Source organism: Janthinobacterium sp. EB271-G4-7A, assembly GCF_020858075.1.
Lineage (GTDB): Bacteria > Pseudomonadota > Gammaproteobacteria > Burkholderiales > Burkholderiaceae_D > Janthinobacterium > Janthinobacterium lividum.
Genome location: NZ_JACYMI010000003.1, coordinates 281,296 through 511,981, shown reverse-complemented (window position 1 = coordinate 511,981; position 230,686 = coordinate 281,296). Strand labels below are relative to the sequence as shown.

The window sequence follows — 230,686 nt, the reverse complement described above, 5'->3', positions numbered from 1 at the left end:
TTGGCGTAAGCCCACTCGACGTAGCCGATCGAACCCTTGATACGCTGTACGTTGGCGGCGACGCCTTCGTTACCCTTGCCGCCCACGCCCACGGCCCATTTCACAGCCGAGCCAGCGCCGATTTTCGATTTGAATTCCGGGTTGGTTTTCGACAGGAAGTCGGTGAACAGGAACGAGGTGCCCGAACCGTCGGCGCGGTGCACCACGGTGATTTCCGTGTCCGGCAGCTTGACGCCACTGTTCAGCGCGGCGATTTCAGGAGCGCTCCACTTGGTGATCTTGCCCAGGTAGATGTCGCCAACGACTTTACCCGTCATTTTCAGCTGGCCTGGGGTCACGCCGTCCAGGTTGACGATGGTGACCACGCCGCCCATGATGGCCGGGAACTGCATCAAGCCCGCTTCTTCCAGCTCTTCTGCCTTCAAAGGCATGTCCGAGGCGCCGAATTCAACAGTCTTGGCCTTGATTTGCTTGATGCCAGCGCCGGAACCGACGGACTGGTAGTTCAGGCCGTTGCCCGTGTTGGCTTTGTACGTCTCAGCCCATTTGGCGTAGATCGGGTACGGGAAGGTTGCGCCAGCACCTGTCATATCTGCCGCCATGACGGAAGCGGAAGAAAATGCCATCGCTGCCGAAGCACCCACGACGATAAATTTGAACATTTGCTTCATTTGCATATCAAGTCCTCAGGGTTGTTAGGGCTCAAAGTCCCGGTTGAATGCTGCGCAGTCTAGCAAGCGAATATGACAGCTTTATGACATGGGTAAAAATTCCTGAAATAATTGGCTACGCCCCGGGAAATGCCATTTTCGGCGTGAAAAATGACAGCGCGGGCGACGCTTTATGACAGCTTATGTCACGCTTACGTCATATTTCATGATTACACTCACAACGCGTCATACATGATGAAATACGGCTAGAATTAACTATCTGCAAAGACAAAAGAATATGAAACCTGAACTGCACACGGAAGTGACCAAATCGGGCATCCTGCTTGACCGCGAGCTGTCGCAACTGACTTTCAACCGGCGCGTGATGGCCCAGGCGGAAGATCCGAACATTCCGCTGCTCGAGCGCCTGCGCTACCTGTGCATCGTCAGCAGTAACATGGATGAGTTCTTCGAGGTGCGTGTGGCCAGCCTGCTGGCGGCCGGCAGCATCGGCGGTTCGCTGGCGGGCCACCCTGCCCTGGCTGCCAACCTGGAGCGTATCGGCAAGGAATGCCATGCGCTGGTGGAACGCCAGTACGAGATATTGAATAACGACGTCTTGCCGGCCCTGCGCGAAGCGGGCGTGCATTTGCTGCGCGACAGCGACCGCAACGAGGCGCAGCGCGCGTGGGTCAAGCAATACTTCGACCGCGAAGTGCGCCCCCTGCTGACGCCGATTGGCCTCGACCCGGCCCACCCATTCCCGCAAGTGGTCAATAAAAGTCTCAATTTCATCGTCTCGCTGAGCGGCAAGGATGCGTTCGGCCGCGGCACGGCGATCGCCATCGTCAAGGCGCCCCGCGTCTTGCCACGCGTCATCAAGCTGCCGGACGAGATTTCCGGCGATGGCGTGTCTTTCTGTTTATTATCGTCCGTTATCCACGCGCATATCTCGGACTTATTCGCCGGACGCGAAGTGATCGCCTATTCGCAATTCCGCGTCACGCGCGACAGCGACCTGTGGGTGGACGAGGACGAAGTCAAGAACCTGCGCCAGGCCCTGAAGGGCGAGCTGGTGGGGCGCCAGTTCGGCACCTCCGTGCGCCTGGAGGTGGCGCGCAATTGCCCACCAGAATTGTCGCAATTCCTGCTCGACCAGTTCAGCCTGGATCAAAGCCGCCTCTACCGCGTCAACGGCCCCGTGAACCTGGTGCGCCTGTCGGAAATGATCGACCACGTCAAGCAGCCGGAGCTGCGCTTTCCGCCATTTTTCCCCGGCCTGGCCCATAAAGCCATCGGCAACGACATCTTTGCCGCCCTGACCAAGCACGACATCCTGCTGCACCACCCGTACCAGTCGTTCCAGACGGTGATCGACTTCATCCGCAGCGCCGCCTACGATCCCTCCGTCGTGGCCATCAAGCAGACGATCTACCGCACGGGCATGAATTCGGACCTGATGGAGTCGCTGATCACGGCGGCGAAGATGGGCAAGGAAGTGACCGTCATCGTGGAATTGATGGCGCGCTTCGACGAAGAAGCCAATATCAACTGGGCCGACAAGCTGGAACAGGCCGGCGCGCAAGTCGTGTACGGCGTCGTGGGACTGAAGACCCATGCCAAGGTGGCGCTCGTCATCCGGCGCGAAGAAGGCTCCTTGCGCTTCTACGCCCACCTGGGCACCGGCAACTACCACCCCACCACCACCAAGTTGTACACGGATTTTGGCTTGCTGACGGCGAACCAGGACCTGGCCGTGGAAGTGAACGAAGTCTTCATCCACCTGACCAGCCTGACCAAGCCGCACAACCTGAACCATTTGTGGCTGGCGCCGTTCGGCCTGCAAAGCGAGATCATCAAGGCGATCCGCAACGAGGCGAAGATTGCCCGTTCGGGCCGGCGCGGGCGCATCATCGTGAAAGTCAACGCACTGGTCGACGAATCCGTGATCCGCGCCTTGTATGCGGCCTCGACCGATGGCGTGAAGATCGACCTGATCGTGCGCGGCGCCTGCACCCTGAAGCCGGGCGTGCCTGGCCTGTCGGAAAACATCAAGGTGCGCTCCGTGATCGGCCGCTTCCTCGAACACAGCCGCATCTACTACTTCCGCAACGACCTGGCGCACGATGTCTACCTGGCCAGCGCCGACTGGATGAGCCGCAACCTGTTCCGCCGCGTGGAAGTGGCCTTCCCCGTGCTGGACCGGGCGCTGAAGCGGCGCGTGATCGCCGAGGGCCTGAATCCGTATTTGAAGGATAATACAAATGCATGGGAACTGGAGCCGACGGGCCACTATGCGCGCCGCAAGCCACGCGGCAAGCAAACGCCGTTCAGCGCCCAGCAATACCTGATGCACACACTGGGCACGCCGGGCGCGGAGGTCGGCGAATAGGCAATTTCAACACAGAGGAGCACAACATGGATCTCATCTTGTGGCGACACGCAGAAGCCGAGCCGGGCGTTCCCGATCTCGAACGCGCCCTGACCGTCAAAGGGCAGAAACAGGCGCGCCGCATGGGCGAATGGCTCGCTTCGCAATTGCCGGAAAACTGCCGCATCCTCGTCAGCCCCGCCCTGCGCACCCTGCAAACGGCCGAAGCGCTGGGCCGCAAGTTCAAACTGATGCCGGAACTGGCACCCGGCGCCGAGGCGGAAGATATCCTCAAGGCGGCCAACTGGCCCGGCGGCAAGGAAACCGTGCTCATCGTCGGCCACCAGCCCACCCTGGGCCAGGCGGCCGCCCTGCTGCTGACGGGAGAAGAACAGGAATGGGAACTGCGCAAGGCCAGCGCATGGTGGTTTTCCCAGCGCGAACCGGGCGACCCCATCAGCGTTTATCTAAAAGCCGTGATGGCGCACGACCTGGTGGTGAAATGAAGGAAATGCGCAAAAAGTGCGCTGGGACAAATACTAGCAGGAATTACAACTCGGCAGCCTTGTAAAGCGCTGCCGATCTGCTAGAGTTTAATTGCATCAACTACGTGTTGGAGCACTGCTCTGGCACATTGAGCAACCCAGCGGACAGCCGTCCAACGGCGGCTGAAAGACCATGTTAACCTTCCTCGTTTTTCTCTTCATCGCCATCTTCGCCGCCATCATCGGCTTCGTCGCCTTTGAACTGATCGAAGAAATGCGCGGCAGTCACCACAAGCTGATGGACCGCTACCACGAGTAGTGTTCACCTCGGCAATATCGCATGGCGCCAGCGACGGCCTACAGGCCCGTCCCTCGCGCCATCCTTGTTTTTACACTCCCGTCTTGAACTTTGTATAGATACGCGTCATCAAGCGGCGGATATCGGCCGTAGTCGCTTCCGGTGCGGCCATGCGCTGCTTGTCGGCGTCCGACAGGAAGATGGCCTTGTTTTCACCGATGTCCTTGCGTACATACTTGATGCTGGCCGGATTCGGATTCGCGTAAAACACCTTGTTGCTCAGGCTGGCATGCACTTGCGGGCGCAAAATGTAGTTGATGAACAGGTGCGCATTGGTCGGATGCGGCGCGTCGGCCGGGATGGCCATGGTGTCGAACATCAGGGCGGCCGTCTTCGGCACCAGCACCTGGATCACATTGCCGTTTTTCGCATCGATGGCGCGCTGACGCGCGATATTGATGTCGCCCGACCAGCCCAGCGCCACGCAGACGGAACCGTTGGCCATGTCATTGATATAGCCGGACGAGCTGAACAGGGTCACGTAAGGGCGGATGGCCTGCAGCACCTTGCCAGCTTCCTGATAGTCAGCGGCCGTTTTCGAATAGGCGGGCTTGCCCAGGTATTGCAGGGCGGCCGGCAGCACTTCCGACGGCGAGTCGAGGAAGGACACGCCGCATGATTTCAGCTTCGCCGCGTATTTCGGGTCGAAGATCAGGTCCCAGGCATTGTCCGGCATGGGCATGCCGCCCAGCGCGGCCTTGACCTTGTTGACGTTGATGCCCACCGTCGTGTAGCCCCACAGCCAGTCGACCAGGTAATCGTTGTTCGGGTCGATCTTCGACAGCTTGGCCTGCAGGTTCGGGTCCAGGTTGCCCAGGTTCGTCAGCTTGCTCTTGTCGAGCTTGCGCAGCAAGCCCGCATCGATCTGCAGGCGCGCCCACTGGGCCGTCGGCACGACGATGTCGTAGCCGGACTTGCCCGCCACCAGTTTCGCATTGAGGATTTCGTTATTGTCGAAAACGTCGTAGCGTACCTTGATGCCCGTTTCCTTCTCAAAATTCTTGATCGTATCGTCGCCGATATAGTCCGACCAGTTATAGATGTTCAGGACTTTTTCTTCCTGGGCGTGCGCAGGCAATGCCAGCACGGCTGCCGCCAAGGTCAATCCCACTCCAATGCGCCGCCCTGCTTGCCATGTGTTTGCCATCGTACCGCCTCCGGAATTAGTCAGAAAATAGTGCCGATGATAGCAAGAAGGGCGCGATCAGGTCTAGCCTGATCGCGCCCTTGCTAGGATTCAACCCAAAAGCAAAGACCGGGGTCGGCCCCTCAGGGTCCGACCCCAGCCTTTCGCCGCTGGGGTCAACATTACACCTTGTCCAGCCCCACCTGCGCCCCCGTAAACACCAGGTTGCCGTTCTGGGCGTCGATGCGGATCTCGTCTTTCGGGCCAAACTTGCCTTCCAGGATCAGCTTCGACAGCGGATTTTCGATCTGCTGCTGGATCGCCCGCTTCAGCGGACGGGCGCCATATACCGGGTCGTAGCCCGCTTCGGCGATTTGCTGCAACGCCGCGTCCGTCAAGCTCAGCTGCATGTCCATGCGCGCCAGACGCTCTTCGAGTATCTTCAGCTGGATCTTCGCGATCGCGCCGATGTTTTTCTCGTCGAGGCCGTGGAACACGACGATTTCGTCGATACGGTTGACGAACTCGGGACGGAAGTGCGAGCGTACCTCGGCCATCACGGCCAGCTTCACGACACCGGGATCATCGCTTTCCATGGCCTGGATCTTATGCGAACCCAGGTTAGAGGTCATGATGATGACGGTATTCTTGAAGTCCACCGTGCGGCCCTGGCCATCCGTCATGCGTCCATCGTCGAGCACTTGCAGCAGCACGTTGAAGACGTCGGCATGCGCCTTTTCCACTTCGTCGAGCAGGATCACGCTGTACGGCTTGCGGCGCACTGCTTCCGTCAGGTAGCCGCCCTCGTCGTAGCCCACGTAGCCGGGCGGCGCGCCGATCAAGCGGGCCACGGAATGCTTCTCCATGAACTCGCTCATGTCGATGCGGATCATCGATTCTTCCGTATCGAACAGGAAGGTGGCCAGTGCCTTGCTCAGCTCGGTCTTGCCCACGCCCGTCGGCCCCAGGAACATGAAGGAACCATACGGACGGTTCGGGTCGCTCAAGCCGGCGCGCGAGCGGCGGATGGCGTCAGCCACGGCCGTGATCGCCTCATCCTGGCCCACGACGCGCTCATGCAGCTTCTCTTCGATGTGCAGCAGCTTGTCGCGCTCGCCCTGCATCATGCGCGACACGGGAATGCCCGTCGCGCGCGACACCACTTCGGCGATTTCCTCGGCGCCCACCTCCGTGCGCAGCAGCTTCGGCTGGTCGGGGTCGAGTTTCGGGATGCCGCTGTCAGCCTGCTTGAGCTGGGCTTCCAGCTGCGGCAGCTTGCCGTATTGCAGCTCCGACACTTTCTGCCAGTTGCTCTCGCGCGTGGCCTGCTCCATCTGCAGCTTGACTTGCTCGATCTCTTCCTTGATGTGCGTGCTGCCTTGCACCACGGCTTTTTCCGCCTTCAGGATTTCCTCGAAGTCGTTGTATTCGCGCTGCAGCTTGACGATCTCTTCCTCGATCAGGCCCAGGCGGCGCAACGATGCTTCGTCCTTTTCCTTCTTGACGGCTTCGCGCTCGATCTTCAGCTGGATCAAACGGCGTTCCAGCTTGTCCATCACTTCCGGCTTCGAGTCGATCTCGATCTTGATCTTCGCCGCCGCTTCATCGATCAGGTCGATCGCCTTGTCGGGCAGGAAGCGGTCCGTGATGTAGCGGTGCGACAGCTCGGCGGCGGCGATGATGGCCGCGTCCGTGATTTCCACCTTGTGATGCAGCGCGTATTTGTCCTGCAAGCCGCGCAGGATGGCGATCGTCGCTTCCACGGTCGGCTCGTCGACGAGCACTTTCTGGAAGCGGCGTTCCAGCGCGGCATCCTTCTCGATGTACTTGCGGTACTCGTCGAGGGTGGTCGCGCCCACGCAGTGCAGCTCGCCGCGCGCCAGCGCCGGTTTCAGCATATTGCCGGCGTCCATCGCGCCCTCGGCCTTGCCCGCGCCCACCATGGTGTGCATCTCGTCGATGAAGACGATGGTTTGCCCTTCATCCATGGCCAGTTCCTTCAGCACGGATTTCAGGCGTTCCTCGAATTCGCCGCGGAATTTCGCACCGGCCAGCAAGGCAGCCATGTCCAGCGACAGTACGCGCTTGCCTTTCAGCGATTCCGGCACTTCGCCATTGACGATGCGCTGCGCCAGGCCTTCGACGATGGCCGTCTTGCCCACGCCCGGTTCACCGATCAGCACGGGATTGTTCTTGCTGCGGCGCTGCAGGATCTGGATGGTGCGGCGGATTTCATCGTCGCGGCCGATGACAGGGTCGAGCTTGCCCTTGCGCGCCCGCTCCGTCAGGTCCAGCGTGTATTTTTTCAGGGCTTCGCGCTGGCCTTCGGCCTCTTGCGAATCGACCTTGTTGCCGCCGCGCACGGCGTCGATGGCCGCTTCCAGGGCCTTGCGGGTCAGGCCGTTTTCGCGCGCCAGCTTGCCGCAGTCGGACTTGTCGTCCGTCATGGCCAGCAAGACCATTTCGCTGGACACGAACTGGTCGCCCGCCTTTTGCGATTCCTTGTCGGCCAGATTCAGCAAGGCCACGAATTCGCGGCTGACCTGCACGTCGCCGCCAGTGCCCGACACCTTCGGCAAGCGTTCGATGGACGCGCCCAGGGCCTTGGACAGGCCGCCCACGTTGACGCCGGCCCGCTGCAAGAGCGAACGGGCGCCGCCGTCGTCCTGGTTCAACAGGGCCGTCAGCAAATGGACTGGTTCGATATAGGGATTGTCGTTGCCCACGGCCAAGCTTTGCGCATCGGCCAGGGCTTCCTGTAATTTGGTAGTGAGTTTGTCTTGTCGCATGAAAAGCGCTCCCGGTTAATTAGTTGTTAACCAAATTGGGGTGAGGCAGTACTTTTCAAGCATACACAAAGCAGAAAACCGCTGCATTTGGGCAAATGCTAGCGTGCGCGGCAGATACGATTCAAATGGTGCTTGCTTTTACCGTCCACTTGTCCAGCGCCGTCTCGTCGCTGTCGCGCGCATCGACCCAGCGCGCCCCTTCGGGCGTGTCTTCCTTCTTCCAGAACGGCGCTTCCGTCTTCAGGTAATCGATGATGAACTCGCAGGCGGCAAAGGCCTCGCCCCGGTGGGCGGACGAGACCGCCACCAGCACGATCTGCTCCTGCGGCAGCAAGGGCCCCACGCGGTGGATCACCAGCGCACCGGACAAGGGCCAGCGGCCGCGCGCCTGCTCGACGATGGCCTCGATGGATTTCTCCGTCATGCCCGGATAGTGCTCGAGCTCCATGGCGGCCACGTCCAGTCCCTCGTTCATGTCGCGCACCGTGCCGACAAAGCCGACGACGGCACCCACCTTGGGGTTGCCTGCACGCAATTGTGCGATTTCTTGACTCAAGTCAAAATCGGCGTGCTGGACGCGGACACTGGTACTCATTTGGCATGCCCTCCGATGCGGCGCAGCAGGGTTTCGATGCGGCTGGCCGTGCGCGCATCGGTGGCGGCGGGAATCGCGCACAGCTGCATCAGCTGCGACACTTGCGTGAGCGGCTTCTGGCCCGATTTCAGCGACGATTGCAGCACTTCCACCTGCATCTTCAGGCGGTCGCGGGCAAATTCGGCGCCGCTGTCGACTCCGGCGACGATTTCCAGGCGCAAGACTTCCTCGAGCAAGCGGGCCTGGTTGGCCTGCAATTGCTGCACGTAGGCGTCAGCGCCCTCGCCCAGCGCGGTCTGGGCGGCGGCAAAGCGCTGCTGCAGGCTGCGTTCGTATTGCGTGTCGAGCGGCGGCAAGGCGCTCCAGCGTTCGGTCCAGGCAGCCGCATCGGCGCCGGCATCGCCCTCGGCCAGCGTAGCTTCCAGCGCCTGCACCAGGCGCAGCTTGTCGCGCAAGGCGTTGGCCTGCGCCGCGCCGGCGCGCTCGGCGATGGCGTCCGCTTGCGCTTGCACGCCAGCCACGGCCGCGTGGTAGCGCTGCTCGATCTTCGCTTCACTGGCGCGCGGCACGGGACCGGTAGCGTTCCAGGCGGCGCGCGTGTCGCGCAGCAAGTGGTTGATGAAGGCCGTGCGGGACTTGTCGTCGCCATCCGGCACGACGGCCGTTTCCAGCGCGGCGCACAGCGCTTCGCGCGCATGCAGGTGTTCGCGGCGCTCGTGGTCGGCCGCGTGGGCCGTTTCCTTGCGCTTGGCGAAGATATCGTCGCAGGCGGCGCGGAAACGCTGCCACAGCGCCTGTTCCGCGCGGCGTTCCAGCGGCAGGGCCTTCGCCAGTTCCTGCCATTTATCCTGCAAGGCTTTCAGCATGTCGACCGTATTGCGCTCCGATGGCTTGAGCAAGCCCACTTCGACGATCAATTGTTCGCGGCGCGCCGTCTCGATCTGGCGCTGCGTGTCCAGCGGCTTCGACAGGGCGTCCAGCGCGGCGCCGAACTCCGTATCCAGGCGTTTCTTTTCCTTGCGGTCGATGGTGCCCAGGCGCGTCCACGCCTGGCGCAGGCGCTGCGAGGCGGAGGCGACGTGTTTCCAGTCGGTACTCTCTTCGGCAGCCAGGGCAGCCGTTTCCGCGATCAGTTCCTGGGCCTTGGCCGCATTGCCGTGGCGCTCTTCGGCCAATTGCTTGAAATGCTGGGCCGCCGGCGCGTACGCGAGGCTGCAGGCCGCGTCAAAACGTTCCCACAGGGATTTCGGAGCCGGGCCGGACAGGGTGTCGAGCGACTTCCAGCGCTCGCGCAGGCTGCCCACTTTCTTGGCCAGCTCGGCCATTGGGAGTTCTTGCGCCGGCAATTCCTCGCCGGCCTTGACCAGCTCCTCGCGCGAGACGTTGCCGCCCCAGCGCGCCCAGTCGGCCAGTTGCTTGAATTGCCCGCGCACATGGGCCAGGCGGTCCGCTTGCGCAGGCGTCAGCCGGCCGTGCTTGCTATCGCGCAAGGTCTTGTCATGCTCGGAAGCCACGTGCAACAAGCCATCCTGCAGGGCCGCTTCCATGGCGTCGAGTGCTTTGAAGAATTGCTCCGTCGCTTCTTTCGACACGGGCGCGTGTTCCTGGCGCGGCTTGCGCGGCGCTGGGTCGGCATGGGCCGCTGCGGCCTCTGGCGTTGCCGCCTGCACGGGCGCCGGCGCGCTGGCCAGCACGGCCGCAAATTGCTGCTGCAGGCTGTCGGACAAGGGCGACTCAGGCAGGCGCGGCAGGGCTTGCCACGCGCGTTTCAAGGTGTCTGCATCGAGCGTGGCGGCGTCCTGCGCCTGCCATTCGGCCAGTGCGGCCTGGCGCGCATCGAACACGGCCTGGTGCTGCTGCAGGGCTTGCAAGGCGGATTGCGCCTGTTCGCGCGCCTGGCTGAAATCGTTTTCCAGGTGTTTCGGCAAGGAAGCGCGCTCGGGCGATTGCGCATGCTGCGCATGTTCCGCATCCAGGCGGGCCAGCGCCTGCGCCAGGTCAGCGGCGGACTGGCCATTGCTGGCCAGCGCGCGCGCGGCGGCGACGGCATCGATCACGGCGCGCTGCAGTACCACTTGCGCTTCCAGGCGGGCGGCCAGGGCGGCGCGCGCGCCGGTGAAGGCGGTCGCCAGTTCCGGCGTGGCCTTGATGACTTGCCATTGGCGATCCAGCTCGGCGACCTGGTTCGGGCTCAGCTTGTCATCGTTCAACAGGCGCTGGGCCGTGTCGATGCTGGCCTGGGCGCGCTGCGTCTCGGCGGCCTGGTGGCGGATCAGGTCGATGCGACCCTGCATCAGCTTGGCCACGCGGCGGTCCGTGTTGCGCATGGCCTGGTGGACTTTTTCCAGCAGGGGCAAGGCATGGACGTGTTCGGCCGCGATCAATCGGGCATCGGCAAATTCGCTGGACAGGATGAATTCTAAGGCGGCGGCTTCGTCGCCGGCCACGGCATGAGCACGCGCAACCTGTTCGGCGCGGCGCGATGCGCTCTGCGCCGAGGCGGCGGCCTGTTCTGCCACGACAGGATCGGGGACGGCAGTCTTGCTGGCAGAACGCTTGAAGAGAAATTCGAACATGACGGGTTTCGCGTGGATCAAAACCACCATCATAACAAAGCCCGGGGTATTGCATCGGACAGGGCTGAACAAGTTATCAAATGAATAAAGCGAATCTTTTCCCTGGATTTTCCCCTATGGCGGCGCGCCAGTCAGCATCACAAAAACGCCCCTCCTGCGGACGCCGCCCGGCGGGGTGTGCGCTCGCTACCCGTTCAAGCCTGCGCGCGCAGCGGCGGTGGCATGGCAGGCGCGGCGTCAGCAGGGGCAGCGGCCGCATTGTCGCTGGTGTCGGCGGCGCCGTCAGGCATACCCGGCGCAGGCAAAGGCATAGGCAAAACAAAGGGCAGCACTTGCGCCTTGCCACGGCGCGCTTCCTGCGCGCGCGCATCGTGGGCGAGGAACTGGTAGGCGATGGCAAACCACGCTTCGCCGACGATGACCTTGCGCGCCAGCGCGAACAGTTCGCGCTCTTCTTTTTCCAGGCGCTGCAGCAAGGCTGCGCAAAAGGCGTCGATGGCCGCGCACAGCTGCTCGGCCTGCAATTCGGAATGGTCGATGGCGGCGCCCGCGCGCTGCTGCACGACATTGATGCTTTCCAGCGCCGCGTGGTTCAAACCATTGATTTCATTCAACAAACCATCGGCATGCGGCGCAGCCTGGCGGATGGCGGGGATCAGATACATCTCCACCTTGCGCCAGTAGCCCCCCTGGTACAGCCGGCTCAGCCAGTCGCCCGCGTACTGCAGCTGCGCCAGGCTGAGCTGTCTCTGGTGGCGCAGCTGCACATGCATGCATTTCTGAAAAGCCAACAAACTCATGCGGATGCTGGCCTGTTCCACCGACAGGGAAACCAATATATATGTTGCCGTAAGCATGCACTCACTCCCGAAAACGCGCTGGATATGTCATCCTGGAAGTGAAAGTGTAAAGACTACCGACAGGGACGGGTTTGATCCTGCACAAACCCGCGGCTGGCCAGCCGCGCTTTCTTTTACGGCGCGCGCAGGCCGATATGCAGATTGACGACGCCGGGCTCTTCCGACGGCGTGACTTCGCCGCCAAAGCTTTTCACCAGCCGCTGCATGCCCTTGTTGCGCGCCATCGCCTCGCCCACCAGCGCCTCCGTGCCCCGGCTGCGGAAGTAGTCGACGAGCTTTTCAAACAGGATGTGTCCCAGTCCCTTGCCCTTCAGGGCAGAGCGCACGGCGATGGCGAAATCGGCATGGATATTGTCCGGGTCGGCCACGGCGCGCACCACGCCCAGGGTTTCCGGCTTGCCGTCCGGTCCCGTGTGCGTGGCGATGAAGGCCATGGCGCGGTCATAATCGATCTGCGTCAGGCGCGCCAGCTGCGACACGGGCAGCTCGCGCATGGACGTAAAGAAGCGCAGGCGCACATCGTCCGGGTCCAGCGCGTGGAACAGGTCCATGTGCTGCGGCGCGTCCTCGGGGCGGATGGGGCGCAGCAGGATGGATTGATCCATCCACGTCACCTGCTCTTCCAGCTCCTGCGGATACGGGCGGATGGCCAGGCGGTCGCGCTGCTGGCCCGGCTGCAGGCGGATGCGCGCATCGAGGGCGATCACGCCATCCGCATCGGCCACCAGCGGGTTGATGTCGAGCTCGGCCAGCTCGCCGATGTCGGCCACCAGTTCGGCCACCTGGATCAGGGTGTAGCAGATGGCGTCGATGTCGGCCGGCGGCTGGTTGCGGTAGCCGGCCAGCAGCTTCGACACGCGCGTACGCGCCAGCATGTCGCGCGCCAGCACCATGTTCAGCGGCGGCAGGCCGATGGCGTGGTCGGCCGTCACCTCCACGGCGATGCCGCCCTGCCCCACCAATATCACGGGGCCGAAGGCGGCGTCCGTGGTCACGCCGACGATCAATTCATGCGATTGCGGCCGGCGCGCCATCTGCTGCACGGTAAAACCGTCGATCAGCGCGTCGGGGCGCATGCGGCGCACGCGCTTGAGCATGGCGGCGGCGGCCGTGCGCAGGATGTCGGGCGTGTCCAGGTCGAGCGCCACGCCGCCCACGTCGGATTTGTGGGCGATGTCGGGCGAGTGGATTTTCAGTGCGACGGGGTAGCCGATGTCGGCCGCCACGGCCAGCGCCTCTTCCACGTCGGCCGCCATGCGCGTGGTGGCGACGGGAATGCCGTAGGCGGCCAGGATTTCCTTCGAGCGGCATTCGCCCAGCACCGTCTGGCCGGCCGCGAGCGCGGCGGCGACGATTTCGCGCACGCGCGCGCGGCGCGGCGTGGCCGACATGGGCAGCTGCGCCGGCACCTGCATCAGGGTTTCCTGGTTGCGCCGGTACTGCACGATCTGCATGAAGCCATGCACGGCTTTTTCCGGCGTGTCGTAGGTGGGAATACCGGCCCGGTTGAACACCTGGCGCGCGGGCGCCACGGTGGTGCCGCCCAGCAGGCACGACAGCACCGTGCGCGAGGTGGCCTTGATCAGCGGCGTGACGGCTTCGGCGATGTCGATCGACGAGACCATGGCCGTGGGCGCGTGCAGCAGCAGCAAGGCGTCCGCCTGCGGCTCGTCGAGCAGCGGCTTGATGGCGTCGGCATAACGCTGCACGGCCGCGTCGCCGGGCAAGCCCACGGGGTTGTCGTGCGACCAGCCCCGTGGCAGCGCCTTTTCCAGCGCGATCACGGTATCGGGCGACAGTTCGGCCAGCTTGCCGCCGCTGCTCACCAGCGCATCGGTGGCCATCACGCCCAGGCCGCCGCCATTGCACAGGATCGCCAGGCGCTCGCCGCGCTGGGAACGGATATGCGTGAGCGTTTCCACGGCATCGAAGAGCTCTTCGGCCGAATACACGCGCAGCATGCCGGCGCGGCGGATGGCCGCGTCGTACACGGCGTCGGAACCGGCCAGCGCACCCGTATGCCAGGCCGCCATGGCAGCGCCTTCCGCCTCGCGCCCCGCTTTCAGGACGATGACGGGCTTGCTGCGCGCGGCCGCCCGCGCCGCCGACATGAATTTGCGCGCCGCCTGGATATCTTCCATGTACAGCAGGATGGCGGCCGTGTCGATGTCGCCGGCCAGGTAGTCGAGCAAATCGCCGAAATCGATATCGTAGCTGGCGCCCAGCGAAATGAACTTGGAAAAGCCCACGCCGTGCGCGTTGGCCCAGTCGAGCACGCCCGACACCAGCGCGCCCGACTGCGACACGAAGGCGATCTTGCCGCTGGTGGCGCCGACATGGGCGAAGCTGGCGTTCAAGCCCAGTTTCGGCACGAGCAGGCCCATGCTGTTGGGGCCCAGGATGCGCAGCAGGTGCGGCTTGGCCGCCTTCAGCATGGCCAGGCGCAGCGACTGCTCGCGCACGGGGTCGAGGCCGGACGTCATGACGATGGCCGCGCGCGTGCCCAGCGCGCCCAGTTCGCGGATCAGTGCCGTGATGGTGGCGGGCGGCGTGCAGATGATGGCCAGGTCCGGCGCCTTGGGCAAGTGTGCCAGCCTGCGGTAGCATTTCAGGCCCATCAGCTCGTCGTACTTGGGATTGACGGGCCAAATCTCTCCCTGGTAGCCGCCGCCCAGCAGGTTGTACAGGGCGATGGCGCCCAGTTTGCGCTCGCGCGCCGTGGCGCCGATCAGGGCCACCGAGGCCGGCTTGAACAGCTTGTCGAGATTACGGATACTCATGTTCTGGCCTCATGGATTGCCGGAATGGCTTACTTGGTAACGCCCCAGTGTATAGGATGCCTTGCCAAAAAAACTTGACCTTGTCGCGCGTTTCGCAAAAAAACAGTGCGCCTACCAGCGCGAGCGGTGGCTTTCCGTCACCCCGGCCAGCTGCGCCACGATGCGCTTGGGAGAGTCCGCGCTGGTGCGCACCCAACCGCTGAAGGTGCCGATCGGCTGGATGTAGCGGCTGGCGGCGATCCACAGGTTTTTATCCTCGCGCCGCGCGCCTTCCGGCTTGAAGTGCAGGTCCAGCAGATCGTCGTCCGTCCACACATGCCACGGCGCCAGCGGATTGTCGGGATTGAAGTCGAAATGCGCGCGGCCCAGCGGATACAGCTGGCCATCGAGCCACAGCGCGTTTTCATGCGCGCCGAAATAACCCGCTTGCAGGTTGAAACCCAGGTCCAGGCTGTGCGCCGAGGCCCAGCGCCATTCCGTCTCGCGCGCCAGCAAGCCGTTCGAATAATCGAAGCTGGCCACGCCGTCGTCCAGGCTGTAGCCCATGGCGCCGCAACGCACCGTGCCCCACAAGGGCAAGCCGCCCGACTTTTGCGTGGCGTGCACGCTGCCGCCCTCGCCCACGGGTCCCACGGCCAGCAAGGTGGGGGCCACGGGCGGGCCGAATTCCGCATCGATGCCGAAATGGCCGCAATCGAGCCGCAATCGGTAGCGCTGCTGCGGCTGGGCTTCGATGCTGATTTTTTGCGAGAAAAACCGGAAACGGCTGCTGGCACCCGCATGCGGCGCCACGGACGCGCACAGGCCGGGAATGCCATCCTGCGAAAAACTGGCCACGATCTTGCCCTTGTGGCGGTCGAAGGCATACGCGAAGGCCGTGCTGGTCCAGCCCAGGTCGACGATGGCCACGCCGCAGAACAGCGTGGGCGTGGACAGGGCCACGTAGTGCCAGCGCTTGTGGTGGAACAGGCGCCAGAGGGCGCCGCGCGCATGCGGCGGCGCCAGCGCCACCCAGTCGAAGGCATCCAGCTGTCCCGTGTAGCGGCCAAAACAAGGCACGCCATCCGCGTCGAGCAGCTGGGAAGGAGCCGGCGGCAGCATCATGCGGCCTGCCTTGCGGCAGCGCCGCCGTCGTGCAGGGCCTCGGCCAGCTGCACACCGAAAGCCGCCGGCTGCGCCTGGGCTATCTCGACCTGCGGGCAGGCATGCCAGAGCGCCAGCCGCTGCACGGCGCCAGCCACGTCCTGCACCAGGCGGGAGCTGAGGCGCACGCCCTCTTCCAGCACCAGCGACTTGATCTCGAAGCGCCCCTGGACGCGGTGCGCCTTGGCGTCCAGGCGCCCCACCAGCGCGCCGCGCCGCAAGATCGGCAGGGTGAAGTAACCATACCGGCGTTTTTCAGCGGGCGTGTAGCATTCGAGCCGGTAGTCAAAGCCGAACAATTCCAGCGCGCGGCGCCGGTCCCACACGACGGGATCGAACGGCGACAAGATCGTCGTCAGGCTGGGCGCCAGCTTGCCCGCAGCCGCTGCGCGCAGCAAGTCCCCATGCTCGGCATGCACGTACACGGCGTCACTCCAGCCATCGACCATGCAGCGCAGCAGCGCGCCCTCGTCCACCAATGCCTGCAGATCGTGCGCCAGGCTGGCACGCGATTGTTTGGTGCGGAAGTAGTCGCTGATCCAGCTGGCCCGCGCCAGGCCCAGCGCCTTCACGCTGGCCAGCAGCAGGCGCCGGCGCACCTGCTCTTCGGGCGGCAGCAAGCCATCGTGCCAGCCCGGCAAAACGCGTTCGGCCAGGTCGTAATAGCGCTGGAAATTGTGGCGCTTGGCGATCATCAGCACGCCCGAGGTAAACAGCACTTCGAGCGAGCGCTTTTCCGGCTTCCAGCTCCACCAGCCGCCCGCCTGGCCATCCGTGCGCTCGAAATCGGCGGAGCGCGCGGCGCCGTTGGCGCGGATATGCTCGAACACCGAGGCCACGGCCTCGCCCTGCTCGGCCATCCATTTGACGGAGTATTTCCAGCCCATGGCGGCCGGGTCCAGCATGCGGTGGCGGTACAGGCCATAGTCTTCGATGGGCACGAAGCAGGCTTCATGCGCCCAGTATTCGAACAGCGCGCCCTCGGCCAGCAATTGCTCCAGCCACGGCTGCGGATAGTCGCCCAGCCGGCTCCACAACACCAGATACGGGCTGCGCGCCACCACGTGGATGGTGTCGATCTGCAGCACGCCCATCTTCCGCACGGCGGCCAGCACATCGGCCTTGACGGCTTTCCTGCGGCGCGCCTGCAGCAAGCCCTGCGCGGCCAGGTGCAAGGCGCGCGCGGCGGGCAGCGAGAGCGGCGGGAGTATCGGTATGGCGGGTGGAATCGGCAAGGTCAGTTCTTCCTCAAAAAAGGGGACGCGCAGTCGGCAGGCATTTCAGGAAGATACCGCATTCCCGTCGCGCGCCACGCATTTCTTGCTGAATTTTATTCATGCTATCGCCCATTATTATTCATCTTGCGCACCAGCATAGTGCAAAAAACCCGGGCGACATGAACAGTTGATGACAAGTCCACGAGACCGCTTGACATGCCTCATGCGCTTCTATAACTTAAGAAAATTATTGCCATACGGCAATTAAAACTGCTCCCCCCATCTTTGCCCGCCATGTCCTTCCTTGCCGCCCCCTGGCCGCAAGGCGCTGCCGTGACGGTGGAGCATGCGCAACACCATCGACGGGGATGCGGAGACGTCCAGTCTGACCAATCTTGCATAATCAATAAAAACAAGGAAGATAGCATGCACACATCCCTGCTTCGGCCCCGGCAGTACCCGGCCGGCTTTATCCACTTTTCCAGGCGGCGCTTGCCGCTGGCCCTGGCCCTGCTGCTGGCCGCGTGCGGCGGCGGTGGCGGCGACAACCCGGCCACGCCCGCCACGGCGCAGCGCCTGCTGGCGCAAACGTCGGCGGAAACGGCGCTGACGCCCGTCGCCGCCACGGCCAGCTCGGCGGAACGGGGCGACCTGTCGGCCAGCGCCGCCATCGACCGCAACGACAGCACGCGCTGGGGCAGCGGCTTTACGGACAACGAATATCTGACCCTCGATTTCGGCACATCGCAGCGCATTACCCGCGTGCATATCGCCTGGGAAAACGCGCACGCCAGCGCCTACCTGCTGCAGGTATCGGACGACAATACGCACTGGACCACCATCCAGAACGTCAGCGACAGCAAGGGCGGCATCGAGGACATCACGGGGTTCGACGCGCAAGGCCGCTACCTGCGCATGCAGGGCGTCAAACGCGCGGGCCAGTACGGCTACTCCATCTTTGAAATCCAGGCATTTGCGGGTACGCCCGTGCTGCCGCCGGTGACGCCGCCCGTCACCGAACCGCCCCCGGTCACCATCGATCCGGGCCAGCCGGGCGTGGATATCCGCCCCGTGGCCGCCACTTCCTCGCCCGTGGAAAACAACGGCATGTCCGCCGCCATGGCGATCGATGGCAAGACGGGCACCCGCTGGGCCAGCAAGTTCGAGGACGGCGCGTGGATCCAGTTCGACTTCGGCGCGAAGACGCCCGTCGGCTACATGAAACTGCTGTGGGAAAACGCATACGGCAAGCAGTACGCGCTGCAGGCCTCCGACGATGGCCAGAAATGGTCGCAAGTGCGCTACGTGACGAATGGCCACGGCGGCACCGAGGAATTCTTCAACCTGGGCATCAATGCCCGCTACATCCGCCTGCAGGGCGTGGCGCGCGCCACGCAGTATGGCTACTCGCTGCTGGAAGTGAGCTTCAAGACGCCGGGCAGTGACAACAGCCTGCCGTCGACTGCGACGTCGGCCCTGAAATTCCCCGCCAACGGCACCGGCTGGACACCGCTGCCGGCCGCCGCCCAGCCGCTGGAAAGCCTGCAATTCACCCTGGCAGACGGCACCCTGGTGACGCGCTTCGGCGCGCGCGGCCTGGCGCGCCATGGCCGCGAACGGGGCGAGGAATGGAATGAAATCGGCTACGGCCCGAATGAAACGGTCGATCCCGTCACGGGCCTGCCGCAAGACAAGGGGCCGGGCAATTACCTCACTTTCGTGCCGCAATACTTCAAGAACCGCACCTGGGGCGTGGAAATCATCGACAACAGCAAGGTACGCGGCGTTACCAAGCCCACGCTGATCGTCAACCAGTACACCACCGTCGATTTTCTGTCCGGCGGCGTGGCTTTCTTCCGCGGCTTCGACCGTCCCGGCGTGACGGGTTACGGCTGGATGTCGCCCGGCGAACTGGTGGACCGCAATGTCCCCGTCTGCAAGCCGACAGCCTACCCGGCCAGCGACAGGCTGACGAACGCCAACGGCATCAATGGCGCCTGCACACTGCTGATCAAGGAGTACCCGGGCCATAGCGGCCTCGATGCCGGCGGCATGCCGAATGGCACGGACGTCAAGGCGCGCGCGCTGACGGCGGGCGACATCATCGAAGTGTCGCCATCGATGTTTTCCACCACCGCCTCGATGGCGTCGAAAGGCGATGCCGGCGGCATCCGCTACTACTCGTACGAATGGACGTATGTGGTGGGCGCGGGACTGCGGCCCTGGTATGGCGTGCAGCCGCGCCTCAATTCCGTGCCACTGCCGGAGGAAACGCTCTCCGGCGGCCTCGGTTCCGTGTCGTATAACTACTCGGACAACGCCCTGTTCATGTTCCAGCAGCCGCACAACAATATCGGCATGCAGAACATGCAGCGCTTCGTCGAAGGCCGGCGCCTGGTGCATACCAACTTCACCACCGGCGAGCATAACGAAGGCGGCAACGACCGATACGCGCCCGCCGTCGGCCTGCAGGGACAGCGCTACGGACAGTCGGCCTGCATCGCCTGCCACGTCAACAATGGCCGCAGCCCAGCGCCGATGGCCCTGAACCAGCGCCTCGACACGATGGCCGTGCGCGTCGCCAGCATCAATGCGGCGGGGCAGCAGGTGCCGCACCCGCAATACGGCACCGCGATCCAGATGAACGCCGCCTCGCCTTCCGGCGTGCCGCAAAACTGGGGCAACGGCGTCAGCGTGGGCGGTTTCACGACGAGCAAGACGACCCTGGCCGACGGCACGCAGGTCGAACTGCGCAAGCCGACCCTGGCCTTCGAAGGCCCCGTGCCGCAAGTCGTTTCGCTGCGCGCGGCGCCGCCCATGATCGGCGCGGGCTTGCTGGAAGCCGTGCCGGAAGCCGACATCCTGGCGCGCGCCCGCAGCACGCCGGATGCCGATGGCGTCAAGGGCCTGCCCAACTATGTATATGAACCAGAGACGGGCGCCGTGCGCCTGGGCCGCTTCGGCTGGAAGGCCTCGAAAGCCACCTTGCGCCACCAGGCCGCCGACGCGCTGCTGCTGGACATGGCCGTCACCTCGCCCGTGTACCGCAACCGCGCCTGCATGGCGGGGCCGGTAGCCTGCGCGGCGGGCGGCGCCCAGCCAGGCATCTCGGAAGCGGACCTGCAATCGATCACGCAATACCTGGCCCTGGTGGCCGTGCCGGCCCAGCGCAGCATCGCCAGCGGTTTCCCGAAAGGCGTGGCGCCGATCGAGGAGCTCAAGGTCGACCCGCAGCAGGTTTCCGCCGGCTCGAAGCTGTTCCAGGGCATGCGCTGCGCTGCCTGCCACACGGTGGAAATGAAGACGGGCGCGGGACATTTGTTTGCGGAACTGCGCAACCAGACCATCCGTCCGTACACCGACCTGCTGCTGCACGACATGGGTCCCGAGCTGGCCGATACCTTCACGGAAGGCCAGGCGCAAGGCAGCATGTGGCGCACGGCACCGCTGTGGGGCATCGGCTACACGGAAAAAGTCATGGGCAATGGCGGCGGCAAGGCTGGCTACCTGCATGACGGCCGCGCGCGCAGCCTGACGGAAGCGATCTTGTGGCACGGCGGCGAAGGGACAAAAGCGCGCCAGCGTTTCGAGAACCTGTCGAAGACGGACCGCGACGCGCTGCTGGCTTTCCTCAAGTCGCTGTAAAGTCGGCCTAAACGCCTTGCCCTGGCGGGACCGTCATGGAAACACGACCGTCACCGCCAGCCCCCTGCCCTGCAAGCCGGCGCCGAGGATGATGTCCGCGCCATGCCGCTCGGCGATGCGGCGCGCGATGGACAGCCCCAGGCCGCTGCCGGGCAGCTGCCCGCCGCCCAGGCGCACAAAACGCTCGAACGCGCGCGCGTGCAGTTCCTCGGCGATGCCCGGACCGGAATCGGCCACGCGCAAATAGCTGCGCCCCGCTTCCACGCCGCAGCTGATGACGACACAGCCGGGCGCCGGCGTATAGCGCAGCGCATTGTCGACCAGGTTGCGCAACAACATCTGCAGGCTGTCCGCATGCAGCGCGCAGGGCGCCGGTGCCATGATCACGCTCAGCGACAGCCGGTACGTCGCGGCCAGCGCCTGCCACTGCGCGGCCTGCTCGGCCAGCAGGTCGGACAGGTCCGCCGCGCGCAAGTCGGCCGCCGCGCCCGAATGCGGGTCGAGCTGCGCCAGCGCCAGCAACTGGTTGACGAGGCGCGTGGCGCGCTCCACGCTGACGCCCAGGGCTGCAATGAATTCCTCGCGTTCAGCCTCGCTACGGGCCCGCTGCAGCACTTGCAGATTGGTCTTGATGGCGGCCAGCGGCGTGCGCAATTCGTGCGCCGCATCGGCCGTAAAGCGCTGCTCGTTGTCGCGGCTTTGTCGCACTCTGCCGAACAGGCGGTTAATTTCCAGCAACAGCGGATGCAGCTCGGTGGGTGCGCCAGCCAGCCTGACGTCGGCCAGGTCATCGGGCGTGCGCGCCGACACTTCATCGGCGGACGCCTGCAGCACGCGAAACACGCGGTGGATGCTCCACCAGATGGCGATGGTGGCCAGCGCCACCAGCAGCAGGCCGAACACGGCGATGCGGTAAAAGAAGCCGCGGCTGATATCGTCGCGGTGGCTGGTCGGCTCGGCCACCAGCAGCTGCAGGGTGCGCTGCGGGTCCCACAACGAAAACAGACGCCAGCGCTGGCCGCCGATGCGGGTCCAGGACAGGCCGTCCGGCGCGCTGCGCGACAGGGCGATATCGGACGCCGCGTCATTACGGTACAGCACGCGCTGCTGCGCGTCGCGCACCTTGAACAGCAAATACTGATGGGGATTCGGGTGGCCGCGCAGCGGCACGTCGATGGGCCCCGTCAAGCCGTGTTGGCGCGCATCCTTTTCCACCAGCGACAGCAGCAGGTGGCCCGTCTCGATCAGCGACTGGTCGAACAGTTCCTGGCTTTCGCGGCGCGCTTCCACGTACACGATGGCGGCGCTGCCCACCCACAGGGCCAGGGTCAGGCCCAGCAGCACGCCCAGCAAAGTGCGCCGCAGCGACCAGATTTTCAGGCCGCCGCCAGCCGTTAAGAATCTCTTAAGAACTTCTGCGCAAGATCCGGAGCGAAATATTTTTTGGGAAGCCATGGCTGCAATTGTAAATGATTCTTATTGCCTCAATGATTCCCATTAGCTTGCACCAGCAAAACCAATAACTCATCCACCATCAGGAGTTTGCATGTCCAACAGCACCCGCAGCGCGCGCCTGCCGCGTCCCACCACCCTGGCCCTGGCCTTGGCCGCCCTGTCCTGCCTGCAGGCTCACGCCCAGACGGGCACGCCTGCCAGCATGCCGGAAGTGGTGGTCTCCGCCTCCGGTTTCGAACAGGATATCAAGCAGGCACCGGCCTCGATCACGGTGCTGACGCGCCAGGAGCTGTCGAAGGAGCGCTTCGGCAACCTGACGCAGGCGCTGGAAAGCGTGGAAGGCATCGACGTGGGCGCGGCGGGCGACAAGACGGGCGGCATGAACATCAGCATCCGCGGCATGCCCAGCGACTACACCCTGGTGCTGATCGACGGGCGCCGCCAGAACGCGGCCGGCAACGTCACGCCGAACGGCTTCGGCGGCACGCAGACGAGCTTCATGCCGCCGCTGGCCGCCATCGAGCGCATCGAGATCATCCGCGGCCCCATGTCGACCCTGTACGGCTCGGACGCCATGGGCGGCGTGATCAACATCATCACGCGCAAGGTGGGCAAGCAGTGGATGGGCTCCGTCTCGGCCGACTACACCTTGCAGGAAAAGTCCGATTTCGGCGACGTGAAAAGCGGCCGCTTCTACCTGAGCGGCCCCATCGCCACCGACCTGCTGGGCCTGTCCCTGCGCGGCAGCAAGCAGCGCCGCGACGCGGCCGACATCCGCGTCCCCAACGCGGCCGGCGCGCAAGTGCCCGCCAGCATGGGCGCCAACCCCGTGCGCTCGGACATCGAGAACTTTGGCGCGCGCCTGGCCTTCACGCCGAACCGCTACCACACCGTCATCCTCGACGCGGACGCGGGCCGCCAGACCTACGACAATTCGAAGGGCCAACTCGGCACCAATACCGTACAGGGCGGCTACGGCCCGGAACAGAAATACAAGCGCGACCAGTGGACCCTGTCGCACACGGGCCGCTTCGGCTTCGGCACCCTGGACAGCAGCTACATGGTAAACAAGACGGAAACCCTGGGCCGCACGATTCCGCCGGGCACGCCAGGCGCCGTGACCGGCAGCGCGCGCACGCTGGAAGTGGAAAGCCAGGTCTTCGATACCAAATTGGTCATGCCTTTGGGCAAACACATGGCTACCATCGGCGCGCAATGGTGGAAAGCGGAAATGACGGACGGCGTGGCGCCGAAAAAATTCGAATTCACGCAAAAAGCCCTGTTCGTGGAAGACGAATGGCAGGTGCTGGACAACGTCGCGCTGACCGTCGGCGCCCGTTATGACGATCACAGCATCTTCGGCGGCCAGACCAGCCCCCGCGCCTATGCCGTGTGGAACGCAGCGCCAAGCTGGACCGTCAAGGGCGGCGTCAGCAAGGGCTACAAGACGCCGCGCGTGGAGCAACTGTCGCCAGGCATCAACGGTTTTGGCGGCCAGGGCACGATCCCCCTCGTCGGCAGCCCGGACCTGAAGCCGGAAACGAGCACGACGACGGAAATCGGCGCATATTTCGACAACCTGGCCGGCTGGACCGCCAGCGGCACTTTGTTCAACAATACCTTCAAGGACAAGATCACGACGGGCACGGGCCTCGTCAACTGCGACTACCGCCCTTCGCCGAACCGTCCCGGCTGCGTCAGCTTCGGCAACTGGCCCAACGTGGACGCATTTGGCCAATCGGTCAATGTGGATGAGGCCGTCACGCGCGGCGTCGAGCTGAACACGCGCTTCCCGCTGGGCAAGACCTTGTCGGCCAGCGCCAACTACACGTACACGGAAAGCGAACAGAAGAGTGGCAGCAACGCCGGCAAGCCCCTGAGCGACACGCCCAAGCACGCCGTCAACGCGCGCCTGTCGTGGGATATCTCGCGCGAGTGGAACGGCTGGCTGCGCGCCGAGTACCGCAGCGAGCGCTTCCGCGATCCGGGCACCTCGGCTTCCACGCGCGCCGCCAAGGCCGCGCTGGGCGACTACCAGGGCTACACCATGTTGCACCTGGGCAGCAGCTACCAGCTGAACAAGCGCGTCACCCTGAACGCGGCCGTGTACAACCTGCTCAACAAGGACTTCATCGACTACCAGCCATACCGCGCACCGGCATTGACCTACGCCAACCGCTATGTCAACAGCCTGGACGGCCGTCGCCTGTGGCTGTCGGCCACCGTCGATTTCTGATGCCGTAACGCGCCATCAGCGCCAACATCGAACGGGCTGCCGCAGGGTAGCCCGTTTTTGTGTCAGGCCGCTTTGGGCTTGTCGATGCAATAACCGATCGCATGCACGGTGCGTATCAAGTCCCGCCCCAGCTTCTTGCGTAGGTGGTGGATATGCACTTGCACGGCATTGCTTTCCACTTCGTCACCCCAGCTGTACAGGTTTTTCTCCAGCTGTTCCCGGCTCAGCACCCGGCCGCCGTGCTCCAGCAGCAGTTGCAGGATGCGAAATTCCTTCACCGTCAAGGTCACGGGCAATCCCCCTTGCGTTACTTGCCGGTCCGCGATATCGAGCACCAGGTCGCCATGCACGAGGTGCTCGCGCAGGCGCCCGGCCGCGCGGCGGCAGGCGCTGCGGATGCGCGCGGCCAGCTCGTCGAGGTCGAACGGTTTCACGATAAAGTCGTCGGCCCCCGCGTCGAGCCCGGCGATGCGCTCGCCCACCTGGTCGCGCGCCGTGACGACCAGCACGGCGCCGCTGTAGCCATTGTCACGCAGCACGCCCAGCGCCTGCATGCCATCCTGCCCCGGCAAGCCCAGGTCGAGCAAAATACAGCCATAGTCGTGCAGGCGCACGGCCGTGTGCGCGTGTTCGGCGCTCGTGACCCAGTCGACGGCATAGCCGCCCTGTTCCAGGCCGATCTGCGTGGCGCGGCCCAGCTGCGGGTCGTCTTCGGTCAGCAAGATGCGCATGGGGGAAGCGGCGCGGCCCGCTCAGTCCTTTTTCTTGATCAGGCCGGCCAGCGCGGCAAACGGATTGTGCGTGGCGGGCGCCACCTCGGCCGACAGCAGGCCGGCGCCACGGTCCGCTTCCAGGTAGCGCGAGTGCTCATTGTCGTGGCAATACAGGCACAGCAGTTCCCAGTTGCTGCCGTCCGGCGGATTGTTGTCGTGGTTATGGTCGCGGTGGTGCACCGTCAGCTGCTGCACGTTGGCGCGCGTAAATTCGCGCATGCAGCGGCCGCATACCCACGGATACATCTTCAGCGAGCGCTCGCGGTAGCCGCTCTCGCGCTGGTCGGCGGCGCGGCGCGCTTCGGCCACGATCTTGTCCAGTCTTGCCGCGTCGGGCTTTTTACTCTGCATGACAACTTTCGATATGGGAGGTAGAAGCGCCCATTTTAATGAGGATGGGGGCGCAATTGTACTTTTTCTGCCACGCCGCCAGCCCGTGTCGCCGCCGGCGTGCTTTTTTTAGCGTGCGCGGCACCACAGATACTTGATTTAACGCAAAATAAGGCCAGCGACAGACTACGAACAGACGCTGGGGCCGCAGGCAGCGCGCAGGTCAGCATATTTCGGCTATGATGCGCGCCACGCCGCCCCTCCCCTTTTCCATGACCCTAGCCTGCAAGCGCCCGTGATAGCGATAACAAGACCCCTGCAACGCCTTGCCCGCCGCCTGTACCGTCTCAGCCTGGTACCCCTGTTCGCGCTCATCTTGCTGCTGGCGCTGTGGGCGGCCGTCTTTTACCAGGTTGGCCAGGAGCGGGCCAGCGCCGTGCGCGACGCCGTGGCCGTCAGCCAGTCGCTGGCGCGTACCCTGGCCGACCATACCAGTTTCACCCTGCGCCAGACGGACCACGCCACCCAACTGTTCAAGCTCAAATACGAGGAAACGGACGGCGGCCTGCGCCTGAATGAATTCACGCGCCGCCAGGGTCTGCTCGACAGCGTGCTGCCATCGAAGCTCGAATTGCCGATCGCCCTCATCGACGCGCACGGCAATGTGATCGACAGCGCTCACGCCTATCTGCCGGAAAACCTGGCCACGCAGGCATTTTTCAGGGCGCTGGCCGCGAATGCGTCCGACACGGCCCTGGTCGACACGCCCATGCTCGACGCCGAGAGCAAGCGCTGGACCATCCGCCTGGCGCGCCGCCTGAACGATGCCCAAGGCCGCTTCGCCGGCGCCATCGTGATCCTCGTCGACCCCACGTATTTTGTCGATGACTACGACCGCCTGAACCTCGATGAGCAGGGCGCGCTGATGCTGGTGGCGCGCGACAGCGGGCTGACGGTGGGACGCATCGGCGAGCAATTGATCCTCAGCGACCGCATCGACTTCCGCATGCCGGGACCGCCGCAGCACGCCCCCGAAGAACTGCTGATCGAGCCGCCCGTCGACGCCACGTCACGCATCTACAGCTACCACGAGCTGCCGCGCTACCCGTTGCTGGCCGTGGTGGGCGTGAACCGCGCCGTCGCCCTGGCGCGCTTCGAACACCGCCGCCTGGTCTATGTCGGCGCGCTGCTTGCCGCCAGCGTGCTCATTGCCGGCTTTACGACCCTGCTGATGCGCCAGAGCGCGCGCCTGCGCCGCAGCATCCGCCAGGCCAAGGAAGCGCAGGCCTTGCTGCGCGCGGCGCACCAGGGCAGCCTCGATGCCGTGCTGCTGCTGAAAGCCTGGCGCCCCGCGCCGGGCAAGCCGGTGGAAGATTTCATCTTCGCCGACATCAACGAGCGGGCCGCCGACATGCTGGGCAAGCCACGCTCCGAACTGCTGGGCCAGCGCGTGCTGCAGCAGATGCCGCTGCTGCGCGGCGAGCGCTTTTTCAAGCGCTTCGTGCTGGTGATGGAAACGGGCCAGCCGCTGGAAGATGAATTCGAGCTGCCACTGGCCTCGGGAGGCACGCGCTGGCTGCGCCACCAGGTGGTGCCGATTGCCGACGGCGTGGCCGTCACCTCGCGCGACATCAGCGCGCGCAAGCACGACGAACTGGCGCTGCAGGACAACCGCAGCTTCCTGCAGTCGCTGATCGACCATTTGCCCGTGCTGGTCTACGTGAAAAGCGCGCGCCCGGAAAATTTCGGCCAGATGGAAGTGTGGAACAAGGCCGCCGAGGACATCACCGGCCACCTGGCCACCGACGTCATCGGCAAGACCGATTGCCAGGCCTTCCCGCCCGACTTCGGCCTGCACGACGCCGAGGACGACCGCGCCATCCTGGCCGAGCGCGGCGTCATCGACCATACGGAAAAACCGCTGCGCCTGGCTGACGGCAGCCTGCGCTACCTGCGCGCCGTCTCCGTGCCCGTGTTCGACGAGCGCCAGCAGATCGAACATATCCTGTGCATCGCCGAAGATATCTCGCAGCGCCGCCAGCAGGAACTGGAACTGCGCCAGAAACAGGCCGAGCTGGCCGCCGTCAACGACGCCTCGCCGCTCGGGCTGGTGCGCCTGGACCGCCAGCGCCGCTGCACCTACGTCAACCGCACCTTCGAATCGATCACGGGCTTGCCGCGCGCCGCCGCCCTGGGCGCCGGCTGGACCAGCGCCCTGCACCCGGACGACTATCCGCTGATGCACGTGGCGCTGGAACAGCTCACGCGCAGCCACGCGCCGTTCCAGTCCACCCTGCGCTGCCTGCAGCGCGACGGCAGGCTGGTCTGGGTCTCCGTCAAAATTGCCCCCATCCTCATCGACGACCGGATCGAAGGCTACGTGGGGACCCTGGACGACATCACCACCTTGCGCGAATCGGAAGTGGCGCTGCTGGAAAGCGAAGCGCGCCTGCGCACCATCGCCGACACCTTGCCGGCCATGATCGCGTACATCGACGCGGACCAGGTCTACCGCTTCCTGAACATCGCCTATGAACGCGAATTCGGCCTGACGGGCCGGCAGGCGCTGGGCAAAAGCGTGCGCGACACCGTGGGCGAGGCGCGCTACCGCACGGTGGCGCCGTATATCGAAAGAGTGCTGGCGGGCGAAACCCTGAGCTTCGAGGAAGAGGACGACAAGGAAGGCATCGAGCGCTGCATGGAAGTGATCTACATCCCGCAGATCGGCGAAGACAAGCTGCAGGTGGTGGGTTTTCACGTGATGCGCCAGGATATCACCGTGCAAAAGCGCGAAAAACAGCGCCTGCTGAAGCTGGCCCAGGTCGATGCGCTGACGGGCTTGTCGAACCGCGCCGGCTTCCAGCAAAAACTCAGCGACGCCATGCACGCGAGCCGCCAGCAGCAGCACCTGATGGCTGTCATGTACATGGATATCGACCGCTTCAAGCCCGTCAACGACACGCATGGCCACGGCACCGGCGACGCCCTGCTGCGCGCCTTCGCCCAGCGCCTGACGCAGACCATGCGCGCCACCGATATCATCGCCCGCCTGGGCGGCGACGAATTCACCATCATCATGGAACAGATCACCCGGCCCGACGACGCGGCCGTGCTGGCGGAAAAAATCGTCGCCGCCATGCAGCAGCCGTTCGAACTCGATGGCATCAGCGTGCGCATTTCCGCCAGCATCGGCCTGGCCTTCTACCGCGACGAAGACATTTCCCCCGCCGTGCTGCTGCAGCGGGCCGACGTGCTGCTGTATCAGGCGAAACAGGATGGGCGCAATACTTATCGCGCAGGCGTGCTGACGGCGTGAGACAGGCGCCATTCCTGCTATATTGGCGCCTGTCCTCCCTACCCTTGCCCCACCATGCGCCTGCTGCACACTTCCGACTGGCATCTGGGCCAGACCCTGCACAATTATGAGCGGGGCTACGAACACCAGCGCTTCCTCGACTGGCTGCTCGACACGCTCGTGGCCGAACAGGTCGACGTGCTGCTGGTGGCCGGCGACGTGTTCGACAACGCCAACCCTTCCGCCGCCTCGCAAAAGCAGTTATATGTATTCCTGCAGCAGGCGCGCGCGCGCCTGCCGGCGCTGCAGCTGGTCGTCGTCGCCGGCAATCACGATTCGGCCGGCCGCCTGGAAGCGCCCGGCCCCCTGCTGGCCGCGCATGGCACGCACGTGATCGGCCATGTGCTGCGTGGCGACGATGGCCAGATCGACCTGGAACGCCTGCTGCTGCCGCTCACCGGCAGCGATGGGCAAGTGCAGGCGTGGTGCCTGGCCGTGCCCTTCCTGCGCCCCGGCGACGTGCCAAAGCTGCCGGCCGGCGATACCCAGGATGCCTACCTGGGCGGCATCGCCCTGCTGTACCGCCAACTGGCGGACCTGGCGCTGGCGCGCCGCCAGCCCGGACAAGCCATCATCGCCTTGGGCCACTGCCACATGGTGGGCGGCGAAATGTCGAACGATTCCGAACGCCGCATCGTCATCGGCGGCACCGAGATGCTGCCGTCGGGGATTTTCGACACCGCCATCGCGTATGCGGCGCTGGGCCATTTGCACAAGGCGCAGGCCGTGGGCGGCCAGCAGCATATCCGCTACTGCGGCAGCCCGATTCCCCTGTCCTTCGCGGAAGTGCACTACCGCCATCAGGTGCTGTGCCTCGATATCGACGGCGAGCAATTACGCGAGGTACGCGCCATCGAGGTGCCGCGCGCCGTGCCGCTGCTGCGCGTGCCCGCCACGCCGGCGCCGATTGCCGAAGTGCTGGAACAGCTGGCCGCCCTCGACGTGCCGGACGCGCCGGCCGAAGCACAGCCTTTCCTGGAAGTGCGCGTGCGCCTCGATGCGCCGGAGCCGGGCCTGCGCACGCGCATCGAAACGGCGCTCGACGGCAAGCACGTGCGCCTGGCGAAGATCGAAACATCGAGCGCCGCGCGCAGCAGCGCGCCCGAGAACATGACGCTCGACCAATTGGGCCAGCTGCAGCCCGACGACATCTTCCGCCGCCTGTACCTGCAAAAATACGGCCGGCCCGCGCCGCCCGAACAACTGTCGGCCCTGGCCGAACTGCTGCTGCCTGGCGCTTGAGCACACCTGAAGAACCATGAAAATACTGAAAATCAGCGGCAAGAACCTGGCTTCGCTGGCCGGCGAATTTGAAGTCGACTTCCAGCAGGAGCCGCTCGCGTCTTCCGGCCTGTTCGCCATCAGCGGGCCCACGGGCGCGGGCAAGAGCACCCTGCTCGATGCCCTGTGCCTGGCCCTGTACGACGCCACGCCCCGCCTGCTGAAAGTGCTGGGCCGGGGCAGCGCCCTGCCCGACGTGGGCAAGGAAACCGTCAACGCCCAGGATACGCGCACCCTGCTGCGGCGCGGCACGCCGGACGGCTACGCGCAAGTGGACTTCGTCGGCAACGATGGCGCCAGCTACCGCGCGCGCTGGAGCGTGCGCCGTTCGCGCACCAAAGCCGAAGGCGCGCTGCAGGCCACGGCCATGAGCTTGCACCAGTTGCCAGCGTTGCAGCCCATCGGCGGCACCAAGACGGAAGTCAAGGAAGAGATCGAAAAGCGCATCGGCCTGTCGTTCGACCAGTTTACGCGCGCCGTGCTGCTGGCGCAAAACGAGTTTTCCACCTTCCTCAAGACGGAAGACAATGAACGGGGAGAGTTGCTGGAAACCCTGACGGGCAGCAGCATCTACACCGACATTTCCATGCGCGCCTTCGAGCGGGCAAAAAAGGAAAAGCAGGTCCTCGAATGCCTGGGCGAAAAACTGGCCGACCAGCGGCCCTTGTCGCCGGAAGAACGTACCGATACCGAGGCCCTGTGCAGCGCGGCCGAGACCAACCTGCAAACCATCGACTTGCGCAAGGCGGTGCTGGAACTGCAGCAGCGCTGGCACCAGGAAACGCACAAGCTGCAAAGCCAGGTCGCGGCGGCGCAAGAGGCGCTCGATAGCGCGGATGCCGAACGGGCCGCTGCCGAAGAGCGCCGCACGGCGCTGGCGCAGTGGGAATTGCTGCAGCCGGCGCGCCCCTTCGTCGATGACGTGGCGCGCCTGGCGAGCGACATCGCCAGCAGCGGCGCCGCGCTGGAAGCGGCGCGCGCGCAGGCGGCGCAAGCCGTGGCCAGCGAAACGCAACTGGCTGCCGGCGTGCAGCAAGCGGCAGCGGCCTTGCTGGCCAGGGAGGCGGCGCAGCGCGACGCGGCACCGCAACTCGATGCCGCCAAGGCGCTCGATGCCGGCATTGCCGCCCACTTGCCCGCGCACCGCCAGGCCAGGGAGGCGGCAATGGCGGCAGACCACGCCAACGAGACGGCGCGCGCCACCTTGCACGATCTGCAGCAGGGCCAGCACGCCATGCAGGCGGAGCAGGAAACGGGACGCCTGTGGCTGGCATCGCACCAGCATTGGCAAGCGCTGGCCACGTCGTGGCAATTGTCGGACCAGCTGTTCGCCCAGGCCGGCCAGGCTGCCGCGCAAGCCGATGCGGCCGACGCCAAGGCAGCCGAAGCGGCGCAGCTGGTGCGCGCGGCAACCAACGCGGGCCACGCGGCGCAAGCCGCATTGACGGCCGCCGCCGCCACGCTCGCCGAGCACGATGGGCAGCGGCGCGAAGCGCTGGCCGCCGTGCAAGCCATCGACGGACAGCTGCTGCAGGAACAGCGCGGACAGCTGGAAAACCATGCGCGCCAGTTGAATGCGGCGGAAAAGACGTGGACGGAGCTGGCGCGCCAGCAGCAGGCGCTGGCGCATGGACAAGCGAGGGCCGCCCAGCTGGCGCAGGCCGCGCAGACGGAAAACGCGGCGCTGGCCGCGGCAGCAGCACAAACAGCGCTGCTGGAAGCGAGCCTGGCGCAGGCGGAAAAATCCTTGAAAGGCGCGGAAGCGGCATGCGCGGCCAGCGTCGAGCAGCTGCGCGCCACCTTGCAGGACGAGCAGCCCTGCCCCGTCTGCGGCGCCCTGGAACACCCGTACAGCCACGCCGATCACGCTTTGCAGGCGATGCTGGCCAGCTTGCAGGATGAAGTACTGGCTTGCCGCGCACACGCGCGCGGCAATCTGGAGCAACTGGCCACGCACAGGGCGGCGCTGGCCGCGACTGCGCGCGAACAGGCGCAGACGGATGCCGAACTGGCGGCCCTGCCGCCCGCCATCGCCAGCCTGCACGCGCAATGGCAGCCGCATGCCGATACCCTGCATCTGCCGCCGGAAAACCAGCGCGCGCACTGGTTCGCGCAGCAACTGGCAGCCAATGCGGCAGCCCTGCAGGCGCTGGCGCAGCAGGAGGCGGCGCTGCGCCAGGCCAGCGCGCGGCGCGAGCAGGCGCAGGCGGCGCACGAACTGGCCGGCGCCGAACACGCGCGCTGCACAAGCGCCGTCGCCGAAACGCAGACACGGCTGGCGCAGTTGCAGGCGCAGCAGGCGGCCAGCGTGGACAAGGCGGAAACGTCGCGCGGCACGCTTGACGGCTTGCTGGCGCAGCTCGATACCGCGTTTGCCGACGTGGAAGGCGCCGAAGGCTGGAAGGACAACTGGCGCGCCGGCCCCGCCGCCTTCCGCGCGGCGCGCGAAACGGAAAGCCGGCAATGGCTGAAACAGCAGGCGGACCAGGACAATCGCGGTCACGCGCTGGCGACCTTGGCCGCGCAGCTGGAAGCGGCGTTGCTGGCCGCCGGCAAGGCACAGCACACGGCGCAGGAAACCCACGCCGCCTTTGCCGCCGCCGACAAACGGCGCACGGCACTGCAAACGGAGCGCAACGCGCTATGGCAGGGCCAGAACGTGGCCGAGGTGGAACACAGCCTGGCTGGCGCCATCGCGCAGGCCAAGGAGCTGCTGGCGCAGCAGCAAACGGCGGCGCAGTCGGCCAGCCAGCAGCGCACGCGCCTCGATGAAGCATGCGTGCAGTTGTCGCAACGCCTGGCCGCCCTGCATGAACAGGAACGCGGCGCCACCGCCGCCCTGCACGACTGGCTGCAGCAGTTCCGGCAGCGTCACTCCGGCCATGCGCCCGCCACGCTCGACGAACTGCGCGCGCACCTGGCCATCGCGCCGGACGCCATGCGCGCCGAACGCGACGCCCTGCAGATGATCGCCGACCGCCATACGACGGCCGCTTCCGTGCTGGCCGAACGCCGGCAGCGGCATGCGGACCATCTGGAACGGCCACCGGAAGCGCTGGAAACGGACGAGGCCGCGCTGCAGGCGGCGCTCGACGCGCTTGGCGCCGAACGCCAGGCAGCCAACCAGGAAGCGACGCGCCTGCGCCTGGCCATCGCGCAGGACGACGCGCGGCGCCACAGCGCGCAAGCTATGCTGGCGCAGATCGAGGCGCAAGCCGTCATCGAGCGGCGCTGGGCCAGCCTGAATGAATTGATCGGCTCGGCCGACGGCAAGAAATTCCGCAACTATGCGCAGCAATTCACGCTGGAAGTGCTGCTGGGCTATGCCAACGCACACCTGAACCACCTGGCGCGCCGCTACCAGCTCGAACGCATCGACAACCCGAACAATCCGTCGCTGGGCCTGATGGTGCGCGACCAGGACATGGGCGGCGAGCTGCGCTCCGTGCACTCGCTGTCGGGCGGCGAATCGTTCCTCGTCTCGCTGGCCCTGGCGCTGGGCCTGGCCTCGCTGTCCTCGAACCGGGTGCGCGTGGAATCGCTGTTCATCGACGAGGGCTTCGGCAGCCTGGATACGGAAACCCTGCGCGTGGCCATGGATGCGCTCGACGGCTTGCAAGCGATGGGCCGCAAGGTGGGCGTCATCTCGCACGTACAGGAAATGACGGAGCGCATCGCCACCCGCATCCTCGTGCAGCCTGGGTCCGGCGGCAAGAGCGTGGTGACGGTGCGCTGAGTCACTAGCGGCTGGCCGGCTCCCGGCACAGTCTGAGCATATCCCAGCCCAGTTCGCGGCGGATCTGCTCGGGGTCGGGCGGGGGCCGGCGCTGTTCCAGCTCCGCTTTCAGCCACTTCCTGACCAGCTCCTTGGCGGGCTGTACAGGCTTTTCCTTGTCATGCTTGTCCATGGTGCTACCTCTTCAATGGCGGTCAGACGACCTCCTATATACGTTCAACGTCATGGCGCGGATTCAGTTGACGTGCGCGTGGCGCAGATGCAACAACGTGTAACGATGGCCGGAGTGCGTTAAAATCGCCGCCTTCGCGTAGACGAACTCTACGCCCCGCAACAGTTCAAGGAACCCCATGAAAGCCGCCCGCAGCCTCACCTTCAAGTGCGTAAAATGTCACAAATCCATGCAGGTCTACCTGCAAAAAGTCTCCGCCTGCTCGCATATCCAGCCGTACCAGGGCATTTGCGCATGCGGCGAACTCAAGCGTCACGCCACGGGCCAGGCCGATGCCGTCAAATCCTATCTGGAGTCGGCAGACGGTAGCTGGTCGCACCACCACTGATGGTTAAAGAATGGGGCGATATTGCCGTTAATTCGACTATCCTCCCCATTTGAACCGACCATGTCCCAGCTCCCCGCCCTTGCCAGCCGTCAACCCGCCTCGAATACGCTGGCTGGCCAGCAGCCGTCCCGCACGGGCAGCAGCGCCACGGGCCTGGCCGCTTCGCCCCTGATGCAGCGCACGGCGCAAGACGTGGTGGCGCTGTCAAAGAATGGCCTGGACCTGTCGGCCAAGGGATTGTCGCAACGGACCGATGCGCTGGGCAACGCGACCGTCGACGTGGCGCAGGATTTTCTGAGCAACATGACGCGCCAGCTGTTCGGCGACGGTGCCACGGTCGCTTTCGATTCCGTCGACCTGCAGGCCGGTTCCAGCTTCAGCAGTGGCAGCGCCAGCGTCTCGGGCGCCGGCGGCAGCAGCCGCGCGGCCGCCTTCAGCCTCGATGAAAACGCGCATTTCATCGGCAAGGGCAAGATCACGACGGCCGATGGCCAGACCTTCGACTTCGAAGTGGAAGTGCAATATCAATCGAACATCAGCGCGGGCGTCCTTGAGCAAACGCAGAATGCCACCGAGGAAGCAGGCTCAGCCGATGACGCACAGCTGCCCGCGAAAGAGTTGCCCGCCACGCACTTCGGCGGCAATCTGCACGACCTGTTCAAGCTGCTGGGCCAGCAATTGCAAAGCAATCTCTACCAGGGCACGTCCGATGGCGCCAGCGCCAGCGGCAAGGATGACGGCCTGGCAGGCAGCCTGAGCTTGCGCTTGCTCAAGCTGGTGCAGCCGGACCATGCCACCGAGACCGCCAAAGCCGACAGGAAAGCCGTGGAAACCACGCCGGAAGAGCAGGCGCGCGCCCGCGCGCTGGCACTCGCCTACGGCACGGACACCGCTAGCAGCACGGTCAGCAACGTATAATGGAAGACGGCCTGCGCAGGCGACCATGCCGCGCGCCACCTTCTATCGATTGAATCCCATGTCCGACACTTCTTCACCTACCGTTCATCCGCAGATCCACTGGAGCGAAAACGGCGCCGAGCATTCGGCCCGCTGGCGCTCGGAAAGCGGCATGCCGCCGCCCAAGCGCGTCGTCATCGCCGATGACCGCACGACGGCCGACCAGGCTTACCGCCTGGCCTGCGAAGGCACGGCCATGCTGTGGCGCGGCGACTTCCAAAACGCGCGCCAGCTGCTGCAGGCGCTGGCGCGGCGCGCCGACCACAAGAACGACAAACCGAGCAAGAAGGCCAAGGCCGCCAAGCTGACGAAACCCGAACCGTCCGCCACGGAAGCCTTCCACTTGCACCGCCAGGCCCAGTCGCAACGCGCCCGTACCCTGGCCATGCTGCTGCTGCCTTTCGAGGCCGACTACACGATCCCGCTGCGCCGCGCGCCGGACGTGAAACTGGCGTGCAATGAAGCGTATGGCCGTGGCGAAGAACCGTTTATCGCCTCGCTGCGCGAATTGCTGGGCCTGATCGGCGCGCACGAATGGCGCCGCACAGGCGTTGAACTGCCAGCCCTGGGCCAGCGCATCCACCCGCATTACGGCGTGTTCGCGCCTATCCGCGGCGAATACGTGGGCCTGGTGGCGGAAGCGCCGCTGCCTGCGCGCGCCAAGCTGGCCTTCGATATCGGCACCGGCACGGGCGTGCTGGCCGCCGTGCTGGCGCAGCGCGGCATTGAACGCATCGTCGCCACCGACCAGGACCCGCGCGCCCTGTCCTGCGCGCGCGAAAATCTGGCCCGCCTCGATTTGCTTGACAAGGTCGACGTGCAGCAGGCCGACCTGTTCCCCGCCGGCCGCGCGCCGCTCATCGTGTGCAATCCGCCCTGGCTGCCGGCGCGCCCAAGCTCGCCGATCGAATACGCCGTCTACGATCCGGACAGCCGCATGCTGCGCGGTTTCCTCGCCGGCCTGGCCGAGCACCTGGAAGCAAACGGCGAAGGCTGGCTGATTTTATCGGACTTGGCCGAGCACCTGGGCCTGCGCCCGCGCGCACAATTGCTGGAGTGGATAGAACAGGCGGGCTTGAAAGTCATCGACCGCCTGGACGTGAAACCCACGCACCCGCGCGCGCAGGACGCCACCGACAGCCTGCACGCGGCCCGCTCGAAGGAAATCACCTCGCTGTGGCGCCTGGCGGCGGCGTAATCCAGGGTCTGAAACCCGGCCATTGCGCATTGCAGCAAACCCCGCTATAATTCGCCTGCGGGGTGGAGCAGTCTGGCAGCTCGTCGGGCTCATAACCCGAAGGTCACAGGTTCAAATCCTGTCCCCGCAACCAATATATGAAAGCCGCTGATTCTTGCAAAGGGATCAGCGGCTTTTTCATTCTCGCCCATTTTGTACAATCATGTTAAATTGAGACTTTAAATGTACAAGGGCCACGCCTTGAAAGCCTGCCGCACTGCCACCCTGCTTGCCGTCCTGTGCTTTTCCGCCACGGCACAAGCCCAGTCCCAAGCGCAGCGGGATACCGAATATCTGCAAGAGTTCGTCGTTCCTTTGGCCAAGCGACAACTTGAGAGGCAAGGCCATTTCCTCCCGCTCGGCGCGGCCCTGAAACAGGCCGACAAATTCGTCCTCATGCCCGCAAACACAGCTGCGATGTCGCTACTGCCGGCCGACATCATCAAGCTGATACAGGAAGCCCTGGTGCAAGGCGCCGTCGACGGCGAATACAAGACAACCGCCCTCGTGTATGACGCCACCGTCCCCCTGCCCTCGTCCGGCAAACAATCAGATGCCATAGCCGTAGCGCTCGACCATCGCGATGGCTATTCAATCATCACCTTTCTGCCATACGAACTGCGCGGCAAGGAAGTCCATATGGGCACGCCGTTTACACGCCAGGGAACGGCCACGGTTTTCAAGCAACAATAAGCGATGCGGCAGGCCTGACAAAGATCATTCCCGCAATGCAGCAAACTCGTATATAATTCGCCTGCGGGGTGGAGCAGTCTGGCAGCTCGTCGGGCTCATAACCCGAAGGTCACAGGTTCAAATCCTGTCCCCGCAACCAATACATAAAAACCGCTGACTCCTGCAAGGGATGCAGCGGTTTTTTCATTCATGCCTGCCCTGCCCCGCCTTTAGGCGGTGACGCTGGCCCTGATCTGCCTGGCCGCCGCGTGCAGGCTGGCCGCCACTCGTTCCAGCTTGTCGGCTCCCGCCGTTTCGGCCAGGGCGGCAAACGCGCTGATATGAAACGTGGCCACCATCGCCGGCGACACTTCGAGCTCCAGCGCCGTCTTGCTCAGTTCCGTCGACGCCTCGAGGTAAGGCTCGCTGCCCGCCTCGAAAGCCTGCTTGGTTTCCAGCAACTCCTGGCCGCCCTCCGCCTTGGCCAGGCAAGCATCGACCTTTTGCTGGAAGGCCGGCAAGGTATCGCGCACGGGGCCAGCATCCGGCGCCGCTTCCGGTTCCGGCTCCGCGGGCGCAGGCGCAGCTGCGGCCGGCTTGTCCGCCGCCGGCATGTCGCGCAAAGTCAGCCAGCGCTCGACGGCGAGGAAATCGGCGAACGGCTCGGCCACCTTGGGATTCATCAGCCAGACCTCGCCCGTGCGCCAGTCGATCCTGGCGCCGCGCTCGTTTCTCGCCAACAAAATATCCTTGCCGCCATCGGCATTCGACACCCGGCCGATGTCGAGCCAGTTCATCAACTCCGCCTGGCGCGACATCGCGTTGACCCGGTGAAAGTAGGCCAACCATAAGAATCTGGCGACCAGGAGAACCAGGGCACCGCCAACCATCCACATCATTTTTCGCTCCGCTCCGCACCACATCGACAGCCCGCATTTTCTCACATGAAAGCTTGCGCCAAGGAAACTTTTACATCTGCCGTGCGGCAGCGCAAATCCGCCGCCGCGCGCGGTCCGGACACGCAGTCGCATTTCAGCAACGCCGCGTTTTGCTGATTGCCGGGTGCGCGCCGCTACGCTATTATGAGAACAATTCTCATTTAGATTAAACCAGACTGTACGCATGCTGTCCGCCCCTTCCCCGCCATCCGATTTCCAGGCCCTGTATGCCGAGCACCACTCCTGGCTGCTGCACTGGCTGAAACGCCGCCTGCACGATGCGGGGCTGGCGGGCGACCTGGCGCAGGATACCTTCATCAAGATCTTCGTTGCGCGCAGCAGTGCCGGGATCGCGCAGCCGCGCCCTTTCCTGGCCACCATCGCCAAGCGCCTGCTGGCCAATCACTGCCGGCGCGAAGAGCTCGAACGGGCCTACCTCGACGCACTGCTGCACCAGCCGCAAGCCTGCACGCCTTCGCCGGAAGCGATGTCCATCCTGCTCGAATCGCTGCAACGGGTCGACCGCGCGCTGGACCAGCTCTCCGCCAAGGCCAAGGCCGCCTTCCTGCTGGCGCACCTGGACGGCATGACCTATGCCGAGATCGCCGCCGAACTGGGCACCACCACGCATTCCGTCAAAAAATACCTGAGCAAGGCCAATCTGCTGTGCTTTTTTGCCGTGCCCGATTTTGCCGCGGCCTGACATGCGCGGCGCCACCGTCTACGCACAGGGCCAGCCCATCGACCTGGCGATCGCCATGCAGGCGGCCGAATGGCTGGCCACCCTGATGAGCGGCGCCACCACGCCGGCGGAAAAAACGGCCTGGCAGCAGTGGCGCCAGGCGCATCCCGACCATGAGCGGGCATGGAAACACATCGAAAGCGTCAGCGGCGGCTTGCGCGAACTCGATGCGCAGGCCAGCCGCAAGGCGCTGACACAGCGCTCCCGCCCCGCCTCGCCGATCTCGCGCCGCCACAGCCTGCAGTTGCTGGCGTGGGTATCGGCCATCGGCCTTACGGGCTGGTTCGGCGCGCGCTCGGAATATGCACCCGACATGGCCCGCGCCGCGCTGGCCGACCTGTCCACGGGCGTGGGTGAGCGCCGCGAACTGACCCTGCCCGACGGCAGCCGTTTGCACCTGAACAGCGGCAGCGCCGTGAATATCCGCTTTAGCGGCACGCAGCGCCTGCTGCAACTGGTGCAGGGCGAAGTCTTCATCGCCACCGCCCGCGAAACGGGCATGCCCTACCGCCCCTTCCTCGTCGAAACCGCGCATGGCCAGGCGCAGGCGCTGGGCACGCGCTACTCGGTGCGCCAGGCCGGCGGCAGCACTCTCGTGTCTGTCGAGGAAGGCGCCGTCCGGCTGATGCCGCGCCATGGCGATGGAAATCTGCTCATCCGTGCAGGCCAGGGCGGCGGCATGACGGCGCGGCAGCTCTTGCCCGCGCACGCCGTCTCGCCCGACATCTGGGCCTGGTGCCAGGGCTTGCTGCTGGCCGACGCCATGCCGCTGCGCGACTTCCTGCATGAACTGAGCCGCTACCGCCACGGCTTGCTGGGCTGCGACGATGCCGTCGCCGGCCTGCGCATTTCCGGCGTCTTCCCGCTGGCCGACCTGGACGCCGTGCTGCTGTCGCTGCCCGACTCCCTGCCCGTCGATATCCGCCTGCGCACGCGCTACTGGGTGCAGGTAGAGGCGCGCCAGCAGCATTGAACATTTATTTTGACGCCAACGAAAAAAAAAGTACCCGCTTTCGATTCTCGCGTGACCTGTGTAGGCAACGTTCTTTTTGACGACTACACCACAAGGTAACCATGTCTCCTGCCATTCATTCCAAGCCGCGCATCAAGCGCATGGCGTATGCCATCCAACTCGTCTTCATCGGTTCGGCCCTGCTGCTGAACGCCCGGGCGCCAGCCCTGGCGCAGGAAAACGCGGCAGCGCCAGCGGCCAGCCAGAACATCCAGGATTTCCAGGTGCCGGCCGGCGACCTGGCGGCGGCGCTGCGCCAGGTCGCCAGCCAGTCCAGGGTCATCCTCAGTTTTACGCCGGAACAGACGCGCGGCAAGACGTCCGCAGGCTTGAGCGGCCGCCACGACGTGCTGGCCGCCCTGAACGGCGTGCTGCGCGGCACGGGCCTGAAGGCCGAGCGCAGCGCCAACGGCAGCTTTATCCTGCGTCCGGCCGATGCCGCGGCGGGCGGCGAAGCGCTGTCGATGATGCCGGAAGTGTCAGTCAAGGCGCAGCAGGATGCCACCGAAGGCTCGGGCGCGTATGTCTCTCCCCTATCGATCGCCACGGCCACGCCACTGGGCCTGTCGATCCGGGAAACGCCGCAGTCGGTCAGCGTCATCACGCAGCAGCGCATGCAGGACCAGGGCCTGAACACCATCGCGCAAGTCATGGCGCAAACGCCGGGCATCACCCTGTTCTCGCTGGGCAGCGAACGCTCCGGCTTTACTTCGCGCGGCTATGCGATTACCAACTACCAGCTCGATGGCGTCAGCACGCATTCGGAAAACCTGGGCCTCAATGCGATACCGTCGCAAAGCCTGGCCGACATGGCGCTGTACGACCGCATCGAAGTACTGCGCGGCGCCTCGGGCCTGATGACGGGCGCGGGCGACGCCTCGGGCGCCATCAACATGGTGCGCAAGAAGCCCACGGCGCAATTCCAGGCGTCCGTCGAGGGCGAGCTGGGCTCCTACGATGAACGGCGCGCCATGGCCGACATCGCGGGTCCGCTGAACGAGGCGCGCACCGTGCGCGGCCGCCTGGTGACGCTGTACGAGGAAGGCGACGGCATCATCGACGGCTACAGCCGCGACAAGAAAGTGGTGTATGGCGTGATCGAAGCGGACCTGTCCGCCGACACGAAGCTGACGGCCGGCATCACGCACCAGCGCAAGCGCTCGAACGGATCCTTGTCCTACCTGGGCTTTCCCCTGTTCTACAGCAATGGCGCGATGACCAAGCTGCCTCGCTCCTTCAGCCCGGCGGCCAAGTCGAATCGCTTCGGCACCAATTCGACCGACCTCTTCGCCACCCTGGAACACGCGCTGGCAAACGACTGGAAGCTGAAAATCTCGGCCAACCGCGTGCAATCTTCGCAGGAAGAGCGCTCCGTGTTCATGAACGTGAGTACCGCCTTTGCCGACCAGGCCACGGGCGATGGCCTGCGCATGAGCGCCGACTACCGCGATTACCAGTTGCAGGTCAACAGCGTGGATGTCAATGTGCGCGGACCGTTCAACGCGTTCGGCCGCCAGCACGAACTGGTGCTGGGCATGGACTACAACGAATTCCAAAGCACGACGGATGGCCGCCGCGACAAGGACATCCAGGGCGCGCCCGTCAACCTGTACCGCTGGAATCGCATGGCAACGCCCGTGTTTGGCAATACCTTCGTCACCTATGACAGCACGCGCCGCCAGGCCAGCGCCTACGCGGCCAGCCGTCTCAACCTCTCCGAGCGCCTGAAACTGATCGCCGGCGCAAAAGTACTGCGCTACAACGAAAATTACATCTCGGACGCGCCTGAGGCGCAATTTTTCAGCGCATCCCCGGCATCGGACAGCAGCGTCTTCACACCATACGGCGGCCTGGTGTACGACATCGACGCCACGCACAGCGCCTACGCCAGCTACTCCACCATCTACCAGCCGCAAGCCTCGCAAGACCGCTACGGCAAGCTGCTGGCGCCGCGCGAAGGCAAGACCTATGAAGCGGGTGTCAAGAGCGGCTGGTTCGATGGCCGCCTGAACACGTCCGCCGCGCTGTATCTGATCCGCCAGAAAAACCTGGCTGAAACGGACCCCGGCCACACCCTGCCCGGCTCCAACGATCCGGCGTTCCGCACCATCAAGGGCGCAGATACCAGGGGCATCGACCTGGAAGCGACGGGCGCCCTCACGCCAAACTGGAATGTGGCCGCGTCGTGGTCGTACAGCCAGACGGAAAATGCGGAGGGCAAGGCGATCCAGACCACCTTCCCGCGCCACCTGGTGAAACTGTGGACCACGTACCGCCTGCCCGGCGAGCTGAATCGCCTGACCATCGGCGGCGGCATGAACTGGCAAAGCCGCGTGTATTCCGACATCGACGCGTGGCAGATCAACAGTACCCTGCACTGGGAACAGAAGGCGTACTCGGTGGCCAGCCTGATGGCGCGCTACGACGTCAGCGACAAGCTCTCTGCCACCGTGAACGTGGCCAACCTGTTCGACAAGCAGTACACGGCTTCCGTGTCGGACTGGTGGTACTCGGGCATGTATGGTCCGGCACGCAAGGTGTCGCTGAAGGTGCGTTATCAGTTCTAAGAGCGGCTGAATAGTTCACAGGGGCGCGGAGCCGGTGATACAATTTTCCCGCTTCACGGGCGTTGCCGGCGATTGCCGCCAACGCCCGTGCCCATAGAGACACCCAAGGAGAATGTGTGAAGGACCTCGCCCCCGCCCTGCCAGCCGATCCGGCCGACCAACCCGCCAATCCCTCGCGCCGGCGCATTTTCCAGGCTGCTTCCGCAGTCGGCCTGGCCGCCAGCCTGCCGGCATTGGCCGACGCCGCGCCAGCCAGGAAGACCATCGCCAAAGGTTCGCTCGACGCGAAACTCAAGGCGCACGTCAAGAACGTGGTCGTGATCTACCTGGAAAACCGCAGCTTCAACAACCTGTTCGCCAACTTCCCCGGCACCAGCGCCCCCCTGTCCGCCGTCACGGCCGAACAGGCGCAGCAGCTGGACCGCGACGGCAAGCCGCTGGCTACCCTGCCGAAAATCTGGGGCGGCCTGGTGCCGAACCAGCAAAATATCGGCGGCATCGATTACCTGATCAAGGAAGACCAGATTTCCGGCCTGCCGAACGCACCCTACAAATTGAGCGATGCGGCCGGCAAGCCCCTGCCCGAGAGCATCATCACGCGCGACCTCGTACACCGCTTCTATAACAACCAGATGCAGATCAACGGCGGCAAGAACGACGGCTTTGCCGCGTGGGCCGACAGCGGCGGCCTGGTGATGGGCCATTACGGCGAAACGTCGAAAAACCTGAACCTGTGGCAGATCGCCGAACAGTACACACTGTGCGACAACTTCTTCATGGCGGCCTTCGGCGGCTCCTACATGAACCACCAGTTCCTCGTCACGGGCCGGGCCAACGAATACTTCAACGCGGCCGAGACGGCGGCAAAGAAAAAGATCGCCGTGCTGTCCGACGGCCCGCAAGGTGTGCGCCTGGCGATCTCGCCCGACTGCCCCGCCTCCGCGCTCGATGGCAAGCCGAAATACGTCAATGACGGCGCCCTCACGCCGGACGGCTATGCCGTCAACACCATGGCGCCGCCATACCAGCCAAGCTATATCCGCCCCGCCTTCGACGGCGACCCGCTGCACGCCGATCCGGCCGACGCGAATACCCTGCCGCCGCAAACCTACGACACCATCGGCGACCTGCTGTCGCGCAAGGGAGTCAGCTGGGCCTGGTATGGCGGCGGCTGGCAAGCGGCGCTCGACCACAAGGGCGGCGGCAGCAAGCCGAATTTCCAGTTCCACCACCAGCCGCTGAACTACTTCAAGCAATTCGCACCCGGCACCGCCGCGCGCGCCGAGCACCTGCGCGACGGCGGCACGGGCGACAGCCCGATTTCGAACAAATTCCTCGCCGCCGCCGTGGCGGGCAAGCTGCCGGCCGTGACCTTCTACAAGCCGCAGGGCAACCTGAACCTGCACGCGGGCTATTCGGACATCGAGTCGGGCGACCAGCACGTGGCCAACGTCATCCAGCATCTGAAGGAGTCGCCGCAGTGGAAAGACATGATCGTGGTGATCACGTTCGATGAAAACGGCGGCTGGTGGGACCACGTGGCGCCGCCGAAAGGCGACCGCTGGGGTCCTGGCACGCGCATTCCCGCCATCGTCGTCTCGCCATACGCGAAGAAAGGCGCCGTCGACCACAGTTTCTACGACACCACGTCGATCCTGCGCCTGATCACGCGCCTGCACGACTTGCCGCTGCTCGAAGGCCTGAAAGTGCGCAATGACGCCTTTGCGTCACGCGGCGCGCTGCCGCCGGGCGACTTGACGGGCGCCCTGAGCTTCCGCTGACACAACAACAGCGCATCCCACAATGCGGCACGCCTGTGATACACTGCGTGCCGCACTTTAATCCGCAGGTCTGCTTTTCCTGCCGATGATATTCACAATGAGCCCGACTCCTGTAGCCGGGCTTTTGTTTTGTGGATGAAGTTAAAGCGTATGGACATAGGCGGACAGCATGCTGCCCGCCCCTTGGCCTTCGCAGGCCAGGGACAGAGGTTATCAAATGAGAGATAAAAAAGACAACGCCACCATCGACTTGCCCGGTTTCGGCCCGCCGCCAGCGCACGATGCGCCAGAGCCGGCGCCGGAGCCACAGCGCCGCGCGCGCCCGCGCAAGGTGGCGCTGAAGCAAGTGCAGCTCGAATTGCTGGAGCCGACCGACGCCACGGGCCTGCCCGTGTGGACGCGCGACGCCGGCCTGGATCTCACCGGCTTGCCCATCTGGGCGCCCGACAATTAATACCACACGCGGGCGGCCGTTTGCCGCCAGCTTCCACACCACCATCCGCACAAGGGCGTAGAACGCCTGTAGACTGTGCCCATCCACCCGCTTTTTACCGGCTCCGCCCCTATGAACACCACCACTGACACTACCACTTCCTTTGCCAGCCTGCCGCTGACGCCCGCCTTCCTGGCCAACCTGGACTCGCTCGGCTACCATGAGATGACCACCATCCAGGCGCAAAGCCTGCCGGCGGTGCTCGACGGCCGCGACCTGATCGCCCAGGCCAAGACGGGCAGCGGCAAGACCGCCGCCTTCGGCATCGGCATCCTGCACAAGCTCAATCCGGCCTGGTTTGCCGTGCAGGGACTGGTGCTGTGCCCCACGCGCGAACTGGCCGACCAGGTGGCCAATGAGCTGCGCCGCCTGGCCCGTGCGGCTGGCAACATCAAGATCCTGACCCTGACGGGCGGCGCGCCGATGCGTCCGCAAATCGCTTCGCTGGAACACGGCGCCCATATCGTCGTCGGCACGCCGGGCCGCCTGCGCGACCATCTGGGCCGCGGCACCATCAACCTGAATCACGTGCAGACGCTGGTGCTCGATGAAGCGGACCGCATGACGGACATGGGCTTTTACGAGGAAATCGCCGGCATCGTCAGCGCCTGCCCGGCGCGCCGCCAGACCCTGCTGTTCTCGGCCACGTATCCGGAAGACATCCGCCGCGCCACGGCATCGTTCCTCGTCAATCCGCTGGAAGTGACGGTCGAGGCGCAGCACGACAACGACAAGATCGAGCAGCGCTTCTATGAAATCGGCTTCGACGAGCGCAATGGCGCCGTCGGCAAGCTGCTGAAACACTTCAAGCCGGAATCGACCCTGGCCTTCTGCAATACCAAGGTGCATTGCCGCGAACTGGCCGAGGAACTGCGCCAGCAAGGCTTTTCCGCGCTGGCCCTGTACGGCGAGCTGGAACAGCGCGAGCGCGATGAAATCCTGGTGCTGTTCGCCAACCGCAGCTGCTCCGTGCTGGTCGCCACCGACGTGGCTGCGCGCGGCCTCGATATTTCCGACCTGGGCGCCGTGATCAACGTCGACGTGTCGAAGGACACGGAAGTGCACATCCACCGCATCGGCCGCACTGGCCGCGGCAGCAAGAAGGGTCTGGCCCTGTCGCTGTGCGCGCCGAACGAGAAAAAATGGGTCAAGCTGATCGAGCAGTACCAGAACAGCGCCGCCGAATGGCACGACCTGAAGGAACTGGCGGAAGATGACGGGATGGAGGCGCTGCCGGCGCCGATGGTCACCCTGTGCATCATGGGCGGCAAGAAGGACAAGCTGCGCCCGGGCGACTTGCTGGGCGCGCTGACGGGCGACGCTGGCCTCACCAAGGAACAGGTGGGCAAGATCAACGTGTTCGAGTTCATGACCTACGTGGCGCTGGACCGCAAGGTGGCCGAAGCGGCCTTCAAGCGCCTGAACGCGGGCAATACCCTGGGCCGCGACTTCGGCAACATCAAGGGCCGCAGCTTCAAGATGCGCTTTATCGAGGCGTAAGCTGCTGCAATGCACGCAGGGCCGCCATGGTCCTGCGTCCCGGATAGTCTTTCCACACGGGGTAGCGCCTGCGGTAGTAGCAGTTCCAGTAGCTGACGGCGCGCCGCTGCAGCGTATCCACATACGCGGGGTTCTCCCGCAGGTAGCGCGCCAGCGCCTGCGCATTCCAGGCCGGCAGCGCCGCCCCGATTCTCTCGACGATCTCCAGCACGTATTCGCCGCACAGGTGCACGACGAACGGCACCGTCCACGCCCGCTCCTGCAGCAACAGCTGCCTGACACACGCTTCGCGCAGATGGCCGTCATGGTGGCGCGTGCCCAGACACAGGGCGATCACGCCCGCGTCGCCGGGCAGCTGCGTACAGGCCAGCAATCGCTGGCGCTCGTAATACGTGCGCGTCGGGATCAGCAAGGCCTCGCTATCCTGGCATACGGCAAATGGCGGGTGTGCCCGGCTACTCCCCAGCGCGGGCAATAGCTGCGCCACAGTGCCGGCCAACGCTGCCGGAAAGGCATCCGCTTCAGCCATCGCTCCCCTCCCGGCACACCTTGCGCACGCCCAGCGCCGGCTTGTCCATCTTTTCAAAGATCACATTCGAGTACCATGCGGCAGGATCGCCTTCGGTGGGCTTGCCCAGCGAGATATAAAAACCGTCATGTGTGAACAGGGCCGTGGTTTCCTTGCCTGGCTTAGGGCCCTGCAGGAAGGCCGGCCAGGCCGCCTTGTCGACGGGCGCAAACCGCGCGGCCAGCAGCGCCAGCAAGCGCGCATGCGAGGCCGGCGCATACGGGAACAGATACAGGTACTCGACCAGCTCACCGCCATCGGCCAGGCGCGTGACGGCGGCCGTCGCGGCATCCACTTCACCGCCAAAACTGCACAGCACTCCGCCGCTGTAGGCGAAATCGATGACCGTCGCTGGCGCACACGCGTGCCGTTCGCGGTCCACAGCGGCGGGCGGCAGCGCGCGCACCTGCGCCAGCAGCGCCTCGCCGGAGGTGGCCAGCGCGGGAAAGCCGGGGCACTCGCTGAACGCCTGCGCGGACGAAAAGACAAAACAGCAACTCAATAACAGCACACCACGCTTCACGGCATCTCCCGCGTTTATCAGGCGGCCATTATGCATGGCTGCCGCAGATACGGCCACACGCCCACAGGGGCCGCGCCTGTTGCCCTTGCGGCGTATCGTCGATGTCATAACCGGCCGCGCGCGCCAGGTCGCGCAAGCGGTCCGCCTCGGCCCACTGGCGCTGCGCGCGGGCGATAGCCCGTTCCGCCATCCACGCCTGCACCTGCTGCGGCACTGCCACCTGCGCCGGCTGCCAGGCCAGCAGATCGAGCCCCAGGGCCGCATCGAAGCGGGCCATGGTGGCTTTTTTGACGGCGTCCGGCAGCCCGCTTTTCAGCAGCTCCCAGGCCACGGCCAGCGCGCGCGGGTAGTTCAGGTCATCGTTGACGCAGCTCATGAAACGCTCATGCCATGCAGGATCGGCCTCGCCTTCCGCAGCACCCAGGCCATGCACGGCCACGCGCAGGCGCGCCAGGCCGCTGGCGGCACCACGCAAGGCATCGTCCGTGAAATTGAGGCTGCTGCGGTAGTGGGCGCCCAGGCACAGGTAGCGGTAGGCCAGCGGATCGACACCCTGCTCCACCAGGCTTTGCAAACGCAAGAAGTCGCCTGAGGATTTCGACATCTTCGCATCCTGGGTCTTGAGGAACGCGCCATGCAGCCAGAAATTGGCCAGGCGCGTGCCGTGGCGCGCTTCCGTTTGCGCGATCTCGTTGCTGTGGTGGACGGCCACGTGGTCTTCGCCGCCGCAATGGATGTCGAAATACGCGCCCAGGTGCTTTTCCGCCATGGCCGAGCACTCGATATGCCAGCCAGGGAAACCCAGGCCCCAGGGGCTGTCCCACTCCATCTGGCGCTGTCCCGGCACGCCGCTGAACTTCCACAGCGCGAAATCGCAGATGTCGCGCTTCTCGCCCAGGTCCACCCTCTTCCCCGCCTGCAGGCCGTCGCGGTTCAGGCGCGCCAGTTTTCCATAGCTGTCCTGGCGCGTCGTGTCGAAATAGATGCCGTCGTCCGTGCGGTAGGTATAGCCCTTCGCTTCCAGGTCGAGGATGAATGCGATCTGCTCCGCGATGTGGTCCGTGGCGCGGCACCAGATGGTGGGCGGCAGGATATTCAGCGCGCGCAGATCGCCCTCGAACGCGCGCGTGAATTCGGCGGCGATATCCCAGGCCGACTTGCCGCTGCGGGCGCTGCGCGCCTCGATCTTGTCGTCGCCGCTGTCCGCATCCGACGTCAGATGGCCCACGTCAGTGATATTCATCACGTGGCGCACCTGCAAGCCGTTGAATTCAAGCGCGCGGCGCAAGCCGTCGACGAACAGATAGGTGCGCAGGTTGCCGATGTGCGCGTAATCGTAGACGGTGGGGCCGCAGGCATACAGGCCGGCATGGCCAGGGACGATGGTCTCGAAGGGCCGCAGGCTGCGGCTATACGTGTCGTACAAATGAAGTGTCATGCGGGACTTTCATGCGCGTTGCGGAAAAAGAAAATGGCCACAGGTTTTTCAACACTGTGGCCATCGGAATGAGGAGTAAAAAGTTTAACGGCGCCGGGCCGCATCCTCGCGAAGCCAGGTACATGGACACAGCGCAGCGGCGGCGCGGTATGCAAGGACTGGATGGAGGATGAAAGAGCTCATGAGTAGAATATCGCATGCGCGCGGGCGGGCCGTCAAGCCCTCCCGCGACGCTGGCCTACTTTTTCGCCTGCTCGATATGCGGCAGCAGCACCGTCAATATGCCCAGCAGCGGCAGGTAGGAGCAGATTTTATACACATAGGCGATGCCCGACACGTCGGCCAGGTGGCCCATCGCCGCGGCCGCGATGCCCGACACGCCAAACATCAGGCCAAAGAAGATCCCCGCGATCATGCCCACCTTGCCCGGCACCAGTTCCTGCGCGAAGACGACGATGGCGGAAAACGCGGATGAAATCACGAAACCGATGATCACCGTCAATACAGCCGTCCAGAACAGGTCGACATATGGCAGCAGCAGGGTAAATGGCGCGGCGCCCAGGATGGAAATCCAGATCACGCGCTTACGGCCGATGCGGTCGCCGATGGGGCCGCCCATGAAGGTGCCGGCCGCCACGGCGGCGAGGAACAGGAACAGGTACAGCTGGGCATCGCCGAGCGACAGGTGGAACTTGTCGATCAGGTAAAACGTGTAGTAGCTCGACAGGCTGGCCATGTAGATGTATTTGGAAAACACCAGCAGGGCCAGCACGCCCAGCGCACCTATCACCTTGTTGCGCGACAAGTTAGGTCCATGGCCGCCCGCCTTCGGCTTGAAGCTGGCAAGGTGGCCGCTATACCAGTGGCTGACCTTGTACAGCACGCCGATGGCCAGCACGGCGAGCAGGCTGAACCAGGCGACATTACCGTGGCCACGGTTCACGATGACGGCCGCCGCCAGCAGCGGGCCCAGGGCGGAGCCGACGTTGCCGCCCACCTGGAACAGCGACTGGGCAAAGCCGTAGCGTCCGCCCGACGCCATGCGGGCCACGCGCGACGCTTCCGGGTGGAAGGTCGACGAGCCGACGCCGATCAGGCCCGAGGCGATCAGCAGGGTCGGGAAAGTCGAGACGATGGACAGCATCAGCACGCCCGCCAGGGTAAAGCACATGCCGACGGGCAGCAAGAATGGCAGCGGACGGCGGTCCGTGTACAAGCCGATCCAGGGTTGCAGCAACGATGCCGTGCACTGGAACGTCAGGGTTATAAGGCCGACCTGGGTAAAACTGAGTGAAAACTCGGCTTTCAGCATCGGATAAATCGACGGCAATAATGCCTGGATCAAGTCATTGAGCAAATGCACGAAGGCGACGGCGCCCAGGATGTGCATGGCCAGACCGGATTGTTGTTGGGAACTGTGAAGCGAGGGAGCCGCCGTCACAGGCTTGGCCAGTGCTGGGGCAGGTGTGGTTGTGTGCATGTGTCATCCGCAATAATCGGGCACGGCGGGCGGCCCGGCAAAGAAGCCAGTATAGTATGGTCACTGAACTGACAACTTCCAATAATCGTCGCCCAAGTGACAACTAAGTGACAATCAGGTGACAATCCAACGACGCACATGTACACCCACCAACCCGCCCAGACCCACCCCGATGGCGTGCCGTTCAGCCGCAGCACCAGCTCGCACGATTACCAGCACGTGCCGCGCCCCGTGACGGCCATGTCCAGGCAATACGTGGCGGGCGACTACACGGCGCCGCACAGTCATGTGCGGGCGCAACTGCTGTATGCGACGGAAGGCGTGATGCGCGTCTCCACCGGACACGGCGTGTGGATCCTGCCGCCGCGGCGCGCCCTGCTGATCCCCGTGGGCGTCGTGCATGAAGTTCACATCTTGAGCGAACTGAGCATGCGCACCGTGTACATCGATGCGCAGGTAGCGGCCCAATATGGCGCCGATTGCAAGGTACTGGAAGTGAGCCGGCTGTTGCGCGAGCTGATCCTGGCCTTGCTGGCCGAACCGATCGAATATGCGCTGGCGGGACGCGGTGACTGGCTGGCGCATTTGATCCTGTCGGAATTGGCGGGGGCCGATACCGTCCCCCTCGCCATCCCCTGGCCGCGCGACCGCCGCCTGGTGGCCGTCTGCTCGGCCATCATGAGCGCGCCCGGCAGCCGGCGCAGCATCGAGGACTGGGCGCAGGACGCGGGCGCCAGCGCGCGCACCCTGATCCGTTTATTCCCCAAGGAAACGGGCTTGCATTACCGCCAATGGCTGCAGCAAGTCCACCTGGCCGAGGCCTTCTGCCGCCTGGACCGGGGTGAAGGCGTGGCGGCCATCGCCTATGCGCTGGGCTACGCCAGCCCCAGCGCCTTCAGCGCCATGTTCCGCCGCATCCTGGGCCGCACGCCGCAGCATTACCTGAGCGAGTGGCGCGGCGCGTAGGTCGGCTTAGCGTGGCAAGGCCGCGCGCAAGCCGACAAGCTGCGCTGCCGGCATTGTCGGCTTACGCCCTGCGGGCTAAGCCGACCTACTCTTTTTCGCCTGCAATCAAGCGGTAGGCCAGCGCGCCCAGCAAGGCGCCGATAATCGGTGCCAGCCAGAACAGCCACAACTGGCTGGTCGCCCAGTCGCCCACGTACAGGGCCACGCCCGTGCTGCGGGCCGGATTGACGGAGGTATTGGTGACGGGAATGCTGATCAGGTGGATCAGGGTCAGCGCCAGGCCGATCGGCAGCGGGGCGAAGCCGGCCGGCGCGCGCTTGTCGGTGGCGCCCAGGATGACGATCAGGAAGAACATCGTCAGCACGATTTCAATGACCAGCGCCGACAGCATCGAATAGCCGCCCGGCGAATGGGCGCCGAAGCCGTTCGAGGCAAAGCCCTTGCTGACATCGAAACCGGCCTGGCCGCTGGCGATCACGTACAGCACGCCGCCGGCCACGATGGCGCCCAGCACTTGCGCAATGATGTATGGCAACAGTTGATTGGCGGGGAAGCGGCCGCCGGCCCACAGGCCGATCGAGACGGCAGGATTCAGGTGGCAGCCCGAGATGTGGCCGATGGCGTAAGCCATGGTCAGCACCGTCAGGCCAAAGGCCAGCGCTACGCCGGCAAAGCCGATGCCGAGGCCGGGAAAGGCAGCGGCCAGCACGGCGCTGCCGCAACCGCCCAGGACCAGCCAGAACGTGCCGAGAAATTCGGCGCCATATTGTTTCATGATGTATTCCTTTAAAGTGACGAGAAAACGTGCCAGGGACGACCAATCGGACCGCTCACCACCTTTGCCCCGCCAGGTAGCGACGGCAAAGCACAGCACCAGCAACGCACCGCTGCGTAAGCTGCAGAGCGCGCATAATGACATGATGTCATTATCAATGCAACATTATTACGTACAATAATGTTAATAGTTCTCTTGACACCTAAAGGTTGTTTTGATAATTCTCACGCTGCAGGACGACGCATGTACTTGTGTGGCGCCTCCAGCGGCGCAAAACCAAAGCTGGCATACAGGCCATGCGCGTCATCGGTCCCCAGCATCCAGACGACATCGCGCACACGCGCATCGCCGAGCGCGGCGGCCACGATCTGCTTGCCATAGCCGCGCCCCTGGTATGGCGGCAGCACAAACACGTCGCGCAGGTAGGCAAAATCCGTGTAATCGGTGATGACCCTGGCGAACGCCACCTGCTGCCCATCCACATAGCCGCCGAAACACAGCGCGTTGGCGATCCCCTTGCGCACCGTTTCGATCGCCACGCCGCGCTTCCAGTACGATTGCTCGCTCAGGTAGCGGTGGATCATGGCCACGTCCAGCTCGCCGCGTTCGCTGGAAATGCGCAGTGGCGCGTGCATCAGTTCTTGAACAACAGGTCGGCTTCGGCGATGCTGGGTTCGCCGAAGTAGACGGTGCGCAAGCCGCCCTTGCCATCGCTGCCCATATACACACCCGTCATGCTGCGCTCGGCCGGGTCGTACAGGATGGAGTAGCGGTGGCCGCAATTGTGCGGTTCGCAGACACTGCTCAGCAGACGCGCCTTGCCGTCGATCTCGACGGGCTTGAGCGGGCTGGCCACGCCATCCGGCACCCAGCGCTGCCGCTTCAGGCCAGCTTTTTTCAAGCCCACATTGAAGGCATTGCGAAACGCGTAGTCCGCCTTGTAGACGTCGGGGAAGTACGGGCAGATGTGGCCGCCATCGCAGCTTTGCGCCTGCTCGATCAGCGACAGCCTCGGCGTACGCGCGTGCGCCGGCAGCGCGGCCAGCGCCACGGCGGCACCGAGGAACAGGGGGAACAGCAAACGTGCGGACATGCAATCTCCTAAAAGCATCATGTAATGCCGGCAGCATAGCAGAATGGCATGCTTGCGCACCGTCTCAGGGAGAACAGCGGATACCGACGACCCCGTTGACCTTGCCTTCCGGCCAGCCCGTCTCGCGCCAGCGGTACACGCCGGGCGCGACGATGATCAATTGCCATTCCACCAGCTTGCCAGCGGCATTGAGGCGGGTTTCATTGTCATAGCGTAACGTCAGGCTGTGCTCCGTTTCCGCCACCACCGTCGCGGCAAAGCGGTTGGTTTCACCCAGCTTGCTTTTCCACGTACGGTCGTTGAAGATCGCCAGCCGCTGATGATCGTCAGACAGCTGCATGCGCGTAAAGTGCCGCGCTTCTTCGCAAACACTGTTCGTATTGACGCTGTCGGACCAGCTGCCAGACAATTGCGCGGCGTCAAAAGGAGTCGGGGTGGCGGTCACGGCCGCACTCAGCAGCAAGGTTGCAAGCATAGTTTATCGAAAGAAAACGAAAAGAAAATTCATGGCTGGCGCAGCGCCAGGGTGATGCTCGCCGGCAGCGCGGGCGTGCGCCGGTGCAAAGTCGCCTGCTCATACGCATAGGCCATCGCAATGAGCTGCATGTCGCCGTGGGCCGGACCGATGAAGGACAAGCCGACCGGCGAGCCCCCGGCCACGCCGGCCGGCACCGTGATATGCGGCAAGGCCGCCGGCGCCTGCGATACGCCATGGCAGGTAGGCCCCACCAGCGCATCGAGCCCATGCGAGCCCAGCAATGCTTCGATGCCGCCAGGTCCGGGCGCGGGCGGCATCTCGATCAGTTCCGCGCCCTGGTCGCGCAGTACCAGCAGCGCCTGCCCAATCACGGCATCGGTCCCCGCGCACAGGCCGAACAGGCTGCGCGCCACGCCGATGCGGCGCCCATGCAAGCCGGCGGCATCGAGCACCACGCCATCGGCCAGGCGCTCGCCCGTCAGGGCGGCGAGCAGCCAGGCCGCCTCGCGCACGCTGGGGGCCATCGGCCCGGCCATGGCTGGCTCGCCGCCCTGCCCGCCAGCGGCCCTGCCCGTGGGCTTGATGGCGACCAGGCCGCAGTCTGAAGCAGGCGCGACGATGGAACCGTCCGCGGCGCTGTCGACGGCCAGGATGGTCAGCCCGGCCCAGCTGGCAGTGGCATGCGGCACGCTGACGGCAGCCCACTGGCGCAAATTGCTTTTGCCGATGATGACGGCGCCGGCCGCGCGCAAGCGCGCCGCCACAAAGGAATCGCAGCTGGCATGCGTGGCCTGGGGGGCTTGCGTGCGCGTCTTCATGCGGTCGCCCGTGGCGATATTGTCGCGCAAGACGACGGGAATGCCATGCAAGGGGCCGCGCACCTTGTGCACCTGCCGCTCGCGGTCCATTTCCAGGGCAATTTTCAACGCATCGGGATTGATTTCAATGCCGGGATAGGTCCGCGCGCCGATGCTGCACAGGGAGCGGATGCGCCCCAGGTACTGCGACGTCAGGGCATGGGAGCTGAGTTTGCCTGCCTGCATCATTTGCTGTTGCGGCAAGACGCCGGCATCGAGCAGATGGGCCATGGGGCTGGCGGGCGCCGAGGCACGGGCCAGCACGGGGCGCGCCACGCCCCGGGACGCGCCACTGCGTAACATCTGACTGCGCTGCATGCTATCTCCAGGAAACTTCAATGTTTCTACCGCAATAATGTTCTAGCCATAGCATAGCAGTCCCTGCAACACAATTGTTGTTGAAGGGAATTATTTTTTAAGCAAAAAAAAACGCTGCCCGAAGGCAGCGTTTCTTGATCATCCAGCACTGGAGCAAGCCAGGCCGGCATATGCCGGGCCATGCGAGCGGCGCAGTGCAACGATCTATCAGTTGCGTACGACACGCTTGTATTCGTTGGTACGGGTGTCGATTTCGATGACGTCGTCCTGTGCCACGAACAGCGGCACTTGCACGGTGTGGCGGTGCGCGTCGATGGCGTTTTCGATCTTGGCTTCTTTCAGGACGTTGCCCGACGTGTTGCCCTTGACCGCAGGCTCCGAGTACACCACTTGACGGGCGATGGTCGTCGGCAGTTCAACGGAGATCGCTTTGCCGTCGTAGAAAATGGCTTCGCATTCCATGCCATCTTTCAGGTAGTTCAGCGCTTCGCCCAGGTTTTCTTCTTCGATTTCGTACTGGTTGTACTCGGTGTCCATGAAAACGAACAGCGGGTCGGCGAAGTACGAATACGTCACTGGCTTTTTATCCAGAACAACAACGTCGAACTTGTCGTCGCCGCGGAACACGTTTTCCATCGGGGTGTTCGTCAGAAGATTTTTCATCTTCCATTTGTAGGTGAAGCCCGTGCGGCTCGAACCGTTGACATCAGAACGCAACACGATCATTGGCTTGCTGTCGACCATGATGATATTGCCAACACGAATTTCTTTTGCGGGTTTCATAGGAATGTACGTAAAAAGTGGGTTGCATGAAGACCATCTGCCGCCTGTGCGCCATCAGCGCCGCAAGCTTGCGTTTGATCGGTTAAAAATACGTTAGAAATAACCGGGCATTTTACCTTAATTTTGAGCAAGCGCCTATCTCGTCGCGCCAGCGAACGCCAGCAGCTTACTTGCCAGATCGCCATTAGCCTGCATCTGCCGCTGCCAGTCCTGCGCGCGCGCCCTGATGCGCGGCAAATCAGCCTGCAATGCGGGCCACAGCTGCGACCACGGCAAGGCGTCCGCGCTGGCGCCATTCCAGGCCAGCGCCGCCTGCACCAGGCTGTCGATGGCGCCGTCCGCATCTGCCGCATAGCGCTGCAGGAAGGCGCGCAATTTCACGTGATGCAAGTTTTCATCCTGCAGGTAGATATGCCAGAGAAACGGCTGGCCGGCCCATTGCGCGCGCACGAAGGAATCCTCGCCGCGCACGAAATTGACGTCGCAGGCCCACAGCAGGCGGTCGTAATCGTCCTGCGGCACGAAAGGCAGCACGCGCACGGTGAGCGCGCCGCGCGTGCGCGCCGCACCAGATACCGCCGCATCGTCGCCGATAAATGCCTGAACGGCATCGAACGCAACGCCTTCCGGCACCAGGCATGTCATGGGTTCGCTCCCTGCCTGCCAGGCCGCAAGCAGCTCCGCGACCGGCGCGGACGGGTAGCAGAACAGCGATACCTTCAAGGCGGACATTTCCGCCGCCGTCACGCCGAATTGACTCAGAAATGCCGCCATGGCACCCGTATCGGCCTGGAACGCCAGCCTTTTCTCGTCCAGCGCCGCTTCGCGCAGCAAGCCGCCCGTCTTGTTCGTGAAGCCGGGAAAGAAGAAATGCTTGATCATGCCGTGGCGCGGCGACGTCAGCGCGTGGCAGCCCTCGACCCACTCTTCCGCCGTCAAGCCTTCCAGGTTCAGCCACACGGGATGCGGCGCGCACTGCGCCATGGCGCTGATATAGCCGGGCGGAATGTCGCAGGCAAAGAATTCGATGACGATGTCGGCCACGTCGCCGGGCACGAACGCGCCATCCTGGCCGCGCCAATGGCGCACCGTGACGCCGGAGACATGCTGCGCTTCAGCCGCCACGTCGATTTCCGGGCAGATGCGCTGGAAACTCGGCAAATCATCGACCCACAGGGTGACGGCCACGGCATGCTCGCCGCTCAACTGCCGCGCCAGGCGCCAGCAAATGCCGATATCGCCGTAGTTGTCGACGACTTTGCAGAAGATGGCCAGGGATGGTGCGCGATCGATAGGAAGTGGCATATTGAACGGAAAGAGAAAAACGTGGGCATGGCGACCAATAACAAAAAAGCCGCGCTGTTACCAGGCGGCTTTTTTGTTGGCTGATTCAGCCGGTCTGGCGTCCCCAAGGGGATTCGAACCCCTGTACTCACCGTGAAAGGGTGATGTCCTAGGCCTCTAGACGATGGGGACAGAAAATCTGTCCTGGATGCGCTGCTTTGCATCCCGACCTGTTACTACTTGCGAAGCTGGCGTCCCCAAGGGGATTCGAACCCCTGTACTCACCGTGAAAGGGTGATGTCCTAGGCCTCTAGACGATGGGGACAGAAATCTGTCCTGAATGCACTACTTTGCATCCTGACCCGGTACTGCAGCAATATTGCAGAAACAAAAAAAGCCTGACTTGTCAGGCCCATTCAGCACTGCACTCTTACTTTACAACTAAATCCTGGCGTCCCCAAGGGGATTCGAACCCCTGTACTCACCGTGAAAGGGTGATGTCCTAGGCCTCTAGACGATGGGGACCTGTGCTGGCTTTACTCTCAGCGGACTCTTCGTTGAAGGCTTTGCTTAGCCCCTCAAAAAAGCGTGCGCGAAGTTTAACACGAAGCGATTCACGAAATCAACTGCTGGCCTTCTTATTTTCCACCTTTTTGCATCCCCCTTCCCTATGGAAACAAGATGATGGCAGGAAGATATGCAAAGCAACAGCACGCCAGGCATGCAGGAAAAACCGCGCCAACCTCCCGGCGCGGCAAAAGCACTCCTTAGCGCAAGATATCGTCCGTACTGGTGATGCGCACATCATGCATCTGGTTCAGATACGCCTCCAGATAGCCCTTGTGGGATGCGCCGACGATGACCAGCACGCGCATGCCCGGGCGCGCCGCCATGATTTCGCGGATATTCGACGCCATGCGCAAGTTGCGCACCTCCCAGGAGGCGACGTAGTTGCGGCCGTAACGCTGCGGCGAAGGCTCTTCGAGCGCCGCGCCAAAATCGCCACGGAAGGCCAGATCCGCCTCGGCGCGTCCGTTATAGGCGCGATAGATCGCCAGCACACCGGCAGGCGTCGTCAATTGTTCCTCAAACCCGGCATGGATGCGCTTGCGCTCGGCCGAAAAGGAGTTATTCCAGGCCGCCCTGATCGCCTTGGCATAAGCCTTTTCATCGTCAACAGGCATATCGGACGTATGGTCATCCATGCCATGCACCCGCTCGTGCCCGCTCTTCGCCGCCAGCACGGCAGCGATCTGATAGCTCTCGTTGCGCTGCATCAGCAGGGAATTGAGGTTTGCAGCCAAGGGCTCGCTCACGCCGTCACCGGCGCGCCGCTCCTCGACAGGCAGACGCAGCCACTGCACCAGCGCCGATGCGCGCTCGCCACCGGCCAGGAACAGGGAGGCCAATGTACGCCGCTGCGCGGCAGACGGCGCCGCCGGCCAGGCGGCCAGCAAACCCTCCGCCTGCGCCGTGGCCGCGACCACATCGAGTCCCGTGGCGGCCTGCGCGACGGAAGTGTCATAGCAATACGCCTTCACCGTATCGCCATAGCGCTGCGGATAGGCGCGCAGGTAAGCACACTGCAAACCGGAAAGCGCCTCGATCGCGATCGCATCCGGCCGCCAGTCCGCCAGGCGCTCGTTGAGCAAGCTCAATTGAGACGGATCAAACGATTTTGGCAATTGCGCCAAATGGGGCGAACCGAGCACCAGCACGTCATTGAACGGACCCTTTTGCAACTTCAGCGCACCGGGATCGAATTTCGCCGCAGGCGGCGCCTCCGCATGCGCGGGAACGTGCATAACGGCGGCAAGAAAAAAACTGGCAAATACGCGGTGCATCCTGTCTCCTCAATGTAATGGTCCATTTTTTATCCGCAGGCTTGATGCAATCAAGCAGCCTGCTAAATGTAACCACTCCGCAAATCACTGTCAGTTATATCCATGCAACCAATAGGCACAAAAAAAGCCGCTCGAGGCGACTTTGATTTATTCACTATTTTACCTACCAGTTTCTGCGCTGTTGGTGGAGGTTTGCGGGAGCTAACCGCTGACCTCTTGCATGCCATGCAAGCGCACTAACAGCTTAGCCATACCTCCCCCGAGCGAAGGAATCACTGACGCCAATAAAAAAAGCCGCTCAAGGCGACTTTGATTTATTCACTACCTTACCTACCAGTTTCTGCGCTGTTGGTGGAGGTAAGCGGGATCGAACCGCTGACCTCTTGCATGCCATGCAAGCGCTCTCCCAGCTGAGCTATACCCCCCGGGCGCAGAAACACTGCTACTTCTTTACAACCATAACACCAGACTGAACTGGCGTCCCCAAGGGGATTCGAACCCCTGTACTCACCGTGAAAGGGTGATGTCCTAGGCCTCTAGACGATGGGGACCACGGAACTACAGTTTGCTACTTTACTCCTGCGCTGTTGGTGGAGGTAAGCGGGATCGAACCGCTGACCTCTTGCATGCCATGCAAGCGCTCTCCCAGCTGAGCTATACCCCCCGGGCGCAGAAATAATAAAAGCCGCACTTGGCGACTTTGTTCAACTACTTGCTTTCCATTCAGATTCCGCTTTTTACGGATCTGAACTTACAACAATCAGTACAAACAACTGCCACTACTATACCACAACTACCTGGCGTCCCCAAGGGGATTCGAACCCCTGTACTCACCGTGAAAGGGTGATGTCCTAGGCCTCTAGACGATGGGGACCGCGGAACTTCCAAACAACAACTGCACCACTTCAACGACTAACAAAACCTGACTGCGATTTTGCTGCTGGTGGAGGTAAGCGGGATCGAACCGCTGACCTCTTGCATGCCATGCAAGCGCTCTCCCAGCTGAGCTATACCCCCGTTGGTGCAGAAACAAGAGTATAGCAAAGAAGTTTCACTCTGCAAATACCCTTTTTCGTCTATGAGCAACTTTTCATAGGGGCGGTTTCCGCACTCTCTTTTACGGCGATTTAATCGCGATGCTTACAACCACTTTGCCAGGCGCGCCAGCACGGTGTCGCGGCCGAACATCACCACTACCTGGTCGATGGCCGGGGTCTGCAACTGGCCCGTCAGGATCAGGCGCAAAGGCATGGCCAGCAGCGGCATCTTGATGGTGTTCGCGGCCAGCACTTCCTTGATCATGGCGGCGACGGCTTCCTTGCTCCACTCCACCGTGGCGATGCGCTCGGCAAACTGCGCCAGCACGGGCTTGATGGCATCCGTGATGTGCTGCGCGACCAGTTCCGCTTCCGGCTGCGGCTCGCGGAAGAACAGCATCGAGGCGGCAGCCAGTTCATTAATCGTGTTGGCGCGCTCTTTCATCATGCCCAGCACTTGCGCCAGGTCCGGCGCGCCTTCGAAGACGGCGCCGGCGGCGGCCATTTGCGGGCGCGCCAGGTCGGCCAGACGCGTGTTGTCGGCCTGCTTGATATAGTGGTTATTCAACCAGGCCAATTTTTCATTGTTGAACTGGGCCGCCGATTTCGACAGATGGTTCAGGTTGAACCACTCGCAGAACTGCTCGGTCGAGAACACTTCATCGTCGCCATGGCTCCAGCCCAGGCGCGCCAGGTAGTTCAGCATCGCTTCCGGCAGGAAGCCTTGCGCAGGGTAATCCATCACGCTGACGGCGCCATGGCGCTTCGACAGCTTTTCGCCGTCCGCACCGAGGATCATCGGCAGGTGGCCGTACAGGGGCAGCGGTGCGCCGATGGCGCGCAGGATGTTGATCTGGCGCGGGGTGTTGTTGACATGGTCGTCGCCGCGGATCACGTGCGTGATCTGCATGTCCCAGTCATCGACGGCCACGCAGAAGTTGTATGTCGGCGTGCCGTCCGGGCGGGCGATCACCAGGTCGTCCAGCTCGCGGTTCGAAATCGTGATCGTGCCCTTGACCACGTCATCCCACGTCACGTCGCCATCGAGCGGATTCTTGAAGCGCACGACGGGCTTGCGGTCGGCAGGCACGACCGGCAGGGTCTTGCCCGGCTCCGGGCGCCAGGTGCCGTCGTAGCGCGGCTTTTCGCCGGCGGCGCGCATGCGCTCGCGCATCGCTTCAACTTCTTCCGGCGACGAGTAGCAGTGATATGCAGTGCCTTCGGCCAGCATCTGTGCCACTACTTCGCGGTAGCGGTCCATGCGCTGCATCTGGTAAAACGGGCCCTCGTCGTGGTCCAGGCCCAGCCACTTCATGCCTTCGATGATGGCTTGCACGGCTTCCGGCGTGGAACGCTCCACGTCCGTGTCTTCGATGCGCAGCACGAACGTGCCGCCGAAGTGGCGGGCATACGCCCAGCTGTATAAAGCGGTGCGGGCGCCGCCCAGGTGCAGATAGCCGGTCGGGCTGGGAGCGAAACGGGTACGGACGGGAGTAGCGGTTGTGGTCATCGAAGTAATCAGGCTTGAATAAGTAAAACGCCATTTTACTCTGTTGACCGCCGCCGATCCACAAGCACCGTCACAGCTGCAGCAGCCGCCTTTTCACTTCGTCCGCCTGCGCATGCAGCGCCTGCTCGAACAGGGCCACAAGTTGCGACAGGGGCCGGTGCAAAGGTTTCACGAGATTCACCGTGAACGGCAGGGACACGCCGAAGCGGCGGATCTGCAAGCCCTGCCCCGCATAGTCGAGGGCCGTGAGCGGATTGACGATGGCCAGGCCCACGCCTTCGCGCACCATCGCGCACACGGAGGCGGCGCTGTGCGTGTCGAGCGCCATGCGCCGCTCCACGCCCGCCTGCGCGAAGATGGCGTCGATCTGCTGGCGGTAGGGGTCGACGGCGGCCAGGCTGATGAAAGACTGGCCCGCGAAGTCCGCAGGCTGCAGCACGGCCTTGCTGGCGAGCGCATGGCCGTCGGGCAGTACGCACACTTCATCGACGGACATCAGGGTGTCGAGAGCGGTGCCCGGCGGCGCATTGCCCACTTCCGTCAGGCCGATATCGTGCCGCTGCGCCGACAGCCACTCTTCCAGCAGCGGCGACTCCTGCGGCGTGATGCTGATGCTCACCTTGGGAAAATCCGCGACGAAGCGCTTGCACGCCTGCGGCAGCAGCGACTGGGAAAACACGGGCAGGCAGGCGATCGACAACTGTCCCTGGTCGAACTGGCGCAGGGCCGCCGCCGTGCTGACGATGCGCTCGAGGCCGAAATATGCGCGCTGCACTTCCTCGAACAGCTGCAGCGCCTGGGCCGTCGGACGCAGCCGCCCCCGCTCGCGCTGGAACAGGATCAAGCCCGTCAAATGCTCGAGGCGCGCCAGTTCGCGGCTGACGGTGGGCTGCGACGTATGCAGCATGGCGGCGGCGGCCGTCACGCTGCCCGTCGTCATAATGGCGCGGAAGACTTCGATATGGCGCAAGGAGATAGTCATGGCCATATCATAAATGAATAAGGCAGGCTTAAATAGATATTTTATGTTTACAAAGAAAACCCGCATCATGGCCAGCATCGTAGGTCGGATTAGCGGGCAAAGCCCGCGTAATCCGACGCCACCCATCATATGACAAAGACCACCCCATGAAACCAGTGCCAGACGCCACCCTCGCCCAACTCGCCCAGGAACACGGCACCCCCCTGTGGGTGTATGACGCGGCCACCATCCGCGCGCGCGTGGCGCAGCTGGCGCAGTTCGACACCGTGCGCTTCGCGCAAAAGGCCAACTCGAACATCCATCTGCTGACCTTGATGCGCGAAGCGGGCGTGCACGTGGACGCCGTGTCGCTGGGCGAGATCGAGCGCGCGCTGCAGGCAGGCTTTACGCCGGCGCAAACGAACGGCGCCGCCGGCGTGGTATTCACCTGCGACCTGTTCGACCGCGCCACCCTGGCGCGCGTGGCAGCGGAGAAGATCGAAGTCAATTGCGGCTCCGTCGACATGCTGCGCCAGCTGGGTCCCGTGTCGCCCGGCCACCGCGTCTGGCTGCGCATCAATCCAGGCTATGGTCATGGCCACAGCAACAAGACCAATACGGGCGGCGAAAACAGCAAGCACGGCATCTGGCATGAAGAGCTGCCGGAGGCGCTGGCCGTCATCCGCGCACATGGCCTGCACCTGGTGGGCCTGCACATGCACATCGGCTCGGGCGTCGACTACAGCCACCTGGAAACCGTCTGCGGCACCATGGTCGAGCTGGTCAAAAACATGGGCCACGATATCGAAGCCATTTCCACGGGCGGCGGCCTGTCCGTGCCTTACCGCGAAGGCGAGCAGCCCGTCGACACGGACCACTACTTCCAGCTGTGGGATGCGGCGCGCAAGCAGATCGAGGCGCACCTGGGCCATCGCGTGCACCTGGAAATCGAACCGGGCCGCTTCCTCGTGGCTGACGCGGGCTTGCTGGTGGCCGAAGTACGCGCCACCAAGCAAATGGGCGGCAACCATTTCACCTTGCTCGATACGGGTTTCAATGAACTGATGCGCCCTGCCATGTACGGCAGCTACCATGAAATGTCGGTGATCGCGCATGACGGCCGCGCGCTGGACACGCAGCGCGCCACCGTCGTCGGCGGCCCCCTGTGCGAATCGGGCGACGTGTTTACCCAGCGCGATGGCGGCGTGGTGGAAACCCGGCAGTTGCCGGCAGCACAGGTAGGCGACTATGTGGTGTTCGAAGGCGCGGGCGCGTATGGCGCGTCGATGTCGTCGAACTACAACAGCCGCCCCCATGCGGCGGAATACCTGGTCGACGGAGAACAATCACGCCTGATCCGCCACCGCCAGACGGTGGCCGAGCTGATCGCGCTGGAACAACTCTAAAACCGCGCCGCGTGCGGGCATGCGCATCTGCTAACATCGGGGCAACTCGATGAAAGCCCGCCATGCCCGCCCAAGCACTTCCCTTCCGCAGCGCCACCCGGCTGCTGCTGCCCCTGCTGCTGTCCGCCGTCCTCGCCGGCTGCGCTTCACTGCCTTCGCTGGAGAGCCGCACTCCCTCCAGCGTCATCACCGATACGGCACATACCCAGCTGGCCACGGCCATTGCGCCCATGGCGGCGCAGCATCCGGGCGTGTCCGGCATTTATCCGCTGGTCGATGGGCGCGACGCCTTTGCCGCGCGCGCCCTGCTGGCCGCCGCCGCCCAGCGCAGCCTGGACGTGCAGTACTACATCTGGCACAAGGACATCACGGGCACACTGCTGTTCGACGCCCTGCGCCAGGCAGCGGAGCGGGGCGTGCGCGTGCGCCTGCTGCTCGACGATAACAACACGGCGGGCCTGGACCAGACCTTGAGCATGCTGGGCAAGCAGCAGAATCTGGAGATCCGCCTGTTCAACCCATTCATTCCCCGCGCGCCGCGCGCACTGGCCTTTGCCGCGGATTTTTCCCGCCTCAACCGGCGCATGCACAACAAATCGTTCACGGCCGATAACCAGGCCACCATCGTCGGCGGGCGCAATGTGGGCGACGAATATTTTGGCGCGGCCGGCGACGTGCTGTTTGCCGACCTTGACGTGCTGGCCATCGGCCCCGTCGTCGACGACGTGTCGCAGGATTTCGACCGCTACTGGAACAGCGCCTCTGCCTACCCCGCCAGACTGCTGCTGACCAGCCCTGTCGAGGGCGACGCGGCCACCATCGCCGCCGAAGCGGACCGCATCGACGATACCAAGGCGGCCGAGGAATACGTGCAGGCGCTGCGCACCTCGCCCTTCGTCAAGCAGATGATGGAGCGCACACTGCCCTTCGAATGGGCCAAGACGCGCATGGTCAGCGACGACCCGGCCAAGGTGCTGGACAAGGCCCGGCCAGGCACGGGCGTGGCGGAAAACCTGCAAAACCTGCTGGGTGTGCCGGAAAAGGAAGTGGACCTGGTGTCGCCGTATTTCGTGCCCGGCAAATCGGGCACGCAAGCCTTTGCCGACCTGGCAAGAAAAGGCGTGGGCGTGCGCATCCTGACGAATGCGCTGGAAGCGACCGACGTGGCGGCCGTGCATGCCGGCTATGCGAAGTGGAGAAAGCCGCTGCTGGAAGCGGGCGTGCTGCTGTACGAGTCGCGCCGTTCGTGGGAACGGGGCGATGCGCGCGAACAGCCGGGCCGCTTCGGCAGCTCCGCATCGAGCCTGCATGCAAAGACCTTTGCCGTCGATGATAGGCGCATCTTTGTCGGCTCGTTCAACTTCGATCCGCGCTCGATCGAATTGAACACGGAAATGGGCCTCGTCATCGACAGCCCCGCGCTGGCCAGCCAGCTGGGGCAAGCCATGCGCACCACGATCCCGCAGCGCGCCTACCAGGTGCTGCTTGGCGACGATGGCGCGCTGTACTGGCTCGCGCGCGACGCCAGCGGTGCCACCACGCGCTACGACACGGAACCGGGCACCAGCGTGTGGAAGCGCATGGGGGTGGCGATTCTGTCGGTGCTGCCGATCGACTGGCTGCTGTAAGCGGCTTGACCAACGATGTTGTCGGATTACGCGGCTTCGCCGCTAATCCGACCTACCGCACCGCTTCCGTCAAAACCCGCCCTTCCGACGCCGATGGCTGGCGTATGCGCAGCAGATGGGCCAGGGTCGGCGCGATGTCGACCACTTCCGCGTACTGGCCATACGCGCCCGGTTTGATCCAGCGCGGGCCGAAGACCATCAGCGGCACGTTGGTGTCATAGGTGTACGGCGTGCCGTGCGAGGTGCCGCCACTGCCCTTGCCGAAGTACCAGGCCGGTTTTGTGACGACCATCAGGTCGCCCGACAGCTGGCGGTTCCAGGCGCGGCGCATCAGGGTGTCCATGCGCGTGACGACGGCTCCCGCTTCCATCTGCGTGCGCGTGTAGACTTGCGCCAGGCCATCCTGCTGCAGCAGGAAACGGGCCGCCGCGTCTTCCAGCGCGGCGCGATTGACGCCGCTCTTTTCCGCCAGCGCGTAATCGAGGTAGATATTCGGCAGCGACGACGCCGTCACCAGCTTATCGATGCCCAGGTTTGTCGCCAGGTGCCGGTTCAAGCCATCGACCAGTTTGGCGCCATCGATGCGCTTGGCCGAGAAGCCGCGTGTTTCGGCAAATTCCGGCACGTTGGCAAAGCCATGGTCGGCCGTCAGCACCACCAGCACGTTGTCCATGCCGACTTTTTTATCGAGGTCGGCAAAGAAGCCGGCCAGCATGCGGTCCAGGCGCTGCAGGTGGTCGTGCGACATCTTGCTTTCCGGGCCGTAGGCGTGATTCACATAATCGTGCGCGGACAGGCTCACACCGAGGATATCGGGCACGCCGGCCGGGTTGCGGCCCAGGTTCTCGCCATCGATGGCGGCACGCGCGAATTCCAGGGTCAGTTCATCGAGGAAGGGGCCGGACTTCAAGCGGCTGTAGTACTCGGCATCGAGCTTGCCGCTGTCGCTGTAGTAGGCGAACGGGAAGGTGTTGCGCGTGCCCGGCTTGGCCGCCACAAGATCATCACGGGCGTCCCGCGCATAGGCCGAATCGGCCAGCAGCGGCGTCCAGCTCTTGCCATAGTAGCGGTCCTGCGGTTTGGCGGCCTGGTAGCGCTGCACCCATTGCGGATGCTGCTGCATGTAATAGGTGCTGCTGGCGAAATTGCCCGTCTTTTCCATGTACATATAGGCCGTGCCCGTTTTCCCGGCCAGCAGGATGGCGCCGCGGTCCTTGCCGGACACGGTGACGACCTTGGCCTGGTCGCCCGTGGAATAGCGCAGCTCGTCGCCCAGGGTGCTCACGCGCAGCTTGGTCGGCGCCGTGCCATCGTCGGGCTGCGTGTCTTCGCCGATGTAATGGAAATTGCCATCTTCGGTGCAATACACGGATTTTTTCGTGACGGGATCGATCCAGTTATTGCCGATCACGCCGTGCTGGTATGGATAGGCACCCGACAGCACGGCCGAGTGGCCGATGGCGGTGACCGTGATGCCATGCGCCTGGTGCGCATCGCTGAACCACGCGCCCTGCTCCAGCAGACGGCGGAAACCGCCCTGGCCGAACTGGTCGCGGTAGCGCGTCACCTGCTCCTGCGGCAAACCGTCCACCACCAGCACCACCACCAGCTTCGGCTGCGCCGCGGTATTGGGAACCGCCTTGGCCGCATGCGCCTGGCACGCCGCCACGCCGGCTACCAGCAGCAGCGCCTGCGCCAGTTGCCGGGAAAGGGAGAAATGTTTCGTCATATCCGCTCATCAAAAGTTAGGCCACCGGGCAGCATACGCCGACTATATGACGCAATGATGACAAAAAGCAATACCATAAAAAAGGCCGGACTCCATCGCTGGAACCCGGCCTTTGCCGCAACAGACAAGATATCTGACTTACTTGACCGTCACCTTGATGCTTTTGCTCAACTCCGGCCCATACGACTGGTGCGCGCCGTTGGCGAACTGCATCGTCAGGGTGTACTGACCCGGCGGCAAGGTGACGTCCGTTTCCGTCTGTCCTTTGCCGAAATGCAAATGCTTGTCATCCATGGGTATCATTTCGCCCGCCTTCATCGGCCCCATATTGATGAGCAGATGATGGTGGCCCGTCTTTGCCGTCATGTCGCCGGCCGGCTTGACGTCCATGCCGCTGACGGCAAACTTGACCTTGAACGGGCTGGTCACTGTCGCACCATCGACGGGCTCGACGAACGAGACGGATTGCGCAAACGCGCTGGCGGCCAGCAAGCTACCGGCGATTACGGCTGCGGCTTGGCGCAGGAATACGGTGGTCAATTGCATGATGTCTCCTCTTGTTTAATAACAACACGGACTGCATGAAACCATATTCCTGCTGACACTGGCGCATGGGAGCGCCACATCCGACGTTTAATCGTTCTTGATGACGATGCTCGGGAACTTGCTCGTCATGTCCTTTGCCTTTTCCGCCACCTTGATCGCGATGGTGCGGGCGATCTGCTTGTAGATCACGGCGACGGGACCTTCCGGCTCGGCCACCACGGTCGGCGTGCCCGAATCCGTCTGCTGGCGAATCGCCATGGTCAGCGGCAAGGCGCCGAGGAATTCCACGCCGAAGTCCGCGCACATCTTCGCGCCGCCGCCGGCGCCGAAGATTTCTTCCGCATGGCCGCAGTTCGAGCAGATGTGCGTGCTCATGTTTTCCACCACGCCGAGGATAGGGATGCCGACCTTCTCGAACATTTTCAAGCCCTTGCGCGCGTCCAGCAGCGCGATGTCCTGCGGCGTCGTGACGATGACGGCGCCCGTGACGGGCACTTTCTGCGACAGGGTCAGCTGAATGTCGCCCGTGCCTGGCGGCATATCGACGATCAGGTAATCGAGGTCGCGCCAGTTGGTCTGGTCGAGCAATTGCTGCAAGGCTTGCGTGACCATCGGGCCGCGCCACACCATCGGTTCGTCCGGATCGATCATGAAGCCGATCGACGACACTTGCAGGCCGTGGTTTTCCATCGGCTCCATGCTCTTGCCATCGAGGGTCTTCGGCTGGCCGCTGATGCCCAGCATCATCGGTTGCGATGGACCATAGATGTCGGCGTCCAGCATGCCGACCGTGGCACCTTCAGCTGCCAGGGCCAGGGCCAGATTGACGGCCGTGGTCGATTTACCAACACCACCCTTGCCGGAAGCGACGGCGATGATATTTTTCACGTTGCTCATCGGCTTCAAGCCGCGCTGCACCGTGTGCGAAATGATTTTCGACGACACGCCCACGCTGACATTGCCCACGCCCGGCAGCACGCGCAGGGCGGCCAGCACGGATTTGCGGATCAGGTCGATCTGGCTTTTTGCGGGGTAGCCCAGCTCGATGTCGAGGGAAATATCATCGCCATCGACTTTCAGATTCTTGACTGTTTTACTGGAAACGAAATCTTTATGTGTATTTGGATCAATAACCTGGGCCAGCGCGGCCTTGACGTCTTCTACTGTGATGCTCATGTAAATCTCCGTGTGTACTACATATGTGCAATACGCGCAGTCTAGCGCAAAATCGCCAGGCGCGATGGCGGCAAAAGCAGCACTTGCCAGCGCTGTATCTGCTCATATTGCCTTTCCGCTGTTAAAATGTCCTATTATCCATCCCAAAAGTGCATCAATCATGACTCGCAAGCTGTTCGTCACCACTGCCCTGCCTTACGCAAACGCCGCTTTTCACATTGGCCACATCATGGAATACATCCAGGCTGATATCTGGGTCCGGTTCCAGCGAATGCAACGCGATGGCGCAGCCGGCCGTGAAGTGCACTTTGTGGGCGCCGACGATACGCATGGCACGCCCATCATGATCGCCGCCGAAAAGGAAGGCATCACGCCGCAGCAATTCGTCGCCAATATCGCCGCCGGCCGCGCCCAGTACCTCGATGGCTTCCATATCGCCTTCGACAACTGGTATTCGACCGACTCGCCGGAAAACGTCGACCTGTCGCAATCGATCTACCGCAAGCTGCGCGATACGGGCCTGATTGTCACGAAAACCGTCGACCGCTTCTTCGATCCGGTCAAGGGCATGTTCCTGGCCGACCGCAACATCAAGGGCGAATGCCCGAAATGCGGCGCCAAGAACCAGTACGGCGACAATTGCGAAGTGTGCGGCGCGGCCTACCAGCCGACCGACCTGGTCAATCCGTTCTCCGTGTTTACCAATGCGACGCCCGTGATGAAGCCGTCGGAACAGTATTTCTTCAAGCTGTCCGACCCGCGCTGCTTCGAATTCCTCAAGGATTGGCTCAACACGCCAGGCCGCTTGCAGCCTGAAATGGTCAACAAGGTCAGCGAATGGCTGGGAGAAGCGGGCGAAAAGCTGGCCGACTGGGATATCTCGCGCGATGCGCCCTACTTCGGCATCCCGATTCCCGATGCGCCGGGCAAGTTCTTCTATGTGTGGATGGACGCGCCCGTCGGCTACCTGGCCAGCCTGAAAAACTATTGCGACAAGAAAGGCCTCGATTTCGACGCCTTGCTGAACGATCCCGCCACGGAACAGATCCACTTCATCGGCAAAGACATCGTTTCCTTCCATTTGCTGTTCTGGCCCGCCATGCTGAAATTCGCCGGCCATCCGGTGATCGACAAACTGAAAGTCAATGTCCATGGCTTCCTGACGGTCAACAACGAAAAGATGTCGAAGTCGCGCGGCACAGGCATCTCGCCGCTGCGCTACCTGGACCTGGGCATGAACCCGGAATGGCTGCGCTACTACATCGCCTTCAAGCTGAACTCGAAAGTGGAAGACCTGGACTTCAACGGCGACGACTTCGTGGCCCGCGTGAACAGCGACCTGATCGGCAAATACGTGAACATCGCCAGCCGCTGCGCCGGCTTTATCGCCAAGCGTTTCGACGGCAAGCTGGCATCCACGCTGTCGGAAGGCGCGCAAAGCTGGATCAACCGCGCGCTGACGGTGGACGTCAACGGCGTCATAGTCGAGCGCCAGGCCAGCATCGCCGCGCACTTCGAGAACCGCGAATTCGGCAAGGCCTTGCGCGAGATCATGGAAATCGCCGACATCACCAACCAGTATGTCGATGAAAACAAACCGTGGATCCTGGCCAAGGACGCGGACAAGACCGCCGAACTGCACGACGTGTGCACCACGGCCCTGATCCTGTTCCGCCAGCTGACGATCCTGCTGTCGCCGGTCCTGCCGGGCGTGGCGAAGAACGTGGCCTCGTTCCTCAACGACGCCGAATTCACCTGGGCCGATACGCAAGTGTTCGGCGACGCCGTCTCGAACAGCATGCTGGGCCGCACCATCGGCGCCTACAGCCACTTGATGACGCGCATGGATGCGAAGATGATCGAAGCGCTGTTTGACGCGCCGCAAGCAGCGGCCGCCATTGCCGCACCGGCTGGCGACGCCGCGAACGACGCCGCAGCGGTCGCTGAAACACCGGCCTCCGCCATCGAGGAACTGGCGCCCGAGATCAAGATCGACGACTTCCTCAAGGTCGACCTGCGCATCGCCAAGATCGTCAACTGCGAACTGGTTGAAGGTTCCGACAAGCTGCTGCGCCTGACCCTGGACGCGGGCGAAGGCCGCTTGCGCAATGTGTTTTCGGGCATCCGCTCGGCTTACCAGCCGGAAGAGCTGGTTGGCAAGCTGACGGTGCTGGTAGCCAATCTGGCGCCGCGCAAGATGAAGTTCGGCATTTCGGAAGGCATGGTCATGGCCGCCTCCGCCGCCGACGAGAAAGCCAATCCGGGCATCTACATCCTGAACCCGTGGCCGGGCGCCGAACCTGGCATGCGCATCCGTTAAGCCACCTCAAGGACCGATGATGAATATCGTGGTGCGCGAAGCAACGAATGCCGATGCACAGCTGATGGCCGAGCTGACCCGCGCCGCGTGGGCCGGCAAGGTGGCCGCCTCGTCCAGTGGACACCACGAGACGGCGCAGCAGGTGGAAGAGCAATTGCGCCACGGCGGCGGTTTTCTGTTGCTGATCGACGACATTCCAGCCGGCTCGCTGCGCTGGATGCCGCTCGACAGCGACCCCGCCATCTGGAAGATTTCGCGCATGGGCGTGCTGCCCGCCTACCGGGGCAGCCACGTTTCGCAGCACTTGCTGGAAGCCATCATTCATCACGGACTGTCGTGCCAAGCCGAGGAATTGCGCCTGGCCGTGCGGCGCGACCAGCGCAAGCTGATCGATTTTTATGCGGCCTTCGAATTCGACCTGGCCGAAGAACTGGAATATTCGCACGCCAACCCCGCCGAACCGGCGCCGATGGTGATGCGCCGTTTGTTGCGTTATTGATTTTTAGCAATTTCGCCCCCGGACTTGCCGATACAACAACCCGCCAAGCGGCACGGCGCGGTAAAATACGGCCGGCTGACCTTACCGATAAGACACTCAGAAGAGAATATGAAACTGCCTGCAAAACACAACAACTACGTATCCGACCACACCTTGTTCATCGCTGAGCTGAAGGCCAAGAACCCTGGCATGGAAGCGGGCCAGCAAGCGGGCCGCGCCCTGCTGTGGGACAAGCCGGCCGTCAGCATCGATGAGCAGGAACGCCAGCTGGCGTCGGCCGTCAAGCAACAGGCTTACGTTTACCAGAACAAGAACTAAGATCTGGAACCGGCACGATGTTGCCTGAAGAGTCTGCAGTCACGCCGGAAGTCGATGCTCCCGGCGCCGGCGCAGTCATCGAGTCGCCCCAACCTGTCGCTGAAGGCGACGGCAGCGGCGACCCTGCAACAAAGGTAACGGACGCGGCACCCGCCGCCGACCCGCTGGGCATCGCCCGCCTGTATGGCGAGCCGATGATGCGCATGCCGACGGATTTGTACATTCCGCCGGACGCGCTGGAAATCTTCCTCGAAGCCTTCGAAGGCCCGCTCGACTTGCTGCTCTACCTGATCCGCAAGCAAAACTTCAACATTCTCGATATTCCGATGGCGCAGGTAACCCTGCAATATCTGAAATATGTCGACCAGATCCGCGTGCGCAACCTGGAACTGGCCGCCGAATATTTGCTGATGGCCGCCATGCTGATCGAGATCAAGTCGCGCATGCTCTTGCCTTCGCGCAAGAGCGACGTCGAGGAAGATGGCGGCGACCCCCGTGCCGAACTGGTGCGCCGCCTGCTCGAGTACGAGCAGATCAAGCTGGCCGCCTACGACCTGAATGCCATCCCGCAGTTCGAGCGCGATTTCGTCCGCACGCAGATTTTCATCGAGCAAAGCCTGACGCCCACCTGGCCCGACGTGGAACCGGTGGACTTGCAGCAGGCGTGGCTCGACGTGCTGAAACGCGCCAAGCTGACCCAGCATCACCGCATCAGCCGCCAGGAACTGTCCGTGCGCGAGCACATGTCGAGCATCCTGCGCCACTTGCAGTCGTCGCGCTTCGTCGAATTCAGCGAACTGTTCGACATTGCCGGCGGCGTGCCCGTGGTGGTGGTCAACTTCGTGGCCCTGCTGGAACTGGCCAAGGAAACCCTGATCGAAATCACGCAGGCAGAACCGTTTGCCCCCATCTACGTCCGGCTGGCGTATTCGCCCGCCTGATATCCTTCCCTTTGTCACTGACCACCGTACAACGGGGTTTTAGCGAAAGCAATCCATGAAAATTATTTCCGACATCGAAGAATTGCGCGACCAGCTCAGCGGACAGCTGCGCACGGCGTTCGTCCCCACCATGGGCAACCTGCACGAAGGCCATCTGTCATTGATGCGTCTGGCGCGCAAGCATGGCGACCCCGTCGTCGCCTCGATCTTCGTGAACCGCCTGCAATTCGGCCCGAACGAAGACTTCGAGAAATATCCGCGCACCATGGCGGCCGACATCGCCAAGCTGGAAAAGGAAGGCGTGTACGTGCTGTTCGCGCCCACGGAAAAGGAACTGTACCCGGAACCGCAGGAATACCGCGTGCGTCCGCCCGATGACCTGGGCAATACCCTGGAAGGCGAATTCCGCCCCGGCTTCTTCGAAGGCGTGTGCACGGTCGTCACCAAGCTGTTCTCGTGCGTGGGTCCGCGCGTGGCCGTGTTCGGCAAGAAGGATTACCAGCAACTGATGATCATCCGCAACATGGCGCGCCAGTTCGCGCTGCCGACGGAAATCATCGCCGCCGAAACCTACCGCGCAGACGATGGCCTGGCCTTATCATCGCGCAATATGTACTTGTCGGAAAGTGAACGGGCGGAAGCGCCGGAACTGTTCAAGGGCCTTAATTTCGTCGCCGAGGAAGTGCGCAAGGGCAACCTGGCCGTGGCTGATCTGGAACAGGCGGCCATGCAGTTGCTGGACGGCCGCGGCTGGAAATCGGACTACATCGCCGTGCGCAAGCGCGCCAACCTGCAGGCGCCAAACGCCGCCGAACTGGCCGCCGGCGAACCACTGGTGGTGCTGGCTGCCGCCAAGCTGGGCCAGACCAGACTCATCGACAACCTGGAAATTTAAGCGCCATCTCCAAGCGTCACTTGGACGGGGCCATTCGGCCCCGTTGCTTTTTCTTACTTCTCCATCCCCACCAGCTTGAGTTCCGCAAACAGCGGCTTGTTGCTGCCGCGCGCCGCTTGCAACATGTCGTAGCTGGCCGCATCGAGCACGATTTCCTCTCCCGCCCACAGCTTGCGCTGGTGCGCAGGCAGCCTCAGGCTGCGCAGGATGGCCCGGACCTGGGCCGGATCGGCCGCCAGCAGGCGGATGGCGCGCGCATGGCGCTGCGTGCCCGTGAGTATCGGCAAGCCGCCCTCCGGGCCATTCTGGCTCAGGCTGACATAATCATGGCCGCCCACGCGGTGCAGATATGCATGCCGGCCATCAGCTTCAACAGGCAACGGCGCGGCCGGTTCCTGCATTTCGACAGACGCGACAGGCGCAACGGCGGTTTGTTCAAGGCTCACGCCACAGGCCGCCAACAGGGCCGTGCTCAGTGCAAAAAATAATACGGGTGTTCGGCGCATCGTGCGCTCCTTCTTGTCGGGGTCGGGGACAGAGGTGGAATACTGCAGCGATCATGGGCCAAATTATTTGACGTGTAAAGTTAACCTTAGGAAATATTTCATTCCTTTGCGCAATGACTTATGCTCGGCGGGATCTTGCCTGTCCATATCAACCTGGCCGAGAACAATTGTTAATGAAATTTGCACACTGAAACTATCATCACTATCTTTATCCATGAATCAATAAAGATCACAATGGCTGCACTGGCTCGCAGCGACAGCATGCGGGCTTCCCACCACGACAGGAGAGCAGCCATGAACACCACATCCACCCCCGCCAGGGTCGCCATCGTCACAGGTGCCTCGCGCGGCATCGGCGCGGCCATCGCCCGCCGCCTGGCGCGCGACGGCATGCAGGTCGTCGTCAATTACGCCAGCGGCAAGGATGCGGCGGATGAACTGGTGGCGGCCATCGTGGCCGGTGGCGGCGCCGCCATCGCCGTCCAGGCCAACGTGGCTGATGCGGGCGAGGTGCAAGCGCTGTTCGATGCGGCAGAAGCCGCCTTTGGCGGCATCGACGTACTGGTCAACAACGCCGGCATCATGCCGCCCATGCTGCCGGCCCTGGCCGACACGGACGACGCCACCTTCGACAGCCTGTTCGCCATCAACGTCAAGGGCAGCTTCAACACCATGCGCCAGGCGGCGACGCGCTTGCGCCACGGTGGCAGCGTGGTCAACTTCTCCACCAGCGTGATTGGCCTGGCCCTGCCCGGCTATGCCGTCTACGGAGCCACCAAGGCGGCCATCGAGACGATGACGAATATCTTTGCCAAGGAATTGCGCGGCAAGAACATCACCGTCAATGCCGTCGCCCCCGGCCCCACGGCCACTGCCCTGTTCTTGAACGGCAAGACGGAAGACACGATACAGCGCATGGGCAAGATGGCGCCCCTGGAACGCCTGGGCACGCCGGACGATATCGCCGCCGCCGTGGCTTTCCTGGCAGGACCGGATGGCCGCTGGGTGAATGGCCAAACGTTACGCGCGAATGGTGGCCTGGTCTGAGTTTTTTGCGGACAAAAAAAACGCTGCCAATTTGCACTGGCAGCGTTTTTTTTGATAACGGTCAAATCTGGATTAAGCGCCGGCTTTTTCCAGCTTCTCGAAAATCTTGTTCAGCTTTTCATCGAGGGTCGCGGCCGTGAACGGCTTGACGACATAACCGCTGGCGCCAGCTTGCGCGGCGGCGATGATGTTTTCTTTTTTGGCTTCTGCGGTCACCATCAGCACGGGCAGCTTGGCCAGTGCCGGATCGGCGCGGATATGCTGCAGCATCGTCAGGCCATCCATGTTTGGCATGTTCCAGTCCGAAACGACGAAATCGTACGATTCCGCGCGCAGCTTGGCCAGGCCCATCACGCCGTCTTCCGCCTCATCGACGTTGGCATAACCCAGTTCCTTCAACAGATTCCGGACAATGCGGCGCATCGTCGAAAAATCGTCAACGACTAAAAATTTCATCTTTGGATCAGCCATGAATAACTCCGTTGTTTCTGTAGCGGTTTGTTAATAATATCGACATGAATGCCGACATTATGGTCGACACTACGGCAGCAAGTTGTAGGATAGCATTTTCGTTGCTTTTAGGCGAACAAACTTGCCTCAGATCATATAAAACGTGGCTTACACGCGCAAAGCACGCATGCCATGCGCAGCCAGGTGTCCCAGCACCATGCCAGGCAGCGCCGTCAAAGCGCCGACCTCATGCGTAGCACCGACAGCGATCGCCTCGCGCGGCATGCCGAACACCACGCAACTGGCTTCATCCTGCGCAAAATTATACGCTCCTGCGGCCTTCATCTCCAACATGCCTTGCGCGCCATCCTTGCCCATGCCGGTGAGGATCACGCCAACGGCATTTTTACCGGCCGATTGCGCGGCCGAACGGAACAGCACATCAACCGACGGGCGGTGGCGGTTCACCGGCTCGCCCTGGTCGATCTTGGTCATGTAATTGGCGCCGCTGCGCGTCAGGGTCAGGTGCGAATGGCCGGGCGCGATATAGGCGTGGCCCGGCAGTACCCGTTCGCCGCCTGCCGCTTCCTGCACCGAGATCTTGCACAGCGAATCGAGGCGGCGCGCAAACGAGCGCGTAAAGCCTTCCGGCATGTGCTGCGTGATCAGGATGCCGGGGCAATCGGAAGGCATCTGCATGAGAAATTCGCGGATCGCTTCCGTGCCGCCTGTGGACGCGCCCACGATGATCAGCTTTTCGCTCGACGTCAATGGGCTGCGCAGCGCAGGCAGCGGTGCAGCCACCTTGTCGCTGGCCGACGGCAGGGTGCGCGCGCGGATGCGCGCCTTCGAGGCGGCACGGATCTTGTCGGCGATCATGTCCGTGTACTCGCGCATGCCGCTCTGGATGGAGATCTTCGGCTTGGTGACGAAATCGACGGCGCCCAGTTCCAGCGCGCGCATGGTGATTTCCGAACCCCGTTCGGTCAGCGACGACACCATCAATACCGGCATCGGACGCAAGCGCATCAGCTTTTCCAGGAAATCGAGGCCATCCATCTTCGGCATCTCGACGTCGAGGGTCAGCACGTCGGGGTTGGTCTGCTTGATCATCTCGCGTGCCACCAGCGGATCGGGCGCGGCGCCCACCACTTCCATGTCGGGCTGGCTGTTCACGATTTCCGTCATCACGCTGCGGATCAGCGCCGAATCATCCACGATCAATACTTTGATCTTCATAGTTATCCTTCCAGGCCTTGCGGCCCTTCTTCTTTATTAAATTAGTACACCGGACAAAACCATCGCAGGCCGCAAAGCACGACGCGCAGCAGGTTTGCTCTGGTGTTATCAGAACAGTTCGACCTCGCCGCCCACCGGCGCAACTTTCAAACGGCTGGCGTAATCGAGTTCGCGGCGTACCAGCGTATCGTTATGCGTCTGCATCAGCTTTTTCACCAGCACCTTGCCGCTGCGGGGGAAAAAATACACCTTGCGCGGGTGGATGTCGTTCAGGTCTTCCGCCACCACGCGCATCTTTTCCGCCTTCAGGTAATTGATGACGAAGGCCGCATTGCGCTCGCCCACATTGATCGCCGTGAAGCCGCGCAGCACGGCGCCGCCGCCGAACACTTTCGCTTCCATGTTCTCGCGCCGCGCGCCGGCCTTCAGCAAATCGTTGATCAGGATTTCCATGGCGTAGGTGCCATAGCGCATCGACGCGGAAATCGGGCTATTCGGATCGCTGCCGCCATCGGGCAGCATGAAGTGGTTCATGCCGCCCAGGCCCGTGACGCGGTCGCGGATGCAGGCCGAGACGCAGGAGCCGAGCACGGTGACGATCAGCATGTCCTTGTTGGTAAAGTAATACTCACCAGGCAAGATCTTGGCGGCGTCACAATTGAACGTCCTGTCGTAATAGACGTTAGTGGCAAATTGCTCTTTGGATTCCAGGCTCATATTTCACTCTCATGTACGATGCGACGATGCCTTGGGCGCGGCGCCCCGAGGCTGATCGAGCTCATAGACTGTTTTACCGCGCAGCTTCAATGAATCCGACACGTACAGGAAATTCTCCGAATGGCCCGCGAACAGCAGGGCATCCGGCTTCATCAATGGCACAAAGCGCGACAGGATCTTGCGCTGCGTCGCCTTGTCAAAATAAATCATCACGTTGCGGCAAAAGATGACGTCGAACTGGCCTGTCAATGGCCAGCTGTCGGCCAGCAGGTTGAGCGGCTTGAAAGTGATCATCTGGCGCAGTTCCGGGCGCACCCGCACCTGTCCCTCGCGATCGCCCTTGCCGCGCAAGAAAAAGCGCCGCGCACGGTCGGCCGGCATCTTGTCGAGCCGGTCCAGGTTGTAGACGCCATTGGCGGCCGTGGCCAGCACGTTCGTGTCGATGTCCGTGGCGATGATGGTGACCGGCGGCGTGAGCGTATTGAACGCCTCGCACACCGTCATGGCGATCGAATACGGCTCCTCGCCGGTGGAACTGGCCGAACACCAGATGGTGATCGGCCCGCTCAGTTTTTTCACATGCTCGGCCAGCAGCGGGAAGTGATGCGCCTCGCGGAAGAACGACGTCAGGTTGGTCGTCAGCGCATTCGTGAACGCTTCCCACTCGTCACCCATGCGGCCAGCTTCCAGGTCGTCCAGGTAACGGACGAACGAGGAAATGCCGGTCGCGCGCAGGCGCCGCGCCAGGCGGCTGTAGACCATCTCCTGCTTGCTGTCGGCCAGCGCGATGCCGGCCCGCTTGTAAATCATGGCGCGGACCCGTTCGAAGTCCTTGCCAGTGAAATCAAATTCCTTGACCGAATCCGTTTTAGTTTGCGGCATTTTGTTTTTACCTCTCTATGACTACTCTGACCAATGCCTTTGCAAGTATAACTAGCGGGACCGGGTTGGCGTCAGAACTCTTCCCAATCGTCGCCGCCGGCCGCCGCCAGCTTTTTCGCGGGCGGTGGCGTGCCGGCTTGCGCCGTCGTTGCCAACCGCCGTGTCGTTGCCGCCACGCTCGGCGCCGGCCGTGCCGCCGCCTTGACTACTGGCGCGGGTACGGGCATGGCTGCCTGCGCCGCGCTCTCGCCATCGAGCTTGAAGATGCTGACGGCGTCGGCCAGTTTCTGCGCCTGGTCCTGCATGCTTTCAGCCGCCGCCGCCGCTTCCTCGACCAGCGCCGCGTTTTGCTGCGTCATCTGGTCCATCTGCGCGATGGCCTGGTTGACCTCTTCGATGCCATGGCTCTGTTCCTGCGTTGCCGCCGTGATCTCGCCCATGATGTCGGCTACCTGCCGGATCGACGTGACGATCAGGCCCATGGTCTGCCCCGCCTCGTCCACCAGGCGGCTGCCGGCATCGACCTTGTCGACCGAGTCGCCGATCAGGCCCTTGATCTCTTTCGCCGCGCCAGCCGAGCGTTGCGCCAGATTGCGCACTTCCGACGCCACCACCGCAAAACCGCGTCCCTGCTCGCCTGCGCGCGCCGCTTCGACGGCCGCATTCAATGCCAGGATATTCGTCTGGAACGCGATGCCGTCGATGACGCCGATAATGTCGACGATCTTGCGCGAACTGTCCTTGATGGAACCCATGGTATCGACCACTTGCGCCACCACCTTGCCACCCTGCTCCGCCACCGACGACGCCGACACGGCCAGCTGGTTGGCCTGGCGCGCGTTGTCCGCGTTCTGCTTCACGGTCGACGTCAGCTCTTCCATCGACGATGCCGTCTCTTCGAGCGAACTGGCCTGCGTTTCCGTGCGCGCCGACAGGTCCGCATTGCCGCTGGCGATCTCGCGCGACGCCACGGTGATGGTGTCCGTCCCATTGCGCACATCGCTGACCGTCTGCACCAGGCTTTCGTTCATGTCCTTGAGCGCCTGCTGCAGCGCGCTCGTTTCATCTTTGCCTTCGACCACCACGCGCGACGTCAGCTCCCCGGCAGCGACCTTCTGCGCCACGGCCAGTGCGCCAGACAGCGGCACCGTGATCGAGCGCGTGATGAAGATGGCGCACCAGGCGCCGATCGCCACCGCCGCGCCGCCCAGGATGAACAATACCGTCATCAGGCGCGCATCGGCCGCCAGCGAGTCGTCCATGAAGCTTTGCTGCGCCACGTGCTGCAGGTCGAGCAGCTTGTTGATATCGGCCAGCGTCGTCTTGTTCAAGGGGTCGATGCGGGTGGCAATCACCTTCGCCGCGCCCTCGCTGTTAAACGCCAGCACCTGTCCCATCGCTTCCTTGAAGGCCGCATCGACATCGCCGTCGACCTTGGCGATATTGGCCAGCAGCGCCTTCTCGCCCTCGGACAGGCCCAGGCTGGACAGCTTGCCGCGCGCGCCGTCGTACAGCTTGCGCTGCTCGCGCACCTTGCCCTCTTCCGCCTGCATCAGCCCCACATCGCCCTGCAGGCCGATATTGCGCATCGCTATACCGGTTTCCAGCATCGCGCTTTTCATCAGCGATGCCTGCGTATTCTTTTCGCTTGCCAGCTCCAGGCCCGTGAGCAACTGGGCCTTGTTACGGTAATTCAGTGCATTCGCCGAAACGATCACTACCACCAGGATGGCGAGGATGCTGCCAAAACCTATCCCCAGCCGGGTGCCTATCTTGAAATCGCGCAAACTCATTACAGTCTCCAATATTTATGTGAACGGCGCCCGTTCAACCGGACGGCGCCGTGTTGTGGCCTGGTCTCTGACGGACCTTGCAGCCTGCCGGCGCGCCTCTGCTCGCGCCGGTACATGCATATCTGTAGTGATTCTTTGCGTGCCAAAACGGCGGCGCACCGGGCGCCGCCTTGCTGCCATGCGGCCGTTTACGCCGCCAGCTTGTCGATCAGGCCCATCTCGCTGCTCGACATCAGCTTGTCGATGTCGACCAGGATCAGCATGCGCTCGTCGATGGTGCCCAGGCCGATCATGTAGTCGGTCGAGAAGGCGGTACCCATTTCCGGCGCCGGTTTCACCTGCTCCGGCGTCAGGGTGGTGACGTCGGAAACGCTGTCGACCACCATGCCGACGATGCGGCCGCCGATGTTCAGGATGATCACGACCGTGAACTGGTCGTACACGGGCGTGCCCAGGTTGAACTTGATGCGCATGTCGACCACGGGGATGATGATGCCGCGCAGGTTGATCACGCCCTTGATGAATTCTGGCGCGTTGGCGATGCGGGTGACCGCTTCGTAACCGCGGATTTCCTGAACCTTCAGGATATCGATGCCGTACTCTTCGGAGCCCAGCGTAAAGGCCAGGAATTCACGGCCGGCGATGTCCTTGCCGTCGCCCGCATTGCTTCCGGATGTTTGTTGAGTATCTGACATGGTGCGTTTTCCTATCTTTATCTATCGGTATTACGAAAAAATGGACTCGTCGGCCAGCTGGCGAGAGGAACGGATCAGGGCGGCGACATCGAGAATCAGCGACACGCCGCCATCGCCCAGGATGGTGGCGCCGGAAATGCCCACCACCTTGCGGTAATTCGATTCGAGGTTTTTCACCACGACTTGCTGCTGCCCCACCAGGTCGTCGACGAACAGGGCCGCCTTGCGCCCTTCCGTCTCGAGGATCACGCAGATGCCTTCCGAGGGACTGGTAAAGCGCGGCGCGATGTCGAACATCTGGTACAGCGGAATCAAAGGCAGGTATTCGCCGCGCACCTTCACCACCTGGCCTTTACCGCTGATGTCCTTGATATCCTCAACGGCCGGCTGCAATGATTCGATGACAAAGCCCAGCGGCAAAATATACACTTCGTCACCGACGCGGATCGACATGCCGTCCAGGATGGCCAGGGTCAGCGGCAGCGAGATGGAAATCGTCGTGCCGAAGCCCTTCGCCGAACGGATGTCGACGACGCCGCCCATGGCGCTGATATTGCGCTTGACGACATCCATGCCCACGCCGCGGCCCGACACGTCGGTGACCGCTTCGGCGGTGGAAAAGCCGGGCGCGAAGATCAGCTGCCACACGTCGGCGTCGCTCATCGTCTCGGACACGTCCAGGCCCTGCTGCGCGGCCTTGGCCAGGATGCGCTCGCGGTTCAATCCCGCGCCGTCATCGGACACTTCGATGATGATGTTGCCGCCCTGGTGGCTGGCCGAGAGGAACAAACGGCCCGCCTCGGTCTTGCCGGCGGCCACGCGGGCGGCCGGCATTTCCACGCCATGGTCGATGCTGTTGCGCACCAGGTGCGTGAGCGGGTCGACGATGCGCTCGATGAGGCCCTTGTCCAGTTCCGTGGCGGCGCCGTTCGTGATGAAATCGACCTTCTTGCCCAGTTTCGTGGCCAGGTCGCGCACCATGCGCGGGAAGCGCGAAAAGACGAAATCCATCGGCATCATGCGGATCGACATCACCGCTTCCTGCAAGTCGCGCGTATTGCGCGTCAGGTGGCTGACGCTGTCGAGCAGCTTTTCATGCAGCATCGGGTCGAGCGCGCTGGCGCGCTGCTCGATCATCGCCTGCGTGATCACCAGTTCGCCCACCAGGTTGATCAGCTGGTCGACCTTCTCGATCGAGACGCGGATCGACGACGATTCGGCGCCGGCCTTGTCGCCCTCTTTCTTGGCCGGTTTCTTTTCCTGCTCCGCTTCGGCCACGGCGCTGGCCACGACCGGCGCGGCGGCAGCGCTGGCGTTGCCCGCCTTGGCCGCGTCGGCGCGAATCTGCTCCAGGGGCTGGAAAAAACCATAGCCCTGTTCGGCGTCGCTCTGCACGCCGGCGGCGGCGCGGATATCCTCGAGCGGCTGGAAGAAGCCATAGCCAGGATCGGCTTGACCCTGCGCACCAGGCGCGCCTGGCAGCGGGTCGAAGAAGCCGTAGCCCTGGGCTTTTTCCTGCGCCGCGCGGACCGCATCGGCTTCGCCTGGCGCCAGTGGCGGCGCCTGCGTGATCACCATGTCGTCCGGGTTGAGCACGAACGAGCAGATGGCCAGGATATCGTCCAGGCTTTCATGCGTCGTCACTTCCAGCACCTTGCGCGCGTCGGGCAAGGTCGACACGGCAACGTCGCCCAGCAAGCCCAGTTCGGCCGCCAGCGCATCGACTTCGCGCGGCTCCATGGCCGGCAGTTCCAGGCGGATGCGATGGCCGCCGGCATGGCTGACGGCGGCCTTTTCCGCCGTATGGAAGGCTGGCGCGACAGGCGTGAGGGCGGCCACGGGCACATCCTGCGAAAACGACTGCAGCATCATGCGCACATTGGCCACGGCATCCTGGTCGACGGCGCTGCCCAGGCGATGGCCGTCGAGCTGCATCTTGAGGATATCCTTGGCCGCCAAAAAGGCGTCGACGTGTTCCGCCGTCAGGGCCATCTGGCCCTGGCGGATACGGTCGAGCAGCGACTCGAGGATGTGCGTGACCTCGCTCATGTCGGAGAGGCCGAACGTCGATGCGCCGCCCTTGATCGAATGGGCGGTGCGGAAAATGGCATTCAGGTCTTCGGCGTCGGGCGCCGCAATATCAACGGCCAGCAGCAGCCGTTCTTTTTCAGCCAGCAGTTCTTCGGCCTCATCGAAAAAGACCTGAAAAAACTGGCTAATATCGATGGTCATAGGGTGACTCCGTCAATTGCATCGTTGTGCTGCGCGGCTGGCATCAGCCGATCACCTTCTTGACCACTTCGATCAGGCGTTGCGGATCGAAGGGCTTGACCAGCCAGCCATTGGCGCCGGCGGCACGTCCCTTCGACTTCATCTCGTCCGACGACTCCGTCGTCAGCATCAAGATGGGTACCTTCTGGTAGGTCGGCAGTTCGCGCAGCAGCTTGATCAGCTCCAGGCCATCCATGCGCGGCATGTTCTGGTCCGTCAATACCAGGTCCACGGTTTGCAGCTTGGCTTTTTCCAGTCCATCCTGGCCGTCGACGGCCTCCACCACCTGGTAACCGGCGGCTTTCAGGCTGAACGCCACCATCTGGCGCAATGAGCTGGAATCGTCCACTGCAAGTATCGTTTTGGCCATCTTTGCTCCCACTTATTCCGGGCATCCTGCCCGAGTATTTGATTAATCAATCCATGCAACCACAAGCGTTCCGCACTGGCATGCTAGAACAGCTCGATGTCGCCACTTTCCAAATGCTGTTGACTGACAGCCTTGCGCAGCACGCTGCGCAACTCCAGGCTTTGAATCGCCAGCGCCATGCTGACCCGCCCCAGCAGGGCGACAATTTCTTCATTGTCGCTCTCCGGCAACATCTCCGCGCCATGCTCGCCCAGGGTTCCGAGGAACTCCCGCAAGCCCGTCACGCGCTTCAAGGTGCGCTCGATCAGCTGGCTGGTCATGTCCTGGAACTGCAGGCTGGTGATGGCGGCATTCACATAGCCCCCCACCTCATCCTGCAATGCCAGCAATTTTTCCCGCTGCTGCTCGGCTGGAATACCGCCGTCGAGCAACAGGGCGATGGTGTCTTGCTGCGCAGCAACGGCTGCGTGTATCGCCATGAAATTGAAGGACAGCTTCTCGATCGCCTCTTCCAGCAAGATGCCGGTCTGCACCAGGTCGGTTTCCACCTCCGTCAAGTGCTTGCGGCCATGGTCCGACACGCCAGACAGCAGGCGCTTTACATGCGAGCCAAGTATTTTCTTTCTTGTCATAAAGGTCTCATTGTTTCAATACACCACGCGTCGATAGCCTTGCGTGTTATTTTTTCGCCGCTACCGGGCTGGGGGCTGGTGCCGCCGCGGGGGGCGCACCGGCCGCCAGCCCGGAAGCGACAGCGGCGGAAGCGGCATCGGTCACCGGCAGCTCGATCGCCGAGCCATCGCGCAGGACATTTTCTTCCGTGCGTTTGTTCATGACGATGATGCTGATGCGCCGGTTGATCGGATTGAAGGGGTCGAGCTTGTCCAGGTGGGCGGCCGAGCCCAGTCCCACCACGCGCAATACTTTCTCTTCCTTCATGCCGCCAATCACCAATTCGCGCCGCGACGCATTCGCGCGGTCGGCCGACAATTCCCAGTTGCTGTAGCCGGCATCGCTCATGTAGGGCGTCGAATCCGTATGGCCGGACAGGCCGATGCGGTTCGGCACTTCATTGAGCACGAAGCCGATGGCGTGCAGGATTTCCTTGGTGTACGGTTGCAGATTCGCATTGGCGAGCGCAAACATCGGACGGTTCTGCTCGTCGACGATCTGGATGCGCAAGCCCTCGCTGGTGATATCGAGCAGCAGCTGGTTCTTGTATTTTTTCAGCAGGGGATTGGCGTCGATGGTCGCTTCGATGCGCGCCTTGAGCGCCTGCAGGCGCTTGCCCTCCTCGCGTTCGAGCGCGGCCTTGGCGGAATTGAGGTCGAACGATTTGCGCTGCTGCTCTTCCTGCGCCTTGCGCACTTGTCCATCCTGGCGCGACAGGTCCTGGCCGCCGCCCTGGATAACGGAATTGCTTTCGCCGCTGCCGGAACCGCCCGCCATCGCCACTTTCAAGGGCGTCTTGAAGAATTCGGAAATGCCGTTCAAGTCGCCCTTCGATGTGGAGCCCAGCAGCCACATCAGCAGGAAGAAGGCCATCATGGCCGTGACAAAGTCGGCGTAGGCGATTTTCCACGCCCCGCCATGGTGTCCGCCAGCCGTCTTCTTGATACGCTTGACGATAATCGGGCGCATGCCTTCATCGGCCATGGCGTCCCCCTTCCGTGTGCTGCAAATGACTCATGGTGTCCAGGCGTATATTCACTGCTTACTTCGTTTTCGATTTCTTGATGTGGTCTTCCAGCTCATTGAACGTCGGGCGCTCGGTCGAGAACAGCACCTTGCGGCCGAACTCCACGGCCAGCGCCGGCGCATAGCCGTTCAGGCTGGCCAGCAGGGTCACTTTCACGCACTGGAACATCTTGCTCGACTCTTCCAGCTTCTGCTCCAGCAGGCTGGCCAGCGGGCCGACGAAGCCATAGGCCAGCAAGATGCCGAGGAAGGTGCCGACCAGCGCGTGCGCGATCAGCATGCCCAGCTCGGCTGGCGGGATGCCCACCGATTCCATCGTGTGCACCACGCCCATCACGGCGGCGACGATACCGAAAGCGGGCAAGCCATCACCCACCTTGGCGATCACGTGGGCCGGCACGGCACCTTCGTGATGGTGCGTCTCGATTTCGTTGTCCATCAGATTTTCGATCTGGAACGCATCCATATTGCCCGATACCATCAGGCGCAGGTAATCGGTCATGAATTCGATGATGTGGTGGTCGGCCAGCACGGCCGGATACTTGGAAAACAGCGGGCTTTCTTCGGGCTTGTCGATATCGCCTTCGATCGACATCAAGCCTTCCTTGCGCACCTTGCTGAGCACTTCGAACAGCAGCGACATCAGTTCCATGTACAGCTCTTTGGTATAGCGCGAACCCTTGAACAGGCTGGGCAAGGCGGCGATCGTTGCCTTGATGGCCTTGTTATTGTTACCAACAAGGAAGGCGCCCAGGGCGGCGCCGCCGATCATCAGCAACTCCAGCGGCTGGAACAGCGCCGCCAGATGGCCGCCGGCCATTGCGAAGCCGCCAAAGACCGAGGCGCAGACGATGATGTATCCGATTATGACTAACAAGTGCCCTGACTCCCAATAATGGCCGGGGCTGTGTGCCCGGCATGTTCAAACCTGTTCCTGTCTTCTGGCGGCTGCGCCGCCGGCGGAGACAGCGGCAAAAAAAGCAACCGGAAGTTAATTGAAATGCGCTGCTTTTCAATGCAATTCCGAGAAAATGCCGTGTGGAACTACAATAACGTGAGATTGCCCCACGGGCAAGCAAATAACGCAGACAATTGCTTAAAAGCACCATATGTAAAGTAAAGGGCCACCCTCTGTGGCGGCGATGGTCTTATCGGGCTCGCGTGCCGCAATCTGGAATTCGTAACTAAGAAGCATGCTACCGGGCAACATTTCCCTTTCCGCCTTGCTCCACAGGGCCGCCATCGCCGCCGGCGACAGGTAGGCAAACACGGCGTCGTAGCGGCCGAAATCGAGCGCTTCGTAGTCGCCGCGCAGGAAGCGCGCGCGGCTGCCCGCCAGCCATGCGCGCAAGCGGCTTGCCAGCCACGGCAGCGGCGCCAGCTCGATGCCGGAAAACTGCCCGTCGGGGCGGCGCCGCGCCAGGTCGAGCACCAGGCCGCCCAGACCGCTGCCGATATCGATCAGCCGCACGCCGGGACGGTCCGCGATCAGCTCCGCCACCGCCTGCCATACCTTCGGCCCCGACGGGTAAAACGGCACCTGCGTGCGGAACGTGGACCAGTACAAACTCAGCAGGAAAACAAAGGCGACCAGGAACACGGCCGGGGGCAAATCGAGCCAGCTGGCCGCCAGCAAGGCGGGCGCAAACAGCAGGCCGATGGCGCACCACCAGCGCGCCAGTCCCGCGCGCCACGTGATGACAGCCGCCAGCACGCCCTGCACCAGCGCCACGGCCGGCAGCGACATGGCCACGCCCGCGCGCGCCAAACCATATACCAATAGCAACATCAAGGGAAAGGCCAGCACCTGGATCAGGATGGCCTTGAGCGCGGGCGCGCGCAGGATCTGTTGCAGCATGGAATAGCCAAAGGAGGAAAACGCCAGTGTAAGCGAAAGCAGCATGAAAAAGCCGGAGTGCGGTCAGGCGACCGGCTCCGGCTTGCTCTCTGTCTTATATATATGTACGGCTCAGGCAACCACGCCCGGCACGGCAGCGGCCGCTTCATCGCGCGCCTTCTTGGTCTTGCCGGCACGCGAAGGCATGTGGCACAGGCCGCATACATAATCGGCGTTCAGGTCGAGGCAGTTGACCACAAACTTGCCGCCGCACTTGCCGCAGGGCGCCATGTCCAGCATCTTGCTGCTGAAAAAGCGCACCAGGGTCCAGGCCCGCGTCAGCGACAGCAGCGGCTCTTCACCCGCTTCGGGCGGCATTTGTTCCAGATACAGCTTATAGGCCTTCATCACGGCTTCGATGCCCGTGGCGCCGGCGTGGTCGACGAGGAATTTATGGATATTGATGAACAGCGAGGAATGGATATTCGGTTGCCAGGTAATGAACCAGTCGGTGGAAAATGGCAGCATGCCCTTGGGCGGCGAGACGCCCTTCAATTCCTTGTACAGATTCAGCAGGCGTTCGCGCGACAGCGAGACTTCCGTCTCCAGCAGTTGCAAACGGGCGCCCAGCTGTATCAATTCGATGGCCAGCTGGATTTCCTGCGCTTCCGATACGACACTTTTTTTGGCCATGCTGTGTACTCCACTACTGACTGATACTGACTGATACTGCCTAACAAGGTTGCCAGAAAAATGTTCAGGGCAAGGCGCGTTGCCGACGACAGTACGAATGTACGGCGAGGCAATGCAACACCGCCATGGACGTTTTGATGGGAACCTTAGGCGATTTCTTCGACGCCCTGGCCGGCCATCAGGATGGCAGCATGCGATTGTGCCAGCGAACGGTCTTTATTGTAGTTCGTCAACATGCCCAGGATGGCGCTGTCGTCGAAGCGGAAACGGGCCAGCATCATGTTGCCGCCAGCCAGCTTCAGTATCTGGGCATTGCTCATGCCTTCGATCAGTTCGGCGATTTCGGCGGCAATGCCCAAACGGAAGATGGCCGTTACTTTGTCCGCACGAATCATTTGCTGGGCCAGCATCAGGTAGCTCAGGTTAGCGTCGCGAATCTCAGCCATCATGTCGTTAGCAGTCATTTCCATCTCCTCAATCCGTTGAATTCAGCTGGCGTTGTGTGTTGCCAGTGAGATACATTCTGCAGGAGCAACATTAAACGCAACAGAGGCGTAGCGCTGTATTTTTGGTCGGGGAATAGCGGATGGGATCGTAGGTGTTTGTCTGACAAACACTACTCGATCATGGTCGCACGCCAGTAACGGCGCGGATGTGGGAGGTTGGCCCTGTGCCGGATTTGCCCGACTTTTGGCCTGTAAAAAAATATCACTTTTTTACAACAACTTGATAAGAATCAAGCCTGTCTACTGAGATAACGGCCGCCTTGGCAGGAACTTTAGGGCTTTTTTAAAAATATTTAAAATATTTCCAGCGCTGCCCTGACCGATTACCGGCGTTCATGTATCTGTTGTCGGCAGCGAATCGCAGAACTTTAGGGGTTTTTGAAAATATTTTTAAAAATCGTGATTTCTTTCGTTGACGCCCCACAAGCGGGCATTTTTCGCCGTCTTTCCATGCCCGAAACCGCGCTTCGCGGCGAGGATTTGCTACACTGCCACTTCCGCGTGATACTTTAAGCCTCAAGCAATATCATGCCATCCAGATAAGTATCAATATGAAAGCCACCATGATTTCTCGACAAGACTGCAGCGCGCGCGATCTCGATGATCCCCTCGCGCCCCTGCGCCAGCAATTCGATTTGCCGCAGGGCGTGATTTACCTCGACGGCAATTCCCTGGGTGCGCGGCCGAAGGCGGCGCTGGCCCGCGCCCAGCACGTCATCACGGCCGAATGGGGCACGGACCTGATCCGCAGCTGGAATACGGCCGGCTGGTTCGACCTGCCCAAGCGCCTGGGCGACCGCCTGGCTCCGCTGCTGGGCGCCGGTACGGGCGAAGTGGTGATCACCGACACCACCTCCGTCAACCTGTTCAAGGCCCTGGCCGCCGCCCTGCAGATGCAAGCCGGCGATCCGGCCCATGCCGCGCGCAGAATCATCGTCAGCGAACGCAGCAACTTCCCCACCGACCTGTACATGGCGCAAGGCCTGGCCGCCTGGCTCGACCGCGGCTACCAGCTGCGCCTGGTCGACAGCCCCGACGAACTGGCGCAAGCCATCGATGCCGATTGCGCCGTCGCCATGCTCACGCACGTGAACTACCGCACCGGCTACCAGCACGACATGGCCGCCACCAGCAGCCATTGCCATGCGCAGGGCGCGCTGGCGCTGTGGGACCTGGCCCATTCGGCCGGCGCGGTGCCGCTGGACCTGAACGGCGCCGGCGCCGACCTGGCCGTCGGCTGCACCTATAAATACCTGAATGGCGGTCCCGGCTCGCCCGCCTTCATCTGGGTGCCGGAAAGACACCAGGCGCGCTTCCGCCAGCCCTTGTCCGGCTGGTGGGGCCACGCCACGCCGTTCGCCATGGAGCCGGGCTTCGCGCCCGCCGACGGCATCGCCCGCGCCCTGTGCGGCACGCAGCCGATACTCTCGCTGGCCCTGGTCGAATGCGGCCTCGATATCTTTGCGCAAACGAGCATGGAAGCCATCCGCCGCAAGTCGCTGGCCCTGACGGACCTGTTCATCGCGCTGGTGGAACAGCGCTGCGCCAGCCATCCGCTGGGCCTTGTCACCCCGCGCGAGCATGCGCGGCGCGGCAGCCAGGTCAGCTTCACGCACCCGCACGGCTATGCCGTGATGCAGGCGCTGATCGCGCGCGGCGTGATCGGCGACTACCGCGAACCGGCCATCATGCGCTTTGGCTTCACGCCCCTGTACACGAGCTTTGCCGACGTGTGGGATGCCGTGGAAATCCTGCGCGACATCCTCGACACACTAGCCTACGACATCGCCGCCAAGCGCGATGCGGTCACCTGAGCCATCCCATGAGCGACGACAAGAATATGAACAAGGAAAACACCAGCGGCTGCCCCATGCATGCCGGCGGCCAAGATGCGCAGTGGCATGGCGCACAGATGGATTTCAGCGAATCTATGAGCTACGGCAACTACCTGGCGCTGGACCGCATCCTCACGGCCCAGCATCCGCTGTCGCCGAACCACAATGAAATGCTGTTCATCGTGCAGCACCAGACGAGCGAATTGTGGATGAAGCTGATGCTGCACGAAATGCACGCCGTGCGCGCCAACCTGCAAAGCGGCGACCTGGCGCCGGCCTTCAAAATGCTGGCCCGCGTGGCGCGCATCATGGACCAGCTGGTGCATGCCTGGGACGTACTGGCCACCATGACGCCGCCCGAATACACGGCCATCCGCCCCTATCTGGGCGCCTCGTCCGGCTTCCAGTCCTTCCAGTACCGCGAAATCGAATTCATCCTGGGGAACAAGAACGCCGCCCTGCTCAACGTGCATACGACGGCACCGGAAAACTACAAAGTGCTCGACGCCGCCCTGCGCGCGCCATCCGTCTACGATGAGTCGATCAAGCTGCTGGCGCGCAGCGGCTTGCCCATCTCCGCCGAGCGGCTGAACGCCGACTGGACCCTGCCGACAACCTCCGACGCGTCGGTAAAGGCGGCGTGGCTGGAAGTCTACCGCGACCCGTCGAAACACTGGGCCCTGTACGAACTGGCCGAAAAGCTGGTCGACCTGGAAACGGCCTTCCGCTTCTGGCGCTTCCGCCATGTAACGACGGTCGAGCGCATCATCGGCTTCAAGACGGGCACGGGCGGCACGGCGGGCGTGAGCTATTTGCGCAAGATGCTCGACGTGGTATTGTTCCCGGAGTTATTCGCCTTGCGTACCGAACTTTAAGGAGCATCGATGTCGCCTCTCGTCCTGACCCTGGCCGGCCTGTGGAATTCCGGGCCGCTGCACTGGCAAACCCATTGGGAAGCGCGCCACCCGCAATGGTCGCGCGTGCCGCACCGGGAATGGCAGACGCCGGACAAGGACGAATGGGTGGCGGAACTCGATCGCGCCATCGCCGCCTGCGAGCGCCCGCCCGTGCTGGCCGCACACAGCCTGGCTTGCACGCTGGTGGCCCACTGGGCGGCCAGCGGCTCGCCGCACAAGATCGCCGGCGCCTTCCTCGTCGCTCCCAGCGATGTGGAAGCGCCCTCCTACCCGTCCGGCACGACGGGCTTTGCGCCGATGCCGCTGCAAGCCTTGCCGTTTCCCAGCCTGGTGGTGGCCAGCGGCGATGATCCCTACGTCAGCTTCGCGCGGGCACGCGCGTTTGCCGCCGCCTGGGGCAGCGATTTCACCATGATCGGCGACGCCGGCCATATCAACGGCGACGCCGGCTACGGCGCCTGGCCGGACGGCGAACAGCTGCTGCTGGATTTTTGCGCCGCGCACCAGCCTTGAACCGGGGCGCGCACGATAGGGGCGTATTTGCCCACAAGTAAGAACGCAGGCAGAATCGTGGCCTTTCCATTGCGGCGCCCCGGCGCCAGCCCCACGATGAAACGTCTGCTTCTGCCCTTGCTGCTTTGCTCCGCCCTCGCCCACGGCGCGCCCTTTTATGAAGGCAAGAGCCTCGCCCATCCGGCCATCAGCGCCTCGCAGGACAGCGGCCTCGATATCGCCTTCCTCAAGGAAAAAGAAGGCGTCAACGGCTATTACTGCGAGTGCAAGAGCGGTAGCGCGAAACCCATTTTGCTCGACCAGTTCGGCAACGCCGTCATCCGCTCCGTCTTCTACGCGTCACTGGACCAGGAGACGGACGACAGCGTGCAAACCATGCTGGTGCTGCTGCGCCAGGGCGACAAGAACGGCTTGCGCGCCTACCGCTATCACCGCAGCTCCGGCAAATACCGGCGCCTCGATGGCTTGCAGCCAGCCTTGAACCGCATCGTGGCGCAAAGCGGTGCTCCCAACGCGGGCCAGGTCAAGGCCGCGCTGGCCAAGCTGGCGCCGATGGACTACAGCGTCCCGCGCGGCAAGAGCGGCAATGCGGACTTCGACGCCATCGACCATACGCAAGGCACCATCGTCGGCTACTACAGCGATGACGGCAAACCCGTGGCCGGTGCCGGCAAGGACGCCATCACCTACAAGAAAACCTTCCAGAAGAAAGGCGAGCGTTTTCTCACCGCCAGCTACACCCTGTACAGCGATGCGGGCGCGGGCATCCTGCCCAACTACCGCCTGTGGCAAGTGACGTGGGAAACGGCGCCGAAGCAATTCACGGGCAGCGCAGATGGCCCGTCCGTCATCTACAGCCTGGCCTGGGACGACGGCTCGGTGGTCGAGCGGGGCGAATACGTGAAAGGCAAGCGCCAGGGACTGTGGGTACGCGAAGGCATGCACGAAGGCAGCGAAAAAGGCCATTACGTCAACGGCCTGCAGGAAGGCATGTGGTACTTCAATTATCCCAGGCAGAGCGAGAGTGGCATGTACCGGGCCGGCAAGCGCGAAGGCCGCTGGACCGTCGTCAACTATGCCGATGCAGAGGAAGTGACGGGCTTCGACACCTATGCGGGCGGCCAGCTGAACGGCCCGCACGAACGCAGCATGGGCGGCAAGCTGCAAACGCGCGGCAACTACGTAAACGGCACGCGCCATGGCGCGTGGATCACGGAAGACGGCGACGGCAGCTTTATCGACGGCTTGCGCGACGGGCCGTGGAAGCTCAAGCTCAAGGACAAGGTCACGCAAAGCGTCACTTTCGTGCAAGGCAAAAAACAGGGCGAGGCCCTCGACAAGGATGCGCAAGGCGCGCTGCGCGTGCGCGACCATTACCAGGCGGGCGTGCTCGATGGCAGCCGCACCCGCTATCTGGGCCCGGCCGGCAAGGAATACGTGGTCTACACGGCTACCTACCGCAACGGCCAGCTCGATGGGCGCGAGCAGGCGTTCGACGACAGCGGCAAGATCCTGCGCCTCGATACCCTATGGGACAACGGCAAGAAGCAGGGCCTGGATGCGCGCTACTACCCGAACGGCAAGCCGGAACGCCTGGCTGTCATCGACCAGGGCCGCCTGCTCACGCACCTGCGCGAGTATTATGAGGACGGCCAGCTGCTCAACGACATCCACCGCTGCACCTTCAAGGAGTACGGCAGCACGCGCGACGACGTATGCGAGTACCACCACATGTACTACCCGGACGGCAAGCCGCAGTATTACTATGCATTCCAGTACGGCCAGCGCCAGGAAGGCTATTCGAACTACCCGAACGGCAAACGCAAGGACGAGCTGCTGGTCGACCGCGCCGCCGACACCTCCGTCGTCAACGCCTATTACGAAAGCGGCCAGCTCAAATGCACGGAGCCGCGCAGCGGCCACAGCACGCGCACGGTCAACGGCGAGACCATGATCAGCTACGCTTCGGCCGACCGCGATGGCGACAATATCTGCTACCACCCGAATGGCAAGGTGGCCAGCATCTACACCTTCCGCAAGCGCGTGCTCGTGGAGTGCGGCAAGCGCTACGACGACACGGGCAAGCAGACGTTCCCCGGGCCGGAAGGCTGCCCGCCCCCCAGGAAGGTGGACTATCCGATAGGACTATGACAATGACGCAAACAAGACAGCCGCAGTGCATCCAGAACCCCGAGCGCATCGACGCGGAGGCGATCCGCGCCGCCATCGCCAGCGGCCAGCAGGTGCTGGTGCAGTTCAATACCCTGGCCGAGCCGGGGCCGCTGCTGGCCGACCTCGACGCCCTGGCCGCCACCTGCGGCACGGCGCTGACCATCCGCATCTACGGCTATGACCCGAGGGTGTTCGATGCCCGCATCCTGCGCGCGCTGCCGCATGTGGCCAGCCTGTCCATCGATTGCCACTGGCAAGCCATCCATCTGGAAGTGCTGGGCGAGCTGCGGCATCTCAAGCGCCTGAGCCTGGGCGTCTACCAGCTGGCGGAGGGCGACATCCTGCAGCTGGACAATTTGCGCGGCCTCGAATACCTGAACCTGGGCGAATCGGCCAGGAACAATATCGACCTGGCACCCCTGCGCCACTACGCGCACCTGGCCAGCCTGGTCATCGAGGGCCACCATCAGCACATCGACACTCTGGCCAGCCTGCCGGCGCTGCATGAGCTGTCGCTGTATCGCATCAAGAACAAGGTACCGCTGGATTTCATCTCGGCGATGGGCCGTCTGGACCGGCTGCTGCTGCAATTGGGCGGCCGCGAATCGCTCGCGCACATCGAGGCGCCGCTGTTGAAGAAACTGGAAGTGATACGCGTGCGCGGCCTGGAAACGCTGGGCGATATCGGCCGTTTCCCGCTGCTGCAGGCGCTATGGGTGGAAGACCAGATCAAGCTGCGGCAGATCGCGCTGGGGGCCAATCCCGTGCTCGAACGCCTGGACCTGCACACCTGCAAGACACTCGACAGCCTACCCGGCCTCGCCGCCCTGCCCGCACTGCGTCAGCTGTCGGCATCCGAGACCATGCTCGACGTCGACGCACTGCTGCAGGATATGCCCGCGTCGCTGACGCACGTGCGCCTGCGCACGGGCAGGAAAACACGCGACGACGCCATCGCCGCGCAGCTGGCGCAACTGGGCTACGACAGCGCGCTCGCAGTATTGACCTAGCGGACCTGGCGGCTGGCTACCAGCTTGCGCTGCCACAGCGCCACGTCGATCATCACGCCATCGGCGCCCGTGTTGCGGATGTAGACGCGGTAGCTGCCCTGCCCCATGTCGCCATCGAGGTAGGCCGTGCGCTCATTGCGCTGCAGCCTGGCGCCCTTGGCCAGCTGGCGGTAGCGCTCGACCACCGTGTCAAAGCTGGCATAGCTGCGCAGCGCCACTTCCAGGTCGCGCGGCGGGCGGCCTTCGGCATGGTCCAGCACATTGGTCTGTTTCTTGCCCTTCAGCGTGAGCGGATAGGCAAACACGCCGGCGCCGGCCGACGTCAGCACCGTGGATTTATCGAGCAGCAGTGGCAGCAGCGCCGGCGGATACGCGGGCGGCAGCTGGGCGCGGTTCCAGCCCGGCAGGGCCGGCTGCGCCAGCACATATTCGACGCTGGCGATCTTCTGCCCGTCGGCGCCCGCTTCCTTGTCGCCCGCGATCAGCGCCAGCATGGGCGGCAATTGCCGGGCCCAGGCCAGCAAGGGCGCCGCATCCCCGACCAGCATGCCCTTGCGGTGGAACACCGTCAGCACCGCATTCGGATCGGGATTGCAGACTTTCGCCAGCGGCTGCCCCTCCAGGCGGCAATGCCCGTTGACCAGGCCAAAGGCAATGATGGCGCCGCGCTTGTCGAGCAGCATGGCGCCGCGTTCGCGGCCCTGCTTGCGGTCATTCATCGAGGCCAGCAACTGGCGGCCATCGGCCAGCACGCTGCGCGTGGCGTCGCGCTTTTCGCTGATCGCTTCAAGCGCCTGCGCCAGCAGCAGTTCATCGTCTTCCGTGTAGCTGCCGCGCGCGTAACCGAAGAAATCGAACAGGGCGGCGCGCACTTGCGGGTCTTCGCTCAGGCGCGGCAAGGGACCGCCTGTCAACAGGGAAGACAGGCTTTTCCCGGCCGGCGCCGAGGGTGCCGCCGTGGCGCCGGCAGGCTGGGAAAGGACGCAAGCCGCTGCCAGCAAGGCGCCGCCCAGGGTGCGGTAATTCGAAAAAATGATATGCATGATTCTGTCTGTCGGTGATTTGACCGCGATTCCGGCCACGCATGGCGCGCCGGCGATTCTAGCATGGCGCCAGTCCCCATGCGGTGCGGCTGGCGGACGGCGCGTGTGCCGGCGCGGCTGTTATGATGGCCGCAATGACGATACCAACCCACGCCTCGCCCCTGCTTGTCCTCCTGCCCGGCATGGATGGCACGGCACGGCTATTCCACCGTTTTGAAGCCGCCTTGCGCGCACAGGCCGCCATCGACACCCAAGCCATCGCCTATCCGGCCGCGCCACTCGATTACGCGGCGCTGGAAGCATTCGTGCGCGAGCGCTTGCCGCGGGACCGCCCCTTCGTCGTGCTGGCCGAATCGTTTTCGGGCCCGCTGGGCGCCGCCCTGCGCGCCGAGCCGCCGCCCGGCATGCGCGCCCTGGTCCTGTGCTGTTCGTTTGTGCGCAATCCGCGCCCGATGCTGGCGCCGCTGCGCCACCTGCTCGGCCTTGTGCCCTTTGGCGCCATGCCCGGCTTCGCCCTGCGCCAGGCGCTGCTGGCGCCCTGCTCCACGCCGCAGTTGCAGGATGAACTGGCAGCGGCGCTGGCGCAAGTGCCGCCCAGCGTGCTGCGCCAGCGCCTGCGCGCCGTGCTGGAAACCGACGCCTCGCGCAGCTTCGCGCGCGGCAGCCTGCCCGTGCTGTATCTGCGCGCCCGCCACGACCGCCTGGTGCCGCCCGCGAACGCCGTGCAGATACTGGGCCTGGCACCCGACGCGCAACTGGCCGACATCGCCGCGCCGCACATGCTGCTGCAGGCGGCGCCGGAAGCGGCGGCCGTCGCCGTCACCGCCTTTCTCGCGGGCCTGTCAGCCGCGCAGGTATCCGCTTAAACGCGCGCTGGCCAGCACGGCCAGCCAGCTCACGCCGCCCGACAACACGCTGAAGTAGATGGCCCGCAGCGGATGCTGGGGCAGCAGGTACGCGAGCACGGCCGCGCCCAGCAGACCGCACAGCGCAGGCTTCCACCAGCCGGGCGGCAGCAGCGCCAGCAGCAGATTCGTGCCCGCATACACGTAAAACACCAGCAGCAGGGCCAGGCCGCCGGCCACGCCGCGCGAGCCCAGGCTGCCAAACAGCTGCGTGTACAGGTAAAAACCCAGCCAGCTCAATGCGATAAACAGCAGGCAGCCCAGCGCATGCGCGCCCAGGCCGGCCATCAGGCGAATTTTCACGGTTGCTTGAGTACAGGAATGAAGCGGTGGCCGCAGGCATGGCACATGAAGGTACGCGCATACTTGTCCTGCAAGGCGGCGGCCTCCTTGTCCCAATTGGCGACGAAGGTCGTTTGCGACAAGGCGATGGAGGCGACGCCCCCTGCCACGAAGATCCAGAACAGGCCATTCGCGCCGGCCTGGTAAAAGACGACGGCGGCAATGATAAAAATGATCACGCCCAACACGATCAGCCCTGCCTTCTGGTGGGTCTGCATCGTCGGCCCTGCGGCCTGGCGTGACAGCAAGGTCTGGCTGCGCGTATGCGCATGGCCATGGATGAAATCCCCATCGATCCTGCCGGACATATGGGTCGATGTGCCTGAAATGCCGGAGGCATGCACCATGGAGAGGCGTTGAACGTTGGAACTGTCACATGCCGGGCAATGCGCCATTGCTTTTTCCATAAAATAAAATAATCGCGCACTGTAGCATAAAAAAAGCCGGCCCTTTCACGCAGAAAGGGCCGGCTTGCTTACGTCGACAGCCAGGCGTTTACTTCGCCGAATTGAGCAGCAATTCGTTGAGGCGTTTCACGAAACTGGCCGGGTCGGCCAGCGAACCGCCTTCGGCCAGCATGGCCTGGTCGAACAGGATGTTGGCCCAGTCGCCAAACTTGCCGCCTTCGGCATCTTCGTATTTCAAGCGCGTCACCAGCGGGTGGTTCGGGTTGATTTCCAAAATCGGCTTCGATTCCGGCGCGCTCTGGCCAGCAGCTTTGAGCATGCGCAGCAGGTTACCCGACAATTCGTTTTCATCGGCCACCAGGCAGGCTGGCGAATCGGTCAGGCGGAACGTCACGCGCACGTCCTTGGCCTTGTCGGCCAACACGGTCTTCATCTTGCCCACCAGGTCGGCGTACGAGGTTTCCGTTTCTTCGTGCTCTTTCTTTTCCGCTTCGTCTTCCAGCGCGCCCAGGTCCAGGCCGCCTTTTGCGACGGAGACCAGTTCCTTGCCTTCGAAGTCCTGGATAAACGACAGCATCCATTCATCGACGCGGTCCGTCAGCAGCAGCACTTCGACGCCCTTCTTGCGGAAGATTTCCAGGTGCGGGCTGTTCTTGGCGGCGGCGTAGTTGTCGGCCGTGACGTAGTAAATCTTGTCCTGGCCTTCCTTCATGCGCGCCACGTAGTCGGCGAACGAGGTGATTTGCTCGTCGCTGTCGTTAGCCGTCGACGCAAAGCGCAGCAGCTTGGCCAGGCGTTCCTTGTTGGCCGCGTCTTCGCCGATGCCTTCCTTCAGCACCTGGCCGAATTCCTTCCAGAAGACGGCGTACTTGTCCTTCTTGTCCTGCTCGTCGGCGTTCGCCAGTTCTTCCAGCATGCCCAGCACGCGCTTGGTCGAGCCTTCGCGGATCACCTTGACGTCGCGCGACTCCTGCAGGATTTCACGCGACACGTTCAGCGGCAGGTCGGCCGAGTCGATCACCCCGCGCACGAAGCGCAGGTAGGTCGGCATCAGCTGCTCGGCATCGTCCATGATGAAGACGCGCTTGACGTACAGCTTGATGCCGCCGCGCTTGTTGCGGTCCCACATGTCGAACGGCGCCTTGGCCGGAATGTACAGCAGCTGCGTGTATTCGCTGCGGCCTTCCACGCGGTTGTGCGTGTGCGTCAGCGGCGACTGGAAGTCGTGCGACACGTGCTTGTAGAATTCGTCGTACTGTTCCGGCGTGATGTCGGCCTTGTTGCGGGCCCACAGGGCGCTGGCCTGGTTGACGGTTTCGAATTCGTCCTTCAGGACGGTTTCTTTTTTCTCGTCGTCCCATTCTTCCTTCTGCATCACGATCGGCAGCGAGATATGGTCCGAGTATTTGCGGATGATGGACTTGATCTTCCAGCTCGACAGCAATTCGTCCTCGCCTTCGCGCAGGTGCAGGATGATGTCCGTGCCGCGCGACGGCTTGTCGATCGATTCGATGCTGTAATCGCCTTCGCCGGCCGACTCCCAGCGCACGCCCTCGGAGGCGTCAACGCCGGCGCGGCGCGTTTCGACGGTGATCTTGTCGGCGACGATGAAGCCCGAATAGAAGCCCACGCCGAACTGGCCGATCAGGGCCGCGTCCTGCTGCTGGTCGCCCGACAGCTTGCCGAAGAATTCCTTGGTGCCCGACTTGGCGATGGTGCCCAGGTGCGAGATCGCCTCGTCACGGGTCATGCCGATGCCGTTGTCGGAAATGGTGATGGTGCGCGCATCCTTGTCGAAGCTGACCTTGATCTTCAATTCGTGATCGTTGCCGTACAGGGCGTCGTTATCGATCGCTTCAAAGCGCAATTTGTCGGCCGCGTCGGACGCGTTCGAGATCAATTCGCGCAGGAAGATTTCCTTGTTCGAGTACAGGGAATGGATCATCAGGTGCAGCATTTGCTTCACTTCGGTCTGAAAACCCAGGGTTTGCTTTTCGGAGACAGCCATTTTTACCTCATAGTCTTGTGGATGGGACGGATTCTACGGAGTTGGGGATGGTACAAGCGATTTCAAGAGCCCCCTGCAAATGTGCTGTTTTAGCCCAGTGCGCGGGCGAAAAACGCCCAGATGCGCTCGTCCTGCACCGTGGCCAGGTTCAGGCGCATGCGGGTCGATGGCAGCTGGCGCGGCGAAAACAGGCTGCCCGGCGCCAGCACCAGCCCCTCGGCCAGCGCCTTCTCGGCCAGGACATTCGTGTCGCAGCCCGCATCGGCCCACACGAACATGCCGGCCGGTGCCGGATCGAAGCGCAGGCCGGCCCGCTCGGCGCGGCGATACGTGCCCTCGCGCACCTTGTCGAGCCGCGCGCGCAGGCGCTCGGCATGCTTGCGGTACAGCCCCTGCGAAAGGATCTTGTACACCACGCGTTCGCCGATGTCGCTGGTGGTGAGCGTTGCCAGCATCTTGCGGTCGGCCAGGCGCTGCGCCCATTCCATTGAGGTGGCGATGAAGCCCACGCGCAGGTTGGCCGACAGGCTCTTGGAAAAGCCGCCCAGGTAAATCACGCGGCGCAGCTGGTCCAGCGCGGCCAGGCGCGTGGCCGGCTGCACCGCGCCTCCCGGGTGCATGTCGCAATAGATGTCATCCTCGACGATGAGGAAATCGTGCTGTTCGGCCAGGCGCAGCACCTGGAACGCCTTGGCCGCCGACAGCGAGGTCGAACTGGGGTTGTGCAGCACCGAGTTGATCACGTACAGCTTGGGGCGGTGCAGCGCCGCCAGCTCGGCCAGCACGGCGATATCGGGGCCGTCACCCAGGCGCGGGATGCCGATGACGTTCATGCCCATGGCGGCAAAGGCGCCGAACATCAGCCAGTACGCGGGATCGTCGACGAAAATGGTGTCGCCGGGGCGGGCGAACTCGCGCGCCACCAGGTCCAGCGCCTGCATCACGCCCACCGTGGTGACGATCTGCTCGGGCGGACAGGCGATTTCCAGTCCCGCCAGTTTCAGTTGCAACTGCTGGCGCAGCGGCAGGAAACCCTGCGGCGTGCCGTAGCCCAGCAGCAAACTGCCGGGCTGGCGGCTGACATCGCGCAAGGCGCGCGCCACCAGGTCGCCATCGAGCCAATCGGCGGGCAGCATGCCGGTGCCGGGCGCGGGAATGGCCGGCGTCTGGCGGAACATGTTACGGATCAGCCAGACCACGTCCATCGGCTGCGCCACCGCGTCCTGCGCGCCAGCGGGCGGCGCCGGCGTATTCAGGGGCGAGCGCTCGCGCACGAAAAAGCCGGCGCCGCGCCGCGATTCCAGGTAACCGCGCGCCACCAGCTTGTCGTAGCAGGCCACCACCGTGGCGCACGACACATCCAGGCTGGCGGCGCACTGGCGGATCGAGGGCATGCGCGCGCCGCCGCGCAGCAGCTTGTCGTCGATGCGCGCCGCCAGCGAGCGCGTGATCTGGTCGATCAGGGTTTCGCCCGACGCGCGCGACAACAAGGGAAGTGTATTGCTCATATGACCATGACAGTATGTGAAATTATGCGTGAAAGTGTATTTGTACTGTATTGCTATTGAGCCCTAGGATAGCAGTACCGGGCGCATTCATCCACATCTGCCCGTCTTTATTCCACGCCACCCGCACCAGGACAGCCATGCCATCGCACGCCACCACCTCCCCCAGTTCCCTCCCGCGCCTCGGCGCCGACCGCACAGGCCTGTTGCTGGGCTTGATCGCCGTCGCCCTCTTCAGCCTGACCCTGCCCTTTACGCGGCTGGCCGTGGCCGAACTCGACCCGACTTTTGTCGCCCTGGGCCGCGCCCTGGTGGCCGCCGCCCTGGCCGGCCTGTGGCTATGGCACCAGCGCGCGCCTATGCCGCGCCGCGAACAGTGGCTGCCGCTGGCGCTCGTGTCGCTGGGCTGCGTGCTGGGCTTTCCCTGGCTGACATCGATCGCCATGCGCAGCCTGCCCGCCTCGCACGGCGCCGTGCTGGTGGGCATTTTGCCGCTGGCCACGGCCGTATTTGCCGTGCTGTGCGGCAAGGAACGCCCATCGCCGGGTTTCTGGCTGATGGCCCTGCTCGGCACGGCGCTGGTGGTGGCCTTCGCGCTGCGCCAGGGCGGCGGCAGCTTCCACCTGGCGGACTGGCTGATCTTTGCCGCCGTCCTGCTGGCTGCACTCGGCTATGCCGAAGGGGGGCGCCTGGCGCAAGCGATGCCGGGCCAGCATGTGATTTCCTGGGCCCTGCTGCTGGCCGTGCCTTTTGTCTTGCCCGTGGTACTGTGGAACGCCTGGCCGCAGCGCGCGCTGATGGCGCAGGCCAGCGCCGCCGCCTGGCTGGGCTTTGCCTACATTTCCGTGTTTTCCATGTTTATCGCCTTCTTTTTCTGGTACCGGGGCATGGCGCTGGGCGGCGTGGCGCGCGTGGGACAAACGCAGCTGCTGCAGCCTTTCCTCACCCTGGTGGGCGCGGCCATGCTGCTGAACGAGCCCTTGACGGGTGAAAGCCTGCTGTTTGCCGGCGCCGTGATCGCCGTGGTAGGCATAGGACGCAAGCTGAAGTAAAGTGCCTTGACGCCCATTTGCAACGCCGTTGCGCGTGCGGATGGGCAGAGCAGCGTGCAAGCCGTACAATACCGCAGCACCATGGCGACGCCTATCCGGCGCCGCTTGCGCACGCACCGCCACAAGCGGGCCAACAAATCCAGCCGGCGCAGCTCGGCATCTTCTGTGAGACTCGTATGAAAATTGAAAATCCGAATCCGATCCAATGGCGCTTTGCCGAACGCGCGGAACAGCTGCAAAGCTCGTTCATCCGCGAAATCCTGAAGATCACGCAGCGTCCCGAGATCATCTCGTTTGCCGGCGGCCTGCCCTCGCCCGCCACCTTCCCCGTGGAAGAAATGAAGACCGCCTTCGACAAGGTCCTGTCGAACAATGGCAAAGTGGCCCTGCAATACGGCCCGACCGACGGCTACCTGCCGCTGCGCCAGTGGATCGCCGACTCGCTCTCCAGCAACGGCAGCACCATCATGCCGGAACAGGTGCTGATGACGTCCGGCTCGCAGCAGGCGCTGGACTTGCTGGGCAAGGTGCTGATCGACGAAGGCAGCAAGGTTCTGGTGGAAACCCCCAGCTACCTGGGCGCCCTGCAGGCGTTTTCCGTCTACCGTCCCGAATTCGTTTCCGTCGACACCGATGACGAAGGCCTGGTGCCGTCGTCGATCAACCCCGTCGCCGATGGCGCGCGCCTGCTGTACGCGCTGCCGAACTTCCAGAACCCGACGGGCCGCAGCCTGTCCGTGGCGCGCCGCGTGGAGCTGGTGGAAACCTGCGCCCGCCACGGCCTGCCGCTGATCGAGGATGATCCGTACGGCGCCCTGAGCTACAGCGGCGAGCCGTATCCGAAGATGATCAACATGAATCCGGACGGCGTGATCTACATGGGTTCGTTCTCGAAGGTGCTCACGCCGGGCATCCGCCTCGGCTACGTGGTGGCGCCGATGCCGCTGGTGCGCCGCCTGGAACTGGCCAAGCAGGCGGCCGACCTGCACACGTCGCAGCTGACGCAGATGGTCGTGCATGAAGTGATCAAGGATGGCTTCCTGGAGCGGCATATCCCCAGCATCCGCAGCCTGTACGGCAACCAGTGCCAGGCCATGCTGTCGGCGCTGGAAGAGCACTTCCCGGCCGGCGTTACGTGGACCAGACCGGAAGGCGGCATGTTCATCTGGGTCACCCTGCCGAAGCACATCGACGCGATGACACTGCTCGATGAAGCCATCGCCAACAAGGTCGCCTTCGTGCCGGGCGCGCCGTTCTACGCGAACACGCCGGAAACGCACACCTTGCGCCTGTCATTCGTGACGGTGCCGCCGGAACGCATCCGCGAAGGCATCGCCATCCTGGGCAAACTGATCGCCGCAAAAATGTAACTCGCCTCTTCACGCCCCGCTGCCGCGGGGCGTGTCACTGCTGCCCCCAGCGCCAAGGGGCACGCATCTTTTCCGCTAAAAACCGCCTTCACGATGGCAACTACGTGTATTTATTCATAAAAATATTAAAATAATAATACTTTACCGCCTCGTGCACCATCGATTTTTCCACCCAAAAAATTAGCAAAGCGGTATGATTTGACCGCTGTATCCGATTTGAACCCAGTCAGCATCACTTAAAGTGCAGCAAACGCTGGCATCGCAAAGTACATCGAGAAGGCCGGAAGCAATGAGTCCAGGCAGTGTGGAGCATTCCCAGAGGCGCAACGCCGCCATTTTGATTGTCGATGATGCGCCGGCCAACCTTGAGCTGCTGCGCAAGCTGATGAGCGAACAGGGTTATCAAACCTATGTCGCCACGTCCGGCGAGCGGGCGCTGGCGATCGCCCAGCGCGCCCACCCGGACCTGATCCTGCTCGACGTGCTGATGCCGGACATGGACGGCATCGAAACGTGCCGCCGCCTCAAGCAGCATCCGCTGACGCAGCGCATTCCCGTCATCTTCATGAGCGCCAAGACGGAAACGGAAGACGTGGTGGCCGGCTTCGACTGCGGCGCCGTCGACTACATCAGCAAGCCGCTGCGCATGGCCGAAGTGTGCGCGCGCGTGCGCGCCCAGCTGCAAATCCGCAGCAACAATGAAAACCAGCAGGAACAGGCCGAGCGCCTGCGCACCATCGTCAACAACATGGCCGAGGGCTTGCTGATCATCGAAGCCGATGGCCGCATCCAGTACACCAACCCGGCTTGCGACCAGTACCTGGGCTACCGCGAAAACGAACTGGCCGGACGCTCCATCGGCGAACTGCTCAGTCCCCTGGTGACGCAGGAATACCTCGATTACTTCGCCATGTACGCGGCCAATCCCGAGAAGGCGCACAACCACGGCACGCGCGAAGTGGCGATCCGCCACCGTAACGGCGAGACACTATGCATGGACCTGACCCTGACGCCCATGTATCTGCGCCAGCCCCTGTATATCGGCCTGCTGCACGACATCACGCACCACAAGCAGTCGGAAGACGCCTTGCAGCGCGCCGCCTACCTCGATCCGCTGACAAAAATCGCCAACCGCCGGCATTTCGACAGCTTCCTGGAAAAGGAATGGCAGCGCGCCGTGCGCGGCGGCGGCGCCCTGTCGCTGGTGGTGCTCGACGTCGACCACTTCAAGCTGTACAACGACAGCCTGGGCCACCCGGCCGGCGACAGCTGCCTGCAGCAGGTGGCGCAAGCCATCGCCTCGCACGCCGCCCGCCCGGGCGACCTGGCGGCCCGCTACGGCGGCGAGGAATTCGTCCTGCTGTTCGCCGACACGGATGCCGAAAGCGCCCTGCACCTGGCCGAAGCCATCCGCGCGCACATCGAGGCACTGCAATTGCCGCACCCCCGATCTGGCACCTCGCCATGGATCACCGTCAGCATCGGCGTGGCGACCATCCACCCGCACCAGCTGGACGACCGCAAGGTGCTGTTCGTCGCCGCCGACCGCGCCCTGTACGTGGCCAAGGAAGAGGGGCGCAACCAGGTGCGCGCCACGCAGTCTGGCAGCACGGCCTGGGAAACGGTCAAGGCGCTCGTCTTACGTTAGAACTTCCTCGACACGCTCAGTTTCGCATTGCGCCCCACGCCCGTCACGGCTTCACTCAGGTACGGCATGTAGTTGCGGTTGAAGACATTATCGACCGTCAAGCGTACTTCCGTGCCGCGCCACACTCCCTGCCTGCCATGCCACGAAGCGAACAGGGTGTGCAGCGCATAGCCTTTCGATGGCGGCAGGCGGTAGACATTCCCCACCGGCAGGACGCGCTCCTGCTTCGCCACGAAGCGGCCCTGCCAGCCGATGCTGGCCCCGAGGTCGGGCATGCGCCAGCCCAGGCCCGCCATCAATTTATCCGGCGCGATGGTCGACACGGGTTCGTCCTGGCCCCACGGGTCGCGCTGGGAACCGGTGCGCGTGCCGCGCTGCTTCGACAACGAAGCGCTGGCAAACAGGCGCGGCGAGTTGTAGTAGGACTCGACTTCCACGCCCTGCGTGTGGAAACCGGCCAGATTGCGGTAGGACGACAGGGCTGGCGGCACCTTGCCCGATCCCGGCACATAGCCTTCGATCAGGATGCCCAGGCGCGGGCCGATATTGTCGCTGACCTTGTTACGGTACGCCGTCAGGCGCAGCTGCACGTCGTCGCGCTCCATGAATACGTTCTGCCGGTGCAGCATGACGCCCGTGCGCACGGCCGTCACCCGCTCGACGGCCAGGTCGCGGCTGGTGCCCGGTGTCGATGAACCGAGCCTGGACGACACATAGTATTCGTTCGAATACATCTCGTCGATCGTCGGCGCGCGCCAGGTGCGGCTCAAGTCGCCGAACAGCGCCATGCTGCCCGACGCCTTCCAGAACAGGCCCAGGCGGGGAGACCAGTCCTCGTGCGCCTTTTCGCTGAAGTCGTGGCCAGCCGCCGCCAGCGGGCTGTTGTAGCGCGACGCCTTGTTCGGCACGCCCTCGGAAACGACCCGGTCGTGGCGCAGCGCCGCCGTCACCGTCAGGTCGCCATACGTCATCGCATCCTGCAGATACAGGCCCGTGGTTTCCTGGCGCCCGGCCGGCATGTAGTAGGGCTGGAAGTAGCCGTAGTTGTAGCTGGGATCCTTCAGCGCCGTCGACGACGGGTAGTACATCAGGGTGTCGCGCACGTTCTTGTGCCATTGCAGGCCCGTTAGCAGCACGTGCGAAATGGCACCCGTCGTAAACACGCTTTCGTTGCGCACCTCCGCAATGCGGTCCACGTACGAGGCCCAGCTCTCGTTGCCCAGGGATCCCAGGTAGGAGCCCAGCGAAGCGGACGGCAGGCGCTTGTCATGCTGGTCCGTGTGCGAATAGCCGGCGCTGGCCGTCAGCTTGATCCATGGATTGTCCTGCGGCGCGTACTGCCACTTCACGGAATACGTATCGTCGTCCTGGTCGCGGTATACGGCCTTGCGCTGCCACGCTTCTTCCAGTCCGTACTTGCGGATCTCCGCCTCGGTCGGCGTGGGCACGTCCTCGCCCATGGCGGCGAACGGGCCCCAGCCCGTGCTGCCGCTCTTCATCGCCGTCAGGGTCAGGAGCTGTTCCGGCGTCAAACGGATATTCAGCTTGGCCAGGCTCGATGGCGCGTCGATGGCGGAAAAGCGGAATGGCTTGCCATCGGGTTTGCGCAAATCGTCGGACTTGCGCTGCGTGGTGAAGGCCATCGCATCGAAGCGGCCATCTTCCGTGCGGCCGTAGACGGCCACGGTGGCGTCGTTTTCCGCATTGTTCGAATGACGCGAGTACTTCACCATGGCGCCCACTTTCTCGCCGCCTTCCAGCAAGTCTTGCGCGTCCTTGGTCTCGACCGTGATGACGCCGCCGAAGCCGCCATTGCCGTACAAGCTCGTATGCGCGCCCTTGTTCACCTCGATCTGCTTGATCAGTTCCGGCTCGATGAAGATGGAACCCTGGCGGTATTTTTCAAAGCCCTTGGGCACGCCGTCGAGGATGACTTTCACGTCCTGGACTTTATTGAAGCCCCAGATATTGAGACTCTGGCCGCTGGGACGTGCCGTGCCGGCCAGGTCCACGCCAGGCAAGGTGTCGAGCAAGGACGCGACATTGTCGGCCTGCTGGCGTTCGATATCGGCGCTGTTGATGTACGAACGGCCGGCCGTGCCGGCGCTGATGGCGTCGCCAAACACGCTGATGGCGGGCATCTGCACGGCGTCAGCCTTGTCTGCCTTGTCGGCCATCGCCGCCGCCCACGCATGGCCGTGCGCGCCGCCCAATGCCAGCGCCAGCGCGGCGGCCAGCGGGGTCAATCCATTTTTGCTGCTCTTCATCGCTATCCTTGCCTGGGTTTGCTACTTCATGCTTGTGGAATGAAAAAATGCTGGGGCAGAGGAAGGCGGTGCACGATCAAGCGGCGGCGTTGAAGGAAGCGTTGCGGCGAACTCTGCCCGCGCGGACACGCCGCCGGCGCATGGCCGGCGGCGCATTGCAGTCACCGGAATAAGTTGCCTTAGTGAAATGCGGAACACATCATATATTAAATGCGAATGATTCGCAATACGATTTAATGCGTAGTTATTCCGGATAGCCTGTGATGTCGGCGATCTCGCGGTACAGGGGCTGCAGCCGCGCATACATCTTGCGGTACACGCGCCGGTACAGCTGTTCGTAGATCTTGCGGTGCTCGGGATGCGGCTGGAATACCTTGCCCTTGCGCGTCATCGCCTGCACGGCAGCGGGAAAGTCCGCATGCCAGCCCAGGCCCACGGCGGCGGCGATGGCCGCGCCCAGGCCCGAACTTTCATACACGTGGGCGCGCGCGGCCGGCAAGCCGAAGATGTCGGCCGTCAGCTGCATGGCAGAGTCGCTTTGCGAACCGCCGCCCGCGATGCGCAGCTCCGTGATGGCGATGCCGCTGCGCTGCTCGATGCGCTCCTTGCCTTCGCGCAGCGCATACGCGAGGCCTTCGAGGATGGCGCGGTAGATGTGCGCGCGCGTGTGCACGTCGCCAAAGCCGATCATGGCGCCCTTCGCTTCCGGGCCCGGCACCTTGATGCCGGGACTCCAGTACGGCTGCAGCATCAGGCCCATGGACCCGGGCGGCACGGCGTCGACCAGGCGGTCGAACAGCGCTTCGGCGGACAGGCCCGTGCCGTCTTCGGCGGCGGCCGCCCGCTCGCGGTCGCCGAACTGCTCCTTGAACCAGTTGACCATCCAGTAGCCGCGGAAGATCTGCACTTCCGTGCTGTAGGCGCCCGGCATGGCGGCCGGGTACGGCGGAATGAAGCGCGTCACTTCCACGTACTTGCGGTTGGTGGTGTTGATGGTGGCCGTGGTGCCGTAGCTCAGGCACGCCACGTGGGGCTCGACGCAGCCGGCGCCCAGCACCTCGCACGCCTTGTCGGCGGCCGCCGCCAGCAGGGGCGTGCCTTCCGGGATGCCCGTCGCCACGGCGGCGGATGCCGTGATGCCGCCCATGCGCGTGCCCGGCGTCACCAGCTCGGGCAGCATGGAGCGCTTGATCGCCAGCGCCTGCCATTTCCAGTCGAAGCGCCCGGCCCACGCATGGCGCTTGTAGTCGAACGGGATGTACGCCACTTGCGAGCCGGTCGAATCAACGTAGCGCCCGCAGAGGCGATGGTTCAAGAAGCCCGACAACAGCAGGAATTTGTGCGTGCGGCGCCAGATGTCGGGCTGGTGCGCGCTGATCCAGTTGATCTCGGCCTCGCGGCGGAAGTAAGCGATCGTGCCATCGAGGCGCGTGGCGCGGAAGGCGGCGCGCCACCATGGCGCCAGTTGTGGGATGTCGCGCGTGCTGCGCTGGTCCAGCCAGGTGATGGCGGGCCGCAAGGGCTGCCCCTCCTCATCCACATTGACGACCGTGCCGCGCTGCGTGGTCACGGCCACGCCGGCCACCAAGGATCGATTGATGTCCGTGCCGCGCCACAGTTGCTGGCATGCTTCGCACACGGCTTGCCAGTAGCCGTCGGCGTCATGCTCGGCCCAGCCGGGGTGGTCGGAATAGTACGCTTCCAGAAACACTTGCGCCTTGGCCGCCAGCTTGCCGTCCCGGTCGAACAGCAGCGCGCGCACGCTTTGCGTGCCATTGTCGATGGAGAGGATATACGGACCATCGTCCGCCAGGGAAGCCATGGCTTATGCCACGCTGGCCAGCGCGGCGCGCAACGCTTGCAGCAGCGCCTGCGGATCCTTGTCAGGCTGCGCGCTGAACACGGGCGCTTCCCAGTCCTGTCCCCGCACGGCCACCACGCGCAGGCGCCCCTGCGCATGCCAGGCCGGATACCAGCCCACATCGACGATGTCGCCATTCGCGCACGTGATTTGCAGCAGGTCTTCGCCCAGGTCGTCGAGCAGGACGTCCACGGGCTGGCGCAAGTCCAGCGGCGACAGGCTGTCGTAGGTGATGCGGGCGTCGCCCAGCGCCAGGGGCTGGCCAAACAGGGTGGTCTCGATGATGTTCTCCTCTTTTATAGTTTTTATCGTTGCTTCATGCGCCTTGCGGCACGCTGTAATGGCGGCGCCACAAGGCAAGGTAACGCTGCCGCTCTTCCTCCCAGCGCGCGTCATCCCAGCCCAGTTCATGCTGGCAGATGGCGCGCAAGCGGGGCATGATAGCAAGCGCACCGCCTGCCAGCTGCAAACCGAGGCGCGTGCGCCGCAGCAGCAGGTCGTCCAGGTGCTGCACGTCTTCCATGCGCGCGCCCCAGCGCAGCTGCGCCCACAGGGTCTGCGTGCCGGGAATCGGCACCAGTTCGCCGTCCTGCGCCGCATCGCACAGGGCTTGCGCGGCCGCGCCATGACGACCCAGCAGGCGTTCGCGCTGTTCGCCATCGAGCGCCAGGGCCTTGCCCGACAAGGATGGCGTGGCGTCAAAAATCGGCAAGGGGCGCAAATCCGCCTGCCAGCCCGGCAGCAGCGGGGCCGCGCGGCGCAAGGCGTCGAGGGCGATCACGCGGAACGTCGTCAGCTTGCCGCCCGCTACCGTCAGCAAGCCGTTTTCCAGCCATAGCGCATGTTCGCGCGCTTCCTTCGACGGGTCAAGCTGGCCGCTGCCGATCACGGGACGCACGCCGGCAAACGTGGCCAGCACGTCGCCTTCGCCCAGCGCCAGCTGCGGGAACTGCCACTGCAATGCGGCCAGCAGATATGCGAGTTCGCCGCGCGTGATGGCCGGCTCCAGGTCCAGGCCGGCGCCATGGTCGACATCGGTGGTGCCCACCAGGGTCACGCCCTCCCACGGATACGCAAACACGGGACGGCCGTCGTGCGGATGCATCAGGCTGACGGCTTGCGCCAGCGGCAAACGCCACGCGGGCAGCAGCAGATGACTGCCGCGCAGGGGCCGCAGTTTCGGCTTTTCTCCCACCTGGCCGCGCAAGGCGTCGGCCCAGGCGCCCGTGGCGCTGATCACCAGGCGCGCACGCACGGTGGATACCGTGCCATCGAGCGCATCGTTCAACGTGGCCCCGGCGACCTTGCCGTCGTCATGCAGCAGCGACGCCACGCCCAGGTAATTGACGGCCACGCCGCCATGGCGGCGCGCCTCCTGCAGCACGCGCAGCACCAGGCGCGCATCGTCCGTCTTGGCGTCCTGGTACAGCATGCCGCCCTGCAGGCCGTCGCGCCGGATGTGCGGCGCCAGCATGGCAAAGTCGGACACATCGACATAGCGGCGCGCGCGCCGCCCCGCCATCACGTCATAGATGGCCAGGCCAAGCATGAACTGGCGCCGCCCCGGCTTCCTGCCCGCGTAGTCGCCAAAGGCAAAACCCTGCGGTTCGACCAGCCCCGCCGCATCCGTCAGCAAGGCTTGCCGCTCATGCACCGACTCGCGCGTCATCGCAAACTGGCCCTGCTTCAGGTAGCGCAAGCCGCCGTGCACCAGCTTCGAGGAGCGGCTCGACGTGCCCCAGGCGAAATCGCGCTGCTCCACCAGCAGCGCCTTCAAGCCGCGCCGCGCCGCTTCCAGCAGGATGCCGGCGCCCGTGATGCCGCCGCCGACGATCAAGATATCCCACTCGCGCGCCAGGATCCCAGGCAGCGCCCCCCTGTTCACGATGGGCCTCCGGCGTCAGGCAGCAGTTTGCCGGGGTTCATCATGCCCTGCGGGTCGAACTGGCGCAGCAGCGCGCGCATGGCGGCGATGCCCAGTTCGCCCTTTTCCGCCGCCAGCCAGGACGCGTGGTCCGTGCCCACGCCATGCTGGTGGCTGATGGTGCCGCCGTTGGCGACGATGGCCGCGCTGGCCGCGTCTTTCAAGGTACGCCAGCGCGCCATGTTGTCTTCAAAGGTCGGCGCCAGCCGGTACACATACGTGGTGTAGACGCTGGCCCCCTGCGCATACACGTGCGACAAATGCGTGTAGGCGTGCACCTGCTCACCATGCTGCGCCAGCGCATTGGCGCCCGCCTGCTCCAGCGCCGCCATCATCGCCGTGACGCGCGGCCAGTCGACGGCCGTTTCCACCGTATCGATGACATAGCCGTGTTCCCAGGCGCCGTTGCGCAGGTAGACGTTGCGAAAGCGCCCCTGCTTCCACTTGTCGCCCATGTGGCGTCCCACGTGCACGCCCTTGTGCCGCCGCGCCAGCGCCAGGGCGCCGCGCAGGGCCGCGCGCGCCGGTTTTTCTTCTCCGCTGACGCCCACCATCAGCATGCATTTACCTTCGTCGCAGCCGCGCAGGGACAAATAGCGTTCCAGCAGCCCCACCAGTTTCTTGTGCCCGGCCAGGGTCAGCATGGTTTGCGTTTCCAGCGCATTCGACAGGCGCAGCATGCACAGCGGAAGGCGCGACTGGGCCAGCGCCCGCACGGCCTCCTGCGCCTGGCCCCAGTCGGCGAAAAACACGGCGTGGAATGCTTCATAAGGGGGCAACGGCGAGACGCGCACCGTCGCCTGCGTCACGATGCCCAGCCGGCCCTCGGAGCCGAGCACCATTTCGCGCAGGTCGATGCCGGCCGCCGAAGCGGGAAACGTGGGGATGCTCAGGGTGCCGGCCGGCGTTTCCACTTCGCCGCCCGCGAACAGCTGCTCGATGCGGCCATAGCGCAAGGATTGCTGGCCCGACGAGCGCGTGGCGATCCAGCCGCCCAGGGTCGAATATTCAAACGACTGCGGGTAGTGTCCCAATGTATAGCCGTGCGCGCGCAGCTGCGCTTCCAGGTCGGGACCGTACACGCCCGCGCCGAACGTGGCCAGCTGCGCCTCGCGGTCCAGGTGGCCCAGCGCGCACAGGCGGGTCAGGCTGAGCGCCAGCACGGGACGCGGCCCCGCCGCCACCGTCAAATGCCCGGCCACACTGGTGCCGCCGCCGTGGGGAATGATGGCCACGCACGCTTGGCGCGCATACGCGAGCAGCTGGCGCACCTGCAGCGCGCTGTCGGGAAAGGCCACGCCATCGGGCACGGCGCCGATGCGGCCATGGCGTAATTTAAACCAGTCGGGCAGGCTTTGACCGAGCGCATGGCGCACGCGCGTGGCAGGCTGGGTGTCGATCAGCGGATGCGGCGCCAGGCGCGAAGCGGGCACTTGCGCACAGGCATCGTCGAAGGTGGCGTCGACAACGGCGCTGCCCGGTCCCAGGCGCGCGCGCAAGAAAGCCAGCGCATCCTCGCTCAGCGCATACGTGATGCTCTCGTCCCCCCAGCCATTCCAGCGTTGCATCGACATCCCCTGTGTTCGGCCAGTTGCGCGCCACGGCGGCTTGCTATACTGTTCTTGCCTGATTTTCTTGCTAGATCAATAGCATATGCCGCCACAGACGAAGGGTATTGGTTTTTCATGACAATCGCATTGTTCCATCATGACAAGTACTGACGGCCGGGTCGCCGGCGCCTATCTGCAGCCGCTGCTCGAAGCGGCCAGCGCGCACGGCATCGCGCCTGCCAGCCTGGCGCAGGCGGCCGGCGTGGCGCCGCACAGCCTGGAAGCGTCCGCGCCCAGCCTCGCCGCGCGCGACTACGTGCGCCTGCTCGACGCGGGCGCGCAGCTTGCGGGCGATGCGCATTTCGGCCTGCACGTGGGGCAGCGCGTGCGCATGGGTACCTACAGCGCGTATGGCTTGATTTTGCTCAGTTGCAGCAACGTGGGCCAGGCGCTGGAACAGACGGCCCGCTATGAACGGCTGGCGCACGACCTGGGCCGCTCGACCCTGCAGCGCGATGGCGCCGTCGCCCATTACCGCTGGACCAGCAATTATCCGGGCGCCAGCCGGCACCTGGTCGACAGCGTCTTTGCCGGCATCCGCGTCTGCGGCGACTGGCTGGCGGGCATGCCGCTGCCGCCGGCCCAACTGGCGTTCAGCCACGATGGCGGCGGCGACCTGCTGCGCCACGCGGCGCACCGCGACGAATACATACGCGTGCTGGGCAGCCTGCCCGCCTTCAACGCCTCCGCCAACACGGCCACCTTCGATGCGCAATTGCTGGACTGGCCCGTGCCGAATGCCGACGTCAGCCTGTACCCCGTGCTGTGCCAGCATGCGGAACAATTGCTGGCGCTGCGCGAAGCTGAAACGGACACCGGCGGCGCCATCGACGCGCAAGTGCACGCGGCCATCGTGGCGGGTTTGCGCCAGGGTTCGGCGCGGCTGGCCACCGTTGCCGCCGCCCTGGCTGTCACGCCGCGCACCTTGCAGCGCAAGCTGGCCGACGCGGGCACCAGCTTCCAGGCCCTGCTGGACCAGGCCAGGTACGGCCTGGCGCGCGACTATCTGCGCGAGCCGGATTTGTCGCTGGTCGACATCGCCTTCCTGCTCGGCTACCAGGAACAAAGCGCGTTCAATCACGCGTTTCGCACCTGGGCGGGCACCAATCCCGGCGCCTGGCGGCTACAGGAAATGCTTGACAAGCGGCTTGACAAGCAGCAAGCCCCTTAGCCGTGCGCGGGGCATGCGCGGCCCGTTTTCTCGCTATACTGGCGCAGTCAGGTTTTCCACGATCACTCCAACCCGCAATGCAAAGGATTAATATGCAACTCAAAGACAAAGTCGCACTGATTACCGGCGCCGCCAGTGGTATCGGCAAGGAAATGGCCATCGAATACGCGAAACAAGGCGCCAAGGTCGTCATCGCCGACCTGGCCCTGGAAGCGGCCAGCAAGACGGCCGAGGAAATCAAGCAGTCGGGCGGCCAGGCGTTTGCCGTCGCCATGGATGTCTCCAGCGAAGAACAAGTCGACAAGGGCGTGGCGGATGCGGCGGCCCACTTCGGCGGCATCGATATCCTGATCAGCAATGCGGGCATCCAGATCATCAGCCCCGTCGTCGACTACCCGTTCGATCAATGGAAAAAGATGCTGGCCATTCACATGGACGGCGCCTTCCTCACCACGCGCGCCTGCATGCGCGAAATGATCAAGGCCGGCCGCGGCGGCGCCATCATCTACATGGGTTCCGTGCACTCGCACGAAGGCTCGCCATTCAAGAGCGCCTACGTGGCTGCCAAGCACGGCTTGCTGGGCCTGGCCAAGGTGGTGGCCAAGGAAGGTGCGAAAGACGGCATCCGCGCCAACGTCATCTGCCCCGGCTTCGTGCGCACGCCGCTGGTCGACAAGCAAATCCCCGAACAGGCGGCCCAGCTCAACATCAGCGAAGAAGACGTGATCAAGAAAGTGATGCTGAAAGACACCATCGACGGCGAATTCACCACGACGCAGGACGTGGCGCAAACGGCCGTGTTCCTGGCAGCGTTCCCGTCGAACGCCTTGAGCGGCCAGTCCATCGTGGTCAGCCACGGCTGGCACATGCAATAGTGGTGACACCCGCCCACATCGGCTGCGCGGCGCGCTGTGCGGCCTGTGATGCTCGCTGTGCTCCAGCACAGCTGCGCGTCTCGGCCACACATCGCTGCCGCTCGCGATGATGTGGGCGGGCGTTGCCGCGTAAGCGTATTAACCTTTCCGTATTCCACCCGAAAGCTTTTCCTTGCAAGACAACACTTACCGACATCCGCGCGCGGGCTGGCCGGGGCGCCTGTTTGCCGCGCTCGCCAATTCCACGCGTTTCGCCAACCTGCGCCAGGCCGTCATGTCGCGCCTGCCCTTCCTGACCCTGCACAGCGACGTGCGCGACGTCGTCTACGTGAGCTGGCTGGTCGACGCCGCTGCCGCGCAGCAACTGCTGCCCGCCGGCGCGACCTTGTGGCAGCGCGACGGCAAGACGCCATTTACCGTGCTGACCTACCGTCATGGGCATTTCGGTCCGGCCCTGCCGGGTCCGCTGCGCAAGCTGCTGCCATCGCCCCTGCAAAGCAACTGGCGCTTGTACCTGGACCACACGCCTCCGGGCGCGCCGGCCGTGCCCTGCGTGTACTTTTTGAAAAACATCATGGACAGCTTGCCGCATGCACTGGGCACGCGGCTGTTCAGCGACATCCTGCCGACCCACCTGGCCGACGGCATGACGCTGGAAGTCACGCCCACGCAAGCCCGCTGCAGCATTGCAGGCGGCGCCGGCAGCGCTCCATCGCTGGACGTGCAGGCGGACATCGCAACCGAGCATACCCTCGATGCCGACTGGCAAGCGCTGTTCGGCAACTGGCGCGACGCCGTCGCCTTCCTCGCTTGCCAGGATGCGGCCATTGCCCACGTGCCGCGCAACGGCAAGCTGGTCTTCGGCGAAATCGACTTGCCCGTTGATGTGGATCAAGTGCAAGCGCTGACGGCCTTGCGCGCCGACTGCGGCTTGCTGGGGCAGTTGCCGCCCGTCTCGAAGCCGTTTGCCTTTCTCGTCCCCAAGGTTCCCTTCAAGGCCCTGTCAGAGCGGCTGCTGTAGCGCGGTGGCGGCGCGGCGCTCCGGCGCCCGCACGGGCGTAGCCGGGCCGCCGCGCCGCCGTTCCAGCTTGAACAGGGCCATCGCCTGCTCCAGCTGCAAGGTCTGGTCTTGCAGCGAGGCCGAGGCGGCCGCCGATTCCTCGACCAGCGCCGCGTTCTGCTGCGTCACTTCATCCATCTGCGTGACGGCCATGTTGACCTGGCCGATGCCGTGGCTTTGCTCGCGCGAAGCCGAGGCGATCTCTTCCATGATGCCATGCACGCCCTGCACGGCACCCAGCATTTCGGCGCTGCTGGCGCCCGCCTGCTGCGCCAGCTTCGCGCCCGCCTGCACCTGCGCCAGCGACGCCGTGATCAATTGCTTGATTTCCGTGGCCGCCGCCGCGCTGCGGTGGGCCAGGCTGCGCACTTCGCCCGCCACCACGGCAAAGCCGCGCCCCTGGTCGCCTGCGCGCGCCGCTTCCACGGCCGCGTTCAGGGCCAGGATATTCGTCTGGAAGGCGATGCCTTCGATGATGCCCGTGATGTCGCCGATCTTCTTCGATGAAGCGTCGATGTCCGCCATCATGTTGACCATCTGGCCGACGATCTCGCCGCCGCGCCCTGCCAGGCCGTGGACCTTGCCCGCCATGTCGCTGGCCTGCACGGCGTTGCCGCTGTTTTGCTGCACCGTGGCCGCCAGCTGCTCCATGCTCGACGCCGTTTGCTGCAGGGCCGACGCCTGCGCTTCCGTGCGGCCCGACAAATCCATATTGCCGGCGGCGATTTCCTGGCTGGCCATGCTGATGCGCAAGAAATTGCCGCGGACGTCGCCAACGATGGAATGCAGGTTCACGCGCAACTGGCGCAGCGAGCGCAGCAACTGCCCCATCTCGTCGCGCCGTGTGGTGTCGAGCTCGCCCGTCAGGTCACCGCCCGCCATCACGTCGCAGGCCTGGCGCGCCCGCTGCAAGGGTTGCAGCACGGCACGGTGCAAGCTGTGCCAGAAATACAAGGTCGCGCACAGGGCCACCACGGACAGGCCCGTCAGCCAGCCGCCCGCACCGGCCGGCAACGCCCCCGCATTCCACGCCAGCTGCAGCAGCAATACCAGGCTCAGCAAGCCCAAATTCCAGCCGATGCGCTTGCCCAGCGGCAGGTCGCGCAAGCTCGCCAGCCGCGCCAGCCAGCCAGTCCGCACGGCAGCGCCCTGGCTGATGACGATGCCATCGGCCTGCCCCGCCTTGATGCGCGCGTACAGGGCGGATGCCTGCGCCACCTGCTGGCGCGTGGGCTTGGTGCGCACTGACATGTAGCCGACGGCCACGCCGTCTTCCACCACCGGCGTCACGTTCGCCAGCACCCAGTAGTAATCGCCATTCTTGCAACGATTTTTCACCATGCCGCTCCATGAGCGGCCCGAGCGGATGGTGGCCCAGAAATCGGCGAACGCTTCGACCGGCATGTCCGGATGGCGCAGGATGTTTTGCGGCGCGCCGATCAATTCTTCCGCGCTGTAGCCGCTGACGGCGATGAAATACGGGTTCGCATACGTGATATTGCCTTGCAAGTCGGTAGTCGAGACGATGGTCTCGGTATCGCTCAGGTTGATCTCGGTATCACTGACGGGAAGATTGAGTCGCATGGTCGGATCCTTGGCTGTAGCCCGTGCAGGCACGGGGGAAAGGGCAAATGCGGGACGGCAGAAAGCCGGCGGCAGTCTGCACCGATACATTAATTTTAATATTTAATTATTAAGTTAAATGGGCAATTTTTACTGGCGAAATTGCCTTGCGAATCTGCAAAGATTGCAGATGGCGGCGTGGCCGCTGGGGAATGGCGGGAGCGATGCCGGAACAGCGTGACTGTCCCGGCGGCAAACAGGGCGGCGTTTAGCGTGGCACGTAACGCCAGTTGCCATTTTCCAGCATGAACGTCAGTTCCGTCTTGATGCCTTCCGGACGGCTCGGCACGCTCAATTCCGTATCGCATACGAGATAGCCCGTCTTGCGCTTGACGTCGCACTCATTGACGGCCTTGACCTGCATGGTCGTCTGCGCTTCCTGCATCTGCACATCCTTGGCCGCTTCCGGATTGCGCGCCACTTCTTCCTTCGCCCAGCTTCGGATCATGGCTTGCGCCTCGGCCGGCGACGGTCCCGCGAACTTGGCGTCCTTGCGCTCGACGCCCACCCAGCTACCGTTCTCGTTACGCAGCGGCAGCACCATGAAAGCATCGCGCATGCCGGCGCTCATGGCGACCAGACACACCACTTCGCCCGGCACTTCCTGCGAATCCTGGCAGCCGGTCAAGCTGGTGACCTTGACGGCGATCGGTACCGGCACAGTCGATTGCATTTTGGCCCGGGTCTTGGCCACGCCCGCCTGCACGGCGGCGTGGATTTGTTCGAGCGTCGGCATGGTGGCCGCCTGGGCCGGCAAGGCGGCAAACAGGGCGGCGGCGGTCAGGGCGAAGGAAGTCAGGCGCATGGGTGTCGAGAGTAGTGATCAAAGGCCGGCAGTCTAGCACTTTGCATCAAATCAGCTGTTTCTATAGGGAATTATCCACGGCATCGGGTGCGAGAAAGGCCCCGCCCGCGTCCGCCTGTCCGCGCAGCCGCAAGCCAATGGTTCGCAGCATCTCGACCAGCTCGCGCAAGCGCAGCCCCTCGTCCGTCAGTTGGTACTCGACCTTCACGGGTACTTCCGCGTAGATCGTGCGCGTCAGCAAGCCCGCCTCTTCCAGCGCACGCAAGTCCAGGGTCAGCATGCGCTGCGAGATATTCGGCACGGCGCGGCGAATTTCGCTGAAGCGCTTCGGCCCCGCCATCAGATAGCTGAGCAGCACCACTCTCCAGCGCCCGCCCAGCAGTCGCATGGCTTCTTCCACGGCGCAGCCGGAGACATTGTCTTTCATGGTTCGCTTCCCATCTGGTATAAAAAATGTACCTATACTACATTATTCTGCCTTCTTCCAAATAGTAACCATCACGATTAGACTCCCCTTCTTTCCTCTCACCGGAGCTCCAGCATGGAAACCACCCTGATCTACAGCGTGCCGTTCGGCTGCTCGTTTGCCGCCATCGCCGCCCTCGAATGGAGCGGCTTGCCCTATCGCCTGGCCCGCGTGGAAGCGCGCGACCCGGCCAGCAAGCAGCATCCGGCCTTTCTCGCCATCAATCCGCTGGGCCAGACGCCGGCCCTGCTCACGCACGCGGGCGCGCCGCTGCTGGAAAGCATGGCGATTCTGCTGCACATCGCCGCCCACACGCCGCACACAGGCCTGGGCTTTGCGCAAGGCACGCCGCAATACGATCGCCTGAACAGCGTGCTGTCCTTTTTGCACACGACCTTCCACGCCGCCTTCATGCCGGCCTTCCAGGCATCGCGCGCGGCACAGGACGATGCGCGCGCAGCCGTGTGGCGCGAGATGGCCGTCGACAAGGTCAACAAAAGCCTGGCGCACCTGGAGCGCCTGCTCGCTGGCCGTGCCTGGCTGGCCTCGGACACGGCACCGACCATCGCCGACGCTTACCTGGCCGCTACTGCGCGCTGGGCCGAACCGCTGCAGCTGGCCAGCCTGGCCGATTATCCGCACGTGGCGCGCCTGCTGGCCGCGCTGGAACAAGACCCCGGCATACGCTTTGCCCACGCCATCGAGGCGGGCTTGCCGGCCGCCAGCCAGGGCGGCTTCCTGGGCCATGTAGCGCTCGACCAACTGGCACTGCCGGCCGGCTAACCGGCGGTCAACTCCCGCAGCAAGCGCGTCTTTATTGCTATGATGTCGGGCTGCCGGCGGTACAGCCGGCCACGTCAATACCATATCGATAACGTCGTCATAAGAATCGGGAGTTTGAATGAGTTTACGTCTGCTGCTCTTGGGAGCATTCAGTGCCGCCATGGCCACCACCGCAGCCATCCCTGCGCTGGCCGCGCCGCGCGGTTTCACCGTGGAAGACATGGTGGCCATGGAACGTGTGGGCAGCCCCGTGCTGTCGCCGGACGCCACGCGCGTCGTCTACACGGTGCGCACCACCAACCTGGACAAGAACCGCGGCAACACGCAGCTGTGGATGATCGACCTGCGCGCGCCGAACGCGGCGCCGCGCCAGCTCACGCGCGGCGATGCCAGCGCCAGCGACCCGCAATGGTCGCCGAACGGCGACGCCATCTACTTCCTGTCCGGCCGCTCCGGCTCCTCGCAAGTGTGGCAGCTGCCCCTGACCGGCGGCGAAGCGGCCAAGGTCACCGACCTGGCGCTGGATGTCGACACCTATCGCTTGTCGCCGCAGGGCGACCGCCTGGCCTTCAGCATGGGCGTCTTCCTCGATTGCGCGGACATCGCCTGCACGAAGAAGCGCCTCGATGAAAAAGCGAAAAACAAGGCGACCGGCATGGTCTACGACCAGATGTTCGTGCGCCACTGGGATACCTGGGCCGATGGCCGCCGCAATGCGCTGTACTCGGCGCCGATCGACGCCACCGGTAAGGTCAGCGCCACGCCCGTGAGCCTGAGCGGCACCCTGGACGGCGACGCCCCATCGAAACCGTTCGGCGACAATGGCGAATACCATTTCAGCCCGGACGGCAAGACGGTGGCCTTCTCCGTGCGCGTGGCCGGCCGCACGGAATCGTGGTCAACCAACTTCGACGTCTACACGATTCCTGCCGCTGGCGGCCAGGCGCCGCGCAATCTCACGGCCGACAATCCGGCCTGGGATGCGAAAGCTACCTGGTCGCCCGATGGCCGCACCCTGGCCTATGTCGCCATGACCAAGCCGGGCTTCGAAGCGGACCGTTTTCATCTGGTGCTGATGGATGTCGCCACCGGCAAGAAGCGCACCGTGGCCGACGACTGGGACCGTTCCGTGGCCGACTTCCGCTGGACGCCTGACAGCAAGGCTTTCCTCGTCGCCGCCGATGACGTGGGCCAGCACCGCCTGTTCCACATCGACGCAGCCAGCGGCAAGGTCGCTGCGCTGACGGGCAAGGGCGCCGTGGGCGACTTCGACGTGCGCGGCAATACCATCGTGCTGGCGCAAGCCAACCTGGCCTCGGGCGCGCAGCTGTACACGCGCAAGCTCGACGCCAAGTCGGAAAACGCGCCGATGGTCCAGCTGACGAAGCAGAACGCGGCAGCCCTGGCCGACGTGCGCTTCGGCGAATATGAGCAGTTCTCGTTCGCGGGCGCGAATGGCGAAACCGTCTACGGCCACGTGATGAAGCCATGGAATGCCAAGGCCGGCGAAAAGTATCCGGTCGCTTTCCTCGTCCACGGCGGCCCGCAAGGCAGCTTTGGCAACAGCTGGAGCTACCGCTGGAATCCGCAAGTGTATGCGGGCGCCGGCTACGCCACCGTCTTCATCGACTTCCACGGTTCGACCGGCTATGGCCAGAAGTTCACGGACTCCATCAGCGGCGACTGGGGCGGCAAGCCGCTGGTCGACTTGCAGAAGGGCCTGGAAGCGGCCACCAAAAAATTCCCGTGGCTGGACCGCGAACGCAGCTGCGCGCTGGGCGCGTCGTATGGCGGCTACATGATGAACTGGATCGCCGGTAACTGGCCGGACGGCTTCAAATGCCTGGTCAACCACGACGGCGTGTTCGACAACCGCGGCATGGCTTACGCAACGGAAGAACTGTGGTTCACGGAATGGGAAAACGGCGGCCCGTACTACGATGCGCCAGCCAAGCACGAACAGTTCAATCCCGTCAACTTCGTGAAGAACTGGAAGACGCCGATGCTGGTGGTCCAGGGCGACCTGGATTTCCGCATCCCCACCGCGCAAGGCCTGGGCACCTTCACGGCACTGCAGCGCCAGGGCATCCCGAGCAAGCTGCTGGTCTTCCCGGACGAGAACCACTGGGTGCTGAAACCGGCGAACTCGCTGCTGTGGCATCACACGGTGCTGGACTGGCTCAATACCTACACCAAGAAGTAACCCGCAGCGCAAAGGCTGGGGTCGGACCCTCAGGGTCCGACCCCGGTACTTCTCCTTCAGGGGTTAAAAAAGCCGCGCAGTGCAGAGATGCACCGCGCGGCTTTTTTCATGTTCACGTAGGTCGGATTAGCGGCGTGCAGCGCCGCGTAATCCGACATCACCACCGCTCCCGCTCAATAGCTATTAAGCGCCTTGGCGAACTTCACGATCCACAAGCGGCTTGGGCGTTCGCGGTCGTCGCCGCGCGCCACGCGGATGGTGTTGGCGGCATTGCAGCCGGCGGCGGCGCTGGTGACGATAGTACCGCTGGCATCGACCGTGCACTTGGTCACGTCGGCATCCGCCACTTCCACGCCGTTCGCGTCAAAGATCTTCGTCTTCAGGCCGAAGTCGTTGTCGTTGGCCAGCGCGATGGTGGAGTCGTCGATCAGGGTCAGGCCTTCCGCCTTTTCCGCCGCCCAGCCGATGGCATTCAAGTCCAGCAGCAGGGTTTTCTTCAGCGGCGTGACGGCCGCCCAGTCGGCGCCGTTGACGGCCGCGCCGCCCATGCTGCTTTTTTCCAGGTCCGAGGTCGTCGCGTTGAAGGCAGCGGCCGAGATATCGGTGGCGCCCTTCAATTCGACCAGCATCAATTTATTGAACACCTTGCCCGACGGCGCGGCGCCCTGCTCGATGACGAGGAACTTGCCGCCGCCCAGCGCCACCATGTCGCCCAGCTTGGCGTTGCCCGTGCGGCCGTCCTGGTAGTCGGCCGCATTCAGCGGATACGCATACATCTTGCCGCTGGTGCCCGTCACCGGGTCGAATTCGATCCAGCGCGTGAAGCGGGCGAAGCGCTCGACCTGCTCATTCTTCTTCGTCACCGTGTATGGCGCCGTGCCGTCGGACAGGGGGCTTTGCAGGAAGGCGTACAGCTTGTCGTTGCTCGTATCTAAGGTCATGCCCTCCATGCCGCGGTTCGCGCGGCGCTTGGCGAACAGGGTTGGCAAGCCCTTGCCCGGTTCGTACTTGGCCTGGATGATGCCGGTGGCCGCATCGATCTTGATGATGAAGGGGCCGTATTCGTCCGAGACCCACAGCGCATTGCGCTTCGCATCGACGACGATGGCTTCCGAATCGAGGCCGCCCGCATTGAAGACAGCCTTGCCCGCCGCATCGAACTTCATCGCATCCATGACGGGAATCTCGGCCGAATTGCCGACCGCGCCCACAGGCACGGGCAAGCCCGAGCTGTTGACGGTGGCCGACACCTTGATCGGCGTGCTCGACGCCAGCACGGCGCCGTTCTTGCCCACCGTGAGTACCCCGAACGAAGGCGTGAAGCTGGGCGACGGGAAGATTTTGCTGCCGCTGGTGCCCTTGCCAGATGGATCGGGCACCAGCGGGCCGTCGCCGTTCGGGCCGCGGTCCGTCAAGCCATAGAATTCCAGGTCGCCGGCCGCATTCTTGCCCTTGTAAGCCAGGCCCGAGCCGTACGACGGCAGGAAGCCGTTCGGGAATTCGCCCTTGATCTTGGCGTTGGTGCCTTCGTACGGCACATAGAATTTATCGGCCGCCTGTATCTGGTAGCGCGTCACGGTGACTTTTACTTCGCCGACCGGATTGGCTTGCGTCAGCGCCTCGTTGACGGGCGCGCCCGCTTTCGAGGCCAGGGTGTCTTCGAAATGCTCGCGCACGAGGGCGCGGCGCTCCGCATCGACCGTGCGGCCGGCGAATTTCCCGCCCACCGCTGCCAGATGCGCGGCCAGCGCCGCGTTGAAGACGGCCGGGACGGCGGCAAAGTCCAGCGTCTTGCCGGCCAGCGCCGCCTTCACTTCGGCCGTCAGCTTGATGCCGTTCGACGGATCGCTGTCGTCATCGAGCAATTGCAGCGCCAGCAGGCGGTTGACGACCTTGTCGTCCGCCACGTTCGTGCTGGCAGCCAGCGCCAGCGGCGTGACGACGGCGCCGCATGGCGCCGAGCCCAGGGCCAGGCCGCCCACGCTGAAGGCCACCGTATCGCCCGGGTTGCACATGAATTCTCCCTTGGCATTGGTGCTGGCCTTGGCCGCGCTGCCCGCCACGTAATCGAGTCCTTCCACCGCGCCATCGAGGAACACGCCCGTCTGCGCCACGGGCTTGGAAGGCTCCGCCGGCGGATTGTCGCTGCCGCCGCAAGCGGCCAGGGTCAGGCCGGCGGCGATGGCCAACAGGGTCAGTTTCGGGATCGACGTTACAGCAGTGTTCATGCATTCCTCGGCTAAGGTGGGTGGGATAGCCGTGGAGCATAACCAGTCAAAGTGACAAGCCCGTGACAGCCGTCAGGCCTGTGGCATATCCGCCACGGGCCCGCCGATGCCGCCAAAGCGGCCATCTGCCTGGCGCCGGAATTCCTTGGGCGTGACGCCCTTCACCTGCAAGAAGCGGCGGTTGAAATTGGCCACGTTCTGGAAACCCACGTCGTAACAGACGTTCGACACATAGTGATCCGTATCCATCAGCAACTGGCACGCCTTGTTGATGCGCAGGCGGCTGATGAAATCCGTGAAGCTGTTACCCGTCGCCTTGCGGAAGAAGCGCGAGAACTTACTCAGCGACATGCCCACCTGATCGGCCAGCATTTCCGCCGAAATCGGCTCCCGGTAATTGTCCGTGATGTAGTTGAGGACGGAGTTGACCTTGGCCAGGGTGGCGTCATCGTCGTACGAGCGCAAGGAGGCGGTCGACAGCAAACGGTAGTTGGCCGTGCGCGCCAGCTTGCTCATCAGCTGGACGAATTCGGCGAAGCGTTCGGCGCCATGCGTGGCGCGGATGCGCGCCAGGTGCTGCTCGGCCTCGTGGCCCATGTCGAAAAACTCCACGCCATAGCTGGAGCGCTCGAGCAGCGGCAGCAGTTCGCGCAGTTCGGGGATGACGCGCGCGGCACCGGCCAGCGGCGCATGGGCAAATTGCACGATCATGTCGCGCAAGGCCACGCCGCCTTCGGGCATCACGTTGGAAATCCAGTTGTGCGGCAATCGCGGGCCCGTCAGCACCAGGTGGCCAGGCGAGAATTCGCCGATATAGTCGCCCACGAACAATCGTCCGCTGGTGGCGACGATCAGGTGCAGCTCATATTCCTCGTGACAGTGCCAGCGCACGCGCGAGCTGGGATAGCCGTGTTCCAGGTAATTGATGATGCCATCGTAGCTTTCCCGTTCCAGCTCGGGCGCCTTGCGCTCGCTGTCCTTCTGCCATAAGTGTTCCATGCTTGTCTCTCCCAGGCTGTCCCCGCCTGTGCCATCCAATGTACCTCAAAAAGCCTCAGGCGCCAAAACGGCCCAGCGCCTGCTGGCGAAACTCCTTCGGCGTCATGCCCTTCAATTCCAGGAAGCGCCGGTTGAAATTGGCCACGTTATTGAATCCCGCCTCGTAGCAGATGTTGCTGACATAGCGCTCCGTCTCCATCAACAGCTGGCACGCCTTGTTGATGCGCAGGCGGTTGACGAAGTCCGTGAAGCTGTTGCCCGTGGCGCTGCGAAAAAAACGCGAAAACGTCCGCTCGGGCATGTCCACCTGCTCGGCCAGCTGTTTCAGCGAAAACTGGCTGCTGTAATTGTGCACGATGAAGTTGATGGCCGAACTGATGCGCGCCAGCGCCACGTCGTCGTCGCTCGACTGCATCGGCACCGTCGACAGCAGCTGGTAATCGCTGGTCTGCGCCAGTTCGCCCAGCAAGGTCAGGAACTCGATGAAGCGCGGCAGGCCATTGCTGTCGCGGATGCGCTGGAAACGCCGCAGCGACTGTTCGCTGACGCCAAAAAATTCCACGCCGTGCAAGGCACGCTGCAGCAGCGGAAAAATATCCTTCAATTCGGGAATGGCGGTGGCCATCGACGCCAGCGGCGCATGCGAAAACTGGACCACCATGTCGCGCAAGGCCACGCCTTCCGGCGGCGTGTCGAGCGAGACCCAGTTGTGCGGCACGCGCGGTCCCGTCAGCACCAGGTGGCCGGGCGTGAACTGGCCGATGTAGTCGCCGACAAAGACCTTGCCGCTGCTTTCGACGATCAGGTGCAGCTCGTACTCGTCGTGGTAATGCCAGCGCACCAGCGAATTCGGAAAGCCGTGCTCCAGGTAGCGGATGAAGCCAAAACTGCCTTTCGGCTCGAAGCCTGGCGTGGCGTCGCGCTGCTGTTCCAGCTCCATCTGCGGCAGCGAGGCATCGGCTTTGCGTGGCATGGCGCGCCCTCCCCCGTCAGGCGACGATCTGTTCCAGCGCCGCGCGCGCACCCATCCCATACAGGCTGGCCAGCGACTGCCCCACCGCCTGCGTAAAGGCTGGCGTGTCGCTCAACTCGCCGAACAACTCGCGCAGCGACAGCAAGGCCTTCGCGTCCGCCCCGCCCTGCAGCGCCAGTGCGCGCAGGCGCGCCGCATACGGGTCGTTCAAGGGCATCTCGCGCCCCTGCTCGTCGTGGCCTTCCAGGTAGCGGAACCAGCACGCCACGGTAAACGCCAGCAGCTTGATGGCGCCGTCACGGGCCAGTGCTTCGCGCACGGATGGCAGCACGAATTTCGGGATGCGCGCCGAACCTTCCGTGCCGATGCGCGCCAGCTGGTCGCGCACGGCCGGATTCGAAAAGCGCTCGATCAGGGTGGCCTTGTACCGCTCCAGGTCGATGCCTTCCACTACATCCAGCAAGGGCGTCACTTCCTCATCCATCATCTGGCGCACGAGCACGCGGATGCCAGGATCGTTCATCGCTTCGTGCGCAAACGTGTAACCGAACTGCATACCGATGTAGCACAGGGCCTGGTGACTGGCATTCAATAGGCGCAGCTTCATCTTTTCATATGGCAGCACGTCGTGCGTCATCTGCGCGCCCACCAGCTCCCAGGCCGGCCGCCCCTGCGGGAAGTCGTCTTCGATGACCCACTGGCGGAACGGCTCGCACACGACGGGCCAGGCGTCGATGATGCCAAAGCTGTCGCGCACCAGCGCCCGGTGTTCATCGGTGGTGGCCGGGGTGATGCGGTCGACCATGCTGTTGGGGAAGCTGCCATGCGTGGCCAGCCAGCGCGCCAGCTCCCCGTCGCGCAGGGAGACAAAGGCCAGCAACATCTTGCGCGTCACGTCGCCATTGTTTTGCAGGTTATCGCAGGACATGATGGTAAACGGCGCCAGGCCCCGCTGGTGGCGCACGGCCAGCGCCGCCGCCAGATAGCCGAACGAGCAGCGCGGCGCCTGCGGGTGCGCCAGTTCATACACGATATCGGCATGACCGGCGTCGAATTCGCCCGTGCCCTGGTTCACATAGTAACCACCCTCGGTGATGGTCAGCGCGACGATGCGCGTGCCAGGGTCGGCCAGCTTTTCCAGTACGGCTTGCGGCTCGTCGGGCGCATACAGGTATTCGCCGATGCAGCCGATGATGCGCGCGCTGTCGCCGGCGGCGCTGCGCTCGACCACCGTGTACAAGCCATCCTGCGCCCGCATGGCGTCGCGCATGGCCGCGTCATGCGCCAGCAAGCCCACGCCGCAATAGCCCCACTGCGCGTGCTGCTGGCCTTGGCCCTGCAGTCCGAGTAAATCATCGAGGTACACGGCCTGGTGGGCGCGGAAAAAGCCGCCCACGCCGATATGCACGATGCTGGGCACGAGCGCGCCGCGCGCATACGCGGGCACGGCTGCGTCCACCGGCAGCTTGGCCAGGTTCGCCTGGTTCAATGCGATCGCGTCCATTACAGCGCTCCTTTCGCCGCCGCGTAGGTCTTGCCGGCGCGGTCAAAATAATGGACGAAGCCCGGCTCGAACGTCAAATGCGTCTGCTGGCCCGGCTGCAGGCTGCTGCGCTCCGCCCCGCGCGACACCACCTGCACATTGTTCGGCAAGCGCACATAGGTCAGGGTTTCCACGCCCAAGGACTCCACCAGATCGACCGTGACGGGCACGCTGCCCGGCTGCGCCGCGCCCAGGTGCACGTGTTCGGGGCGGATGCCGACGAAGCCGTCCGCCTGCGCCGCGCTGCCCGCCTGCGCCAGCAACTGCGGCGCCGCATCGGCTGGCACCACGTTCATGCTGGGCGTGCCGATGAATTGCGCGACAAAGCGGTTGGCGGGACGGTCATACAGTTCCAATGGCGAGCCATGCTGCTCGATCTGGCCGTCGCGCAGCACCACCACGCGGTCCGCCAGGGTCATCGCCTCCACCTGGTCATGGGTCACGTAAATCGTGGTGGCGCCCAGTTCGCGGTGCAGCTTGGCGATCTCGATGCGCGTCTGCACGCGCAGCGCCGCATCGAGGTTCGACAGCGGTTCGTCGAACAGGAACACTTTCGGGTCGCGCACGATGGCGCGGCCGATGGCCACCCTCTGGCGCTGCCCGCCAGACAATTCTTTGGGCGTGCGTTCCAGGTAACGCCCAAGGTCGAGGATGGCGGCCGCCTTGTCGACTTTTTCGCGGATGATGGCCGGATCGACGCCGGCCAGTTTCAGCGCGAACGACATGTTCTGGAACACCGTCATGTGCGGATACAGCGCATACGACTGGAACACCATCGCCAGGTCGCGCTTGGACGATGGCAGCGCCGTGATGTCGCGCCCGTCGAGCGACAGCTTGCCGCCGTCGATCGGTTCCAGGCCCGCGATCAGGCGCAGCAAGGTGGATTTTCCGCAACCCGACGGACCCACGAAGACGACGAATTCGCCCTGCCGGATCTCCAGGTCGATGCCCTTGATGGCGCGGTGCTCGCCAAAGAATTTTTCGATATTGCTCAGTTGAAGATAAGCCATGATGTGTGTCTCTATTCTGTAGTTTATTTGACTGCGCCAAAGGTCATACCCTGGACCAGTTGTTTTTGGCAGAACCAGCCCAGCGCCATGATGGGCGCGATGGCCATCAGCGAAGCGGCCGACAATTTCGCCCAGAACAAGCCTTCCGGGCTGGAATACGAGGCGATGAGCCAGGCCAGGGTGCCCGCGTTGGAGGCCCCCAGGTTCAGCGACCAGAACGATTCATTCCACGACCACACCATGCACACGAGGGCCGTGGAAGCGATGCCGCCCACGGACAGGGGCAGCACGACGTGGCGGAATTCGTCCCACACGGTGGCGCCATCCATGCGCGACGCCTCCAGAATTTCGCGCGGCAACTCCTTCATGCTCGTGTACAGCAGCCAGATCATGATGGGCAGGTTCATCAGCATGAACATGATGGTCAGGCCGATGCGCGTATCGAGCAGGCCGAAGTACTGATAGCAGATATAGATCGGCATCAGGGCGCCCACGCCGGGCATGTAGCGCGAGCTGAGCATGAATTTCAGCAAGCCGATGGTGCCGCCCGTGGGAAAGAAGGCCATCGAATAGGCGGCCGGGATGGCGATCAACAGGCCGATGGCCGTCGAGAGCACGCTGGTAAACAGCGAGTTCCACGCGTAGCCGAAGTAATTGTCGCGTGCCAGCACTTCGCGGAAGCTGTCGAGCGTGGGCGTGAAAAACAGCAGCGGCGGCGTGGAAATGGCTTGTCCTTCCGTCTTGAAGGCCATCAGGCCCAGCCAGAAGATGGGGAAGAACAGCAGCAGCGCGAACAGCCAGGCGGCGGCCGTGCGGCCATACAGATTGAGTTTGCTATGCATCAAGGTCTCCTTATTTCGACAGATTCTTGCCGATGACGCGCATCAGGAAGAAGGCGGCGATGTTGGCGATGAGCACGGCGAACAGGGCACCGGCCGAGGCCGCTCCCACGTCATAGGACAGCAGTGCCTGCTGGTAAATCATGAAGGTGATGGTGGTCGTATCGAAGCCGGGACCGCCGCCCGTGGTGGTAAAGATTTCCGCAAAGATCGACAGCAAAAAAATCATCTCGATCATCAGCACCACCGAGACGGCGCGGCCCAGGTGGGGAATGTAGAGGTAGCGCAGCTGCTGCAGATAGGTGGCGCCATCCATGCGCGCCGCTTCCAACTGTTCCCGGTCCATCGACTGCAGGGCCGTCATGAAGATCAGGCAGGCGAACGGCAGCCATTGCCACGAGACCATCATGATGATGGAAAACAGGGGATGGGCCGACAGCCAGTCGACGGGCGTGGCGCCAAAGAAAATGCTGATTTGCGCGAACAGGCCGTAGATCGGATTGAGCAGCATGTTCTTCCACATCAGGGCATTCACGGCCGGCATGATGAGAAACGGCGAAATCAGGAGTACGCGCACGATGGCGCGTCCCGGGAACGCTTCATTGATCAGCAAGCCCAGCGCCGTGCCCAGCACCACCGTGACCAGCATGACGGAAAACAGCAGGGTAAACGTGTTCTGCAATGCCGGCAGGAACGAGGCATCGGTAAAGAAAAAGTGGAAATTGGCCAGGCCATGGAAAGGATGGCCGCTCGGATCGAGCATGGAATAGCGCACGAACGAGTAATACAGGGTGATCAATAACGGGATCACGGAAATGACGGAGACGGCGACCACGGCCGGCGTCAGCAAAGTCCGGGGGATAATGCGTTTCATAGGATACTCTTGGGACGTGAGGGAGTGACGGCCCGCTGAACAGCAAGGCCGATCACATCACCTGTTGACAAAGCAAATGGCACAGCAAGACCGGAGACGTCTTATTTGTAGTACCCGCCTTTACGCATTTCTCTTTCCGCCGTCTGCTGCGACAATTCCAGCGCCTGGTCCACCGTCACCTTGCCCAGCAGCGCTGCCGCCATCTGCTGGCCGGCTGCCACGCCGATCACCTGGAATTCGGGAATCGAGGCAAATTGCACGCCCACGTAAGGCGACGGCGGCAAGGTGCTTTGCACGGCGCGCGTGGTGGCCAGGGCCTTGCCTTCGGCGGCGGCAAATTTCGCCACTTTCTGGAACTCGGGGCTGGCATAGGTCGACTTGCGCGTGCCGGTCGGCACGTTGGCCCAGCTCGTTTCCTTGGCCACCAGTTTCACGTAGTCGGGCGACGTGGCCCAGTTGATGAAGCGCTGTGCTTCATTCGGGTGCTTGGAACTCGCGGGGATGGCGAGCGACCAGATCCACAGCCAGTTTGCGCCCCGCTCCGTCACGCCGATAGGCGACTGGGCAAACGCCACCTTGTCGGCCACCTTGCTTTGCTTGGGGTCCGTGATGAAGGAGGCGGCAATCGTCGCATCGATCCAGATGCCGCACTTGCCCTGGTTAAACAGCGCCAGGTTTTCATTGAAGCTGTTGGCGGCCGCGCCCGGCGGGCCGTATTTCTTCATCAGGTCGACATACATGGTGACCGCGTCCTTCCATGGCTTGCTGGTAAATTGCGGCTTCCATTTCATGTCGAACAGCTGGCCGCCATAGGAATTGGCCATGGTGGTGATGAGTGCCATGTTGTCGCCCCAGCCCGGCTTGCCGCGCAGGCAGATGCCGTACACGCCGTTGGCCGGATCGTGCAGCTTGGCCGCCACGTCGCGCAGCTGGTTCCAGGACGGACGGTCCTCGATCGTCACGCCCGCCTTTTTGACCAGGTCGCTGCGGTACATGATCATCGAGCTTTCGCCATAGAACGGCGACGCATACAGCTTGCCGTCGCCGGAGAGCCCTTCGCGGATGGCCGGCAGCAAGTCGTCGATATCGTATTTGGCGTCCGGCTTGATGGGGATCAGCCAGTTTTTCTTGCCCCAGATGGGCGTTTCATACAGGCCGATGGTCATCACGTCGAACTGGCCGCCCTTGGTGGCGATATCGGTGGTCATGCGCTGGCGCAAGACGCCCTCTTCCAGGGTCACCCATTTGAGCTTGATGTCAGGATTGGCTTGCTCGAAGAACTTGCTGAGCTTTTGCATTTCGATCATGTGGCCGTTGTTGACAGTCGCGATGACCAGGTCGGTGGCGGCAAAAGCGGACGAGCTGAGGCAGCCGGCGAACAGCGCGGCGATGGCGTAACGTTTCATTGTATGTCTCCAGTGTTTTTGTCGTTGGCAATGCTCAGGTACTTGGCACCACGACCACAATGTAGCACCGGACTTTGATACTTTCTGATACTCCAAAACCGCAATTCGATACTCTTTTGCAGAGCCGCTATGCACCAGAGTATCGATATGTAGCAAAAACAACACTCTGAAAGAAAGTATCAGCACTTGCACGTTTTGTATCAGGGTGGTTAAAAAAGCGCTGCTAGACTTGGTTTTCGGCATTAGACCGCGTGCGGTAGTCGCCTTCAGGGGCGCCACCGCTACCACTTACATTCTTCTGGAGACCGCATGAACCGTACTGCATTGAAAACTTTACCTGCCCTGATCCTGGCCATCGCCAGCGCTTCCGCCATGGCCGACCCCATGTACCCAAGCGACGCCGAAGGCTTCCACGGCTACCTGCGCGCTGGCGCCGGCAGCAATACTTCGGGCGACGGCGGTTCGCAAGGCTGCTTCGGCCTGGGTGGCAATACCATGAAATATCGTCTGGGCAATGAGTGCGACGCCTACACGGAATTCGGCTACACCAAGTCTGTTGCCAAGTCCGGCGGCGTGAACTACCTGGCCACCATCTGGGTCAACGCCTACGCGCCAAACTCGGATTTCGGCGACAACAAGCTGGGCATCGTCAAGGCCTATGTCGAAGCGCAGGGACTCGATTTCCTGAACGGCGGCACGGCCTGGATCGGTAAACGCTTCTACTACCGTCCTGACATCCACATGCTGGATCTGCAATACATCAACATGAACGGCACGGGTGCCGGTCTGGACCGTATTCCTGCGGGCCCGGGCAAGTTCTCGTATGCCTTCTTCAAGGACAACGACATCAACACCGTATCGCCGACCGGTGTCGTCAGTACCAAGTCTGCCGTGCGCCAGAACTTCATCTACGGCGAAATTCCCGTCAATGAAAACGGCACGCTGGACTTGGCCGCGACCTACATCATCGGTGAAGGCAAGGACAACGATGCGAATGGCCAGAAGCACAATGGCTGGCAGCTGTCGGCATTCCACCGTCAAGGCAAAGTCTTCGGCGGCGGCAATACCTTCGGCGTGCAGTACGGCGTCGGTCCCGGCACGGGCAAGGGCGCGCAGTTCGGTGCTTCGGGCGACACCGGTTTCGGTTCGGACGTGAAACGCACGCGCGTGTTCAATGACATGGCGATCCAGCCGTTGCCGAACTTTGGCATGGAATTCGTCGCCCTGTGGCAAAAAGACGAGTCGAAAGCCACCGGCTCCTCGACCTGGACCTCGGTTGGCGTGCGCCCTGTGTACGCGTTCACCGACAACTTCAAGCTGGTGGGCGAACTGGGCACGGACCGCGTGACGCAGTCGGGCGGCCAGCCAGCCAAGCGCCTGACCAAGCTGACCATCGCGCCGACGATCTCGGCCGGTCCTGGCCTGTGGTCGCGTCCTGAACTGCGCGCTTTCGTGACGTACGGCAAATGGAACGATGCGGCCACCGCCTCGGTCAATGCGTCGAACAACGGCGGCCCGATCTACAACAACAATACCAGCGGAACATCTTACGGTTTCCAGGTGGAAACCTGGTTTTAAGCCAGCTTAACTAACGCCAGAAACTAAAAAGGGCGGAACCGCGGTTCCGCCCTTCTCTGTTTACATTACCGGATTCAACTTATGGCAAGGCTACCGGCAATTCCGGATACTCCTGCGTCAGCGCATACTTGGTGCCGCCCACGGTGACCGTGTAGTTGGCCGGTCCCGAGATCGGCAAACGGTAATTCAAGGTCAGCGCCACGGAGCCGCCCGGCGCCAGCGATTGCCAGGCGGGAATCGCGAAGCGGGCCCGGTTGTAGTTCTTCGTGAAGCCGCCGATATTATTCGGCCCCGTGTAGCCGGCATTGATCACCGTCAAACCAAAGCCTGACTGGTCGCTCATGTCCGATGGTGCCGAGACGGGATAGTCGAACTCCACCACGGTGCCGCCCGGCAGGGTCGAGGCCGTATTGTTCTTCACCGTCATCACCGGGTTGATGGGGAAGTTGTTGTCGCCCAGCTTCCAGCCGCCCAAAGTGATGCTGACGTTGGCCGCCGTGCCCGGCATGGCGATTTCGGCGCGCTTGTTGCCATACACGCCAGCCGTGCGGAAGGCCTGGTACAGCACGTCCGTCAAGGTGGTGCCCATGAAATACTCGCCCTTGCCGCCGTTGCGCGTGGCATCCCAGGCATAGTCGCCCGCCATTTCCCAGATCATCACGCCGCCGATATTGTTGTTGACGATGTATTGGGCCTTGGCCGCGATCGACTGCGTGGTTTCCGTGGAAATGAACACTTTCTTGGTCGCATTCCACAGCCACGGCGCCACCATGGTGCTGCTGTAATGCGGCACATAGGTGCCCACCAGGGCCTTGTCCGTGACTTTATAGGCGTCCAGGTAGCTCGGCACGATACCGTTCTGCAAGTTCAACGCATGCCAGATCGGGTTGCCGCCGCCTGGCGTGGGTTTACCCTGCGAGTCCAGGTCGTACCAGACGTTGTCGATGCCGGTGGCGCCCGTGCCGCACGTCTTGGTGCCGGCGCAGGTGACCGTGGAACTGATCAGTGGCGTCGTGCCCCACAAGCCATTCGTGCCACCCGTCACATCCTTCCAGCCCCGCGTGTAGAACGGCACGCCGATATTGATGCGCCCCGCCTGCATGGCACCGCGGTAGTAGCGGTAGGCCCAGTCCGTGTTCAGGTAGCCGATGTTCTGGAACTGGTAGGCGTTACCGGCACGCAATTCACCATCGTTGCCATCGTCAAACAGCGCCGCGTTCGGCCCCACATACTGGTTCCACGCGCCGTGCAAGTCGTAGCTCATCAGGCTGGCGTAATCGAGATATTTCAATCCCGACATGTTTTCCTCCCCGCGCAAGACCCAGCCCGAGGCGGAGCCGGCGATGGTGAGCAGATAGTATTTATTGTCCTGCACGGCCGCCTCGTCGAGCTTCTGGCGCAGCACTTTCAGCAGCAGGTTGTAGCTCGTCATCAGGCCGGCCAGGCGCGGCTTCGAGACGGCGAAGTCGTTCGGATTGCCCGCTTCATTATTGGTGGTCGGATGTTCGTAATCGACATCGACGCCATCGAAGAAGTTGTACTGGCGCACGAAGGCCACCATGGAATCGGCCAGGGTGTTGATGCCGGCCGTGTTGATGCTGCCGTCCGCATTCGTCGTGGCCGTGTAGAAGCCGCCGCTGCCGGCCCAGCCGCCCACGGAAATCATCAGTTTCACGCCCGGATACTTCTTCTTGTATTGCGACAGCAAGTTGAAGTGCCCCTTGTACGGCAAGGATGGGTCCATGGCGGCGGCTGGCACATTCGGCCACGTAAGGCCCGTGTCCGGATTGGCCGCGCCGCTGCCGATGGCGATTTTCGAGGTTGCCGGATCGACGGAAGCGAACGCATAGTTCAGGTGGGTGATCTTGTCCCACGGCAGATTGTTTACCAGGTAGGTGGGGCTGCCATCGACACCGGTGCGCCAGCTGGCGAAGTAGCCGACAATGCGCCGGTTCAAGCCATTGCTCAGCACTTCGCGGCCATTCGCGTCATACACCTTGCAATACGGCACATTCGGCACGGCCGAGATCAAGCCGTCCGGGCGGCAAGCCGTGGGCGTCGGGGTTGGCGTTGGGGTCGGTGTCGGTGTCGGTGTCGGTGTCGGTGTCGGTGTCGGTGTCGGCGTTGGCGTTGGCGTTGGCGTTGGCGTTGGTGTCGGGGTTGGCGTAGGGGTCGGCGTCGGTGTCGGCGTATCCGTCACGGCCCATGGGCCCCACTGGTCGGCGGCGCTGGGGACATTGCCCTGCGTCCACCACTTGGCCTTGTAAGTGACGCCTTGGTAGAGCACGCACTGGCCGCCCGTGTAGACGGTGGCGGCGTCCCAGACGGCGCACGCTTCGACGGCGGCGAGCAAGGTGTTCGGGGTGGCGGTCGTACCGTCTTGGCCACCGCCGCCGCAAGCGACGAGTACGCCGCTGAGCAGGGCCATCAATAATGCATTCGATTTCATGTTGTATTGGTCTCCGTTATGGTTGTACAGGTTGTACGTTGTGAGCTGTTGCAGGCCCCTGAAGGGGCTCTTGTCAACTGTTATCCCTGGCCGGCTATTCCTGCATTTACTGCTACTGCAACTTCACATTCCAGTTGGCTTCCACGCATTTCACGTAGTTCCCGGCCAGCAAGGCGCTGTACGGGGTTTGATAGCTGACCAGCTGGCATTGGTTGTCGCCACCGGCGCTCCAGTTCTTTTCCCAATAAATGTTGTAGGAAGCGGAACTGGCCGGGGTGAAGCGTTGCATGTTGGCGCAAGACAATTGTTCGCCGGAATAATCCCAGCCCATGTCGGCGGCAAATTGCTTGTAGTAATCGATGCGGTTTTGCGCGGCCTGCTTTTCCGTGCCCTGCCCGCATTCGGCGTTGATGATCATGATGGTGGTGGCGAAATTATTGCCCGCGCCAGCCGTCGTATCGGCCGCGTTCGGCACCCAAGTGCCGTCGAGCACATGCAGCATCGACGGCTTCGGCGGTTGCGGATAGACAAAGAAAAACGTGGCCGAGGCCAGGTTCAGCCAGGTCGAGGCCACCAGGTCCGGGTTCTTCAGCAGCACGGACTGGTCGCCGTCATGCATGGCTTGCGAAAATGGGCCGTAATTGTAGTTGTACGACAGCTGCTTGGCGCCGCGGCCGAAATACTTCTTGAAGCTGCCATCGGCATTCTTGCCGCAGGTCCAGACCTTGTTGAAGACGGGATCGGCGCACTCGACGTTGTAGCCGCAGCCGGCGCCCGTCTCGTCGCAGCCCAGCTCGCGCAAATACTTCAAGCCCTGGCGCCATTGCGGCAGCGGACTGCTGGCGTTATGGTCGCCCGTTTCCTGTACGAAATGCGCGAACATGGTGGCCAGGCTGTGGCGGCAGATGGCGTCCGCATTGCGCACGTCGCTGTAGTCGTCGCACACGGCGGGGAACTTGGCTACGGCTTGCAGGAAACGCTGATAGGTATAACTGGTGTCGCGCGCGGCAAAATAGTAATCCCACTTTGCCGCCGGCAGCAGGCGCTCAACTCGCTTGACGTTGAGCGGATTGCTGGCCAGGCCGGGCTGCACGGCCTCGACGGCTGTATTGCCCAGGGTGCGGATCGACGCCTTGACCTTGCGGAAGAAATCGTTGTTCGTCAGCGCCGCCTCGTTGGCCTCGGCCTGGGCCTTGGTGGGGATGCCGGGCGTTGGAGTGGGCGTTGGAGTGGGCGTTGGAGTGGGCGTTGGCGTTGGCGTTGGCGTTGGCGTTGGCGTCGGTGTCGGGGTGGGCGTCGGGGTTGGAGTGCTGCTATCGAGACTCCACGGTCCCCACTGGTCGTTGTTCGGCGCCGTGCCCTGCACCCACCATTTGGCGCGGTAGACCTTGCCGTCATACACGGCGCACTGGCCCGCCGTGTAGACGGCAGCGGCGCTCCAGGCCGCGCACTGATCGCTGGCGGCCGTGGCGGCCAGCAGGGTCGATGGGGGTTCGGTGGTGGAATTGCCGCCGCAAGCGAGCAGCGCGCTGCCCAGCAGGCCAGCCATCAAAGGCGAGGCCAGCCGGCTAATTTGCCGTGTCTTCACAATGTCTCCTGAACGTTATACGAAAACTATCGAAGTAGCTTTTTATGTTGTACGTAAAGAAAGCACAGCGAAGCGTCGGCTTTCTGCAGAGAGAATGCGACGCTCTAAATTGGTAGTCAAGTGGTTTTATATAACGGTGTTTTTTACAATACCAGTGCTGGCGATCGCTGCGTTGGCAAGCGATGCGGTGGCGAATGGGACAAGTAAAAAAAGGCCCGCTGCATGATGGCAGCGGGCAATACCGCGCTGGATGGGTGGCGGCAAGTGGTATTAAGGGTTGTTGCGCGTCCGGGACGAACTTATCTGTTCAGCACGTACTTCGCCAGGCTCGCCGCATCCGCTTCGCTCAGCTGGCTGAATGGCGGCATGGGCACGGGGCCCCATTTGCCCGCGCCGCCACTGCGGATGTTGGCCGCCACGGCAGCGACACCGTCCTTGCCCTTGTATCTGGCTGCCACCTCGGTAAAACCGGGGCCGACCACCTTCTGGTCGAGCGCGTGGCAAGCCATGCAGCCATTCGCCGCCAGCAAGGTTTTGACATCCTTGCCGCTGGCGGCCGGGACAGCGGTTGCCACGGGTTTGGCGACGGTCGCGCCCGTTGCTGCCGCGCCCCGCTCCACGCCATAGGTTTTCACCAGGTAATCGACCATGGCCGGCATGTCCGCGTCGTCGAACTGCGCGCCAAACGGCTTCTTCATCTTCTTGACGGTGGCTTCCCAATAGGCGCGCGGAGAGGCCGGGGGCTGGCTCGACGCATACTGGGCCGCGTGGCACGTCATGCAGTTGCGCTGCACCAGCTGGTAGCCGGGCAATTCGCTGGGTTTGTACGTCGCCGTTTCCGGCGGCAAGTGGATCTCCAGCGCGCACGCACCACCCGCCGCCAGTGCCAGCGCGGCAATCAATATTTTCATTCGCATGTGAATCTCCTCAGACTGCCTGGATGCGCGTGGTTTCCACCACGTTGCGCATATAACCCATGGGATTCCACAGGGCTTTCATGGGCTGGCTCTGGCCGATGCGGTTGACGGCGCGCACCATCAGCACGTGGCTGCCCTTGCGCGGCGCCTTCATGAGCATGGTCCATACACGGAACGAGTAGCGTCCCAGGTCCTTGCCCAGCTTCGCTTCCTGCCACGTCTGGCCGCCGTCAAGCGACACGGTCACCTCGCTGATGCCCTGGCCGCCATCAAAAGCGATGCCGCGCAGGGCCAGGTCGCGCCCCGCCTTCACTTGCGCGCCATCCTGCACGCTGGTGATGAAAGAGCGCACGTTGAGGCGGCTGATCGGCGTCGTCTTGCCCACGGGTGCGCCCGGCTCGATGAAGCCGGAGCCGTTGTCGGGGATACGGTAGCCCGTGCTCATCCAGAAACCGTCGAATGGCTTGTCCAGCACGGTGATGTCGCTCAAGTGCTTGACCCAGTAAGTGCCGTAATAGCCTGGCACGATCAGCCGCAGCGGATAGCCGTTGAGGAAAGGAATGTCTTCGCCATTCATGGCCCAGGCCAGCATGACGTCGCCCGCCATGATGTGCTCGACGGACAAGGCTTTTTGGAAGTCGGGACCATCGCCCACTGGCGGCGCTTCCAGGCCATTGAAGGCTACTTGCACGGCGCTGGCCGCGATACCGGCCTTTTCCAGCACGGTCTTCAGGGGGATGCCCGTCCAGCGGGCATTGCCCATGGCGCCATTGCCCAGCTGCCCGCCATTCGCGCGTGGGGCAAAGAAGCCGCGGCTGTTGCCCGAGCATTGCGTCACGGCCACCACGTCGACAGGCTCGGCCAGCTGTTTCAGTTCCGCCAGCGACAGTTCCAAGGGCGTCTTCACCAGGCCGGCGATGCGCAGGCGGTAGCTGTCGCCATCGATGCTGGTAGGTAAGCCACTCCAGTGGTAGCGCACGAAAAACGCATCGTTGGGCGTGATCGCGCCTTCATTGAACACGCTGAACGGCGTTTCCAGCTGGGGCGGACGGCTGGTCAGCAGGATCAGCGGGCGCTTTTGCGGAAAGGCCACCAGTTCGCGCTCGCCATTCTCAAACGGCAAAGTGACGGAGGCGGCAAGCGTCGGCCCCGCCACGGCGGCGGCGCCCAGGGCAGCCGTCGTACGCAGGAAGCGGCGCCGGCCTGCGGGCAACAAGGTCGTGTCAGACATGTTTGAGCTCCACTTTGGCTTCGTTGTCGCCGTTGCGGTCGTCGTTGACGAGCTTCTTGATGTAGTACATGACGCTCATGATGACCACGCTCAACAGACCGAACCAGAACGACACGCGCTGCTCCGTATCGGACGACACGCTCATGGCACCGAGGATCACCAGCATGGCGATGATGGTGAAATACGTCAGGTAAGGGAACAGCCACATGCGCACCTTGATGCGTTCCGGGCATTCACGCTCCAGGCGGCGGCGCAAACGCAATTGAGATATCGCAATGAGCAGGTATACAAACAGGATCAGGATGCCGTAGGAATTGACGATGAAGGGGAACACCAGGTCGGCCGATACATACGATACGGCAATGGCGAAATAGGCGAACAGGGTGCTGAACAAAATGGCGCGGATGGGCACGCCGTTCTTGCTCAGCTTGACCAGGCCCGTGGGCGCATCGCCGCGGCGCGTCAGCGCAAAGATCATGCGCGACGACGCGTACAGGCTGGAATTCAAGGCCGACAGCACGGCCGTCAAAATGATGGCGTTCATGATGTGGGCCGCGTACGGGATGTTCATGACGGTCAGGGCGCTGACGAATGGCGTGGCGATGGCCGGCGAATCCCAGGGCACGATGCAGACGACGACAAACATGGAACCGACATAAAACATCAGCACGCGCGTGATGACGGAATTGGTGGCGCGGGCGATGGCCTTGGCCGGATCCGACGTTTCGGCGGCGGCGATGGTGACGATTTCGGCGCCCGAATAGAAGGCCGTGGCGGCGACGGCGCCACTGAGCACCGGCCCCCAGCCGTGCGGCATGAAGCCGCCGTTGCTGGTCAAGAAACCCAGGGTCGGGATGCTGTTGGGCAAGCTACCCGTGATGAACAGGGCGCCGACAAACAGGAAGACGATGATGGCGACGACCTTGATCGAGGCGAACCAGAATTCGAATTCGCCGAAGGCCTTGACCGAGAACAGGTTAAGGATGGTCATCGAGACGAGGAGCACCAGGCTGATAGCCCACGACGGCACGTCGGGCAGCCAGAAGTTGACCAGCTTGGCGCCGGCGATGGCTTCCAGGGCCACGACGACGACCCAGAAATACCAGTACATCCAGCCGCTCATGAAGCCGAGGAATTTCGAGACCTTCGGCTTGTCGTCGAAGGCCAGGCGCGCATATTCGTAAAAGGAGCCGACCACGGGCAGGGACGAAGCCAGCTCGCCCAGCATGCGCATGATCAGGACGACGAGGCCGCCCGTGAGCAGGAAGGAAAGGATGGCGGCCGGGCCGGCGGCCTTGGCAATGACGCCGCTGCCGACAAAGAGGCCGGCGCCGATCACGCCGCCGATGGCGATCATGCTCATGTGGCGTTGCTTGAGCGAGTGCTGCAAGCCGGTACTGTTATGCGATTCGCTAATCATGTTTTGTCTCCTGAAAATCTCTGAAGCTCGGTGCGCCCTGCCTGCTGCGGCTTGTTCATGCCGCGCGGCTTTGTTTTATTTAGGCAACACCGTCAAGCAGCATCGATACATCGTGTGAATCAGTCTGGTTGGCCGCATTCCATAAGTCAATCTGGAAATGCAGCGGCCCGGCGCGGCAGCCAGGGGGCAAGCGCGCTGGAGGGTAAGTACGGGTATGGCGAGTTAAAAAAATGGGAGCGGCGGCAACACTTGTGGCGTGCGCGCCACTCCCGGGAACGTCTTACACCTTGCCCTTCCATGGCACGAGGGTACGTTCGAGGTAACGCATCATCAAATCAAACAGGAAAGCGAAGAAGCCGATCACGATAATGCCCATGATCACCACATCGCTGGCCAGGAACTCGGAGGCGCTCAGCACCATGTAGCCGAGGCCGCGCGTGGCCGCCACCATTTCGCCAGCCACCAGGGTGGTCCAGCCCACGCCGATGCCGATGCGCATGCCGGTGAGGATTTCCGGAATCGCGGCCCGCAAAATCACGTGCACGATGACCTGGAAACGCGTGGCGCCCATCGAGTACGCCGCGTGGATTTGCTCCAGCGACACGGAGCTGACGCCGGCGCGTGCCGCGATCGCCATCGGCGCGAAGATGGCCAGGAAGATCAGGTAAACCTTCGAAAACTCGCCGATGCCGAACCAGATGATGACCAGTGGCAAGTAGGCGAGCGGCGGCAGCGGACGGTAGAACTCGATCAAGGGATCGAAGATGCCGCGCGCCACGCGGTTGACGCCCATCATCACGCCGATGGGAATGGCAAACAGGCAAGCCAGGCCAAAGGCGCCGAACACGCGCACCAGGCTGGCGACAGTGTGTTCCCACAGGGTGGCCCCGCCGAAACCGGTGGTGGCCGCCATGATGAATTTTTCATACACGGCTTGCGGCGACGGCAGGAACAGCGGTTTGACCATGCCGCTGGCCGTCACGCCAAACCACAGCAGCAGCACGGCGATGACGGTGACGGTGGCGATGCGGCTGGAATTGCCCTGCCCCGGCGCGCCGAACGCTTCGCCGGGCATGGCGCAACGGGGAGCGAACAGGCGCGAGAAAAAGCCGGCGCGCTTGGCGGTGGTGGGAGGAAATCCCACGACGGATGGGCTATGCATGGGACACCTCCAGCTCTTTATTGACGGCGCGTTCGTCGCCATAAATGATGTTGAGCACCGTTTCGCGCATCTTGATGAAGTCCGGGCTCGATTTCACGGCGCGCGCATCGCGGCACTCGAGGAAGCGCTTGTTGAAATCGAGTTCATACGTGTGCGTGATGCGGCCCGGACGGGGCGACATGACGATCAGCCGGTTCGCCAGGAACAGCGCCTCGTCGACGCTGTGGGTAATGAAGAAGAACATGGTGCTGGACTTGGCCCAGATATCGAGCAGCAATTCCTGGATGGTTTCGCGGGTCAGCGCATCGAGCGCCGCCATCGGTTCATCCATCAGCAGCATGGCGGGATTGCTGGTCAGGGCGCGGGCGATGCCCACCCTTTGCTGCATGCCGCCCGACAACTGATAAATCATATTGTCGTGAAAGTCCTTCAAGCCGACGAGCGCCAGGTTCTTTGCCGCCTGTTCGCGCCGCACGGCTTTCGGCACGCCTTGCAGCTTCAAGCCGAATTCCACGTTTTCCATCACGTTCAGCCATGGCAGCAAGGCATGTTTCTGGAACACGACGCCACGGTCGGCACCCGGCCCTTCCACTTTATTGTCGCCGAGCATGATCTCGCCCTTGGATGGGGCGATAAAGCCCGCCATCAGGCTCAGCAAGGTAGTCTTGCCGCAGCCCGAGGCGCCCAGGGCGACGACAAAATCGCCGCTATTGATGGTCAGGTTGATATTATTTAAGGCATGCACGCGTTCACCGGCCGTCTTGCCCGGATAAATCACGCTGACATCCTTGACGTAGAGATTTTCCATCGTGTGCCCCGCATAGGTGTAGTCACTTCAGTTCAACGCATTCTGTTCAGTCAGCGCGCCCGCAGGCGCGCCATCGCACAACGTTTACTTCAGCAGGCCCGCGGCCTGTGCATACTTGGGTGTCACATATTTGGCGTAATCGGTAGCCAGGGTGTCGATCTTGCCTTCGCCCTTCAAAAATTGCGCCGTGGCCAGCAAGGCTTGCGCCACGCCGCCCTTCGCGCCGCCGCCGAGCCAGGCCGGCGAGGCCTGTTCCTGCAGCGAGGGATAGGCATACAGGGCCACGGAAGCGGCCACGTCCTTGGCGGCCGCACCCGAATGCTTGACGTTGGCTTTCACTTGCGGGGAATCGATGGTCCACGCCTTGGGATTGGCGCGGTAGTCGGCGTCGGCGGCGGCCATCACCTTGACGAACTTGGCCATGAAGTCCGCGTTCGCTTCGCCCCAGGCGCGCTCGACGGCCATGCCGTCAAACGTGGCCTTGCCCTTCTTGCTCAGTTCGCCGGACGTGACGAGCACCTTGCCGTTTTGCTTGAGTTTGCTCAAGGCCGGATCCCATACGAAGGCGGCGTCGATGTCGCCCCGCTCCCAGGCGGCGGCGATCTGGTTAGGCTGCATGTTCAGCAATTTCACTTCCGTGGGCTTGATGCCCCACGTTTCCAGCGCGAACATGGTGTGGAAGTGTGTGGTGGACACGAAAGGCACGGCGATCTTCTTGCCGCGCAAATCCGTCGGTTTGGTGATGCCGGCGCCATTGCGGGCCACCATCGCTTCGGCTTCATTGATGTCGTCGATGATCCAGAACAGCTGCAAGTCGACGCCGCGGCTGACGGCTGCCGTCAGTGGGCTGGAACCGATGACGCCGATCTGCACGTCGCCGGAAGCCATGCCGGTAGCCACCTTGGCGCCCGAATCGAACTTGCGCCAGTTGATTTTATAGCCGGTGGTTTTTTCCACTTCGCCGCTGGCGATCGCCACCAGGAAGGGACCGTTGATTTCCTGGTAGGCAATCGTCACTTCCTTGCTTTGCGCGAAGGCGGTAGCGCTGGAGGCAAGGGTAACGCCCAGTACCAGGGTGCCGAGGACGGCGCGGCGCATCGTTGAAAAAACCGTGTTTTTGCTCGTATTTGTGTTCATGTCTCACTCCAAGTTATTGTTATGTGTGAACGTGCGGGCAATCTCATCCCTCGCGGGAGGCGCCGCTGGTCGATCTATGTCAACGCATGCGGCGGCTTAGTACGGCTACTGCTATTTAAAACACTTCATCCTTCAAGTGATACCAGCGGTACAGGAAGCGCTGGCCCAGGCGGCGGAACGGGGCGAACGCTTGCGACTCGACCAGTTCCATCATGTTGGGATACGGCAGTTTCGAATTGAAGATCGGCAAGCCCGTGTCGCTGGCCTTGCCGGCGATACGCTCGGCCATGCGCCGTCCCGCCTGCGCCGAGTACATGACGCCGTTGCCGCCGTAGCCGAGCGAATAGAAGATCGATTGCTTCGGGTCCGGTTGCACGATGCGCGGCATCATGTCGTGGCTGACGTCGACCCAGCCCCACCACGAATAATCGATGGCGATGCCGGTCAGCGCGGGGAACTTGCGGTGCAGATCGTTGATCAAAAACTGTTTGTATTTATCGTCCGGCGCGTCGGCGCCCGTGATGGCGCTGCGGCTGCCGATCTGCACGCGGTTGTCCGGCATCAGGCGGTAGTAGTGGCGCAAGATGCGCGTATCCGTAATGACCTGGTGGGTGCGGAAGTTGCACGCCTCGATTTCCGCCGGGGTCAACGGACGCGTGACGAGCGAATTCGACAGGATGGGCAGCAAGCGGTTCTTCACTTGCGGATGCAGGTGCGGCGAGGTGTAGCCGCCCGTGGCCACGGCCACGGATCGGGCACGCACGACGCCGCCCGGCGTTTGCAGGTAATGCACGCCATTGCGCGTTTCCCAGCCCATCACGGGGCTGGACGGGTGCACCTTGGCGCCCAGCGCGCGCGCCTTGCGCAGGTAGCCGAACGCCAGCTTACCGGCATGGATGCCGATGCCTTCCGGCTCGTGCAGCGCGCCGGCCGCTTCCTTGTCATCGACGAATTCGCGCTTGACGGTGTCGGCGTCGAGGATGCGGGCGTCGTACTTGAAGATCTCGCGCATGACCTTGGCTTCTTTTTCCAGCGCGGGCATGGCTTTCGCCTTGTGGGCGATGTACAGGTGGCCGCCCGGCTGCGGGTCGCAATCGATGTCGGCCGTGATCTTCTTGAACGTTTCCATCGCATCGCACACTTCCGCGTGCAGTTTCAGGGCCGTGTCCAGCCCATAGCGGTCTATCCACTGCGAGCGTTTCAGGCGGCCCGTCGTGCATTGCGCCTGGCCGCCGTTGCGCGTGCTGCAGCCCCAGCTGACCCGGTTCGCTTCCAGCACGGTGGCCTTGATGCCGTGTTCCTGGGCCAAAAAGATGGCGCAGGACAAGCCCGTGAAGCCGGAACCGATGATGGCCACGTCAACGTCGATGTCATGCGTGATGGGGCCGTCGTCGGCGGGCGGCTCGCCGGCCGTGCCGATCCAGTAGGTGGGCGCGTAGGCATTGCCGTGGCCAGGGCGCTGGGCCACCAGCGGATCGAAGGCGGGATCGTAGGGCGTGCGGGCGGCGGTACTGTTGTTGCCCATTACGCCAGGCGGGGTGTCGACAGGTTTGTTCATGGTCATTCCTGGTGAACGTGCTGGCTCAGACTGTGACGACGGGTGGGCGATCCTTGCGGAAAGCATTCTTGACGGCGATCTTGCCGTCGCGGAAGGTGAAGATATCGACCATGCGCGCTTCGATGCGCGTGCCGTCCGCCTTGGTGCCCGCAAAGGTCGACTCCGTCACGCCCCGCTCGCCGCTGACGAAATGCACGGGGTTGAGCCAGGCGGCGTCGGGGAAGGTTTGCCAGGCCAGCTCGAAGCCGGCGCGCACGGCGTCGCGGCCGATGAAGCTCTTGCCCAGAAGCTCGGGACCGGCGACGGCGTGGAATTCGCAGTCGTCGGCCATGGCGGCCATCAGGGCCTCGATATCGTGGCGGTTCCAGGCATCGCCGAATGCTTGCAGAAAGTCCGTGGTGACGGCGTCAGTGTGCGGTACAGGGTGGTTCATGGTTGTCTCCGTAAATCGTTTTTGATACGCTACGTTCCGTTTTTTGTCTTTTATTGAATTTAAGCCTTAAGCATGGCCTTGTCAAATCAAATAATTCAAAAAACGGGACGCCTTGTATTCTTTAATGAAATTATGATGCTTTCGTGACAATCTGTGAGAATTTGGTCACAGCGCTGTGTCGGATTACGCCGGGCTTTCGCCCGGCTAATCCGACCTACGCCAGCACCACGCGTCAATTGCGTAGGTTGCGTAGGTTGCGTAGGTTGCGTAGGTTGGATTAGCCCGCCAGGGCGTAATCCAACAACACCAGCACATCAGACATAGTCTTTATATTTATCCAGGTGACGAATTGGTTTGCTCAGCGCATCGCGGCGGAACGGGTCGCCCAGCTCGCGCGTGCACATGATTTCGATGATGGTCGTCTTGCCTTCATTCATCTGCATGTCGATCGCCTTCTTCAAGGCCGGGCCCACGTCTTCCAGCTTGTCGACCGTGATGCCTTCGGCGCCCATGGCGCGCGCGATTTCCGCGAAGCTCTGGTTATCGAGCTCGCCTGCCACGAAGCGGCGGTTGTAGAAATCGACCTGGTTTTTCTTTTCCGCGCCCCACTGGCGGTTATGGAACACCACGGCCGTGACGGGAATGTTGTGGCGCACGCAAGTCATCGTTTCCATCAGGCTCATGCCCCAGGCGCCGTCGCCCGCATACGACACGGCTGGACGGTGCGGTGCGGCCACTTTCGCGCCGATGATGGTCGGGAAGGCATAGCCGCAGTTGCCAAAGCTCATCGCCGCAAAGAAGCTGCGCGGCTTTTCAAAGCGCAGATAGCTGTTCGCCACCGAGTTGATGTTGCCGATGTCGGTCGACACCATCACGTCTTCCGGCATGGCTTTTTCCAGCTCGCGCAAGACCTGGCGCGGGTGCAGATAGCTGCCCGGCTCTTTCTTCTGCTCTTCGATCATGTCCAGGCTGTACGCATCCTTCTCGTGCGTCCAGTTGGTCAGCTCTTCTTCCCACGCGGCCTTTTCCGCTTGCACGGTGGCATAGCGCTCGTCGCGCGTCGCATCGCAGTCAAGCGTCTTGCCGTCCAGGCGCGCCAGAATGGCTTTCGCGGCCGCCTTGGCGTCGCCGCAGATGCCAACGGAGATTTTCTTGACCAGGCCCAGCATCTTGTTGTCCGCATCGATCTGGATGATCTTGGCGTTTTTCGGCCAGTAATCCATGCCGTGCTGCGGCAAGGTGCCGAACGGTCCCAGGCGCGAACCGAGGGCGACGACAACGTCGGCCTTGGCGATCAGTTTCATCGCCGCCTTGGAACCCTGGTAGCCGAGCGGGCCGCACCACAGCGGATGGCTGGCAGGGAAAGAGTCGTTATGCAGATAGCTGTTGACGACGGGTGCGCCCAGGCGTTCGGCCAGGGCCTTGCACTCTTCGATGGCTTCGCCCATGACGACGCCGCCGCCCGAGATGATCACAGGGAACTTGGCTTTCGCCAGCAACTCGGCTGCATCGTTGAGGCTTTGTTCGCCGCCGGCGCCGCGGTCCAGGCGGTTCGGTTTCGGGATTTCCGCCTTGATTTCGCCATAAAAATAGTCGCGCGGAATGTTCAGTTGCGTCGGTCCCATTTCCGACATGGCGCGGTCAAAGCAGCGGCCCGTGAATTCCGCCATGCGGGCCGGATTCGTCACATGACCTTGATATTTTGTGAATTCCTCGAACATCGGCAGCTGGTTCGCTTCCTGGAAACCGCCCAGGCCCATGCTCATCGTGCCCGTCTCAGGGGTAATGATCACGACCGGCGTATGCGCCCAGTAGGCGGCGGCGATGGCGGTCACGCAATTACTGATGCCGGGGCCGTTCTGGCCGATGACCACGCCATGTCGGCCCGAGACGCGGGCATAGCCGTCGGCCATGTGGCCGGCGCCCTGCTCGTGCACGACGGGAATCAAACGGATGCCGGCCGGGGCAAAGATATCCATCGGGTCCATGAAGGCCGAGCCCATGATGCCGAACATGTCGGTCACGCCATTGGCGGCCAGGGTTTCCACGAACGCTTCGGAAGGCGTCATCTTTTGCGGTCCGGTGGGGATGGCCGCTGCGGCGGCGGCTTTTTGGTCGGTCATGTCATTCATGGGTGTCTCCTGGTCTGTGGTGATTGAAGCTGTTGAAATTATCAACTCATTTATTAAAAATCGGTATATTTTGTTCCGAAATTTGATATACAATTCAATTTAAGCCTTCAGCAATCAAAAGTCAAACAGATTTTCAAGGAAACGGTACAATTTGAGTTCGAAAATGAAATAAGCTGAAGTAACACTCATAGCTACCCAACCGAGGCCACCATGGACATGATTTCATCCCCAAAACTTGAGCCGGAAAAACTGGAAGGCGACACGCCCACGATGCGTTTGTTTGCCTTGCTGGAAGTGATTGCCGAAAAAGACCAGTTGCTGTCGCTGCAAGCGCTGGTGGAAGAAACGGGCTTGCCCAAGCCGACCCTGCACCGCATGCTGCAACAGCTGGAAAGCGTGGGCGTGCTGCAGCGCGAAAGCGATGGCCGCCACTACAGCACGGGCGTGCGCCTGCGCCGCCTCGCATCGAACCTGCTGATTAACAACACTTTCCATGGCGCCCGCCGCATGGTCTTGCGCCAGCTGGTCGAGGAAGTGGGCGAAAGCTGCAACCTGACGGCCTTCAGCGGCAGCGAAGTCGTGTACCTGGACCGCGTGGAAACGGCGGCCCCGCTGCGCTTCTACCTGCATCCCGGTTCGCGGGTGCCGGCCCACTGCTCGTCCAGCGGCAAGCTGTTCCTGGCGCAAATGACGCCCGTGCAACGGCGCCGCCTGCTGGGCCACATGGAATTGACGCGCTTTACGGACAAGACGGAAACGGACCCCGTCAAGCTGGAACGCGAACTGGAATTGGTGCGCCGCAACGGCTATGCGCTGGACGACGAAGAATTCCTGCCCGGCCTGCTGTGCGTGGCCGTGCTGGTGCCGAACCCGAACGGCCGCTCGAACCTGGCCGTGGCCATCCAGGCGCCCATCATCCGTTTAACGCACGACAAGGCTTTACATTTCTTGCCAGCATTGCAACGCGCCGCGCAAGCCCTGGCCGCCATCGAATCGGAAACCATGCCGACGACGGGCGGTGACGACGACGCATTGCAAGCCGGTCACTCATAACCGCCGTAGCGCCCATGCTGCGGTTTCACAGGAGAACAAGGTGCCAGATTCACGCCAACATCCCCCCGTCGCAGCGGCGCAAACCTTGCAGTCCGTGCGCAGCCTGTTCCATATCGACAGCGACCTGCGCGTGCCCGTCTTCACGGAACGCGATCCGCACGTGCCCGACATCGACCCCGCCTACCGCTTCAACCAGGACGTGACTCTGGCGATTCTGGCCGGCTTCAGCCACAACCGCCGCGTGATGGTGCAGGGCTTGCACGGCACGGGCAAGTCCACGCATATCGAGCAGGTGGCGGCGCGCCTGAACTGGCCTTGCGTGCGGGTCAACTTGGACGGCCACATCAGCCGCCTGGACCTGGTCGGCAAGGACGCCATCGTGCTGCGCGAGCAGCAGCAGGTGACCGAATTCCAGGAAGGCATCGTGCCCTGGTCGCTGCAGCGTCCCGTGGCCCTGATCTTCGACGAGTACGACGCGGGCCGCCCCGACGTGATGTTCGTCATCCAGCGCATCCTCGAGCGCGACGGCAAGTTCACCCTGCTCGACCAGAACCGGGTCATCACGCCGCATCCCCACTTCCGCCTGTTCGCCACGTCGAACACGGTAGGACTCGGCAACCTGAACGGCATGTACCACGGCACGCAGGTGCTCAATCACGCGCAGATCGACCGCTGGAATATCGTTGCTACCCTGAACTATCTGCCGCAGGCGGAAGAAACGGAGATCGTGCTGGCCCGTGTCCCCGCCATGAACGACGAGGCGGGCCGCCAGCTGGCCAGTAGCATGGTGGCCGTGGCCAGCCTCACGCGCCACGGTTATGCGGCGGGCGACCTGGCCTGCCTGATGTCGCCGCGCACGGTGATTACCTGGGCCGAGAATTGCCAGATCTTCCGCGACCCGGCCCTGGCCTTCCGCCTGTCCTTCCTCAACAAATGCGACGAGGCCGAGCGGCCCATGGTGGCCGAGTATTACCAGCGCTGTTTCAATGAGGAATTGCTGGCGAGCCAGGCATGAGTACGGAAGCGACCGCGCCTGCCGCCTACACGCGCGAACAGCAGGAAACGGACGAGTTGTGCGCGGGCGCAATCCGCGCGCTGAGCGGCGTTGCCTCCATCCGCTACCGTGGCCGGCGCCTGCACGACGGCCACCGCCCCCTGCCCATCCACGCTGCCCATCTGCAAGCCGATGCGGCGCTGCAGGATTTGCCCTCGCTGCGCGGCGCGGCAGACAGCGTGGCCCTGCGTTTGCTGCACACGGATGCGGCCCTGCACAAGTCCCTCTGCCCGGCCGAGCCCGTCGCGCGCCTCGTATTCGAGCTGCTGGAACAGTTAAGGGTGGAAACGCTTGCGCCAGAACACCACGCTGGCGTCATCGACAACCTGCGCCACCGTTTTACGGCATGGTCGCACGCGTTCTACGATTCCGGCCTGGCCGAGGGCGCATCGGGCTTGCTGTTGTACACGGTATTCCAGATGTGCTGGTCGCGCCTGACGGCGCGGCCCGTGCTGGAAAAGACGGAAGATTTCATCGAAGCGACGCGCTGGTCCATCTCTTCACAACTGAGCGGCGACCTGGCGGGCTTGCGCCGCCACCGAACGGACCAGGCGGCCTTTGCGCGCCACTCTCTGGCCATCGCCCACGCCGTCGATGCCATGCTGCAAGACGCGCAAACGGCGCGCGACGGCAGCCAGGACGAGGCCGGGGACGCCAAGGCGCAGGCAGCCTTCAAGCTGCTGCTCGATTTCGACAGCGATAACGACCATCTGCCCGATGCCGCACCGCTGGGCGAAAGCCGCGCCTTCAGCGACGGCGATGGCGCCTACCGGATTTACAGCACGGCGTACGACCGCGAAGAAAAAGCGGGCGAGCTGGTGCGCCGCGCCCTGCTGCTCGAATACCGCGAACGCATGGATGCGCGCATCGCCAGCCTGGGCATCAACACGGCCCGCCTGGCGCGGCGCTTCACGCAACTGCTGGCCATACCCGAGCGCGACGGCTGGTCGTTCGGCGAGGAAGAGGGCACTATCGACGGGCGCCGCCTGGCGCAGCTGATCAGCTCGCCGTCCGAACGCAGGCTGTTCCGCAAGGAACAATTCCTTCCCAAGGCCGATTGCCTCGTCACCTTCCTCGTCGACTGCTCCGGCTCCATGAAGACGCATGCGGAATCTGTGGCCGTGCTGCTCGACATTCTGCTGCGCGTGCTGGACCAGGCCGGGATCAGCACGGAGTTGCTGGGCTTTACGACGGGCGCGTGGAACGGGGGACGAGTCAGGCGCGACTGGATGCGCGCCCGCTCGCCCGCCAACCCGGGCCGTCTGAATGAACTCGTGCATATGGTCTTCAAGGATGGCGATACGAGCTGGCGCCGCGCGCGCCCCGACATCGCGGCCCTGCTGAAGGCGGACCTGTACCGCGAAGGCGTCGATGGCGAAGCCGTGGACTGGGCGTGCAGCCGCATGCTGGCGCGCCCGGAACGGCGGCGCATCCTGCTCGTCGTGTCCGACGGTTGCCCGATGGATACGGCCACGAATCTGGCCAACGACGAGTTTTATCTGGCGCAACACTTGAGGCAAGTGGTGGCGCGCCGCGAAGCGCAGGGCGCCATTGAGATTTGCGGGCTGGGCCTGGGCCTGGACCTGGGCGCCTACTACAGCCGCAGCCTGGCCACCACCCTGCCCGCCTCGCTGAACAATGAACTGTTCAGCGAAATCGCCCAGCTGCTCGCAGGACGCGGGAAACGCTGATCACACCATGGACTTGCGGCGGCGCGTCATCACGCCGGCCAGCGCCAGGCCTGTCAGCAGCATCACATACGTTTCCGGTTCCGGCACGGCGCTGATGTATTCATACGTCACTGCCACGCGGCCGGAAGCGGCCGTCTGGAATTGGGTCAGCAAATTACCGGAACCGCTGCCCGTCGAGGAACCGACGGCGTTCAGTCCCAGCTGGATCAAGCCACCGCCGGCCGAGGAAAACAGGGCGAAGTCGCTGGCACTGCCGCTCGTGTAGGAGTTGGCGCCCGTGCTGGACCGGGGTCCTGTATTGGCACCCGAGGTGCCGGCAAAGTCGATGCTGCCATCGAAGGCGCTCAGGGCGAACGTCTGCGTGAACAGTGGGTTGGCCACCAGCAAGGTGGAATTGTCGGGACGGTACAAGGTCAGCAGCGACGCCAGGCTCAGGGTCACGTCGGAGGCGCTGGCATCGAGACTTTCCGCCTTGCCACTGCCCTGTACGGCGCCTTCCAGGTGGAACTTGATCGAGGTCAAGGTACCCAGGTTGCTATCAAACTTGCCCAATCCCAGGGTGTCGGCCCAGTTGGTGGCGCCCAGCGCGCGGTCGGCGCTGAAGGTGATGGTCTGGGTGGCCGCCTGCGCGGAAGATGCGGCGCCAAGGCCAACCATGGCGGCTGCGGCCAGTGCGATGAGAGATTTGTGCATCGATGACTCCTGTTCATTCAATGAGGGGGACGTGGATCATGCAGTGATTCACACGGGAAACGCGAGGGTAGCCCCTCGCGCCGCAGCCCGGCAATGCGGCTATCCAGGCAATTCATTGTAATAAATGAAAAAGTCGCAATATGCTCACTTTGTTGCAATTTTAAAAATAAATGTTGTTATTTTGATTTCCCCGGAAACGATCAAACAGCCGGCCGAATGAAGCGCCGCACCTTTGCTGGCGCCTCAATCGACGCAGTAACGCACAGCATGCGCTTCCATCGGCAAGGGGATTTCCCAGTTCCACAGCATCGACTGCAGCTTCTTGTTACTGAGCGATGTGTCGCGCTGGCCATTGCGCCGCAATAACTCCTTGCGTGGCTGCTCCAGGTACACGAGTTCCACCTGCGCGTGGTATTTATACAGCAGGTTGAGCGTCTTTTCGCGCATCAGTTTTGACAGATGCGTGGCATTCCACACGAACGGTTCGCCCTTGCGCAGCAGTTCGCGCGCCCGCTCTTCCGCATAGTCGCCCACCTGCCCTTCGTTCTTGCCGTGCTTCAAGCCCAAGGCCGTCCGCGCATCGTCAAACGACACGACGGGCAGGCGCGGATGGTGCTTCTCCACCCACGTATTCTTGCCCGAAGCAGGCAAGCCCGACATCACGATCACGTGCGAACCCGGCTCCTGGAACAGGGAATAATCGGGGTGCGCCTCGGCGCCGCGAAAATATTTGACGCGCGTGTGATCATCGACAAAGGCCTTGCGCTGACCGTAGCAGCCCTCCTCGCGCGCCAGTTCGCGGAACAGCTCGATGGCGTCGAGTATGCGCTGCGGATCGGGACAGATCCGTCCACGGATATCGGCTTCGGCCAGCATGGCCAGCAGGCGGATATCGACCTGCCACGACAGTTCGCGCACGGTAAATTCCGGCGTGACGCCGCGCCGCGACGTTTCCAGTGCAAAGAAGGGCACTTGATGGACGTTAATCAGGCGGCAGATTTCCTCGCGCGCGGCAAACGGCACGTCGCAATCCCACAAGGCGATGCGCGCATCGAGGGCGCCCTTGCGCGAATGGCCGGGCTGGCCGATGGCGCCCGTCACCGGGTCGATCACCGTGGTGCTGCACTTGGCCACGTCGTGCAGCAAGGCGGCAAGGAACACGATTTCCTGTTCCGCCCGCGTGGCTTGCTGGTAATCGGGCATGGCCAGCAGGGATTCCACCACCATCATCGTATGCGTCCACACATCGCCTTCCGCGTGATACACGGGATTTTGCGGCGTCGTTTTCGCCAGTTCCAGCTGCGGGAAGGCGGCCAGGCAGGCATTGAAATCGGGCGACTGGCCCGCTTGCGGCACCAGTTGTTGTAACTGTTTCCAGTTCATCTTGTACTCCTTGAAAAGGTTGCCAGTTCATCCAGCGAATGGCAGGTGTGCAGACCCAGGCTTTCCCACGTCACCAGCGGCTGCGGCGCGTACAGGTCCACGCCTTCGGCCAGCTGGTTCGGGATCAAGGGCCGCGTGCTGTGGTGCGAACCGCTGTCGAGGATGGTTTGCGTAAAGTCATGGCGTACCAGCTTGTAGCGGGCCAGCACTTGCTCGTCGTCTTCCACTTTCAGGTACAGGCCTTCCGCGTGGTCGGACTTGTCGGTCTGCTTCCAGCACAGGTCCAGCGGCAGGCGTTCGCGCGCCACCGCGGTTTCAAAAGCGTCGCGCCACAGGCGGGACTTGGCCAGCGAATGGCGCAGCAACTGCCACAACTGTTTGGGCGACGAGGGCATCTTGCCCGCATACAGCACGGGGACGGAGAGCACGGGCGAGCCGGCCAGCATGGCGTGGCGGCGCGCCGTCGACAAAAACATCTGGGTGCGGCGGCAATACACGTCGAACTCGTTGAAGTAATGGGGCAAGCGGTCGTAAAACACGGAATGCTTGCTGTACGACCATTCGCCAAACAGCACAAATTGGTCTTCCAGCAGATGCAGCAAGGCGTGTTCATGCGCGTGCGCCCACGGTTTCAACAGGTTGAACTGGCGTTCGCTGCCGCCGCCCGCCAGGTAATGGCCGCGCGACTGCAGCAGCACCTCGCCCGCATCGCTGAACGACACGGCAGAGTTGGCGCCATCGATTTTTTCCTCGATGACGACGTACTGGCCGGCCAGCTTTTTCAAGGGCATCTGGTCGGAACCGTCATCGCCGTCCTGCAGGCGCGAGCCTTCCAGGTGCGGCGTGCGCGGGTATTTGAATAAGGGTAAAGATTGTAAAAACATAGCGTCCCACGCCGCGTTCACCGGGGCGTGTCCATACAGGGTCAGGGGTGCTGACGACGTGTTCGGGCGTGGACGATCGAGACTAGCGTCTCGGATACGTGTGCGGAGGGAGCAAAAACAGTGCCGCAGCAATCGGGGGCGTCAACGCGCCGAACGATGCTGCAGAGAGCATTTCGTCAGCGTTAGCAGGTGATGGCGAAGAAGCGAGGCACTTTTGGCTCCAATAAGGAAGAGGTTCGAGAAAGAACGGGGAATATAAAGGCTGTTTGATTATTTTGCAAGTGGCGCCGCGTATCGTGCGCACGCTTGTACCCACCCTCACTTTGCAAGCGGCACAAAGTTTGCTAAGCTGGCGGTACTTCCTGTCGCTGCTGCGTGGAAAACAAACATGGCCCTTGCAAAAAGGGCCGTGCATTCGTTATTTCCGGAGCAGAATCGTGTTTCCCCTATCCAGATTACAAAAAGCCCTGCGCCGCCAGGGCATCGCTGTCGCCTATGCCGACGGCATTTATACACTCAGCAATCCGCACGCGCAGGCGTCCGTGCTGCTGCCCCACAACTTTCCGCTCGAGGAAAAAGCCGTACGCCAGCTGATGGAGTTTGCCGCCGTCAGCGTGCCCGGCCAGGATGGCCATGTGTGCAAGGCATGCGCCACGCCCGACTTCCACCCGGGCAGCATCGCGCCCGTGGGCAGCATCGTCGCCACCAGCCCAGACATGGTGATTCCCGCCATCCCCGGCACGGACATCGCCTGCGGCATGCGCCTGATCACGACGGGCCTGAGCCTGGCGCAGTTCGAGGCGCGCAAGCCGCAGCTGCTCGGCAAGCTCAAGCATGTGCTGCTGGAAGACGGCCGCAACGTGCCGCTGCGCTCGAAAGCGTTTGCCGCCCTGTTCGACGTGGGGCCGGAAGCGTTCATCGACAGCCTGCACAATGAGGGCTTGTGGCCCCGCGTCGACAAGCAACGCCTGCTGCGCGAGCTCGACGATTGCATCGCCCTGCGCGAACTGGGCGGCGGCTTGCGCCATGCGCCCGAAGCGCTGGTCGGCACGCGCGAAGTGATACGCGACCCCAGTCTGGGCACCACGGGATCGGGCAACCATTTCGTGGAAATCCAGCTGGTCGATGCCGTCATGGACCGCCACGCCGCGTACCGGCACGGGCTGGTGCCGGGCGAAGTGGTCGTCATGATCCACAGCGGCAGCCGCGACGTGGGCTTTTTCGTCGGCAGCCGCTGGATGGACCGCGCCAAAGAGGCCTGGCCGAAAGGCGTGCGCCACCCGCAGTCCGGCCTGTACGGCTTGACGGGCGAACTGGCCGGCGAATACATGGACGCCATGGGCGTCGCATCGCGCTATGCCTGGGTCAATCGCATGGTCCTGGCCGAGCTGGTGCGGGACAGCCTGTCGCAGGTGTATGCGCACGATACCTCTCGCCTGGTGGTGGACGTGCCCCACAACGTCATCCTGCGCGAGCACGGCATGAACATCCACCGCAAGGGTGCCACGCCGGCGCGCGAGGGCGACCTGGCGCTGATCCCCGGCTCCATGGGCGATTACTCCTATGTGGCAACGGGCATGGGCAATCCGGACTGGCTGTGGTCGTGCTCGCATGGCGCGGGGCGCAGCATCCGCCGCCAGGCCATGCGCGCCATGCGGCCCACGGTGGGCGGCGACGAGATGGCGTTCCAGTGCGTGACTTTGCGCGAAGAACGCCGCGTCGAGGAAGCGCCGATGGCGTACAAGAAGATCGGTCCCGTCATCGCCGCGCAGGAGGAAGCGGGCTTGCTGCAATCGGTGGCGCGCTTGAAGCCCCTGCTGACGTTCAAGGCCTGAGCAATTGCGGCACGGCAGCCGCCATCAATGAGATACCGATGGCGGTCAGCACGGCAAACGCGATGCGGCGCATGCCGCGCTGGGCGATCGGTGGCGGATAGCGCTTGCCGGCCATCGTGGCCAGCACGCCGACGGGCAAGGCCAGCGCGCACAGCAGCAAGACTTTCGCGTCGAGCTGGCCCTGGCTGCCCGCCATCAGCGAGCGTCCGCCCGCGCTGATGGCGAACAGGAAAATCAGGCTGTAGCGGATGGTTTTCAGGCTCATTTCCTGGCGATAAAACTGGTACACGAGCGGCGGTCCCGCCAGCGAAAACAGGCCCGAGAACAGGCCGCCGCACACGCCGCTAATAAAAAAGCTGCGCTTGTCCGCCGCGCCCGGTCCCGGCGGCGCCTGCAGCAGGATGCTGACGCCGCCATACACGATGGCCGCGCCCAGCAACAGTTTCAGCAGGGGCGCATACGCCTGGTCCAGGTATCCCAGTAACAGCACGCCGGCCGCCATGGCTGGCAACAAGCCGATGCTGGCCGCGCGGATGGCGCGCCAGTCCAGGTGGTGCAAGGCGCCCGGCAAGGCCACCAGGCAATTCGCCAAGGACAACAAACTGACGAGGGCCGCCAGCGCGGGCACGGGCGCCAGGCCCAGGCCGCTGGCCACGCCCATGACGATCATGCCCAGGCCAAAACCCGTGACGGTCTGAAAATACGTGCCCGCCGCCACCACGCCCAGCAGCGCCAGCACCGGCAAGCTGAACAGGAAGTCAGCGTCCACCCTGGGCCTGCACGGACGTGACGGCAATCACGTTGTACACGTCAATCGCGCTGCAACCGCGCGACAGGTCGTTGGCGGGTTTCTTCAAGCCTTGCAGCAGGGGGCCGATGGCGACGGCGCCGCCCATGCGTTCGGCCAGCTTGTAGCCGATATTGCCCGCGTCGAGGTTCGGGAACACCAGCACGTTCGCGCGGCCATTCACGACGGAATCCTTGACTTTTCTCTGCGAAATCTCGGCCACGATGGCCGCGTCGAGCTGCACGTCGCCATCGATGGCCAGCAGCGGACGCTGGGCCTTGACCCGGTCTGTTGCCGCATGCACCTTGTCGACGGCCGCGTGGTGGGCGCTGCCGCTGGTGGAAAACGACAGCATGGCCACGCGCGGTTCTTCCATCAACAAGGCTTGCGCGCTGTCGGCGGCGGCCATGGCGATGTCGGCCAGTTCCTCGGCTTTCGGGTCGACAACGAGGGCGCAATCGGAAAAGATGAAACCACCCTTGAGGCTATGGAAAGGTTCGCACAGCATCATCAGGAAAAAGCTCGACACCAGCTTGAAGGCCGGATCGACGCCGATGATCTGGATCGCGCTGCGCACTACGTCGGCCGTCGTGTGCACGGCTCCCGCCACGCAGCCGTCCGCGTCGCCCAGGCGCACCATCAGGTTGGCGTAACACAGGGGATCCTGCACGGCGATCCTCGCCTGCTCCACCGTCATGCCCTTGGCCTGGCGCAGCACAAACAATTGCTGGGCATAGTGTTCCGACTCGCTGGACTCGGCCGGGTCGATCAGGCGCACGCTGCCCAGGTCCAGCGCATGTTCGCGCGCCAGGGCCAGGATGGCGGCCGGCTTGCCGACGATGGTGATGTGCGCCAGGCCTTCGCTTGCCGCCCGCGCGGCCGCCTGCAGCACGCGCGCGTCGCCGCCCTCGCACAAGACGATGTTCTTCGGCACGGTGCGGGCTTGCTCGATGATGCGGTGCAGGGCTTTCATGGCGACTCCAATTCGGTAAAAAAAAGTGCCGGAACCACGCAAGCATGAAGATGGTTCCGGCACATAAAACCCGGCGAGCCGGGGTCATACAAGGATCGGTCAGGGTGGTGTCGGATTACGCCGGGCCGAGGCCCGGCTAATCCGACCTACACAGTCGCGTAGGTTGGGTAGGTTGGATTAGCCCAGAGGGCGTAATCCAACAACACCAGCAAATCAGACGTAGTCTTTATATTTGTCCAGGTGACGCACGGGTTTGCTCAGCGCATCGCGGCGGAACGGGTCGCCCAACTCGCGCGTGCACATGATTTCGATGATGGTCGTCTTGCCTTCATTCATCTGCATGTCGATCGCCTTCTTCAAGGCCGGGCCCACGTCTTCCAGCTTGTCGACCGTGATGCCTTCGGCGCCCATGGCGCGCGCAATCTCGGCAAAGCTCTGGTTGTCGAGCTCACCGGCGACGAAGCGGCGGTTGTAGAAATCCACCTGGTTTTTCTTTTCCGCGCCCCACTGGCGGTTGTGGAAGACCACGGCGGTCACGGGAATGTTGTGGCGCACGCAGGTCATCGTTTCCATCAGGCTCATGCCCCAGGCGCCGTCGCCCGCATATGACACGGCCGGACGGTGCGGTGCGGCCACCTTGGCGCCGATGATGGTCGGGAAGGCATAGCCGCAGTTGCCAAAGCTCATCGCCGCAAAGAAACTGCGCGGCTTTTCGAAGCGCAAGTAACTGTTCGCCACCGAGTTGATGTTGCCGATGTCGGTCGACACCATCACGTCTTCCGGCATGGCTTTTTCCAGCTCGCGCAAGACCTGGCGCGGGTGCAGATAGTTGCCCGGCTCTTTCTTCTGCTCTTCGATCATGTCCAGGCTGTACGCATCCTTTTCATGGGTCCAGTTCGTCAATTCCTCTTCCCACGCCGCCTTCTCCGCTTGCACGGTGGCATAGCGCGCGTCGCGCGTGGCGTCGCAGTCGAGCGTCTTGCCATCCAGGCGGGACAGGATGGCTTTGGCGGCCGCCTTGGCGTCGCCGCAGATGCCGACCGAAATCTTTTTCACCAAACCGAGCATCTTGTTGTCCGCGTCGATCTGGATGATCTTGGCGTTCTTCGGCCAGTAATCCATGCCGTGCTGCGGCAGGGTGCCGAACGGGCCCAGGCGCGAGCCGAGGGCCACGACGACGTCAGCCTGGGCGATCAGTTTCATGGCCGCCTTGGAACCTTGATAGCCGAGCGGACCGCACCACAGCGGGTGGCTGGCGGGGAACGAGTCGTTATGCAGGTAGCTATTCACGACGGGTGCGCCGAGGCGTTCGGCCAGGGCCTTGCACTCTTCGATGGCTTCGCCCATGACGACGCCGCCGCCCGAGATGATCACGGGGAACTTGGCCTTGGCCAGGAGCTCCGCCGCATCGTTGAGGCTTTGTTCGCCGCCGGCGCCGCGATCCAGGCGGTTCGGTTTCGGGATTTCCGCCTTGATTTCGCCATAAAAATAGTCGCGCGGGATGTTCAATTGCGTCGGGCCCATTTCCGACATGGCGCGGTCAAAGCAGCGGCCCGTGAATTCGGCCATGCGGGCCGGATTGGTGACGTGGCCCTGGTATTTGGTGAATTCCTCGAACATCGGCAACTGGTTCGCTTCCTGGAAACCGCCCAGGCCCATGCTCATCGTGCCCGTCTCAGGGGTAATGATCACGACCGGGGTATGCGCCCAGTAGGCGGCGGCGATGGCGGTCACGCAATTACTGATGCCGGGGCCGTTCTGGCCGATGACCACGCCATGGCGGCCCGAGACGCGGGCATAGCCGTCGGCCATGTGGCCGGCGCCCTGCTCGTGCACGACGGGAATCAAACGGATGCCGGCCGGGGCAAAGATATCCATCGGGTCCATGAAGGCCGAGCCCATGATACCGAACATGTCGGTTACGCCATTGGCGGCCAGGGTTTCCACGAACGCTTCGGAAGGCGTCATCTTTTGCGGGCCCACAGGTATCGCTGCGGCGGCGGCTTTTTGGTCGGACAAATCGGTCATGGCTCAGTCTCCTTACGGTTTTATGAAAAATCGGTATATTTTGTTCCGATATTTGAAATGTGTGTTCAATTTAACGGTTGCGAAATGCGCTGTCAATGAAAATTCATGAAAAATCGGACTGTTTCATTCCTGAATCCGGAATCCGTGACTTAGGTCCACTCCTGAAACAACAATGGCGGCTTATCCGCAACAGACAAGCCGCCATCGTTCTCCTTCTGCGCCGCGCTTAGAACTTCAGGCGCATGCCGGCCGTGAAGGCGCTCGAGTTATGCCCAGGCAAGGGCACGCTGCCGCCACTGGAGGCATCGCCAACGAAATTGGTGCCCGCGCCATCGTTGTTGATGCGGCCGTACGAGGTGTACAGATTCGTGCGTTTGGACAAGGCATAGGTATAGCCGATGGCCAACTGGCGCCCGCCGCGGCGCGCATTCGTGCGGTCATCCTTCTTGATGTAGGACGCCATCACGCTGCCCGCCGCGCCCACGGGGGCCGACGCACCCAGCATGACGTTGCGGAAATCCGTGCCCGCATCATCCTTGTCCGTCTCATACGCGGCGTGCAGCTTGGCGGGACCGAAGTCATAGGTGCCGCCCAGCAAGGTCACTTTCGCCGTGTTCAGCGGCGTATCCTTGCGGTTGTCATGCGCCAGCGTCAGCACCAGCGGGCCATTGGCGTAGTCGATGGAAAAGTCGATGGTGCGGCCCAGGGTGTTGCTGTCCGGCTTTTCGCCCAAGCCATACATGATGGCAGCCGACAAGCCGTTCACTTTCGGCGTTTCATACATGATGGAATTCTTCGTGCGCAGGCTGGCCACGCTCATCAGGTTGATCGAGGCGCCCGTCATGCCCGTCTCGAAGGGGTCAATATTGTCCAGCGCGGTAAACAGCGGGTTGTGCTGCAAGCCCAGGTTTACGGCGCCAAAGCCACCCGACAGGCCCACGTAAGCCTTGCGGCCGAACAAGGCGCCCTGGCGGTTGGCGCCCGTATCCACGTCGAGGCCGTTTTCCAGCAAGAAATTGGCTTTCAGATTGTTGCCCAGGTCTTCCGTGCCCTTGAAGCCGATGCGGCTGCCCGACTGCACGCCGGTGGCCAGCTTGGTGACGGAACCGTCCGCGCCGCCATGTTCGGATGTCAGGCCCGCGTCGAGCAAGCCGTACACGGTGACGGACGATTGGGCGCTGGCGCTGCCAGCGAAGAAGGAGGCCAGGATGGCTGCCGCTACGAGTGTGTGTTTCATGTCATCTCCAGGTATTGTGGTTTTTATAAACGCTTGAAACGATAATCAACTACGGTGCCGCAAACTTGGCTCAGGCGATCAGCCCGGCCATTGGCGACGACGGCGAGGCGCGCATGGCGCCAGGCTGCGTCATACTTTTCGGCATGCGTCCGGCCAGGTAAGCCTCGCGTCCGCCCTGCACTGCCAGTTTCATGGCGCGCGCCATGCGTATCGGTTCGCGCGCCGCCGCGATGGCGGTATTCATCAAAATGCCGTCGCAGCCGAGTTCCATGGCGATGGCCGCGTCCGACGCCGTGCCCACGCCTGCATCGACCAGCACGGGCACCGTGGCTTGCTCGATGATCAGCGACAGATTCCACGGATTCAGAATGCCCATGCCCGAGCCGATCAGGGACGCCAGCGGCATGACGGCGATGCAGCCGAGGTCTTCCAGCATGCGCGCCTGGATCGGGTCGTCGCTGCAGTACACCATCACCTGGAAGCCGTCGCGCACCAGCTCCCCGGCCGCCTTCAAGGTTTCCGGCATGTTCGGGAACAAGGTCTTTTCATCACCGAGCACTTCCAGCTTGCACAGCGGGTGGCCGCCCAGCAGCTCGCGCGCCAGCTGCAAGGTATAGACGGCGTCGCGCGCGTTGTAGCAGCCGCCCGTGTTGGGCAGGATCGTGTATTTCGATGGCGGGATGAAGTCGAGCAGGTTCGGCTCGCCCTTTTCCTGGCCGATGTTCACGCGGCGTATCGTCACCGTGACAATCTCGGCGCCGCTCTCTTCGATGGCCAGACGCGTTTCCTCGAAATCCTTGTATTTGCCCGTGCCCACCAGCAGGCGCGACTGGTAGGTGGTGCCGGCCAGGGTCAGGCCGCCCGGTGCTTGGCTGGGGGTGGCGTCGTCTCTCATCGTGGTGCTCTCCTAAGTTGAACCAAAGCGGTCTCTGGCCGGGGTGGCTCCCCGCAAAACGCAAAATCGACTTCCGGCCGGCGTCCCGACACAAGTTCCGCGATCGCCCTGCCCGCGCCGCAGCCCATGGTCCAGCCCAGGGTGCCGTGGCCCGTGTTGAGGAACAGCTGGCGGTAGCGCGTGGCGCCGATATACGGCACGTTCGAGGGTGTCAGGGGGCGCAGGCCGGCCCAGTAGACGGGGTCGCCGTAATCGCAGGCGTGCGGGAACAGCGCCTGCACGCGGCGCGTGATGGCGGCGCAGCGCACGGGGTTGAGTTCGCGCGTATAGCCGTTCAGCTCGCACGTGCCCGCCACGCGCAGGCGTTCGCCCAGGCGCGAAAACACGAGCTTGTGGCCATCGTCCGTCAGCGAGACGGTCGGTGCGGCGGATGGCTCAAGAATCGGATAGGTGGCGGAATAACCTTTGCCCGGATACAGCATCAAGCGCATGCCCAGCGGCTGCAGCAAGGGCGCGGAAAAACTGCCCATGGCCACCACCACGGCATCCGCATGCTCGATGCGGTGGCGCCCTTGCGCATCGATGCATTCCACGCCGGTGATGCGTTCGCCATCGGCCAGCAAGCGCGTCACGGTGCTGCCGTACTGGAAATCCACGCCGGCAGCGGCGGCGCGGGACGCCAAGGCCGTGGTAAACAGATGCACGTCGCCCGACTCGTCGCTGGCCGTAAAGTCGCCGCCGACGATGTGCGGGCGGGCGTGGGCCAGGGCCGGTTCCAGCCGTATCACTTCATCGGCGCTGACGGTATTGCGCGGGCAGCCCAGCTCGCGCAAGAGGGCGGCGCCCGACTGCGATTTATCGAACTCCTGCTGGTCCGTATAGAAATGCAGAATGCCGCGCTCCAGGTGGTCATATTCGATACCCGTTTCGCGGCGCAGGGCTTGCAAGCTCTGCCGGCTGTACTCGGCCAGGGCGACGATCTGCCGCATATTGCGCGACACGCGCGACGGCAGGCACTCGCGCAGGTAATGCAGCGCCCACTGCCATTGCAGCGTATCGAGGCGAGGACGGAACAGCAGCGGCGCGTCGTCCTTGCCCAGCCAGCGCACGACCTTGCGCAGGGTGGCGGGATTGGCCCACGGTTCCGCGTGCGAGACGGATATCTGCCCGCCATTGCCGAAGCTGGTTTCCTGCGCGGCGCCCGGCTGGCGCTCGAACACGCGCACATCGTGGCCAGCCTGGCGCAAATACCAGGCCGATGCCGTGCCGACCACGCCGGCGCCGAGGACTAGGAGCTTCATGGCAACTGGCCTGGAATCAGCGCGTCAGCAGCACGGCGATGGCGACAAAGGCGGCGATCCACACGGTTTCCATCACCAGCATGATCACGGGACGCCAGCCCAGCGAGGCCAGCGACTGGAACGACGTTTTCACGCCCAGCGCGGCAATGGCGATGACGAGGCAGGCGCGCGAAGCATTGTTGATCCAGCCATTCACTTCCTGCGGGATCAGGCCCAGGCTATTCGTGATGACGAGCCACACAAAGCCGATCAGGAAGAATGGCACGAGCGGCGGCGCATCGACTTCGCTCTTGCCGTCCTTGCGCTTGAACATGATCGACAGGCCCAGCACGACAGGCACGAGGCAAGCGACGCGCGTCAGCTTGACGAAGGTGGCCACGTCGCCCGTGTGATTACTGACCAGGTAGCCGGCGCCCACCACTTGCGCCACGTCATGAATCGTGCCGCCGATGAACACGCCCGCTTCCGTCGGGTCAAAGCCCAGCAGCTTGACCAGCAGCGGGTAGACGATCATGGCCAGGGTCGACAGGGTCGTCACGCCCACCACCGTCAGCAGCGTGAATTTTTCGTTTTCCTTGGTTTGCGGCAGCACGGCCGAGATGGCCAGCGCGGCCGAGGCGCCACAGATGGCCACGGAACCGCCCGACAGGATGCCTTCCGTGATGGGGCGTTTCAGCCACCTGGCCAGCAGGTAGCCGAAGCCCAAGGTCGCCACCAGGCCGCCGACGACGATCAGCAGGGGCGTCACGCCCACCGAAGCGATCTGGTTGAAGGTGATGCGCGCGCCCAGCAGGGCCACGCCCGTGCGCAATAAAATCTTGCTGCAAAACTCGATGCCGGGCTTGCAGGTGGGGTCGGAGGCGAGGAAGTGGAAAGCCAGGCCGAAGAACAGCGCATACAGCAGCTGAGGACCGCCGTAATTGCTGGAAATAAAGGTGGCCGACAGGGCGATCACCAGCGCGATGGCCACGCCGGGCCAGCTGCGCAGCACGGCGCGGGGACGCCAGATGGCGACGGCGGAAGACAGGTAGGGAATGTTCTTGTCGACAACGCGTGTTATCGCTGAGGAGTTGGTTTTCATGCGGGTCCACTCATAATGTTTTAAAAATTGGGACATTTCATCTCGTTTTTTAATAATACACGATGAGCTAGCGAAGTCCATGCTTTTCCACGAAAATCGAAACCGGATGTTCCGGAAACTGACGTTTTAAGGTTAATGCTGGCGTAAACGACAAGCGGCGCGGCCCTGTGCAGGGACGCGCCGCCGTGGCTGGCCGTTGAACGATTACTTTTTGTTCAGGCGGGTAATCAGACTGGATGTATCAAAGCGGTTGCCGCCCGCCTGTTGCACTTCGCCATAGAACTGGTCCGTCAAGGTCGTCACGGGCAAGTCGCTGCCGTTGCGCTTGGCTTCGGCGAGGCAGATGCCGAGGTCCTTGCGCATCAGGTCGACGGCGAAACCGAAGTCGAACTTGCGCTCTATCATGGTCTTGCCCCGGTTTTCCAGCTGCCACGACTGCGCCGCCCCCTTGGAAATCACGTCGACGACGAGGGCCGCGTCGAGGCCCGCGTTTTCCGCAAAGGCGATGCCTTCGCTCAAGGCTTGCACCAGGCCCGCGATGCAGATCTGGTTGACCATCTTCGTCAGCTGGCCGGAACCGGAAGCGCCCATGTAGGTGACGGCGCGCGAGAACAGGGCGATGACAGGCTCGGCCCGTGCATACGCCTCAGCATCGCCGCCCGCCATCACCGTCAGCTTGCCGTTTTCCGCGCCCGCCTGGCCGCCGGACACAGGCGCGTCGAGGAAGAACACGCCCTGCTCTTTCGCCGCCGCGTGGATGGTGCGCGCCGCTTCGGCCGAGGCCGTCGTGTGGTCGATCAGGATGCTGCCCGGCGCCATGGCGGACAGCAAGCCGCCCTCTTCCAGGATGACCTGGTACAGGTCGTTATCGTTGCCGATGCAGGTAAAGACGAACTCGGCACCCGCCGCCGCGGCAGCCGGCGTGGCGGCGCTGCTGCCCTTGTGCTGTTCCAGCCAGGCGGCCGCGCGGGCCGGGTTGCGGTTGTACACGGTGACGTCGTGCCCGCCCGCCGCCAGGTGACCTGCCATGGGGAAACCCATGACGCCCAAACCGATGAATGCCACTTTTGCCATATTGTCCGTCCTGTCGATGAATGAATCCGATTATTGTTGCACAAATGGCCCGTGGCGGCAGCATGGCGCGGCCCTACGCGACGTTTGGCGTACACGGAGTGGTGATTGGGAAACATCCGCTTTTCAGCTATACAAGACGAAAATTATCATAAAGAACTTTATATTGCATTTTTTTCTAGTTAATATTATATTGAATTGGCATTATAAATAAGTAAACTTTTGCCGCATCCTTTTCCCAACCCTTGTGAAGGAGTCGATCTTGCAAACTGCATTCTCCCGCCTGAAAATCATGAGCGCCGCCGCCCTGCTGCTCGCCGCCAGCGCCGCACACGCAGACATCACGGTGTTTACCAGCCAGTCCGCCTATCTGGCAGCGGTCGGCAATACCGGCGTCGACACCTTTGATGATTTGCCCATCGATGCGCTCGACGGCCCGCTGAACCGCAACGCGGGCAGCTATGCCTACACGGTCAGCAGCGTTGGCGCCTCGCCCATCCTGTATGGCGCAGGCACGGGCAGCGACAACTGGCTGAGTACGAACGACCGCAACGACAGCGTGGTGTTCTCCAACTTTTCCAGTGCCGTACGCGGTGTGGGGGGATTCTTCTTCGGATCGAACTTTGCCGGCGAATATGCCAATGGCCAGAGCATCACGCTGACAGCGCGCAATGCGCTGGGCGAGCTGCTCAGCTATGATCTGGCCCTGCCGACGCAAGCTTCGTTTATCGGCTTCGTGTCGTCGGACGCGTTCTCCGACCTGTCCGTCAGCACAGCCGGACAGATCGGTATCTGGCCAACCATCAATAACCTGTCCGTGTCGGCCGTACCGGAGCCAGCCACTTACGGCATGCTGCTGGGCGGCCTGGGCTTGCTCGGCTTCATGGCGCGCCGCCGCCGAGTCAGCCAGCAGTAAGCAAACTGGCGCCTGGTACGGCTGCCGGCAGCCGTACCAGGCCTGCCATCACGACAATATCTCGCGCAACGCCGCCATCAAGGCTGCGCACTCGCCCACATTACCAATGCTGATGCGCAAATACTGGCTGATGCGCGGCGCATTGAAGTGGCGCACGATCACGGAGCGGGCACGCAAGCCGGCGGCCAGTTGCGCCGCGTCATGCTGCGGATGACACGCAAAGACAAAGTTGGCCACCGAGGGCAGTACCTCGAAGCCCAGCGCCGCCAAGTCCGCCGCCAGCTGTTCGCGGGTGGCAATAACGGCCTGGCGCGTCTGCTGGAAATACGCTTCGTCGTGCAGCGATGCGACGGCCCCGGCCAGCGCCAGCCGGTCCAGCGGATACGAGTTGAAACTGTTCTTCACTCTTTCCAACGCCTCGATCAAGTCCGGATGCCCGAATGCACAGCCCACGCGCAAGCCGGCCAGCGAGCGCGATTTCGAGAACGTCTGCACCACCAGCAAGTTCGGATACCGCGCCACCAGGGCCACGGCGCTCTCGCCGCCGAAATCCACATACGCTTCATCGACCACCACCACGGCATCGGGATGGGCGCGCAGCAAGGCTTCCACGCCGGCCAGCGGCAAGTCCACGCCCGTGGGGGCGTTAGGATTGGGGAAGATGATGGCGCCGCACGGCCCCTGGTAGTCTTCCGGACGGATGCGCATGGCATCGTCGAGCGCCACCGTGCGGTAATCGATGCCGTACAGCTTGCAATACACGGGATAGAAGCTGTAGCTGATGTCCGGGAACAGCAGCGGCGCATCGTGCTTGAGCAAGGCCATGAAGGCCAGCGCCAGCACTTCGTCGGAGCCATTGCCGACGAACACTTGATTGCTGTTCAAGCCGTGGTAGTCGGCCAGGGTTTGCTTCAGTTCGCTGGCGGACGGATCAGGGTAGAGGCGCAGGCTGTCGTTGGCTGCTTCGCGCAATACGGCGAGCACCTGCGGCGACGGACCGTAGGGATTTTCGTTGGTGTTGAGTTTGACCAGGTTGGGCAGTTTGGGTTGCTCGCCCGGGATGTAGGGGGTCAGCTCGCTGACGATATTGCTCCAGAATCGGCTCATTGCTTGGGTATGGGGACAGGATGGGGACACGGTAGATTACCATAGGGTGAGCGGGGTCAAGGCGGACACTATCGGCGAGGAGTAGCGTGGGCGGCATCGGCCCCAACGTGAAGAGGACGCAGCATGAACAGCATGCACAAGCTGAGCGATACGCAGGCGCGGCATGGCGCGCTGACGCAACAGTCACGCCAGCGCAAGATCGATGCGTGGCTACAGGTCGCAGCCAGTCTCAGCGAGCAGATCACCGTCGAATTGCAGACTGCCACGGAGCAGCTACAAGGCGAAGGAATGGCCGACTTGCAGCGCGTGACGGCGCTGGCGCAACGCCTGGCAAGCAATAGCAAAGCCATGCGCGATACCCTCGGGACACTGTTTGACAGCGGTGAAAAAAGCGAGGAGCATGCAGTGACAAGCACGGAGGATTGCGCCATGGACGAGCAAGTCAACACGCTGGGAAAGGACATGGCCAGTGTGAAACTGGACGTAAAGGATGTAAAGGCCGATGTAACTGACATCAAAGTCGATGTTGCGGACTTGAAAACCGATGTCGCGGACATCAAGGTGGATGTTGCTGGCCTGAAAACGGATGTCGCTGCTCTCAAGACCGATGTCGGCGTTCTCAAGACGGATGTCAGTGGCTTGAAACTGGACCTCGCTGTGGTGCGCTCCAATTATGCGACCAAGTCCGATGTGGCTGAGGCGAAGTCGGCTGTCATCCTGTCGTGTGTGGGGACGATCATTGCCATGTCGGGCGTCGCGTTTGCGGTGGCGAGGCTAGTGCATTAGATTGCGTTTGTGGGAGCGCTGGCTTTCAAAGCCTGAATGGAGGAAAAAACGCCTTGCGCTGCGCGCTTTGGGCGGTTTTTTCTACCTGCCTTATTGCGCTGGCGGCTTGCACATGTGGCGGGTATAAAAAAAGCTCCCTTGCGGGAGCTTCTCTTATGTATTCTGGCGGAGAGGGTGGGATTCGAACCCACGGTACGATTTAACGTACGCTTGATTTCGAGTCAAGTACATTCGACCACTCTGCCACCTCTCCGTTTACTGCGGTCTATTCGTTCAAACTGACGTGCCTGTTTGAACGAGGCGCTATTTTAGCATGGGGATTGTTGGGTTGGGTAGGGGTTTTATTGGCGATTTGCAACTGAGGGCTGGTAGCCAAACCAAAAAACCAATTGGTCGATTCGGGGAGCCTCGCGCGAATACGCGCTCGTCTTCGAATCCCACGCGCAAGGCGCGCAGGCGCCTTGCTCCTTTCCGCCGCCACAAATAAAAAAAGCTCCCTTGCGGGAGCTTTCTCTATTTGTTCTGGCGGAGAGGGTGGGATTCGAACCCACGGTACGATTTAACGTACGCTTGATTTCGAGTCAAGTACATTCGACCACTCTGCCACCTCTCCATTTGCTGCGGTCTTTCCCGCATTGCTGCGAGAAGGCAAGATTATAGCAGCCCGCGGCGAAAAGAAAAGGACTATTTTAGGCCTTCAGATGCGTCAGGCCACCCATGTACGGGCGCAGCACGGCCGGGATCTCGACGCTGCCGTCCGCTTGCTGATAATTTTCCAGCACGGCCACCAGGGTGCGGCCCACCGCCAGGCCGGAGCCGTTCAGGGTGTGGGCCAGTTCCGGCTTGCCGGCGGCGTTGCGGAAACGCGCCTGCATGCGGCGGGCCTGGAAGGCTTCGCAGTTCGACAGGGACGAAATCTCGCGGTAGGTGTTTTGCGCCGGCAGCCATACTTCCAGGTCGAAGGTCTTGGTGGCACCGAAACCCATGTCGCCCGTGCACAGCGACATCACGCGGTATGGCAAGCCCAGGCGTTGCAAGATCGTTTCCGCATGGCCGACCATTTCATCGAGCACCTGGTACGACGTGTCCGGATGCACCACTTGGACCATTTCCACCTTGTCGAACTGGTGCTGGCGGATCATGCCGCGCGTGTCGCGGCCATAGCTGCCCGCTTCCGAACGGAAGCATGGCGTATGGGCCGTCATTTTCAGGGGCAGTTGATCCAGCGCGAGGATTTCATCGCGCGCGATATTGGTCAGCGACACTTCCGACGTCGGGATCAGGTAGAAGGTCTCGCCCTCGCCTTCCGCGCCGCCTTTTTTCACCGAGAACAGGTCGGCTTCGAATTTCGGCAGCTGGCCCGTGCCGCGCAGCGAGTCGGCATTGACCATGTACGGGGTATAGCATTCCGTGTAGCCATGTTCGTCCACGTGCGTGTTGAGCATGAATTGCGCCAGCGCGCGGTGCAGGCGGGCGATGCCGCCCTTCATGACGGAGAAGCGCGAGCCGGTCAGCTTGGTGGCCACTTCGAAATCGAGGCCCAGCGGGCCGCCCACGTCGACGTGATCCTTGACTTCAAAGTCAAAAGTGCGTGGCGTGCCGACCTTGCGCACTTCCACGTTGCCCGACTCGTCCGTACCCAGAGGCGACGATTCGTGCGGCAAATTCGGCACGGCCATGATGAAGTCGCTCAGCTTGGCTTGCACTACGCTCAAGGCCGCTTCATCGGCTTTCAGCTCATCGCCCAGGCCGGCCACTTGCGCCATCACGGCCGAGGTGTCTTCCCCCTTGCCTTTCAACATGCCGATTTGCTTGGACAGCGCATTGCGCTTGCCTTGCAGCTCTTCGGTGCGCGTCTGGATCGCCTTGCGTTCGGCTTCGAGGGCATTGAAACCTGGCACGTCGAGCTGGAATTTGCGCGTCGCCAGGCGTTCTGCGACGGTGGCGATGTCTTTACGGAGAAGTTGGATATCTATCATGGGTGGATGGCGGTGCCGATGTATCGAAAGCACTCATTGTACCAAGACCCGTTCAGTTCTTTATGAGTTTTGCACATGGCCAACCATCGTCATGGCGGCATGGCTGGGCACTCGCACCCGCTTTACATTTTTTGCTTAGCTTATTGCTTAAATGAACGCGGCTTTTTCGGCAGCGGTCAGGCGGCGGGCGCTGACGGTAACGACGGGCATCGTGCTGTCGGCAGCCTGGGCGATCACGGTGCTGCTGGCGCTCACTTCCAGCGTATTCGCGCCGGCGGTGACGAAGCTGGCGCCGATGGCGATGATGGCGGCGGCGACAAAGGTGATTTCCATGTTTTTCAGTGCGTTCATGATGTTACTCCTGGTTAGTTTGTTTCGTTGACTGCTGCTGGTATGGTGGTACTTTAGCCAACGGCCGCGAACAACGCCACCGGCTTGCGACCAGCGGCGAAAAACAGGGAGCGAACGGTGAAAAACGGGGACTGAAGCGCAGAGAATAGTTACAAGGCATCCTTGACCAGACGCCCCAGGCGGCCAATGGCCTGCTCGATGCGCGGCGTCCACGCATTGCCGCAATTGAGACGCAGATAATTGCCGAACTTGCCCGAGGCCGAGAACAGCTGGCCCGGCATATACGCCACGCCTTCCGCGATGGCCTGGCCGTGCAGGGCCAGCGCATCGATATGCGGCGGCATCTGCACCCACAACACGAAACCGCCCTGCGGCTCGGACAGCATGCAGTCCGCCGGGAAGCTGGCCGCCACGGCGTCGGACATGCGCGCGATGCGCTGCACCAGGGTGCGCCGCATCTTGCGCAGCTGCTGGTCGTAGCTGCTGCCTTCCAAAAAATCGGCCAGCACGGCCTGGAAGAAATGGCTGGTGGCACCGCTCGACACGGTTTTGAGCAAAGCCACTTCCTGCGCGAAACGCCCGGCCAGCACGTAGCCGACGCGCGACGCGGGCGTGATGGCCTTGGAAAACGAGGAGCACAGCAGCACATTCCCGCTCGTATCGTAGGCTTTCACGGGCCACGGCCGCTGCGGTGCAAAGCACAGGTCGCCATACACATCGTCCTCCACCAACGGAATATTGAATTCCGACAGCAGGCCCGCCAGCCGTTTCTTGTTTGCTTCCGGCATGACGCAGCCCAGGGGATTATTTGCGTTCGGCACGAACAGACACGCTTGCACGAGGCCGGCACGCAGGGCCAGCTCGAGCGCGTCGAGCGACGGCCCCGTCTTCGGGTCGGTGGGAATTTCCAGCGCCTTCATGCCCAGGCTTTCGATCATCTGCAGCAGCACGAAATACGTGGCCGACTCGATGGCGATGGTGTCGCCCGGCTTGGCGACAGCGCGCAGGCACAGGCTGATCGCTTCCGTGCAGGAATTTGTCACGACGATCTCTTGCGGGTCCAGCTTGCCCCAGTCCAGCGCCCGGCGCGCAACCTGGCGCAGGAAATTGCCTTCGCTGACGTCGTAGCAGCTGACCTTGCTCAATAAAGCGGGTTCGCGCCGCGCCACGGCGCTGATGGTGCGCTGCATGCGCTTGATGGGCAGTATCTCGTCGGGCGGCCAGGCCGTGCCCAGCTGCACGATATTCGCCGTCTCGTTGTCCTTCAGCACGCGCATCAACAGATTGTTGATGCCGACGAAGGCCGGCTCCTTCAGGTGCTGGGCGTCGGCACTGCAGGGCCGGCGCGGCGCCCGGTGGCGCACGAAATAGCCGGACTGGGGCCGCGCATCGACTTGCCCCCGGTCTTCCATCAGGCGCAAGGCTTGCATCACGGTACTGATGGAGATGCGCTTTTGCTGCGCCAGGTGGCGGATCGACGGCAGGCGGTCGCCGGGCGCGAACACGCGCGAGTCGATCAAGGCGCCCAGCTCGTTGGCCAGGTGCTCGTACAGATTCAAATGCGCGCTCATGTTCATCCTTTCAGTATGCGGCTGCCGCGCGTCGCCGGCACAGATACAGTTGCCGAGTTTTTTGATAAGCACAGTCTACGACAAGGGACACTGTATTCATGACAATTTCGTTTTCCTGCATCTGTCATGGTTCACCGCAAGGGCCTAAGCTGTTCCTGTCAGCACAACAGGAGCGATGCCATGCATACCGACCACGAATTACGCAGCGAACGGCCTTTACGCCTGGAAAAAGCGCATGCCAAGGTCATCGAATGCCTGTCCGGCACGGCGTGGATCACGGCCTACGCCCAGTTCGAGGATTGCGTGCTGCGCAGCGGCGAACGCTATACGATACCGAATGACGGCCTGGTGCTGGTCGAAGCCGTGGGCAGCGGACACATCCGCGTGCATGGGACTGCCGCACCCCGCCCTACCCTGCTGCGCTGGCTGAACCTGGCACTGCCTCACACCTTGAATATTAGGAATACATGACTCAAGCACCACCATTGCGCGTCCTCGTCACGGGCGCCGCCGGCGTTATCGGCAGCGTTTTCTGGAAGAGCCGGCACGGGGAATTCTCCCTGCGCCTGGCCGACCTGCACACAGGCAAGCTGGCCGAAGCGCCCTGCCCATCCATTCAACTCGACGTGGCCGACTATGCCGCCTGCCTGGCCGCCTGCACCGATATCGATGTGGTGCTGCACCTGGCCGGCGTGCCCCATGCCAGCGCCGATTTCGATGCGCAACTGCTGCAGCCGAATATCCTCGGCACGCACAACATCTTCCGCGCGGCACAGGTAAAGAAAGTGAAAAGAGTCGTGTTTGCCAGCAGCGCGCAAGCCATCGAAGGCTATCCGCTCGACGCACAGGTGCATGAGCACATGCCGGCGCGGCCCGCAAACATGTATGGCGCCAGCAAGGCCTTCGGCGAAGGCGTGGCCTCGGCGTTCGCGCACCAGCATGGCATGACGGCAATCGCCGTGCGCATCGCCAATGTGGCCAACTTTGCGCCAGGCCAGCAGCACAGCGCGCGCGACGTGGCCGCCTTCATCAGCGAACGGGACGTGGTGCAATTGCTGGCCCGCTGCATCGCCGCCGACGTGCCGCCCGGCTACCACGTCGTGCATGGCGTGTCGGACAACCGCTACAAGCGGCTGTCCATCGCGGCGACGCGCCAGCTGGTGGGCTACGCGCCGCAGGACGACGGTTTCAGCTTGCTGGGCTTATAAAACCTAGCTACCAACACGCATCACTCTTTTCATTTCTTCAAGATAGAAATCCACATTCCCTTTTATTTTCACCATGACCATGGGCAAATAGACATTGAGGATATCTATCGTCAATTTTCGTCCTTCGGAACCATAGTAGATATCTGCAAATTTCCGCTTTGTCATTTAACCTCAGATTCGCTACTGGATCGTTTGACTGGCAAGAGTGAACATCGAGCAGTAAATTCAACAGCCAAGGTGAACATCAACACCAAATTCGCCACCCGCTGTTGTTAATACATCATTAAATCGCGATGCTTGCCCTTTTTAACATTGCGTACTGGCGTCACCTATTTATACGTGTAGACTAGCTGTAACACTCTACTACAACCAGCTGACAGGCGAATATTGGGAGATGGAATCGGTGATAAATCAGATAGATATAGCAAGTTTTGGCAGTTTCCGCGGCTTGGACTGGAAAAAAACGGTTAAGGATAGCGGAAAAACTGTTCAGAATTTCAAGCGGCTGAACATCCTTTATGGACGAAACTATTCTGGCAAGACGACTCTCTCTCGAGTTTTCCGTGCCTTGGAAACACGCAAGGTCCCCCTAAACTATCTCACTCCTTCGTTCACCATTTATGGAGATCAAGGTAACGTCACTCAAGCCACCATACCGACGCACAACTACGACGTCCGGGTCTATAACCGTGATTTCGTAACCGACAACTTGGATTTTCTCGTACATCAGCAGATTGGCGGCGAGATCAAGACCTTCGCCATCGTTGGAGATAAGAACAAGGAGATTGAAGATGCCATAACGGCGATTGAAACCCAGCTTGGAAAAGTAGAGGACAAAACTGGCCTAAGATTTGAGTTGGACGGGAAGAAGAAAGAGCAGGTTCGTACCAAGACTAATCACTCTACCGCCGCTAGTGGGCTTGAAGATAAGTTGCGCGCCCACGCAAACGAAAAGATCAAAAAAAATCGTGAATATGGGTCAGCGGTCTACAACATTGAAAGCATTAAAAGAGACATCTTGGCAGGCAAGCAACTTGGATTCAAGCCGTTGACCATAGAGGAACAGGCTGCAAAACTGACTCTATTGAAACAAGAGGCGTTGAGTGACATATCAGGCTCACTAAAAATTCAGCTAAAACTTGATTTTTTACGAAGCACAGCTTCGCCACTTCTATCCAAAGAAATCAAGCCGACTAAACCCATTCAAGAATTGCTCAACGATAGTGTTCTTCAAATGTGGGTTAAACAAGGTATCGGCCATCACCGTGAAAAGCGCGAAAGTTGTGCTTTTTGCAGCCAAAATTTACCTCATGATATTTGGCAAACACTGGACGAGCACTTCAGCAAAGAATCAGGCGATCTTGAAACGGCCTTGGACGTAGCTATCACGTCCGTTACTGACGAAATTAAGGCCATTACGGGGTTCAATAATTTTAGAAGTGATCAGTTCTATGCTGAAGAGCGCTCTGCCTTTGACTCAAATAGCAAGGCTCTGACTGAAGCATTAACGGCCTACAAAAATGATTTAGAAACACTGAATAATGATTTGGAGAGTCGCAAGAGCAATCTCTTCCAAGTAGTCTCTATGAAAGATCCAATCCACAGTGCAGATGAAATCCAGAAGCATGTAGACGCTATCAATGCCTTAATCTTGACCAGCAACGGAAAAACTAAAACACTAGATAGAGACAAGAATACCGCGAGAGAAACACTTCGTTTGTTTGATGTTTATACCTTTGCACAAGCAGTAAACTACGACGCCGAAGTGACGCGCATTGCCACATTGAAAACTGAAGCTACGACAGCCAACACAACCTTCATCGAAGCCAACGCGGAAATTCTTAAGCTTGAAGCTGAAATCACGACTTGGAGAGCCAAGGAGAAGGATGAACGCAAAGGTGCTGATCGTATCAACTCGTTGTTGAACCATTTTTTCGGTCATGATGGAATCAAGCTGGAAGCAAAAGACAACACAGAAAAAACAGCCGTCAAATTTGAAATAACAAGAGACGGAAAATCAGCTTACAACCTGAGTGAAGGTGAGTGCAGTCTTATCGCATTTTGCTACTTCATAGCAAAACTTGAAGAACCCGACTCCAAGGGAAAAGATCTCATCATTTACATTGATGATCCGATTTGCAGCCTTGATGGAAATCATATTTTCTTCGTCTTCAGCCTGATTGAAAGCCTTATTGCAAGGCCTCTTAAAAATCCTGATGGAACGAACAAGTATCGCTATAAGCAATTATTCATCTCCACCCACAATCTGGACTTCTTGAAGTATCTTAAGAAGCTTTCATTACCACCGGAGAAAAATCATGGTGGAAATCAGTACTTCATCATTGAAAGAAATGGAACCGCTAGTAGCATTTCTCTCATGCCCTCCTATCTCAAAGAGTACATTACAGAATTCAACTACCTTTTTCATCAGATCTATAAATGCCGTGATGCCGAATATGCGAAAGTTTCGCATGAACCCTTCTACTCTTTCGGGAACAATCTAAGGAAATTCCTTGAGGCGTTATTGTTCTACAAATATCCTCACCAAGATGATAAAAATGATAGTCTCGAGCGCATGAAAAAGTTCTTTGGCGACGACGATGCAGCTATCACTCTTATCAATCGCCTCAACAATGAACTATCGCATCTTGAGTCGATTTTTGACAGAAGCATGAAACCCATTGAAATTCCAGAAATTCCAAAACTGGCCAACTACGTACTAGATAAAATTTATGAGGCGGACCCTCATCAATACAATTCACTACTGAAGAGCATAGGTGAAATTGAAATAATTAAATAATTAAATTAAAATGCAAATTTCTATTTTTTTATTATCATTAAATTAAAAAAAATAATTGCATATCACTCACCAAAAAGAGTAAAATTAGTTGTATTTTTTGAAATTTATATAATAATAAAAACCAAAAATGGAGATGACAATGGCTGGCCGCGTAAAATATGAAGTCAATGAAAGTCAAGGCGAAGAATTAAACTTACCTTGCACACAATGCTCTGGAGCACCATCCCATAAAGTGGTTTCTTCATATGACGAAAAGGGATCGGATGGAGACCAAGAGTATTCTGTCGACTGGAATACAAAATATCAAATAGTTCAATGCCAAGGCTGTAAAACCATTTCCTTCCGCCAGGCAAGCACCAATTCTGAGGACTACCATCAAGTTGGACCAGGCGAGTACGATTATGCTGTGAGCGAAAAACTTTTCCCTTCTCGATCAGCAGGAAGAAAAGGCTTAGGTGAAAGCACTCATTATTTACCCCAGACCGTTGAAAGAATCTATGATGAAACTTTAACTGCACTTGCAAATCAATGCCCTGTTCTTTCAGGCATAGGTTTGAGAGCACTTTTGGAAACAGTTTGCAAAGAAAAAAATGCTGGTGGAGGTAACTTATTCAATCAAATTGATAGTTTGAAGAATTCAAACATTTTAACTCCGGCCAGCGCTGCCATTTTGCACAAAATTAGAACTTTAGGAAATGAAGCTGCACACGAAGTAAAACCACATACAGGCCGTCAACTTGGCCTCGCAATGGAAATAATTGAACATTTGCTCAAGGAATCATATATTCTACCAAAACAAGTAGCTGCTGAATTCAATGAATAGAACGTTAATACATCGGCGTTGAGATTGTGAGACGGGTACGCCCATCTTTTTAAGATGGGCTAATCAACCAACATTTAGACTGATAAAATAAAATATATGATTTATCATATATTCTTCCCCGCTTTGCGGTCCAGCTCGCGCAGCCAGGCCAATTTATCGGCGATCTTGCTTTCCAGGCCGCGCGGCACGGGCTGGTACCAGCCCGGTTCCGCCATGCCATCCGGAAAATAGGTTTCGCCGGCCGCGTAGGCGTCCGGCTCGTCGTGCGCATAGCGGTAGGCGTGGCCGTAGCCCAGTTCCTTCATCAGCTTCGTCGGCGCATTGCGCAAGTGCACGGGCACTTCCTTGGATTTATCTTTCTTGACGAAAGCCATGGCCGTATTGAACGCGTTATAGCCGGCATTGCTTTTCGCGGCAATCGCCAGGTAAATCACGGCTTGGCCCAGCGCCAGCTCGCCTTCCGGCGAACCGAGGCGTTCATACGTTTCCGCCGCGTCATTGACCATGGTCAAGGCACGGGGATCGGCCAGGCCGATGTCTTCCCAGGCCATGCGCACGATGCGCCGCGACAGGTAGCGCGGGTCGGCGCCGCCGTCGATCATGCGGCAAAACCAGTACAGGGCCGCGTCCGGGTTCGAGCCGCGCACGGATTTATGCAGTGCGGAAATCTGATCATAGAAATTGTCGCCACCCTTGTCGAAGCGGCGTGAATTGAGGGTCAGCGCATTGTCGACGAAGGCTGCGTCGATCTTCGTCGTGCCCGTCGAGCTGGCGGCTGTCTCGGCCTGTTCCAGCAAATTCAGGAAGCGGCGCGCGTCGCCATCCGCGTAGCCGATCAGGGTGTCAGCGGCCGCCTCGTCGAAGGTCAGGTGCGTCAGGGCCGTGGATTGCGCCTTGGCCAGCAACTGCTTCATCTCGTCTTCGTTGAGCGATTTCAACACATACACTTGCGCGCGCGACAGCAGCGCCGAGTTCACTTCAAAGCTGGGGTTTTCCGTCGTGGCTCCAATGAACGTCACCAGGCCCGATTCGACGAAAGGCAGCAAGGCGTCCTGCTGCGATTTGTTGAATCTGTGGATTTCGTCGACGAACAGCAGGGTGTGCTTGCCGAACTGGTCCAGGCTGTGGCGGGCCTGGTCCATGGCTGCACGGATATCTTTTACGCCAGCAAACACGGCCGACAGGGCGATGAATTCGCTGTCGAACGCGTTCGCCATCAGGCGCGCCAGGGTGGTCTTGCCCACGCCGGGCGGCCCCCACAGAATCATCGAATGGGCCTTGCCCGCCTCGAATGCCAGGCGCAGCGGCTTGCCCACGCCCAGCAGGTGCGTCTGGCCGATGACTTCGTTCAGGGTGGCCGGCCGCAAGGCTTCAGCCAGCGGCTGGCGCGGTGCGGTGGAAAAGAGATCCGCCATAATGAGTTACCTAATAAGAATGCAAAAGCCCCGCATTGCTGCGAGGCCGGCTCATACGCAAGGCGCGACAGTCTTAATTATTAATGACGTCGGCGCCCTTGGGCATGACAAATTTAAAGTGATTGGCCGAAAGCGCCGGATTTTTCTGGAAGTTCTTGAATGCCAGCACCGACGTCTGACCGAACGAATCGCGCAATTCCATCGCTTCCGGCACGCCGTTGCGCAAGCCGATGGTGATTTCATCAAACGTCGTGTCCTTGGCTTTCGGCGTGGCCTTCAGCCATTCCAGGCCATCGCGCGTGCCCGCTTCGGCCAGGGTGAAATTCTTTTCCAGGTCGTTGCTGCCGAACAGGATGGCGGCTGGCGAGGAGCCGAGCGCGTCGCCCAGTTTCTTGACCGTCACCTGGCTCAAGTCCTTGTCATAGATATACAGCTTGTCGCCGTCCGCTTGCAGCAGCTGCTCGTACGGCTTCAGATACGTCCAGATGAACTTGCCCGGACGGGCAAACTCGAACGTGCCGCTGGCCGGCGTCGACACTTTCGCCTTGCCGCTGGCATCCGCCTTCTTGACTTGCCGCTGCACGAACTCGCCCTTGGCCGACTTGGTGCCGGCCGCAAAGCTCTTGAATTGCTCGAGGGCGCTGGCCGAGGCGCTGGCCGCGAACAGCAGGCTGCAGGCAACGCTGGCTGCGCCAATCATCATTTTTGCTGCGAAAGTCGTGTTCTTCATTCTGTTTACCCTTGTTCACTACTGGCCGCCGGCACCAGGATTTCCCGGTTGCCATTGGATTGCATGGTTGAGACCACCCCGCTCTGCTCCATCTGCTCAAGCAGACGGGCGGCGCGGTTGTAGCCGATGCGCAAATGACGCTGCACCAGCGAAATCGAAGCGCGGCGGTTTTTCAGCACCACCGCCACCGCCTGGTCGTACAGGGCGTCGGCCTCGCCGCCGCCCTCGCCCGGCGCGCCGCCTTCGGCGCCGTCGCCTTCCAGGGTGCCGCCTTCGAGGATGCCCTCGATATAATTCGGTTCGCCCTGCAGCTTGAGATGGCTGACAACGCGGTGGACTTCTTCATCGGAAACAAACGCGCCGTGCACGCGCATCGGCAAGCCGGTGCCGGGCGGCATGTACAGCATGTCACCCATGCCCAGCAGGGTTTCCGCACCCATCTGGTCGAGAATGGTGCGCGAGTCGATCTTCGACGATACCTGGAAGGCGATACGCGTCGGGATATTTGCCTTGATCAGGCCCGTGATCACGTCTACAGATGGGCGCTGCGTGGCCAGAATCAAGTGCAAGCCGGCGGCGCGCGCCTTTTGCGCGATACGCGCGATCAATTCCTCGACTTTTTTACCCACCACCATCATCAGATCGGCCAGCTCGTCGATGATGATGACGATGGTCGGCAGTTTTTCCAGAGGCTCCGGCGAATCCGGCGTCAGGCTGAACGGATTCGGGATATGTTCTTCGCGCTTTTTCGCGTCGGCAATCTTGGCGTTATAGCCGGCCAGGTTACGCACGCCCATCTTGCTCATCAGCTTGTAGCGGCGTTCCATCTCGTTCACGGCCCAGTTCAGCGCATGGCCAGCCTGGCGCATGTCCGTCACGACGGGCGCCAGCAAGTGCGGAATGCCTTCATACACGGACATTTCCAGCATCTTCGGATCGATCAGGATCAGGCGCACGTCGAGCGGGTCGGATTTGTACAGCAGCGACAAAATCGTCGCATTGATGCCGACCGACTTACCGGAACCGGTGGTGCCGGCCACCAGCAAGTGGGGCATCTTGGCCAGATCCGCCACGACGGGCTTGCCGGCGATATCCTTGCCCAGCGCAATCGTCAGGCTGGACACGCCATCGTTGTAGACCTTGGAGCCGAGGATTTCCGTCAGGCGCACGATCTGGCGTTTACTATTCGGCAGTTCCAGCGCCATGTAGTTCTTGCCGGGAATGGTTTCCACCACCCTGATTGACGTCAAGGACAGCGAACGGGCCAGGTCGCGCGCCAGGCCGACGATCTGACTGCCCTTGACGCCCGTTGCCGGCTCGATTTCATAGCGCGTCACCACCGGGCCGGGGTAAGCGGCCACTACCTTGGCATCCACGCCAAAGTCGGACAATTTCTTTTCGATCAGGCGGCTAGTAAACTCCAGGGTTTCCACGGAGACTGTTTCCACCACGGGCGGCGCTTCATCGAGCAAGGACAGCGGCGGCAGCTTGCCATCGCCGGGGGTTTCAAACAGATGCGCCTGGCGTTCCTTTTCCACGCGCTCCGATTTCACCACCGTCACAACCTGCGGCTCGATCTTCACGGGTGGCGCGGCCACATGTTTCTCCACATGCTTGGCCCGCTCGATCACCACCACCTCGTCGCGGCGCACGGCGGCCACTTCGCCCTGGCGGCGGTCTTCGCGGTCCTGGTAGCGCAGCACGAACCAGTTGAAGGCGTCTTCGATGGCGCCGCCGATGCGCTCGGCCACTTGCAGCCAGGACACATGGAAGAACAGACTGAAACCCAGGCCGAACAGCAGCAACAGCAGCAAGGTCGCGCCCGTGAAACCGAAGGCCACGTGGGCCGAGTGCCCCACCAGCTGGCCCAGCACGCCGCCCGGATCGCGCGGCAGCTGCACGTGCAGGCTCTTTGCCATGCGCAGGTATTCCAGGCCCATGCTGCCGATCAGCATGATGGAGAAGCCGACGATGCGGATCAGCATCTCGACATGGTGTTCACGCTCCACCTCTTCCTCTTCCAGCAGGAAGCGCTTACTCAACCGGCGATAGCCATGCCACACCGTGCGCAGCAGCCACACGCACCACCACCAGGCGGAAAAGCCGAAGATATACAGCAACAGATCGGAGAAGGTCGCACCGAGCTTGCCGCCCAGGTTGGCCACCTTGTCGACGTTGGTGGCGTGCGACCAGCCGGGGTCGAGCTTGTTGAAGCTGGCCAGTATCAGCACGAAATACAGGGCAAACGCGGCCAGCGCGAACCAGCGCGCCTCGGACAGCAGCCGCACCAGCCGGTTGGGCAAGGGCCGGCGTTCGACCGGTTTTCGGGTGTAGCTATTTTGATTGGCCTGGGCTGGTTTAGTCATTCTGGGAAGCGCTGCAAGGTGATAAATGTTTCTGAAAGGGAATTTCCCATAATAAGGAAGTATTCTAAGCCATATATGCCCCGGACGGCCCCACGATTCGTCGCTACAGGCGGCTTGGTCTATAATCGTGGATTGCTTGCACAAGCGCAATACGCCCTTGTTCTTCGCGCGTATGCCCCCAATTCGGATAGACCCCACTCATAGAGAAGCCTCATTATGACCACTACCAAACACGCCCGCGTTTTGATCCTCGGCTCCGGCCCAGCCGGCTACAGCGCCGCCGTCTACGCCGCCCGCGCCAACCTGAACCCGATGCTGGTCACCGGCGTGGAACAAGGCGGTCAATTGATGACCACCACCGACGTGGAAAACTGGCCTGGCGATCCGATGGGCGTGCAAGGTCCGGACCTGATGCAGCGCCTGTTGCAGCACGCCGAGCGTTTCAATACGGAAATCGTGTTTGACCACATCCACACCACCTTCCTGAATGAAAAACCGATCCGCCTGAAGGGCGACAGCCACGAATACACGTGCGACACGCTGATCATCGCCACGGGCGCGTCCGCGCAATACCTGGGTCTGCCATCGGAAGCGGAATTCATGGGCAAGGGCGTGTCCGCCTGCGCCACCTGCGATGGTTTCTTCTACCGCAACCAGGAAGTGGCTGTTGTCGGCGGCGGCAACACGGCCGTCGAGGAAGCGCTGTACCTGTCGAACATCGCCAATAAAGTCACGCTGATCCACCGCCGCGACAAGTTCCGCGCCGAAGCGATTTTGATCGACCGCCTGAACGCCAAGGTTGCCGAAGGCAAGATTGTGTTGAAATATAACCACACCCTGGACGAAGTGACGGGCAACGAAGGCGGCGTGACGGGCCTGAACATCAAGTCGACCATCGACGGCAAGGTCGAAGCGTTGAGCGTGCACGGCGTGTTCATCGCCATCGGCCACAAGCCGAACACGGGCATCTTCGAAGGCCAACTGGAAATGCACAACGGCTACATCAAGACCAAGACGGGCCTGGAAGGCATGGCCACCGCCACCAGCGCGCCGGGCGTGTTTGCCGCTGGCGACGTGCAAGACCACATCTACCGCCAGGCCATCACCAGCGCCGGCACGGGTTGCATGGCAGCACTGGACGCCCAGCGCTACCTGGAAGGCCAGGAGTAAGCGGCGCATGGCGTCGATGAAAGACTTTGCCGACCTGAAAGCGGTCAGCAAGCAGCTCAAGGAGCAGGCCGATGCGCGCGCGCAAGCTGCGGCAGAGCGCGTCCAGCAAGCCAAGGTGCAGGCCGTGGAGAGCAATCTGTTCAAGGCCAGCATCGGCGGCGTCAAGCGCCTGCCCGAGTCGGACCGCTACGTGCCCAGCCTGCCCAAGACAAGCGCCATGGCGGCCCAGCAGCCGGCGCGCAAGCTGTCGCCGGAAGAAGACGATGCGGCCGTGCTGCGCGAGTCGCTGTCGGACTTGTTCGAAGTCGACCACTACCTGGAAAACGATCCGGCCCTGAACTACGCCCGCCCCGGCGTGGGCCCGGACGTGGTGAAAAAGATGCGCAAGGGCCACTGGCCCGTGCAGGATGAGCTGGACTTGCACGGCTTGCGCCGCGACGAGGCGCGCGACGGCATCGGCGCCTTCCTGAACCAGGCGACAAGACGCAAGCTGCGCTGCGTGCGCGTGATCCACGGCAAGGGTTTTGGCTCGAAAGGCCAGGAACCGGTCTTGAAATCGATGGTGCACAGCTGGCTCGTGCAAAAGGATGAAGTCATCGCCTTTTGCCAGGCGCGCCGCTCCGAAGGGGGCGATGGCGCACTGGTCGTATTGCTTTCTTCCGCACTGCAGCCCATCCGCTAGCATTGACAGCAAGATCACAATTCAATAACAAGTTCCGCACTGCACACGGCCCCGTTTGTCACCATTCGGGGCCGTGTCATGTTAACCTGTGACAATTATTTCCTGCTCAAGCGCTCCACCCATGATGCCACCCCAATTGCCGCCTGGCTCGCTGATCAAGATCATTGAGGTCATCGCCATCCTGGTGGGCGCGTTTTCCGGCTTCATCGAAGCACGCCGCAAGCGCATGGACCTGGTCGGTGTATTCGTCGTGGCCTTCATCACGGCGTTTGGCGGGGGGACTTTGCGCGACATACTGCTCGACAAGCGGCCCCTGTTCTGGGTGTCGCACCAGGAATACGCGATTCTCATCTTCGTGCTGGCCCTGACGGCCGCGCCCCTGATCCAGCACTTGCGCCAGATCGTCTCGGAACGCCTGATCATCGTGGCCGACGCCATCGGCCTGGGCATGTTCGCCATCGCGGGCGTGGCCGAAGCAACGCGGGCCGGCATGCCGCTCTTCATCGCATCGATGATGGGGGTGATTACGGGGATTTTTGGCGGCGTGATGCGCGACATCGTCTGCAACGAAGTGCCGATGGTGTTTCGCGACGGCAAACCGTACGCCATCTGCGCCTTTTTCGGCTGCTGGGCCTACCTGCTGCAAATGCACTTCGGCGCCGAGCACGACTTTGCGCTGTGGACCAGCGCCAGCGGCATCACGATTCTGCGCCTGATATGCTGGAAATTCGACATGCGGCTGGGGCGCTGAACCGCGCCGGGGCGTAATCCAGCAATATTATTCGCAACTCATGTCGGATTACGCGCACGCGCTAATCCGACCTACGGCCTGCAATGATGCGCGATGAATCGCGTAGGTCGGATCAGGCTCAAAGAGCCGTCATCCGACAACATTGTAGGTGTTACCCCAGCAAAAAAACTTAAACGGCGTCGGGACCTGTCTCGCCCGTACGGATGCGGATCACCTGCTCCACGTCGCGCACGAAGATCTTGCCATCGCCAATCTTGCCCGTGCGGGCCGCCTTGATGATGGCGTCGACCACCAGTTCCGACACGCTGTCGTCCACCACCACTTCGACTTTGACTTTCGGCAAGAAGTCGACCACATACTCAGCGCCACGGTACAGCTCGGTATGCCCCTTCTGGCGGCCAAAGCCCTTCACTTCCGTCACGGTCAAGCCCGTCACGTTCACATCGGCCAGGGCCTCGCGCACTTCGTCGAGCTTGAATGGTTTGATGATGGCGGTAATCTGTTTCATGGCTACTCCTTAAAATTGTTGGATTGTGGACAGATGGCTGCTTATTCGTAAAACTTCGACGTGATGGGGTAACGCCAGTCGCGGCCGAAGCCACGGTGCGTGACGCGGATGCCCACCGGCGACTGGCGCCGCTTGTATTCATTGATCTTGATCAGGCGCGTGACCCGGGCCACATCGGCCGGCGGGTAGCCAGCCTCGATAATCTCGGCGATCGGCCGGTTTTCTTCCATGTACAACTGCATGATGCCGTCGAGCACGTCATATGGCGGCAAGGAATCCTGGTCCAGCTGGTCGGCGCGCAGCTCGGCCGACGGTCCGCGCGTCAGGATGCGCTCGGGAATCACGTCCGACACGCTGTTGCGCCACGCGCACAGGCGGTACACCAGGGTCTTGGCGATATCCTTGATGACGGCAAAGCCGCCCGCCATGTCGCCATACAGGGTGCAATAACCGACGGCCATCTCGCTCTTGTTGCCGGTCGTTAGCACGATGCTGCCATGCTTGTTCGACAGGGCCATCAGCAAGGTGCCGCGGATGCGCGCCTGGATGTTTTCTTCCGTCGCGTCTTCCGCCAGTCCGGCGAACTCGTCAGCCAGGGTGGCGCGGAAAGCGTCGAAGGTTTGCTTGATCGGAATTTCATCGTAGCGCACATTGAGGCGTTTTACCATGTCGCGCGAGTCGATCCACGAGATATCGGCCGTAAATTGCGACGGCATCATGACGGCGCGCACCTTGTCGGCGCCCAGCGCATCGACGGCGATGGCCAGGGTCAGGGCGGAATCGACGCCGCCCGACATGCCGATCAGCACGCCCGGGAAGCCGTTCTTGCCGATATAGTCGCGCACGCCCAGCACCAGCGCCTGGTACACCTGCGCCTCGGTGGTCAATGGCGCGGCCAGCGCTTGCGGCACGGGCGTGGCGCCGTCGAAGTCGACGACCTGCAAGTCTTCCTCGAAATGGCGCAGCTGGGCGCAGATCGTGCCGGCCGCATCCATGACAAACGAGTCGCCGTCGAAGATCAGTTCATCCTGGCCGCCGACCAGGTTGGCGTACACGAGGGCCATGCCTTGCGCGCTGACGTTCCTGCGCATGGTTTCATAGCGCAGATGCTGCTTGTTCATGTGGTAGGGCGAGCCATTCGGCACCAGCAACACTTGCGCGCCGGCAGCGCGGGCGCGCATCGGCGCATGCTCGAACCACGTGTCTTCGCAGATATTGATGCCGAAACGCACGCCCTTCACGCCAAACACGAAAGCCTGGTCGGACGACGTAAAGTAACGCTTTTCATCGAACACGGTCGTATTCGGCAAATCGTGCTTGCGGTAGGTGCCCAGCACTTCGCCGTTCAGCAAGACGGAGGCGGCATTGTGGCGCACACCCTTCTCGTCTTGCAGGGGCAATCCCACCACCACGTGCAAATCCTTGAACTGGGCCAGGTCGGTAGCCAGTCCCGCAAACGCTTCCTGCGTTTTTGCGTAGAATGCATTGCGCAGCAACAGGTCCTCGGGTGGATAGCCGACCAGCGACAGTTCCGGCGTGAGCACGATATCGGCGCCCGCCTCAAAGGCGCGGCGGGAAAGATCGAAGATCTTGGCACGGTTGCCGGCCAGATCGCCGACCGTACTATTCATTTGAGCAATTGCGACTTTGACTGTCATGATGATGATGGATATTTTCGTTCTATTAAACAAGACAGGGGCGCGCGGGCCGATGGCGGCGCCCCGAGAGTGATGAATGCACACTACAACAATGAATTATCGCACGGCTATCGTCACTACCCTGGCTGAAATTGGCGAAGCGGCCTGGTCTGAACTGCTGGCAAGCCAGGCGGACGCCACTCCCTTCCTTTCCTACGCCTTTTTGCACGCGCTGCACGAGTCCGGCTGCGCCAGCGCGGACACGGGCTGGCAGCCGAATTACCTGGTGCTGTGGCAAGGCGATGTGCTGGCCGCCGCCCTGCCCCTGTACCTGAAAATGCACTCGTATGGCGAGTACGTGTTCGACTGGGCCTGGGCCGAGGTCTATCAGCAACATGGTCTCGAATATTACCCGAAACTGTTGTCCGCGATACCGTTTACGCCCGTGAGCGGCACGCGCTTGCTGGCCCGCGATGGCGAGGCGCGCGCGGCCCTGCTGGCCTTCCTGCAGGCCCAGCAGCAAGCCAGCGAGGTGTCGTCCTGCCACATCCTGTTCCCGCCGGAAAGCGAAGCGCGCCAGCTGGCGCAGGCTGGCTATCTGATGCGTAGTGGCGTGCAGTTTCACTGGCTCAATCCCGGCTACACGGATTTCGAGCAATTCCTCGCCACGCTGGAACACAAGAAGCGCAAGAATATCCGCGCCGAGCGGCGCAAGGTGCGGGAAGCGGGCGTCACCCTGCGCCAGGTGCGGGGCGTGGATGCTGTTGAGGCCGACTGGAAGCTGTTCCACCGCTGCTACAGCAATACCTATGCGGAACACCGCTCGTCGCCTTATCTGAGCCTGGACTTCTTCCGGCGCATAGGCGCCAGCATGCCGCAGAACATTCTATTGGTCATCGCCGAGCGCGAAGGCCGGGCCATTGCCGCCTCGCTGGTGATCCACACGGCCGACACCCTGTACGGCCGCTACTGGGGCGCGCTCGAGCATGTGCCCTGCCTGCATTTCGAGACGGCGTATTACCAGCCGCTGGAGTTTTGCATCGCCAACGGCATCGCCACCTTCGAAGGGGGCGCCCAGGGCGAGCACAAGATGGCGCGCGGCTTCCTGCCGCAAAAGACCTGGTCCGCCCACTGGCTGGCGCATCCGGCCTTTGCGGACGCCGTGCAGCGCTTCCTCGAGCGCGAACGGGGCGGCATCGACGCCTACCTCGATGAATTGAACGAGCACAGTCCGTTTCGCGCATAAAAAAACGCTCCCGGCCATGACTGGCGGGGAGCGTTTTTTACTGGGTATTCTTAGGCTTTGGCGGCGTCAGTCTTGAAAGCGGCAACGCCGTTCAGGATTTCTTCCTTGGCCACTTCAGGACCATACCAGCCGTCGATCTTGACCCATTTGCCTTTTTCCAGATCTTTGTAGTGTTCAAAGAAATGCTGGATCTGGCGCAAACGCAGTTCGTTCAAGTCTTCCGGCTTTTGCCAGTGGCTGTAGATCGACAGGACCTTGTCGACTGGCACGGCCAGCACTTTCGCGTCTTCGCCCGACTCGTCGGTCATTTTCAGCACGCCGATAGGACGGCAGCGCACGACCACGCCCGGGATCAGCGGGAACGGGGTGATGACCAGCACGTCGACCGGGTCGCCGTCCGGCGACAGGGTGTTCGGCACGTAGCCGTAGTTGCACGGGTAATGCATGGCGGTACCCATGAAGCGATCGACGAAAATCGCGCCGCTTTCCTTGTCGACTTCGTACTTGATCGGATCGGCGTTCATCGGGATTTCGATGACGACGTTGAAATCGTTCGGCAGGTCGCGGCCGGAAGAGACGTTATTCAAACTCATGGGGTTCCTCATTAGCGGATGGTGTTTTAACCGCGTAATTATAGCGAAGTACAGGCACCTTGTGCGATGCAGCAGCAGCCCGCCGGCGTTTTGCGCGTCCAGCCAGCAACAGTGGCGTGCACTACCCGCTGGCAGGCACAGCCTGTCAGCGAAAGAACAAACAGGCGGCCAAAAATAATAAGTAAAAACACTTAAGTAATACTACGCTCAAACAAAAGTTAATACCTTCAATATCCACATATTTTCATTTCAATATCACCATTCCATAATCATGGCTATTATAATCCGCGTTGCATTTCTTGCAGCAATTTATAACAACAATTTCATCATCATTCATCCGACGATGACTTCGCATAATGACGCGGGCATTTCAACATGCTTGATCAAACCCCCATCCAGCCTCACAATCTCCCCTTCCAGCATAATATTTGCGCTTATTTGAAGCGTTTATTTGATTCAAATGGCGATCCCGCCAAAAAATGGCACTACCAGAAGACAATCATCAATTCTGATAAACTATAACATTCTGGTGATTCCAAACTTTGTATATTCTGCAATCGACGCCTTCCCTGAATTCAATATGACGCATCACGCGCCACCGATAAATCCTTGCAAAAAGGAATATGATGATTCCCTCTTTCCGGCCCGGTCCTTTATTAAAGGTCACCGGCGTTATTTTCATTCTGTTTGGCCTCGCCCTGCTGGGCGGCGGCATCTGGCTGGCCACGCTTGGCGGCTCGTGGTACTACTTGCTGGCCGGTATAGGCATGCTGATCGCCGGCGCGCTGGTATTCCAGGGCAAGCGCAGCGCGCAACCGTTCATGGCGCTGCTGCTGCTCGCCACCCTGATCTGGTCCGTCATTGAAGTGAAATTCGACTGGTGGCAATTGCTGCCGCGCCTAGACATCTGGTTTGCCGCCGCCGTCTGGCTGCTGCTGCCCTTCGTCAGCCGCCGCCTGGCGCCACCGGCCGCGGCAAAACAGGGGCAGGCGGGCAAGACGGCCCTCTCCGCCGCAGTGGCCTTGACCGTCATCGCCGGCGTCATCGCCCTGTTCCAGGATTACCATGACCTGCATGGCGACGTGCCGGCCGAAAACATGGCCGCCACCGCCTCCGGCGATTTCGCGCCCGGCGTCGAGCACAACGACTGGTCCGCGTATGGCCGCTCCGGCTATGGCGACCGCTACACACCCGCCGCGCAGATCACGCCGGCCAATATTTCCGGCTTGAAAGAAGCCTGGACCTACCACACGGGCGACTTCAAGGGACCGAACGACCCGGGCGAGATCGCCAACGAAGTCACGCCGCTGAAGGTCAATGACATGCTGTACCTGTGCACGCCGCACAATATCGTCATCGCCCTGAACCCGGACACGGGCAAGGAAATCTGGCGCCACGATCCGAAGATCAACCGCGACGCGGCCAGCTACCAGCACATGATCTGCCGTGGCGTGGCGTACTGGGACGTGAATGCGGGCCGCGCGAAGAACAATCCGGCACCCGAAGCTGCCAGCATGGAATGTCCGCGCCGCATCCTGGCGCCGACCATGGACGGCACCATGATCGCCGTCAATGCCGATACGGGCGAGTCGTGCAGGAGCTTTGGCAACAACGGCGTCGTCAACCTGTATAAAAACATGGCCATGATCAAGCGCGGTTTCCTGATGCCAACATCTCCACCGGCCGTCTCGCAGAAAATGGCCGTGATCGCCGCCAGCGTGACGGACAACCATTCGACGGAAGAGCCATCGGGCGTGATCCGCGGCTACGATCCCGTCACCGGCAAGCTGATGTGGAACTGGGACCCGGCCACGCCGGAAGATACGGCCCCCTTCCCTGAAGGCAAGAACTACACCAACAACTCGCCCAATTCGTGGGGCGTGGCCAGCATCGATGAAAAACTGGGCATGGTGTACATCCCGATGGGCAATGAAACCCCCGACACCTGGGGCGGCAACCGCAACAAGAATGGCGAGAAATTCAACAGCGCCATCGTCGCGCTGGACCTGGCGACGGGTAAAGTACGCTGGGTGTACCAGACCGTACACCACGATATCTGGGACATGGATATCGGCGGCCAACCGTCGCTGGTCGACATCGACACGCCCAAAGGCAAAGTGCCATCCGTCGTGGCCACGACAAAACGGGGCGACATCTATGTGATCGACCGCCGCGACGGCAGCCTGGTCGTGCCGGCGCCGGAAAAACCCGTGCCGACGAGCAATCCAGCCGCTGGCGACACCCTGTCGCCCACGCAGCCGTTCTCAGCCCTGACCTTCTTGCCTGAGCGCAACATCAGCGAAGCGGACATGTGGGGCACCACGCCATTCGACCAGCTCGCTTGCCGCATCATCTTCAAGGAACGCCGCTATGAGGGCCCGTTCACGCCGCAAACGGCCGGCAAGGGCGCCGTCATCTCGCCGGGCCCGCTCGGTATCTTCGAATGGGGTGGCGCGGCCATCGACCCCGTTCGCCAGTTGTTGATCGTCAACCCTGACTACATGGGATTCCTCGAAAAACTCGTGCCGCGCGCGGAAACGACGGCCAAGGGCGGCACGGGCGGCGAAATGGGCTTGCAGCCGCAGACGGGCGTCCCGTTCGCCGTGGAAATCAAGGCATTCCTGTCGCCGCTGGGCTTTCCATGCCAGGCACCGCCGTGGGGCTATGTGGCCGCCGTCGACCTGCGCACCATGAAAAAAGTGTGGATGCACAAGAACGGCACCACGCGCGACAGCGGCCCCGTGCCGATTCCACTGCCACTGGGCGTGCCCAGCCTGGGCGGCATGGTCACCACCGGTGGCGGCGTGACCTTCCTCAGCAGCACGCTCGACTATTACATCCGCGGCTACGACGTCAGCAACGGTAAAGTCATCTGGAAAGCCCGCCTGCCGGCCGGCGGCCAGGCAACGCCGATGAGCTATGTCTCGAACAAGTCGGGACGCCAGTTCGTCGTCGTCATGGCCGGCGGCCACGGTTCGCTGGGCACGAAGATGAACGACACTCTGGTCGCGTATGCCTTGCCGGAAGGTACTGCCGTACCGAAGAAGTAAGTCAGCAAGATAGCAGCGCACTCCGCCATGGGGTGCGCACAAAGAAAAAGCCGTTCAGTCTGCACTGAACGGCTTTTTTACGTCCGAGGAAATGATCTGCAAGGCTTACAGGATGGTCGCCAGCGCGCACTGCCGGTAATGCGCTGCAGCCTGTTCCGTCTGCTGCAAGGCGTCGTGCATCTGCGCCAGCTTCAGGTGGGCGTCGCGCACCATCTGCGGCTCGTTCGCATCCGACAAGGCCTGCTCCAGATGGCGCTGGGCCTTGCCCCACAGTTTTTGCTTGAGGCACAGGGTGCCCAGGGTCAGCGCCAGTTCCGCATCCAGCGGACGCTGTTTCATCCATTGCTCGCAATGCTCGATCTGCAGCAGCAGGGCCGGCGTGCCGCTCGGCGCCGCCGCTTCGCGGTAGGCGCGCACGACGCGCTCGTCCCAGTCGGCGGCCAGCGACTCTTCGCACACGAGGCGCGCTTCGTCGTGCAGGCCGCGCGCATTCAGGGCCGTGGCGGCGCGGCAGGCGATATACGGCTTGACCCGGTCCGCGCTCGGCACGGTGGACCACACGCGCATCAGCGATTCGGCGTCATGCGACGGGTCGGACAGCAAATGGTCGTAAGCCAGTTCGCGCAGGCGCGACGACAGGGCCGGATGCAGGGCGCGGTGCTTGTCGAGCGAACGCACGAGGCGCAGCACTTCCGGCCAGTTCTTCGCCTGCTGCTCGGCCTTGAGCGACCATTGCAGCGCGTGGATATGGCGCGTACCGCTGGCATTGAGTTCGCGCACGGCGGCCAGGGCCGCTTCCGGCTGGTGGTCGTCGACCAGCAATTCCGTCACCGTCATCAGCCGCGCTGTCTTCAGGCTGGCATCGCCTTCGACACGCGACAGCCAACTGTCGCGGCGTTCGGACTGGCGCATGCGGTGCGCGGCGCGCGCGCCGATCAGCGCGGCCAGGCCGGCGTTTTCTTCCAGCTCGGCGGCGCGCAAGGCAGCCTTCTCGGCATGGCCGAAACGGCCTTCGAACAGGGCTTTCAAGGCTTCGCGCAAGCCCTTGTTGCCGTCGCGCTCACGCTTGCGCTGGCGATAGGCCGCCACTTGCGCCGGCATGCGCACGGTGGCGCGCACGGCGCGCACCAGCAGGTACAGCAGTACGAACAGCACGACCTGCAGCAGCAGGAAAAAGTTCAGCGACAAGTCGATGCGGTACGGCGGATAGAACAGCACCACGTTGCCGGGATTGAAACGGGCCGTCACGGCGATACCGATCGCCGCGGCCATCAGGGCGAGTAACCAGAGAAATAGACGCATGGGCTCAGGACTTCGCTTTGTAGTTGCGCACAGCCGTCAGGCTGTCGGACAAGGTTGGCATCTCGATGGCCAGGTTGCTGCCCTGCACCTGGCGCAGCAGGGCTTGCGCCGTCTGCGTGCTCTTGGCGCGGGTGTCGAAATACTTGGCCAGAGCATCCTGCGCCGCGATCAAGTCGTTGCGGAAGGCCGTTTCATTGCGCGACAACAAGGCCATGCGGGCATTGAGCAGGCGCAGCTTGACGTTTTCACGCAAGAAATACGATTGCGTCGGCGACAGCATCAGCGCTTCCGGCGTATCGACGCGGCGGATGCGGATCAATTGACGCACGTCGGCCCACATGTCGCCGCTCCAGGTATTCCAGCCGTCGCGCACTTTTTGCAGCAGCGGTTCCGGCGCCGGCGGTCCCATCAGCTTGCCGCTCGCATCGCGCACGGGCTTGGCCTTGCCCGGTTTTTCCGGCGCGGCCGGCAAGGCTGGCGTTTCGTCGGACAGCATCGGCAGGGAGTCGACCTGGGCGATCACGGCATCGAGGCGCAGGGCCACGCCCGTCGAATCGACGCTGGGCAGGGCCTTGAGTTTTTCCATGTCGCGCCCGATGGCGCGGCGGATGGTGATGAATTGCGGCTTGTCGGAACGCGACAGGCTGCGGTCCGCGTTTTGCAGGGCGATCAGCGCGCCGGGCACGTTGCCGGCCAGCTGCAGCTGCTGGCTGGCCGTCGACAGCACTTGCTCGATTTCCGTCAGCGCCCACTCGTCGCGGTTCTTCGACAAGTCGTTGTACAGTTGCTCCAGCGCCAGCTGCTGGCTTTGCGTTTCGCTCTGGCGGTTTTCCAGCGCGCCCACCTTGATTTCCAGCTCTTTCGTGCCTTCTTGCACGTTGCGCGCCAGCACGCCCGTTTCGGCATTGCTGACATCGCCCTTTTGCAGGCGCTTGGCCACTTCTTCGCGCAGGTTGCGGATCTGCTTGCTGGTCGACCAGCTTTGCGCAGCCAGCAGCACGGCCAGTACGATGACGGCGATGCTCATGGGCTTTTGCAGCTGTTCCAGCAGGGTCGGCGCGCGGCCAGCGGGTTGGTCGGCCGCCTGCGGCGCCGTCTTCACGGCGCTGCCAGGCGTTGCATTCGGTTCGGAGAGTGTAGGCATTTCGTTCATGGTCGTGATTGTAACGCGGCGAGCACTCCTGCGTCGCCTGATCCTGTCAAGGTGACACGGGCAAAACCCAGGGCCGCCGCCGTTTGTGCAATGCGGGCGTGCGGCACGATCAGATGCTGCTGTTGCATTTTCACAACAACTGTCTTTTCAGCATCCATTTCGCCCAGCAGCGCCAGCAGACCGCGCAGCGCTTCCGAGCTGGTGATGATCCAGTCATTATTATGCTGCAACAGATTTTCCAGGGTCGCCCGCAAGGCCGGCGTCAGCTTCGGCACCTTGCGGCGGTAGGCCGTGACGAACTCGACTGCGGCGCCCGCGGCGCGCAAGCCGTCGGCCAGATAATCGCGTCCGCCATCGCCGCGCACGATCAGCACGCGCTTGCCGCGCAGGGCCGGCAAGTCCAGCGCCAGCAACAGATGTTCGGAATCGCTGCGCGCCGTATCGAGCGGACTCGTGATGCTGGCATTCGCATCCGTGACGCCATGCGCCCCCAATGCCATCCTGCTGCCCTCGCCCACCACGGCCAGCGGCAGGCCGGGCGGCCAGGCGGGCAAGTGCGCAAAGACGCAGTCGATGGCGTTGGGCGAGACGAACGCCACCAGGTCATATTCGGCCAGGCGCGCCAGCACGGCTTGCAGCTGCGCGCATTCGTCCTCGCCGTCAAGCGCGTGGATTTCCAGCAGCGGCAGCAGTTGCACGGGCAAGCCCAGCGCCGCGATTTTGGCGGCCAGTGGCCCCGCTTGCGCCGCGGGCCGCGTGATCACCACGGTGTCAGGCATGCGGCGCCAGGCCTTCATGGTTGTCGGGTGTGACGGCGCACGAGGCGAGGATGCCGGCGGCATCTTGCCCGCGCAGCAGTTCGGCCACCTGCTCGCCCAGCTGTTCCGGCGCACCGGCCGGGCCACTGACGTCGGCGCTGGCCATGCGCGCGCCGTCCGGCGTGGCGACCATGGCGCGCAAGCGCATGTTGCCACCGTCGACTGTCGCGAACGCGGCCAGCGGAATCTGGCAGCTGCCGCCGAAGATCTTCGACACCTTGCGCTCGGCCGTGACGGCTTGCGCCGTATCGGTGTGGTTCAGCGGCGCCAGCAGGCGCACCAGGTCGGCGCCGTCCTCGCGCCCGCTGCGGATTTCGATCGCCATGGCGCCCTGGCCGGCGGCCGGCAGGCTGTCTTCCGGCGCCAGCACGGCGCGGATGCGCGACGCCAGGCCCAGGCGTTTCAAGCCGGCGGCGGCCAGGATGATGGCCGCGTAGTCGCCACGGTCCAGCTTGCCCAAACGCGTATCGAGGTTGCCGCGCAGCGGTAAAATCGTCAGGTGCGGATAGCGCGCGGCGATCAGCGACTGGCGGCGCAGGCTGCTGGTGCCGACGACGGCGCCATGCGGCAGCTCGGCCAGGCTGGCGTAGTCGTTCGAGACGAACGCGTCGCGCGGGTCTTCGCGTTCGAGGATGGCAGCCAGGGCAAAGCCTTCCGGCAACTCCATCGGCACGTCTTTCAGCGAATGCACGGCCAGGTCGGCGCGGCCTTCTTCCATCGCCACTTCCAGCTCCTTGACGAACAGGCCCTTGCCGCCTACCTTGGACAGCGCGCGGTCCAGAATCTGGTCGCCGCGTGTGGTCATGCCGAGAATTTCAACGCTACACTGCGGATACAGGGCAGCCAGACGGGCGCGCACGTGTTCAGCTTGCCACATGGCAAGACGGCTCTCGCGCGTGGCGATCACCAGGCGGGCGGGAATCTTCGGCGTCAGTTCGTTCACGGGCAATTCATTCGGGGTCAATTCGGATGCTTTCAAAACAAGTTCTTTCGCTGTGGCTGTCGTTGTCGTTGCCATTTGGCCCGTCCGATATCAATTTGTATCGAAAAGGCGCCTGGCGTCGCTATAATCGTTATCCCTTGGCCTAGAAGGCCAAGTCAGGCTAGCGTCCATGTTGAAGACCACAAATTTTATCATGCGCCCCCTCCCCTCTGCGGCCAAACGCCCGGTGCGATCCACATTCCCTTGCTTTTACACTTACTTTGGTTCTTTATTATGCTCAATGACGCAGTAGCACCAGAAATAGTTCCAGCGGCCGGCTCCGACAAGGACGCGCCACTGAAAGAAGACATTCGCCTGCTGGGCCGCCTGCTGGGCGACGTGCTGCGCGAACAGGAAGGCGACGCCGTCTTCAATGTGGTGGAAACCATACGCCAGACGTCCGTGCGCTTTCGCCGCGAAGCGGACGCGGGCGCCGCGCTGGAGCTCGACGCCATGCTCAAGGAACTGAGCCGCGAACAGACGATTTCCGTCGTGCGCGCCTTTTCCTACTTTTCGCACCTGGCCAACATTGCGGAAGACCAGCACCACATCCGCCGCCGCCGCGCCCATTTGCTGGCCGGCTCGCCGGCGCAAAAGGGCAGCGTCAGCTTCGCGCTGAAAAAACTGCGCGCCGCCGGCGTGCCGCGCAAGACCGTCGACACCTTCTTCCAGGATGCCCTGATCGCCCCCGTGCTGACAGCCCATCCGACGGAAGTGCAGCGCAAGAGCATCCTCGACGCCGAGCACGACATCGCCCGCCTGCTGGCCGAGCGCGACGTGCCGCAGACGCCGAAAGAGCGGCACGCCAACATGCAGCTGCTACGCTCGCGCGTGGCCACCCTGTGGCAGACGCGCATGCTGCGCTATTCGAAGCTGACGGTGGCCGACGAAATCGAAAACGCCCTGTCCTACTACCGCATCACCTTCCTGCGCGAACTGCCGGGCCTGTATGACGATATCGAGGACGACATCGCCGCCGAGTACCCGAACGGCAATGGCACCATCGAACCGATCAATGCCGCCTACGTGCAGATGGGCAGCTGGATCGGCGGCGACCGCGACGGCAATCCGAACGTCAACGCGGGCACCATGCAGCACGCGCTGGCGCGCCACGCCACCACCATCCTCGACTTTTACCTCGACGAAGTGCACGCGCTGGGCGCGGAATTGTCCGTCTCGACCCTGATGGTGGGCGTGAGCGGCGAACTGCAGGCGCTGGCGGACCAGTCGCCGGACGCCTCGCCGCACCGCAGCGACGAACCGTACCGCCGCGCCCTGATCGGCATCTATGCGCGCCTGGCCGCCACGGCCCGCGCCCTGGGCGCCACGAATATCCTGCGCAAGGAAGTGGGCGCCGCAGCCGCCTACCCTGACGCGGCCGCCTTTGTGGCCGACTTGCGCACCATCGTCGCCTCGCTCGAATCGCACCACGGCGCCGCCCTGGTGCGCCCGCGCCTGGCTACCCTGGCGCGCGCGGCCGACATCTTCGGTTTCCACCTGGCCTCGCTCGACATGCGCCAGACCTCGGACGTGCACGAACGCGTGCTGGCCGACCTGTTCGCGAAAAGCAGCGTGGCCGCCGACTATGCGGCCCTGTCCGAAGAAGATAAGCAGGCGCTGCTGCTGAACGAACTGGCCCAGCCGCGTTTGCTGTACTCGCCCTACATCAGCTACGCCACGGAAACGGATTCCGAGCTGGCGATTCTGCGCGCGGCGCGCGACATCCGCCAGCGCTACGGCGCGCGCGCCATCCGCAACTACATCATTTCGCACACGGAAACCGTGTCCGACTTGCTGGAAGTATTGCTGCTGCAAAAAGAAACAGGCTTGCTGCGCACCGACTGGCAAACTGGCGACAGCAGCTGCGAGCTGATGGTCATCCCCCTGTTCGAAACGATACCCGACCTGCAGCGCGCGGCCGGCATCATGAGCCAGGTCATGGCCTTGCCCTTGGTCAAGCAATTAATCGCCAAGCAGGGCCAGTTGCAGGAAGTCATGCTCGGCTATTCCGATTCGAACAAGGATGGCGGTTTCCTCACCTCCAACTGGGAACTGTACAAGGCGGAACTGGCATTGGTGTCGGATTTCCGGAAGGCCGGCGTCAAGCTGCGCCTGTTCCATGGCCGCGGCGGCACGGTAGGCCGTGGCGGCGGACCCAGCTACGAAGCCATCCTGGCCCAGCCGCCGGGCACCGTCAACGGCCAGATCCGCCTGACGGAGCAAGGCGAGATCATCGCCTCGAAGTTTTCCAACGCGGAAATCGGCCGGCGCAACCTGGAATTGCTGGTCGCCGCCACCCTGGAAGCGAGCCTGGCGCCGCAGGAAGCCAATCCGGCCCGCAACAGCCAGCTGGCGCAGTTCGAAGCCGTGATGGCGGAATTGTCGGACCTCGCCTACCACGCCTACCGCCACCTCGTGTATGAAACGCCGGGGTTTACGGAGTATTTCTTCTCGGCTACGCCGATTGCGGAAATTGCCGAACTGAACCTCGGTTCGCGCCCTGCCTCGCGCAAGGCCAACCAGCGCATCGAAGACTTGCGCGCCATTCCCTGGGGCTTTTCCTGGGGCCAGTGCCGCCTGCTGCTGCCGGGCTGGTTCGGCTTCGGCAGCGCCATCGAAGCCTGGATCAGGCAGGCCGACGGCGCCGCGCAGGATGAAAGGATCGCCACCCTGCGCGCCATGCATGCCGAATGGCCATTCTTTGCCACCCTGCTGTCGAACATGGACATGGTGCTGGCCAAGACGGACCTGGCGATTGCCTCGCGCTATGCGGAACTGGTGGCGGACCAGGACTTGCGCGAACGCATCTACAAGCGCATCACGGACGAGCATGGCAACACCTTGCGCTGCCTGGAGCTGATCACCGGCAATACCGAGCGCCTGGCGGGCAATCCGCTGCTGGCACGCTCGATCCAGAACCGCTTCGCCTATCTCGATCCGCTGAACCACTTGCAGGTGGAATTGATCAAGCGCAACCGCGCCCTGTCGGCGGAAAGCCGGATCGATGAAAGGGTGCACCGCGGCATCCAGCTGTCGATCAATGGCGTGGCGGCCGGCCTGCGCAATACGGGCTGATAGAGTCACATTGCCATCGGCAGGCAGGGGCCGGCACCGCAAGGGCCGGCCCTTTTGCTTGCTCAATGGAAAAATATTCTCAATAAAACAACATTTGGTATTACACTAGCGTCAGATACTTTTCCCTCTTCGGCGCCAGGCGCACCGCAGCGGCCAACCATGACGCCAGGGACGCGGATGAGCAAATGGTCGATTGAAACGCTGAGTACGGCATGCGCCGCCCTCATCCTGATCATGCTGGGCTGGCTGGCAGGCGCAGCCTGGCAGGCACTCGACTTTTGGGAACATGTTTGGCTGGCGCTGCTGCTGGCCGCCGCTGCCGGCACGGCCATGTGGCTGATGCGCACGCTGCGCGCCCACCTGGCCAGCACGCGCCAGCAACTCGACGCCAGCGCCATGCGCTACCGCGACCTGAGCGAAGCGGCGCAGGACGGCATGTGGCAAACGGACGCGCACGGCCGCATCCTGCACGTCAACCAGCGCCTGTGCGACATGCTGGGCCTCCCCGCCGAGCTGCTGCTGAACCATACCATGGAGGAATTCCACGACGAGGCCACCTTGCTGCGCCTGTGTCCGCTGCGCCAGACGGCTACGGATAGCTGCATGGGAGAACTGCATTACCGGCACAGCGACGGCTCGGAACGCTGGGCCATGATCAGCGGCCGCTGCCTGTACGACCCGCAAGGCAGCCTGACGGGCGCCCTCGTGCTGGCCAGCGACATCACGGAACACAAGCGGGCCGAACACGCGTTGAGCGTCGCCCATGCGGAACTGGAAAACCGCGTGGCCCTGCGCACGGCGCAGCTGCTCGATGTCAATCTCCAGCTCTCCGCGGAAATCGCCATGCGCGCGCAAACGGAAGCGGCACTGGCCCGCAGCGAAGAGCGGCTGCAGGACATCATTTCCATGATGCCCCTGTCGCTGTTCCTGAAAGACGCCGATTCGCGCATGCTGCTGATGAACCAGGCCTGCGAGCAGCAATGGGGCGTGCTATTCAAGGATATCGCCGAGGGACGCGACGTGCAGCACTTTCCCTCGGACCAGACCCAGGCATTCCATGCGGCGGACCAGGAAGCGTTTGCCAGCCGCCAGGTGGTGATCCGCGAAGAATTGGTATGGAATGCGCGGCTGCAGGAAAACCGCCTGCTGCAGACGCATAAAAAACCCATCTTCGACGCGCAAGGCCGGCCGCAGATGATCATCGCCATGGGCATCGACATCACGGAAAGCAAGCGCAACGAGGAGAACCTGCAGCGCACCCTGGCCCAGCTGCGCGAACTGACCGACCACCAGCAGACCATCAAGGAAGAGGAAAGGCGCCGCATCGCGCTCGACATTCATGACGACCTGGGCCAGAACCTGATGGTGCTGCGCATCGATGTGTCGCTGCTGCATGCGCGCACGGCCAAGACCCACCCGCGCCTGCACCGCCACGCCCAGCGCGTGCTCGACACCATCGATGCCACCATCCGCTCGGTGCGCACCATCATCAATGACTTGCATCCCAGCACCCTGGAACTGGGACTGGGCCCGGCGGCCGAATGGCTGATACGCCAGATGGAAAGCCGCGGCGCCATCCGTTACCAGCTATCGCTCGACAGCGAGGTGCCCGACCTGGGCCTGGACCAGCGCCAGACGTCGGCCATCTTCCGCGTGCTGCAGGAATCGCTGTCGAACATCGTGCGCCACGCCCAGGCCAGCGAGGTGAAGGTGGCGTTGGCGCAGGATACGGATGCCATCGTGCTGCGCATCAGCGACAACGGCATCGGCATGCAGCCGGACGATCACGGCAAGAAGGCCGCCTTCGGCCTGAAAAGCATACGCGAACGCGTCCACGCGCTGGGCGGCGAACTGCGCATCGACAGCCAGGCGGGCCGGGGCACGGTGCTGGCCATCCACCTGCCGCAGACCAGGAAAGGCGCGCCAGCCGGGCATGATGAAATACAGGAATTATCAAAAACAGTAGCAAATTAAGTATGCATTCTCAACATTAAAAAGTATAGTAAGTTTTTTCTTTGAGGAAACTATCATGCCGCCACGGTTCTCCCGCTTCCACGCCCCACTGCTGGGCATGTGCCTGCTGGCCGCCGTCCCCACCGCCAGCGCCACCCTCTATGCCGAACGCGGCTTTGGTGAAAGGGATGGCAACGGCAGCATCGCGTCCGACCTGAATCCGGCGGGCCTGGTGGCCGGCATCATCATGGAGCAAGAAGGACGGCGCCGCGCCGTGACGTATCAGCATGGCCGCATCCGCGAGCTGGGCACCCTGGGCGGTGACGAAGGCTTCACCAAGGCCATCAATATCCATGGCGTGGTGGTCGGTTCGGCGCAGACGGCCAGCGGCGCCTGGCACGCCTTTCACTACGATGCAGCGGGCGGCATGCGCGACCTGGGCACCCTGGGCGGCACCAGCAGCTATGCCACGGCCATCGCGCGCGGCGGCCAGGTGGCCGGCTATGCCGATACCAGCGGCGGCGATTTCCACGCCTTTGTCACGAAAGCCGACCACAGCCTGCAAGACCTGGGCACCCTGGGCGGCGCCAGCAGCTATGCCAGCGGCCTGAACAGCCATGGCGTGGTGGTGGGCACGGCCCAGCGCGGCGACGGCTACCGCCGCGCCTTCATCTACCGCCCCGGCGCGGGCATGCAGGAAATCGGCACCCTGCCCGGCGGGCGCATCAGCTCGGCCACCGCCATCAATGACGCGGGCCTGGTCGTGGGCGCTTCGGAAACGGAGAAGCGCCGCTGGCACGCCTTTGCCTGGGACGGCAAGCGCATGCTCGACCTGGGCGCCATGATCGGCCACGGCGACAGCTACGCCACGGCCGTCAACGCGGCCGGACACGTGGTCGGCAGCGTCAGCATCAACGGCTTCGAACCGATGACCTTTGTCTACAAGGAAGGCGTGATGACGGTGCGCCGGCGCGACGATGGCCTGTACCTGACCAACAAGATCACGGATGGCGGGCTGGTGGTGGGCGCCATTTATACGGGACATAAATTCCAGGCCTTCGCCGTGCCGTCGCAAGCGTCGCCACCGCCGCCACCGCGCCGCACCCCGCTGGACTGGCTGTTCATCACCTTCATCCTCGGCGCCAGCGGCGTGGCGCTGTACCAGCTGCGGCGCCGTCACCGCGCCGGCGTGACGGGCCAGCGCATGCATTTCCTGTAAGGCCGCGCGCGGCACGGGCGTAAAAAAAGGAGGCTCACGCCTCCTTTTTTATTGCCTGTTGACTACTTAATTTTGAGTCAAGAAGGTTTTCAGCTTGTCCGAACGCGAAGGCTGGCGCAGCTTGCTCATGGCTTTCGCTTCGATCTGGCGGATGCGCTCGCGCGTCACGTCGAACTGCTTGCCCACTTCTTCCAGCGTGTGGTCGTTCGACATTTCCACGCCGTAACGCATACGCAGCACTTTCGCTTCGCGCGGCGTCAGGGAATCGAGTACTTCCTTGATCACGTTGCGCATCGACGCGTGCAGCGCGGCGTCCAGCGGCGCCAGGGTCGTGTTGTCTTCGATGAAGTCGCCCAGTTGCGAATCGCCATCTTCGCCCATCGGCGTTTCCATGGAAATCGGCTCTTTCGCGATCTTCATAATTTCGCGCACCTTGTTTTCCGGCATTTCCATCTTGACGGCCAGGGTCGCCAGGTCCGGCTCGCTGCCCGTTTCCTGCATGATCTGGCGCGAGATGCGGTTCATCTTGTTGATCGTTTCGATCATGTGCACCGGCACGCGGATGGTGCGGGCCATGTCGGCGATCGAACGCGTGATGGCCTGGCGGATCCACCAGGTGGCGTAGGTCGAGAACTTGTAGCCGCGGCGGTATTCGAACTTGTCGACGGCCTTCAGCAAGCCGATGTTGCCTTCCTGGATCAGGTCGAGGAATTGCAAGCCGCGGTTGATATATTTCTTGGCGATCGAGATCACGAGGCGCAAGTTGGCCACCGTCATTTCGCGTTTCGCGTGACGCGCGCGCTTTTCGCCGGCAGCCATCTGCTTGTTGATCTTGCGCAAGTCAGCCAGCGGCAAGGCCACGCGGGCTTGCAGGTCGATCATCTTCTTTTGCAGTTCTTTCACGGCAGGCACGTTGCGGCTGAGGATGGCGCTGTACGGATACTTGCAATCGACTTCGCGGTCGACCCATTCCAGATCGCATTCATTGCCCGGGAACACCTTGATGAAGTGGGCGCGCGGCATGCCGCATTTGTTCACGCACAGTTCCAGCACGGCGCGCTCGATATGGCGCACTTCTTCCATCTGGCCGCGCAGGGTGTCGCACAGCTTTTCGACGACCTTGGCCGTGAAGCGGATGCCCAGCAATTCCTGCGAAATGGCTTCCTGCGCCTTGATGTAGGCTTTCGAGTTGTAGCCCTCGGGCGCCTTGCGCATCTTGTCGTACTGCGTCGAAATGACGTTGAATTTCTCCAACGCATTCTTTTTCAGCTGGGCCAGCTGTTCGCTGGAGAAACCGGCCGCGCCGCCATTGGCGTCGCCGTCTTCTTCCTCGGCTTCTTCTTCCTCTTCCTCGTCGTCACCGCTGGCGGCGGCAGGCGCGGGGGCAGCGGCGGGCGCCGGGGCATTGCTTTCGTTCAAATCGACAAAGCCGTCGACCACTTCATCGACCTTGATTTCGTCGCGCGCGATTTTTTGCGACAGCGCAACGATTTCGCCGATGGTGGTGGGGCAGGCGGAAATCGCCTGGATCATGTCCTTCAGGCCGCCTTCGATGCGCTTGGCGATCTCGATCTCGCCTTCGCGCGTCAGCAGCGCCACGGCGCCCATTTCACGCATGTACATGCGCACGGGGTCGGTGGTGCGGCCGAAGTCGGAGTCGACGGTCGACAGGGCGGTCGCGGCAGCCGCTTCCACTTCATCGTCGCTGGTGACGGTGGCGACGTTGTCAGTCAACAACAGGCTTTCCGCATCAGGGGCGCGCTCGTAGACGGCGATGCCCATGTCGTTGAAGGTGGCGATGATGCCTTCGATCGCTTCCGGATCGATGATATTTTCCGGCAATTGGTCATTGATCTCGGCATAGGTCAGGAAACCGCGTTCCTTGCCCATGTTGATCAAGCCCGTGATCTGCTTGCGGCGGCGTTCCAGGTCCGCTGCCGAGGCTTCCGGATCGCCCAGTGCGTCCGCCAGGCCGCCCTTGGCCTTGCGGTCGCGCGCTTTCGACACGGCCTTCAGTTCGGCGCGTTCGACGGCGTTCAGCGCTGCCACTTCATCGTTTTCCGGCGTGAATTCGCTCGGTTTGCGGCCACGGCGGCCCGGCACCTTGACGGTGGGCAGGAAGTAATTCGAGGTATCGATGGCGGCCAGGGCATCGGCATCCGTGGTCTTGCTGACCACTTGCGCGCCGGTGATGATGGTCACGGGCGCCGCTTCAGGCTTGGCGCGCACGACTTTCGAACGGGCTGCCGTCACCACCTTGTTCGTGGCGGCGCTTTCGCTGACCTTGCGCGGCGCGGCCGGGGCCTTGGCGCCGGGAGCGATCTTCACGCTTGGGGTTTTCGCCGGTGCGGCTTCGGCGGCCTCGGCCACGTCGGCAACAGCCTCGGCGGCTGGCGCGCTGACGGCCGCTTCCGCAGCCGACTCGGCCGGTGGCACGGCAGCCAGGCGCGAGCGGCTTTTCTTCACCACGGTGACGACGGTCGGCGCCGTCGTGACGGTGGCTTCCGGATTCGCTTGCGCATTATCGATGAAGTAAGATAAAGTCGTTTTGGGTACGGCAAGTGGCGCCGCAGCTGGGCGTGGCGCCTTGGCGGACAACGTTAAAGTTTTTGGCGTATTCTTCATGAGATATCTCTTAATGCGAGACCAGATGGTGTCGGCGCGAAGTGAATGATTCCACCTAAGCCTGCGAAACCGGACTCGATGGAGCGTATTGTTGCGGCTGCCGTGTTAACGGCAGCGGCGCCTGTCTATCGGGACGTTCAAAGCCCGCGCATCCGTCATGGGGAGCGGCGGGGCCGAAGCCGGGTCAGATAAATAAGCGATGTACATTGCGGAATGAAAAAAAGCCCGTACCAGAACGGGCTTGAATCTATTGTTGTTCAGTGAAGACACAGCGGAGAGCAAGATTATGCACGAAGGCCAGTTATCTGGATAATTGATAAACAAAATATCTGATATCAAAAATATCAATAATCGTGGCCCTGTACCGCACTGCTCCTATCCCCTGCACACCTGAGCCGGACCGTCAAATACGGGGTCCAGTCATCAGCGCAAGCCGACATTATACACATTTCCCGCATTTCGCGCTTGGCACGGCCAGCCACGCGCAGGCAGATCGCAGCGCAAGTTGCCAAAAAAGACAATGCACTTGCCTGTGGCGCGTGCTATGCTCCCCTTTTATAGCCCAACCAATGATGTCGATGACCAGCTCCACGCCAGACCAGCAAGCCACCACTCCTGACACGCCAGTCGATGCAGCCCCAGCGGCGGCACCGGCCGCAGCGACCACGCCAGCACCTGCCGGCCTGACCGCGCGCGCCCTGCTGAAGCAGTTCCAGGAGCAATTCCCGCCATTCCGCGATTGCCTGCCCTTGTCGATCGGTATCGACAAGCAGATCCTGGCGCGCCTGCCGGACCTGGACCGCAAGCTGATGCGCACGGCGCTGGGCATCCACACGGGTTCGCTGCGCTACCTGCGCGTGATGGAAAAAGCCAAGGTACGCTACGACCTCGACGGCACCGCCGGCGCGGAAGTGACGCAAACCCACCGCGACCACGCCACGCAAGTATTGCAGCAACGCTTCAAGAAGGAAGCCGAGCGCAAGAAAGCCGAGCGCGACGCGGCCGCCGCGGAAGAAGCGAGCCGTTTGCGCCTGGAAAAACTGAATCAGCTGACCGCGAAATTCTCGCGCAAAGGCTGATCCGGTTTCATGGACACAGCTGCCGCACCGCCACTGCCCCCCTATCAAGGCATTGCCCTCGACCACGTCAAGCTGGTACGCACCAGCGATGATGCAAAAGCGGCCATGGCCGCCCTGCTGGCAGCGGACGCCATCGGCTTCGATACGGAATCGAAGCCGACTTTTGTGAAGGGCGAGTCCTCCACGGGCCCCCATCTGATCCAGCTGGCCACCGACGACATCGCCTACCTGTTCCAGGTGGGCAGCACGCCGGCGCCGGCCCTGGCCGAACTGAAAGCCATCCTCGAATCGACCACCACCCTGAAAGTGGGTTTTGGCCTGTCCGATGACGTCAAGCGCCTGCGCAACAAGCTGGGCATCGCCCCGGCCCAGGTGCTCGACCTGTCCGTCGCCCTGCGCGGCGGCCAGCGCAACGACCTGGGCGCGAAGACGGCCGTGGCCAAGTTCTTCGGCCTGCACCTGCAGAAATCGAAAAAGATCTCCACCACCAACTGGGCCACGTCGCGCCTGACGGAAAAGCAGATCCTGTACGCGGCCGACGATGCGCAAGTGGCCCTGCGCGTGTACCGCCGCTGGATCGCCGACGGCGGCAAAGTGGCGCCGCAAAAAGCCCCGCGCGCCAGCACGCCGCCGGCCCCGCCACCCATCGCCGCCTGAGCAGGCGCGCCTTCTGCAGCATGAACAAGAGCAAGTCCATCGGCACCACGCCTGACGCGATCGCCGCCGCCGAACAGGCGCTGGGGCGCGAACTGCCCGCGTCCTACGTGCAATGGTTATTGGTGAACAATGGCCGCGCGCTGGGCGCCTTGACTGTATTTCCCGTCTACGACGCGGCCAATGCGCGCAAGACGTGGGAATCGATCACGCGCCACTACCGCGAAGACTGGCAGGAATGGCTGGAGAGTATGGGCGACAGCGGCAACGACGCCAGCAGCCTGCTGCCCTTCGCCCAGTTCGGCACGGGCGATTACTATTGTTTTGACTATGCACAAACGGGGCCGACCGGTGAACCGGTGGTCGTGCTGTGGTCGCACGAAACAGGCGCCACCACAGCGGTGGCGCCCGGCTTTGCCGCATTCCTGATACTGCCCGGCCGCCCGGGCTGACACCCGGCGGCCGGCGCAGCCTTATTTGACGAGCCGCAAGGTCAGGGGATAACGGTAAGTGACGCCATTGCTGGCCTTGACGGCCGCGACGATCGAGCACACCAGGTTGGCCAGCGCCACGATCCAGAACAGGAACAGGCCGATCAGCACGAACGACAGGATGAAGCAGGCGAAATACCAGATGATCAGGGTGATCTGGAAATTCAGCGCTTCGCGGGCGTTCTCGGCCGAGAATTTATCCGCATCGTCCTTCTTGATCAAATAAATGATCAGCGGCGCCACCCAGCTGGTGAACAGGCCGCCAACATGGGACAGAATGGCGATCGTCGTATCTTGCGTACGACCCACTTCCGGCTGCGTGTTATCCATTATCATTCCCATCATTAGTTATAGATACACCAATATAACAGCAATATTTCTTTTTGAAATGAAACACTTGCTGCCGCAAGGGATTTTTTTTGCTCTCCGCTATGCCGCCGCCAGCGCCAGTCGCCCCAGGGTGGCGATGGCCTCTTCCAGTTGCGGACTCCACGGGTGGCCGTAATTGAGGCGGATGCAGTGGCGAAACGCGCGCGTGGCGGAAAAAATCGGGCCGGGCGCGATGCTGATGCCGGCCGCCAGCGCGCTGCGGTGCAAGGCCAGCGCATCGATACCGGCAGGCATTTCCACCCAGACGAAATAGCCGCCCTGCGGCCGCGTGACCCGCGTGCCGGGCGGAAAATGCACGGCAATGGCTTGCAGCATGGTACCTTGCTGCGCCGCCAGGGTCAGCCGCAGCTGGCGCAAATGGCGGTCGTAGCCGCCTTGCGCCAGGTAATCGGCCAGCGCCATCTGCAGCGGTATCGGCGCCGACAGGCTGGTGGTCAGTTTCAAGCGCTCGACCTGGCGCGCGTAGCGGCCCGCCACGGCCCAGCCCAGGCGAAAGCCGGGCGCCAGGGTCTTGGAAAACGAGCTGCAATGCATCACCAGACCCGCGCTGTCATGGCTTTTCGTCAGGCCGGGGCGCTGCTTGCCAAAGTACAGCTCGCCATACACGTCATCCTCGATCAGCGGCACGCCATGGCGCGCCAGCAGTTCGACCAGCGCGCGCTTCTTTTCCGGCGGCATCAGGCTGCCCAGGGGATTCTGGAAATTCGTCATCAGCCAGCACGCCTTGGGCTGGTGGCGCTGCAGCAATTCCTCGAGAGCCGCCAGGTCGACGCCGTCGCGGGGGCTGGTGGCGATCTCGACTGCCTTGAGTTCCAGCCGCTCCAGCGCCTGCAAACACGCATAGAAGCTGGGCGACTCGATCAGCACCGTGTCGCCGGGCCGCGTGACGGCTTGCAGGCACAGGTTCAGCGCTTCCAGCGCGCCATTCGTGATGACGATGTCGTCGCTGGACACCAGCACCCCGTCGAGCTGGTAGCGCAGGGCGATCTGGCGGCGCAGCTCCGCATTGCCCTGCGACAAATCCGTGACGGTGCTCCAGGGATCGAGGCGGCGCATGCTGGCCGACACGGCCCGCGCCAGCCGCTCCATCGGAAACAGATGCGGGCTGGGAAAAGCCGAACCGAAGGGCACGATATCGCGCGCGCCCACGGCGCCCAGCACCTCGAACACGAGGTCGCTGACATCGACGGTGGTGCTGGCGTCGAGCGGATGGGAACTGTCCGGCTCGGGCGCCAGCGCGGCGCGCTGCGGCGCCACGTAGTAGCCGGAGCGGGGCCGCGAGACGATCATGCCGCGCGCTTCGAGCAAATAGTAGGCCTGGAACACCGTTGACGGGCTCACGCCCCTGCGCGCATGCTGCTGGCGCACGGAGGGCAGCTTATCGCCAGGCAGCAACAACTGCGCACTGATCATGGCGGCGACTTCTTCCGCCAATTCCTCATATCGTTTCAACCCTGCTCCTCAAACTGATCCGTAGTTTTATTGCACAACTGATCCTGTCACAGTGACAGCACCCGGTATATGCTAGGGTAACAACATCCGGGCAGCAACACCGGCACGCCATCCCGACCGACGAGACAGCTCATTTCCCATGCCATTTCCCATGCGACTTTCCATGCTACTGCATTTCCCCCTCGTGCCGGTGCTGACCCTGGCCCTGGCCGTCGCACTGCCCGGCATGACGCTGGCCGCGCCCGCCGCCATCTCCGCCAGCCACGACAGCCTGGAACAGCGCATCAAGGCGTGCACGGCCTGTCATGCGCAACAGGAGCGCCACGACGCCTTCTTTCCCCGCATCGCCGGCAAGCCGGCCGGCTACCTGTACAACCAGTTGCTGAACTTTCGCGAGGGACGGCGCCAGTATCCGCTGATGAACTATATGGTCGAACACTTGCCCGACGATTACCTGCGCGAAATTGCCGAGTATTTTGCGGCACAGCACCCGGCCCCGCCGCCGGCCCAGCCCAGCAGCGCCGGCACGACAGCCCTGGCGCGCGGTAGACAATTGGTGCTGCACGGTGATGCCGGCAAGAAGATTCCCGCCTGTATCGCCTGCCATGGCCAGCAGCTGGCTGGCGTGGCACCCGCCATCCCCGGCTTGCTGGGCTTGCCGCGCGACTATATCAACGCCCAGCTGGGCGCCTGGAAGAACGGCATCCGCCGCGCCCATGCGCCCGACTGCATGGCGCAGGTGGCTCAGCGCCTGTCGGACGCGGACGTGGGCGCCGTCTCGGCCTGGCTAGGCACGCAAGTGGCATCGGCCGACGCGCGCCCCGCCAGCAGCATCGCCCTGCCCTTGCCGCTGCATTGCGGCGGCGTGCCTGGTTCCGCCGCGCAGGTGGCGCCATGAAAAAATGGATGATCGCAGCCGCCATCGTCGCCATCGTCGCGGCCGGCGCCAAATTCGTGCTATACCCTGGCGACGACCCGGGCCCGCCCGCCGTGGCCAGCACCCTGAACCAGGAACAGCTGGTCGCGCGCGGCGCCTACCTGGCCAAGGCGGGCGACTGCATGGCTTGCCACACGACGCGCGGCGGTGTGCCGTATGCCGGTGGACGCGCCTTGCAGACGCCGTTCGGCAAGGTGCTTTCGCCCAACATCACGGCCGACAAGGAAACGGGCATCGGCAGCTGGACGGCCGACGATTTCTGGCGCGCCATCCACAACGGCAAGTCGAAGGATGGCCGGCTGCTGTATCCGGCCTTTCCGTACACCAGCTACACCAAGGTAAAGCGCGAGGACAGCGACGCCCTGTATGCGTATTTCCAGAGCGTGAAGCCGCACAAGCAGGCGAACGCGCCGCACGCGCTGCGCTTCCCCTACAACCAGCAGATCGCGCTGGCCGCCTGGCGCGCCCTGTACTTCAAGCCGGGCGTGTACCAGCCGCTCACGACGCAAAGCATGGAATGGAACCGCGGCGCCTACCTGGTGCAGGGCCTGGGCCACTGCAGCGCCTGCCATAGCAGCCGCACGACGCTGGGTGGCAGCGATGACGGCCTGTCGGGCGGCCTGATCCCCGTGCTGGGCTGGTACGCGCCGTCGCTGACGTCGGATGCGGAAGCGGGCCTCGGCGACTGGGACACGGCGCATATCGTGGCATTGCTGCAAACGGGCGTGTCGCCGCGCGCCACCGTCTTCGGTCCCATGGCCGAAGTCGTGCGGCAAAGCTTGCAGCACATGAGCACGGCCGACGTGCAGGCCATGGCCGTCTACCTGAAAAGCCTGCCCGGCCCCGCGCAGCCCGCACAACGGGCGCCGCGCGACACGTCGGAGCAAGCCAGGCAGCAACTGGCTCTGGGCGAGAAACTGTATGAGGCGCAATGCGCGAGCTGCCACCAGGCCGACGGCAAGGGCGTGCCGCCCGGCTACCCGCCGCTGGCCGGCAACCGCGCGCTGACGACGGAGTCGGCCGTGAATGCCATCCGCCTCGTGCTCAACGGCGGCTTCGCGCCCGGAACAAAAGGCAACCCGCGCCCCTACGGCATGCCGCCGTTCGGCCCCGTCATGGATGATGCGGAAGTGGCCGCCGTGGTCACGTACCTGCGCGCGTCGTGGGGCAATGATGCGCCGGCCGTGTCGGCCCTGGAAGTCAACAAATACCGCAGCGTGCCCTTGGAGTAACAGGCATGAAAAAACCGGCCAGCGCCGGTTTTTTTTATGTCAGGCAGCAATTCTCAGCGGAACTTGCTCTTGTGCCCTGTCTTCAAATCCAGCGCATAGCGCACGCCGTTGTCCGTCAACATGACTTCATCGGGCGGCTCTTCCCCGGCCAGGGCGCCGTCGATCAGGGGCAAGCCTTCGCCCTTGCGCATCAGGTCGTCGCAGCGCTCGTACACGTTCACGCAACCGGTGGACGCCATCAGCGATTGCACGATGGCCACTTTCCACGCATCGACCCCGCCGGCGTTGAATTCACAGATCAGGTAGCCTTGCACGCCGCCGAACAGCTGCACCACCAGGCCGGGCAAGCCCTCGTCTTCGCCCTTGATCAGGGTCAACAGCTGGTTTTCGCCCGCCTTCTTGATGGCTGGCAGTTTTTTCTCGATGGCGGCCTTGACGCGGCGCTTGATCAGCGCGTGGTCGACCGGTTCGTCTTCCTTGAAGCTCCAGATGCGCGCGCGGATCTGCGACTTCGAATTGTAGGCGGCGCGGGCGATGAACTGCTTCGACGAGCTTTGCACGATGGCCGTCGAGCCCGGCTTCATTTTTTCCTGCGGCTTGCCCTCGACTTTTTCAATCGCGGACGCATAGATCCACGATTGGCCCAGCAAGCTCTTTTCCTTGCCCTGTTTGATGGTGATGATCAGCATGTAATTCCAGTAGTGTGAGCGGCGCGAGCCGGTCGTCGTATGTCCAATACCGGCATGATACCTCATGCCATCCTGTCGCATCCTCCTGCATTCCATGCCGCTGCTGGCGCAGTCTGTCGCAGCGCGGTACGCAAGCCTGGCCGGCTGGCATACCATGCACACAGTCCAATTCCAAACAGGGAGCAAGAATGACACACGCAATTTTCCAAGCCCGCCATGCCCGCGCCGTGACCACCCTGCTGCTGGCCGCCTGCGCGCTGGCCATCCCGGCCGCGCCGGCGCTGGCGTCGCCGCTCGACTGGATTTCCGGCAACAGCATCCAGGGCAGCGGCAAGCTGCAAAAGCAGACGCGCGAAGTGGGCAGTTTCCATGCCGTGGCGCTGAACGTGCCGGGCACGGTCGAATTGCGTATCGGCAACACGGACAGCGTCACCGTCGAGGCCGACGACAATATCCTGCCGCTGATCGAGACGGCGGTGGAGAACGGCACCTTGCGCATCCGGCCCGCCAAGCGCAACGCCAACTTCCGCCAGAGCAGCCTGACCATCGTCATCCAGGCGCGCCAGGTGGAACGCATCAGCGTGGGCGGCTCGGGCAACATCACGGCCACGGGCTTGCGCGCCGAGAATCTGCGCTTCGACGTGGGCGGCTCCGGCTCCATCCACGCGCGCGACCTCGACAGCCGCCAGGTCTCCGTGGCCATCGGCGGCAGCGGCAACTTCAAGGCCAGCGGCAAGACGGAGCAGCTGACGGCCTCCATCGGTGGCTCGGGCAATATCCAGGCGGGCAAGCTGGCCGCACGCGAGGTGCAGGTGAGCATCGGCGGCTCGGGCGAGGCGCAGGTGTGGGCCAAGGATGACTTGACCATCAGCATCGGCGGCTCGGGCGAAGTCAGCTACTACGGCGATCCGCGCATCAGCCGCAGCATGCAGCGTTCCAGCAGCATCAAGCGGCTGGGCAGTGCGCCGAACTAAGCGCCCGCAATGACAAAAGCCCGGAGCGATCCGGGCTTTTTGCGTTGCAAACGGTAAAAATCAGCGGGCCGGCTTCACCGGTTCGCGGTCGATCAGGACCGTGTTGACGCTGTCCGTCAGCCAGATCTGGCCATCCTGGATCGTGCATTGCAGCTGCATGCTGCGCTGCGCCAGCTTGCTCATGTCTTGCGCCGCCTCGGATGGCAAGTTGATCACGGTCAAGTTCTTCGCCCGTTCCAGTTTATTCGCGATCTGCTTCCACCAGATGTGGCTGGTTGCGCCATAGCTGTAGACGATCACCTGTTCCGAACGGCCGCAGGCCTTCAGGATGCGCTTTTCGTCTGGCTGGCCCACTTCGATCCACAGCTGGATGGCGCCCGTCAAGTCTTTCTGCCACAGGTCGGGCTCTTCCGTATCGAACAGGCCCTTGGTGAAGGTCAGCGCCTCGTCGGCGTGGATGGCGAACGCCAGCAGGCGCACCATCATGCGCTCGTCCGTTTCGGACGGGTGGCGCGCCAGGGTCAGCGCGTGATCCTGGTAGTAATTGCGGTCCATGTCGGCGATCTGCAGATCGGCTTTGAAAATTGTTGCTTTGAGGGCCATCGTGTTTCTGTCTCGGTAAAGTGGATGTCAATATTGTACGGGCGAAGGTATCAGCGGAAAACCACGGTCTTGTCGCCATTTTTCAGGATGCGGTGCTCGACGAACCATTTCACGGCGCGCGCCAGCACCACGCACTCGACGTCGCGGCCGATGGCCGTCAGGGTTTCGGCATCCATCGCATGGTCGACGCGCTCGACGTCCTGCTCGATGATCGGGCCTTCATCCAGGTCGCCAGTGACGAAGTGGGCCGTCGCGCCGATCAGCTTGACGCCGCGGTGATGCGCCTGCGCATACGGCTTGGCGCCCTTGAAGCTGGGCAGGAAGGAATGGTGGATATTGATGGCGCGGCCATCGAGCGCCTGGCACAGGCCCGGCGACAGGATCTGCATGTAGCGGGCCAGCACCACCAGGTCGATCTTGTGCGTGTCCATCAAGTCGATGATCTTCGCTTCCTGCGCCAGCTTGGCCGCTTCCGGCGCGCCGGCCGCCAGCGGCAGGTGATGGAAGGGAATATTGTAGCTGGCCGCCAGCTGATAGAACTCCATGTGGTTCGACACGATGGCGGGAATTTCCACGTTCAGCAAGCCGCTCTTGTAGCGGAACAGCAAATCGTTCAGGCAATGGCCGATCTTCGACACCATCAGCATCACGCGCGGCTTGACGCGCGCATCGTGCAACTGGCCGTGGAAGGGGCCGTTCAATTGCATGGCTTGCGACAGGTCGGCGAAGTCGCTGCGCAACTGGGCGTCGCTGACGGCGCCGTCTTCCAGCGCGAAATGCACGCGCATGAAGAACAGCTGGGATTCCTGGTCGCCGAACTGGGCGGAATCGAGGATGTTGCAGCCGCGTTCGGCCAGGAAGCCGGACACGCGGTGCACGATGCCGCGCTGGTCCAGGCAGGACAGGGTCAGGATGTATTCGGGATGCGTCATGGTCGCGGAATAAGGCAAAAAAGGTGGGCTATGCTCGGCTCAGCCACGCGCGCCGGCCATCGGCTGCGCTGCCGCGAGCCGGCTATTGTCGCACGGCCGGGCCTGTAAACCTGCATTTTCCACACAAGCAGCATGGCTGCCGGCGGCGGCAAGCTGATTCACGTTCATTTGATCTGGCGCAAAACCATCGCGTTTTTCCCCCTGCCAGGCCCCATTCTCGCGCCAAACCGGCATCTGGCGTGGAACCTGGCACACCATCCGGCGTCTATCCCTTTGCTTGTTGCACCATACGCCGCATCCGGTACACCGGGTGTTTCCTGGATCCGCTTTTCATTGAGGTAGAACATGTTCACAACCAGTATGCCCCCCAGTTTCAGCCACGCCCTGAAGTCCCATCTGGAGGCCCAGTGCAATTTCGCCACGGAACTATCGCGCAAGATGTTCGATACGGCGCAGCAACTGAGCGAGCTGCATCTGCGGCTGGCGCAAGACTTGCTGCAGGAATGGAGCAACGCCAGCCAGCAACTGCTGTGTGCGCGCGACACGGGCGAGTTCATGTCGCTGGCTGCTGCCCAGCTGCAGCCGGGCAGCAACAAGCTGCGCCAGTACCAGCAGCAACTCGGCAACCTCGTCGCCAACGCCAATGTCGAGATGAACCGCACGGCAGAGAACCACCTGCCCGAAGCGAGCCGCACGGCCGTGGCCTTCGCTGACGAAGTGGTGCGCAAGACGGCCGAGGAAACGGAAAAAGCCACGCAGCGCCAGCGTGAAATGATCGAAAAAATGCACGCCACAGGCCACCGCGATGGCGCCGGCCACAGGCAATCCGATCAGGCGCATTGAAGACTTGAATTAAATACGTGAGTTGAACACTGGACCCCCACTCGATAGCAAGGAGAGCGACATGGCAAACAATCAAGGTAATGAACAGGGCAAAGGCGCTGGCAGCAGCCAGAAAGCCAGCGAATCGGGCAGCGCCAAAGGCACGAGCAAGCGCGGCTTTGCCGCCATGAATGAGGAGCAGCAACGCGAAATTGCCAGCAAGGGCGGTCAGGCAGCCCATCAAAAGGGCACGGCGCATGAATTCGACTCGGAAGAAGCACGCCGGGCCGGGCAGAAAGGCGGCGAAGCCGTCAGCCGCAACCGCGAACACATGGCGGAAATAGGCCGCAAGGGTGGCGAAAGCCGGCAATCGGCCCAGCGCGCCAATGAAAACCGCGGCGGCACGGCGGCGCGCAGCGGCAACACTGGCCGGCAGGGTGGCAAGGAAGAAGACGACAAGGGCTGATCCGGGCTGACGGGCTGACCGGGATTACCCGGACAGCGCGGCTTGACGAAGGCACGGGACGGCCCCGGCGGCCCCGCGCAAGGGCTGGCGCAGCGCGGGGCGCGGCGGTATGGTACATTCTCGCCTTACCGACACCTCCGCGCCCCGCCCCGCCCTTCCCCGCATGCAGCCATCCCTGAAATACCTGAGCGCCTATTCCGAACAAACGCAAGCGCAAGTGCAGCAACTGATCGCGCAAGACAAGCTGGGCGACGTCCTGTTGAAACGCTATCCGAACGCGCACGATGTGCGCAACGACAAGGCGTTATACCAGTATGTGCAGGACTTGAAGAATGAATTCCTGCGCAATGCCGAACCCATCAACAAGGTGGCGTTCGACAGCAAGATCCATGTGATCCAGCATGCGCTGGGTTTGCATACCTCGATCTCGCGCGTGCAGGGCGGCAAGCTCAAGGCCAAGCATGAAATCCGCGTGGCCACCATGTTCAAGGAAGTGCCGCTGGAATTCCTGCGCATGATCGCCGTGCACGAACTGGCGCATGTGAAAGAAAAGCAGCATGACAAGGCGTTCTACAAGCTGTGCACGTATATGGAACCGCAATACCACCAGTATGAATTCGACGTGCGCCTGTACCTGACCCAGCTCGACCTGTCAGGCCAGCGCCTGTGGTCATGAAGTCAGGATCATGAAGTCCACGTAACAATGCCGCCCGGCATCCACTGGGCGGCATTGTTTACGTATGCGCCGGCATGGCCGGCACCATGTTCAGGCTCAGGCGGCGTTCTTGCGGCGAAGCATGAAGCCCAGCAGGCCCAGTCCGCCCAGCAGCATGCCGTAGGTGGCCGGTTCCGGTACGGCGCTGACAGTGGCGGAGATATTGTCAACCTGGAAGGTGTGCAAGGCGCCTTCCTTCCACGATGCCGACAGCAGATTGCTGAAACCCGTAAACGTGTAATCGGCAAAGGTGTGGCCGCCGCCAAGGCTGAAGGTCTGGGTCACCGTGCCGCCGCCCACTTGGTGGCCGACAAAGGTCACATCGAAGGAACCAGGCAAGCTCACGAAATCGGCCAGGCTGATCGAGCTCAGCGAGAAAGCGGCGCCATCGGCGCGCGACAAGGTCGTTGTCGACAGGGCTGTCGCACCCAGGCCAGCCGAGCCGGCATAGGCGAAGCTATCCTGATGTGCCGAGCTCAACAGGCCCAGGAAGCTGCTGTCAAAGTTATAGCCGCCTTCGGAGTAGGAATTGAATACGGAACCAAAGTAGCCGGGATGTTCGAGCGAATCGAAGCCGATCGTCGTCGTCTGCGCCTGAGCACCGCCAGCGGCTGCAAGAATGGCGGCGACAGCGGTCGCGCGCAAGAGGGTCATAGGTTTCAAAATAGCATCCTTTCGAGATGATGAAGTAGCGTGGCTGTGGCAACTTGAAATGGCTCGGCACCGTTTTTTAGGAGTCTTGTCGCGCTCACGGGTGTCCGATAGTCCTAACTTTTGAACAGGACAAGTAGACCACAACCATAATTAAAAAGCATCTTCATTTTCAAAATAACATGCATAGAGAGAAATATTATGGACATATATTTATCAATTGAATCATTGAGCGCGATCAATTTTCCCGTGTGGAAATAAAAAAAGCCATGCACTGCGCAGCGCATGGCTCCCTGTCAATTTCTATGAAGAAAGATTAAGGCGCGCACTCCTTCAGGCGCTGCACCAGCGCGGCAGGATCGGCGTCGGCATTCAGGAACGCCGCGTGCTGCGGGCGGATAAAGCCCTGTTCCTTGCCGTTTTGCACGAAAGCGATCAAGCCATCATAGAAACGGTCGACATTGAGCAAGCCGATGGGTTTGGCGTGCAAGCCCAGCTGGGCCCACGTGAGCATCTCGAACAGCTCTTCCAGGGTGCCATAGCCGCCGGGCATGGCGATGAAGGCGTCAGACAGGCTGGCCATCATCGCCTTGCGCTCATGCATGTCCTTCACGATAAACTGGCGCGTCAAGCCCGTGTGGCCCACTTCGCGCTCGACCAGCTGGGTGGGAATCACGCCCGTCACTTCGCCGCCCAGGCGCAGCACTTCATCGGCGATCACGCCCATCAGGCCCACCTTGCCACCCCCATATACGAGCGAGATATTTTCCGCCACCAGCACGCGCGCCAGTTCGCGCGCCGCCACAGCATAGTCCGGCGAGACGCCCGCATTGGCGCCACAGTACACACATAAAGCCTTGATCACAGTAATCCCTACCCTTTCAATTCATCGATCGCCGCCTCGACCTCGAGGCGCTCCTTGGCGTCCAGTGCCTCGCACTCGGCCGCCTTTTCATACAGTGCCAGCGCTTCCGCCAGCTTTTTCTTTCCGTCGAGCATGTTCAAGGCGCGCGCATATTCGCTATGCGCCAGCGCCGAATACGGCGTCAGGGCCAGTGCCGTCTTGAAGTGCTGATAGCCGTCTTCCTTGTTGGCGCCGTAGGTCAGGCTGCCTATCATGGCACCGACTTTGTCGATAATTTCCGTATGATAAATCCCAAACGCGATATGCGCTTCCGCATGCATGGGCGCCACCGTCATCGTGCGGTCCAGGCTGTTGCGCACGCGCGCGCCCATGCCTTGCGCCAGGGCCTTGACGACGGACGTGCCCAGCGCATAACGGCCCAGGCTGTAGGCATGCCAGTAGTAGCCGGCCGGATTGTCCGGCTGCTCGCTCTGCTGGCGCTCGCAGCGCTCCGCGACTTCTTCGTACATGTCGAGTTTCCGGCTGTCGTCCACTTCCAGGTGCGTGGCGTAGATGCAGGTCGCCTTGTGCGCCACCGCATAACCGGGCACGCCGACGGCCAGGCCCAGCTTCACGGCGCGCTCGAAGTCGCCCGCATGGAAGGCCAGCCAGGCTTGCACCAGCGCAGAGTGCGTGGGAAAGGGTTCCACGTCGCCCGCATGCAGGCGCGCCCAGGCCGCTTCCAGGGTTTGCGGCGTGTAGACATATGCCTCGTCCGGATAGGGAAATTGTTTCCAAGCCATATATCTCTCCTGTAAATAGCGACGTGGCGCCAGCAGCCGCGTCAGTCGTTCTTGAGTTTCGTCACGTACTCTTCCGACAGTTTGCGAAACAGCAAATGCGTTTCATTGCGCAGATACGGGCCGATCAGGGACAGCACCTGGTAGCAGCCGCGCGCCAGCGCATCGGACATCGATTGCTGCTCGCTGTACTTGCGCGGGTTGCGCACATACTCGTACGACAGCCAGTAGGTGGCGACAACCACCATATTCGTCGCCATCGCAGCAATTTCCATGTCCGACGCTTCCAGCGACTGTTCGCTGCGCAAGTCTTCGCACAGCTGCGTGGCCACCTTGATCTTGTGCGCCAGGATCAGCTTGAAGTGCAATTCCAGTTTGCGGTTGCGCGACAGTAAATCATTGAGGTCGCGATAGAAAAAGCGGTAGCGCCAGATCAGTTCGAACATCAGGTGCAAATACAGCCAGACATCCTCGATATTCGAGCGGCGACCGTCGGGCACGGTCAGGATGCGTTCGATTTCCGCCTCGAACTGGACGAAGATCGAATTGACGATGTCGTCCTTGTTACGGAAGTGGTAATACAGGTTGCCGGGCGAAATGTTCATCTCTTCGGCAATCACGGTCGTCGTGATATTCGGCTCACCAAACTCATTGAACAGGCGCAGCGACAACTCCAGGATGCGTTCGCGGGTACGGCGTGGTGCTTTTTGTAGCATGGCGGGCAATCTCTCTGTGTTCTGCCTCAAGCATACCACCTAAAATAGCCATAATGAAACACTCCGCCCCTGGCCGCCGGCGAAAAACGCAGGCAAAAAAAAGCCTGCGCGAGCAGGCTGGAGGAATGCGGCGCCAGCTCAGGCGGCCGGCGCTTTTTTCTTCGCCGCCGGTCTCGCCGCCGGTTTGCTGAGCGGCTTGCTCACCGGTTTGGCTGCGGCGCGCGGCGTAGCCCTGGCTGCCGGCTTGGCCGTGGCCTTGGCGACGGCCGCTTTCGGTGCGGTTTTTGGCGCGGTTTTCGGTACGGCTTTCGGCGCCGCCTTCACGGCGGGCTTGGCCGCAGCCTTCGGCCTGGGCGCCGGCGCGGCCTTGGCCGACAGCGCCGCCACTTGCCGGCTCAAGGCATCGATCTGCGCGTGCAGCGCGGCGAGGTCCTGTTGCGTGGGCACGCCAATGGTGGCCAGGGCGCGCGCGACGCGCTCTTCAAACACCTGTTCCAGCTTGTCCCAGGAGCCGCTGGCCTGCTTGCCCACGCCATCGGCCAGCTTGCTGACACTGTCGCTGACACCGGCCACCTTGTCTTCGGCGCGCTTCTGGAATTCCGTGCCTTCCTTTACCAGCTTGGAAAACACGCGCCCGCCCTCTTCCTGCGCCTTGGCAAAGGCACCGAGGCCCGCTTGCCAGATCTGCTGCGCGGACGAGCGCACGGCGCTTGCCAATTCCTTGTCTTCCGTCGGTTCCTTCAATTTCTTCACCATCGCCAGCTCCCGTCATGTGAAAGGCCATGCCACTTCATGGATGCATTTTATTCTAGTGAGCAAAACTAGAGACGGGGGTCTAATTCGATGGAAAGCGGCTGCTCAAGGTGCGCCAGCGCACGCGGCGGCCAGAACCTAGGCCGCCGCCTTCACCTGGCCATGCAGCAGCTTGTGCAGGCGGAAGCCTTCGCGGATATTCTCGCGCAGCACGGCGCCTTTCCACGGCTTGGTATAGAAGCGGTCGACGGCGCCGCGGTTGATGGCCGCCATGATGGGCGTCAGGTCGGCAAAGGCCGACAGCATGATGCGGAAGGTGTCGGGACACAGGTGCTTGACCCGCTCCATGAATTCGGTGCCGCTCATGAGCGGCATGCACTGGTCGCACAGGATCACCTGCACCTTGTGGCGCGCCAGGATGTCGAAGCCTTCGGCGGCCGTCTGCGCCGTGAGGATGCGGTAGCCGTCCTGCGCCAGGAAGTCGCTGAGCACATCGAGCATGAAGACATCGTCGTCGACGATCAGCAAGGTTTGCTGCTCTTCGCCACCGGCATCCTGCGGCGCCTGCAACAGCGTGCCTTTCATCAGCATCTGTTCGAATTCCTCGTGCGGCACGGGACGGCTGAAGTAATAACCCTGCATCTCGTCGCAGCCGTGGCGCCGCAAATAGGCCAGCTGCGCATCGTTTTCCACGCCTTCGGCGATCACTTCCAGCTTCATGCTGTGCGCCATGCTGATAATGGCCAGCACGATGGCCGCGTCGTCCGGATTGCTGGTCACTTCGCGCACGAAGGCGATGTCGATCTTCAGCTTGTCGATGGGGAAGCGCTTCAGGTAGGCCAGGCTGGAATAGCCGGTGCCGAAATCGTCGATGGAAATCTGGATGCCCAGCGCCTTCAGGTTGCGCAGCACGGCGATGGTTTCCTCGGCGTTCGACATGAGCGAGCTTTCCGTCAGCTCCAGCTCCAGCAGCTCGGGCGCGATATCGTATTTGCGGATCGCCTTGAGCACCTCCTCTTCCAGGCCGCCGACGAAAAACTGGATGCCCGACACGTTGACCGACAGGTGCACGGGCCCGATGCTGCTGGCGCCCCACTCGCTGATCTTCCTGCACGCTTCGTCGAGCACCCAGTTACCGACGCGCACGATCAGCCCCGTTTCTTCCAGCAGGGGGATGAACAGGGCTGGCGAGACCATGCCGTGGCCGGGGCGGCGCCAGCGTATCAGCGCCTCTGCGCCGCTGATGCGTCCCGAGATGATATTCACCTTGGGCTGGAAGAACAGCACGAATTCCTCGTTGTCGATGGCGCGCCGCAGGGCGTTTTCCATGTCCAGCCGCGCCATCGACTGCGCATTCATTTCCGCCGTGAAGAAGCGGAAGGCGTCGCGACCCGCTTCCTTGGCGCGGTACATGGCCGTGTCGGCATATTGAATCAGCGTGTCCGCATCGATGCCATCGTCGGGGTACACGGATATGCCGATGCTGACCGTCACCGTCACCTCGTGGCCCTGCAAGTCGAAGGGCTTGCGCATCGCCTCGCGGATCTTGTCGACCACGCCCACGGCATGCTGGGCGCCATCGGGCAGTACCAGGATGGTGGCAAATTCATCGCCGCCAAAGCGGCCGATGGTATCGCGCACGCGCAGGCAATCGACGAGCCGGCTGGAAAACTGGCGCAGCAGATCGTCGCCGATGGTGTGGCCCAGGGTGTCGTTGATATTCTTGAAGCGGTCGATATCCATGAACAGCACGGCCACGGCCCACTGGTGTTCGGACGCCTGGGCCAGCGAATGGGTCAGCGAGGCGTAGAACTGGCTGCGGTTAGGCAAACCCGTCAAGGTATCGAAATGCGCCAGCTTCATCAGGCGCTGTTCGGCATCCTTGCGCTCGGTGATGTCGCGCGCCACGGCCACCAGGATCCAGCTCTGCCCCGAGCGCAGGGTGCGCCGCTGCACTTCCACCGACAGCGGCGAACCGTCCTTGCGCTGCAGCTGCAGTTCCGTCATCGGGCCGCCCTGGTCGCCGGCCAGCAGCTTGTTGTACAGCTCTTCCAGCTGGGATTCGCCCTCGTGCGCGCGGCCCGGCCCCACGCGCAGAAAATCCTCGCGCTCGAAACCGAGCATGCGGCAAGCCGTCTGGTTGACGTCGACGAAGCACATGCCGGCGCGGTCGACGAGGAAAATCGCGTCGGCCGTGGCATCCATCGCCAGGCGGAAGCGGCGCAAGTCTTCATCGAGGCGGATGCGCGCCGCCATGTCCAGGGTCAGCTGCTCATGGTGGCGCTTGATCTCGTCGTACAGCAGCAGGTTGTCGTAGGCGACGGCGATCTGCGCCGCCACCGTGGCGGCGACGCGCTCGTCGACTTCGGAAAATTCATTCGCGCCCAGCTTGTCGACCAGGTACAGCCAGCCGTGGCTGCGCTCGCGCGAGGCGATGGCCACGCCCAGAAAGGAATGCACGGGCGGGTGCGTGTCGGGCAGGCCCAGCGCGCCAGGGTCGCCCTTCAAGCCGTTGACCCGGTAGGGCTGGCGCTGTTCCAGCAAGCGGTTCAGGATGCCCGTGCGCGGTGTGCTGGCGATGCGATCGAGGTCTTTCTCGGCGCCGCACGAGGAAAAATAGCTGAGCTTTTCGGCGCCCTCTTCCAGCACGCCGATGCAGGCATACTTGGAGACGCAGATATTCTGCGCCACCTTGCAGCCCGCTTCGATCAGGGCGCGCGGATCGCGTTCGGCGCCCAGTTCGATACCGAGCTCGATCAGGGCCGTCAGGCGCAGGCTCACCGCCTGCAGGCTCGACAGCGAGCGCGACAGGCGCTCCGTCATGACGCCCAGGTCTTCGGGGATGGCGGCCTGGCCCTCGCGCTGGCTGGCCAGCTGCGAAATCTGCTGGCTGCTCGATTCGAGTTCGTCGATATAGCCGCTGACCTGATGCTCGATGCCAGCCAGCTTGCCCGTGGCGGGAGGCGCCGCAGCGCTGCCCGCGCCCGGCGTGGCCGCCACCTGGGCCGTCGGCGGCATCAGTCCCAGCGCCTCGTTGACGGTGCGCACGATGACTTCCGGGTCGGACGGCTTGGGCAGCACCCAGCGCACGCCGCAGGCCTGCGCCAGCAAGATCGCTTCCTGTTCGCGGTAGGTGGCCGTATAGAAAATGATGGGCACGTCGGTCAGCGCGGGATCGGCATGCACGCGCGTGACGAATTCATAGCCGTCCATGTTCGGCATGAGGATGTCGGAGATGATCAGGTCCGGCCGCTCGGTGCGCAGGATTTCCAGCGCATCGGCGCCATTCGCCGCTTCCAGCAGGCGGTGGCCGCCGTAACCCAGCAGCGCGGTGAGGAATTCGCGGTTCAGCACATGATCATCGACGATCAGGATGGTGGCTATGTCGTTTTTAACTGGCGTCGACGGCGCCCCGGGTAAAAAAGATTCCAGCTCCGCGACGAACAGGTCGGGCTCGATCGGCTTGCCGATGTAGCCATTGAAACCCGCTTCGAGCAGACGTTCGCGGTCGCCCACCATGGCCAGCGCCGTCACGGCCAGGGCCGGGATATTGCGCAGCTGCGGATCTTTCTTCAGCTCGGCCACCACGCCATAGCCATCGAGCTTGGGCAAATGCACGTCGCAAATGATCAAGTCCGGCAATTCGCTGCGCGCCATGCGCACGCCCTCTTCGCCGTCATAGGCGGCCAGCGGCGTGTACCCGAAGGCACGCAGCAAATACACCATCAATTCCATATTGGTGGCGTTATCTTCAATAATCAGGATACGTGCGGACAATTAGCGCCCCCAATAAAAACTACGTGGACTCATTTTCTGCCTGCGTTCAACTTTTCGCATGCGCGGGCTACATAACAATCCTACAATATCTTGCCATAGATCCTGAGAAAAATCTGGCCGCCGGACGTCTGCAGAACGGCGCAAGCGGCCTCAGGAACAATTTTTCCCGCTGCCCTTCTGACCTTAGCTTAATACAGTACGCCAGCGGAAAACAGCATTATCTGCCCATGGCGTTGTTAAACAGGGGCAACAGCAGAGTCAAAACAGACAGTCTTGCCATGCAGACAAAACACAACAGGATTCAGGAAAAATGCGGGCAAGACGGAGGCTGGGCGACTTCGTTCTTGATAGTGATTTCTTCCAGCAGCTGACGCAGCACGCGCGCATCGCTGGCCAGCGCCACATGGCCGATGCCGCCGAAGGCCAGATTGCGCGCGTCGGGCAGCTGCGCGGACGACTGCGGCGCGACGATATTGTCGTGGTGCGAGTACATCGAGGTGATCAGGGCGCGCGTTTCCGGCGTCTCGCTGGCGGCCAGCTGCGCCAGCCAGGCGTCCGGCGCGCCATGGATACGGCTCATCTGCCGGGCATTCGCGCCTGCCGCCAGGTTGGCCAGCGCCGTGCCGTGGTGCGGCGTGCCGATGGTGATGATGCGGGCGACACGCCGCGCGCCATGCCGGCGCAGCCAGGCGCGCGCCACCAGGCCGCCCATGCTGTGGGCGACGAGAATCACGCGGTCGCTGCCAGTGCGGGCGCGCAGCTCGGTGATGGCTTGCTCCACTTGGGGCACAAATTGCTCGATATCGGCGCCGATGGGCTCCAGGTCGACGCCATCGTGCACGACGCCGGCCCGCGCCAGTTGCCGGCTCAGCTGCGTCCAGTAGCCGCGGTTGCACACATAGCCGTGGATCAGCAGCACCGGCAGGCCCTGGCCAGCGACTGTGTCGGCCGCATGCAGGCGCGGACGCAGCATGCCCCATGACGAGGCCCACAGGGTGGCGCGCAGTTCGCCCAGGAACAGCCGCGCGGCCCCCCGCACACCCAATTGATATTCCTGTGGCACGGGGCTACCCAGCCGCCGGCTCTGCCAAAAATTGCGCGCCACGACCAGCGCGCGCACGGCCAGCAGCATGGCCAGCGCCAGCAACACGGCCTGCACCGGCGAAGCCACGCCCCACGCCTGCATGGCCAGGTACGCCAACCCCAGCACGGCCAGCACTTGCAGCAGCATCAGCCACTTGAGTATGCGTGCGATCATGCTGGCGCTGGGACGGGCACGGGCGCCGGTTTTCCCGTCAGCTCCCGCGCCAGGCCGCTGGCCAGGCGCGCGGCCAGCGCATACAGCGTCAATTGCGGATTGGCGCCTATCGACGTGGGCAGCAGCGAGCCGTCGTGCACGGACAGGTTGCGCACGCCGTGGTAGCGGCCATCGGCACCCGCCACGCCCAGGCGCGCATCGTCCGACATGGCGCAGCCGCCCATCACGTGGGCCGACACCACCCGCGCCAGCAGCACCTTCATCGGCAAATCGCCGATCGCCTGCTTCGCCTGCGCCCAGCTGGTGTAATGGCTGGCCATTTCATGCACGGGATAGACACTTTTCGCGCCGGCGGCGAACTGGATTTCCGCCATCGACAGCAGCGCGCGCCGCACGCCATCCCACATAAAAGGCGTGAGCGGATAGTCGAGCACGGGCGCACCGAAGCTGTCGATCGATACCGTGCCGCCCGCCGAATCATGGTGAAAGCCGTCGCGCAGCAGGGCCAGCAAGCCATGCGCATGGGGGAATTCGCGCATGGTGCGCGCGTGTTCATCGCCGAAACCGCCCATGGTGGTGGCCATCAGCAGCGGATGCAGCGGCGGCGCTTCGAGCTTGTAGCCGATGGGACCATCGATGGGCGCCGTGTGCAGGAAATGGTCGGAATAAATCGTCTGCGGCGCGCCCGCATAAGCGTCGACGCGCTGCGGGAACAGGCCCGCCGAGATCACCGTCGGATGCAGGAAGGTGCGCCTTCCCAGCAAGCCGTGCGGGTCGGGCGCCTGCGAGCGCAGCAGCAGCGCCGGCGAGTTGATGGCGCCGCCGGCCAGCACGAAGTGCTTGGCGCGCAAGGTGAGGCGCACGCCCGTGGGCACCTGTCCGGCGGCGTCGAGCGCCGTCACCTGCAGGCTGTCGATGCGCTCGCCCTTGAAGCTGAAACGCTCGGCGCGCGCATGCACGAGCAGGCCCGCGCCCAGCGCCAGCGCCGACGGGATCGTCGTCACCAGCATCGACTGCTTGGCGTTGGTCGGGCAACCCATGCCGCAGTAGCCAAGGTTCCAGCAGCCGTTCACGTTGCGCCGGATGGCGGCCGTGGGAATGCCCAGCACCGTGGCGCCACGGCGTAGTAAATCGTTGTTTTCGTTGGGTGGCGCGGCCCAGTCGCTCACGTGCAGGCGTTTTTCCATCATGGCGAACCACGGCGCCATGGCATCGATGGAATAGCCGGACAAGCCAAAATGCTTGCGCCAGTATTCGAGGGTGCCGGGCGGTGTGCGGAAGCTCGAGGTCCAGTTGACGGTGGTCGAACCGCCCACGGTGCGCCCCTGCAGGATATTGATCGCCTTGTCGCGCGTCTTGCGCGCGGCCGATTCCTGGTACAGCGCGGGATAGGCGTCCGCTTCGCGCATCTTGAAGTCTTGCGAGGACTTCAAGCCGCCCTCCTCGACGATCAGCACTTTGAGGCCGGCCAGGGCAAGGATTTCCGCCGTCACGCCGCCGCCGGCGCCGCTGCCGATGATGACCACGTCGGCTTCCAGCGTACGGTCGGCGGCCACGGTGCTGGCGTCGGTGACGTTCCAGCCGCTGGCCACGCCGATGGCGATGGGGTCAGGAATGGGAGAGGTGCTCATGGATGCCTTATGCGCTCAGTTCGGGCAGCGGCCCCGGATAGCCGATGGCGGCCCAGTGGGCGGCATCGGCATACCAGGCGCCGAGGATCAGATCATGCAGGGCCAGATAGGCCGTCTGCAGGGTAGCCAGGCGGTGCGTGCGCCACGACTGCAGAAAGGCGGCCACCTGGGCGAGATCGGCTTCGCGCCAGCCGCCATGCACGCCGGCGACGAAGCGCCGCGCGGGTGCCAGCGCCAGCAGACCAAACAGATCCTGCACCTCCTGCTGCGCCGCCAGGGGCAAGCCACGGATGGCCGTGTCCACGCCGGCGATGGCGCCATCGAGCGCCGCGGCCCGCGCGGGGGCTTCCCGCGGCAGCGCGCTGCCCAGCATGGCCGGCACGATGGCCGCCAGCGCCGCGCGCGCCGCGCCATCGAGCACGAAGTGGCCTGGTGGCGCCGGCCCGCGCACCAGGCGATAGGCCGCCCCTCCGGCGGCCAGCGCGCAGGCGCCGAGCACGCCCAGTTTCAGAAACGATCTGCGTTGCATACCCCTATCCCCTTGTTTTATACCGCCTTTTGCAGGCCAGTGTACGCCAAAGGCAGTGGGCGTTTGAACGCAAAAACTAGAGCGGAGCGTCTAGTTTTTGCGCCTGAAACCACAGCAGCAGCATGGCCAGCAGCGCCGCCAGCGCGCCGCCGATGGCAATGCTGGGCAAGCCAAAAGCGACGATCAGCGCACCTCCCAGCGCGCCGCCAAAGGCCGTGCCCGCATTGAAGGCGGCGATATTCAGGCCCGCCGCCACGGCGTCGCTGCCCGGGCAATGCCGTTGCGCCAGGCGTAGCAGCCGCATGGTGGACAGGGTGACGAGGGCAAAGAACAGCAAGCCCAAAGTGCCGCACAGGGCCAGCATGGCCACGGGCTGGGCGCGCAGCAGATAAAACCCCAGCAGATTGAGTGCCAGCGCGGCCAGGGCCAGCACGGTGGCACGCAGCGCGTGGGGACGGTCGGCGCACCAGCCGCCCAGCAGGTTGCCGCCGATGGCGCACGCGCCAAAACACAGCATGGCGGCGCCCAGCCAGCCCGCATCGAGCCTGCCCAGCTGCAGCAGGAAGGGCGAGACATACGTGAAAAAGCTGAAGGTAGCCACGCTGACCAGCGCCGCCACGCCGGCCGCCAGCAGCAGGGGTAGCTGCAGGATGGCGCGCAGGCTGGCCAGCGCTGATGCGGCGGCGGCCTGCTGGCGCGCGGCCGGCATGGCGAAACGCAGGCCGGCGCCGCCGCACAGGGCCAGCACGCCGATGGCCGCGAAAACCCAGCGCCATGACGAGACGGCGCCCAGCCACGTCCCCAGCGGCACGCCGCCGGCCAGCGCCAGGGTCAGGCCCAGCCAGACGATGGACAGCGCCCGTCCCGCGCGGGACGGGTCGACCAGGCTGGTGGCCGCATGCGACGCCACCGCCATGAACACGCCATGCGCGAGGCCGACGGCAAAGCGCACCCCCAGCAGCGCGCCCAGCGCTGGCGCGGCCGCCATGGCTATGCTGCCGGCCGCCAGCACGAGCATGGTGGCCACCAGCACCTGGCGCACGGGCCGGCGCGCCAGCATGGCCGTCAGGATAGGCGCGCCGATGGCCGCCCCCAGCGCATACGCGGCGATGGCGCCGCCGGCCGCCGCCACGCTGGCATGCAAGTCGCGCGCCATGGGGGTCAACAGGCCGGCGGCGATGAATTCGCACAAGCCGAAGGCAAAGCTGCACAGGGAGAGCAGATAAATGGAGAGTGGCAGCGTGGCGGACGGCAGCACTGTGCGCGAGGACATGGTGGACATGGCAGTTCCTGACAATCAAAACGCCATGCTGGCCCCTCGTTCACCATCTGTAAAATATCTTATTTATCTTAAAACGAGACTTTGAAAGTCTCAATAGACGGAAAAGTGCCGCAGTTGCGCCAGCAGCCGCTCGCGCACGGGAGACGTGCACTGCGGATCCCACGCCATGTACAGGTCAAGCTGGCGCAACGGTTCGGGCGCATCGCTGTGCAGCGGCAGCATGACGACGCCCGCTGGCGCGCAGGCGGCCAGGCTGGCCGGCAGCAGGGCCACGCCGAAGCCGGCAGCCACCAGTCCCAGCACCGTTTGCAAACGGCGCGCCTGCTGCGCCACGTGCGGCACGAAGCCCGCGTGCAGGCACAGGCTGGCCAGCTGGTCGTGGAAACCCTGGCCCAGCTCGCGCGGCGAAGCGACGAAATCGTCGCCGGCCAGGTCCGCCAGATCCACGCGCGCCTGGCCCGCGCAGCGGTGGTTCGACGGCAGCGCGATCACGATGTCTTCGCCGGACAGGCGCTCGAAGCGCAAGCCCGGCGTGCTGCGCCCCGGCGCGCGCAGCAGGGCGATATCGACCTCGCCTCTTTCCAGCCACTCGACCTGCTGCTGCGTCGACGCTTCGCGCAAGGTGAACTGCACGGCGGGCGAGGCGGCGCGAAACGCGCGCAAGGCATTCAATACGTGGGCATACGGCGTGATGTGGATAAAGCTCAGGCGCAAGTGGCCCTCGATGCCCTGCGCCACGCGGCGCGTGGCCGCCACGCCCTCTTCCAGGCTGGCCAGCACCTGGCGCGCCGTGGCCAGGAAAGCCATGCCGGCAGGCGTCAGGCTGACCTTGCGGTTCGTGCGCTCGAATACGGGGTAGCCGAGCGCTTCTTCCAGCCGCAATATCGCCTGCGACAACGGCGGCTGCGCCATGTGCAGCCGCTCGGCCGCGCGGCGGAAATTGAGTTCCTCGGCGACGGCGATGAACTGGCGCAGCAGCCGGGTCTCTATCATGGGCCTTTTTTCGCTACCGCCAGGATATGCCGGGCGATGCCGCGCAGGATATTGACTTCTTCCGTTTCCAGCCCCGTGCGCGAAAACAGGCGTTTCAGCCTTGGCATGAGTTTTTTCGGGTTGTCGGCGTCGAGGAAGTCGATGGCCACCAGCGCCTGTTCCAGATGTGCGTACATGCCGTCGACCTGCGCCAGGCTGGCCGCGTCGCCATGGAAACCGACGGGACTGGCGATCTGCCCGTCGCCGAGGGCCGCCACGCGGCATTCATAGGCGACGACCTGAGCCGCCTGCGACAGGTTCAGCGAGGAATACTCGGGGTTGGCGGGTATGTTGATCAGCACATTGCACTGCTCGACGATCTCGTTGGGCAAGCCGAAGCGCTCGTTGCCGAAGATGACGGCCGCGTGCAAGTCTTCGCTGGCCGCCAGCTGGGCCGCGATGGCGCGCGGGGCCGTGACGGGCGGAGAAAATTCGCGCAGGCGGGCTGAGACGGCCGCCGCGTAATTGCAGCCTTCGAGCGCCTCGGCGATCGAGCCGACGATGCGCGCGCCGGACAGGATATCCTGCGCGCCGCTGGCGAAGGCCACCGCTTCCGCGTCCGTCAAGGCATCGGGAAAGCGGGGATTGACCAGTACCAGATCGGAAAAACCCATCGTTTTCATGGCCCGCGCGACGGCGCCAATGTTGCCAGAGCGACTAGTTTCGACAAGAATAAATCGCAGGCGTTTGAAAAGAGACGTGTTGATTTCGGGCAGATTCATTTAAAATAGCGCTATTGCGCGGTATCGATACAGGAAATTTCGGGAAACGGAGTCACAAAACGCTGACTCCAGGCCGGGATTTTAACCACTTCGGCACCGCTCCGCTCTTTAATTCATTCTTGCACTCTATCGTACCGGCGCCGAAAGGCGACGCTGGGCGGTCGCGTGCTTTTAACGGAAGCTCACATGCACCCAATGCTCAACACGGCGATCAAAGCCGCCCGCCGCGGCGCCGCCGTCATCAATCGCGCCTCTTTTGACCTCGACCGCGTCGTCGTCACGGAAAAACAACATAACGATTTCGTCACTGACGTCGACCAGGCGGCCGAACAAGCCATCATCGAGGTGCTGTCCAAAGCCTACCCGGACCACGCGTTCCTGGCTGAGGAATCGGGAGCTTCCGCCAACTCGCACGACGAGAATGAATATCAGTGGATCATCGATCCGCTGGACGGCACCACCAACTTCATCCACGGCTTCCCCCAATACTGCATCTCGATCGCCCTCGCGCATCGC

At 62.8% G+C, this 230,686-nt stretch carries 191 protein-coding genes and 12 tRNA genes (2 of these 203 running past the window's edge); 72 read left to right on the top strand and 131 right to left on the bottom strand.

Translation table 11 applies throughout. The features are described 5' to 3' along the window. Window positions 1-677 carry the 5' portion of a phosphate ABC transporter substrate-binding protein PstS gene (pstS, locus tag IGS58_RS22750; protein WP_034778123.1) on the bottom strand. The gene continues 373 nt to the left of window position 1, outside the view, so the window shows 677 of its 1,050 coding nt (coding positions 1-677); the start codon lies at window positions 675-677; its stop codon lies off the left edge, out of view. 271 nt (window positions 678-948) lie between these two features. On the opposite strand from pstS, the gene ppk1 reads away from it, so the two are divergent. The 3 genes from ppk1 to IGS58_RS29095 all read left to right on the top strand — a co-directional run bounded on the left by ppk1 (window position 949) and on the right by IGS58_RS29095 (window position 3,825). Next, window positions 949-3,042 (top strand): polyphosphate kinase 1, encoded by a 2,094-nt coding sequence (ppk1, locus tag IGS58_RS22745; protein ID WP_034778120.1) that lies wholly within the window; start codon window positions 949-951, stop codon window positions 3,040-3,042. A 26-nt stretch (window positions 3,043-3,068) separates the two neighbouring features. Next, window positions 3,069-3,527 (top strand): phosphohistidine phosphatase SixA, encoded by a 459-nt coding sequence (gene sixA / locus IGS58_RS22740; protein ID WP_070254143.1) that lies wholly within the window; start codon window positions 3,069-3,071, stop codon window positions 3,525-3,527. Between the two features lie 172 nt (window positions 3,528-3,699). Continuing rightward, window positions 3,700-3,825 carry a hypothetical protein gene (locus IGS58_RS29095; RefSeq protein WP_254926692.1) on the top strand — a complete coding sequence of 42 codons (126 nt, stop codon included), beginning with the start codon at window positions 3,700-3,702 and terminating at the stop codon, window positions 3,823-3,825. A gap of 70 nt (window positions 3,826-3,895) precedes the next feature. On the opposite strand, the gene IGS58_RS22735 is transcribed toward IGS58_RS29095, so the two are convergent. The 8 genes from IGS58_RS22735 to IGS58_RS22700 form a co-directional block, all read right to left on the bottom strand. Further along, the gene (locus IGS58_RS22735; protein WP_092610224.1) at window positions 3,896-5,011 is read right to left on the bottom strand and encodes a polyamine ABC transporter substrate-binding protein; all 1,116 of its coding nucleotides are present in this window, start codon (window positions 5,009-5,011) and stop codon (window positions 3,896-3,898) included. A gap of 161 nt (window positions 5,012-5,172) precedes the next feature. Next, a complete protein-coding gene (gene clpB / locus IGS58_RS22730) occupies window positions 5,173-7,779 on the bottom strand; it encodes an ATP-dependent chaperone ClpB (RefSeq protein ID WP_070254148.1) in 2,607 nt (868 codons plus the stop codon). A 121-nt stretch (window positions 7,780-7,900) separates the two neighbouring features. Beyond that, the gene (gene moaE / locus IGS58_RS22725) at window positions 7,901-8,374 is read right to left on the bottom strand and encodes a molybdopterin synthase catalytic subunit MoaE (RefSeq protein ID WP_034778112.1); all 474 of its coding nucleotides are present in this window, start codon (window positions 8,372-8,374) and stop codon (window positions 7,901-7,903) included. Further along, window positions 8,371-10,983, bottom strand: coding sequence for a DUF349 domain-containing protein (locus IGS58_RS22720; RefSeq protein WP_230522757.1), 2,613 nt, complete (start codon window positions 10,981-10,983; stop codon window positions 8,371-8,373). Before IGS58_RS22720 ends, moaE begins: the two co-directional genes overlap by 4 nt. Before the next feature lie 161 nt (window positions 10,984-11,144). Then, entirely contained in the window at window positions 11,145-11,807 is a 663-nt protein-coding gene (locus IGS58_RS22715; RefSeq protein ID WP_230522756.1) for a hypothetical protein, read from the bottom strand. Between the two features lie 116 nt (window positions 11,808-11,923). Further along, entirely contained in the window at window positions 11,924-14,590 is a 2,667-nt protein-coding gene (locus tag IGS58_RS22710) for a bifunctional acetate--CoA ligase family protein/GNAT family N-acetyltransferase (protein ID WP_176375159.1), read from the bottom strand. A gap of 111 nt (window positions 14,591-14,701) precedes the next feature. Then, on the bottom strand, window positions 14,702-15,694 hold the full coding sequence (locus IGS58_RS22705; protein ID WP_230522755.1) for a DUF2804 domain-containing protein: 993 nt from the start codon (window positions 15,692-15,694) through the stop codon (window positions 14,702-14,704). Continuing rightward, entirely contained in the window at window positions 15,691-16,968 is a 1,278-nt protein-coding gene (locus tag IGS58_RS22700) for a winged helix-turn-helix domain-containing protein (protein WP_230522754.1), read from the bottom strand. The genes IGS58_RS22705 and IGS58_RS22700 overlap by 4 nt, the downstream gene beginning before the upstream one ends. A gap of 408 nt (window positions 16,969-17,376) precedes the next feature. On the opposite strand from IGS58_RS22700, the gene IGS58_RS22695 reads away from it, so the two are divergent. Continuing rightward, a complete protein-coding gene (locus tag IGS58_RS22695; RefSeq protein ID WP_230522753.1) occupies window positions 17,377-20,595 on the top strand; it encodes a di-heme oxidoredictase family protein in 3,219 nt (1,072 codons plus the stop codon). Between the two features lie 33 nt (window positions 20,596-20,628). On the opposite strand, the gene IGS58_RS22690 is transcribed toward IGS58_RS22695, so the two are convergent. After that, on the bottom strand, window positions 20,629-21,939 hold the full coding sequence (locus IGS58_RS22690; RefSeq protein ID WP_230522787.1) for a sensor histidine kinase: 1,311 nt from the start codon (window positions 21,937-21,939) through the stop codon (window positions 20,629-20,631). A gap of 202 nt (window positions 21,940-22,141) precedes the next feature. Here IGS58_RS22690 and IGS58_RS22685 point away from each other — a divergent pair, with 202 nt between their 5' ends. Next, window positions 22,142-24,286 carry a TonB-dependent receptor domain-containing protein gene (locus tag IGS58_RS22685; RefSeq protein WP_230522752.1) on the top strand — a complete coding sequence of 715 codons (2,145 nt, stop codon included), beginning with the start codon at window positions 22,142-22,144 and terminating at the stop codon, window positions 24,284-24,286. Between the two features lie 62 nt (window positions 24,287-24,348). Here the strand turns inward: IGS58_RS22685 and IGS58_RS22680 are convergent, their stop codons facing one another. After that, window positions 24,349-25,017 (bottom strand): response regulator, encoded by a 669-nt coding sequence (locus tag IGS58_RS22680; RefSeq protein WP_070254154.1) that lies wholly within the window; start codon window positions 25,015-25,017, stop codon window positions 24,349-24,351. A gap of 21 nt (window positions 25,018-25,038) precedes the next feature. Then, on the bottom strand, window positions 25,039-25,410 hold the full coding sequence (locus IGS58_RS22675) for a YajD family HNH nuclease (protein WP_034755042.1): 372 nt from the start codon (window positions 25,408-25,410) through the stop codon (window positions 25,039-25,041). A gap of 274 nt (window positions 25,411-25,684) precedes the next feature. Here IGS58_RS22675 and IGS58_RS22670 point away from each other — a divergent pair, with 274 nt between their 5' ends. The 3 genes from IGS58_RS22670 to IGS58_RS22660 are packed head-to-tail and all read left to right on the top strand — an operon-like array spanning window position 25,685 to window position 33,761. Continuing rightward, on the top strand, window positions 25,685-28,705 hold the full coding sequence (locus IGS58_RS22670) for a PAS domain-containing protein (protein WP_230522751.1): 3,021 nt from the start codon (window positions 25,685-25,687) through the stop codon (window positions 28,703-28,705). A 54-nt stretch (window positions 28,706-28,759) separates the two neighbouring features. Further along, window positions 28,760-29,986, top strand: a complete 1,227-nt coding sequence (locus IGS58_RS22665) for an exonuclease SbcCD subunit D C-terminal domain-containing protein (RefSeq protein ID WP_230522750.1) — start codon at window positions 28,760-28,762, stop codon at window positions 29,984-29,986. Between the two features lie 16 nt (window positions 29,987-30,002). Beyond that, window positions 30,003-33,761: an AAA family ATPase gene (locus IGS58_RS22660; RefSeq protein ID WP_230522749.1), complete on the top strand. Its 3,759-nt coding sequence runs from the start codon at window positions 30,003-30,005 to the stop codon at window positions 33,759-33,761. A 4-nt stretch (window positions 33,762-33,765) separates the two neighbouring features. On the opposite strand, the gene IGS58_RS22655 is transcribed toward IGS58_RS22660, so the two are convergent. After that, window positions 33,766-33,933 (bottom strand): hypothetical protein, encoded by a 168-nt coding sequence (locus IGS58_RS22655; protein WP_162835746.1) that lies wholly within the window; start codon window positions 33,931-33,933, stop codon window positions 33,766-33,768. A 178-nt stretch (window positions 33,934-34,111) separates the two neighbouring features. Here IGS58_RS22655 and IGS58_RS22650 point away from each other — a divergent pair, with 178 nt between their 5' ends. The 6 genes from IGS58_RS22650 to IGS58_RS22625 all read left to right on the top strand — a co-directional run bounded on the left by IGS58_RS22650 (window position 34,112) and on the right by IGS58_RS22625 (window position 37,347). Continuing rightward, on the top strand, window positions 34,112-34,321 hold the full coding sequence (locus IGS58_RS22650) for a hypothetical protein (RefSeq protein ID WP_034755039.1): 210 nt from the start codon (window positions 34,112-34,114) through the stop codon (window positions 34,319-34,321). Window positions 34,322-34,381: 60 nt separating this feature from the next. Further along, the gene (locus IGS58_RS22645) at window positions 34,382-35,239 is read left to right on the top strand and encodes a hypothetical protein (RefSeq protein ID WP_230522748.1); all 858 of its coding nucleotides are present in this window, start codon (window positions 34,382-34,384) and stop codon (window positions 35,237-35,239) included. 58 nt (window positions 35,240-35,297) lie between these two features. Next, a complete protein-coding gene (locus IGS58_RS22640) occupies window positions 35,298-36,476 on the top strand; it encodes a methyltransferase (RefSeq protein ID WP_230522747.1) in 1,179 nt (392 codons plus the stop codon). 56 nt (window positions 36,477-36,532) lie between these two features. Beyond that, window positions 36,533-36,609: transfer RNA gene (locus IGS58_RS22635), tRNA-Met, on the top strand. Window positions 36,610-36,698: 89 nt separating this feature from the next. Continuing rightward, the gene (locus IGS58_RS22630) at window positions 36,699-37,208 is read left to right on the top strand and encodes a hypothetical protein (protein ID WP_230522746.1); all 510 of its coding nucleotides are present in this window, start codon (window positions 36,699-36,701) and stop codon (window positions 37,206-37,208) included. A gap of 62 nt (window positions 37,209-37,270) precedes the next feature. Beyond that, window positions 37,271-37,347 (top strand) — tRNA-Met (locus IGS58_RS22625). Between the two features lie 70 nt (window positions 37,348-37,417). On the opposite strand, the gene IGS58_RS22620 is transcribed toward IGS58_RS22625, so the two are convergent. Next, a complete protein-coding gene (locus IGS58_RS22620; protein WP_070280460.1) occupies window positions 37,418-37,984 on the bottom strand; it encodes a hypothetical protein in 567 nt (188 codons plus the stop codon). A gap of 325 nt (window positions 37,985-38,309) precedes the next feature. Between IGS58_RS22620 and IGS58_RS22615 the strand changes: the two genes are divergently transcribed. The 6 genes from IGS58_RS22615 (at window position 38,310) to dbpA (ending at window position 46,220) form a co-directional block, all read left to right on the top strand. Next, window positions 38,310-38,828 carry a sigma-70 family RNA polymerase sigma factor gene (locus IGS58_RS22615; RefSeq protein WP_092610191.1) on the top strand — a complete coding sequence of 173 codons (519 nt, stop codon included), beginning with the start codon at window positions 38,310-38,312 and terminating at the stop codon, window positions 38,826-38,828. A 1-nt stretch (window position 38,829) separates the two neighbouring features. Then, on the top strand, window positions 38,830-39,840 hold the full coding sequence (locus tag IGS58_RS22610; protein ID WP_230522745.1) for a FecR domain-containing protein: 1,011 nt from the start codon (window positions 38,830-38,832) through the stop codon (window positions 39,838-39,840). Window positions 39,841-39,941: 101 nt separating this feature from the next. After that, window positions 39,942-42,446 (top strand): TonB-dependent siderophore receptor, encoded by a 2,505-nt coding sequence (locus IGS58_RS22605; protein ID WP_230522744.1) that lies wholly within the window; start codon window positions 39,942-39,944, stop codon window positions 42,444-42,446. A gap of 116 nt (window positions 42,447-42,562) precedes the next feature. Beyond that, complete coding sequence (locus IGS58_RS22600) at window positions 42,563-44,227, top strand: acid phosphatase (protein WP_070253446.1); 1,665 nt, start codon at window positions 42,563-42,565, stop codon at window positions 44,225-44,227. A gap of 217 nt (window positions 44,228-44,444) precedes the next feature. Beyond that, complete coding sequence (locus IGS58_RS22595; protein ID WP_034778081.1) at window positions 44,445-44,681, top strand: hypothetical protein; 237 nt, start codon at window positions 44,445-44,447, stop codon at window positions 44,679-44,681. A gap of 111 nt (window positions 44,682-44,792) precedes the next feature. Further along, window positions 44,793-46,220, top strand: coding sequence for an ATP-dependent RNA helicase DbpA (gene dbpA, locus IGS58_RS22590; protein ID WP_092610179.1), 1,428 nt, complete (start codon window positions 44,793-44,795; stop codon window positions 46,218-46,220). On the opposite strand, the gene IGS58_RS22585 is transcribed toward dbpA, so the two are convergent. The 4 genes from IGS58_RS22585 to IGS58_RS22570 all read right to left on the bottom strand — a co-directional run bounded on the left by IGS58_RS22585 (window position 46,207) and on the right by IGS58_RS22570 (window position 50,139). Next, entirely contained in the window at window positions 46,207-46,632 is a 426-nt protein-coding gene (locus IGS58_RS22585) for a hypothetical protein (protein WP_230522743.1), read from the bottom strand. The genes dbpA and IGS58_RS22585 overlap by 14 nt on opposite strands. A gap of 109 nt (window positions 46,633-46,741) precedes the next feature. Then, window positions 46,742-47,311 (bottom strand): hypothetical protein, encoded by a 570-nt coding sequence (locus tag IGS58_RS22580; protein ID WP_230522742.1) that lies wholly within the window; start codon window positions 47,309-47,311, stop codon window positions 46,742-46,744. A gap of 28 nt (window positions 47,312-47,339) precedes the next feature. Then, the gene (gene cysS, locus IGS58_RS22575; protein ID WP_230522741.1) at window positions 47,340-48,749 is read right to left on the bottom strand and encodes a cysteine--tRNA ligase; all 1,410 of its coding nucleotides are present in this window, start codon (window positions 48,747-48,749) and stop codon (window positions 47,340-47,342) included. A 238-nt stretch (window positions 48,750-48,987) separates the two neighbouring features. Continuing rightward, entirely contained in the window at window positions 48,988-50,139 is a 1,152-nt protein-coding gene (locus IGS58_RS22570) for an MFS transporter (protein WP_070253441.1), read from the bottom strand. Window positions 50,140-50,367: 228 nt separating this feature from the next. On the opposite strand from IGS58_RS22570, the gene IGS58_RS22565 reads away from it, so the two are divergent. Next, on the top strand, window positions 50,368-51,195 hold the full coding sequence (locus IGS58_RS22565; RefSeq protein WP_211547186.1) for an AraC family transcriptional regulator: 828 nt from the start codon (window positions 50,368-50,370) through the stop codon (window positions 51,193-51,195). An 85-nt stretch (window positions 51,196-51,280) separates the two neighbouring features. Here the strand turns inward: IGS58_RS22565 and aqpZ are convergent, their stop codons facing one another. The 18 genes from aqpZ to IGS58_RS22475 all read right to left on the bottom strand — a co-directional run bounded on the left by aqpZ (window position 51,281) and on the right by IGS58_RS22475 (window position 62,156). Then, window positions 51,281-51,970: an aquaporin Z gene (aqpZ, locus tag IGS58_RS22560; protein ID WP_034778070.1), complete on the bottom strand. Its 690-nt coding sequence runs from the start codon at window positions 51,968-51,970 to the stop codon at window positions 51,281-51,283. A gap of 224 nt (window positions 51,971-52,194) precedes the next feature. After that, window positions 52,195-52,605 (bottom strand): GNAT family N-acetyltransferase, encoded by a 411-nt coding sequence (locus IGS58_RS22555; protein ID WP_070253439.1) that lies wholly within the window; start codon window positions 52,603-52,605, stop codon window positions 52,195-52,197. Then, window positions 52,605-53,063: an Ivy family c-type lysozyme inhibitor gene (locus IGS58_RS22550; RefSeq protein ID WP_230522740.1), complete on the bottom strand. Its 459-nt coding sequence runs from the start codon at window positions 53,061-53,063 to the stop codon at window positions 52,605-52,607. The genes IGS58_RS22555 and IGS58_RS22550 overlap by 1 nt, the downstream gene beginning before the upstream one ends. 64 nt (window positions 53,064-53,127) lie before the next feature. Continuing rightward, complete coding sequence (locus IGS58_RS22545) at window positions 53,128-53,538, bottom strand: hypothetical protein (protein ID WP_034778064.1); 411 nt, start codon at window positions 53,536-53,538, stop codon at window positions 53,128-53,130. 29 nt (window positions 53,539-53,567) lie between these two features. Continuing rightward, on the bottom strand, window positions 53,568-54,716 hold the full coding sequence (locus tag IGS58_RS22540; RefSeq protein WP_230522739.1) for an amidase family protein: 1,149 nt from the start codon (window positions 54,714-54,716) through the stop codon (window positions 53,568-53,570). Window positions 54,717-54,923: 207 nt separating this feature from the next. Next, window positions 54,924-55,499 carry an elongation factor P gene (locus IGS58_RS22535; protein WP_034758247.1) on the bottom strand — a complete coding sequence of 192 codons (576 nt, stop codon included), beginning with the start codon at window positions 55,497-55,499 and terminating at the stop codon, window positions 54,924-54,926. A gap of 135 nt (window positions 55,500-55,634) precedes the next feature. Beyond that, complete coding sequence (gene earP, locus IGS58_RS22530) at window positions 55,635-56,804, bottom strand: elongation factor P maturation arginine rhamnosyltransferase EarP (protein ID WP_230522738.1); 1,170 nt, start codon at window positions 56,802-56,804, stop codon at window positions 55,635-55,637. Between the two features lie 95 nt (window positions 56,805-56,899). After that, a tRNA-Glu gene (locus IGS58_RS22525) sits at window positions 56,900-56,975 on the bottom strand. A gap of 57 nt (window positions 56,976-57,032) precedes the next feature. Continuing rightward, window positions 57,033-57,108 (bottom strand) — tRNA-Glu (locus IGS58_RS22520). A 124-nt stretch (window positions 57,109-57,232) separates the two neighbouring features. Then, a tRNA-Glu gene (locus tag IGS58_RS22515) sits at window positions 57,233-57,308 on the bottom strand. Window positions 57,309-57,550: 242 nt separating this feature from the next. After that, window positions 57,551-58,627 (bottom strand): DUF5694 domain-containing protein, encoded by a 1,077-nt coding sequence (locus IGS58_RS22510; RefSeq protein ID WP_070257112.1) that lies wholly within the window; start codon window positions 58,625-58,627, stop codon window positions 57,551-57,553. Between the two features lie 349 nt (window positions 58,628-58,976). Continuing rightward, a tRNA-Ala gene (locus tag IGS58_RS22505) sits at window positions 58,977-59,052 on the bottom strand. 50 nt (window positions 59,053-59,102) lie between these two features. Further along, window positions 59,103-59,178: transfer RNA gene (locus IGS58_RS22500), tRNA-Glu, on the bottom strand. Between the two features lie 37 nt (window positions 59,179-59,215). Next, a tRNA-Ala gene (locus IGS58_RS22495) sits at window positions 59,216-59,291 on the bottom strand. Between the two features lie 134 nt (window positions 59,292-59,425). Next, window positions 59,426-59,501, bottom strand: a tRNA-Glu gene (locus IGS58_RS22490). Window positions 59,502-59,568: 67 nt separating this feature from the next. After that, window positions 59,569-59,644: transfer RNA gene (locus IGS58_RS22485), tRNA-Ala, on the bottom strand. A 123-nt stretch (window positions 59,645-59,767) separates the two neighbouring features. After that, window positions 59,768-61,174 (bottom strand): glutamate--tRNA ligase, encoded by a 1,407-nt coding sequence (gene gltX / locus IGS58_RS22480; protein WP_230522737.1) that lies wholly within the window; start codon window positions 61,172-61,174, stop codon window positions 59,768-59,770. Between the two features lie 70 nt (window positions 61,175-61,244). Then, window positions 61,245-62,156, bottom strand: a complete 912-nt coding sequence (locus tag IGS58_RS22475) for a LysR family transcriptional regulator (RefSeq protein WP_230522736.1) — start codon at window positions 62,154-62,156, stop codon at window positions 61,245-61,247. Window positions 62,157-62,302: 146 nt separating this feature from the next. On the opposite strand from IGS58_RS22475, the gene lysA reads away from it, so the two are divergent. Both lysA and IGS58_RS22465 read left to right on the top strand, forming a co-directional pair. Beyond that, window positions 62,303-63,541, top strand: coding sequence for a diaminopimelate decarboxylase (gene lysA, locus IGS58_RS22470; RefSeq protein WP_230522735.1), 1,239 nt, complete (start codon window positions 62,303-62,305; stop codon window positions 63,539-63,541). A 62-nt stretch (window positions 63,542-63,603) separates the two neighbouring features. Next, window positions 63,604-65,169, top strand: a complete 1,566-nt coding sequence (locus tag IGS58_RS22465; protein WP_099393085.1) for a phospholipase D family protein — start codon at window positions 63,604-63,606, stop codon at window positions 65,167-65,169. A gap of 52 nt (window positions 65,170-65,221) precedes the next feature. Here IGS58_RS22465 and IGS58_RS22460 read toward each other — a convergent pair whose 3' ends face one another. The 3 genes from IGS58_RS22460 to apbC all read right to left on the bottom strand — a co-directional run bounded on the left by IGS58_RS22460 (window position 65,222) and on the right by apbC (window position 68,620). Beyond that, the gene (locus tag IGS58_RS22460; protein WP_230522734.1) at window positions 65,222-66,898 is read right to left on the bottom strand and encodes an alkaline phosphatase family protein; all 1,677 of its coding nucleotides are present in this window, start codon (window positions 66,896-66,898) and stop codon (window positions 65,222-65,224) included. Between the two features lie 138 nt (window positions 66,899-67,036). After that, window positions 67,037-67,444: a DUF4399 domain-containing protein gene (locus IGS58_RS22455; protein WP_034778045.1), complete on the bottom strand. Its 408-nt coding sequence runs from the start codon at window positions 67,442-67,444 to the stop codon at window positions 67,037-67,039. An 87-nt stretch (window positions 67,445-67,531) separates the two neighbouring features. Further along, a complete protein-coding gene (gene apbC, locus IGS58_RS22450; protein WP_034758315.1) occupies window positions 67,532-68,620 on the bottom strand; it encodes an iron-sulfur cluster carrier protein ApbC in 1,089 nt (362 codons plus the stop codon). Between the two features lie 160 nt (window positions 68,621-68,780). Here apbC and metG point away from each other — a divergent pair, with 160 nt between their 5' ends. The 5 genes from metG (at window position 68,781) to panC (ending at window position 73,593) form a co-directional block, all read left to right on the top strand. Further along, window positions 68,781-70,940 carry a methionine--tRNA ligase gene (gene metG / locus IGS58_RS22445; RefSeq protein WP_230522733.1) on the top strand — a complete coding sequence of 720 codons (2,160 nt, stop codon included), beginning with the start codon at window positions 68,781-68,783 and terminating at the stop codon, window positions 70,938-70,940. Between the two features lie 19 nt (window positions 70,941-70,959). Next, on the top strand, window positions 70,960-71,439 hold the full coding sequence (locus IGS58_RS22440) for a GNAT family N-acetyltransferase (RefSeq protein ID WP_034778216.1): 480 nt from the start codon (window positions 70,960-70,962) through the stop codon (window positions 71,437-71,439). A gap of 108 nt (window positions 71,440-71,547) precedes the next feature. Beyond that, window positions 71,548-71,757 (top strand): DUF3460 family protein, encoded by a 210-nt coding sequence (locus tag IGS58_RS22435; protein ID WP_034778041.1) that lies wholly within the window; start codon window positions 71,548-71,550, stop codon window positions 71,755-71,757. Between the two features lie 17 nt (window positions 71,758-71,774). Continuing rightward, entirely contained in the window at window positions 71,775-72,698 is a 924-nt protein-coding gene (locus tag IGS58_RS22430) for a segregation and condensation protein A (RefSeq protein ID WP_070257752.1), read from the top strand. Window positions 72,699-72,753: 55 nt separating this feature from the next. After that, window positions 72,754-73,593: a pantoate--beta-alanine ligase gene (gene panC, locus IGS58_RS22425; protein ID WP_230522732.1), complete on the top strand. Its 840-nt coding sequence runs from the start codon at window positions 72,754-72,756 to the stop codon at window positions 73,591-73,593. Window positions 73,594-73,646: 53 nt separating this feature from the next. On the opposite strand, the gene IGS58_RS22420 is transcribed toward panC, so the two are convergent. After that, the gene (locus IGS58_RS22420) at window positions 73,647-74,039 is read right to left on the bottom strand and encodes a hypothetical protein (protein ID WP_176382710.1); all 393 of its coding nucleotides are present in this window, start codon (window positions 74,037-74,039) and stop codon (window positions 73,647-73,649) included. A gap of 354 nt (window positions 74,040-74,393) precedes the next feature. On the opposite strand from IGS58_RS22420, the gene IGS58_RS22415 reads away from it, so the two are divergent. Further along, window positions 74,394-75,146 (top strand): SDR family oxidoreductase, encoded by a 753-nt coding sequence (locus IGS58_RS22415; protein WP_230522731.1) that lies wholly within the window; start codon window positions 74,394-74,396, stop codon window positions 75,144-75,146. 72 nt (window positions 75,147-75,218) lie between these two features. On the opposite strand, the gene cheY is transcribed toward IGS58_RS22415, so the two are convergent. From cheY to flhD, 14 genes are all read right to left on the bottom strand, one after another. Next, window positions 75,219-75,617, bottom strand: a complete 399-nt coding sequence (gene cheY, locus IGS58_RS22410; RefSeq protein ID WP_010396677.1) for a chemotaxis response regulator CheY — start codon at window positions 75,615-75,617, stop codon at window positions 75,219-75,221. Between the two features lie 147 nt (window positions 75,618-75,764). Beyond that, window positions 75,765-76,835 carry a protein-glutamate methylesterase/protein-glutamine glutaminase gene (locus IGS58_RS22405; RefSeq protein ID WP_034778028.1) on the bottom strand — a complete coding sequence of 357 codons (1,071 nt, stop codon included), beginning with the start codon at window positions 76,833-76,835 and terminating at the stop codon, window positions 75,765-75,767. A 108-nt stretch (window positions 76,836-76,943) separates the two neighbouring features. Further along, window positions 76,944-77,552, bottom strand: coding sequence for a chemoreceptor glutamine deamidase CheD (cheD, locus tag IGS58_RS22400; RefSeq protein WP_034758343.1), 609 nt, complete (start codon window positions 77,550-77,552; stop codon window positions 76,944-76,946). A 9-nt stretch (window positions 77,553-77,561) separates the two neighbouring features. After that, entirely contained in the window at window positions 77,562-78,434 is an 873-nt protein-coding gene (locus IGS58_RS22395) for a CheR family methyltransferase (protein WP_034778025.1), read from the bottom strand. A gap of 71 nt (window positions 78,435-78,505) precedes the next feature. Next, the gene (locus tag IGS58_RS22390) at window positions 78,506-80,227 is read right to left on the bottom strand and encodes a methyl-accepting chemotaxis protein (protein ID WP_070278817.1); all 1,722 of its coding nucleotides are present in this window, start codon (window positions 80,225-80,227) and stop codon (window positions 78,506-78,508) included. 188 nt (window positions 80,228-80,415) lie between these two features. After that, a complete protein-coding gene (locus IGS58_RS22385) occupies window positions 80,416-80,922 on the bottom strand; it encodes a chemotaxis protein CheW (RefSeq protein ID WP_034758356.1) in 507 nt (168 codons plus the stop codon). A 30-nt stretch (window positions 80,923-80,952) separates the two neighbouring features. Beyond that, window positions 80,953-83,154, bottom strand: a complete 2,202-nt coding sequence (gene cheA, locus IGS58_RS22380) for a chemotaxis protein CheA (RefSeq protein ID WP_070257756.1) — start codon at window positions 83,152-83,154, stop codon at window positions 80,953-80,955. A gap of 43 nt (window positions 83,155-83,197) precedes the next feature. Next, window positions 83,198-83,563, bottom strand: coding sequence for a response regulator (locus IGS58_RS22375; protein WP_034758362.1), 366 nt, complete (start codon window positions 83,561-83,563; stop codon window positions 83,198-83,200). Window positions 83,564-83,646: 83 nt separating this feature from the next. After that, window positions 83,647-84,195, bottom strand: coding sequence for a hypothetical protein (locus IGS58_RS22370; RefSeq protein ID WP_034758366.1), 549 nt, complete (start codon window positions 84,193-84,195; stop codon window positions 83,647-83,649). Window positions 84,196-84,241: 46 nt separating this feature from the next. Continuing rightward, window positions 84,242-85,219: a flagellar motor protein MotB gene (motB, locus tag IGS58_RS22365; protein WP_034778017.1), complete on the bottom strand. Its 978-nt coding sequence runs from the start codon at window positions 85,217-85,219 to the stop codon at window positions 84,242-84,244. Window positions 85,220-85,277: 58 nt separating this feature from the next. Further along, window positions 85,278-86,138, bottom strand: a complete 861-nt coding sequence (gene motA, locus IGS58_RS22360) for a flagellar motor stator protein MotA (protein WP_034778015.1) — start codon at window positions 86,136-86,138, stop codon at window positions 85,278-85,280. A 219-nt stretch (window positions 86,139-86,357) separates the two neighbouring features. Further along, a complete protein-coding gene (locus tag IGS58_RS22355; RefSeq protein ID WP_230522730.1) occupies window positions 86,358-87,164 on the bottom strand; it encodes an SAM-dependent methyltransferase in 807 nt (268 codons plus the stop codon). A 66-nt stretch (window positions 87,165-87,230) separates the two neighbouring features. Beyond that, window positions 87,231-87,791: a flagellar transcriptional regulator FlhC gene (gene flhC, locus IGS58_RS22350; protein ID WP_034778011.1), complete on the bottom strand. Its 561-nt coding sequence runs from the start codon at window positions 87,789-87,791 to the stop codon at window positions 87,231-87,233. Between the two features lie 146 nt (window positions 87,792-87,937). Continuing rightward, window positions 87,938-88,255: a flagellar transcriptional regulator FlhD gene (gene flhD / locus IGS58_RS22345; protein WP_034758381.1), complete on the bottom strand. Its 318-nt coding sequence runs from the start codon at window positions 88,253-88,255 to the stop codon at window positions 87,938-87,940. 605 nt (window positions 88,256-88,860) lie between these two features. Here flhD and kynU point away from each other — a divergent pair. The 5 genes from kynU to IGS58_RS22320 all read left to right on the top strand — a co-directional run bounded on the left by kynU (window position 88,861) and on the right by IGS58_RS22320 (window position 94,744). Then, window positions 88,861-90,111 (top strand): kynureninase, encoded by a 1,251-nt coding sequence (kynU, locus tag IGS58_RS22340; protein WP_230522729.1) that lies wholly within the window; start codon window positions 88,861-88,863, stop codon window positions 90,109-90,111. 8 nt (window positions 90,112-90,119) lie between these two features. Further along, window positions 90,120-91,007: a tryptophan 2,3-dioxygenase gene (gene kynA, locus IGS58_RS22335; RefSeq protein ID WP_070278816.1), complete on the top strand. Its 888-nt coding sequence runs from the start codon at window positions 90,120-90,122 to the stop codon at window positions 91,005-91,007. 9 nt (window positions 91,008-91,016) lie between these two features. Further along, window positions 91,017-91,562, top strand: coding sequence for an RBBP9/YdeN family alpha/beta hydrolase (locus IGS58_RS22330; protein ID WP_230522728.1), 546 nt, complete (start codon window positions 91,017-91,019; stop codon window positions 91,560-91,562). A 96-nt stretch (window positions 91,563-91,658) separates the two neighbouring features. Next, complete coding sequence (locus tag IGS58_RS22325) at window positions 91,659-93,713, top strand: toxin-antitoxin system YwqK family antitoxin (RefSeq protein WP_230522727.1); 2,055 nt, start codon at window positions 91,659-91,661, stop codon at window positions 93,711-93,713. A 2-nt stretch (window positions 93,714-93,715) separates the two neighbouring features. Beyond that, window positions 93,716-94,744: a hypothetical protein gene (locus tag IGS58_RS22320; RefSeq protein ID WP_230522726.1), complete on the top strand. Its 1,029-nt coding sequence runs from the start codon at window positions 93,716-93,718 to the stop codon at window positions 94,742-94,744. Here the strand turns inward: IGS58_RS22320 and IGS58_RS22315 are convergent. Then, a complete protein-coding gene (locus IGS58_RS22315; protein WP_230522725.1) occupies window positions 94,741-95,787 on the bottom strand; it encodes a hypothetical protein in 1,047 nt (348 codons plus the stop codon). The two genes, IGS58_RS22320 and IGS58_RS22315, sit on opposite strands and share 4 nt — an antisense overlap. A gap of 134 nt (window positions 95,788-95,921) precedes the next feature. Between IGS58_RS22315 and IGS58_RS22310 the strand changes: the two genes are divergently transcribed. After that, a complete protein-coding gene (locus IGS58_RS22310; protein ID WP_230522724.1) occupies window positions 95,922-96,653 on the top strand; it encodes an alpha/beta fold hydrolase in 732 nt (243 codons plus the stop codon). On the opposite strand, the gene IGS58_RS22305 is transcribed toward IGS58_RS22310, so the two are convergent. The 4 genes from IGS58_RS22305 to IGS58_RS22290 all read right to left on the bottom strand — a co-directional run bounded on the left by IGS58_RS22305 (window position 96,630) and on the right by IGS58_RS22290 (window position 100,957). Further along, the gene (locus tag IGS58_RS22305) at window positions 96,630-96,995 is read right to left on the bottom strand and encodes a hypothetical protein (RefSeq protein WP_230522723.1); all 366 of its coding nucleotides are present in this window, start codon (window positions 96,993-96,995) and stop codon (window positions 96,630-96,632) included. The genes IGS58_RS22310 and IGS58_RS22305 overlap by 24 nt on opposite strands. After that, window positions 96,992-97,342: a hypothetical protein gene (locus IGS58_RS22300; protein WP_230522722.1), complete on the bottom strand. Its 351-nt coding sequence runs from the start codon at window positions 97,340-97,342 to the stop codon at window positions 96,992-96,994. The genes IGS58_RS22305 and IGS58_RS22300 overlap by 4 nt, the downstream gene beginning before the upstream one ends. Window positions 97,343-97,529: 187 nt before the next feature. Then, window positions 97,530-99,449 (bottom strand): molecular chaperone HtpG, encoded by a 1,920-nt coding sequence (gene htpG, locus IGS58_RS22295; RefSeq protein WP_070257762.1) that lies wholly within the window; start codon window positions 99,447-99,449, stop codon window positions 97,530-97,532. Window positions 99,450-99,538: 89 nt separating this feature from the next. After that, on the bottom strand, window positions 99,539-100,957 hold the full coding sequence (locus IGS58_RS22290) for an aminotransferase-like domain-containing protein (RefSeq protein WP_230522721.1): 1,419 nt from the start codon (window positions 100,955-100,957) through the stop codon (window positions 99,539-99,541). 137 nt (window positions 100,958-101,094) lie between these two features. On the opposite strand from IGS58_RS22290, the gene IGS58_RS22285 reads away from it, so the two are divergent. The 3 genes from IGS58_RS22285 (at window position 101,095) to IGS58_RS22275 (ending at window position 105,024) form a co-directional block, all read left to right on the top strand. Next, entirely contained in the window at window positions 101,095-102,006 is a 912-nt protein-coding gene (locus IGS58_RS22285; protein WP_230522720.1) for a DMT family transporter, read from the top strand. A 176-nt stretch (window positions 102,007-102,182) separates the two neighbouring features. Then, window positions 102,183-103,376, top strand: coding sequence for an aminotransferase-like domain-containing protein (locus IGS58_RS22280; protein ID WP_070257765.1), 1,194 nt, complete (start codon window positions 102,183-102,185; stop codon window positions 103,374-103,376). A 289-nt stretch (window positions 103,377-103,665) separates the two neighbouring features. Then, window positions 103,666-105,024: a diguanylate cyclase domain-containing protein gene (locus IGS58_RS22275; protein ID WP_034777986.1), complete on the top strand. Its 1,359-nt coding sequence runs from the start codon at window positions 103,666-103,668 to the stop codon at window positions 105,022-105,024. On the opposite strand, the gene IGS58_RS22270 is transcribed toward IGS58_RS22275, so the two are convergent. The 5 genes from IGS58_RS22270 to IGS58_RS22250 all read right to left on the bottom strand — a co-directional run bounded on the left by IGS58_RS22270 (window position 105,021) and on the right by IGS58_RS22250 (window position 112,644). Further along, window positions 105,021-107,291: a TonB-dependent hemoglobin/transferrin/lactoferrin family receptor gene (locus tag IGS58_RS22270; RefSeq protein WP_230522719.1), complete on the bottom strand. Its 2,271-nt coding sequence runs from the start codon at window positions 107,289-107,291 to the stop codon at window positions 105,021-105,023. The genes IGS58_RS22275 and IGS58_RS22270 overlap by 4 nt on opposite strands. Window positions 107,292-107,535: 244 nt before the next feature. Beyond that, window positions 107,536-109,113, bottom strand: coding sequence for an FGGY-family carbohydrate kinase (locus IGS58_RS22265; protein ID WP_230522718.1), 1,578 nt, complete (start codon window positions 109,111-109,113; stop codon window positions 107,536-107,538). A gap of 3 nt (window positions 109,114-109,116) precedes the next feature. Further along, window positions 109,117-109,512, bottom strand: a complete 396-nt coding sequence (locus IGS58_RS22260) for a hypothetical protein (RefSeq protein WP_230522717.1) — start codon at window positions 109,510-109,512, stop codon at window positions 109,117-109,119. Beyond that, window positions 109,469-111,037 (bottom strand): glycerol-3-phosphate dehydrogenase/oxidase, encoded by a 1,569-nt coding sequence (locus tag IGS58_RS22255; protein WP_230522716.1) that lies wholly within the window; start codon window positions 111,035-111,037, stop codon window positions 109,469-109,471. The genes IGS58_RS22260 and IGS58_RS22255 overlap by 44 nt, the downstream gene beginning before the upstream one ends. Continuing rightward, entirely contained in the window at window positions 111,034-112,644 is a 1,611-nt protein-coding gene (locus IGS58_RS22250) for an FAD-binding oxidoreductase (RefSeq protein ID WP_230522715.1), read from the bottom strand. Before IGS58_RS22250 ends, IGS58_RS22255 begins: the two co-directional genes overlap by 4 nt. 139 nt (window positions 112,645-112,783) lie before the next feature. Between IGS58_RS22250 and IGS58_RS22245 the strand changes: the two genes are divergently transcribed. The 3 genes from IGS58_RS22245 (at window position 112,784) to IGS58_RS22235 (ending at window position 115,753) form a co-directional block, all read left to right on the top strand. Continuing rightward, window positions 112,784-113,857, top strand: a complete 1,074-nt coding sequence (locus IGS58_RS22245) for an AraC family transcriptional regulator (RefSeq protein ID WP_230522714.1) — start codon at window positions 112,784-112,786, stop codon at window positions 113,855-113,857. A 92-nt stretch (window positions 113,858-113,949) separates the two neighbouring features. Continuing rightward, complete coding sequence (locus IGS58_RS22240; RefSeq protein ID WP_034777971.1) at window positions 113,950-114,732, top strand: 3-hydroxybutyrate dehydrogenase; 783 nt, start codon at window positions 113,950-113,952, stop codon at window positions 114,730-114,732. A gap of 172 nt (window positions 114,733-114,904) precedes the next feature. Further along, window positions 114,905-115,753: a DUF2071 domain-containing protein gene (locus tag IGS58_RS22235; protein WP_230522713.1), complete on the top strand. Its 849-nt coding sequence runs from the start codon at window positions 114,905-114,907 to the stop codon at window positions 115,751-115,753. Here IGS58_RS22235 and IGS58_RS22230 read toward each other — a convergent pair. The 3 genes from IGS58_RS22230 to IGS58_RS22220 form a co-directional block, all read right to left on the bottom strand. Next, window positions 115,736-117,376, bottom strand: a complete 1,641-nt coding sequence (locus IGS58_RS22230) for a methyl-accepting chemotaxis protein (protein WP_115057447.1) — start codon at window positions 117,374-117,376, stop codon at window positions 115,736-115,738. The two genes, IGS58_RS22235 and IGS58_RS22230, sit on opposite strands and share 18 nt — an antisense overlap. A gap of 247 nt (window positions 117,377-117,623) precedes the next feature. Next, window positions 117,624-118,220, bottom strand: a complete 597-nt coding sequence (locus tag IGS58_RS22225; protein WP_070253877.1) for a hypothetical protein — start codon at window positions 118,218-118,220, stop codon at window positions 117,624-117,626. Between the two features lie 61 nt (window positions 118,221-118,281). After that, window positions 118,282-118,647 carry a winged helix-turn-helix transcriptional regulator gene (locus IGS58_RS22220; protein WP_034777962.1) on the bottom strand — a complete coding sequence of 122 codons (366 nt, stop codon included), beginning with the start codon at window positions 118,645-118,647 and terminating at the stop codon, window positions 118,282-118,284. Window positions 118,648-118,761: 114 nt separating this feature from the next. Between IGS58_RS22220 and IGS58_RS22215 the strand changes: the two genes are divergently transcribed. Together IGS58_RS22215 and IGS58_RS22210 are read left to right on the top strand one after the other, a co-directional pair. After that, window positions 118,762-119,469, top strand: coding sequence for a glutathione S-transferase family protein (locus IGS58_RS22215; RefSeq protein ID WP_230522712.1), 708 nt, complete (start codon window positions 118,762-118,764; stop codon window positions 119,467-119,469). A gap of 118 nt (window positions 119,470-119,587) precedes the next feature. Beyond that, window positions 119,588-121,672 (top strand): S9 family peptidase, encoded by a 2,085-nt coding sequence (locus IGS58_RS22210; protein ID WP_070253875.1) that lies wholly within the window; start codon window positions 119,588-119,590, stop codon window positions 121,670-121,672. A 173-nt stretch (window positions 121,673-121,845) separates the two neighbouring features. Here IGS58_RS22210 and IGS58_RS22205 read toward each other — a convergent pair whose 3' ends face one another. From IGS58_RS22205 to IGS58_RS22170, 8 genes are all read right to left on the bottom strand, one after another. After that, window positions 121,846-123,900 (bottom strand): esterase-like activity of phytase family protein, encoded by a 2,055-nt coding sequence (locus tag IGS58_RS22205; RefSeq protein ID WP_230522711.1) that lies wholly within the window; start codon window positions 123,898-123,900, stop codon window positions 121,846-121,848. 72 nt (window positions 123,901-123,972) lie between these two features. Beyond that, window positions 123,973-124,899 (bottom strand): helix-turn-helix domain-containing protein, encoded by a 927-nt coding sequence (locus IGS58_RS22200; protein WP_052139843.1) that lies wholly within the window; start codon window positions 124,897-124,899, stop codon window positions 123,973-123,975. Window positions 124,900-124,954: 55 nt separating this feature from the next. Next, window positions 124,955-125,872 carry a helix-turn-helix domain-containing protein gene (locus IGS58_RS22195; protein WP_070253872.1) on the bottom strand — a complete coding sequence of 306 codons (918 nt, stop codon included), beginning with the start codon at window positions 125,870-125,872 and terminating at the stop codon, window positions 124,955-124,957. A gap of 16 nt (window positions 125,873-125,888) precedes the next feature. Next, the gene (locus IGS58_RS22190) at window positions 125,889-127,376 is read right to left on the bottom strand and encodes a mannitol dehydrogenase family protein (protein ID WP_230522710.1); all 1,488 of its coding nucleotides are present in this window, start codon (window positions 127,374-127,376) and stop codon (window positions 125,889-125,891) included. Next, window positions 127,376-128,425: an ABC transporter ATP-binding protein gene (locus tag IGS58_RS22185; protein WP_034777947.1), complete on the bottom strand. Its 1,050-nt coding sequence runs from the start codon at window positions 128,423-128,425 to the stop codon at window positions 127,376-127,378. The genes IGS58_RS22190 and IGS58_RS22185 overlap by 1 nt, the downstream gene beginning before the upstream one ends. A gap of 23 nt (window positions 128,426-128,448) precedes the next feature. Beyond that, on the bottom strand, window positions 128,449-129,267 hold the full coding sequence (locus IGS58_RS22180) for a carbohydrate ABC transporter permease (RefSeq protein ID WP_034777945.1): 819 nt from the start codon (window positions 129,265-129,267) through the stop codon (window positions 128,449-128,451). Between the two features lie 10 nt (window positions 129,268-129,277). Continuing rightward, a complete protein-coding gene (locus tag IGS58_RS22175; RefSeq protein WP_034777943.1) occupies window positions 129,278-130,138 on the bottom strand; it encodes a carbohydrate ABC transporter permease in 861 nt (286 codons plus the stop codon). A 101-nt stretch (window positions 130,139-130,239) separates the two neighbouring features. Further along, the gene (locus IGS58_RS22170; RefSeq protein ID WP_034777941.1) at window positions 130,240-131,544 is read right to left on the bottom strand and encodes an ABC transporter substrate-binding protein; all 1,305 of its coding nucleotides are present in this window, start codon (window positions 131,542-131,544) and stop codon (window positions 130,240-130,242) included. Window positions 131,545-131,853: 309 nt separating this feature from the next. Between IGS58_RS22170 and IGS58_RS22165 the strand changes: the two genes are divergently transcribed. Continuing rightward, window positions 131,854-133,122 (top strand): maltoporin, encoded by a 1,269-nt coding sequence (locus IGS58_RS22165; RefSeq protein WP_070278771.1) that lies wholly within the window; start codon window positions 131,854-131,856, stop codon window positions 133,120-133,122. A gap of 79 nt (window positions 133,123-133,201) precedes the next feature. Here the strand turns inward: IGS58_RS22165 and IGS58_RS22160 are convergent, their stop codons facing one another. The 11 genes from IGS58_RS22160 to xsc (IGS58_RS22105) form a co-directional block, all read right to left on the bottom strand. Further along, entirely contained in the window at window positions 133,202-135,571 is a 2,370-nt protein-coding gene (locus IGS58_RS22160) for a chitinase C-terminal domain-containing protein (protein WP_329958017.1), read from the bottom strand. A 112-nt stretch (window positions 135,572-135,683) separates the two neighbouring features. After that, window positions 135,684-137,159 carry a glycoside hydrolase family 19 protein gene (locus IGS58_RS22150; protein WP_230522709.1) on the bottom strand — a complete coding sequence of 492 codons (1,476 nt, stop codon included), beginning with the start codon at window positions 137,157-137,159 and terminating at the stop codon, window positions 135,684-135,686. 299 nt (window positions 137,160-137,458) lie between these two features. Continuing rightward, a complete protein-coding gene (gene sorB / locus IGS58_RS22145; RefSeq protein ID WP_070254560.1) occupies window positions 137,459-138,076 on the bottom strand; it encodes a SorB family sulfite dehydrogenase c-type cytochrome subunit in 618 nt (205 codons plus the stop codon). A gap of 10 nt (window positions 138,077-138,086) precedes the next feature. Then, a complete protein-coding gene (gene sorA / locus IGS58_RS22140) occupies window positions 138,087-139,307 on the bottom strand; it encodes a SorA family sulfite dehydrogenase catalytic subunit (protein ID WP_230522708.1) in 1,221 nt (406 codons plus the stop codon). Beyond that, complete coding sequence (locus tag IGS58_RS22135) at window positions 139,300-140,727, bottom strand: amino acid permease (RefSeq protein ID WP_070254562.1); 1,428 nt, start codon at window positions 140,725-140,727, stop codon at window positions 139,300-139,302. Before IGS58_RS22135 ends, sorA begins: the two co-directional genes overlap by 8 nt. A gap of 280 nt (window positions 140,728-141,007) precedes the next feature. Continuing rightward, window positions 141,008-141,802, bottom strand: a complete 795-nt coding sequence (locus IGS58_RS22130) for an ABC transporter permease subunit (protein ID WP_051959683.1) — start codon at window positions 141,800-141,802, stop codon at window positions 141,008-141,010. 79 nt (window positions 141,803-141,881) lie between these two features. Further along, complete coding sequence (locus IGS58_RS22125) at window positions 141,882-142,697, bottom strand: taurine ABC transporter ATP-binding protein (protein ID WP_070219220.1); 816 nt, start codon at window positions 142,695-142,697, stop codon at window positions 141,882-141,884. A gap of 84 nt (window positions 142,698-142,781) precedes the next feature. Beyond that, a complete protein-coding gene (gene tauA / locus IGS58_RS22120) occupies window positions 142,782-143,834 on the bottom strand; it encodes a taurine ABC transporter substrate-binding protein (RefSeq protein ID WP_442908378.1) in 1,053 nt (350 codons plus the stop codon). Between the two features lie 115 nt (window positions 143,835-143,949). Beyond that, window positions 143,950-145,359 carry an NAD(P)/FAD-dependent oxidoreductase gene (locus IGS58_RS22115; RefSeq protein ID WP_034788412.1) on the bottom strand — a complete coding sequence of 470 codons (1,410 nt, stop codon included), beginning with the start codon at window positions 145,357-145,359 and terminating at the stop codon, window positions 143,950-143,952. A gap of 58 nt (window positions 145,360-145,417) precedes the next feature. After that, entirely contained in the window at window positions 145,418-145,825 is a 408-nt protein-coding gene (locus tag IGS58_RS22110) for a nuclear transport factor 2 family protein (protein ID WP_034788413.1), read from the bottom strand. Between the two features lie 314 nt (window positions 145,826-146,139). Then, window positions 146,140-147,948, bottom strand: a complete 1,809-nt coding sequence (gene xsc, locus IGS58_RS22105; RefSeq protein WP_442908380.1) for a sulfoacetaldehyde acetyltransferase — start codon at window positions 147,946-147,948, stop codon at window positions 146,140-146,142. A gap of 225 nt (window positions 147,949-148,173) precedes the next feature. On the opposite strand from xsc (IGS58_RS22105), the gene IGS58_RS22100 reads away from it, so the two are divergent. The 3 genes from IGS58_RS22100 to IGS58_RS22090 are packed head-to-tail and all read left to right on the top strand — an operon-like array spanning window position 148,174 to window position 151,755. Next, window positions 148,174-149,010 carry an IclR family transcriptional regulator gene (locus tag IGS58_RS22100; RefSeq protein WP_370452797.1) on the top strand — a complete coding sequence of 279 codons (837 nt, stop codon included), beginning with the start codon at window positions 148,174-148,176 and terminating at the stop codon, window positions 149,008-149,010. Between the two features lie 40 nt (window positions 149,011-149,050). Beyond that, window positions 149,051-150,025 carry an AAA family ATPase gene (locus tag IGS58_RS22095; protein WP_230522706.1) on the top strand — a complete coding sequence of 325 codons (975 nt, stop codon included), beginning with the start codon at window positions 149,051-149,053 and terminating at the stop codon, window positions 150,023-150,025. Then, complete coding sequence (locus tag IGS58_RS22090) at window positions 150,022-151,755, top strand: cobaltochelatase CobT-related protein (RefSeq protein ID WP_230522705.1); 1,734 nt, start codon at window positions 150,022-150,024, stop codon at window positions 151,753-151,755. The genes IGS58_RS22095 and IGS58_RS22090 overlap by 4 nt, the downstream gene beginning before the upstream one ends. Here IGS58_RS22090 and IGS58_RS22085 read toward each other — a convergent pair whose 3' ends face one another. From IGS58_RS22085 to IGS58_RS22075, 3 genes are all read right to left on the bottom strand, one after another. Then, a complete protein-coding gene (locus tag IGS58_RS22085; protein WP_230522704.1) occupies window positions 151,756-152,448 on the bottom strand; it encodes a choice-of-anchor E domain-containing protein in 693 nt (230 codons plus the stop codon). Window positions 152,449-152,691: 243 nt separating this feature from the next. Further along, the gene (locus IGS58_RS22080; RefSeq protein WP_230522703.1) at window positions 152,692-153,831 is read right to left on the bottom strand and encodes an AAA family ATPase; all 1,140 of its coding nucleotides are present in this window, start codon (window positions 153,829-153,831) and stop codon (window positions 152,692-152,694) included. After that, window positions 153,828-154,715 carry an RNA ligase family protein gene (locus IGS58_RS22075; protein WP_230522702.1) on the bottom strand — a complete coding sequence of 296 codons (888 nt, stop codon included), beginning with the start codon at window positions 154,713-154,715 and terminating at the stop codon, window positions 153,828-153,830. Before IGS58_RS22075 ends, IGS58_RS22080 begins: the two co-directional genes overlap by 4 nt. A gap of 437 nt (window positions 154,716-155,152) precedes the next feature. Here IGS58_RS22075 and IGS58_RS22070 point away from each other — a divergent pair, with 437 nt between their 5' ends. Continuing rightward, a complete protein-coding gene (locus IGS58_RS22070; protein ID WP_034788013.1) occupies window positions 155,153-156,550 on the top strand; it encodes an RtcB family protein in 1,398 nt (465 codons plus the stop codon). Here IGS58_RS22070 and IGS58_RS22065 read toward each other — a convergent pair. The 8 genes from IGS58_RS22065 to IGS58_RS22030 form a co-directional block, all read right to left on the bottom strand. After that, window positions 156,540-157,319, bottom strand: a complete 780-nt coding sequence (locus IGS58_RS22065) for a sulfite exporter TauE/SafE family protein (RefSeq protein ID WP_176375112.1) — start codon at window positions 157,317-157,319, stop codon at window positions 156,540-156,542. The genes IGS58_RS22070 and IGS58_RS22065 overlap by 11 nt on opposite strands. After that, a complete protein-coding gene (pta, locus tag IGS58_RS22060; protein ID WP_230522701.1) occupies window positions 157,309-158,310 on the bottom strand; it encodes a phosphate acetyltransferase in 1,002 nt (333 codons plus the stop codon). The genes IGS58_RS22065 and pta overlap by 11 nt, the downstream gene beginning before the upstream one ends. Window positions 158,311-158,523: 213 nt before the next feature. Then, window positions 158,524-160,338 (bottom strand): sulfoacetaldehyde acetyltransferase, encoded by a 1,815-nt coding sequence (xsc, locus tag IGS58_RS22055; RefSeq protein ID WP_230522700.1) that lies wholly within the window; start codon window positions 160,336-160,338, stop codon window positions 158,524-158,526. A 226-nt stretch (window positions 160,339-160,564) separates the two neighbouring features. Beyond that, a complete protein-coding gene (locus IGS58_RS22050; RefSeq protein ID WP_176382660.1) occupies window positions 160,565-161,575 on the bottom strand; it encodes a porin in 1,011 nt (336 codons plus the stop codon). A 70-nt stretch (window positions 161,576-161,645) separates the two neighbouring features. Further along, a complete protein-coding gene (locus IGS58_RS22045) occupies window positions 161,646-162,470 on the bottom strand; it encodes a thiazole synthase (RefSeq protein ID WP_230522699.1) in 825 nt (274 codons plus the stop codon). After that, window positions 162,467-163,771 (bottom strand): D-amino acid dehydrogenase, encoded by a 1,305-nt coding sequence (locus IGS58_RS22040; protein ID WP_230522698.1) that lies wholly within the window; start codon window positions 163,769-163,771, stop codon window positions 162,467-162,469. The genes IGS58_RS22045 and IGS58_RS22040 overlap by 4 nt, the downstream gene beginning before the upstream one ends. A 16-nt stretch (window positions 163,772-163,787) precedes the next feature. Further along, window positions 163,788-164,852 (bottom strand): YeiH family protein, encoded by a 1,065-nt coding sequence (locus tag IGS58_RS22035; protein WP_230522697.1) that lies wholly within the window; start codon window positions 164,850-164,852, stop codon window positions 163,788-163,790. 204 nt (window positions 164,853-165,056) lie between these two features. Further along, window positions 165,057-165,926 (bottom strand): NAD(P)-dependent oxidoreductase, encoded by an 870-nt coding sequence (locus IGS58_RS22030; RefSeq protein WP_070278732.1) that lies wholly within the window; start codon window positions 165,924-165,926, stop codon window positions 165,057-165,059. A gap of 259 nt (window positions 165,927-166,185) precedes the next feature. Between IGS58_RS22030 and IGS58_RS22025 the strand changes: the two genes are divergently transcribed. After that, complete coding sequence (locus IGS58_RS22025) at window positions 166,186-166,839, top strand: PEP-CTERM sorting domain-containing protein (protein WP_230522696.1); 654 nt, start codon at window positions 166,186-166,188, stop codon at window positions 166,837-166,839. Window positions 166,840-166,887: 48 nt separating this feature from the next. Here IGS58_RS22025 and hisC read toward each other — a convergent pair whose 3' ends face one another. After that, on the bottom strand, window positions 166,888-167,946 hold the full coding sequence (gene hisC / locus IGS58_RS22020) for a histidinol-phosphate transaminase (RefSeq protein ID WP_070254930.1): 1,059 nt from the start codon (window positions 167,944-167,946) through the stop codon (window positions 166,888-166,890). A 123-nt stretch (window positions 167,947-168,069) separates the two neighbouring features. On the opposite strand from hisC, the gene IGS58_RS22015 reads away from it, so the two are divergent. Further along, window positions 168,070-168,732 carry a hypothetical protein gene (locus tag IGS58_RS22015; RefSeq protein ID WP_230522695.1) on the top strand — a complete coding sequence of 221 codons (663 nt, stop codon included), beginning with the start codon at window positions 168,070-168,072 and terminating at the stop codon, window positions 168,730-168,732. Between the two features lie 163 nt (window positions 168,733-168,895). Here the strand turns inward: IGS58_RS22015 and IGS58_RS22010 are convergent. The 5 genes from IGS58_RS22010 to IGS58_RS21990 all read right to left on the bottom strand — a co-directional run bounded on the left by IGS58_RS22010 (window position 168,896) and on the right by IGS58_RS21990 (window position 172,633). Next, a tRNA-Ser gene (locus IGS58_RS22010) sits at window positions 168,896-168,985 on the bottom strand. Window positions 168,986-169,255: 270 nt separating this feature from the next. Continuing rightward, a tRNA-Ser gene (locus tag IGS58_RS22005) sits at window positions 169,256-169,345 on the bottom strand. Window positions 169,346-169,421: 76 nt separating this feature from the next. Next, complete coding sequence (gene serS, locus IGS58_RS22000; protein WP_230522694.1) at window positions 169,422-170,711, bottom strand: serine--tRNA ligase; 1,290 nt, start codon at window positions 170,709-170,711, stop codon at window positions 169,422-169,424. Window positions 170,712-170,858: 147 nt separating this feature from the next. Further along, a complete protein-coding gene (locus tag IGS58_RS21995) occupies window positions 170,859-171,062 on the bottom strand; it encodes a hypothetical protein (RefSeq protein WP_230522693.1) in 204 nt (67 codons plus the stop codon). 149 nt (window positions 171,063-171,211) lie between these two features. Beyond that, window positions 171,212-172,633 carry an aminotransferase-like domain-containing protein gene (locus IGS58_RS21990; protein WP_070255271.1) on the bottom strand — a complete coding sequence of 474 codons (1,422 nt, stop codon included), beginning with the start codon at window positions 172,631-172,633 and terminating at the stop codon, window positions 171,212-171,214. 180 nt (window positions 172,634-172,813) lie between these two features. On the opposite strand from IGS58_RS21990, the gene IGS58_RS21985 reads away from it, so the two are divergent. The 4 genes from IGS58_RS21985 (at window position 172,814) to IGS58_RS21970 (ending at window position 177,464) form a co-directional block, all read left to right on the top strand. Further along, window positions 172,814-173,104, top strand: a complete 291-nt coding sequence (locus tag IGS58_RS21985) for a DUF2917 domain-containing protein (RefSeq protein ID WP_230522692.1) — start codon at window positions 172,814-172,816, stop codon at window positions 173,102-173,104. Further along, a complete protein-coding gene (locus IGS58_RS21980) occupies window positions 173,101-173,841 on the top strand; it encodes an NAD-dependent epimerase/dehydratase family protein (protein ID WP_230522691.1) in 741 nt (246 codons plus the stop codon). Before IGS58_RS21985 ends, IGS58_RS21980 begins: the two co-directional genes overlap by 4 nt. A 394-nt stretch (window positions 173,842-174,235) precedes the next feature. Further along, window positions 174,236-176,641: an AAA family ATPase gene (locus tag IGS58_RS21975; protein ID WP_230522690.1), complete on the top strand. Its 2,406-nt coding sequence runs from the start codon at window positions 174,236-174,238 to the stop codon at window positions 176,639-176,641. 139 nt (window positions 176,642-176,780) lie between these two features. Continuing rightward, window positions 176,781-177,464, top strand: coding sequence for a DUF4145 domain-containing protein (locus tag IGS58_RS21970; protein WP_230522689.1), 684 nt, complete (start codon window positions 176,781-176,783; stop codon window positions 177,462-177,464). Between the two features lie 104 nt (window positions 177,465-177,568). On the opposite strand, the gene IGS58_RS21965 is transcribed toward IGS58_RS21970, so the two are convergent. The 3 genes from IGS58_RS21965 to IGS58_RS21955 form a co-directional block, all read right to left on the bottom strand. After that, window positions 177,569-178,879: a replication-associated recombination protein A gene (locus IGS58_RS21965; RefSeq protein ID WP_230522688.1), complete on the bottom strand. Its 1,311-nt coding sequence runs from the start codon at window positions 178,877-178,879 to the stop codon at window positions 177,569-177,571. Window positions 178,880-178,952: 73 nt separating this feature from the next. Next, window positions 178,953-179,609 (bottom strand): outer membrane lipoprotein chaperone LolA, encoded by a 657-nt coding sequence (gene lolA, locus IGS58_RS21960; RefSeq protein WP_034786149.1) that lies wholly within the window; start codon window positions 179,607-179,609, stop codon window positions 178,953-178,955. Between the two features lie 5 nt (window positions 179,610-179,614). Further along, complete coding sequence (locus tag IGS58_RS21955; RefSeq protein WP_034786152.1) at window positions 179,615-181,975, bottom strand: DNA translocase FtsK; 2,361 nt, start codon at window positions 181,973-181,975, stop codon at window positions 179,615-179,617. A 216-nt stretch (window positions 181,976-182,191) separates the two neighbouring features. Here IGS58_RS21955 and trxB point away from each other — a divergent pair, with 216 nt between their 5' ends. From trxB to IGS58_RS21940, 3 genes are all read left to right on the top strand, one after another. Beyond that, the gene (trxB, locus tag IGS58_RS21950; protein ID WP_034786153.1) at window positions 182,192-183,145 is read left to right on the top strand and encodes a thioredoxin-disulfide reductase; all 954 of its coding nucleotides are present in this window, start codon (window positions 182,192-182,194) and stop codon (window positions 183,143-183,145) included. 7 nt (window positions 183,146-183,152) lie between these two features. Then, a complete protein-coding gene (locus IGS58_RS21945; RefSeq protein WP_230522687.1) occupies window positions 183,153-183,827 on the top strand; it encodes a Smr/MutS family protein in 675 nt (224 codons plus the stop codon). 121 nt (window positions 183,828-183,948) lie between these two features. Continuing rightward, a complete protein-coding gene (locus IGS58_RS21940) occupies window positions 183,949-184,578 on the top strand; it encodes a trimeric intracellular cation channel family protein (RefSeq protein ID WP_099393029.1) in 630 nt (209 codons plus the stop codon). Between the two features lie 169 nt (window positions 184,579-184,747). Here the strand turns inward: IGS58_RS21940 and IGS58_RS21935 are convergent, their stop codons facing one another. Then, a complete protein-coding gene (locus IGS58_RS21935) occupies window positions 184,748-185,086 on the bottom strand; it encodes a P-II family nitrogen regulator (RefSeq protein ID WP_034758685.1) in 339 nt (112 codons plus the stop codon). A gap of 41 nt (window positions 185,087-185,127) precedes the next feature. Further along, window positions 185,128-186,744, bottom strand: a complete 1,617-nt coding sequence (locus tag IGS58_RS21930) for an NAD+ synthase (protein WP_070254945.1) — start codon at window positions 186,742-186,744, stop codon at window positions 185,128-185,130. A gap of 91 nt (window positions 186,745-186,835) precedes the next feature. Between IGS58_RS21930 and IGS58_RS21925 the strand changes: the two genes are divergently transcribed. After that, complete coding sequence (locus tag IGS58_RS21925) at window positions 186,836-187,969, top strand: GNAT family N-acetyltransferase (RefSeq protein ID WP_230522784.1); 1,134 nt, start codon at window positions 186,836-186,838, stop codon at window positions 187,967-187,969. Between the two features lie 50 nt (window positions 187,970-188,019). Here the strand turns inward: IGS58_RS21925 and ppa are convergent, their stop codons facing one another. Next, a complete protein-coding gene (gene ppa / locus IGS58_RS21920) occupies window positions 188,020-188,562 on the bottom strand; it encodes an inorganic diphosphatase (RefSeq protein ID WP_034786159.1) in 543 nt (180 codons plus the stop codon). 623 nt (window positions 188,563-189,185) lie between these two features. Between ppa and IGS58_RS21915 the strand changes: the two genes are divergently transcribed. Further along, window positions 189,186-191,612: a membrane-bound PQQ-dependent dehydrogenase, glucose/quinate/shikimate family gene (locus tag IGS58_RS21915; RefSeq protein ID WP_230522686.1), complete on the top strand. Its 2,427-nt coding sequence runs from the start codon at window positions 189,186-189,188 to the stop codon at window positions 191,610-191,612. Window positions 191,613-191,717: 105 nt separating this feature from the next. Here the strand turns inward: IGS58_RS21915 and IGS58_RS21910 are convergent, their stop codons facing one another. The 4 genes from IGS58_RS21910 to hemC are packed head-to-tail and all read right to left on the bottom strand — an operon-like array spanning window position 191,718 to window position 195,864. Then, complete coding sequence (locus IGS58_RS21910; protein ID WP_071653290.1) at window positions 191,718-192,914, bottom strand: heme biosynthesis protein HemY; 1,197 nt, start codon at window positions 192,912-192,914, stop codon at window positions 191,718-191,720. A 4-nt stretch (window positions 192,915-192,918) separates the two neighbouring features. Then, window positions 192,919-194,067 carry a uroporphyrinogen-III C-methyltransferase gene (locus tag IGS58_RS21905; RefSeq protein WP_034786161.1) on the bottom strand — a complete coding sequence of 383 codons (1,149 nt, stop codon included), beginning with the start codon at window positions 194,065-194,067 and terminating at the stop codon, window positions 192,919-192,921. Next, a complete protein-coding gene (locus IGS58_RS21900; protein WP_230522685.1) occupies window positions 194,064-194,846 on the bottom strand; it encodes a uroporphyrinogen-III synthase in 783 nt (260 codons plus the stop codon). The genes IGS58_RS21905 and IGS58_RS21900 overlap by 4 nt, the downstream gene beginning before the upstream one ends. Then, window positions 194,839-195,864: a hydroxymethylbilane synthase gene (gene hemC, locus IGS58_RS21895; RefSeq protein WP_268989951.1), complete on the bottom strand. Its 1,026-nt coding sequence runs from the start codon at window positions 195,862-195,864 to the stop codon at window positions 194,839-194,841. Before hemC ends, IGS58_RS21900 begins: the two co-directional genes overlap by 8 nt. 237 nt (window positions 195,865-196,101) lie before the next feature. Here hemC and ppc point away from each other — a divergent pair, with 237 nt between their 5' ends. The 3 genes from ppc (at window position 196,102) to IGS58_RS21880 (ending at window position 202,114) form a co-directional block, all read left to right on the top strand. Further along, the gene (gene ppc / locus IGS58_RS21890) at window positions 196,102-198,942 is read left to right on the top strand and encodes a phosphoenolpyruvate carboxylase (RefSeq protein ID WP_230522684.1); all 2,841 of its coding nucleotides are present in this window, start codon (window positions 196,102-196,104) and stop codon (window positions 198,940-198,942) included. Window positions 198,943-199,119: 177 nt separating this feature from the next. Then, window positions 199,120-200,916 carry a PAS domain-containing sensor histidine kinase gene (locus IGS58_RS21885; protein WP_230522683.1) on the top strand — a complete coding sequence of 599 codons (1,797 nt, stop codon included), beginning with the start codon at window positions 199,120-199,122 and terminating at the stop codon, window positions 200,914-200,916. A gap of 55 nt (window positions 200,917-200,971) precedes the next feature. Next, a complete protein-coding gene (locus IGS58_RS21880; RefSeq protein WP_230522682.1) occupies window positions 200,972-202,114 on the top strand; it encodes an HAF repeat-containing protein in 1,143 nt (380 codons plus the stop codon). 66 nt (window positions 202,115-202,180) lie between these two features. On the opposite strand, the gene rpoD is transcribed toward IGS58_RS21880, so the two are convergent. Further along, on the bottom strand, window positions 202,181-204,739 hold the full coding sequence (rpoD, locus tag IGS58_RS21875; protein ID WP_070254958.1) for an RNA polymerase sigma factor RpoD: 2,559 nt from the start codon (window positions 204,737-204,739) through the stop codon (window positions 202,181-202,183). 569 nt (window positions 204,740-205,308) lie between these two features. Here rpoD and IGS58_RS21870 point away from each other — a divergent pair. The 3 genes from IGS58_RS21870 to IGS58_RS21860 are packed head-to-tail and all read left to right on the top strand — an operon-like array spanning window position 205,309 to window position 206,924. After that, entirely contained in the window at window positions 205,309-205,818 is a 510-nt protein-coding gene (locus tag IGS58_RS21870) for a ProQ/FINO family protein (RefSeq protein ID WP_034786166.1), read from the top strand. Window positions 205,819-205,827: 9 nt separating this feature from the next. Continuing rightward, entirely contained in the window at window positions 205,828-206,475 is a 648-nt protein-coding gene (locus IGS58_RS21865) for a 3'-5' exonuclease (protein WP_070254960.1), read from the top strand. A 20-nt stretch (window positions 206,476-206,495) separates the two neighbouring features. Beyond that, window positions 206,496-206,924, top strand: coding sequence for an SMI1/KNR4 family protein (locus tag IGS58_RS21860; protein WP_070254962.1), 429 nt, complete (start codon window positions 206,496-206,498; stop codon window positions 206,922-206,924). A gap of 21 nt (window positions 206,925-206,945) precedes the next feature. Here the strand turns inward: IGS58_RS21860 and IGS58_RS21855 are convergent, their stop codons facing one another. Beyond that, a complete protein-coding gene (locus IGS58_RS21855; protein ID WP_034786172.1) occupies window positions 206,946-207,293 on the bottom strand; it encodes a DUF4870 domain-containing protein in 348 nt (115 codons plus the stop codon). 99 nt (window positions 207,294-207,392) lie between these two features. Next, window positions 207,393-208,805, bottom strand: a complete 1,413-nt coding sequence (locus IGS58_RS21850) for an aminotransferase-like domain-containing protein (RefSeq protein WP_070254964.1) — start codon at window positions 208,803-208,805, stop codon at window positions 207,393-207,395. Between the two features lie 163 nt (window positions 208,806-208,968). Here IGS58_RS21850 and IGS58_RS21845 point away from each other — a divergent pair, with 163 nt between their 5' ends. Both IGS58_RS21845 and IGS58_RS21840 read left to right on the top strand, forming a co-directional pair. After that, on the top strand, window positions 208,969-209,703 hold the full coding sequence (locus IGS58_RS21845; protein WP_034786176.1) for a c-type cytochrome: 735 nt from the start codon (window positions 208,969-208,971) through the stop codon (window positions 209,701-209,703). Next, on the top strand, window positions 209,700-210,974 hold the full coding sequence (locus IGS58_RS21840) for a cytochrome c (protein WP_230522681.1): 1,275 nt from the start codon (window positions 209,700-209,702) through the stop codon (window positions 210,972-210,974). The genes IGS58_RS21845 and IGS58_RS21840 overlap by 4 nt, the downstream gene beginning before the upstream one ends. A 53-nt stretch (window positions 210,975-211,027) precedes the next feature. On the opposite strand, the gene IGS58_RS21835 is transcribed toward IGS58_RS21840, so the two are convergent. After that, the gene (locus tag IGS58_RS21835) at window positions 211,028-211,663 is read right to left on the bottom strand and encodes an SAM-dependent methyltransferase (RefSeq protein WP_070224987.1); all 636 of its coding nucleotides are present in this window, start codon (window positions 211,661-211,663) and stop codon (window positions 211,028-211,030) included. 188 nt (window positions 211,664-211,851) lie between these two features. On the opposite strand from IGS58_RS21835, the gene IGS58_RS21830 reads away from it, so the two are divergent. After that, window positions 211,852-212,637, top strand: a complete 786-nt coding sequence (locus IGS58_RS21830) for a head GIN domain-containing protein (protein ID WP_034786183.1) — start codon at window positions 211,852-211,854, stop codon at window positions 212,635-212,637. 60 nt (window positions 212,638-212,697) lie between these two features. Here the strand turns inward: IGS58_RS21830 and IGS58_RS21825 are convergent, their stop codons facing one another. Further along, window positions 212,698-213,240: a YaeQ family protein gene (locus IGS58_RS21825; RefSeq protein WP_034786185.1), complete on the bottom strand. Its 543-nt coding sequence runs from the start codon at window positions 213,238-213,240 to the stop codon at window positions 212,698-212,700. A 50-nt stretch (window positions 213,241-213,290) separates the two neighbouring features. Continuing rightward, a complete protein-coding gene (gene purU, locus IGS58_RS21820; RefSeq protein WP_034786194.1) occupies window positions 213,291-214,172 on the bottom strand; it encodes a formyltetrahydrofolate deformylase in 882 nt (293 codons plus the stop codon). A 345-nt stretch (window positions 214,173-214,517) separates the two neighbouring features. Between purU and IGS58_RS21815 the strand changes: the two genes are divergently transcribed. The 3 genes from IGS58_RS21815 to IGS58_RS21805 all read left to right on the top strand — a co-directional run bounded on the left by IGS58_RS21815 (window position 214,518) and on the right by IGS58_RS21805 (window position 216,136). Next, the gene (locus IGS58_RS21815; RefSeq protein ID WP_230522680.1) at window positions 214,518-215,015 is read left to right on the top strand and encodes a phasin family protein; all 498 of its coding nucleotides are present in this window, start codon (window positions 214,518-214,520) and stop codon (window positions 215,013-215,015) included. Window positions 215,016-215,076: 61 nt separating this feature from the next. Continuing rightward, entirely contained in the window at window positions 215,077-215,460 is a 384-nt protein-coding gene (locus IGS58_RS21810; protein WP_070254975.1) for a KGG domain-containing protein, read from the top strand. Window positions 215,461-215,623: 163 nt separating this feature from the next. Continuing rightward, window positions 215,624-216,136, top strand: coding sequence for a YgjP-like metallopeptidase domain-containing protein (locus IGS58_RS21805; protein ID WP_034758768.1), 513 nt, complete (start codon window positions 215,624-215,626; stop codon window positions 216,134-216,136). 96 nt (window positions 216,137-216,232) lie between these two features. Here IGS58_RS21805 and IGS58_RS21800 read toward each other — a convergent pair whose 3' ends face one another. The 12 genes from IGS58_RS21800 to IGS58_RS21745 all read right to left on the bottom strand — a co-directional run bounded on the left by IGS58_RS21800 (window position 216,233) and on the right by IGS58_RS21745 (window position 230,170). Next, window positions 216,233-216,829 carry a PEP-CTERM sorting domain-containing protein gene (locus IGS58_RS21800; protein ID WP_052140476.1) on the bottom strand — a complete coding sequence of 199 codons (597 nt, stop codon included), beginning with the start codon at window positions 216,827-216,829 and terminating at the stop codon, window positions 216,233-216,235. A 313-nt stretch (window positions 216,830-217,142) separates the two neighbouring features. Then, window positions 217,143-217,688 (bottom strand): TIGR00730 family Rossman fold protein, encoded by a 546-nt coding sequence (locus IGS58_RS21795; RefSeq protein WP_034786386.1) that lies wholly within the window; start codon window positions 217,686-217,688, stop codon window positions 217,143-217,145. 11 nt (window positions 217,689-217,699) lie between these two features. Beyond that, window positions 217,700-218,473 carry a hypothetical protein gene (locus IGS58_RS21790; protein WP_034786202.1) on the bottom strand — a complete coding sequence of 258 codons (774 nt, stop codon included), beginning with the start codon at window positions 218,471-218,473 and terminating at the stop codon, window positions 217,700-217,702. A gap of 41 nt (window positions 218,474-218,514) precedes the next feature. Beyond that, the gene (locus tag IGS58_RS21785; RefSeq protein WP_034786204.1) at window positions 218,515-219,186 is read right to left on the bottom strand and encodes a TetR/AcrR family transcriptional regulator; all 672 of its coding nucleotides are present in this window, start codon (window positions 219,184-219,186) and stop codon (window positions 218,515-218,517) included. A 138-nt stretch (window positions 219,187-219,324) separates the two neighbouring features. After that, window positions 219,325-219,942 (bottom strand): phasin family protein, encoded by a 618-nt coding sequence (locus tag IGS58_RS21780; RefSeq protein WP_070254981.1) that lies wholly within the window; start codon window positions 219,940-219,942, stop codon window positions 219,325-219,327. A 135-nt stretch (window positions 219,943-220,077) separates the two neighbouring features. Then, window positions 220,078-223,716 (bottom strand): EAL domain-containing protein, encoded by a 3,639-nt coding sequence (locus IGS58_RS21775; protein ID WP_070254983.1) that lies wholly within the window; start codon window positions 223,714-223,716, stop codon window positions 220,078-220,080. Window positions 223,717-224,017: 301 nt separating this feature from the next. After that, on the bottom strand, window positions 224,018-224,974 hold the full coding sequence (locus tag IGS58_RS21770; RefSeq protein ID WP_230522679.1) for an alpha/beta fold hydrolase: 957 nt from the start codon (window positions 224,972-224,974) through the stop codon (window positions 224,018-224,020). Then, window positions 224,971-226,605, bottom strand: a complete 1,635-nt coding sequence (locus IGS58_RS21765) for a GMC family oxidoreductase (protein ID WP_230522678.1) — start codon at window positions 226,603-226,605, stop codon at window positions 224,971-224,973. Before IGS58_RS21765 ends, IGS58_RS21770 begins: the two co-directional genes overlap by 4 nt. A gap of 7 nt (window positions 226,606-226,612) precedes the next feature. Next, window positions 226,613-227,134, bottom strand: a complete 522-nt coding sequence (locus tag IGS58_RS21760) for a hypothetical protein (protein WP_230522677.1) — start codon at window positions 227,132-227,134, stop codon at window positions 226,613-226,615. A gap of 76 nt (window positions 227,135-227,210) precedes the next feature. Beyond that, a complete protein-coding gene (locus tag IGS58_RS21755) occupies window positions 227,211-228,416 on the bottom strand; it encodes an MFS transporter (RefSeq protein WP_230522676.1) in 1,206 nt (401 codons plus the stop codon). A gap of 90 nt (window positions 228,417-228,506) precedes the next feature. Next, complete coding sequence (locus IGS58_RS21750; RefSeq protein WP_230522675.1) at window positions 228,507-229,409, bottom strand: LysR substrate-binding domain-containing protein; 903 nt, start codon at window positions 229,407-229,409, stop codon at window positions 228,507-228,509. After that, entirely contained in the window at window positions 229,406-230,170 is a 765-nt protein-coding gene (locus IGS58_RS21745) for an RNA methyltransferase (protein ID WP_070254993.1), read from the bottom strand. Before IGS58_RS21745 ends, IGS58_RS21750 begins: the two co-directional genes overlap by 4 nt. A gap of 195 nt (window positions 230,171-230,365) precedes the next feature. Between IGS58_RS21745 and IGS58_RS21740 the strand changes: the two genes are divergently transcribed. Continuing rightward, a protein-coding gene (locus tag IGS58_RS21740; protein WP_034758799.1) for an inositol monophosphatase family protein crosses the window boundary here: on the top strand, window positions 230,366-230,686 show its 5' end (the start). It continues 462 nt past the right edge of the window; 321 of the gene's 783 nt are visible here — the first part of the coding sequence; it begins with the start codon at window positions 230,366-230,368; its stop codon lies beyond the right edge, outside the window.

Excerpts from the sequence above, each read along its gene's own strand:
- ppk1 (WP_034778120.1), top strand. The coding sequence starts at position 949 with ATGAAACCTGAACTGCACACGGAAGTGACCAAATCGGGCATCCTGCTT.
- sixA (WP_070254143.1), top strand. The coding sequence starts at position 3,069 with ATGGATCTCATCTTGTGGCGACACGCAGAAGCCGAGCCGGGCGTTCCC.
- IGS58_RS29095 (WP_254926692.1), top strand. The coding sequence starts at position 3,700 with ATGTTAACCTTCCTCGTTTTTCTCTTCATCGCCATCTTCGCCGCCATC.
- IGS58_RS22735 (WP_092610224.1), bottom strand. The coding sequence starts at position 5,011 with ATGGCAAACACATGGCAAGCAGGGCGGCGCATTGGAGTGGGATTGACC.
- clpB (WP_070254148.1), bottom strand. The coding sequence starts at position 7,779 with ATGCGACAAGACAAACTCACTACCAAATTACAGGAAGCCCTGGCCGAT.
- moaE (WP_034778112.1), bottom strand. The coding sequence starts at position 8,374 with ATGAGTACCAGTGTCCGCGTCCAGCACGCCGATTTTGACTTGAGTCAA.
- IGS58_RS22720 (WP_230522757.1), bottom strand. The coding sequence starts at position 10,983 with ATGATGGTGGTTTTGATCCACGCGAAACCCGTCATGTTCGAATTTCTC.
- IGS58_RS22715 (WP_230522756.1), bottom strand. The coding sequence starts at position 11,807 with ATGCTTACGGCAACATATATATTGGTTTCCCTGTCGGTGGAACAGGCC.
- IGS58_RS22710 (WP_176375159.1), bottom strand. The coding sequence starts at position 14,590 with ATGAGTATCCGTAATCTCGACAAGCTGTTCAAGCCGGCCTCGGTGGCC.
- IGS58_RS22705 (WP_230522755.1), bottom strand. The coding sequence starts at position 15,694 with ATGATGCTGCCGCCGGCTCCTTCCCAGCTGCTCGACGCGGATGGCGTG.
- IGS58_RS22695 (WP_230522753.1), top strand. The coding sequence starts at position 17,377 with ATGCACACATCCCTGCTTCGGCCCCGGCAGTACCCGGCCGGCTTTATC.
- IGS58_RS22685 (WP_230522752.1), top strand. The coding sequence starts at position 22,142 with ATGTCCAACAGCACCCGCAGCGCGCGCCTGCCGCGTCCCACCACCCTG.
- IGS58_RS22680 (WP_070254154.1), bottom strand. The coding sequence starts at position 25,017 with ATGCGCATCTTGCTGACCGAAGACGACCCGCAGCTGGGCCGCGCCACG.
- IGS58_RS22675 (WP_034755042.1), bottom strand. The coding sequence starts at position 25,410 with ATGCAGAGTAAAAAGCCCGACGCGGCAAGACTGGACAAGATCGTGGCC.
- IGS58_RS22665 (WP_230522750.1), top strand. The coding sequence starts at position 28,760 with ATGCGCCTGCTGCACACTTCCGACTGGCATCTGGGCCAGACCCTGCAC.
- IGS58_RS22660 (WP_230522749.1), top strand. The coding sequence starts at position 30,003 with ATGAAAATACTGAAAATCAGCGGCAAGAACCTGGCTTCGCTGGCCGGC.
- IGS58_RS22655 (WP_162835746.1), bottom strand. The coding sequence starts at position 33,933 with ATGGACAAGCATGACAAGGAAAAGCCTGTACAGCCCGCCAAGGAGCTG.
- IGS58_RS22650 (WP_034755039.1), top strand. The coding sequence starts at position 34,112 with ATGAAAGCCGCCCGCAGCCTCACCTTCAAGTGCGTAAAATGTCACAAA.
- IGS58_RS22645 (WP_230522748.1), top strand. The coding sequence starts at position 34,382 with ATGTCCCAGCTCCCCGCCCTTGCCAGCCGTCAACCCGCCTCGAATACG.
- IGS58_RS22640 (WP_230522747.1), top strand. The coding sequence starts at position 35,298 with ATGTCCGACACTTCTTCACCTACCGTTCATCCGCAGATCCACTGGAGC.
- IGS58_RS22630 (WP_230522746.1), top strand. The coding sequence starts at position 36,699 with ATGTACAAGGGCCACGCCTTGAAAGCCTGCCGCACTGCCACCCTGCTT.
- IGS58_RS22620 (WP_070280460.1), bottom strand. The coding sequence starts at position 37,984 with ATGAACTGGCTCGACATCGGCCGGGTGTCGAATGCCGATGGCGGCAAG.
- IGS58_RS22615 (WP_092610191.1), top strand. The coding sequence starts at position 38,310 with ATGCTGTCCGCCCCTTCCCCGCCATCCGATTTCCAGGCCCTGTATGCC.
- IGS58_RS22610 (WP_230522745.1), top strand. The coding sequence starts at position 38,830 with ATGCGCGGCGCCACCGTCTACGCACAGGGCCAGCCCATCGACCTGGCG.
- IGS58_RS22605 (WP_230522744.1), top strand. The coding sequence starts at position 39,942 with ATGTCTCCTGCCATTCATTCCAAGCCGCGCATCAAGCGCATGGCGTAT.
- IGS58_RS22595 (WP_034778081.1), top strand. The coding sequence starts at position 44,445 with ATGAGAGATAAAAAAGACAACGCCACCATCGACTTGCCCGGTTTCGGC.
- dbpA (WP_092610179.1), top strand. The coding sequence starts at position 44,793 with ATGAACACCACCACTGACACTACCACTTCCTTTGCCAGCCTGCCGCTG.
- cysS (WP_230522741.1), bottom strand. The coding sequence starts at position 48,749 with ATGACACTTCATTTGTACGACACGTATAGCCGCAGCCTGCGGCCCTTC.
- IGS58_RS22570 (WP_070253441.1), bottom strand. The coding sequence starts at position 50,139 with ATGCACATCCTGGGCGCCGTCGCCTTCGTGCATTTGCTCAATGACTTG.
- IGS58_RS22565 (WP_211547186.1), top strand. The coding sequence starts at position 50,368 with ATGTACACCCACCAACCCGCCCAGACCCACCCCGATGGCGTGCCGTTC.
- aqpZ (WP_034778070.1), bottom strand. The coding sequence starts at position 51,970 with ATGAAACAATATGGCGCCGAATTTCTCGGCACGTTCTGGCTGGTCCTG.
- IGS58_RS22555 (WP_070253439.1), bottom strand. The coding sequence starts at position 52,605 with ATGCACGCGCCACTGCGCATTTCCAGCGAACGCGGCGAGCTGGACGTG.
- IGS58_RS22550 (WP_230522740.1), bottom strand. The coding sequence starts at position 53,063 with ATGTCCGCACGTTTGCTGTTCCCCCTGTTCCTCGGTGCCGCCGTGGCG.
- IGS58_RS22545 (WP_034778064.1), bottom strand. The coding sequence starts at position 53,538 with ATGCTTGCAACCTTGCTGCTGAGTGCGGCCGTGACCGCCACCCCGACT.
- IGS58_RS22540 (WP_230522739.1), bottom strand. The coding sequence starts at position 54,716 with ATGCAGCGCAGTCAGATGTTACGCAGTGGCGCGTCCCGGGGCGTGGCG.
- IGS58_RS22535 (WP_034758247.1), bottom strand. The coding sequence starts at position 55,499 with ATGAAACCCGCAAAAGAAATTCGTGTTGGCAATATCATCATGGTCGAC.
- earP (WP_230522738.1), bottom strand. The coding sequence starts at position 56,804 with ATGCCACTTCCTATCGATCGCGCACCATCCCTGGCCATCTTCTGCAAA.
- IGS58_RS22510 (WP_070257112.1), bottom strand. The coding sequence starts at position 58,627 with ATGCACCGCGTATTTGCCAGTTTTTTTCTTGCCGCCGTTATGCACGTT.
- gltX (WP_230522737.1), bottom strand. The coding sequence starts at position 61,174 with ATGACCACAACCGCTACTCCCGTCCGTACCCGTTTCGCTCCCAGCCCG.
- IGS58_RS22475 (WP_230522736.1), bottom strand. The coding sequence starts at position 62,156 with ATGACTATCTCCTTGCGCCATATCGAAGTCTTCCGCGCCATTATGACG.
- lysA (WP_230522735.1), top strand. The coding sequence starts at position 62,303 with ATGAAACCAGTGCCAGACGCCACCCTCGCCCAACTCGCCCAGGAACAC.
- IGS58_RS22465 (WP_099393085.1), top strand. The coding sequence starts at position 63,604 with ATGCCCGCCCAAGCACTTCCCTTCCGCAGCGCCACCCGGCTGCTGCTG.
- IGS58_RS22460 (WP_230522734.1), bottom strand. The coding sequence starts at position 66,898 with ATGACGAAACATTTCTCCCTTTCCCGGCAACTGGCGCAGGCGCTGCTG.
- IGS58_RS22455 (WP_034778045.1), bottom strand. The coding sequence starts at position 67,444 with ATGCAATTGACCACCGTATTCCTGCGCCAAGCCGCAGCCGTAATCGCC.
- apbC (WP_034758315.1), bottom strand. The coding sequence starts at position 68,620 with ATGAGCATCACAGTAGAAGACGTCAAGGCCGCGCTGGCCCAGGTTATT.
- metG (WP_230522733.1), top strand. The coding sequence starts at position 68,781 with ATGACTCGCAAGCTGTTCGTCACCACTGCCCTGCCTTACGCAAACGCC.
- IGS58_RS22440 (WP_034778216.1), top strand. The coding sequence starts at position 70,960 with ATGAATATCGTGGTGCGCGAAGCAACGAATGCCGATGCACAGCTGATG.
- IGS58_RS22435 (WP_034778041.1), top strand. The coding sequence starts at position 71,548 with ATGAAACTGCCTGCAAAACACAACAACTACGTATCCGACCACACCTTG.
- IGS58_RS22430 (WP_070257752.1), top strand. The coding sequence starts at position 71,775 with ATGTTGCCTGAAGAGTCTGCAGTCACGCCGGAAGTCGATGCTCCCGGC.
- panC (WP_230522732.1), top strand. The coding sequence starts at position 72,754 with ATGAAAATTATTTCCGACATCGAAGAATTGCGCGACCAGCTCAGCGGA.
- IGS58_RS22415 (WP_230522731.1), top strand. The coding sequence starts at position 74,394 with ATGAACACCACATCCACCCCCGCCAGGGTCGCCATCGTCACAGGTGCC.
- cheY (WP_010396677.1), bottom strand. The coding sequence starts at position 75,617 with ATGGCTGATCCAAAGATGAAATTTTTAGTCGTTGACGATTTTTCGACG.
- IGS58_RS22405 (WP_034778028.1), bottom strand. The coding sequence starts at position 76,835 with ATGAAGATCAAAGTATTGATCGTGGATGATTCGGCGCTGATCCGCAGC.
- cheD (WP_034758343.1), bottom strand. The coding sequence starts at position 77,552 with ATGAGCCTGGAATCCAAAGAGCAATTTGCCACTAACGTCTATTACGAC.
- IGS58_RS22395 (WP_034778025.1), bottom strand. The coding sequence starts at position 78,434 with ATGCCGCAAACTAAAACGGATTCGGTCAAGGAATTTGATTTCACTGGC.
- IGS58_RS22390 (WP_070278817.1), bottom strand. The coding sequence starts at position 80,227 with ATGAGTTTGCGCGATTTCAAGATAGGCACCCGGCTGGGGATAGGTTTT.
- IGS58_RS22385 (WP_034758356.1), bottom strand. The coding sequence starts at position 80,922 with ATGTCAGATACTCAACAAACATCCGGAAGCAATGCGGGCGACGGCAAG.
- cheA (WP_070257756.1), bottom strand. The coding sequence starts at position 83,154 with ATGACCATCGATATTAGCCAGTTTTTTCAGGTCTTTTTCGATGAGGCC.
- IGS58_RS22375 (WP_034758362.1), bottom strand. The coding sequence starts at position 83,563 with ATGGCCAAAACGATACTTGCAGTGGACGATTCCAGCTCATTGCGCCAG.
- IGS58_RS22370 (WP_034758366.1), bottom strand. The coding sequence starts at position 84,195 with ATGACAAGAAAGAAAATACTTGGCTCGCATGTAAAGCGCCTGCTGTCT.
- motB (WP_034778017.1), bottom strand. The coding sequence starts at position 85,219 with ATGGCCGATGAAGGCATGCGCCCGATTATCGTCAAGCGTATCAAGAAG.
- IGS58_RS22355 (WP_230522730.1), bottom strand. The coding sequence starts at position 87,164 with ATGCTGCTTTCGCTTACACTGGCGTTTTCCTCCTTTGGCTATTCCATG.
- flhC (WP_034778011.1), bottom strand. The coding sequence starts at position 87,791 with ATGGCCAAAAAAAGTGTCGTATCGGAAGCGCAGGAAATCCAGCTGGCC.
- flhD (WP_034758381.1), bottom strand. The coding sequence starts at position 88,255 with ATGACTGCTAACGACATGATGGCTGAGATTCGCGACGCTAACCTGAGC.
- kynU (WP_230522729.1), top strand. The coding sequence starts at position 88,861 with ATGATTTCTCGACAAGACTGCAGCGCGCGCGATCTCGATGATCCCCTC.
- kynA (WP_070278816.1), top strand. The coding sequence starts at position 90,120 with ATGAGCGACGACAAGAATATGAACAAGGAAAACACCAGCGGCTGCCCC.
- IGS58_RS22330 (WP_230522728.1), top strand. The coding sequence starts at position 91,017 with ATGTCGCCTCTCGTCCTGACCCTGGCCGGCCTGTGGAATTCCGGGCCG.
- IGS58_RS22325 (WP_230522727.1), top strand. The coding sequence starts at position 91,659 with ATGAAACGTCTGCTTCTGCCCTTGCTGCTTTGCTCCGCCCTCGCCCAC.
- IGS58_RS22320 (WP_230522726.1), top strand. The coding sequence starts at position 93,716 with ATGACGCAAACAAGACAGCCGCAGTGCATCCAGAACCCCGAGCGCATC.
- IGS58_RS22315 (WP_230522725.1), bottom strand. The coding sequence starts at position 95,787 with ATGCATATCATTTTTTCGAATTACCGCACCCTGGGCGGCGCCTTGCTG.
- IGS58_RS22310 (WP_230522724.1), top strand. The coding sequence starts at position 95,922 with ATGACGATACCAACCCACGCCTCGCCCCTGCTTGTCCTCCTGCCCGGC.
- IGS58_RS22300 (WP_230522722.1), bottom strand. The coding sequence starts at position 97,342 with ATGTCCGGCAGGATCGATGGGGATTTCATCCATGGCCATGCGCATACG.
- htpG (WP_070257762.1), bottom strand. The coding sequence starts at position 99,449 with ATGGCTGTCTCCGAAAAGCAAACCCTGGGTTTTCAGACCGAAGTGAAG.
- IGS58_RS22290 (WP_230522721.1), bottom strand. The coding sequence starts at position 100,957 with ATGAGCAATACACTTCCCTTGTTGTCGCGCGCGTCGGGCGAAACCCTG.
- IGS58_RS22285 (WP_230522720.1), top strand. The coding sequence starts at position 101,095 with ATGCCATCGCACGCCACCACCTCCCCCAGTTCCCTCCCGCGCCTCGGC.
- IGS58_RS22280 (WP_070257765.1), top strand. The coding sequence starts at position 102,183 with ATGAAAATTGAAAATCCGAATCCGATCCAATGGCGCTTTGCCGAACGC.
- IGS58_RS22275 (WP_034777986.1), top strand. The coding sequence starts at position 103,666 with ATGAGTCCAGGCAGTGTGGAGCATTCCCAGAGGCGCAACGCCGCCATT.
- IGS58_RS22270 (WP_230522719.1), bottom strand. The coding sequence starts at position 107,291 with ATGAAGAGCAGCAAAAATGGATTGACCCCGCTGGCCGCCGCGCTGGCG.
- IGS58_RS22265 (WP_230522718.1), bottom strand. The coding sequence starts at position 109,113 with ATGGCTTCCCTGGCGGACGATGGTCCGTATATCCTCTCCATCGACAAT.
- IGS58_RS22250 (WP_230522715.1), bottom strand. The coding sequence starts at position 112,644 with ATGCAACGCTGGAATGGCTGGGGGGACGAGAGCATCACGTATGCGCTG.
- IGS58_RS22245 (WP_230522714.1), top strand. The coding sequence starts at position 112,784 with ATGACAAGTACTGACGGCCGGGTCGCCGGCGCCTATCTGCAGCCGCTG.
- IGS58_RS22240 (WP_034777971.1), top strand. The coding sequence starts at position 113,950 with ATGCAACTCAAAGACAAAGTCGCACTGATTACCGGCGCCGCCAGTGGT.
- IGS58_RS22230 (WP_115057447.1), bottom strand. The coding sequence starts at position 117,376 with ATGCGACTCAATCTTCCCGTCAGTGATACCGAGATCAACCTGAGCGAT.
- IGS58_RS22225 (WP_070253877.1), bottom strand. The coding sequence starts at position 118,220 with ATGCGCCTGACTTCCTTCGCCCTGACCGCCGCCGCCCTGTTTGCCGCC.
- IGS58_RS22220 (WP_034777962.1), bottom strand. The coding sequence starts at position 118,647 with ATGAAAGACAATGTCTCCGGCTGCGCCGTGGAAGAAGCCATGCGACTG.
- IGS58_RS22215 (WP_230522712.1), top strand. The coding sequence starts at position 118,762 with ATGGAAACCACCCTGATCTACAGCGTGCCGTTCGGCTGCTCGTTTGCC.
- IGS58_RS22210 (WP_070253875.1), top strand. The coding sequence starts at position 119,588 with ATGAGTTTACGTCTGCTGCTCTTGGGAGCATTCAGTGCCGCCATGGCC.
- IGS58_RS22205 (WP_230522711.1), bottom strand. The coding sequence starts at position 123,900 with ATGAACACTGCTGTAACGTCGATCCCGAAACTGACCCTGTTGGCCATC.
- IGS58_RS22200 (WP_052139843.1), bottom strand. The coding sequence starts at position 124,899 with ATGGAACACTTATGGCAGAAGGACAGCGAGCGCAAGGCGCCCGAGCTG.
- IGS58_RS22195 (WP_070253872.1), bottom strand. The coding sequence starts at position 125,872 with ATGCCACGCAAAGCCGATGCCTCGCTGCCGCAGATGGAGCTGGAACAG.
- IGS58_RS22190 (WP_230522710.1), bottom strand. The coding sequence starts at position 127,376 with ATGGACGCGATCGCATTGAACCAGGCGAACCTGGCCAAGCTGCCGGTG.
- IGS58_RS22185 (WP_034777947.1), bottom strand. The coding sequence starts at position 128,425 with ATGGCTTATCTTCAACTGAGCAATATCGAAAAATTCTTTGGCGAGCAC.
- IGS58_RS22180 (WP_034777945.1), bottom strand. The coding sequence starts at position 129,267 with ATGCATAGCAAACTCAATCTGTATGGCCGCACGGCCGCCGCCTGGCTG.
- IGS58_RS22175 (WP_034777943.1), bottom strand. The coding sequence starts at position 130,138 with ATGAAACGCATTATCCCCCGGACTTTGCTGACGCCGGCCGTGGTCGCC.
- IGS58_RS22170 (WP_034777941.1), bottom strand. The coding sequence starts at position 131,544 with ATGAAACGTTACGCCATCGCCGCGCTGTTCGCCGGCTGCCTCAGCTCG.
- IGS58_RS22165 (WP_070278771.1), top strand. The coding sequence starts at position 131,854 with ATGAACCGTACTGCATTGAAAACTTTACCTGCCCTGATCCTGGCCATC.
- IGS58_RS22160 (WP_329958017.1), bottom strand. The coding sequence starts at position 135,571 with ATGAAATCGAATGCATTATTGATGGCCCTGCTCAGCGGCGTACTCGTC.
- sorB (WP_070254560.1), bottom strand. The coding sequence starts at position 138,076 with ATGCGAATGAAAATATTGATTGCCGCGCTGGCACTGGCGGCGGGTGGT.
- sorA (WP_230522708.1), bottom strand. The coding sequence starts at position 139,307 with ATGTCTGACACGACCTTGTTGCCCGCAGGCCGGCGCCGCTTCCTGCGT.
- IGS58_RS22135 (WP_070254562.1), bottom strand. The coding sequence starts at position 140,727 with ATGATTAGCGAATCGCATAACAGTACCGGCTTGCAGCACTCGCTCAAG.
- IGS58_RS22130 (WP_051959683.1), bottom strand. The coding sequence starts at position 141,802 with ATGCCCGGCGAAGCGTTCGGCGCGCCGGGGCAGGGCAATTCCAGCCGC.
- IGS58_RS22125 (WP_070219220.1), bottom strand. The coding sequence starts at position 142,697 with ATGGAAAATCTCTACGTCAAGGATGTCAGCGTGATTTATCCGGGCAAG.
- tauA (WP_442908378.1), bottom strand. The coding sequence starts at position 143,834 with ATGAACACAAATACGAGCAAAAACACGGTTTTTTCAACGATGCGCCGC.
- IGS58_RS22115 (WP_034788412.1), bottom strand. The coding sequence starts at position 145,359 with ATGGGCAACAACAGTACCGCCGCCCGCACGCCCTACGATCCCGCCTTC.
- IGS58_RS22110 (WP_034788413.1), bottom strand. The coding sequence starts at position 145,825 with ATGAACCACCCTGTACCGCACACTGACGCCGTCACCACGGACTTTCTG.
- xsc (WP_442908380.1), bottom strand. The coding sequence starts at position 147,948 with ATGACCGACCAAAAAGCCGCCGCCGCAGCGGCCATCCCCACCGGACCG.
- IGS58_RS22100 (WP_370452797.1), top strand. The coding sequence starts at position 148,174 with ATGATTTCATCCCCAAAACTTGAGCCGGAAAAACTGGAAGGCGACACG.
- IGS58_RS22090 (WP_230522705.1), top strand. The coding sequence starts at position 150,022 with ATGAGTACGGAAGCGACCGCGCCTGCCGCCTACACGCGCGAACAGCAG.
- IGS58_RS22085 (WP_230522704.1), bottom strand. The coding sequence starts at position 152,448 with ATGCACAAATCTCTCATCGCACTGGCCGCAGCCGCCATGGTTGGCCTT.
- IGS58_RS22080 (WP_230522703.1), bottom strand. The coding sequence starts at position 153,831 with ATGAACTGGAAACAGTTACAACAACTGGTGCCGCAAGCGGGCCAGTCG.
- IGS58_RS22075 (WP_230522702.1), bottom strand. The coding sequence starts at position 154,715 with ATGTTTTTACAATCTTTACCCTTATTCAAATACCCGCGCACGCCGCAC.
- pta (WP_230522701.1), bottom strand. The coding sequence starts at position 158,310 with ATGAAAGCCCTGCACCGCATCATCGAGCAAGCCCGCACCGTGCCGAAG.
- xsc (WP_230522700.1), bottom strand. The coding sequence starts at position 160,338 with ATGACCGATTTGTCCGACCAAAAAGCCGCCGCCGCAGCGATACCTGTG.
- IGS58_RS22050 (WP_176382660.1), bottom strand. The coding sequence starts at position 161,575 with ATGAAACACACACTCGTAGCGGCAGCCATCCTGGCCTCCTTCTTCGCT.
- IGS58_RS22045 (WP_230522699.1), bottom strand. The coding sequence starts at position 162,470 with ATGAGAGACGACGCCACCCCCAGCCAAGCACCGGGCGGCCTGACCCTG.
- IGS58_RS22040 (WP_230522698.1), bottom strand. The coding sequence starts at position 163,771 with ATGAAGCTCCTAGTCCTCGGCGCCGGCGTGGTCGGCACGGCATCGGCC.
- IGS58_RS22035 (WP_230522697.1), bottom strand. The coding sequence starts at position 164,852 with ATGAAAACCAACTCCTCAGCGATAACACGCGTTGTCGACAAGAACATT.
- IGS58_RS22030 (WP_070278732.1), bottom strand. The coding sequence starts at position 165,926 with ATGGCAAAAGTGGCATTCATCGGTTTGGGCGTCATGGGTTTCCCCATG.
- hisC (WP_070254930.1), bottom strand. The coding sequence starts at position 167,946 with ATGAGCCGATTCTGGAGCAATATCGTCAGCGAGCTGACCCCCTACATC.
- IGS58_RS22015 (WP_230522695.1), top strand. The coding sequence starts at position 168,070 with ATGAACAGCATGCACAAGCTGAGCGATACGCAGGCGCGGCATGGCGCG.
- serS (WP_230522694.1), bottom strand. The coding sequence starts at position 170,711 with ATGATAGATATCCAACTTCTCCGTAAAGACATCGCCACCGTCGCAGAA.
- IGS58_RS21995 (WP_230522693.1), bottom strand. The coding sequence starts at position 171,062 with ATGAACGCACTGAAAAACATGGAAATCACCTTTGTCGCCGCCGCCATC.
- IGS58_RS21990 (WP_070255271.1), bottom strand. The coding sequence starts at position 172,633 with ATGAGCGCGCATTTGAATCTGTACGAGCACCTGGCCAACGAGCTGGGC.
- IGS58_RS21985 (WP_230522692.1), top strand. The coding sequence starts at position 172,814 with ATGCATACCGACCACGAATTACGCAGCGAACGGCCTTTACGCCTGGAA.
- IGS58_RS21980 (WP_230522691.1), top strand. The coding sequence starts at position 173,101 with ATGACTCAAGCACCACCATTGCGCGTCCTCGTCACGGGCGCCGCCGGC.
- IGS58_RS21975 (WP_230522690.1), top strand. The coding sequence starts at position 174,236 with ATGGAATCGGTGATAAATCAGATAGATATAGCAAGTTTTGGCAGTTTC.
- IGS58_RS21970 (WP_230522689.1), top strand. The coding sequence starts at position 176,781 with ATGGCTGGCCGCGTAAAATATGAAGTCAATGAAAGTCAAGGCGAAGAA.
- IGS58_RS21965 (WP_230522688.1), bottom strand. The coding sequence starts at position 178,879 with ATGGCGGATCTCTTTTCCACCGCACCGCGCCAGCCGCTGGCTGAAGCC.
- lolA (WP_034786149.1), bottom strand. The coding sequence starts at position 179,609 with ATGAAGAACACGACTTTCGCAGCAAAAATGATGATTGGCGCAGCCAGC.
- IGS58_RS21955 (WP_034786152.1), bottom strand. The coding sequence starts at position 181,975 with ATGACTAAACCAGCCCAGGCCAATCAAAATAGCTACACCCGAAAACCG.
- trxB (WP_034786153.1), top strand. The coding sequence starts at position 182,192 with ATGACCACTACCAAACACGCCCGCGTTTTGATCCTCGGCTCCGGCCCA.
- IGS58_RS21945 (WP_230522687.1), top strand. The coding sequence starts at position 183,153 with ATGGCGTCGATGAAAGACTTTGCCGACCTGAAAGCGGTCAGCAAGCAG.
- IGS58_RS21940 (WP_099393029.1), top strand. The coding sequence starts at position 183,949 with ATGATGCCACCCCAATTGCCGCCTGGCTCGCTGATCAAGATCATTGAG.
- IGS58_RS21935 (WP_034758685.1), bottom strand. The coding sequence starts at position 185,086 with ATGAAACAGATTACCGCCATCATCAAACCATTCAAGCTCGACGAAGTG.
- IGS58_RS21930 (WP_070254945.1), bottom strand. The coding sequence starts at position 186,744 with ATGACAGTCAAAGTCGCAATTGCTCAAATGAATAGTACGGTCGGCGAT.
- IGS58_RS21925 (WP_230522784.1), top strand. The coding sequence starts at position 186,836 with ATGAATTATCGCACGGCTATCGTCACTACCCTGGCTGAAATTGGCGAA.
- ppa (WP_034786159.1), bottom strand. The coding sequence starts at position 188,562 with ATGAGTTTGAATAACGTCTCTTCCGGCCGCGACCTGCCGAACGATTTC.
- IGS58_RS21915 (WP_230522686.1), top strand. The coding sequence starts at position 189,186 with ATGATGATTCCCTCTTTCCGGCCCGGTCCTTTATTAAAGGTCACCGGC.
- IGS58_RS21910 (WP_071653290.1), bottom strand. The coding sequence starts at position 192,914 with ATGCGTCTATTTCTCTGGTTACTCGCCCTGATGGCCGCGGCGATCGGT.
- IGS58_RS21905 (WP_034786161.1), bottom strand. The coding sequence starts at position 194,067 with ATGAACGAAATGCCTACACTCTCCGAACCGAATGCAACGCCTGGCAGC.
- IGS58_RS21900 (WP_230522685.1), bottom strand. The coding sequence starts at position 194,846 with ATGCCTGACACCGTGGTGATCACGCGGCCCGCGGCGCAAGCGGGGCCA.
- ppc (WP_230522684.1), top strand. The coding sequence starts at position 196,102 with ATGCTCAATGACGCAGTAGCACCAGAAATAGTTCCAGCGGCCGGCTCC.
- IGS58_RS21885 (WP_230522683.1), top strand. The coding sequence starts at position 199,120 with ATGAGCAAATGGTCGATTGAAACGCTGAGTACGGCATGCGCCGCCCTC.
- IGS58_RS21880 (WP_230522682.1), top strand. The coding sequence starts at position 200,972 with ATGCCGCCACGGTTCTCCCGCTTCCACGCCCCACTGCTGGGCATGTGC.
- rpoD (WP_070254958.1), bottom strand. The coding sequence starts at position 204,739 with ATGAAGAATACGCCAAAAACTTTAACGTTGTCCGCCAAGGCGCCACGC.
- IGS58_RS21870 (WP_034786166.1), top strand. The coding sequence starts at position 205,309 with ATGATGTCGATGACCAGCTCCACGCCAGACCAGCAAGCCACCACTCCT.
- IGS58_RS21865 (WP_070254960.1), top strand. The coding sequence starts at position 205,828 with ATGGACACAGCTGCCGCACCGCCACTGCCCCCCTATCAAGGCATTGCC.
- IGS58_RS21860 (WP_070254962.1), top strand. The coding sequence starts at position 206,496 with ATGAACAAGAGCAAGTCCATCGGCACCACGCCTGACGCGATCGCCGCC.
- IGS58_RS21855 (WP_034786172.1), bottom strand. The coding sequence starts at position 207,293 with ATGGATAACACGCAGCCGGAAGTGGGTCGTACGCAAGATACGACGATC.
- IGS58_RS21845 (WP_034786176.1), top strand. The coding sequence starts at position 208,969 with ATGCTACTGCATTTCCCCCTCGTGCCGGTGCTGACCCTGGCCCTGGCC.
- IGS58_RS21840 (WP_230522681.1), top strand. The coding sequence starts at position 209,700 with ATGAAAAAATGGATGATCGCAGCCGCCATCGTCGCCATCGTCGCGGCC.
- IGS58_RS21835 (WP_070224987.1), bottom strand. The coding sequence starts at position 211,663 with ATGCTGATCATCACCATCAAACAGGGCAAGGAAAAGAGCTTGCTGGGC.
- IGS58_RS21830 (WP_034786183.1), top strand. The coding sequence starts at position 211,852 with ATGACACACGCAATTTTCCAAGCCCGCCATGCCCGCGCCGTGACCACC.
- IGS58_RS21825 (WP_034786185.1), bottom strand. The coding sequence starts at position 213,240 with ATGGCCCTCAAAGCAACAATTTTCAAAGCCGATCTGCAGATCGCCGAC.
- purU (WP_034786194.1), bottom strand. The coding sequence starts at position 214,172 with ATGACGCATCCCGAATACATCCTGACCCTGTCCTGCCTGGACCAGCGC.
- IGS58_RS21815 (WP_230522680.1), top strand. The coding sequence starts at position 214,518 with ATGTTCACAACCAGTATGCCCCCCAGTTTCAGCCACGCCCTGAAGTCC.
- IGS58_RS21810 (WP_070254975.1), top strand. The coding sequence starts at position 215,077 with ATGGCAAACAATCAAGGTAATGAACAGGGCAAAGGCGCTGGCAGCAGC.
- IGS58_RS21805 (WP_034758768.1), top strand. The coding sequence starts at position 215,624 with ATGCAGCCATCCCTGAAATACCTGAGCGCCTATTCCGAACAAACGCAA.
- IGS58_RS21800 (WP_052140476.1), bottom strand. The coding sequence starts at position 216,829 with ATGACCCTCTTGCGCGCGACCGCTGTCGCCGCCATTCTTGCAGCCGCT.
- IGS58_RS21790 (WP_034786202.1), bottom strand. The coding sequence starts at position 218,473 with ATGGCTTGGAAACAATTTCCCTATCCGGACGAGGCATATGTCTACACG.
- IGS58_RS21785 (WP_034786204.1), bottom strand. The coding sequence starts at position 219,186 with ATGCTACAAAAAGCACCACGCCGTACCCGCGAACGCATCCTGGAGTTG.
- IGS58_RS21780 (WP_070254981.1), bottom strand. The coding sequence starts at position 219,942 with ATGGTGAAGAAATTGAAGGAACCGACGGAAGACAAGGAATTGGCAAGC.
- IGS58_RS21770 (WP_230522679.1), bottom strand. The coding sequence starts at position 224,974 with ATGATCGCACGCATACTCAAGTGGCTGATGCTGCTGCAAGTGCTGGCC.
- IGS58_RS21765 (WP_230522678.1), bottom strand. The coding sequence starts at position 226,605 with ATGAGCACCTCTCCCATTCCTGACCCCATCGCCATCGGCGTGGCCAGC.
- IGS58_RS21760 (WP_230522677.1), bottom strand. The coding sequence starts at position 227,134 with ATGCAACGCAGATCGTTTCTGAAACTGGGCGTGCTCGGCGCCTGCGCG.
- IGS58_RS21755 (WP_230522676.1), bottom strand. The coding sequence starts at position 228,416 with ATGTCCACCATGTCCTCGCGCACAGTGCTGCCGTCCGCCACGCTGCCA.
- IGS58_RS21750 (WP_230522675.1), bottom strand. The coding sequence starts at position 229,409 with ATGATAGAGACCCGGCTGCTGCGCCAGTTCATCGCCGTCGCCGAGGAA.
- IGS58_RS21745 (WP_070254993.1), bottom strand. The coding sequence starts at position 230,170 with ATGAATCTGCCCGAAATCAACACGTCTCTTTTCAAACGCCTGCGATTT.